General features: G+C 74.2%; 202 protein-coding genes, 2 pseudogenes and 1 riboswitch (1 of these 205 only partly in view). Of the genes and pseudogenes, 72 read left to right on the top strand and 132 right to left on the bottom strand.

The window, feature by feature from the left end; all coding sequences use genetic code 11:
• The 6 genes from ACLQ20_RS13205 to ACLQ20_RS13180 form a co-directional block, all read left to right on the top strand.
• A protein-coding gene (locus ACLQ20_RS13205) for an alcohol dehydrogenase catalytic domain-containing protein (protein ID WP_192581239.1) crosses the window boundary here: on the top strand, positions 1–424 show its 3' portion. 578 nt of this gene lie to the left of the window's left edge; 424 of the gene's 1002 nt are visible here — the last part of the coding sequence; its start codon lies off the left edge, out of view; its stop codon occupies positions 422–424.
• A complete protein-coding gene (locus ACLQ20_RS13200; RefSeq protein WP_255474680.1) occupies positions 421–1332 on the top strand; it encodes a 2-deoxy-5-keto-D-gluconate 6-phosphate aldolase domain-containing protein in 912 nt (303 codons plus the stop codon). The genes ACLQ20_RS13205 and ACLQ20_RS13200 overlap by 4 nt, the downstream gene beginning before the upstream one ends.
• Positions 1333–1340: 8 nt before the next feature.
• On the top strand, positions 1341–2054 hold the full coding sequence (locus ACLQ20_RS13195) for a GntR family transcriptional regulator (protein ID WP_327028532.1): 714 nt from the start codon (positions 1341–1343) through the stop codon (positions 2052–2054).
• Positions 2041–3096, top strand: a complete 1056-nt coding sequence (locus tag ACLQ20_RS13190) for an alcohol dehydrogenase catalytic domain-containing protein (protein ID WP_425855710.1) — start codon at positions 2041–2043, stop codon at positions 3094–3096. The genes ACLQ20_RS13195 and ACLQ20_RS13190 overlap by 14 nt, the downstream gene beginning before the upstream one ends.
• A gap of 316 nt (positions 3097–3412) precedes the next feature.
• Complete coding sequence (locus ACLQ20_RS13185) at positions 3413–6841, top strand: discoidin domain-containing protein (protein ID WP_425855709.1); 3429 nt, start codon at positions 3413–3415, stop codon at positions 6839–6841.
• A gap of 129 nt (positions 6842–6970) precedes the next feature.
• The gene (locus tag ACLQ20_RS13180) at positions 6971–9319 is read left to right on the top strand and encodes an AbfB domain-containing protein (protein WP_358120220.1); all 2349 of its coding nucleotides are present in this window, start codon (positions 6971–6973) and stop codon (positions 9317–9319) included.
• Between the two features lie 39 nt (positions 9320–9358).
• Here ACLQ20_RS13180 and ACLQ20_RS13175 read toward each other — a convergent pair whose 3' ends face one another.
• A complete protein-coding gene (locus tag ACLQ20_RS13175) occupies positions 9359–12199 on the bottom strand; it encodes a M48 family metalloprotease (protein ID WP_425855707.1) in 2841 nt (946 codons plus the stop codon).
• On the bottom strand, positions 12196–12660 hold the full coding sequence (locus tag ACLQ20_RS13170) for a hypothetical protein (RefSeq protein WP_425855705.1): 465 nt from the start codon (positions 12658–12660) through the stop codon (positions 12196–12198). The genes ACLQ20_RS13175 and ACLQ20_RS13170 overlap by 4 nt, the downstream gene beginning before the upstream one ends.
• Positions 12661–12807: 147 nt before the next feature.
• Between ACLQ20_RS13170 and recD2 the strand changes: the two genes are divergently transcribed.
• The gene (recD2, locus tag ACLQ20_RS13165; RefSeq protein ID WP_425855703.1) at positions 12808–15012 is read left to right on the top strand and encodes an SF1B family DNA helicase RecD2; all 2205 of its coding nucleotides are present in this window, start codon (positions 12808–12810) and stop codon (positions 15010–15012) included.
• A 53-nt stretch (positions 15013–15065) separates the two neighbouring features.
• On the opposite strand, the gene ACLQ20_RS13160 is transcribed toward recD2, so the two are convergent.
• Entirely contained in the window at positions 15066–16628 is a 1563-nt protein-coding gene (locus tag ACLQ20_RS13160; protein ID WP_327028538.1) for a helix-turn-helix domain-containing protein, read from the bottom strand.
• Between the two features lie 135 nt (positions 16629–16763).
• On the opposite strand from ACLQ20_RS13160, the gene ACLQ20_RS13155 reads away from it, so the two are divergent.
• The 3 genes from ACLQ20_RS13155 to ACLQ20_RS13145 all read left to right on the top strand — a co-directional run bounded on the left by ACLQ20_RS13155 (position 16764) and on the right by ACLQ20_RS13145 (position 19602).
• The gene (locus tag ACLQ20_RS13155; protein WP_425855702.1) at positions 16764–18026 is read left to right on the top strand and encodes an NAD(P)/FAD-dependent oxidoreductase; all 1263 of its coding nucleotides are present in this window, start codon (positions 16764–16766) and stop codon (positions 18024–18026) included.
• 228 nt (positions 18027–18254) lie between these two features.
• Entirely contained in the window at positions 18255–19079 is an 825-nt protein-coding gene (locus tag ACLQ20_RS13150) for a septum formation family protein (protein ID WP_425855699.1), read from the top strand.
• Between the two features lie 250 nt (positions 19080–19329).
• Positions 19330–19602, top strand: coding sequence for a GlsB/YeaQ/YmgE family stress response membrane protein (locus tag ACLQ20_RS13145; RefSeq protein WP_425855697.1), 273 nt, complete (start codon positions 19330–19332; stop codon positions 19600–19602).
• 125 nt (positions 19603–19727) lie between these two features.
• On the opposite strand, the gene ACLQ20_RS13140 is transcribed toward ACLQ20_RS13145, so the two are convergent.
• Positions 19728–20090, bottom strand: coding sequence for a hypothetical protein (locus tag ACLQ20_RS13140; RefSeq protein ID WP_327028540.1), 363 nt, complete (start codon positions 20088–20090; stop codon positions 19728–19730).
• A gap of 472 nt (positions 20091–20562) precedes the next feature.
• Here ACLQ20_RS13140 and ACLQ20_RS13135 point away from each other — a divergent pair, with 472 nt between their 5' ends.
• The gene (locus ACLQ20_RS13135; protein WP_425855695.1) at positions 20563–21306 is read left to right on the top strand and encodes an N-acetyltransferase; all 744 of its coding nucleotides are present in this window, start codon (positions 20563–20565) and stop codon (positions 21304–21306) included.
• 15 nt (positions 21307–21321) lie between these two features.
• On the opposite strand, the gene ACLQ20_RS13130 is transcribed toward ACLQ20_RS13135, so the two are convergent.
• Positions 21322–21891: a TetR/AcrR family transcriptional regulator gene (locus ACLQ20_RS13130; RefSeq protein WP_151455478.1), complete on the bottom strand. Its 570-nt coding sequence runs from the start codon at positions 21889–21891 to the stop codon at positions 21322–21324.
• A gap of 71 nt (positions 21892–21962) precedes the next feature.
• Here ACLQ20_RS13130 and ACLQ20_RS13125 point away from each other — a divergent pair, with 71 nt between their 5' ends.
• Positions 21963–22454, top strand: a complete 492-nt coding sequence (locus ACLQ20_RS13125) for an FBP domain-containing protein (protein WP_425855692.1) — start codon at positions 21963–21965, stop codon at positions 22452–22454.
• A 144-nt stretch (positions 22455–22598) separates the two neighbouring features.
• Here the strand turns inward: ACLQ20_RS13125 and ACLQ20_RS13120 are convergent, their stop codons facing one another.
• Positions 22599–23798, bottom strand: a complete 1200-nt coding sequence (locus ACLQ20_RS13120; protein ID WP_425855690.1) for a citrate/2-methylcitrate synthase — start codon at positions 23796–23798, stop codon at positions 22599–22601.
• Between the two features lie 68 nt (positions 23799–23866).
• On the opposite strand from ACLQ20_RS13120, the gene ACLQ20_RS13115 reads away from it, so the two are divergent.
• Positions 23867–25024, top strand: coding sequence for a citrate/2-methylcitrate synthase (locus ACLQ20_RS13115; RefSeq protein WP_425855688.1), 1158 nt, complete (start codon positions 23867–23869; stop codon positions 25022–25024).
• A gap of 72 nt (positions 25025–25096) precedes the next feature.
• Here the strand turns inward: ACLQ20_RS13115 and ACLQ20_RS13110 are convergent, their stop codons facing one another.
• The gene (locus tag ACLQ20_RS13110; RefSeq protein ID WP_425855686.1) at positions 25097–26182 is read right to left on the bottom strand and encodes a hypothetical protein; all 1086 of its coding nucleotides are present in this window, start codon (positions 26180–26182) and stop codon (positions 25097–25099) included.
• A gap of 222 nt (positions 26183–26404) precedes the next feature.
• Between ACLQ20_RS13110 and ACLQ20_RS13105 the strand changes: the two genes are divergently transcribed.
• Positions 26405–26911, top strand: a complete 507-nt coding sequence (locus tag ACLQ20_RS13105) for a hypothetical protein (RefSeq protein WP_358120254.1) — start codon at positions 26405–26407, stop codon at positions 26909–26911.
• 133 nt (positions 26912–27044) lie between these two features.
• Here ACLQ20_RS13105 and ACLQ20_RS13100 read toward each other — a convergent pair whose 3' ends face one another.
• Positions 27045–28205, bottom strand: coding sequence for an epoxide hydrolase family protein (locus tag ACLQ20_RS13100; protein WP_425855684.1), 1161 nt, complete (start codon positions 28203–28205; stop codon positions 27045–27047).
• A 175-nt stretch (positions 28206–28380) separates the two neighbouring features.
• On the opposite strand from ACLQ20_RS13100, the gene ACLQ20_RS13095 reads away from it, so the two are divergent.
• A complete protein-coding gene (locus ACLQ20_RS13095; RefSeq protein ID WP_358120260.1) occupies positions 28381–29100 on the top strand; it encodes an ElyC/SanA/YdcF family protein in 720 nt (239 codons plus the stop codon).
• 75 nt (positions 29101–29175) lie between these two features.
• On the opposite strand, the gene ACLQ20_RS13090 is transcribed toward ACLQ20_RS13095, so the two are convergent.
• Positions 29176–30372, bottom strand: a complete 1197-nt coding sequence (locus ACLQ20_RS13090) for a peptidoglycan DD-metalloendopeptidase family protein (protein ID WP_151455486.1) — start codon at positions 30370–30372, stop codon at positions 29176–29178.
• A gap of 252 nt (positions 30373–30624) precedes the next feature.
• Between ACLQ20_RS13090 and ACLQ20_RS13085 the strand changes: the two genes are divergently transcribed.
• On the top strand, positions 30625–31677 hold the full coding sequence (locus tag ACLQ20_RS13085; RefSeq protein ID WP_425855683.1) for a zinc-dependent alcohol dehydrogenase: 1053 nt from the start codon (positions 30625–30627) through the stop codon (positions 31675–31677).
• A gap of 23 nt (positions 31678–31700) precedes the next feature.
• Here the strand turns inward: ACLQ20_RS13085 and ACLQ20_RS13080 are convergent, their stop codons facing one another.
• From ACLQ20_RS13080 to ACLQ20_RS13070, 3 genes are all read right to left on the bottom strand, one after another.
• Complete coding sequence (locus tag ACLQ20_RS13080) at positions 31701–32657, bottom strand: DUF1152 domain-containing protein (RefSeq protein WP_327028551.1); 957 nt, start codon at positions 32655–32657, stop codon at positions 31701–31703.
• A gap of 55 nt (positions 32658–32712) precedes the next feature.
• The gene (locus ACLQ20_RS13075) at positions 32713–33540 is read right to left on the bottom strand and encodes a DUF72 domain-containing protein (protein WP_425855927.1); all 828 of its coding nucleotides are present in this window, start codon (positions 33538–33540) and stop codon (positions 32713–32715) included.
• Between the two features lie 168 nt (positions 33541–33708).
• The gene (locus ACLQ20_RS13070; protein WP_151455490.1) at positions 33709–35067 is read right to left on the bottom strand and encodes a hypothetical protein; all 1359 of its coding nucleotides are present in this window, start codon (positions 35065–35067) and stop codon (positions 33709–33711) included.
• Positions 35068–35562: 495 nt separating this feature from the next.
• Between ACLQ20_RS13070 and ACLQ20_RS13065 the strand changes: the two genes are divergently transcribed.
• From ACLQ20_RS13065 to ACLQ20_RS13035, 7 genes are read left to right on the top strand one after another with little or no spacing between them, the layout of a single operon-like run.
• On the top strand, positions 35563–36615 hold the full coding sequence (locus tag ACLQ20_RS13065) for a LacI family DNA-binding transcriptional regulator (protein ID WP_327028552.1): 1053 nt from the start codon (positions 35563–35565) through the stop codon (positions 36613–36615).
• Between the two features lie 32 nt (positions 36616–36647).
• The gene (locus tag ACLQ20_RS13060; protein WP_327028553.1) at positions 36648–38243 is read left to right on the top strand and encodes an FAD-dependent oxidoreductase; all 1596 of its coding nucleotides are present in this window, start codon (positions 36648–36650) and stop codon (positions 38241–38243) included.
• A 23-nt stretch (positions 38244–38266) separates the two neighbouring features.
• Positions 38267–39550 carry an ABC transporter substrate-binding protein gene (locus ACLQ20_RS13055; RefSeq protein ID WP_425855682.1) on the top strand — a complete coding sequence of 428 codons (1284 nt, stop codon included), beginning with the start codon at positions 38267–38269 and terminating at the stop codon, positions 39548–39550.
• Positions 39551–39562: 12 nt separating this feature from the next.
• Positions 39563–40510: a carbohydrate ABC transporter permease gene (locus ACLQ20_RS13050; protein ID WP_151455080.1), complete on the top strand. Its 948-nt coding sequence runs from the start codon at positions 39563–39565 to the stop codon at positions 40508–40510.
• Positions 40500–41342: a carbohydrate ABC transporter permease gene (locus tag ACLQ20_RS13045; protein ID WP_425855679.1), complete on the top strand. Its 843-nt coding sequence runs from the start codon at positions 40500–40502 to the stop codon at positions 41340–41342. Before ACLQ20_RS13050 ends, ACLQ20_RS13045 begins: the two co-directional genes overlap by 11 nt.
• A complete protein-coding gene (locus tag ACLQ20_RS13040) occupies positions 41339–42289 on the top strand; it encodes an ROK family protein (RefSeq protein ID WP_425855677.1) in 951 nt (316 codons plus the stop codon). Before ACLQ20_RS13045 ends, ACLQ20_RS13040 begins: the two co-directional genes overlap by 4 nt.
• Positions 42286–42981 (top strand): N-acetylmannosamine-6-phosphate 2-epimerase, encoded by a 696-nt coding sequence (locus ACLQ20_RS13035; RefSeq protein WP_425855675.1) that lies wholly within the window; start codon positions 42286–42288, stop codon positions 42979–42981. The genes ACLQ20_RS13040 and ACLQ20_RS13035 overlap by 4 nt, the downstream gene beginning before the upstream one ends.
• Here ACLQ20_RS13035 and ACLQ20_RS13030 read toward each other — a convergent pair.
• Positions 42974–44035, bottom strand: a complete 1062-nt coding sequence (locus ACLQ20_RS13030; protein ID WP_425855674.1) for a LacI family DNA-binding transcriptional regulator — start codon at positions 44033–44035, stop codon at positions 42974–42976. The two genes, ACLQ20_RS13035 and ACLQ20_RS13030, sit on opposite strands and share 8 nt — an antisense overlap.
• 344 nt (positions 44036–44379) lie before the next feature.
• On the opposite strand from ACLQ20_RS13030, the gene ACLQ20_RS13025 reads away from it, so the two are divergent.
• Positions 44380–47319, top strand: a complete 2940-nt coding sequence (locus ACLQ20_RS13025; RefSeq protein ID WP_425855672.1) for a glycosyl hydrolase family 28-related protein — start codon at positions 44380–44382, stop codon at positions 47317–47319.
• A 3-nt stretch (positions 47320–47322) separates the two neighbouring features.
• Here ACLQ20_RS13025 and ACLQ20_RS13020 read toward each other — a convergent pair whose 3' ends face one another.
• From ACLQ20_RS13020 to htpG, 12 genes are all read right to left on the bottom strand, one after another.
• Positions 47323–48255 (bottom strand): diacylglycerol/lipid kinase family protein, encoded by a 933-nt coding sequence (locus ACLQ20_RS13020; RefSeq protein ID WP_425855669.1) that lies wholly within the window; start codon positions 48253–48255, stop codon positions 47323–47325.
• A gap of 177 nt (positions 48256–48432) precedes the next feature.
• Positions 48433–49242, bottom strand: a complete 810-nt coding sequence (locus tag ACLQ20_RS13015; protein ID WP_425855667.1) for a class I SAM-dependent methyltransferase — start codon at positions 49240–49242, stop codon at positions 48433–48435.
• 30 nt (positions 49243–49272) lie between these two features.
• On the bottom strand, positions 49273–50046 hold the full coding sequence (locus tag ACLQ20_RS13010) for an ABC transporter ATP-binding protein (RefSeq protein ID WP_151455095.1): 774 nt from the start codon (positions 50044–50046) through the stop codon (positions 49273–49275).
• On the bottom strand, positions 50046–50789 hold the full coding sequence (locus ACLQ20_RS13005) for an ABC transporter ATP-binding protein (RefSeq protein WP_425855665.1): 744 nt from the start codon (positions 50787–50789) through the stop codon (positions 50046–50048). Before ACLQ20_RS13005 ends, ACLQ20_RS13010 begins: the two co-directional genes overlap by 1 nt.
• Positions 50786–51799: a branched-chain amino acid ABC transporter permease gene (locus ACLQ20_RS13000; protein ID WP_425855664.1), complete on the bottom strand. Its 1014-nt coding sequence runs from the start codon at positions 51797–51799 to the stop codon at positions 50786–50788. The genes ACLQ20_RS13005 and ACLQ20_RS13000 overlap by 4 nt, the downstream gene beginning before the upstream one ends.
• The gene (locus ACLQ20_RS12995) at positions 51796–52689 is read right to left on the bottom strand and encodes a branched-chain amino acid ABC transporter permease (RefSeq protein ID WP_425855662.1); all 894 of its coding nucleotides are present in this window, start codon (positions 52687–52689) and stop codon (positions 51796–51798) included. The genes ACLQ20_RS13000 and ACLQ20_RS12995 overlap by 4 nt, the downstream gene beginning before the upstream one ends.
• Positions 52686–53879 (bottom strand): ABC transporter substrate-binding protein, encoded by a 1194-nt coding sequence (locus tag ACLQ20_RS12990; RefSeq protein WP_425855659.1) that lies wholly within the window; start codon positions 53877–53879, stop codon positions 52686–52688. The genes ACLQ20_RS12995 and ACLQ20_RS12990 overlap by 4 nt, the downstream gene beginning before the upstream one ends.
• Positions 53880–53925: 46 nt before the next feature.
• Complete coding sequence (locus ACLQ20_RS12985; RefSeq protein WP_091094994.1) at positions 53926–54330, bottom strand: roadblock/LC7 domain-containing protein; 405 nt, start codon at positions 54328–54330, stop codon at positions 53926–53928.
• Between the two features lie 17 nt (positions 54331–54347).
• Entirely contained in the window at positions 54348–56747 is a 2400-nt protein-coding gene (locus ACLQ20_RS12980; RefSeq protein ID WP_425855657.1) for a sensor histidine kinase, read from the bottom strand.
• Between the two features lie 253 nt (positions 56748–57000).
• A complete protein-coding gene (locus ACLQ20_RS12975; protein WP_327028564.1) occupies positions 57001–57474 on the bottom strand; it encodes a helix-turn-helix transcriptional regulator in 474 nt (157 codons plus the stop codon).
• Positions 57475–57740: 266 nt separating this feature from the next.
• Positions 57741–59012 (bottom strand): cytochrome P450, encoded by a 1272-nt coding sequence (locus ACLQ20_RS12970; protein WP_425855654.1) that lies wholly within the window; start codon positions 59010–59012, stop codon positions 57741–57743.
• Positions 59013–59627: 615 nt separating this feature from the next.
• Positions 59628–61556, bottom strand: a complete 1929-nt coding sequence (gene htpG / locus ACLQ20_RS12965) for a molecular chaperone HtpG (RefSeq protein WP_425855651.1) — start codon at positions 61554–61556, stop codon at positions 59628–59630.
• A 190-nt stretch (positions 61557–61746) separates the two neighbouring features.
• Between htpG and ACLQ20_RS12960 the strand changes: the two genes are divergently transcribed.
• From ACLQ20_RS12960 to ACLQ20_RS12945, 4 genes are all read left to right on the top strand, one after another.
• Positions 61747–62106 carry a hypothetical protein gene (locus tag ACLQ20_RS12960; protein WP_425855649.1) on the top strand — a complete coding sequence of 120 codons (360 nt, stop codon included), beginning with the start codon at positions 61747–61749 and terminating at the stop codon, positions 62104–62106.
• Positions 62093–63121 (top strand): T3SS (YopN, CesT) and YbjN peptide-binding chaperone 1, encoded by a 1029-nt coding sequence (locus tag ACLQ20_RS12955; RefSeq protein WP_425855647.1) that lies wholly within the window; start codon positions 62093–62095, stop codon positions 63119–63121. Before ACLQ20_RS12960 ends, ACLQ20_RS12955 begins: the two co-directional genes overlap by 14 nt.
• A gap of 173 nt (positions 63122–63294) precedes the next feature.
• The gene (locus tag ACLQ20_RS12950) at positions 63295–66225 is read left to right on the top strand and encodes an ATP-binding protein (protein ID WP_425855645.1); all 2931 of its coding nucleotides are present in this window, start codon (positions 63295–63297) and stop codon (positions 66223–66225) included.
• 511 nt (positions 66226–66736) lie between these two features.
• A complete protein-coding gene (locus tag ACLQ20_RS12945; RefSeq protein WP_425855643.1) occupies positions 66737–67387 on the top strand; it encodes a C39 family peptidase in 651 nt (216 codons plus the stop codon).
• Positions 67388–67522: 135 nt separating this feature from the next.
• Here the strand turns inward: ACLQ20_RS12945 and ACLQ20_RS12940 are convergent, their stop codons facing one another.
• From ACLQ20_RS12940 to ACLQ20_RS12925, 4 genes and pseudogenes are all read right to left on the bottom strand, one after another.
• Positions 67523–68191: a hypothetical protein gene (locus ACLQ20_RS12940; RefSeq protein WP_425855642.1), complete on the bottom strand. Its 669-nt coding sequence runs from the start codon at positions 68189–68191 to the stop codon at positions 67523–67525.
• Positions 68192–68329: 138 nt separating this feature from the next.
• The gene (locus ACLQ20_RS12935) at positions 68330–69025 is read right to left on the bottom strand and encodes a S1 family peptidase (RefSeq protein WP_370519009.1); all 696 of its coding nucleotides are present in this window, start codon (positions 69023–69025) and stop codon (positions 68330–68332) included.
• A 12-nt stretch (positions 69026–69037) separates the two neighbouring features.
• Positions 69038–69472 (bottom strand): annotated as a pseudogene (locus tag ACLQ20_RS12930) (snapalysin family zinc-dependent metalloprotease); the annotation flags it as partial.
• Positions 69473–69638: 166 nt separating this feature from the next.
• Positions 69639–70115 carry a hypothetical protein gene (locus ACLQ20_RS12925; RefSeq protein ID WP_425855641.1) on the bottom strand — a complete coding sequence of 159 codons (477 nt, stop codon included), beginning with the start codon at positions 70113–70115 and terminating at the stop codon, positions 69639–69641.
• A 212-nt stretch (positions 70116–70327) separates the two neighbouring features.
• Between ACLQ20_RS12925 and ACLQ20_RS12920 the strand changes: the two genes are divergently transcribed.
• On the top strand, positions 70328–71533 hold the full coding sequence (locus ACLQ20_RS12920) for a chitosanase (protein ID WP_327028571.1): 1206 nt from the start codon (positions 70328–70330) through the stop codon (positions 71531–71533).
• A 10-nt stretch (positions 71534–71543) separates the two neighbouring features.
• Here ACLQ20_RS12920 and abc-f read toward each other — a convergent pair whose 3' ends face one another.
• The 3 genes from abc-f to ACLQ20_RS12905 form a co-directional block, all read right to left on the bottom strand.
• The gene (abc-f, locus tag ACLQ20_RS12915; RefSeq protein WP_327028572.1) at positions 71544–73193 is read right to left on the bottom strand and encodes a ribosomal protection-like ABC-F family protein; all 1650 of its coding nucleotides are present in this window, start codon (positions 73191–73193) and stop codon (positions 71544–71546) included.
• A 222-nt stretch (positions 73194–73415) separates the two neighbouring features.
• Positions 73416–74513, bottom strand: a complete 1098-nt coding sequence (locus ACLQ20_RS12910; protein WP_327028573.1) for an SRPBCC family protein — start codon at positions 74511–74513, stop codon at positions 73416–73418.
• A gap of 117 nt (positions 74514–74630) precedes the next feature.
• A complete protein-coding gene (locus tag ACLQ20_RS12905) occupies positions 74631–75830 on the bottom strand; it encodes an RtcB family protein (protein ID WP_151457217.1) in 1200 nt (399 codons plus the stop codon).
• 469 nt (positions 75831–76299) lie between these two features.
• Between ACLQ20_RS12905 and ACLQ20_RS12900 the strand changes: the two genes are divergently transcribed.
• Genes ACLQ20_RS12900 through ACLQ20_RS12885 form a run of 4 tightly spaced genes read left to right on the top strand, consistent with a single transcriptional unit; the run spans position 76300 to position 79203 of the window.
• Positions 76300–76755 carry a helix-turn-helix domain-containing protein gene (locus ACLQ20_RS12900; protein WP_425855639.1) on the top strand — a complete coding sequence of 152 codons (456 nt, stop codon included), beginning with the start codon at positions 76300–76302 and terminating at the stop codon, positions 76753–76755.
• Positions 76748–77164 (top strand): DUF4180 domain-containing protein, encoded by a 417-nt coding sequence (locus ACLQ20_RS12895; protein WP_327028574.1) that lies wholly within the window; start codon positions 76748–76750, stop codon positions 77162–77164. The genes ACLQ20_RS12900 and ACLQ20_RS12895 overlap by 8 nt, the downstream gene beginning before the upstream one ends.
• A 43-nt stretch (positions 77165–77207) precedes the next feature.
• Complete coding sequence (locus tag ACLQ20_RS12890; RefSeq protein ID WP_425855636.1) at positions 77208–78398, top strand: spore photoproduct lyase family protein; 1191 nt, start codon at positions 77208–77210, stop codon at positions 78396–78398.
• Positions 78399–78420: 22 nt separating this feature from the next.
• Positions 78421–79203 (top strand): alpha/beta hydrolase, encoded by a 783-nt coding sequence (locus tag ACLQ20_RS12885; protein WP_425855634.1) that lies wholly within the window; start codon positions 78421–78423, stop codon positions 79201–79203.
• 59 nt (positions 79204–79262) lie between these two features.
• Here ACLQ20_RS12885 and ACLQ20_RS12880 read toward each other — a convergent pair whose 3' ends face one another.
• Positions 79263–79769, bottom strand: a complete 507-nt coding sequence (locus ACLQ20_RS12880; RefSeq protein ID WP_425855633.1) for a DinB family protein — start codon at positions 79767–79769, stop codon at positions 79263–79265.
• Positions 79770–79948: 179 nt separating this feature from the next.
• On the opposite strand from ACLQ20_RS12880, the gene ACLQ20_RS12875 reads away from it, so the two are divergent.
• A complete protein-coding gene (locus tag ACLQ20_RS12875; protein ID WP_425855925.1) occupies positions 79949–81085 on the top strand; it encodes an acyl-CoA dehydrogenase family protein in 1137 nt (378 codons plus the stop codon).
• Between the two features lie 76 nt (positions 81086–81161).
• Here the strand turns inward: ACLQ20_RS12875 and ACLQ20_RS12870 are convergent, their stop codons facing one another.
• The 6 genes from ACLQ20_RS12870 to ACLQ20_RS12845 are packed head-to-tail and all read right to left on the bottom strand — an operon-like array spanning position 81162 to position 88497.
• Positions 81162–82046 (bottom strand): M15 family metallopeptidase, encoded by an 885-nt coding sequence (locus tag ACLQ20_RS12870; protein ID WP_425855631.1) that lies wholly within the window; start codon positions 82044–82046, stop codon positions 81162–81164.
• Between the two features lie 16 nt (positions 82047–82062).
• Positions 82063–83052, bottom strand: coding sequence for an acetylxylan esterase (locus ACLQ20_RS12865; protein WP_327028578.1), 990 nt, complete (start codon positions 83050–83052; stop codon positions 82063–82065).
• 3 nt (positions 83053–83055) lie between these two features.
• Positions 83056–85434, bottom strand: coding sequence for a beta-glucosidase family protein (locus ACLQ20_RS12860; RefSeq protein ID WP_225852322.1), 2379 nt, complete (start codon positions 85432–85434; stop codon positions 83056–83058).
• Positions 85431–86252 carry a carbohydrate ABC transporter permease gene (locus ACLQ20_RS12855; RefSeq protein WP_225852323.1) on the bottom strand — a complete coding sequence of 274 codons (822 nt, stop codon included), beginning with the start codon at positions 86250–86252 and terminating at the stop codon, positions 85431–85433. Before ACLQ20_RS12855 ends, ACLQ20_RS12860 begins: the two co-directional genes overlap by 4 nt.
• Entirely contained in the window at positions 86249–87190 is a 942-nt protein-coding gene (locus ACLQ20_RS12850; protein WP_425855629.1) for a carbohydrate ABC transporter permease, read from the bottom strand. Before ACLQ20_RS12850 ends, ACLQ20_RS12855 begins: the two co-directional genes overlap by 4 nt.
• A gap of 8 nt (positions 87191–87198) precedes the next feature.
• Positions 87199–88497 (bottom strand): ABC transporter substrate-binding protein, encoded by a 1299-nt coding sequence (locus ACLQ20_RS12845; RefSeq protein ID WP_151455815.1) that lies wholly within the window; start codon positions 88495–88497, stop codon positions 87199–87201.
• Between the two features lie 237 nt (positions 88498–88734).
• On the opposite strand from ACLQ20_RS12845, the gene ACLQ20_RS12840 reads away from it, so the two are divergent.
• Positions 88735–89757 (top strand): LacI family DNA-binding transcriptional regulator, encoded by a 1023-nt coding sequence (locus ACLQ20_RS12840; protein WP_358122666.1) that lies wholly within the window; start codon positions 88735–88737, stop codon positions 89755–89757.
• 300 nt (positions 89758–90057) lie between these two features.
• Here the strand turns inward: ACLQ20_RS12840 and ACLQ20_RS12835 are convergent, their stop codons facing one another.
• Positions 90058–90879, bottom strand: coding sequence for a peptidylprolyl isomerase (locus tag ACLQ20_RS12835; RefSeq protein WP_425855626.1), 822 nt, complete (start codon positions 90877–90879; stop codon positions 90058–90060).
• An 87-nt stretch (positions 90880–90966) separates the two neighbouring features.
• Positions 90967–92310 (bottom strand): D-alanyl-D-alanine carboxypeptidase, encoded by a 1344-nt coding sequence (locus ACLQ20_RS12830; protein ID WP_425855624.1) that lies wholly within the window; start codon positions 92308–92310, stop codon positions 90967–90969.
• A gap of 264 nt (positions 92311–92574) precedes the next feature.
• Between ACLQ20_RS12830 and ACLQ20_RS12825 the strand changes: the two genes are divergently transcribed.
• From ACLQ20_RS12825 to ACLQ20_RS12815, 3 genes are all read left to right on the top strand, one after another.
• Positions 92575–92907, top strand: a complete 333-nt coding sequence (locus tag ACLQ20_RS12825; protein WP_151455816.1) for a cupin domain-containing protein — start codon at positions 92575–92577, stop codon at positions 92905–92907.
• 44 nt (positions 92908–92951) lie between these two features.
• Positions 92952–93692 (top strand): YwiC-like family protein, encoded by a 741-nt coding sequence (locus ACLQ20_RS12820; protein ID WP_425855623.1) that lies wholly within the window; start codon positions 92952–92954, stop codon positions 93690–93692.
• Between the two features lie 177 nt (positions 93693–93869).
• Positions 93870–94598, top strand: coding sequence for a class I SAM-dependent methyltransferase (locus ACLQ20_RS12815; protein WP_425855621.1), 729 nt, complete (start codon positions 93870–93872; stop codon positions 94596–94598).
• Between the two features lies 1 nt (position 94599).
• On the opposite strand, the gene ACLQ20_RS12810 is transcribed toward ACLQ20_RS12815, so the two are convergent.
• A complete protein-coding gene (locus ACLQ20_RS12810) occupies positions 94600–95340 on the bottom strand; it encodes a MerR family transcriptional regulator (protein ID WP_225852326.1) in 741 nt (246 codons plus the stop codon).
• A gap of 177 nt (positions 95341–95517) precedes the next feature.
• Between ACLQ20_RS12810 and ACLQ20_RS12805 the strand changes: the two genes are divergently transcribed.
• A complete protein-coding gene (locus ACLQ20_RS12805) occupies positions 95518–97791 on the top strand; it encodes an ATP-binding cassette domain-containing protein (protein WP_151455818.1) in 2274 nt (757 codons plus the stop codon).
• A 166-nt stretch (positions 97792–97957) separates the two neighbouring features.
• Here ACLQ20_RS12805 and ACLQ20_RS12800 read toward each other — a convergent pair whose 3' ends face one another.
• From ACLQ20_RS12800 to ACLQ20_RS12790, 3 genes are all read right to left on the bottom strand, one after another.
• Positions 97958–98206: a hypothetical protein gene (locus ACLQ20_RS12800; RefSeq protein ID WP_151455819.1), complete on the bottom strand. Its 249-nt coding sequence runs from the start codon at positions 98204–98206 to the stop codon at positions 97958–97960.
• A gap of 322 nt (positions 98207–98528) precedes the next feature.
• Positions 98529–98948, bottom strand: a complete 420-nt coding sequence (locus ACLQ20_RS12795; protein ID WP_358122679.1) for a protein-tyrosine phosphatase family protein — start codon at positions 98946–98948, stop codon at positions 98529–98531.
• Positions 98949–99102: 154 nt separating this feature from the next.
• Entirely contained in the window at positions 99103–99696 is a 594-nt protein-coding gene (locus tag ACLQ20_RS12790) for a helix-turn-helix domain-containing protein (RefSeq protein WP_327028583.1), read from the bottom strand.
• An 80-nt stretch (positions 99697–99776) separates the two neighbouring features.
• On the opposite strand from ACLQ20_RS12790, the gene ACLQ20_RS12785 reads away from it, so the two are divergent.
• Positions 99777–100796, top strand: coding sequence for an NAD(P)/FAD-dependent oxidoreductase (locus ACLQ20_RS12785; protein WP_151455154.1), 1020 nt, complete (start codon positions 99777–99779; stop codon positions 100794–100796).
• Between the two features lie 149 nt (positions 100797–100945).
• On the opposite strand, the gene ACLQ20_RS12780 is transcribed toward ACLQ20_RS12785, so the two are convergent.
• A complete protein-coding gene (locus ACLQ20_RS12780) occupies positions 100946–101266 on the bottom strand; it encodes a MazG-like family protein (protein WP_151455153.1) in 321 nt (106 codons plus the stop codon).
• A 112-nt stretch (positions 101267–101378) separates the two neighbouring features.
• Between ACLQ20_RS12780 and gdhA the strand changes: the two genes are divergently transcribed.
• Positions 101379–102716, top strand: a complete 1338-nt coding sequence (gene gdhA / locus ACLQ20_RS12775) for an NADP-specific glutamate dehydrogenase (RefSeq protein ID WP_132234528.1) — start codon at positions 101379–101381, stop codon at positions 102714–102716.
• Between the two features lie 35 nt (positions 102717–102751).
• Here the strand turns inward: gdhA and ACLQ20_RS12770 are convergent, their stop codons facing one another.
• From ACLQ20_RS12770 to ACLQ20_RS12750, 5 genes are all read right to left on the bottom strand, one after another.
• Positions 102752–104509, bottom strand: coding sequence for an extracellular solute-binding protein (locus ACLQ20_RS12770; protein ID WP_425855617.1), 1758 nt, complete (start codon positions 104507–104509; stop codon positions 102752–102754).
• 149 nt (positions 104510–104658) lie between these two features.
• Positions 104659–105936: a protein kinase domain-containing protein gene (locus tag ACLQ20_RS12765; protein ID WP_425855616.1), complete on the bottom strand. Its 1278-nt coding sequence runs from the start codon at positions 105934–105936 to the stop codon at positions 104659–104661.
• A gap of 245 nt (positions 105937–106181) precedes the next feature.
• Positions 106182–106823, bottom strand: a complete 642-nt coding sequence (locus ACLQ20_RS12760; protein WP_151455149.1) for a hypothetical protein — start codon at positions 106821–106823, stop codon at positions 106182–106184.
• A 13-nt stretch (positions 106824–106836) separates the two neighbouring features.
• Positions 106837–108615, bottom strand: a complete 1779-nt coding sequence (locus tag ACLQ20_RS12755) for a DUF4012 domain-containing protein (RefSeq protein ID WP_425855614.1) — start codon at positions 108613–108615, stop codon at positions 106837–106839.
• 120 nt (positions 108616–108735) lie between these two features.
• Positions 108736–109959 carry a glycosyltransferase family 4 protein gene (locus ACLQ20_RS12750; RefSeq protein WP_358121909.1) on the bottom strand — a complete coding sequence of 408 codons (1224 nt, stop codon included), beginning with the start codon at positions 109957–109959 and terminating at the stop codon, positions 108736–108738.
• Between the two features lie 162 nt (positions 109960–110121).
• Here ACLQ20_RS12750 and ACLQ20_RS12745 point away from each other — a divergent pair, with 162 nt between their 5' ends.
• Positions 110122–110676, top strand: coding sequence for a low molecular weight phosphatase family protein (locus ACLQ20_RS12745; protein WP_151455146.1), 555 nt, complete (start codon positions 110122–110124; stop codon positions 110674–110676).
• Here ACLQ20_RS12745 and ACLQ20_RS12740 read toward each other — a convergent pair.
• A complete protein-coding gene (locus tag ACLQ20_RS12740; protein WP_425855613.1) occupies positions 110657–112114 on the bottom strand; it encodes a polysaccharide biosynthesis tyrosine autokinase in 1458 nt (485 codons plus the stop codon). The two genes, ACLQ20_RS12745 and ACLQ20_RS12740, sit on opposite strands and share 20 nt — an antisense overlap.
• Before the next feature lie 332 nt (positions 112115–112446).
• Here ACLQ20_RS12740 and nhaA point away from each other — a divergent pair, with 332 nt between their 5' ends.
• Positions 112447–113769: a Na+/H+ antiporter NhaA gene (gene nhaA / locus ACLQ20_RS12735; protein WP_151455144.1), complete on the top strand. Its 1323-nt coding sequence runs from the start codon at positions 112447–112449 to the stop codon at positions 113767–113769.
• Between the two features lie 102 nt (positions 113770–113871).
• Here nhaA and ACLQ20_RS12730 read toward each other — a convergent pair whose 3' ends face one another.
• The 9 genes from ACLQ20_RS12730 to ACLQ20_RS12690 form a co-directional block, all read right to left on the bottom strand.
• Positions 113872–114186: a hypothetical protein gene (locus ACLQ20_RS12730; RefSeq protein ID WP_192581429.1), complete on the bottom strand. Its 315-nt coding sequence runs from the start codon at positions 114184–114186 to the stop codon at positions 113872–113874.
• Positions 114183–114545, bottom strand: a complete 363-nt coding sequence (locus tag ACLQ20_RS12725) for a DUF1622 domain-containing protein (RefSeq protein ID WP_151455143.1) — start codon at positions 114543–114545, stop codon at positions 114183–114185. The genes ACLQ20_RS12730 and ACLQ20_RS12725 overlap by 4 nt, the downstream gene beginning before the upstream one ends.
• Positions 114546–114583: 38 nt before the next feature.
• Entirely contained in the window at positions 114584–115171 is a 588-nt protein-coding gene (locus ACLQ20_RS12720; protein WP_151455156.1) for a TMEM165/GDT1 family protein, read from the bottom strand.
• A gap of 260 nt (positions 115172–115431) precedes the next feature.
• Complete coding sequence (egtD, locus tag ACLQ20_RS12715) at positions 115432–116397, bottom strand: L-histidine N(alpha)-methyltransferase (protein ID WP_425855609.1); 966 nt, start codon at positions 116395–116397, stop codon at positions 115432–115434.
• Between the two features lie 45 nt (positions 116398–116442).
• Entirely contained in the window at positions 116443–117189 is a 747-nt protein-coding gene (gene egtC / locus ACLQ20_RS12710; RefSeq protein WP_151455141.1) for an ergothioneine biosynthesis protein EgtC, read from the bottom strand.
• A gap of 121 nt (positions 117190–117310) precedes the next feature.
• Positions 117311–118648 (bottom strand): ergothioneine biosynthesis protein EgtB, encoded by a 1338-nt coding sequence (gene egtB / locus ACLQ20_RS12705; protein ID WP_425855606.1) that lies wholly within the window; start codon positions 118646–118648, stop codon positions 117311–117313.
• Positions 118645–119877, bottom strand: a complete 1233-nt coding sequence (gene egtA / locus ACLQ20_RS12700) for an ergothioneine biosynthesis glutamate--cysteine ligase EgtA (protein ID WP_425855604.1) — start codon at positions 119875–119877, stop codon at positions 118645–118647. The genes egtB and egtA overlap by 4 nt, the downstream gene beginning before the upstream one ends.
• 204 nt (positions 119878–120081) lie before the next feature.
• Positions 120082–120837 carry a hypothetical protein gene (locus ACLQ20_RS12695; protein WP_425855603.1) on the bottom strand — a complete coding sequence of 252 codons (756 nt, stop codon included), beginning with the start codon at positions 120835–120837 and terminating at the stop codon, positions 120082–120084.
• Positions 120838–120853: 16 nt separating this feature from the next.
• Entirely contained in the window at positions 120854–121483 is a 630-nt protein-coding gene (locus ACLQ20_RS12690; protein ID WP_132234556.1) for an RNA polymerase sigma factor, read from the bottom strand.
• A 548-nt stretch (positions 121484–122031) separates the two neighbouring features.
• Between ACLQ20_RS12690 and ACLQ20_RS12685 the strand changes: the two genes are divergently transcribed.
• On the top strand, positions 122032–123393 hold the full coding sequence (locus ACLQ20_RS12685) for a serine/threonine-protein kinase (RefSeq protein WP_151455279.1): 1362 nt from the start codon (positions 122032–122034) through the stop codon (positions 123391–123393).
• 142 nt (positions 123394–123535) lie between these two features.
• Positions 123536–124798, top strand: coding sequence for a nucleotide sugar dehydrogenase (locus tag ACLQ20_RS12680; RefSeq protein WP_151455278.1), 1263 nt, complete (start codon positions 123536–123538; stop codon positions 124796–124798).
• Between the two features lie 59 nt (positions 124799–124857).
• Here ACLQ20_RS12680 and ACLQ20_RS12675 read toward each other — a convergent pair whose 3' ends face one another.
• From ACLQ20_RS12675 to ACLQ20_RS12655, 5 genes are all read right to left on the bottom strand, one after another.
• Positions 124858–127341 (bottom strand): ABC transporter permease, encoded by a 2484-nt coding sequence (locus ACLQ20_RS12675; RefSeq protein ID WP_425855601.1) that lies wholly within the window; start codon positions 127339–127341, stop codon positions 124858–124860.
• Positions 127338–128132: an ABC transporter ATP-binding protein gene (locus tag ACLQ20_RS12670; protein WP_425855598.1), complete on the bottom strand. Its 795-nt coding sequence runs from the start codon at positions 128130–128132 to the stop codon at positions 127338–127340. The genes ACLQ20_RS12675 and ACLQ20_RS12670 overlap by 4 nt, the downstream gene beginning before the upstream one ends.
• 149 nt (positions 128133–128281) lie before the next feature.
• Positions 128282–128947, bottom strand: coding sequence for a response regulator (locus ACLQ20_RS12665; RefSeq protein WP_151455275.1), 666 nt, complete (start codon positions 128945–128947; stop codon positions 128282–128284).
• Positions 128944–130188: a sensor histidine kinase gene (locus tag ACLQ20_RS12660; RefSeq protein ID WP_425855596.1), complete on the bottom strand. Its 1245-nt coding sequence runs from the start codon at positions 130186–130188 to the stop codon at positions 128944–128946. Before ACLQ20_RS12660 ends, ACLQ20_RS12665 begins: the two co-directional genes overlap by 4 nt.
• A 67-nt stretch (positions 130189–130255) precedes the next feature.
• Positions 130256–130942, bottom strand: a complete 687-nt coding sequence (locus tag ACLQ20_RS12655) for a DUF305 domain-containing protein (protein WP_358121894.1) — start codon at positions 130940–130942, stop codon at positions 130256–130258.
• 138 nt (positions 130943–131080) lie between these two features.
• On the opposite strand from ACLQ20_RS12655, the gene ACLQ20_RS12650 reads away from it, so the two are divergent.
• The gene (locus tag ACLQ20_RS12650) at positions 131081–132532 is read left to right on the top strand and encodes an LVIVD repeat-containing protein (protein ID WP_425855594.1); all 1452 of its coding nucleotides are present in this window, start codon (positions 131081–131083) and stop codon (positions 132530–132532) included.
• Between the two features lie 69 nt (positions 132533–132601).
• On the opposite strand, the gene ACLQ20_RS12645 is transcribed toward ACLQ20_RS12650, so the two are convergent.
• The 6 genes from ACLQ20_RS12645 to ACLQ20_RS12620 form a co-directional block, all read right to left on the bottom strand.
• Positions 132602–132823, bottom strand: coding sequence for a DUF2188 domain-containing protein (locus ACLQ20_RS12645; RefSeq protein WP_225852266.1), 222 nt, complete (start codon positions 132821–132823; stop codon positions 132602–132604).
• Between the two features lie 115 nt (positions 132824–132938).
• Entirely contained in the window at positions 132939–133871 is a 933-nt protein-coding gene (locus ACLQ20_RS12640) for a PfkB family carbohydrate kinase (protein ID WP_151455271.1), read from the bottom strand.
• Positions 133872–133979: 108 nt separating this feature from the next.
• Positions 133980–135590, bottom strand: coding sequence for an asparagine synthetase B family protein (locus ACLQ20_RS12635; protein ID WP_358121888.1), 1611 nt, complete (start codon positions 135588–135590; stop codon positions 133980–133982).
• Between the two features lie 4 nt (positions 135591–135594).
• The gene (locus tag ACLQ20_RS12630) at positions 135595–136557 is read right to left on the bottom strand and encodes a DUF5715 family protein (protein WP_327028603.1); all 963 of its coding nucleotides are present in this window, start codon (positions 136555–136557) and stop codon (positions 135595–135597) included.
• Positions 136558–136695: 138 nt separating this feature from the next.
• Entirely contained in the window at positions 136696–137490 is a 795-nt protein-coding gene (locus ACLQ20_RS12625) for an isocitrate lyase/PEP mutase family protein (RefSeq protein ID WP_151455268.1), read from the bottom strand.
• Between the two features lie 576 nt (positions 137491–138066).
• Positions 138067–138810: an ArsR/SmtB family transcription factor gene (locus ACLQ20_RS12620; RefSeq protein ID WP_425855923.1), complete on the bottom strand. Its 744-nt coding sequence runs from the start codon at positions 138808–138810 to the stop codon at positions 138067–138069.
• A gap of 138 nt (positions 138811–138948) precedes the next feature.
• Here ACLQ20_RS12620 and ACLQ20_RS12615 point away from each other — a divergent pair, with 138 nt between their 5' ends.
• Complete coding sequence (locus tag ACLQ20_RS12615) at positions 138949–141168, top strand: family 43 glycosylhydrolase (protein WP_425855590.1); 2220 nt, start codon at positions 138949–138951, stop codon at positions 141166–141168.
• A 172-nt stretch (positions 141169–141340) separates the two neighbouring features.
• On the opposite strand, the gene ACLQ20_RS12610 is transcribed toward ACLQ20_RS12615, so the two are convergent.
• Positions 141341–141868, bottom strand: a complete 528-nt coding sequence (locus ACLQ20_RS12610) for a 2'-5' RNA ligase family protein (protein WP_151453519.1) — start codon at positions 141866–141868, stop codon at positions 141341–141343.
• Positions 141869–141981: 113 nt separating this feature from the next.
• On the opposite strand from ACLQ20_RS12610, the gene ACLQ20_RS12605 reads away from it, so the two are divergent.
• Positions 141982–143778 carry a DEAD/DEAH box helicase gene (locus ACLQ20_RS12605; protein ID WP_425855588.1) on the top strand — a complete coding sequence of 599 codons (1797 nt, stop codon included), beginning with the start codon at positions 141982–141984 and terminating at the stop codon, positions 143776–143778.
• Between the two features lie 88 nt (positions 143779–143866).
• Here the strand turns inward: ACLQ20_RS12605 and lon are convergent, their stop codons facing one another.
• From lon to ACLQ20_RS12580, 5 genes are all read right to left on the bottom strand, one after another.
• A complete protein-coding gene (lon, locus tag ACLQ20_RS12600; RefSeq protein WP_425855587.1) occupies positions 143867–146197 on the bottom strand; it encodes an endopeptidase La in 2331 nt (776 codons plus the stop codon).
• A 38-nt stretch (positions 146198–146235) separates the two neighbouring features.
• Positions 146236–146493 carry a hypothetical protein gene (locus ACLQ20_RS12595; protein ID WP_425855585.1) on the bottom strand — a complete coding sequence of 86 codons (258 nt, stop codon included), beginning with the start codon at positions 146491–146493 and terminating at the stop codon, positions 146236–146238.
• 23 nt (positions 146494–146516) lie between these two features.
• The gene (locus ACLQ20_RS12590; protein WP_425855584.1) at positions 146517–147623 is read right to left on the bottom strand and encodes a putative manganese transporter; all 1107 of its coding nucleotides are present in this window, start codon (positions 147621–147623) and stop codon (positions 146517–146519) included.
• Between the two features lie 67 nt (positions 147624–147690).
• Positions 147691–148560, bottom strand: coding sequence for a manganese catalase family protein (locus tag ACLQ20_RS12585; RefSeq protein WP_151453524.1), 870 nt, complete (start codon positions 148558–148560; stop codon positions 147691–147693).
• A gap of 86 nt (positions 148561–148646) precedes the next feature.
• On the bottom strand, positions 148647–149378 hold the full coding sequence (locus ACLQ20_RS12580) for a sensor histidine kinase (protein WP_425855583.1): 732 nt from the start codon (positions 149376–149378) through the stop codon (positions 148647–148649).
• 58 nt (positions 149379–149436) lie between these two features.
• On the opposite strand from ACLQ20_RS12580, the gene ACLQ20_RS12575 reads away from it, so the two are divergent.
• Together ACLQ20_RS12575 and ACLQ20_RS12570 are read left to right on the top strand one after the other, a co-directional pair.
• The gene (locus tag ACLQ20_RS12575; protein WP_151453526.1) at positions 149437–150078 is read left to right on the top strand and encodes a response regulator transcription factor; all 642 of its coding nucleotides are present in this window, start codon (positions 149437–149439) and stop codon (positions 150076–150078) included.
• Between the two features lie 136 nt (positions 150079–150214).
• A complete protein-coding gene (locus tag ACLQ20_RS12570) occupies positions 150215–150562 on the top strand; it encodes a histone-like nucleoid-structuring protein Lsr2 (protein ID WP_132234604.1) in 348 nt (115 codons plus the stop codon).
• A gap of 34 nt (positions 150563–150596) precedes the next feature.
• On the opposite strand, the gene ACLQ20_RS12565 is transcribed toward ACLQ20_RS12570, so the two are convergent.
• Positions 150597–150815 (bottom strand): hypothetical protein, encoded by a 219-nt coding sequence (locus ACLQ20_RS12565; protein WP_358121874.1) that lies wholly within the window; start codon positions 150813–150815, stop codon positions 150597–150599.
• Positions 150816–150880: 65 nt separating this feature from the next.
• Here ACLQ20_RS12565 and ACLQ20_RS12560 point away from each other — a divergent pair, with 65 nt between their 5' ends.
• Positions 150881–152131, top strand: a complete 1251-nt coding sequence (locus tag ACLQ20_RS12560; protein WP_192581310.1) for an MFS transporter — start codon at positions 150881–150883, stop codon at positions 152129–152131.
• 52 nt (positions 152132–152183) lie between these two features.
• On the opposite strand, the gene ACLQ20_RS12555 is transcribed toward ACLQ20_RS12560, so the two are convergent.
• Positions 152184–153437, bottom strand: a complete 1254-nt coding sequence (locus ACLQ20_RS12555; protein WP_425855580.1) for a hypothetical protein — start codon at positions 153435–153437, stop codon at positions 152184–152186.
• A 325-nt stretch (positions 153438–153762) separates the two neighbouring features.
• A complete protein-coding gene (locus ACLQ20_RS12550; protein WP_425855578.1) occupies positions 153763–154647 on the bottom strand; it encodes a hypothetical protein in 885 nt (294 codons plus the stop codon).
• A gap of 152 nt (positions 154648–154799) precedes the next feature.
• On the opposite strand from ACLQ20_RS12550, the gene ACLQ20_RS12545 reads away from it, so the two are divergent.
• A complete protein-coding gene (locus tag ACLQ20_RS12545; protein ID WP_327028612.1) occupies positions 154800–155366 on the top strand; it encodes a GNAT family N-acetyltransferase in 567 nt (188 codons plus the stop codon).
• Between the two features lie 19 nt (positions 155367–155385).
• Here the strand turns inward: ACLQ20_RS12545 and ACLQ20_RS12540 are convergent, their stop codons facing one another.
• On the bottom strand, positions 155386–156258 hold the full coding sequence (locus ACLQ20_RS12540) for a phytanoyl-CoA dioxygenase family protein (RefSeq protein WP_425855577.1): 873 nt from the start codon (positions 156256–156258) through the stop codon (positions 155386–155388).
• 143 nt (positions 156259–156401) lie between these two features.
• Here ACLQ20_RS12540 and ACLQ20_RS12535 point away from each other — a divergent pair, with 143 nt between their 5' ends.
• Positions 156402–157130 carry a helical backbone metal receptor gene (locus ACLQ20_RS12535; RefSeq protein WP_425855575.1) on the top strand — a complete coding sequence of 243 codons (729 nt, stop codon included), beginning with the start codon at positions 156402–156404 and terminating at the stop codon, positions 157128–157130.
• A 24-nt stretch (positions 157131–157154) separates the two neighbouring features.
• Here ACLQ20_RS12535 and ACLQ20_RS12530 read toward each other — a convergent pair whose 3' ends face one another.
• Both ACLQ20_RS12530 and ACLQ20_RS12525 read right to left on the bottom strand, forming a co-directional pair.
• Positions 157155–158042 (bottom strand): TerC family protein, encoded by an 888-nt coding sequence (locus ACLQ20_RS12530; protein ID WP_425855921.1) that lies wholly within the window; start codon positions 158040–158042, stop codon positions 157155–157157.
• Positions 158043–158526: 484 nt separating this feature from the next.
• The gene (locus tag ACLQ20_RS12525) at positions 158527–159225 is read right to left on the bottom strand and encodes a CBS domain-containing protein (RefSeq protein WP_357576250.1); all 699 of its coding nucleotides are present in this window, start codon (positions 159223–159225) and stop codon (positions 158527–158529) included.
• Between the two features lie 214 nt (positions 159226–159439).
• On the opposite strand from ACLQ20_RS12525, the gene ACLQ20_RS12520 reads away from it, so the two are divergent.
• Complete coding sequence (locus ACLQ20_RS12520; protein ID WP_225852041.1) at positions 159440–160015, top strand: DoxX family membrane protein; 576 nt, start codon at positions 159440–159442, stop codon at positions 160013–160015.
• A gap of 192 nt (positions 160016–160207) precedes the next feature.
• Positions 160208–160600, top strand: coding sequence for an FKBP-type peptidyl-prolyl cis-trans isomerase (locus ACLQ20_RS12515; protein ID WP_151453536.1), 393 nt, complete (start codon positions 160208–160210; stop codon positions 160598–160600).
• 223 nt (positions 160601–160823) lie between these two features.
• Here ACLQ20_RS12515 and ACLQ20_RS12510 read toward each other — a convergent pair whose 3' ends face one another.
• Complete coding sequence (locus ACLQ20_RS12510; RefSeq protein WP_425855572.1) at positions 160824–161174, bottom strand: STAS domain-containing protein; 351 nt, start codon at positions 161172–161174, stop codon at positions 160824–160826.
• 153 nt (positions 161175–161327) lie between these two features.
• On the opposite strand from ACLQ20_RS12510, the gene ACLQ20_RS12505 reads away from it, so the two are divergent.
• A complete protein-coding gene (locus tag ACLQ20_RS12505) occupies positions 161328–162344 on the top strand; it encodes an SMP-30/gluconolactonase/LRE family protein (RefSeq protein WP_327028617.1) in 1017 nt (338 codons plus the stop codon).
• Positions 162345–162504: 160 nt separating this feature from the next.
• On the opposite strand, the gene ACLQ20_RS12500 is transcribed toward ACLQ20_RS12505, so the two are convergent.
• The 5 genes from ACLQ20_RS12500 to pdhA form a co-directional block, all read right to left on the bottom strand.
• A complete protein-coding gene (locus ACLQ20_RS12500) occupies positions 162505–163770 on the bottom strand; it encodes an Ig-like domain-containing protein (RefSeq protein WP_425855570.1) in 1266 nt (421 codons plus the stop codon).
• A 340-nt stretch (positions 163771–164110) separates the two neighbouring features.
• Positions 164111–165760: a right-handed parallel beta-helix repeat-containing protein gene (locus ACLQ20_RS12495; RefSeq protein ID WP_425855920.1), complete on the bottom strand. Its 1650-nt coding sequence runs from the start codon at positions 165758–165760 to the stop codon at positions 164111–164113.
• Positions 165761–165899: 139 nt separating this feature from the next.
• On the bottom strand, positions 165900–167294 hold the full coding sequence (locus ACLQ20_RS12490) for a dihydrolipoamide acetyltransferase family protein (RefSeq protein ID WP_425855568.1): 1395 nt from the start codon (positions 167292–167294) through the stop codon (positions 165900–165902).
• Positions 167291–168307: an alpha-ketoacid dehydrogenase subunit beta gene (locus ACLQ20_RS12485; RefSeq protein WP_151453541.1), complete on the bottom strand. Its 1017-nt coding sequence runs from the start codon at positions 168305–168307 to the stop codon at positions 167291–167293. The genes ACLQ20_RS12490 and ACLQ20_RS12485 overlap by 4 nt, the downstream gene beginning before the upstream one ends.
• Positions 168307–169473, bottom strand: a complete 1167-nt coding sequence (gene pdhA / locus ACLQ20_RS12480; protein ID WP_151453542.1) for a pyruvate dehydrogenase (acetyl-transferring) E1 component subunit alpha — start codon at positions 169471–169473, stop codon at positions 168307–168309. Before pdhA ends, ACLQ20_RS12485 begins: the two co-directional genes overlap by 1 nt.
• A gap of 104 nt (positions 169474–169577) precedes the next feature.
• On the opposite strand from pdhA, the gene ACLQ20_RS12475 reads away from it, so the two are divergent.
• Positions 169578–170084, top strand: coding sequence for an Lrp/AsnC family transcriptional regulator (locus ACLQ20_RS12475; RefSeq protein ID WP_425855564.1), 507 nt, complete (start codon positions 169578–169580; stop codon positions 170082–170084).
• A 22-nt stretch (positions 170085–170106) separates the two neighbouring features.
• On the opposite strand, the gene ACLQ20_RS12470 is transcribed toward ACLQ20_RS12475, so the two are convergent.
• Together ACLQ20_RS12470 and ACLQ20_RS12465 are read right to left on the bottom strand one after the other, a co-directional pair.
• Positions 170107–171078 carry a DNA polymerase domain-containing protein gene (locus tag ACLQ20_RS12470; RefSeq protein ID WP_327028621.1) on the bottom strand — a complete coding sequence of 324 codons (972 nt, stop codon included), beginning with the start codon at positions 171076–171078 and terminating at the stop codon, positions 170107–170109.
• A 190-nt stretch (positions 171079–171268) separates the two neighbouring features.
• Positions 171269–171499, bottom strand: a complete 231-nt coding sequence (locus ACLQ20_RS12465) for a hypothetical protein (protein ID WP_151453556.1) — start codon at positions 171497–171499, stop codon at positions 171269–171271.
• 213 nt (positions 171500–171712) lie between these two features.
• Here ACLQ20_RS12465 and ACLQ20_RS12460 point away from each other — a divergent pair, with 213 nt between their 5' ends.
• From ACLQ20_RS12460 to ACLQ20_RS12440, 5 genes are all read left to right on the top strand, one after another.
• A complete protein-coding gene (locus ACLQ20_RS12460; RefSeq protein ID WP_358121852.1) occupies positions 171713–172456 on the top strand; it encodes an alpha/beta hydrolase in 744 nt (247 codons plus the stop codon).
• A gap of 121 nt (positions 172457–172577) precedes the next feature.
• Positions 172578–173309 carry a histidine phosphatase family protein gene (locus ACLQ20_RS12455; RefSeq protein WP_358121850.1) on the top strand — a complete coding sequence of 244 codons (732 nt, stop codon included), beginning with the start codon at positions 172578–172580 and terminating at the stop codon, positions 173307–173309.
• Positions 173293–174162 (top strand): NAD(P)H-hydrate dehydratase, encoded by an 870-nt coding sequence (locus tag ACLQ20_RS12450; protein ID WP_425855561.1) that lies wholly within the window; start codon positions 173293–173295, stop codon positions 174160–174162. The genes ACLQ20_RS12455 and ACLQ20_RS12450 overlap by 17 nt, the downstream gene beginning before the upstream one ends.
• A 147-nt stretch (positions 174163–174309) precedes the next feature.
• Positions 174310–175797 carry a S8 family peptidase gene (locus tag ACLQ20_RS12445; RefSeq protein WP_425855559.1) on the top strand — a complete coding sequence of 496 codons (1488 nt, stop codon included), beginning with the start codon at positions 174310–174312 and terminating at the stop codon, positions 175795–175797.
• A gap of 112 nt (positions 175798–175909) precedes the next feature.
• Positions 175910–176410, top strand: a complete 501-nt coding sequence (locus tag ACLQ20_RS12440; protein ID WP_327028624.1) for a hemerythrin domain-containing protein — start codon at positions 175910–175912, stop codon at positions 176408–176410.
• A 42-nt stretch (positions 176411–176452) separates the two neighbouring features.
• Here the strand turns inward: ACLQ20_RS12440 and ACLQ20_RS12435 are convergent, their stop codons facing one another.
• The gene (locus ACLQ20_RS12435; protein WP_327028625.1) at positions 176453–177304 is read right to left on the bottom strand and encodes a metallophosphoesterase family protein; all 852 of its coding nucleotides are present in this window, start codon (positions 177302–177304) and stop codon (positions 176453–176455) included.
• Positions 177305–177393: 89 nt separating this feature from the next.
• Positions 177394–178200 (bottom strand): SDR family NAD(P)-dependent oxidoreductase, encoded by an 807-nt coding sequence (locus ACLQ20_RS12430; protein WP_425855555.1) that lies wholly within the window; start codon positions 178198–178200, stop codon positions 177394–177396.
• A 172-nt stretch (positions 178201–178372) separates the two neighbouring features.
• Positions 178373–178462: riboswitch (ZMP/ZTP riboswitch) on the top strand.
• A 17-nt stretch (positions 178463–178479) separates the two neighbouring features.
• On the opposite strand from ACLQ20_RS12430, the gene ACLQ20_RS12425 reads away from it, so the two are divergent.
• Entirely contained in the window at positions 178480–179919 is a 1440-nt protein-coding gene (locus tag ACLQ20_RS12425; protein WP_327028626.1) for a glycine hydroxymethyltransferase, read from the top strand.
• 309 nt (positions 179920–180228) lie between these two features.
• Here ACLQ20_RS12425 and ACLQ20_RS12420 read toward each other — a convergent pair whose 3' ends face one another.
• From ACLQ20_RS12420 to ACLQ20_RS12410, 3 genes are all read right to left on the bottom strand, one after another.
• Positions 180229–180630 (bottom strand): hypothetical protein, encoded by a 402-nt coding sequence (locus ACLQ20_RS12420; protein WP_425855553.1) that lies wholly within the window; start codon positions 180628–180630, stop codon positions 180229–180231.
• Complete coding sequence (locus ACLQ20_RS12415) at positions 180627–181442, bottom strand: class I SAM-dependent methyltransferase (RefSeq protein WP_425855551.1); 816 nt, start codon at positions 181440–181442, stop codon at positions 180627–180629. The genes ACLQ20_RS12420 and ACLQ20_RS12415 overlap by 4 nt, the downstream gene beginning before the upstream one ends.
• A 119-nt stretch (positions 181443–181561) precedes the next feature.
• Entirely contained in the window at positions 181562–181855 is a 294-nt protein-coding gene (locus ACLQ20_RS12410; protein ID WP_151453554.1) for a hypothetical protein, read from the bottom strand.
• Positions 181856–181910: 55 nt separating this feature from the next.
• On the opposite strand from ACLQ20_RS12410, the gene ACLQ20_RS12405 reads away from it, so the two are divergent.
• Positions 181911–182555 carry a TetR/AcrR family transcriptional regulator gene (locus tag ACLQ20_RS12405; protein ID WP_225852043.1) on the top strand — a complete coding sequence of 215 codons (645 nt, stop codon included), beginning with the start codon at positions 181911–181913 and terminating at the stop codon, positions 182553–182555.
• 170 nt (positions 182556–182725) lie between these two features.
• Here the strand turns inward: ACLQ20_RS12405 and ACLQ20_RS12400 are convergent, their stop codons facing one another.
• The 6 genes from ACLQ20_RS12400 to ACLQ20_RS12375 all read right to left on the bottom strand — a co-directional run bounded on the left by ACLQ20_RS12400 (position 182726) and on the right by ACLQ20_RS12375 (position 189714).
• The gene (locus tag ACLQ20_RS12400) at positions 182726–184417 is read right to left on the bottom strand and encodes a ribulokinase (RefSeq protein WP_425855549.1); all 1692 of its coding nucleotides are present in this window, start codon (positions 184415–184417) and stop codon (positions 182726–182728) included.
• Positions 184418–184583: 166 nt separating this feature from the next.
• Entirely contained in the window at positions 184584–184844 is a 261-nt protein-coding gene (locus ACLQ20_RS12395; RefSeq protein WP_132234668.1) for a hypothetical protein, read from the bottom strand.
• A gap of 67 nt (positions 184845–184911) precedes the next feature.
• Positions 184912–186192, bottom strand: coding sequence for a PLP-dependent aminotransferase family protein (locus ACLQ20_RS12390; RefSeq protein ID WP_425855918.1), 1281 nt, complete (start codon positions 186190–186192; stop codon positions 184912–184914).
• Between the two features lie 72 nt (positions 186193–186264).
• Positions 186265–187389 carry an alpha-hydroxy acid oxidase gene (locus ACLQ20_RS12385; protein ID WP_358121838.1) on the bottom strand — a complete coding sequence of 375 codons (1125 nt, stop codon included), beginning with the start codon at positions 187387–187389 and terminating at the stop codon, positions 186265–186267.
• Positions 187389–188387 carry an alpha/beta hydrolase gene (locus tag ACLQ20_RS12380; RefSeq protein ID WP_425855547.1) on the bottom strand — a complete coding sequence of 333 codons (999 nt, stop codon included), beginning with the start codon at positions 188385–188387 and terminating at the stop codon, positions 187389–187391. Before ACLQ20_RS12380 ends, ACLQ20_RS12385 begins: the two co-directional genes overlap by 1 nt.
• A gap of 52 nt (positions 188388–188439) precedes the next feature.
• Positions 188440–189714 carry an SGNH/GDSL hydrolase family protein gene (locus ACLQ20_RS12375; RefSeq protein WP_425855917.1) on the bottom strand — a complete coding sequence of 425 codons (1275 nt, stop codon included), beginning with the start codon at positions 189712–189714 and terminating at the stop codon, positions 188440–188442.
• Between the two features lie 299 nt (positions 189715–190013).
• Here ACLQ20_RS12375 and ACLQ20_RS12370 point away from each other — a divergent pair, with 299 nt between their 5' ends.
• Both ACLQ20_RS12370 and ACLQ20_RS12365 read left to right on the top strand, forming a co-directional pair.
• Positions 190014–191609 carry an AMP-binding protein gene (locus ACLQ20_RS12370; protein WP_425855545.1) on the top strand — a complete coding sequence of 532 codons (1596 nt, stop codon included), beginning with the start codon at positions 190014–190016 and terminating at the stop codon, positions 191607–191609.
• A complete protein-coding gene (locus ACLQ20_RS12365; protein WP_425855543.1) occupies positions 191606–192841 on the top strand; it encodes an MFS transporter in 1236 nt (411 codons plus the stop codon). Before ACLQ20_RS12370 ends, ACLQ20_RS12365 begins: the two co-directional genes overlap by 4 nt.
• Positions 192842–192914: 73 nt before the next feature.
• On the opposite strand, the gene ACLQ20_RS12360 is transcribed toward ACLQ20_RS12365, so the two are convergent.
• Together ACLQ20_RS12360 and ACLQ20_RS12355 are read right to left on the bottom strand one after the other, a co-directional pair.
• On the bottom strand, positions 192915–194138 hold the full coding sequence (locus tag ACLQ20_RS12360; RefSeq protein WP_425855541.1) for an MFS transporter: 1224 nt from the start codon (positions 194136–194138) through the stop codon (positions 192915–192917).
• 76 nt (positions 194139–194214) lie between these two features.
• The gene (locus ACLQ20_RS12355) at positions 194215–194706 is read right to left on the bottom strand and encodes a hypothetical protein (protein ID WP_327028637.1); all 492 of its coding nucleotides are present in this window, start codon (positions 194704–194706) and stop codon (positions 194215–194217) included.
• A gap of 132 nt (positions 194707–194838) precedes the next feature.
• Here ACLQ20_RS12355 and ACLQ20_RS12350 point away from each other — a divergent pair, with 132 nt between their 5' ends.
• Positions 194839–195516, top strand: coding sequence for an SGNH/GDSL hydrolase family protein (locus ACLQ20_RS12350; protein WP_425855538.1), 678 nt, complete (start codon positions 194839–194841; stop codon positions 195514–195516).
• 28 nt (positions 195517–195544) lie between these two features.
• Here ACLQ20_RS12350 and ACLQ20_RS12345 read toward each other — a convergent pair whose 3' ends face one another.
• The 3 genes from ACLQ20_RS12345 to ACLQ20_RS12335 form a co-directional block, all read right to left on the bottom strand.
• The gene (locus ACLQ20_RS12345) at positions 195545–196282 is read right to left on the bottom strand and encodes a hypothetical protein (protein WP_425855535.1); all 738 of its coding nucleotides are present in this window, start codon (positions 196280–196282) and stop codon (positions 195545–195547) included.
• 107 nt (positions 196283–196389) lie between these two features.
• Complete coding sequence (locus ACLQ20_RS12340; protein WP_425855534.1) at positions 196390–196983, bottom strand: TetR/AcrR family transcriptional regulator; 594 nt, start codon at positions 196981–196983, stop codon at positions 196390–196392.
• A gap of 36 nt (positions 196984–197019) precedes the next feature.
• On the bottom strand, positions 197020–198522 hold the full coding sequence (locus ACLQ20_RS12335) for an MFS transporter (protein WP_425855532.1): 1503 nt from the start codon (positions 198520–198522) through the stop codon (positions 197020–197022).
• 79 nt (positions 198523–198601) lie between these two features.
• Between ACLQ20_RS12335 and ACLQ20_RS12330 the strand changes: the two genes are divergently transcribed.
• On the top strand, positions 198602–198760 hold the full coding sequence (locus ACLQ20_RS12330) for a hypothetical protein (RefSeq protein ID WP_192581422.1): 159 nt from the start codon (positions 198602–198604) through the stop codon (positions 198758–198760).
• Between the two features lie 90 nt (positions 198761–198850).
• On the opposite strand, the gene ACLQ20_RS12325 is transcribed toward ACLQ20_RS12330, so the two are convergent.
• Both ACLQ20_RS12325 and ACLQ20_RS12320 read right to left on the bottom strand, forming a co-directional pair.
• Positions 198851–199594, bottom strand: a complete 744-nt coding sequence (locus ACLQ20_RS12325; RefSeq protein WP_425855530.1) for an ABC transporter permease — start codon at positions 199592–199594, stop codon at positions 198851–198853.
• A gap of 29 nt (positions 199595–199623) precedes the next feature.
• Positions 199624–200325, bottom strand: a pseudogene (locus ACLQ20_RS12320) (ABC transporter ATP-binding protein); the annotation flags it as partial.
• Positions 200326–200456: 131 nt separating this feature from the next.
• On the opposite strand from ACLQ20_RS12320, the gene ACLQ20_RS12315 reads away from it, so the two are divergent.
• The 3 genes from ACLQ20_RS12315 to ACLQ20_RS12305 all read left to right on the top strand — a co-directional run bounded on the left by ACLQ20_RS12315 (position 200457) and on the right by ACLQ20_RS12305 (position 205788).
• The gene (locus ACLQ20_RS12315; protein ID WP_425855528.1) at positions 200457–202382 is read left to right on the top strand and encodes a sensor histidine kinase; all 1926 of its coding nucleotides are present in this window, start codon (positions 200457–200459) and stop codon (positions 202380–202382) included.
• Positions 202346–202993, top strand: coding sequence for a response regulator transcription factor (locus ACLQ20_RS12310; RefSeq protein WP_151455055.1), 648 nt, complete (start codon positions 202346–202348; stop codon positions 202991–202993). The genes ACLQ20_RS12315 and ACLQ20_RS12310 overlap by 37 nt, the downstream gene beginning before the upstream one ends.
• 158 nt (positions 202994–203151) lie before the next feature.
• Positions 203152–205788 carry a tetratricopeptide repeat protein gene (locus ACLQ20_RS12305; RefSeq protein ID WP_425855526.1) on the top strand — a complete coding sequence of 879 codons (2637 nt, stop codon included), beginning with the start codon at positions 203152–203154 and terminating at the stop codon, positions 205786–205788.
• A 94-nt stretch (positions 205789–205882) separates the two neighbouring features.
• Here the strand turns inward: ACLQ20_RS12305 and ACLQ20_RS12300 are convergent, their stop codons facing one another.
• The 14 genes from ACLQ20_RS12300 to ACLQ20_RS12235 all read right to left on the bottom strand — a co-directional run bounded on the left by ACLQ20_RS12300 (position 205883) and on the right by ACLQ20_RS12235 (position 219538).
• Positions 205883–206857: a phosphotransferase gene (locus tag ACLQ20_RS12300; RefSeq protein WP_425855524.1), complete on the bottom strand. Its 975-nt coding sequence runs from the start codon at positions 206855–206857 to the stop codon at positions 205883–205885.
• A gap of 37 nt (positions 206858–206894) precedes the next feature.
• Positions 206895–208265 carry a hypothetical protein gene (locus tag ACLQ20_RS12295; protein WP_425855522.1) on the bottom strand — a complete coding sequence of 457 codons (1371 nt, stop codon included), beginning with the start codon at positions 208263–208265 and terminating at the stop codon, positions 206895–206897.
• Between the two features lie 46 nt (positions 208266–208311).
• Complete coding sequence (locus tag ACLQ20_RS12290) at positions 208312–209670, bottom strand: hypothetical protein (RefSeq protein WP_151455915.1); 1359 nt, start codon at positions 209668–209670, stop codon at positions 208312–208314.
• Complete coding sequence (locus ACLQ20_RS12285) at positions 209671–210642, bottom strand: alpha-ketoacid dehydrogenase subunit beta (RefSeq protein ID WP_425855521.1); 972 nt, start codon at positions 210640–210642, stop codon at positions 209671–209673.
• The gene (locus ACLQ20_RS12280; protein WP_327028648.1) at positions 210643–211614 is read right to left on the bottom strand and encodes a thiamine pyrophosphate-dependent dehydrogenase E1 component subunit alpha; all 972 of its coding nucleotides are present in this window, start codon (positions 211612–211614) and stop codon (positions 210643–210645) included. It abuts the gene before it with no gap.
• Complete coding sequence (locus ACLQ20_RS12275) at positions 211611–212408, bottom strand: DUF3050 domain-containing protein (RefSeq protein WP_327028649.1); 798 nt, start codon at positions 212406–212408, stop codon at positions 211611–211613. Before ACLQ20_RS12275 ends, ACLQ20_RS12280 begins: the two co-directional genes overlap by 4 nt.
• Before the next feature lies 1 nt (position 212409).
• Positions 212410–213339 (bottom strand): phytanoyl-CoA dioxygenase family protein, encoded by a 930-nt coding sequence (locus ACLQ20_RS12270; protein WP_425855520.1) that lies wholly within the window; start codon positions 213337–213339, stop codon positions 212410–212412.
• On the bottom strand, positions 213336–214439 hold the full coding sequence (gene hppD, locus ACLQ20_RS12265) for a 4-hydroxyphenylpyruvate dioxygenase (RefSeq protein ID WP_425855517.1): 1104 nt from the start codon (positions 214437–214439) through the stop codon (positions 213336–213338). Before hppD ends, ACLQ20_RS12270 begins: the two co-directional genes overlap by 4 nt.
• A 71-nt stretch (positions 214440–214510) precedes the next feature.
• A complete protein-coding gene (locus ACLQ20_RS12260; RefSeq protein WP_425855515.1) occupies positions 214511–215749 on the bottom strand; it encodes a beta-ketoacyl-[acyl-carrier-protein] synthase family protein in 1239 nt (412 codons plus the stop codon).
• Complete coding sequence (locus tag ACLQ20_RS12255; RefSeq protein WP_425855512.1) at positions 215746–217362, bottom strand: class I adenylate-forming enzyme family protein; 1617 nt, start codon at positions 217360–217362, stop codon at positions 215746–215748. Before ACLQ20_RS12255 ends, ACLQ20_RS12260 begins: the two co-directional genes overlap by 4 nt.
• Complete coding sequence (locus tag ACLQ20_RS12250; protein ID WP_425855511.1) at positions 217359–217916, bottom strand: beta-ketoacyl synthase chain length factor; 558 nt, start codon at positions 217914–217916, stop codon at positions 217359–217361. Before ACLQ20_RS12250 ends, ACLQ20_RS12255 begins: the two co-directional genes overlap by 4 nt.
• Entirely contained in the window at positions 217913–218995 is a 1083-nt protein-coding gene (locus ACLQ20_RS12245; RefSeq protein ID WP_425855508.1) for a beta-ketoacyl-[acyl-carrier-protein] synthase family protein, read from the bottom strand. Before ACLQ20_RS12245 ends, ACLQ20_RS12250 begins: the two co-directional genes overlap by 4 nt.
• Complete coding sequence (locus tag ACLQ20_RS12240; protein ID WP_151455926.1) at positions 218988–219272, bottom strand: acyl carrier protein; 285 nt, start codon at positions 219270–219272, stop codon at positions 218988–218990. Before ACLQ20_RS12240 ends, ACLQ20_RS12245 begins: the two co-directional genes overlap by 8 nt.
• Complete coding sequence (locus ACLQ20_RS12235) at positions 219272–219538, bottom strand: acyl carrier protein (RefSeq protein WP_327028657.1); 267 nt, start codon at positions 219536–219538, stop codon at positions 219272–219274. The genes ACLQ20_RS12240 and ACLQ20_RS12235 overlap by 1 nt, the downstream gene beginning before the upstream one ends.
• A 15-nt stretch (positions 219539–219553) precedes the next feature.
• On the opposite strand from ACLQ20_RS12235, the gene ACLQ20_RS12230 reads away from it, so the two are divergent.
• Entirely contained in the window at positions 219554–220405 is an 852-nt protein-coding gene (locus tag ACLQ20_RS12230; RefSeq protein WP_425855506.1) for a 4'-phosphopantetheinyl transferase family protein, read from the top strand.
• On the opposite strand, the gene ACLQ20_RS12225 is transcribed toward ACLQ20_RS12230, so the two are convergent.
• From ACLQ20_RS12225 to accB, 8 genes are all read right to left on the bottom strand, one after another.
• On the bottom strand, positions 220336–221721 hold the full coding sequence (locus tag ACLQ20_RS12225) for a class I adenylate-forming enzyme family protein (RefSeq protein WP_358119980.1): 1386 nt from the start codon (positions 221719–221721) through the stop codon (positions 220336–220338). The two genes, ACLQ20_RS12230 and ACLQ20_RS12225, sit on opposite strands and share 70 nt — an antisense overlap.
• A 656-nt stretch (positions 221722–222377) precedes the next feature.
• Positions 222378–222680, bottom strand: coding sequence for an antibiotic biosynthesis monooxygenase family protein (locus tag ACLQ20_RS12220; protein WP_151456463.1), 303 nt, complete (start codon positions 222678–222680; stop codon positions 222378–222380).
• Positions 222681–222763: 83 nt separating this feature from the next.
• A complete protein-coding gene (locus ACLQ20_RS12215) occupies positions 222764–224011 on the bottom strand; it encodes a beta-ketoacyl synthase N-terminal-like domain-containing protein (RefSeq protein WP_151456461.1) in 1248 nt (415 codons plus the stop codon).
• Positions 224008–225282, bottom strand: a complete 1275-nt coding sequence (locus ACLQ20_RS12210; protein ID WP_327028661.1) for a beta-ketoacyl-[acyl-carrier-protein] synthase family protein — start codon at positions 225280–225282, stop codon at positions 224008–224010. The genes ACLQ20_RS12215 and ACLQ20_RS12210 overlap by 4 nt, the downstream gene beginning before the upstream one ends.
• 55 nt (positions 225283–225337) lie before the next feature.
• Positions 225338–225742 carry a cupin domain-containing protein gene (locus tag ACLQ20_RS12205; RefSeq protein ID WP_425855504.1) on the bottom strand — a complete coding sequence of 135 codons (405 nt, stop codon included), beginning with the start codon at positions 225740–225742 and terminating at the stop codon, positions 225338–225340.
• The gene (locus ACLQ20_RS12200) at positions 225735–226460 is read right to left on the bottom strand and encodes an SRPBCC family protein (RefSeq protein ID WP_358119975.1); all 726 of its coding nucleotides are present in this window, start codon (positions 226458–226460) and stop codon (positions 225735–225737) included. The genes ACLQ20_RS12205 and ACLQ20_RS12200 overlap by 8 nt, the downstream gene beginning before the upstream one ends.
• Positions 226457–227836 carry an acetyl-CoA carboxylase biotin carboxylase subunit gene (locus ACLQ20_RS12195; RefSeq protein ID WP_425855503.1) on the bottom strand — a complete coding sequence of 460 codons (1380 nt, stop codon included), beginning with the start codon at positions 227834–227836 and terminating at the stop codon, positions 226457–226459. The genes ACLQ20_RS12200 and ACLQ20_RS12195 overlap by 4 nt, the downstream gene beginning before the upstream one ends.
• 13 nt (positions 227837–227849) lie before the next feature.
• Entirely contained in the window at positions 227850–228365 is a 516-nt protein-coding gene (gene accB, locus ACLQ20_RS12190; RefSeq protein ID WP_425855915.1) for an acetyl-CoA carboxylase biotin carboxyl carrier protein, read from the bottom strand.
• Positions 228366–228373: the final 8 nt, after the last annotated feature.

Raw genomic sequence — 228373 nt, 5'->3', positions numbered from 1 at the left:
CTTCGACCCGCACGAGGGTCGCCTCGCCACGGCCGTCGAGCTGGGCGCCCGGGCCGCCGGCGACCTGGCGGCGGAGAACCAGTACGACCTCGTGGTCGAGGTCAGCGGCGCCGCGGCGGCCCGGGAGACCGCGCAGCGGGTGGTCGCGCCCGGCGGCGCGGTGATCGCCCTCGGCGAGTCCGACGAGCCCTACACGATGCCCGCGACGCCCCGCTGGCGGCGCACCGACTGTTACACGGTGCGTTCCTTCTACTTCCCCACCAGCGAGGTCGAGGCGAACTGGGACCTGCTGCGCGGCCACGGCGCCGCGCTGCGGGACCGGCTGACGGTGCCGGTGACCCTCGCCGAGCTGCCGGACGCCTTCGCCCGCTTCGTCGCCGGCGACTACTTCAAACCCTGCATCGTGTCGGAGGACGCCTCATGAACCAGCCGCAGCACCTGCTCATCCTCGCGGTCGACCAGCGTCCCTGGCTCACCCAGGCGCTCTACGGCCACACCGGCACCGCCACGCGCGGCCAACGCGCGGCGATCGCCGACGGCAAGCACATGGTGGTGGAGGGTCTCCTCGCGGCGCTCGCGGACGAGCCGAGGCTCGCCGCGCACGCCGGCATCCTCGTCGACGCGACGCTCGGCCCCGGTGTGGCCGAGCGGGCCCACGCCAACGGGGTGACCGTGAGCATGCCGCTCGAACGCGGTGGTTGCGAGATCTACGAGACCGAGCCGGCCGACCTCAGGTCCCACCTGGAGCACCACGGACCGGAGCTGCCCAAGGTCCTGGTCCGCTACAACGTCGAGGGCGACGTCGACGGCAACCGCGTCCAGCGCGCCCGGCTGGCCGAGGTGTCCACGACGGTCCGCGACACCGGTGGCCGTTTCCTGTTCGAGCTGCTCGTGCCGCCCACGCCCGCGCAGCTCGACGCCGTCGGCGGCGACCCGGGACGGTTCGAGCGGGAACTGCGTCCCGCGCTGGTGCACCGCGCGATGACCGAGCTGCTCGACGAGGTGCCGGTGGACGTCTGGAAGCTGGAGCACCTCGACCGGCAGGAGCACTACCGCACCGCGGCCCGGATCGCGGCCGAGGCCGGCGGCGAGTGCATCCTGCTCGGCGCCAACGCGCCGGCGGCGCGGGTCGAGGGGTGGCTCGCCGACGCCGCCGCCGCCGGATTCACCGGCTTCGCTATCGGGCGTAGCATCTGGTGGGACGCGCTGCGCGGGCTGCTCGCCGGGGACCTGGCCCGCCCTCAGGCGGTGGCGGCGGTCGCCGCGAACTATCGCGGATTCGCCGCCGCGTTCCTCGCCGCGGTGCCGGTCGGGCCCGAGCCGCACGAGTGAGGACACCAGTGACGCCACCTTCCCCGCCCCGGCCCCCCGCCGCGACGCTGCCGGCGCCCGCCACCGCGCCCGCGCAGGAGGCGGACCCGCACACCGGTGAGCGGGTCGGCGAGCTGCTCTACCGGACGCTGCGCGACCGGATCATCTCCGGCGAGCTGCGGCCCGGCACCCGGCTGAGCGTCCCGGCGTTGGCCGAGGAGTTTCGGGTGAGCCGCAGCCCCGTGCGCGACGCGGTGATCCGCCTGGTGCAGGACGAGCTGGCGCGCGAGACCCTCAACCGCGGCGCGGTCGTCGCCCGCATCGAGGGCGAGGAGCTGGTCAGCCTCTACGAGGCCCGCGAGGCTCTGGAGTGGGCGGTGGCCCGGCTGGCGGCGCAGCGGTACAGCCCGGCGCTGCGCCGCCGCCTGCTCGCCCTGATCACCGAGCACCGGCAGGTCGCGGCGGACGGCGACTTCGCCCGCCACATCGAGCTCGACGCCGCGTTCCACCGGGAGATCCGGCAGGCCGCGCAGAGCCCGGTGCTGACCCGGATGCTCGACGGCGTCCAGAGTCGGGTCCTGATCGCGATGCGCTCGACCAGCCTCACCGGCGGCATGGCCCAGGCCGTCGCCGACCACCAGGCCATCTTCGAGGCGCTCTGCTCGGGTGACCCCGACGCCGCGGGTGAGGCCGCCCGGGCGCACATCCGCCGACTCAAGGAGCTGCTTCGTGCCGCTTACTGAAGCCCGCACGATCGCCGCCGTCCGGTGCCACGGTCCGGGCGACGTACGCGTCGAGCAGCTGCCCGAGCGCGCCCCGGGCCCCGGCGAGGTGGCCATCGAGCCCCTGGCCGTCGGGGTCTGCGGCACGGACGGCCACATCGTCGGCGGCAGCTTCCCGGCGGCCCGCCCGGTCGTGCTGGGCCACGAGGTCTGCGGACGGGTGCGGGAGGTCGGCCCCGGGGTCGACCGGCTCGCGCCCGGCGACCTCGTGACCGTCGAGCCCCACGACTACTGCACCGCCTGCGCGTACTGCCGGCTGGGGCAGGAACACCTCTGCGACGCCAAGCGGGGCTACGGCGTACGGCTCGACGGCGGGATGACCGAACGCATGGTCGTGCCGGCACGGATCGCCTACCGGCTGCCCCCGGACACCCCACCGTGGATCGGCGCCCTCACCGAGCCGCTCGCGTGCTGCATCCACGGCATGGACCAGCTCGCGCCCCGCTCCGGCCTGCCCGTGCTCGTCTACGGCGCGGGCCCGGCGGGGGCGATGATGGTGGCGCTGGCCCGCTCCCGGGGGCTCGCCCCCGTCGTCGTCATGGATCCCCGCCCGGACCGCCGCGACCTCGCGCTGCGCATGGGAGCCGACGCCGCCCTCGATCCGACCGACCCGGCCAGCGAGGCGGCGGCCCGGGCCCTGACCGACGGCCTGGGCTTCCCGTACGTCGTCGACGCCGTCGGCTCGGCGCGCCTGCTGGAGTCCGCGATCGGCATGGCCAGCCGCGGCGGCCGGATCCTGGTCTTCGGTGTCGCCCGGCCGGACGAGGAGGCCCGGGTACGCCCCAACGAGGTCTTCGCGCGTGAGCTGACCATCGTGGGGGCGGTCATCAACCCGTACACCCACCACCGCGCCGTGGGCATGCTTCCGACGCTCGGTCTGGACCGGCTGCGGCCGGCGTTCTTCCCGTTGGAGAAGGTCTCGCAGGCGCTCGAGGCCCAGGCCGTCGGCCAGGCCGACAAGGTCTTCGTCGCCCCGCACGGCGTCGACGCCGCCCGCCGGTAACCGGGCGGGAGCGGGCGGGGCCACCCCATGCGACGCCACCGGGGCCGGGCCCCGGTGGCGTCGCACGGCGTTGCCGACTTTTGACCGTCCGGACGAAAGTTCAGACGATCTCGCACAAACATCTAGACATTTAGATTTAAGAATCATAGTGTTGCCCTCACCAGGCAGCGGCGTGCCAGGCCAACCATCAGGACATGACAACGATGTCCGTTCGATGTCCGGGCCCGCCGCTGAGCCCGAGCGCCGCGCGACGACGTACGTCGTTGTCCCGCTCCCCTGGAGGAGAAGAATGCTCGGATCGTCCCGACGAGCACGCGTGCCCCTCGCAAGCGCCTTCACCGTTGTCGTCGCCCTCGCCGGCCTGTGGCTGTCCCCGCCGAGCGCGGGTGCGGCTCCGCCGCCGCAGGAACCCGGTGTCACCCTGCGCGTCTTCGACCTGCAGGTGCCGCTCAACAACCTCTGCACCCTGAAGGCCGGCCAGACACCGAACGTCGACAAGCTCATGCCGACGGTCGACTGGACGAGCGCGGCCGACTTCGGCATCGAGGACCACTTCCTGGTCCACGTCCTCGGCAACGTCAACATCACCCAGGCCGGCAGCTACACCTTCCGGCTCATCAGCGACGACGGCTCCCGCCTGCTGATCGACGACACGCTGATCGTCGACCACGACGGCGCGCACGGCCCGGAACCGAAGGACGGTGCCGTCGACCTGACCACCGGATACCACTCCCTGCGCATCGAGCACTTCGAGCGTACGGGCGGCCAGCAGCTCACGTTGCAGTGGCGTACGCCGGGCTCCAGCACGTTCGTGACCGTCCCCAACTCGGCACTGAGCACCGACGCCGGCGTCGTCCGGGTGACCGCGCCCGGCCGCAAGGAGTGCGAGGCCAGTGGCGACTCCCCCGGCGACGGGCTGCCGCTCACGTCGGTGCACCCGAACTACACCCTGACCGACCTGCGCCCGAGTGGTTTCCAGCCGCAGGTCACCGGGTTCGACTGGTTCCCCGACGGCCGGCTGGCCGTGGCCACCTGGGGCGGTTCCCTGACCACCGTGGGCGAGGTCTGGATCCTCGGCAACGTCACCGGCAGCACCAGCCCCGGCCAGGTGACCCGGCAACGGGTGGCCACGGGGCTCCAGGAGCCGATGGGGCTCAAGATCGTCGACGGGAAGATCTACGTCTCGGAGAAGGCGAAGCTCACCGAACTCAACGACACCAACGGCGACGGGGTGACCGACCAGTACCGCACCGTGGCCACCTGGCCGTTCGGCAGCAACTTCCACGAGTTCGGGTTCGGCCTGCTGTACCGGGACGGCTACTTCTACCTGAACCTCTCGGTCTCCATCAACTACGGCGGCGCCACGACCGACCCGCAACCGGCCCCGAACCGGGGCACGACCATCAGGGTGAACCGGAGCACCGGCGCGATCGACTACGTGGCCGGCGGCCTGCGCACCCCGCACGGCATCGGCTGGGGCCCGGAGGGCGACATCTTCGTCACCGACAACCAGGGCGGCTGGCTGCCGTCGTCGAAGCTCGTGCACGTCAAGCAGGGCCGCTTCTTCAACCACTACATGAACCCGGCCGGCCCGTTCGACAACAACCCGGTCACCCCGCCGGTCCTCTGGCTGCCGCAGAACGAGATCGGCAACTCGCCGAGCACCCCCGTCATGCTCAACCAGGGCCCGTTCGCCGGGCAGATGCTCATCGGCGACGTCACCTACGGCGGGCTCCAGCGCGCGTACCTGGAGAAGGTCAACGGCGAGTACCAGGGCGCGCTGTTCCGGATGACCCAGGGCCTGGAGGCGGGGGTGTCCGAGGTGTCCGTCGGGCCCGACGGCGCCATCTACACCGGCGGCCTGCACGGCGGCGGCAACTGGGGGCAGGAGGGCAAGCTCAGCTACGGCCTGCAGAAGATCAGCCCCAACGGCGGCAACAACTTCGACATGCGGGCGATGCGGGCCCTGCCCAACGGCTTCGAGATCGAGTACACCCAGCCCCTGTCGGCGACGACCGCCGCCGCGCTGGCCAGCAAGTACCGGGTCAAGCAGTGGCGCTACGTGGCGACGGCCGCGTACGGCGGGCCGAAGATCGACGAAGAGACGCTGTCGGTCTCCTCGGCCACCCTGTCGGCTGACGGGAAGACCGTCACGTTGGCGATCAACGGCCTCAAGGCCGGCCGGGTGGTGCACGTCCGCTCGCCCCGGCCCTTCTCGGCGAGCAACGGCCAGTCGCTCTGGAGCACCGAGGTGTGGTACACGCTCAACGCCATCCCGGGTCAGCAGCCGCCCGTGAACCTCGCGCTCGGCAGGGCGGCGACCGCCGACAGCTCGTGCTCGCCCACCGAGGGCCCGGCCAGGGCCGTCAACGGGACGACCACCAGCGGCAACCTCGACAAGTGGTGTTCGACGGGCGCGACCAAGTGGATGCAGGTCGACCTGGGCACCACCCGCAGCGTGAACCGCTTCGTCGTACGACACGCCGGCGCCGGCGGCGAGAACACCGCCTGGAACACCCGCGACTTCACCATCCAGACCAGCACCAACGGCACCTCCTGGACAACCACGACGACCGTCACCGCCAACACGGCCAACACCACCACCCACGACATCTCCCCCACCCAGGCCAGATACGTCCGACTGAACGTCACCAAGGCCACCAGCACCTCCGACAACGCGGCCCGGATCTACGAGTTCGAGGCCTACGGCGGGCAGACCGCGACCGGGAACCTCGCGCTGGGCAGGGCGGCGACGGCCGACAGTTCCTGCTCGGCCACCGAGGGCCCGGCCAGGGCCGTGAACGGCAGCGTGTCCGGCGGGAACGGTGACAAGTGGTGTTCGACGGGCACCACCAAGTGGCTCCAGGTCGACCTGGGCACCACCCGCAGCGTGAACCGCTTCGTCGTACGACACGCCGGCGCCGGCGGCGAGAACACCGCCTGGAACACCCGCGACTTCACCATCCAGACCAGCACCAACGGCACCTCGTGGACGACCACGACGACCGTCACCGCCAACACGGCCAACACCACCACCCACGACATCTCCCCCACCCAGGCCAGATACGTCCGACTGAACGTCACCAAGGCCACCAGCACCTCCGACAACGCGGCCCGGGTCTACGAGTTCGAGGCCCACGGCCCCGCAGGCGACACCGGCCGCGTCACGCTCCTCGACGGGTCCCACCTCGACAACTTCGAGAGCACCAACGGCACCCCGGCCACGTGGCCGCTGGCCAAGGGCGGCGTGGAGGTCCTCGGCGGCGACATCCGCAGCCGGCGCGCGTTCGGTGACTTCCGGCTGCACGTCGAGTTCTGGCTGCCCAACCTCCCGCCGGACGTCACCGGTCAGGCCCGCGCCAACAGCGGGATCTACCTCCAGGACCGCTACGAGCTCCAGGTCCTGGACTCCTTCGGCGACACCACCCCGGCCAACGACGAGGGCGGCGCCATCTACGGAAAGATCGCGCCATCGGTCAACGCGGCCAGCGCGCCGGAGACGTGGCAGACCTACGACGTCACCTTCCGGGCGGCCCGCTTCGACAGCGCCGGGGTGAAGACGGAGAACGCCCGGGTCACGGTCGTGTGGAACGGCGTCACCGTCCACGACAACGCGGTGATCAACGGGCCCACGGGCAACGGCGCCCCGGAGGGACCCTCGGTGGGGCCGATCCGGCTGCAGGACCACGGCGACCCGGGCCTCAACGTCCACTACCGCAACATCTGGGTCGAGCCGACGAGCTGACCGTACGCCCGGGGCGGGGCGACCGCGCGGGTCGCCCTGCCCCCGGCCCGCATCCCACGCAGGCCTGAAGAACCCCCGTCCGTCGCACGGGCCCCGTGCCCGCGCCGACCCGTCCACATCGGAGACGGCATGACACGTCGCGCCCGCATCCGCACCCTGCCGCTGGCGGCCGCCCTCACCCTGCTGGCCGCCCTGCTCACGCCGGTGTCCCCGGCCCGGGCGGCGCCCGCGAAGACGCCCCCGCTGACCACGCCGTGGACCAGCCAGGCCCTCACGGGCACGCCCCTGCCGGAGTACCCCCGGCCGCAGATGACCCGGCCCGACTGGCTGAACCTCAACGGCGAGTGGCAACTGCGCCAGTCCGCCACCGACGACGCCCCGCAGTTCGGCACGGACCTCCCCGAGCGGGTGAACGTGCCGTTCCCGGTGGAGAGCGCCCTGTCCGGCGTGCGGCGCGCCGCGAACGACAACCGCCACTACCTGTTCTACCGACGCACCTTCACCGTGCCGGCCGACTGGTCCGGCCGCCGGACCCTGCTGCACTTCGGGGCGGTCGACTGGCAGAGCACCGTGTGGGTCAACGGCGCGCAGGTCGGCGGGCACACCGGGGGCTACGACGCCTTCACGTTCGACGTCACGCCGCATCTCAACGGCGGCACGAACGAGATCGTGGTGAAGGTGTGGGATCCGACGGACAGCCGGCAGAACGGCAGCCTCCCCCCGATCGGCAAGCAGACCAGGACCCCGGGTGGGATCTTCTACACCCCCAGCTCCGGCATCTGGCAGACCGTCTGGTTGGAGCCGGTGCCGACCGCGTCGATCAGCGGCGTCGACGTGTATCCGAACCTGTCCACCAACACGCTACGGGTGCGGGTGTCCACCCGGGGCAACGTCACCGGACACAGCGTGCTGGCCGAGGCGTTGAACGGGAGCACGCTGGTCGGCTCGGCCACCGGTGGCTTCACCGACTTCAGCGTGCCGGTGCCGAACGCCCGCCGATGGTCCCCGGACGATCCGTTCCTCTACGGCCTACGGGTGACGCTACGCAACGCGGGCGGCGCCCAGGCGGACCGGACGACGCACTACTTCGGCATGCGGGAGATCACCACCGGGATGGTCGGCGGGGTGCTGCGCCCGAAGCTCAACGGCCAGTTCGTGTTCCAGGCCGGCACCCTCGACCAGGGGTACTGGCCGGACGGGCTCCACACCGCCCCCACCGACGCGGCACTCGCCTTCGACCTGCAAAAACACAAGGACCTCGGGTTCAACATGGTCCGCAAGCACATCAAGGTCGAACCGCAGCGGTGGTTCTACCACGCCGACCGCCTCGGCCTGCTGGTGTGGCAGGACGTCCCGTCCCTCACCGCGCAGGACGTCAACGCCGACAACGCCCAGCAGGCACAGTTCGAGGCCGAGGCGAGGGAGATCGTCGACGAACACCGCAGCTCCCCCTCGGTGGTCGCCTACACGGTCTACAACGAGGGGTGGGGCGAACGCGCGCTCGCCGACACCCGGCGGGTCGGCCAGAACGTGAAGAACCAGGACCCGACCCGGCTGGTGAACGTGCACAGCGGCCACAACTGCTGCCAGTCCCTCGGCGACCCGGGTAACGGGGACATCGACGACTGGCACATGTACCTCGGGCCCGCCTCGCCGAGCCCGTCGGCCACCCGGGTCGCGGTGCTCGGCGAGTTCGGCGGCCTGGGCCTGCGGACGCCGGGGCACGAGTACAGCCCCAACGGCAGTTTCTTCGCCTACGAGTGGCAGCCGAACTCCACCGCCCTCACCGACCGGTACGTCGGGCTGGTGCAGGGCACCCGGAACCTGATGCTCGGCAAGGGCCTCAGCGCCTCGGTCTACACCGAGATCACCGACGTCGAAGGCGAGCTGAACGGCTTCCTCACCTACGACCGCCGGATCGTCAAGATGGTCGAGTCCCGGGTCCGGGCGGCCAACCAGGCGCTCATCGACGCGTCCAGGTCGCTCGGCGACAACCAGCCGGTCGCCCTGCCGCTGAACACGCGACGGTCGTTGCAGGTCACCACGCCCGGACACACGCAGAGGTACCTGCGGCACCAGGACAGCCTCGCCTACACCGAGATCGTCGACCCGGGCAGCACGGCGCTGCTCAAGAACGACGCCACCTACACGATCCGGGCGGGGCTGGCCGACGCCAACTGCTACTCCTTCGAGTCGGTCAACTTCCCGGGGCAGTACCTCCGGCACGCCGCGTCCCGGGTCCGCAACTCGCCGAACGACGGCTCGGCGCTGATGCGCGCCGACGCCACCTGGTGCGCCCGCACCGGGCTGACCGGCGGCGGGGTCTCCCTGGAGTCGTACAACTTCCGGGGCTCGTTCCTGCGCCACTTCAACTCGGAGGTGTGGCTCAGCAACGGCGCCGGCGGCGCGGCGTACGACACGCCCACCCTCTGGAGCGCGGACAGCACCTGGAACGTCGCCGCGCCCTGGGCACCGTGAGGACCGGACCGCGAGCTGGCGCACCGCCGCCCAGGTCGGTCAGCCGCTCAGTCCCGCCACCGCGGCCCCGACCGCCGCGTCGAGCAGCCGCTCGTCCAAGGGTTCCGCGATGGCGCTGGCGTAGACGGTCACCAGGTTGTGCCCCGCCCGGACGATCACGAAGGCCGACCGCCCGGTGATCCGGGCCCGCCCGCTGCCCGCGCTGAGCCGGTAGTCCACCCGCCAGGACTGCTCGCCCAGCGCGGGTGGCGGCTGCGCGTCGACCGCGAACCGCACCGCCGAGCCGCCCGCGCCCCCAAGGGTGAAGCGGGGGCAGGCCCGGCGCGCCGACTCCGCCTCGGCGAGCACCGCGGCGGGCACCGGATCGGCATGCGACCTGACCTCGATCACCAGCTCGGTCGACGCGGTGGCGGTGGGCCCGCGCACCGTGGCGTAGCGGGCCCGCTCCCGGACCCGTTCGACCTCGCCGAGCCGGTCCAGGTAGGAGTCCTCGGCCAGGGGCCGGCAGGCCGGCGGGTCGATCCGGGAGGCGCCGCCCGCAGCCCGGTCGGGCCGGACCTGCCAGCCCCGCGGCAGCACCGCCCGGACCGCGCCCGCCGCCCGGCGGGCCTCCGCGCGGGTGAGCGGCCGACCGGGGTCGCGCCCCGCGACGGACCGCGTGGGCCCCGGGGTGGCGTCGGGCACCGGCGGGACGCCCGCAGGGGGCGACTTCGCCGTGGCGCGGGACGGCTCCGCCACCGGAAGCGGGGCGTACGCCCCGGGGATCCCCGGACCGAGTACCGCCACCGCGAGCAGGGCCGCCAGCGCCGCGACCGCCGCGACGGGCGCCCTGGCACGGGCCGGCCAGGACGGGGTAGGTCCGACCACCGCCGGCCGGGACAGCAGGAACGGCAGGGTGAACGCGACGAGGTAGCCCAGCCACACCAGCGGAGCCAGCAGGTGCGCCTCGACGGTGTCCCACCCGTCCGCCCGTCCGGTCGCCAGGGCGTGCAGGTACTGCAACAGCGCCGCCGCCGTGCCGGCCACCCAACCCGCGGTCAGCGCCCGGCCGACACCGGCACGACGGCCGACCGCGAGCACCACCAGGACCGCCCAGCCGGTGAGCGCGCAGAGCAGCCAGCGCTGTTGTGCCTGCCGGCCCGCCTCGGCCAGGGTGCCCGGCGGGAACAGCTCGGTCCGCCACACGGCGGCTCCCGCACCGATCAGCACGGCGGTCAGGACCGCCGCCACGACCCCCCGGTCCCACCGGCGCGGCGGGCGTGGGTGCCCCTCCCCGGCCCCGCGCAGCAGCAGGCCGACCAGCACCGGGACCAGCAGCGCGAGCAGCGGCCAACCACTACGGGGCAGCGCGAAGACCAGCCAGGCGCGGGCCACGTGGCCGTCGGTCGTCACGGACGCCACCGCCGGCAACGGCCAGAGGACCGCGACACCGGCGGCCGCCGCGACCAGGTATGTGGCCGAACGCCAACCGACCGACCCGGGCCGGCGGGCGACGACCAGTCGCGCCAACAGCACGCAGAGCCCGGCCACCGACGCGGCCAGGAGCCCCGCCAGCGCGGCGACGATCATCGCGACCGGCACCTCCGCCCGGACCGGCACGCCCGAACTGCCCGGAACCGGCAGCACGGTGGCGACGAACGCCGTCGCCGCGAACCCGACGGCCACGCCGACGACGGACCGCCACCAGCCGCCCGCCCCAGCGGTCGCCCGGCGGACCAGCACGGGCAGCAGCCCGAGGTTCAGCAGGGCGGCGCCGACACAGACCGCGACGGGCGGGCCGACGGTCGCGTGCGCGGTCAGGAAGAGGTCACGTACGAGGGCGTCGGCGGAGCCCATCGCCAGCATCGCGACCGCGCCGACCGCCAGCCCGTGGGTCAGGCCCCCCGGCGGGTCCGCCGGCCGGGCCAGCGCCGCCGCCCGGGCCGCCGGATCCGGATGCCGGGCGAGCAGCCGGCGCCGCCGCGTGGGGCCCACGGCCCCGGCGCGGAGCAACGCGGCCAGGTGCCCGGCGTGGCCGGCGTCGGCGGCGTACCGGTCGGCTTCCCGCTCACGCCGCCGCAACAGCCCGGCCGCCAGCAGCGCGGTCGACACCGCGACGACCATCGCCCGGCCGAGCGCCGTCAGGTAGGTCGCGTTCAGCCCGAAGAAGGCCACCTCGAGCAGGCCGGCGGCGAGCACCGCGGGCACCGGCAGCCAGATCAGGCCACGGACGGCCGACGCCCAGGCCACGTCCCGGGCGAGGACGTGCGCGAGTTCGTGCGCCACCACGGGGTCGAACCGCGCCGGGTCGGCGTGGGCCACCGCGACGGCCGCCGGGAGCACCACCGTCGGCCGGCCGACCACACCACCGGTGGTGTACGCCTGCCGTACGGGCGGGGCGGCCACGACCAGCCTGGGCCGGTGACGCGCGGCCAGCCCGCTGCGGTCGCAGAGGTCGACGAAGCGCTCCTGCGCGCCCGGCACGGTGAGCCGGCGGCGGAGCCGACGCCGGTCGGCCAGCGGCAGCACCACAACGAGCGCCGCCGCCGCGCCCAGCGCCATCCCCGCCCCGGCGAGCATGACCAGTCCACGTCGGCCGAACTGCCCGGCCAGGCAGCGGTCGCGGGCCGCCGACTGTGCCGCGGCCTCCGTCGGATGGGCCCGGGTGCAGATGTCGACGGTGGCCGCCCAGGGTCGGGAGAGCGAGCGGTCGGCGAGGAAGTAGAGGCCGCCGGCGCTGATCCCGACGCTGATCAGGGACGCCAGCACGAGTGCGTAGAGCCAGCCGAGCCGGTCCGGCGGGAGGGGCGGGCCGGCTCCGGGGCCACGGTCGCCGCCGGTCGTGCCGTCCGGAGCCGTACCACCGTCATGGTCGGCCCCGCCGGCACCGGGCCCCGTCATGCGTCCGGCGGATCGACCATCGCGCCGACCGCGGCGTCGGCGAGCAGTTCCGCCCGGCCGGCGTCCAGGCCCAGCGCCACCGCGTGCCGGTGGCACGCCTCACGCAGTCGACGCGCCTGTTCGGGGTCCAGCCCCGGTGGGGCGTCGGGCGGGGCGGGCAGCTCGCGGCGGCGGCGGCGACGCAGCAGGCCGGCCCGGACGGTGGCGGCACCTATCACCAGCACCTCGCCCACGGCGGCGGCCACCACCTGGAGCGCGAGTTCGGTGACCAGGGTGACGTCGATGCCGAAGCCGACCCCGCCCTGCGGGACGGACCAGCTCACGCGGCCCTTCGACAGCTGCCGTCGCCAGTCGGCGGCCACCTCGTCGAAGACCGGTAGTTCCTCGGGGGCGATGCGGCGGACCGCCGCGTGGGCAGCGCCCACGACCAGATCGGCGGCGGCGTTCTGGGGCTCGGTCACGATGCCATCGTGCCGCCACGGCGCCAGCCCGCAGACCCGACAGTAAGGTTTCCGGCACCAGGATCCGGTGACCCGCCACGGTGTGCGGGGCCGGGCACGCGGCCGGGCCGAGGGCGCCGTCGCGTCGGCGGGAGGCAGGATGGGCGGGTGACTGCCCCCACCCACCCGCCGTCGGCCGTCCTGGACGCGGTGCTCGAACGGTTGACCTACGTCAACGAGGAGACCGGCTACACCGTCGCACGGGTGGCCACCGACCACGGCAGCGACCTGCTCACGGTGGTCGGCGCGCTGCTGGGAGCCCAGCCGGGGGAAAGCCTGCGCCTGTCCGGTCGGTGGTCGTCGCACCCGCAGTACGGCCGGCAGTTCGAGGTGCACTCGTACACCACCGTCCTGCCGGCCACGATCCAGGGCATCCGCCGTTACCTCGGTTCCGGGCTGGTCAAGGGCATCGGGCCGGTGTTCGCCGAGCGGATCGTCGCCCACTTCGGCCTCGACACCCTCCGCGTGATCGAGGAGGAGCCCGCCCGGCTGGTCGAGGTGCCCGGCCTCGGACCGAAGCGCACCGCGAAGATCACCGCGGCGTGGGAGGAGCAGAAGGCCATCAAGGAGGTGATGGTCTTCCTCCAGGGCGTCGGCGTGTCCACCTCGCTGGCCGTGCGGATCTTCAAGCAGTACGGCGACGCCTCCATCACGGTGGTCAGGAACGAGCCGTACCGGCTGGCGGCCGACGTGTGGGGCATCGGCTTCAAGACCGCCGACACCATCGCCCAGGCCGTCGGGATCCCGCACGACAGCCCCCAGCGGGTCAAGGCCGGCCTCCAGTACACGCTCTCCGAGGCCACCGACAACGGGCACTGCTACCTGCCCGACGGTCAGTTGGTCGCCGACGCCACCAAGATCCTCAACGTGCCCGCCGACCTCGTCACCACCTGCCTGGACGGGCTCGTCGACGAGGAGGGGGTGGTCCGCGAGACGCTGCCCGGGCCGGACGGCGAGCCGACGGCGGCGGTGTACCTGGTGCCGTTCCACCGTGCCGAGCAGTCCCTCGCCGGATCCCTGCTGCGGCTGCTGCGCGACCGCGCCGACCGGCTGCCCCACTTCGCCGACGTCGACTGGGGCAGGGCGCTGGCCTGGTTGAAGGCCCGCACCGGCACCGACCTCGCCCCCGAGCAGGAACAGGCCGTCCGCCTCGCCCTCACCTCCAGGGTCGCCGTGCTGACCGGTGGCCCCGGCTGCGGCAAGAGCTTCACCGTACGCTCGATCGTCGAACTCGCCGCCGCGAAGCGGGCCAAGGTCACCCTCGTCGCGCCGACGGGCCGCGCCGCCAAGCGGCTGTCGGAGCTGACCGGGCACCCGGCGGCCACCGTGCACCGGCTGTTGCAGCTGCGCCCCGGCGGGGAGGCCAGCCACGACCGGGACAATCCCCTCGACGTCGACCTCCTCGTCGTCGACGAGGCCTCCATGCTCGACCTGATCCTGGCCAACAAGCTCGTCAAGGCCGTCCCGCCCGGCGCGCACCTGCTGCTCGTCGGCGACGTCGACCAGCTCCCCTCCGTCGGCGCCGGCGAGGTCCTGCGGGACCTGCTCGCCGCCCCGGCCGTCCCCCGGGTCCGCCTGACGCAGGTCTTCCGCCAGGCCGCGGAGTCCGGGGTCGTCACCAACGCCCACCGCATCAACGCCGGCAGGCCGCCGCTGCTCCAGGGCCTCAGCGACTTCTTCCTGTTCGCCAGCGACGACACCGACGCCACCGCCGCCCTGACCGTCGACGTCGCCTGCGCCCGGATCCCCGCCCGCTTCGGCCTCGACCCGCGCCGCGACGTCCAGGTCCTCACCCCCATGCACCGCGGCCCGGCCGGCGCGGCGGCCCTGAACACGCTGCTCCAGCAGCGGCTCACCCCGGCACGCGAGGGGCAACCTGAGCGCCGCCTGGGCGGACGGGTGTTCCGCGTCGGCGACAAGGTCACCCAGATCCGCAACAACTACGACAAGGGCCAGGCCGGCGTCTTCAACGGCACCGTCGGCATCGTCACCGCTCTCAGCACCGACGAGCAGACCCTGACGGTACGCACCGACGAGGACGAGAGCATCGACTACGACTTCGACGAACTCGACGAGCTGGCCCACGCGTACGCCATGACGATCCACCGCTCGCAGGGCTCCGAATATCCCGCCGTGGTCATCCCGCTGACCACCAGCGCCTGGATGATGCTGCAACGCAACCTGCTCTACACCGCCGTCACCCGCGCCAAGAAGCTCGTCGTCCTGGTCGGTTCCCGCCGTGCCCTCGCCGCCGCCGTCCGTACCGTCGGGGCCGGACGCCGCCACACCGCCCTCGACCACCGCCTCGCCTGAGCGCCTCGCTGCTGCCGCACGCCGGCCCGGGGCCGCCGGTCCCCGCCGGGGCCCTACGCCACCGGACGGGGCGCGGTCGGTGTGGGGCGCAGCGCCGCGAGCTGGATCTGCAACGCCAGCCGCGTGCGCGGCGAGTCGAGATCCACGGCGACGACCTCGGTGAGGCGACGCAACCGGTACCGGAGCGTGTTGGGGTGCACGTGCAGCTGCCGGGCGGCCCGCTGCGGGTCGCCCTGCTGGTCGAGCCAGGCGGCGACGGTGGCGACGTAGTCGGTGCCGTGCTCCCGGTCGTGGGCCACGAGACCGGGCAGGGGGCCACCCAGCAGCAGGTCGACGCTAGGCACGGCGCCGACCACCCGGTGCACGACCAGCTCCGCCCAGTGGTCCTCGAACCGCAGCACCGGGCTCCGCTGCCCGGCCGGGCCGCGCAACGCGAGCAGCTCCGCCGCCTCGGCACGCGAGCGCGGCAAATCCGCCATGTTCCGGGCGACGCCGCCGGACGCGGCGTACAGACCCGGGTCCTGCACGGCGACGTCGTGGATCAGCTTCTCCATCCACCGCCGCGAACCGGGCGAGGTGCCCTCGTCCACCAGGACGGCGAACAGGACGTCCCCGACGTCCGCGAGCAGCGGCTGGCGCCAGCCGTGCCGGCGGGTGATCGACTCCCACAGCGCGAGGTTGTCGACCATCTCCCCCGTCCCTCCGAGGGCGACGACCCGCCACGGTCCCTCGGGCAGGGCCAGCTCCTCCCGGCCCATCCCGCCGGGGGCCCGCAGGACCGCCCGCAGGCGGTCGGCCGACACCCGGCGCGCGACGTCGGCCTGCACGCGCAGGCGGAGCAGGTGCAGGGCCAGTACGGACGCCGTGCCCTGGAGGTCACGCAGCCGCCCCTCCGGCACCGGGCCCTCGACGACGGCCCAGATCGAGCCGAGCAGCTCGCCGCCAGCGCGGATCGGGACGACGAGGCGGGGCAACGTCCCGTCCGGGCCCTGCGGTACGAAGATCAGCTCGCTGCCCGTCGCGAGCTTGCGGAAGACGCCACGGGAACGGAAGTGGGCGATCACGTTGCCGGGGGCGCGACGGCCGACGATCGTCGACACGCGCGCCGGGTCGGTGCGGTCCTGGCGCGACGAGTAGGCGAGCACCCGGGACTGGGCGTCCTCGATCGTCACCGGCGCGTCGACGACGGCGGCGGTCGCGTCGGCGAGGGCGAACAGCTCGTCGTAGACGCCGGGCTCCCCGGTCTCCGGCGAGCCGGGCGCGACGGCCCGGTCGATCATCCCGCGGAGCAACCAGACGAGCTGGGCCCAGGAGCCGTGACGTTGAAGCTCGACCAGGGTGAGGCGCCGGTCGGCGGCGGCCGACGTCACGTCGGGGTGCGCGGCCAGCGGAGGCTTGAGCACCAGGCCGGCCGCCCCGGTCTCCTGGCAGCGCGCGACGACGGCGAGGGCCTGTGCCGGGGTCGCGACGCCCGCGCCGAGGACGAGGTCACCGCTCTGGCCGGTCGTGGCGTCGTCGGCGAGGGTGACGTCGCGTACCTCCGCCTCGTCGGCGGGGACGACGACCTTGAGCAACGCGGCGCCGGCCGCGTCCACCACGCCAGCCACGGTGAGCATGCCGCGATTGTGCCCCGATCTTGTCCGGCAGGGCCAATGACCTGGGCGATCGTTGGCCGGAACGGACAATGACCTCCCGGCCCGGTGGGGACAGGATTGGCCGCGATCCCTGTCGCGCCCGAAGGAGAAGACGCCATGTCCCCCGTCGAGTCAGTGCCCGCCCCCCAGCACGTCGCCGTCGTCGGCGCGGGGATGGTCGGGCTGGCCACCGCCTGGTTCCTGCAGGAGCGGGGGGTCCGGGTCACCGTGCTCGACCGTACGGGGGTCGCGGCGGGCGCGTCGTGGGGCAACGCGGGCTGGCTCACCCCCGGCATCACCACTCCCCTGCCGGAGCCGGCGGTGCTGCGGTACGGGGTGCGCGCCGTGCTGAGCCCGTCCTCGCCGGTCTACGTGCCGCCGCGCGCGGACGCCCGGTTGCTGCGGTTCCTGGCCGGCTTCGCGCGGCACAGCACGGCGTCGAAGTGGCAGAGCGCGATGCGGGCCCTCATCCCGATGAACCGGCGGGCGCTGGAGGCGTTCGACGCGCTGACCGCCGGTGGGGTCGCGGCGCCGACGCACGAGGCGAAGTCGTTCCTCGCCGCGTACCGGACCGAGGCCGAGCGGTCGGTCCTGCTCGACGAACTGGCGCACATCCACTCCGCGGGCCAGGGGATCGAGTTCGACGTCCTCACCGGGGCCGAGGCACGGGAGGTGGAGCCCTCGCTGTCGGACACGATCGGCGCCGCCATCCGCCTGCACGACCAGCGCTACGTCAACCCGGGCCAGTACGTGCACGCCCTGGCCGACTCGGTCCGCGCGCGGGGCGGAGCGGTCAGGGCCGGCGTGGACGTCCTGGACGTCCGCGACGAGGCGGCCGGTGTCCGGGTGGTGACCTCCGCCGGCACCGACGAGCGCTACGACGCGGTGGTGCTGGCGACCGGCACCTGGCTCGGCCAGTTGGCCCGGCGCTTCGGCGTCCGCACCGTCGTGCAGGCCGGCCGCGGCTACAGCTTCAGCGTCGCCATCGAGCACCTGCCGGCCGGCCCGGTCTACTTCCCCGCGCAGCGCGTGGCCTGCACGCCGCTGGGCGACCGGCTGCGCGTCGCCGGGATGATGGAGTTCCGCAGCGCCGAGGCGCCGCTGGACCGGCGCCGCGTCTCGGCCATCGCCGAGGCCGCCCGCCCGCTGCTGCGGGGCGCCGACCTGGACACCCGCACCGACGAGTGGGTCGGCTCGCGGCCCTGCACCCCGGACGGCCTTCCCCTGATCGGCCGGACCAGGTCACCGCGCGTCTTCGCCGCCGGCGGTCACGGCATGTGGGGCATCACCCTCGGCCCGCTCACCGGCGAGCTGCTCGCCGAGCAGATCACCGGCGGTGGGCAGCCCGTCGAGCTGCGCCCGTTCGACCCGCTGCGCTGACGGACGTCGTCGGAGCCCTCGACGGCCAGTAGGGCTCCGACGCACAGCGGTCGGATGCCCCCGATCCGCGCGAGGCGGAGGGGCCCGCGGCACCGGGTCCCCCATCCGGAGCACCTGGGCACGACCGTCTGCTGCCGGCCAGCTACGGTAACCCTCGCTTTTCACGTGTCGGAGGTAGGAATGCCGCAGTGGACGGCGGGCCTCGTCGTGTCCGTCATGCTCGCGTCCTTGACCGGGTGCGTCGGAGGCTCCACGGGGGACACGGGACAGTCAACATTCGCCCCGCAGGGCGGCGCGTGCCACCGGTTCGACGTCCAGGAAGGCGACCGCCACTCCTACGCCCCCGTTTCCTGCGCCGAAGCGCACGAGGCGGAGACCGTACACGTCGGTGCGTTCGTCGGCGCCGACGCCGAGCAGGACACGGTGCCGGCCAGGCAGGGCCCGGCGCTGCGGAAGGCGTTCGACGCGTGCGACGCGGCGGCGACGGACTACGCGGGCGGCGAGTGGCGTGGAGCGCGTCTGCTGCTGCGGGTCGTGATCCCCACCGGGCGGGGCTGGGCCGCCGGCGAACGGTGGTTCCGCTGTGATCTCAGCGAGATCACCTATGTGGAGGTTACGGATCCGCGTCCCCGGCAGGGCAGCCTGCGGGACGTGCTGAAAGGCACGTCCGACCTGACTTTCAACTGCCTCAACGTGACCGAATTGCCCGACGGGAACCTCGGCGGGCTGATCGAACTGGATTCGTGCGCCGTCACCCACGACGCGGAGTACGCCGGGGTGTGGCGTGCGCCGGAGACCGCCTTCGCGGACGTGGCCGCCGAGGGCGGACCAGCCGGTGACGGATGCTGGGATGTCGTGGCCAGGTACGTAGGGGTGCCGCGAGACGCTCTAGAGGGCCGCGCCGACGTGGTCTGGCGGCTCCCATTCGAGCAGGACTGGCTCGCCGGGGACCGCGGCGTCCGCTGCTTCCTCTGGATCCCGGACCGCACCCTCACCAGGTCGCTGCGGAACAGCGGCACGAAGGGCCTGCCGGCACCCGGCCGACCCGACTGAGTGTCTGGCCGGCAGCGTTCGGCACTGGCCCGGCCGGACCACGCAACGTGGCGCAGGGGCGCTGCGCTCGGCCGGTTCCCGGCCAGGCCAGCCCGGATGACGCCGTCGGATGACGCCGATGACGTTTCGTACCCAGCTCCATGACAGTTGTATGAAGAAGCTGTGGAAGTGACCGGGAGTGGTTTCGCCGCCCTTCCGGCGGGGGCAACACCGCAGCTCGACGACAACTCTCCCGGAAGGACGGCTCCACGTGGAAGTCACCGGTTTCTTCACTGCCATCATCATCGGCCTGATCATCGGGGCGTTGGGCCGCCTGGTCGTCCCGGGCAAGCAGAACATCCCGATCTGGCTCACGCTGCTCATCGGTGTGGTGGCGGCGGTCCTCGGCACTCTCGTCGCCGGGGCCCTGGGCGTCGACGACACCAGGGGGATCGACTGGATCGAGCTTGCCCTCCAGGTCGTCTTCGCCGCGATCGGTGTCGCCGTCGCCGCCGGCGCCTACGGTCGCCGACGCATCCGCTGACCTGCACGTCCCACGGCGCCGGCCCACCCTCGCGGCGGGGCCGGCGCCGTCCTGTCCGCCGAGGTGCCAAGAACCCGCCGCGCCGCCCGTGTCCTTCGACGGAGCGCCGACGACAGGTGCCGGCCCTACCGGCGGCAGTCGCAACCGTTGCGGCCGCTGTCCGCACGCCGACGGGGCTCCGGCTCGCAGGTGGCGCAGAGCCGGGTCGACGGGCGATGCGCCAGCTCCTCGATCGGGATGTCGCGGTCGCACCCTCCGCAGGTGCCGTAGCGGCCCTGTTCCAGGTAGTGCAGTGCGCGGGCGATGTCACCCAGGGCCCGTCGCGTGGCGGCGGTCAACGCGGCGGCCGCCTCGAGATCGGCGCCGTCGGAGCGCGTCCGTCGGGCCTGCCGGTCCAGCAGCGCCAGCTGGATGCTGTGCCGCTCGTACTGCTCCTCCAGGACGATCCGGAGCACCCCCAGCTCGGCCTGCCTGTTCACGACGTACACGATCGGTCCTTCTCCCTGCTCGGAACGAAAAGAAAGGGCGGAGCGCTGATGCGCTCCGCCCGCCGGTGCCGGTCCTGTGGATCTCGGACGGGTGGCGGCGGGCGGCGCTGACGAGGCGCCCGCCGGGTCGGCGGCGCGACGATCGGCGCGACGGTGCCCCGGCGAACGCGGGCGACCGACGGCACGACGAGGCGACGGGTGATCGCACCCGCGACGAGGTGGGCCTGCGGCCCGGTGGTCGCAGTCGTCCGCGACGGGGCGGGAAACTCCTGGTACGCCGCGGTGCGGGGCTGCCGGGAGGGGCCGGGGGCGGTCACGGCGCCACCATAGACCGAACGCCCGCGTACCGGCCAGCGCCCGGCGCCCCGGGGCCCCGTCGTGGGGTTGCCGGGTCGGTCCGGGCGGCCGTGGCCCGCCGCACAGGCCCCGAAATCGAGGTGCGCGTGACGACCCGGCGCTCTAGGTTTCCGCCGTGACCCTCGACATCGTGCGCCTGGCGGACCGCCCCGACCTCGGCCGTTCGCTCGACGAGGACTTCGACGGGGCGTGGCCGCCGTTCATGCTGTGGGACCCGATGGGCACGGTGTACTACGGCGTCGCCCACGACCTGTACCCCGAGTTCGTGTTCGCCGCGGTCGACCCCGCCGACCCCGCCCGCGCGGTCGCCCGGGCGTACGCGGTGCCGTTGCGCTGGACGGAGTCCGAGCTTCCCGACGGCGGCTGGGACCGGGTGATCCAGCGGGCCACCGTCAACCGGCTGACCGGCGCCGACACGAACATGGTCTCGGCGTTGGAGATCTGCATCCGGCCCGACCGTCGCGGCACCGGGTTGTCCGCCGTGATGCTGGCCGCCATGCGGGAGGCCGTCGCGAAACTGGGCTACGACACATTCGTCGCGCCGGTCCGGCCGAGCGGCAAGCACACACGGCCCGAACTGCCGATGGCGCAGTACGCGGCGCAGGTCCGCGAGGACGGCCTGCCGGTCGACCCCTGGCTGCGGGTGCACGTCCGCGCGGGCGGACGCATCGAGCGCGTCGCCACCCGGTCGATGACGATCGCCGGGACCCTCGCCGACTGGCGTCGCTGGACGGGCCTGCCGTTCGACACCAGCGGGCCGGTCCACGTGCCGGGGGCCCTCGTGCCGGTGCACTGCGACGTGGCGCACGACCACGCCGTCTACGTCGAGCCCAACGTCTGGGTCAGGCACCGACTCTAGGTCGTCACGCCGGGGTCAGGGCGCGGGCCAGTTGCGCAGCAGGGCGTCGAGGGCGTCCAGGACCCGTGACCACGTCTCCTGCGTGTCGGGGGCGCTGTGGCTGAACCCGCCGCCCATCTCCAGGCTGACGTAGCCGTGGAAGACGCTGCCCAGCAGCCGGACCGCGTGCGTCTGGTCCGACTCCGTCAGGTCGTAGCCGCGCAGCAGCGCCCGCGTCATCTGCGCGTGTCTGCCGCCGGCGCTCGCCGCCGCCGTCTTCGGGTCGAGCCTGAGCTGGGCTGCGGCGTAGCGGCCGGGATGTTCCCGGGCGTAGTCGCGGTAGACGTTCGCGAGGGCGGTCAGGGCGTCCTTGCCGGCGCGCCCGGCCAGGGCGTCGGCGGCCCGGTCGGCGAGTTCCTCCAGGGCGAGCAGGGCGATCCTGGTCCTCAGGTCCTGGGAGTTCTTCAGGTGCGAGTACAGGCTCGCGACCTTGACGTCGAACCGCCTGGCGACCGCCGAGACGGTCACCTGGTCGAAGCCGACCTCGTCGGCCAGTTCCGCTCCCGCCAGGGTCAGGCGTTCCGGGGTCAGTCCTGCGCGTGCCATGCTCCTCCGCCCGCTCGGCATAACCCATTATGCATTTGCCTAATACCTTTAGGGAAATTAGCCTGCCGCGTATGAAGCCGCTGACCGAGCAAGAGATCCGCACCGCCTTCGTGAACTGCACCAAGGGCGAGGCGAAGCGTCTGTCCGTCCCGCGCGACCTGGCCGACCGGCCCTGGGACGACCTGGACTACCTCGGCTGGCGAGATCCGCAGGCCCCCCACCGCGCCTACCTCGTCACGGAGCTGGACGGCCGGCCGAGGGCCCTCGCGCTGCGCTGCCCCAGCCCCGCCCCCTCGCAGCCACGGCGCGGCATGTGCTCAATGTGTCTGACCGCCCCCACAGGCGGCGTCTCCCTGATGGTTGCGCCGAAGGCGGGCAAGGCCGGGCAGCAGGGCAACACGGTCGGCACCTACATGTGCAGCGACCTCGCCTGCTCGCTGTACGTGCGGGGCAAGAAGGACCCGGGCGCCGGCGCACGGCTGCAGGAGTCACTCACCCTGGAGGAGAAGATCCAGCGGACCATGGCGAACGTCGCCGCGTTCATCGCCACCGTGACCGCCTGATCCCCAGGCTTCGCAAATTCGCACGTCGGCGATGACGAGCGGGCTCACCTGCCCACCGGAACCCGCCGACGCGATCCGCGCCCTCGAAGGCCACTGCCGGCGCGCCACCTGACCACCCACCGCGAGGAGAGGCCGCGGCGGGGTTCACGGCGAGACGGGAGGCGGCCCGGTGTAGCCGCTGGTCCAGCGGAACCGACTGGTCGGCTGGGCGTATTCCTCGTTGACGTGCGCGATCCAACCCGCCGTCCGGGCGACCGCGAAGATCACCTCGGCGGCGCCCGGCCCCATACCGGCCGCGTGCGACAGCACGGCGACCGCGAAGTCGACGTTGGGCAGGGCCTCCCGCCGCGCCGCCGTGGCCGTCAGGTCGTCCACCGCCCGCCGCAGATCACCCTCGAACGGCAGGTCCGCGACGAGATCGAGCAGGGTCGTGCCACGCGGGTCGCCCGCCGGATACAGCGGATGCCCGAACCCTGGCAGGTTGCCGGCCCGCAGCCACTCGGCGATCGCGGCCGACGCCCCGTCCCGCCGGGCGGCCTCGATCATGCGGTGGACGCCGCTGCCGACGGCTCCGTGCATTGGCCCGTCCAGCGCCCCGAGGCCCGCCAGCACCGCCGCGTAGGGGTTCGCCCGGGTGGAGGCCGCAACGCGTACCGCGATGGTCGACGCGGCCAGGTCGTGGTCGGCGAGCAGGACGAGGGCGGCGTTGAGCGCCCGGAGACCAGCTGCGGACGGTGGCGTGCCCGTCAGCCGCGACCACAGGCGGGCAGCGAGGCGCTCGTCGGAGGGAGCCTGTCCGGCGAGGGGCAGGGCGTCGACCATGGTGGACAGCAACCCCGGCGCGAGGGCCGTCACGGTAGCGGGCGCCAGGTCGAAGCGCAGCGGGTCCATCGCGGCCGCGACGGCGACGATCACCGGCAACCGGTCGAACAGCCGTGCCCGGGCGGGGAGGTGGCTGCTCGCCAGCCTGGCCCTGTCGAGGGTCTCGGCGGACGCCGCGAAGGTCTCCCCGCGCCGCTCCCCCGTCCACAGCCAGTGCGCGACCTCCTCGAACGCCGACGCCGGCGCGAGCCTGCCGACATCCAGCCCCCGGTAGTGCAGCCGCCCGTACGCGATCAACGTGGTGGCCGTCCGCATCGCCGGGGCGCCGTCGCGGACCGGCCGGGTCGCCTGCGTGCGGGAGGCCAGCCGTTCGACGTCGGCCAGCCGGAACCGGCTGATCCGCTCGCCGGGAACCTTGACCCGGGCAAGCAGTCCGCGACTGACGTACGCGTAGATCGTCTCCGGCTTGACGCGCAGGCGAAGCGCTACCTCGGCGGTCGTCAACAGCTGTTCCCCGGACATGTGGGCATGGTCTCACGTTGACTGGATCAACGTTGACTACGCCCGTCCGGGGGCGTGACGCTGCCCGCATGCCTGACACCATCACCGTTCCGCGCGGGCTCGCCGGCGTCGTGGTCACCGACACCACCATCGGCCGCGTCCGCGGCGCCGAGGGCTTCTACCACTACCGGCAGTACTCAGCGATCGACCTGGCCGAGCAGCGCACGTTGGAGGACGTCTGGGCGCTGCTCATCGACGGTTGCCTGCCCACCGATCCCACGGCGCTGCGCCGCGAGATCGCGCCGCTGCGCCACATCCCGCCCGCCGTCGCCGCCGCGCTGCCCGACATCGCCGCGGCGTCGACGTCGCCGGACCCGATGGGCGGACTGCGCGCCGCCCTGGCCGTCGCCGGCCTCGCCGCCGGGGCCCGCCCGTTGTACGACACCCCGCCGGCAGAACGGCGGGCGCAGGCCATGGCACTCTGCGCCCTCACGCCCAGCCTGCTGGCCGCGCTGTTCCGGCTGCGGGCGGGGCTGGAGCCGATCGAGTCGCGCGACGACCTGTCGCACGCGGCGAACTACCTGTACATGATCACCGGCAAGGAGCCGTCCGCTGCGCACGCCCGCGCCATCGAGCGCTACCTGATCGCGACTGTCGATCACGGCTTCAACGCGTCCACCTTCACCGCCCGCGTCGTCGCCTCCACCGGCGCAGACATCTACGCCTGCGTCGGTGGCGCCCTCGGCGCGCTCTCCGGCCCGCTGCACGGCGGCGCGCCCAGCCGGGCCCTCGACACCCTCGACGCCATCGGCTCCCCCGACCGGGCCGACGCGTGGCTGCGCGACCGCATCCTCAGCGGCGAGCGGATCATGGGATTCGGGCACCCCGTCTACCGCACCGAGGACCCCCGCTCACGCATGCTCAAGGCGATCGCCCTGTCCCTCGGTGGCGATCTGGTGGACCTCGCCGTGGCCGTCGAGGAGCGGGTCCTGTCGCTGCTGGCGGAACTGAAGCCGGGCCGGGAACTGCACACGAACGTGGAGTACTACGCCGGCGTGGTCATGCACCTGTGCGGGCTGCCCCGCCAGATGTTCACGCCGACGTTCGCCACCAGCCGGGTGATCGGATGGTGCGCGAACGTGCTGGAACAGGCCGAGGACTCGAAGATCATCCGGCCAGACTCGCGCTACGTGGGCCCCAGCGCGCCCAGACCGCTGCCGACCGGGACCGCACCACCCCTGGGCTAGGCGCCATCGCCCACCGCGATCCGTCATCCGCGATGGCGCCTCGCGCGTACGCCGGAGGCCGGTGCCCAAACGTCACCCAGGACGGGGCGGAGCACTGGCACCGGAATCGCCCTGCGGGCAGGCGAGCCACCGCAGTAAGGGAGCCGCCGGCGCGACGGCATCGCCGATCCGCACCACTTCCGGCGCCCTGACCGGCGCGCGTCCGCGTGTCACACCGCCCCTGGTGGCGGCCGCCAGCGCACCGGCCTCCGACGTCGCCGCGCCCGGGTTGCGCGCCGCCGGCTCGCCTCGGGCGGTCGGTGCGGCGCCCTCGACGGGGTTCGGCGTCGCGGCGGCGGAGGCGCCCCGCGCGCTCTCGTCCGCCCGGTACGGCGGGTCGGCTCCCTCCGGCGAGGCCGGGCCTGCGGCGGTCAGCGCCACGAACGCCACCGCGACGACGGCAGCGGCCAGGGCCGCGCGACGCTCGGCACGCAGCCCGGTCGACGGGGCCTGATCCGGGTGGACCGGCAGCGGTGGCACCGGCCGCGCGTGCCGGTGGGCGGCCAGCAGGGCCTCGAGCTGCGCGGTGACGGCGGCCCGTTCGCCAATGGCGGCGGCGAAGGCGAGGGTGAGATAGAAGCGGAAGTTCACGGTCGCGGCGGCCGGCACCCGCAGCCCGGCGAGCCGGCGACCGTCGGTGGCGTGCAGCAGGGTGAACGGCACCTCGGGATGGTGCGCGGGCCCCACCAGGTCCGCGTACCTCCACTCGTGCCGCCACCCGCGCCCCGAGGAGAAGGCGACGCGGTGGTTGGTCACGACGGCCATTCCCGTGTCCAGGGCCCGCACGCCCCTCGGCAGCGCGCGGCCGGCGGCGTCGTCCGTGGCGACGGTCAGGCCCGGGACGGGCAGCCTGGTGCCGTGCCGCGCGTCCGCCTCGACCAGGTCGGCGACCGGCAGTACCCGGTAGACGACCTCGTCGGCGTCGAGGTCCACCGGCAGGCCGGCACGCGGCTGCGTGCACCCGAGGAACCCGGCCGCCTCGATCCGCAGCCGGGCCAGATGGTCGTGGTGCCGCTGCCAGGCCGCCACCTGCGTGTCGTACGCGCACCGCCGCCGGTCGTTCTCGCGCTCGGCCCACCTGATCCGCCACGCGGGCTGCGCCGACGCCGGGATCGCCATGCGGGAGTGTGAGGCTGCCGTCACGTCTCGTACAACCATCGGCCGCTCGATGAGGAAACTGGTGCAGGTCGATACTTCCCATTGATGCCGGTAGGGGCGGTTCGGCCTTGCGTCCTGAGCTGCCGGCGTCGACAGATCTAGTCATGCCTGTCGATGTCTGGTAGAAATCCTGCAAGGTCGGCCTTCTCATCGCAGGAATCCCCCCACGCGAACGGGAGAGTCATGTCGTCCACCCGATCCACCCTGCGCCGCCGCCTGCTCACGCTCCTGGTTGCCATCGCCGCCGCGACCGGGGCCACGCTCGGACTCGCCAGCCCGGCCTTCGCCATCAGCCACTCCGACGCCACGTCGCAGCTACGCGCCGCCGGCGTCTCCTGGACCTCCAGCGGCAACTGCAGCGACCGCTACGTCTCGACCTGCACCTCGTTCGACGGCGTCCGGCAGGCCACCATCAGCGGAATCATCACCTTCAAGCGCGCCAGCGGCTGCGCCGTGACGATCACCGCCGGCACCGAGGTCGGGCACGCCGGCGGCACCTACAGCCACTGGAACGGCTACAAGCTCGACATCGCCCTAAGCACCTGCATCCAGAACTACATCTCGGCGAACTACACCTACGTCGGCTACATCGCCGGCTTCGGCTACCAGTATCGGGCGGCCTCCGGCAACCTGTACACCAAGGAAGGCAGCCACTGGGACATCCTCTTCTACACCTGCGGCGGCTGCTGACGGGGGAACCGGGTGCCGCCACCGTCAGGTGACGGCACCACCCCGGTCACCCGGCAGGAACATCGGCGCGGCACCCGCGACGAAGGGTGCCCACCCGGCGGTGGACGCCCTTCCCGGTCCGGCGACCCTGGGCTCAGGCCCCGCCGAGGGTCCGGGCGAACCGGCGGATGTCGTCGACCAGGAGCGCGGGCTGCTCCAGCCCCGGGAAGTGGCCCCCGCGGTCGTGCTCGGTCCACTGCACGATGTTCGGGAAGGCCTGGTCGGCCCAGGCCCGGACGGGCTGCGAGGGGTCGTGCGGGAAGACCGCCACCCCGAGCGGCACCGGCACCGGGGGCTGCTGCCGCGGCGCGGCGCTGACCGGAAGCATGTCCGCCGTCTCGTGGTAGAGCTGGGCGGAGGAGCCCGCCGTCCGGGTGAACCAGTAGAGCGACACGTTGGTGAGCAGGCGGTCCCGGTCCACGGCGTCCTCGGGGCTCTTGCCGGAGTCCGTCCACTCCTTGAACTTCTCCACGATCCACGCGAGCTGCCCGACCGGGGAGTCGGTCAGGGCGTACGAGAGCGTCACCGGGCGGGTGGCCTGGATCTTCATGTAGCCGGACTCGTCGTCGACGAAGCGGGCCAGCCGGGCGAGCCGCCGGCCGGTGTCCTCGTCGAGCGCGCCCAGCTCGCGCGGGTCGCCGGGGGGCGGCGTGATGAGGAAGTTGACGTGCGCCCCGATCGCGTGCCCGGCGTCCGCCGCCGCGAGCGCGACCGTCACCCAGGAGCCGAAGTCGGTGCCCTGCGCCAGGTAGCGGCCGTAACCGAGCCGGTCCATCAGTTCGGCCCACGCCCCGGCGATGCGCGGCACGCCCCAGCCGGTCCCGGTGAGCGGGCCGGAGAAGCCGTACCCGGGCAGGGACGGGATCACCACGTGGAAGGCGTCCGCGGGGTCACCCCCGTGGGCGCGCGGATCGGTCAGCGGCCCGACGAGGTCGACGTACTCCAGGAAGCTGCCCGGCCAGCCGTGGGTGAGGACGAGCGGCGTCGCGTCCGGCTCCGGGGACCGTACGTGCAGGAAGTGCACCGTGGCGCCGTCGATCTCCGTGACGTACTGGGGGTACTCGTTCAGCCGCGCCTCGGCAGCCCGCCAGTCGTACCCGCTGCCCCAGTAGTCGGCCAGCTCCCGCAGGTAGGACTGCGGCACGCCGCGTTCCCAGCCGTCCGCGCCCGGCTCGTGCGGCCACCGGGTGTCGGCCAGTCGTCGGCGCAGGTCGTCGATGTCGGCCTGCGGTATCTCGATGCGGAACGGCTTCATCCCAGCGCCCTCCAGGGTCACGGCTCGCGCGAGATTCACATCCTTGACGGCGTACGCGGGGGCGCGCACCTTCCGCCGTGCGGTCTGCCGCGCGGGCACCCGGCAGGCTCAGTCGGGGTGGGCCGCAGCGTCGAAGCTCTCCGGGTCACGCCGGCCCACGCAGTATCGTCGTCCGATGCGGACGAGGGCGGAACATGCGGCGAACCCCCACGGAGGAATCCCTCGGACCGTCGGGGAGGAAGACCTCGCCGGCTTCACCGCCGGCCAGTTCCTGGACGTGCTGAAGGCCCTCACGGCGATCCTGACGCTGCCGTCGTCGGCCGCCGACCGCGTCAACGCCCTCGTCGTGGCCACCGGCCAGGGCGAACAGTGGCGGCTCAGCCACGCGATCCGCACCTGGGAGGCGAACCCCGGCCTGCGTCACCTCCTGGTGACGAACGGGAACCCGGCCGAGGAGACCTACGTCGAACTCACGCTCGACCACCTGCGCGGCCTGGGCCTCCGTCGCTGCGAGGGGGTCCGCCTCCAGGCCGGACCCGCCCCCCACACCGGCCGGCAGGCCGCCTGGATCGCCGAGCAGGCGCAGGGCCTCGGCATCGCGAGCCTCGCGCTCGCCGTCTCCCCCTACCATCTGCCCCGCGCCTACCTCACGGTCCTCAAGGCACTGGGCAGGAGGAACCTCCGCCTGCCCGTCATCCCCGTCCCCGTGGCCGTCTCCCCCGACACGCCCGTCCCGGAGACCGGGGCCACCGCCTACGACCTCGTGCCGGGAGAAGTGAAACGGATCCTCACCTACATGGACGAGGACCAGGTCGCCACCCTCGGGGAACTCCAGCAGTACCTCCGGTGGCTGTGGAGTCGCCACGAGTCCCTCCTCGTCGGCGCCCCGGGCTGACCCCCGGCCGCCCACGAGGCAGGGGCCCCGCCAAGATGGCGGGGCCCCTGCGTCGACGCTCGGATCGGATGCCGGTCAGCACCAGCCGTTGATCGGACCGTTCACCCCGCTCGCCAGGTAGGCGTCGGACACCCAGGTGCCGTCGCTCAGTCGGTTCCACAGCGCGGTGGTGCCGTACCGCCCGGCGTGGGAGGTGCCGTTGGCGGAGCAGGAGACGGTGACCGTGGTGCCGTCGCCTACCGATCCCCGCACGGCGTAGCCGGTGCCGGGGCCGGACCGCTTGTTCACCGAGCCACCACCGTTGGCGTCGACCACCGCCTGGTTGAAGCCCAGCGCCCCGTAGTTGTAGAGGCCGGCGCCGGCGCCGGCCCAGACCGAGCCGTGCCGCGCCCCGCCCTGGTAGGCGGCAGCGCCGTTGGCGAACTCCCACTTGCCGATGCTGTGGCCGGCGATGCCGACATAGGCGCTGTTCTGCCGCAGCCCGAAGTGGACGTGCCGGCCGTACGCCGCCCCGCCGCAGGTGACGTCGGTGCCCGTGTAGCCCAGGTACGCGCCCTGGCCGACGGCGGCGCCGTTGACCGAGATGCTGCTCCACAGGTGGTAGTAGTCGGTCGAGTAGCCCCGGTCGTGGATCACCCGGATCCACCCCGTGCACATCGTGTACGCCGTGCCGGCCCGCGCCGCGCGGACCACCTGGTCACCGCCGGCCAGGTCGATCGAGCTGTACGGCGCCTCGTAGCCGCCCCAGCCGTGCGGGCCGCTGGTCAGCGTCCACGTCTGACCCACCGCGAAGGGCAGGGCCATCCCGGTCCGATAGTCGCCGCCCGCCTGCATGGTGCTCGGGGTACGGGCGAAGACCGCCTTCTCCTGCTTGTTGACCAGGGGCGACTCGGCGGCCAGCTCGCTGAACCCGGCCTCGCCGTCGAAGTTCACCCGCCACGTGCCGGCCTCGGCACGGGCGATGAAGATCGCGCCGGTCGGATGGACGTCCTTCTCGTGGGTGGTGACGGCGACGGCGGTGCCGAAGGCCCACGGGCCGTTCCTGCGGGTGACGTTCACCCGGGTCTCGGAGCTCTCCGGGTGCGCCACCGCGGAGGTCTCGGCGTGCTCCGCCTCCGAGGCCTGGACCTGCGCGCGCAGCTTGGCGGTGACGGCGTCCTCGACGCTCACCCGCACCGGCTCCGGCTTGGGCACGGCGGCGTGCGCGGCGGTGCCGCTGACCAGGAGCTCCGTCGCCAGCAGGGCTGTGGCGACGCCGGCCCATCGTCTCATGTGCACCATTGACGACCTCTTTCAAATCGAAGGACATCGCTAAGTGGTGCTGACGATAGACAGAACGAGGAAGATTGTCTACATGTTGACCCGCCGGCAATGAAGGTATGTTTCGGCGCGGGGCCGAAGATCCACCGTCGGCGACGGGGGTCCCGGCCGGATCGGGGACGCCCCGCCGCGCGAATCTGCTGGTAGACGCCCCGTGGCGCGGGTCGGGTGCGAGACTGGAGCTGTCGCCGAGGGGGATCCCGTATGTCTGCTGGTCGCTATCTCGCGGTCGCCGGTCCGCGCGAACTCCGTGCGGGAGAGGTGTCCGCGACCGAGCCCGGGCCCGGCCGCGTGACCGTCGACATCACGTACACGGGGATCTGCGGCACCGACGTCCACGGTTACACCGACGGGCACATGCTGCCGCCGGCGGTCTTCGGGCACGAGTGGACCGGTTCGGTCTCGGCGGTGGGCGCCGGCGTGGACGGGCTGCGGGTCGGCCAGCGCGTGGTGGGCGCGGTGGGGCCGGCGTGCGGCCGTTGCCGCCAGTGCGTCGCCGGGCACGCCCGCCACTGCGACACCGTGTTCGCCGAGGCCAACGGGGTCGACGCCGACGCACCGCCGCACGGCGCCTTCGCCACCCGGGTGCAGGTGTCGGCGCGGCGGGTCATCCCCGTTCCGGAGAGCCTCTCGGCGGTGGAGGCGGCGCTCGTGGAGCCGGCCACGGTCACCTTTCACGCCGTGCGGCGGGTGGCGGCGGAGTACGGCAGCACCACGCTGGTCCAGGGCGCCGGCCCGATCGGGCTGCTCACCGCCCAGCACGCGCGCAACGCCGGGGCGGGGCCGATGATCATCTCGGAGCCTTCCGCGGCGCGCCGTACGCTGGCCGGCAGGCTCGGCTTCGCCCACGTGGTCGAGCCCGCCGACCTGCCGGCCGCGCTGGACGAACTCACCGCGGGCATGGGCGCCGACGTCGTGTACGAGTGCAGCGGTGTTCCGTCGCTGTTCCAGCCGTCGGCGGAACTGGTGCGCCGGGGCGGGACGCTCGCGTTGCTCGGCTACCCGCTGGAGAACTCGAGCGTCAGCTACGGCGACTGGCAGAGCCGGGAGCTGACGGTGATCGGGTCACTGGCCTACCAGCACGAGGACTTCGTGGGCGCGATGCACGCGATCGCCGCACGTCGCATCGACGTGGCGGCACTGCACACGGGCACCTTCGGGCTGTCGTCGCTGAAGGACGTCCTCGACGAACTCGACTCGGGCCGCAGCGAGCACACCAAGGTGCTGATCGACCCGAACCAGCCGGACCGGGCCTGAGCCGGCGGCGCGGCGGCGCCGGGTCAGTGCGGGAAGACCCGGGGCGTACGCCGCTCGACCTCGTCACGGAAGTCCTCGATCCGGGAGGCCACCTGTCGCATCCCGACGGTGTGCTCCAGCCGGTCGAGATAGAGCGAACGGCGGGCCAGGCCGTCGAGGTCGAAGCTGAAGTAGATCGCCATCAGCGGGTTGACGAACAAGGTGCTGCCCCGGGTGCGGCGGGTCATGTGCACGTCCCCGTCGGCGCCACGGATGGCGGCGGCGATCTGCCCGTGCACGATGCTGGGCCGCAGCGGCGTGGCCGCCTGCCCGTACGCGACCGCGTCCCGGTACAGCCGCGCCTCCCTGCTGCTGCCCGGAATGGACAGCGCCCCGAGGTACGCGCCGTCGCGGTCGAGGGCGGCGATGTTCTCCAGCACCTGGGTATGGTTGACCCCGTGGTACGCGTCGATGCCGAACCCGAGGCACACCACCAGCTTCACCGGCACGTCCAGGCCGGCCACCGCCGCGAGGCTCGTCATGTCCTCGACGGGGGTGCCGAGGCCGGCCTCGTCGCCGCGCATGAGGATGTCGGTGCCCCCGTCGACCAGCACCACCGCGTCCACCCCTAGCGCGTCGACCAGATGCCGGTACGCGTCGCGCAGCGGCTCCACGCCCACCCGCGGGAAGGCGTACACGGTGCTCGGCTGGTCGTTGGCGGCGAGCCAGCGGGCCAGCGCCCGTTCCGGGAAGTACTCGTCGGGGCCGGCGGTGTCCGGGGTGACGGCGGCGACGTCCTGCGCCGCCCAGGCGTCCAGGTCGAGCAGTTCGAGCCGCGTGAAGGAGAGGTTGGCCAGGTGCACCGTCCGACCGGCGTCGCGTAACGCGACGGCCAGCGGAATCGCGGCGTACACGTCGAAGCCGCCGCCCGCGCCCGCGATCAGCACGGTGCGCGCCGGCTCCAGCGCGGCGAACAACGGCGGTACGGCCAGCGACCGCATCGAGCCTCCTCAGGCGACCGGCACAGGGGTTCCCTGGCAGGCGGGGCGGTTCCGTTCAGAACAGCGTCGACGGCCCGACCGGCTCCGGCTCGGGCAGCGGCTCGACCTCGGGCAGGCGCGCCCGCACCTCGTCGTGGAACCGGCGGGCGAGCTCGGGCGCGTCGGAGTTGTCCGGGGTGTGCACGAAGACCGTCGGCGATCGGCCCTCGCGCAGCCACCCGGTCACCACGTCGAGCCACGGCTGCCAGCCCTCGACCGTCCGTGCGGGGTCGTCGCGGCCGAGGTAGCGGACGATCGGCCGGTCGGTCAGCGCGTGGGTGCGCAGCGGGGTGCGCGGCTTCCTGGTCCACGCCTCGCGTTCCGCGTCGCTGGTCGGCGGGGTGCGGAAGAACGCGGTCGTGTCGAAGGGCACCCACTCGGCGCCGACGGTGGCGAGCGCCTCCTCCAGCGTCCGCGCCGCCCGGGGGTCGTCGAAGAACGCGGGGTGCCGGACCTCCACGGCGTACCGGTGGGCGGTGGGCAGCCCGCGCAGGAAACGGGCCAGCGCGGGTACGTCGGCCGGGCCGAACGAGCCCGGCAGCTGGATCCAGAGGGCGTGGGCCCGTGGGCCGAGGGGTTCGACGGCGTGCAGGAAGGCGCGGAGTTCCTCGTCGGCACCGGTGAGCCGACGCTCGTGCGTGACGACCTTCGGCAGCTTGGGCACGAACCGGAAGTCGGGGTCGGTCTGCTCCGCCCAGGAGGCGACCGTCTCCCGGGCCGGGGTGGCGTAGAAGGTGGTGTTCCCCTCGACCGCCGTGCACCAGCCGGCGTACGCGCGCAGCCGCTCGTGGGCCGGCAGCGGATGCGCCAGGAAGCGCCCCTGCCACGACTTGTGCGTCCACATCGCGCACCCCACGTGCAGGCGCATCGGATCCTCCCACCGCTCGACGGCCCGACGCGGGGTGACCCGCGCCGCGGGTACGGTATCCGGCCGCGCCGGCGGCGGCGAGCCCAGGCGCGGGCGCCGGCCGTGCCCGTGCGGCACGGCCGGCGCCCAGCGGTCCCTGCTCCGTCAGTCGCGGCCCTGGTCGTGCGGCACGGTGACCGTCACGGTGCAGCCGACCGGGCGACCGATCTCGTCGTGGCCCGCGTAGGTCAGGGAGTAGACCCTGTCCCCGCCGGCGCCGTCGCGTTCGGCCCGCAGCCGGCCGCTGGTGTCCGGGGTGCCGACGGTGAAGCCGCTGACGTCCGCGGCGTCGCCGCCGGTCACCGCCGTCAGGTTGAGCGCGTACGGGCCGAGCACCCCGTCGCGCAGGTCCGCCGTCACGGTGACGTCGACCATCTGGTGGTTCGGCGGCCACAGCACCGGCCGGTCCACCACGCAGTCCACCTCGCGGGTGGGCACCGGCCGGTCCAGGGTGGCGACGGCATGGCCGATCGTCGCGGTGAGCCGCCCGCCGGCCTCGTAGTACATGTGCGCGGTGCGCCCCTCGAAGTAGAACGTCGGCGCGGCCGAGCGCCCCAGGTCGGGCGCGGCGACCATCGAGTCGTGCACGACGCCGAGGTGGACCTCCCGGTCGAGGTCGTCGCCGACGTCCACGGCGTGCATGTTGCCGTCGGCCGCGTGGAAGATCACCAGGTTGCGGCCGTTCCAGCGCAGGAAGAACGGGCCGGAGGCGTTCGGGCCCTGGATGCCCTGCGGGGTGACGATCGGGTCGGGCTGGATCGTCCAGGTGCGCGCGTCCGGGGAGACCGCCCAGCGGATCCGCCGGGACACCGGCCCGGTCGGCCCGGGCGGCGCGGCGGTCGGGTTGTCCATGAAGAGCATCAGGTACCGGCTGCCCAGCCGCGGCACGGCGTGCTCGAACACCCGGGCGTAGGAGGTCTCCCCGCCGGTGCTGTCGTCGCGGCTGATCGCCGTCCCGCCGTAGTCGAAGTGGATGCCGTCCTCGGAGGTGGCGTACCGGGTGATCGAGTTCTCGCCGTGGAAGTAGAGGAACAGCTTGCGCTCCCCCTCCACCCAGATGGCGTGCGGGGAGGAGATGTGGCTGACCGTTGAGTAGTGGGGCAGCCAGGTGTTGCCGATCAACGGGTTGGCCCGGTACTCGGTCCACGGACCGTTGATCGAGTCCGCGTACGCCAGGGCGATCCCGCCGGGCCGCTCGTGGGGGGCGTAGTACAGGTAGTAGGTGCCCAGCGGGTTGGGGAAGTAGTCGGCGGCCCGGATGACGCTCGGGAAGATGAACTCGTTTGTCGGGTTGTAGGTCAGGGCGCTCTTGTCGAACGCGGTGCCCGCGTAGGTGAAGCGCGGGAAGTCGAGGGCCGGATCGGCGGCGGCCGGAGCCGCACCGGCCAGCGCGGTCACCAGCATGCCCGCGCCGGCTGCCGCCACGGCGGCGCGACCGGGCACTCGGACGGGTGCTTTCGTCATCGCTGTTCCTGCTCTGTCGGGGGATGGTGGGGCTCCCCCACCGCCCGGGCGGGCCGTCGGCGTACGGGGCCGTCGACGGAGGAGCCCAGGAGGTGGGGACGGGTACGCCGGTGACGACTGTGGACGCCGCGCAGCACGCCGCGGGGCGGCACGAAGTCACGCTGCGTGAGACGGTCGGCCACCGCGAGGGTGAGCAGGCCGCCCGGGTCAGGTGCTAATACGTATTACCATCAATCCTTCTCGAATGCTGCTCGACCCGGGCGGGTCTTGTCAAGAGGCCGGCCGCCGGCCTCGGCGGGACGGCCCGCCGGCTCCGTCGGGAGCCAGCCGGCCGCGAACGCGGGGTGGACCGCTCGGAGCTAATCCGCATTACTCCAGGGACTTCATCTCCAAGAAATCTCTCAGTCCCCCTCTTGACACAAACCCGGTCGGCCCGCCAGGCTCCTCCCCAACGCCGAGCGCTAATACGCATTAGCCGCACCGGAAGGACCTGTGGTGCCCTCTACACCCCGACGCGTCACGCAGCGTGACATCGCGCGGCTGGCTGGCGTCAGTCAGGCGACCGTGTCGCTGGTGCTCAACAACCGGGCCGACGCCGACGTCCGCATCGCGCCCGAGACCCGCGACCGCGTGCTGCGGACCATCGCCGAGACCGGGTACGCCGCCGACCCCGTGGCCCGCCGGCTCGCCGCACGGTTCAACCGGATCATCGGCGTCTTCACCTACGAGCCCGCCTTCCCCAGCGGCAGCCGCGACTTCTTCCACCCCTTCCTGCTGGGCATCGAGGAGTACGCGGAACGGGCCGGCTGCGACCTGCTGCTGTTCACCAGCGCCCCGGTGGTCGACGGTCGGCGCCGCATCTTCCACCAGGACAACCGGCTCCGCCTCGCCGACGGCTGCATCCTGCTCGGCCGGGAGATCGACGCCGCGGAGCTGCACCGGCTCAACCGCGACGGCTTCCCGTACGTCGCCGTCGGCCGTCGCGACGACGCCGGCGGCCCGGTGCCGTACGTCGGCGCCGACTACGCGACGGCGGTGGGCGAGCTGGTCGCCCTGGCCCTCGCCCGCGGTCACCGGCGCCTGGCCTACCTGAACACGGACCTGACCGCGGAGTCCTCGGCGGACCGGCGGCGCGGGTTCGTCGCGGCCGCGACGGCCGCGGAGAGCGCCCGCCACCTGACGACCGTCGCCCGGGACGCCGAGGTCATCCTCGACGACCTGCTGGCCGACGGGACCACGGTGGCCTTCATCGAGGACTTCGCCACCGCCGTGGCGCTGGAGCTGGCCAGCCGGCGGCGCGGCCTGGGCGTGCCCGGCGACCTGTCGATCCTGACGCTCGGCGACCCGACGGTCCCGGTTCCCACCGACCTCGCGTTCACCGGATTCCGCATCCCCCGCGAGGAGATGGGCCGGCAGTCGGTCGAGGTGCTCGCCAGCGTCATCGACGGCAGCGCCGTCGGCGTCCAGCAGCGGCTCCTGCCCTGCGAACTCGTCGAGGGCGACACCCTCGGCACCCCTGATCGGCGGTCCACCGCAGCTGAGCGGTGACCGTGCAACCCGGAAGGAAGCAAGTGGTACAGATGCGTGCGGACGTCCTCGTCGTCGGGGGCGGGCTGGGCGGGGTGGCGGCGGCGCTCGCCGCGGCCCGGGCCGGCCGGTCGGTCATCCTGACCGAGGAGTTCGACTGGCTCGGCGGGCAGCTCACCAGCCAGGCCGTCCCGCCGGACGAGCACTCCTGGATCGAACAGTTCGGAGCCACCGCGAGCTACCGGGCCCTGCGCACCGGGATCCGTGACTACTACCGCCGGCACTACCCGCTCACCGAGCGGTCGCGGGCCTGGACCGACCTCAACCCGGGAGCCGGCTGGGTGAGCCGGGTCTGCCACGAGCCCCGGGTGGCCGTCGCCGTCATCGAGCAGATGCTGGCGCCGTTCCTCGGCTCCGGCCGGCTGACGGTGCTCCAGCCGTACCGGCCGGTCGCCGCGGAGACCGACGGGGACCGGGTGGTCGGGGTGACCGTCGCGCACCGCGACCGGGACGAGCGGATCGACCTCGTCGCGCCGTACATCCTGGACGCGACGGAGACCGGCGAGCTGCTGCCGCTGACCGGCACCGAGTACGTCACCGGCTTCGAGTCGCAGGCCGACACCGGCGAGCCCAGCGCGCCGGCCGAGGCGCAGCCGATGAACATGCAGGCCGTCTCCGTCTGCTTCGCGCTCGACCACGTCGACGGCGACCACACCATCGAGCGGCCGGCGAACTACGACTTCTGGCGCGACTACAAGCCCGACTTCTGGGGCGACCGGCTGCTGTCCTGGCGGTCGCCGCACCCGCGCACCCTGGAGATCGTCGAGCGCAGCTTCACGCCCAACCCGGACGACGACCCGCTGGCCGTCAACGCCGACCAACGGCTCAACCCCGGCGACGGCAACCTCTGGACGTTCCGGCGCATCGCCGCCCGGCGCAACTTCACCGACGGCGCGTACGACAGCGACATCACGCTGGTGAACTGGCCGATGATCGACTACTTCGAGAGTCCGGTCATCGACGTGCCGAACGCGTCGTGGCACCTGAGCAAGGCCCGCGAGCTGTCGTACTCGGTGCTCTACTGGATGCAGACCGAGGCGCCCCGGCCGGACGGCGGGACCGGCTTCCCCGGCCTGCGCCTGCGCGGCGACGTGACCGGCAGCCGCGACGGCCTGGCGCAGGCGCCCTACATCCGGGAGTCGCGCCGCATCCGGGCCGAGTACACGGTCGTCGAGCAGGACCTGTCGCTGGCCGTACGCGGCGAGCACGGCGCGGTCGCCTACCCGGACTCGATCGGCGTCGGGATGTACCGCATCGACCTGCACCCCTCCACCGGTGGCGACAACTACATCGACGTCGGGTCGTGCCCGTTCGAGATCCCGTTGGGCGCGCTGATCCCGCAGCGGGTCGAGAACCTGCTCCCGGCCGGCAAGAACATCGGCACCACCCACATCACCAACGGCAGCTACCGGCTGCACCCGGTCGAGTGGAACGTCGGCGAGGTCGCCGGCCTGCTCGCCGACTTCTGTCTGGCCCGGGGCGAGTCCCCGCGCGCGGTCCGCGGCACCCCCCGCCTGCTGGCCGACTTCCAGGACCGCCTCTCGGCGGCCGGCGTGGAGATGCGCTGGCCCCAGGTCGCGGGCTACTGAACACCCCCGAAGAGGAGAAGATCATGAGATTGGGAAAGGCTGTGCGCGGTGTCGCGGCGACACTGGCCGGCGTCCTCGCGCTGTCCGCCTGCGGCGGCGGTGACGAAGCTGCGGACAAGGGTCCCGCCAACCTGCGGATGACCGTCTGGTCCGCCAACGAGGCGCACCTCAAGCTGTTCAACGAGATCGCCGACGAGTACCGCAAGAGCCACCCGGACGTCGCGTCCATCAAGTTCGACCCGCTGCCGTTCGAGAACTACACCACGACGCTGACCACCCAGATCGCCGGCGGCAACGCGCCTGACCTGGCCTGGGTGTTCGAGAACTCGGCCCCCGACTTCGTCGCCTCCGGCGCGCTGCTGCCGCTGGACGAGAAGCTCAAGAAGACCGAGGGCTACCAGTACGACGACATCTCCCCCGCCACCCTCAAGCTCTGGCAGGACGGGGGCAAGCTGTACGCGTACCCGTTCTCCACCTCGCCGTTCGGCGTCTTCGTCAACACCGACATGCTCAAGAAGGCCGGGCAGAAGACCCCGGCCGAGCTGATCGCCGCCGGGCAGTGGAACTGGGACAACGCGCTGGCCGCAGCCGGTGCCACCGCCGCGTCGAGCGGCAAGGCCGGCCTGGTGATCCGCGACTTCGACTACAAGGGCTGGGACAACCTGTCGACCCTCTGGACCGGTTGGGGCGCCCAGGCGTGGAGCGAGGACGGCAAGTCCTGCGGCTTCGCCGCCCCGGAGATGGTCGAGGCGATGACCACCCTGCACAAGGCGATCTTCACCGGCAAGGCGCTGCCCGGCCCGGGTACTACCGCCGACTTCTTCGCCGGTGACGCCGCCATGACGGTCACCCAGATCTCCCGCGCCTCGCTGCTGAAGCCGGACGGCTTCGGCTGGGACCTGGTGCCGCTGCCGGCCGGGCCGAAGGGCAACTACTCGGTGGTCGGCCAGGCCGGCGTCGGCGTGATGAAGAAGAGCAAGAACGCGGACGCGGCGGCGGACTTCCTCGCCTTCCTGACGAACCCCACCAACTCGGCCAAGCTGGCCCAGTTCTTCCCGCCGCCGCGCCAGTCGCAGCTCACCGCGGAGACGCTGGCCAAGACGAACCCGACGCTCAAGCCCGAGCAGTTGCAGAAGGTCGTCATCGACGGCATCACCAACGGCGTGGTCAAGCCCAGTCACGCCGGGCAGGCCGAGCTGAGCCAGCAGGTGCGCGCCGGGCTCGACCCGCTCTGGAAGGCCGACGCGGACGTCAAGGCCGTCCTCGAGGGTGTCTGCACCAAGATCCAGCCGCTGCTGGCGAAGTAGGGCAGCCTGACCATGTCCCAGACGGACACGACGGTGGGCGGGGTCGAGGCCCCGCCCACCCGGGACCGGTCGCGGCCGTACTGGACCAGCCGCCGCCGCGACCAGCTCACCGGTTACCTGTTCATCGCTCCCCAACTGCTCGGCAGCCTCGTCTTCGTGATCCTGCCGCTGATCCTGGTGGTCTGGTACAGCCTGCACGAGTGGAACGTGCTGGCCGGCACGTTCGAGTTCGTCGGCACCGAGAACTACGCGAACCTCGCCGACGACACCAACCTCGGCTCGGTGCTGCGGGCCACCGGTCTGTTCTCGGTCGGGCTGGTGGTGTTCAACCTCGGCCTGGCCCTGCTGCTCGCCGTACTGCTCAACCAGAAGCTGCGCGGGACGATCGTGTTCCGCACCCTGTTCTTCTCCCCCGTGGTCGTCTCGCTGGTCGCCTGGACCATCGTGTGGGGGTTCCTGCTGCAGGACAACGGCGGCGTGAACGGCCTGCTCGACACGGTCGGCGTGGACGGGCCGAACTGGCTGCGCGGCGAGGGCACCGCCATGTTCTCGGTCGTCGTGGTGCAGGTGTTCAAGAACGTCGGCCTGAACATGGTGCTCTTCCTGGCCGCCCTCCAGGGCGTGCCGGCCGAGCTGTACGAGGCCGCCGAGGTGGACGGGGCCAGTCGGCTGCGCCAGTTCTGGCGGATCACCGTGCCGATGATCAGCCCGACCATCCTGCTCACGTCGATCATCACGGTGGTCGGCTCGTTGCAGGTCTTCGCGCAGATCGCGGTGCTCACCCAGGGCGGCCCCGGCACCTCGACCACGGTGCTCGTCTACTACCTGTACCAGCAGGCGTTCCAGTTCCACCACTTCGGTTACGGCGCCACCCTGTCGATCGTCCTGTTCGTCATCGTGCTCGCGCTCACCGTGCTCCAGTGGCAGATGCGTAAGAGGTGGGTCCACCATGAATCGTGACCTGTCGCCCCGGACCAAGCTGGTGCTCTACGGGGTGCTGATGGTCCTGGCGATCCCGTTCGTCTTCCCGACCTGGTGGATGGTCACCTCCTCGCTGAAGCCGATCGCCGACATCTTCAGCTTCCCGCCGCAGCTCCTGCCGACGAGCCCGAAGCTGGACGCCTACCAGCGGGTGTTCGAGTTGCAGCCGTTCGGCCAGCAGTACCTGAACAGCCTCTACATCGCGCTGGTGGTCACCGTCGGCACCCTGGCGGTGGCGGCGCTGTCCGGGTACGCCTTCGCCCGGATCCGCTTCCGTGGCCAGAACGTGCTCTTCCTGGTGATCCTCGCCGGCCTGCTCATCCCGAGCGAGGTGACGATCGTGCCGCTGTTCCAGATGTTCTTCAAGCTGGGCCTGGTCGACACCCACTGGCCGCTGATCCTGGTGCCGATCCTCGGCGCGCCGAGCGTGCTGGCGACCTTCATCATGCGGCAGTTCTTCATCAGCCTCCCCGGCGAGTTGGAGGAGGCGGCCCGGGTGGACGGGCTGGGGCGGTTCGCCACCTTCTGGAAGATCGCCCTGCCGCTGTCCCGGCCCGCGCTGGGCGCGGTCGCCATCTTCACCTTCCTGCACAGCTGGAACCTCTACCTGGAACCGATCGTGTTCCTTTCCTCGCCGGAGAAGTTCACCCTGCCGCAGGCGCTCACCCAGTTCGTCGACGCCTACGGCGGCCCGATGTGGAACGTCCAGCTCGCCGCGGCGTCGATGACCGCGCTGCCGGTCCTGGTGGTCTTCGTCATCGCGCAGAAGCAGTTCGTCGAAGGCCTGGCGCACACCGGGCTCAAGGGATGACGGTGCCGGCGGCCCTGGTGGGCCTCGACATCGGCGGCACCAAGACGGCGGCGGCGCTGGTCGGACCCGACGGGCAGGTGCTCGGGCGTCGCCTGGCGCCCACCCCTGCCGGGTCGGGGCCGGCGGCCGTGCTGGACACCGCCGCGCGGCTCGTCCGGGAGCTGCTCGACGCGGGCGGCGCCGGCCCGGTCGGCGTGGGCACCGCCGGCACGGTCGATCCGGCCACCGGCACCATCCGGTACGCCACCGACAGCCTGCCCGGCTGGGCCGGCACGCCGGTCGCCGACGAGTTGGCCGCGCGGCTGGCCCGGCCGGTCCGGGTCACCAACGACGTGAACGCCGCCGCACTCGGCGAGAGCTGGGTCGGCGCGGGCCGGGACCGGCGGGACCTGGTGCTGGTCGCGGTCGGCACGGGCCTGGGCGGCGCGATGCTCCAGCACGGTCGGATCTCCACCGGCGCCCGGGGCGGCGCCGGCGAGGTGGGGCACCTCCCGGCTCCCGGCGCCGAGCGGCTGCGCTGCGGCTGCGGCCGGTACGGGCACCTGGAGGGCATCGCCTCGGGCACGGGACTGTCCGGCGCGTACGCCCTCGAGACCGGTGTGCGGATCACCGGGCGGGCCGTGGCCGAGCGGGCGGTGGCCGGTGAACCGGTCGCCCGGGAGGTGGTGGACCGCGCCGCCACGGCCCTCGGCCGGGCGCTCGCGGGGCTGGTCGCCCTGCTCGATCCGCAGGCGGTGGTGCTCGCGGGCGGGGCGGCCGACGCCCTGTTCCCCGGCGCCCGCGCCGCCTTCACCGCCGAGCTGCCCGCGGCCTGGGCGGACGTGTCCCTGCTCCCGGCGGCGCTCGGCGCGGACGCGGTCGTCGTGGGCGCCGCCCGACTGGCGGGCCCCGGCCCGCAGGCGGCCGGCAGCTCCGCCGTGGTCACCGACGAGAGGACGAGAACGTGAGTGTGTTCGACGAGCTGGCCGGCGGCCTCGTGGTCTCCTGCCAGCCGGTGCTCGACGACCCCGACGACCCGATGCGCGACCCGTACGTGCAGGCCCGGGTGGCCGCGGCGGTGGTACGGGGCGGCGCGGTCGCCGTCCGGGCCAACGGCACCGCCGACGTCCGGGCCATCCGCGCCGCCGTCGACGTGCCGGTCATCGGGCTGCACAAGCAGGGCGTCGAAGGGGTCTTCATCACCCCGACGGCGGCGCACGCGCTCGACGTGGCCGCGGCCGGGGCGCACATCGTCGCCGTCGACGCCACCGACCGTCCTCGTCCGGACGGGCGCAGCTTCGCCGACACGGTCCGGGCGGTCCGGGAGCGGAGCGACGCGCTGGTCCTCGCCGACGTCTCCACCGTCGAGGAGGGCGTGGCCGCTGTGCGGGCCGGTGCGGACGCCGTCGCGACCACCCTCTCCGGCTACACCCCGGCCAGCCCGCCGACCGACGGACCGGACCTGACGCTGGTGGCCCGGCTCGCCGACCTGCTGGCGGTGCCGGTGATCGCCGAGGGCCGCTACCGCAGCGCCGAGCAGATCGGGCAGGCGTTCGCGGCGGGCGCCCACTCGGTGGTGATGGGCAACGCGGTCACCTCGCCGCTGTGGCTCACCCGTCGCCTGGTGCCGGCCACCCCGGCGGGCGGCCGACTCACCTGACGGCGCGGGGGCGGGTGCGCCGCGGCGCCGCGGCGGTGGTCCCGGGCACGACGGCGCAGGGCAGGCTGCGTTGCAGGGCGTCGGCGCCCGGCGCGGGACCGACCAGTTGTTCGAAGAGCAGTCGCACCGCCCCCGCGCCCATCTGCTCGCGGGGGATCCGGAAACCGGTCCAGTCGATGTCGCCGGGACTGCCGTCCTCGGCGTCGCCGAGCTGGGCCAGTGACAGGTCCCCCGGAACGGACATCCCCCGGGCCAGCGCCGCCGCCCGGATCTGCGGGGCCAACCCGGACGGCCAGACGACCGCCGCGGTGAGCCCGTTGTCGTCGAGCAGGTCGAGTGCCTCGCCGCCGGTCAACCCGGCGCCGTCCAGCACGACCGGACGGCTGCGGGCGGCGCGTACCGCCTGCTGGTAGCCCTGCGCGCGGTCGGCCGACGGCTCGTCCCGGCGGAGGTCGCCGAGGAAGCCGACCCGTTCGTGGCCGAGGGCGAACAGCCGCTCGACCACCTCGCGGGTGGCGGTCACATAGTCGGCGCCGACGTACGGCACGATGCCGGCGTCGGACTCCCGTCGGCCGATGAAGGCGAACGGGAAGTCGCGGCCGAGCAGGTCCGCCAGGTCACGCTTGTCGTCGTGGCGGCCGAGCAGGACGCAGCCGTCGGCGACGCCGAGCCGGCGGGAACCGTCGCCGAGCAGGCGCCGCCCCTGCCGGGACGGGGTGCTGGTGAAGAAGAGCAGGTCGCAGTCGAGCTCCTCGGCCTGCGCCTCGACCCCCACCAGGAACGGGTGGTAGAAGTCCCGGCTGTCGCGCGGGAAGACCGGCTCGTAGGTGAAGACGCCGATGATCCGGGTGCGTCCCCCGGCCAGGCGTTGGGCGGCCGGGTTCGCGACGTACCCGGTCATCCGGATGGCGTCGAGCACGCGTTGACGGGTCTGCTCACCGACGCGTCGGCGACCCGTGTCGCCCTCCTTGAGGATCAGTGACACGGTCGCCTGGCTGACCCCGGCGAGCCGGGCGACGTCGGCCTGGGTGGCCCGTCCGTTGGCGCCTGGCATCGTCGTCACCTCCGTGTCCCGGCCGCTCGCCGGGGGCCCGCTCCCGCGCCGTCGCCCCGGCTGGTCATGCGCATGACCACACGATCGCACACGGCGACGTCTCGGGAGCGGGCTGCCGTGAATGATCAGCCCACCGGTCGCCGTAAGTCAATGTTACGCGGGGGTTTCATATTCTGGCGGCCCGGCTCTTGACAGCTCGGGCCTGCGGAAACATTCTGGTTATGCGCATGACCACATGGTCGCCGACCGGTCCCGACAGGGGCAGGAAAGGCGTACCGATGATCCAAGCTCCACCCCGGCGGGCAGCCGGCCGCCGACCCCTAGCGGGCCGGGCACGGGTCGGCATGCTGGCCGGTTCCCTCCTCCTGGCCGCCACGGCCGTGGCGCCGGCCGTCGCCGCCCCGCCGGCGGCAGCCCCCACCCCACCGGCCGCCTCGACCTCCGTCTACCGGAGCATGCCGACCGACCCGACCGCGGTCGTCCTCGGCAGCGCACGGTTCCCGGTGCACGGCGACGGCGTCGGTGACGACACGGCCTCGGTGCAGGCCGCCATCGACGAGGCCTCCCGCCGGGGCGGCGAGAACTGGCTGGGCAACATCGTCGGCGGGGCACGCAACGTCACCGTCGGCGACGGCGGCGGCGTGGTCTTCGTGCCGGAAGGGCGTTACCGCCTTTCCCGGCAGGTGGACCTGCACGCCTCGGTGCGCCTGATCGGGTTCGGCGCCGCGCGGCCCGAGTTCGTCCTCGCCGAGTCCACCCCCGGCTTCCAGGACGGCAACCAGTCCTTCCTCTTCGCCGCGCTGCGGAGGCCCTTCCAGCCCGGCGCGGCCCGCAGCTTCGGCAACAACGACACCTTCGGCACCGGCCTGGTCAACCTGGACATCCGGATCGAGCCCGGCAACCCCGCCGCGGTGGCCGTACGCTTCAGCGGCGCCCAGATGTTCGTCCTCCAGGACCTCGACATCCACGTGGGTACGGGATACGCCGGGATCGACCACAACGCCAACCTGATCCAACGGGTCAACGTCTACGGCGGCACGGTCGGCCTGCTGGCCTTCGCCGCCTCGCCCGGCTGGCAGACCACGCTGCTGGACACCACCTTCACCGGTCAACGCGAGGCGGCCGTCAAGCTGCACACGGACAGCAAGCTGAGCCTGATCCGCAACCGCTTCGCCGACTCGCCGGCCGGCATCGTCGCCACCCCGAACCAGACCCAGCGCCTCTACGTGCAGGACTCGGTCTTCGAGAACATCAGCGGGGCGGCGATCACCCTCAACGACAGCGAGTCCGTCGCGGGCGGCGGCGAGCCGGAACTCATCCGCGCCCAGAACCAGCTCAACGTGGTCGACACCGGGGTCACCGGCACCGGTGCGCTGCTGACCACCGTGCCCAGCGGACGCACCTGGGTCGGCCCCGGCCCGTCGTACCTGGTGCGCGACGCCACGCTCGGACTCCGGGTCGACGACGCGCTGAGCGACACCGAACGGCGTACCGACGGCGTCCTGGTCTCCGCGACACCGGCCGCGCCGCCGAGCTTCGCCCGGCTGCTGCGCACCGACGCGCCCCTGCCACCGGCCACCGGCGGCTGGGTCAACGTGGTCGAGTACGCCGCCGCCAGGGGCGTCACGGTCGGCAGCGGCACCAGCGACGACCACGCCATCTTCCAGCGGGCCCTCGACGAGCACGACACCGTCTACGTGCCGATGGGGCAGTACCTGATCGGGAACACCCTGCGGCTGCGGCCGCAGAACAACCTGATCGGCCTGCATCCCCGCCAGACCTGGCTGAAGCTGCCGGAGCGGGCCGCCGGATTCACCGACCCGCAGCGGCCGAAGGCGATGGTCCAGACCCCGCTCGGCGGGCGGAACCAGGTGACCGGCCTCGGCCTGGACTCCGCGCAGCAGACCGCGGGCTCGGTGCACGTGCACTGGCGCTCCGGTGAGCGCAGCTACCTCGCCGACATCGCCACCCAGTTCGTGAAGTGGCACCCGGAGCAGACCGCGCCCGGCGACCCCGGCGCCGGTGATCCCGGCTACCAGTACCGGGGCCGGCACAGGTACAGCTTCTGGGTGCAGGGCGGCGGCGGGACCTTCGCCAACATCTGGAGCGTCGCCGGCTGGGCCGACAACGGGTTCCTCGTCGAGGACACCTCTGTGCGCGGCCGGATGTACGAGGTCTCCGTCGAGCACCACGAGCACCGCGAGGTCGTGCTGCGCCGCGTCCGCAACTGGCAGCTGCACGCGCTGCAGACCGAGGACCACATCTACGGCTGGCGGTCCCAGGCCGTCGAGCTGGACGACGTGCACGACGTCCTGTTCGGCAACACGGTCTTCTTCCGGGTGGCCACCGTGCAGGGCCCGTACCCGTACGCGGTGGGACTGCGCGACAGCAGCGGCATCGTGATCCGGGGCACCCGTGGCTACCGGCCGGACAACGTGGCCAACACCCGGTGGGGCGCCACCGTCGCCGACGTGGCGACCGGCCGGACCGTGCCCGAGATCGAGGTGGCGTACCTGGGGGTCGGGGTGACTGGCAGGAAGGCCGACCCAGCCGGCGCCCACGTCGCGCTGGACACGCCGGAGATCCGGGTGCTGCCCGGTAGGGCCGGGAGCGCCGTGCTGCGGGTACGCAACGACGGCCCCGGCCCGCTCACCGCCCTGACGGTCGGCGTCGACGCGCCGCCCGGCTGGCAGGTGCGGGCGCGGCCGGAGACCACCCGGCTGCCCGCGGGCGCCACCACGCCGGTCGCGGTGAGCGTGCAGGTCCCCGCCGACGCGGTGGCCGACGGCACGATCCGGCTGACCGTCGCGTTCACCCGGGCCAACCACCGGCAGGAGATCACGCAGACCCTGCGGGTGGGCGTGGCCGGGGAGAACCTCGCCCGGGGCACCGCGGTGCAGGCGAGTTCGGTGCTCTCCGGCAACGTCGCCGCCCACGCGGTGGACGGGGACCGGACGGGCGCCCGCTGGATCTCCGGCTCGGCCGACCCGGCACCGGCGCTCACCCTGGATCTCGGTGGGCCGGCGGAGCTCCAGCGGCTCGACCTCTACAGCGGGGTGGCCGGCTCGGAGAGCCTGCGGGTGCGGGCGTTCCGGGTGGAGGCCCTGGTCGACGGGGCCTGGACGACCATCGGTTCGGCCGGGGCGAACACCGCAAACCCCGCCCGGGTCGACCTCGCCGGCGCGCCGACCGGGATCCGACAGGTCCGGCTCGTGTTCACCGAGCCCAGCCCGACCGACGGGCTGGCCCGGGTCTTCGAGGTGGAGATCCACGGCCTCCGCTGACGCTCAGGGAACGGGCCCGGGGCAGCAGACCGTCAGCGCCCCGGGCACCACCCGCACCTTGAGCTTCGTGACCTCTCCCCGGGCGCCGCCGTCCAGCTCGTACGTGCGGGGCGCGGCCAGCCGGACCTTGATCTTGCGGCCCCGGGTGATCCGCACGAACGGCGACTCCTCCGAGCGGCCGGCGGCCATCCGGCCGAGGGTGCGCGCCCAGTCCACCGCGCCGTCGGCGGTCGACACGCCGATCTCCAGGCAGCCGTCGTCGGGGCGGGCGTCGTCGAACGCCGGGATGCCGCCGGTGATCGTGCCGACGTTGCCGAACAGCACGCAGCTCGCGTCGCCGTCGAACCACTCCGTGCCGTCGACGGTGATCCGCGTGCCGACCAGTTCGCCCCGGACGTGCCGCAGCCCCGTCCACATGTAGGCGAGGCGACCGAGCTTGCCCTTCAGCGTGCGGTCCGCCTCGCGGATCAGGTCGCCGTCGAAGCCGGCACCGGCCATCACGGCGAAGTGCTCGCCGTTGAGCCGGCCCAGGTCGAGGGAGCGGCGCCGGCCGTGCAGGCCGATGCGGACGGCCTCGGGGAGGTCCTCCGGTACGCCCAGGTTGGCGGCGAAGAGGTTGGCGGTGCCGGCGGGCAGGATCGCCATCGGGACGCCGGAGCCGGCGAGGGTGTCGGCGCAGCGCTGCACCATGCCGTCGCCGCCCCACACGAAGACCAGCTCGGCGCCCTTCTTCAGCGCCTTACGGACCTTCTTCGGCGCCTTGCGGCTCTTCGGCACCTCGTACCAGACGAGGTCCTCGACGCCCGCGCCCGCCAGCTCCGCGCGCAGCTCGTCGAGGCCGCCGCCGAGGGTCTTCTTGCGGTGGGCGACGACCGCGACCGTGCCCACCCGGACGGCGGTCGCCGGCTCGTCGCCCAGCGTGCTGCTCGTGCCCATGACCGCCGTGGTACCCGGCCGGCGCGGTTTCCACGCCCCGACCGGCGGGGAGGGCCGACGGTGCGGCGAGCTCCGTTCGACCACCGGCGCGGGTGTGGCCGGTCGGCGCGGCGCCTCGGCGTGCGCCCCGCCGACCGGCCCGCCGGCGCGGCGGCGGTACGGGCGAGGGGAACCGCCTCACCGCCGGGCCGGACGCCGCCCCCGGGTCGACACGAACTGGTACGACATCACGACGAACCCGGGGTCGCGCAGGAGCCGACGGAACGCCTCCAGCTGGCCGGGCGACACACCCGCCTCGATCAGCTCCGGCGCCAACTGCCGGGAGTTCGTCGCGTAGAGCGACGCGCCGAGTGAGCCACCGGGCCAGCTCTCGGAGTGGATGACCGTGTCGACCTCGACCAGTCCCGCCGACGCGAGGTGGGCGTGCACGTCCTGCGCCCAGGCCAGGTCCGCGCCGTGGCTCTGCAGGACGCCGAGCATCGTGTCCGTCACGTGGGTGAAGAGCTTCGCCGCGTCGTCGCTCGGCGCGGTCAGCACGCGCAGCGGGGCCGTGCAGTCGAACTCCTCGACCACCAGCCACCCGCCCGGGGCCAGCGCGCCGGCCAGCGAGGCCAGTACGCGCCGCCGCTCCGGCAGGTGGAGCAGCACCAGCCGGGCGTGGACGAGGTCGAAGGCGTCGCCGGGCGGTGGCTCGCTGCGCACGTCGTGCCGACGGACGTCGAGGTTGGCCGCGGGGGCGAGGTGGGCGACGTCGATGTCGGTCGCCAGCACGCGCCCCGTCGGGCCGACCGCCTCGGCCATGCTCCGGGCGACTGAGCCCCCGCCGGCGCCGATCTCCCAGCACACGCCGCCCGGGGCGAGCACCGGGGCGCCGATCCGGGCCGCCGTGATCGGGTCCAGGAAGGACTCCAGCGCCCGCAGCTGGGGCACCGCCTCCGGTGAACCGTTGTCGAAGGTGTACTCGGTGTCACGGATGTCTGTCGGCATCGTCGCTCGTTCCTGTCGAAGTCGGTCGGGTCAGGTGCGCGGGATCGGCCCGGAACCGGGCACCGGTCGGGTAGCCGGCAGCTCCGCGACGGCGGCGACGCTGAGCATCGCCGCCAGGCGGCCCGGCTCGGCCCGGGCCTCGTCCGCCGGGCGGTCGTAGACCACCCGGCCGTACTCGAGCACCGCGATCCGGTCCGCGATCTCGACGGCGTGCTGGAGCTGCTGCTCGACGAGGAGCACGGCCAGCCCGGTCCTGGCCAGGGTGCCGACGAGGTCGCGTACCCGGGCGGCCAGGCCGGGCGCCAGCCCTTCGCACGGCTCGTCCAGCAGCAGCACCCGGGGCTGGCCGAGCAGCGCCCGGGCGATCGCCAGCATCTGCTGCTCGCCGCCGGAGAGCTGGTCGCCGCGATGGCGCAGCCGGGCCGCCAGCCGGGGCAACAGCTCCAGGACCCGCGCGACGGTCCACCCCTCGCCTGCCGGCGGCGCGGCACGCCACGGCACCGCCGCCAGGGCGAGGTGCTCGGCCACGGTCAACCGGGAGAAGACCCGCCGGCCCTGCGGAACGAGGCCCACCCCGCACCGGGCGATCCGGTGCGGCTGCCGGCCGGCGACCGGCACGCCGTCGACCTCGATCCGCCCCCCGCAGGGCCGCACCAACCCGGCGACGGCGTGCACGAGGGTGCTCTTGCCGGCGCCGTTGCGGCCCACCACCGCCTGCACGGCGCCGGCCGCCACGTCGAGGGTGACCTCGTGCAGCACGATCCCGCCGGCGTAGCCGGCGCAGAGCCGCTCCGTCCGCAGCATCACGACGCCCCCTCCGCGTAGGCCTGCCGGACCGGACCCGACGCGCGGATCTCGGCCGGCGTCCCGGTGGCGACCGTCCGGCCGTCCCGGAGCACGGTCACCTGGTCGCAGAGCGCGTACACCAGGTCCAGCCGGTGCTCGACCAGCAGCACCGCGACGGCGCGCGGCAGGGCCCGCAGGAACTCCACCAGCCGACCGACCTCGACGACGGACAGGCCGGCGGCCGGCTCGTCGAGCAGCAGCAGCCGCGGGCGACCCGCCAGGGCCATGGCGATCTCGAGTTGCCGCCGCTGCCCGTGGGCGAGCTGACCGGCGGGAGTCGCGCCCACGTCGCGCAGGCCCAGCCGTTCCAGCCACGCACCCGCCGTACGCTCGGCGGCGCACCGCCGCGCGCCGGGCCGCCACCGGCCGGGCCGCACCGCGTGGGGCAGCGCGGCGACCAGCACGTTCTCGGCGGCGGTCAGGCTCGACCACACGGCGGGACGCTGGTGGATCCGGCCGATGCCCCGCCGGGCCCGGGCGGCGGGGCCGAGCCGGGTGACGTCGCGGCCGGCGAGGAGCACCCGGCCGCCGCCCGCCGGGGTCGCCCCGCCGAGCACGTCGAGCAGCGTGCTCTTGCCGGCGCCGTTGGGCCCGATCAGAGCGTGCCGCTGGCCGTGGTCGATCCGCAGGTCGACCCCGTCCAGCGCGGCCAGCGAGCCGTAGCGGACCGTGACGCCCCGGGCGGACAGCAGCGGCGTCATGCGCGTGCCCCCGTCGGCGCCGGCCGTTCCTCGGCCGCAGGGCCCGCCGGCAGTCCCGGCAGGAGCCGGCCCCGCACGCCCGCCGGCCGGCGCCCGTCGCCGGGCAGCAGGTGGACGGTGACGACGAACGCCACCCCCAGCACCAGGGGCGCGTGCCCGGGGAGCACGCCGAAGAGCCAGTCCCGGCCGGCGATCACGATCGCGGCGCCGACCAGGGCGCCGCCCACGGACGCGACGCCGCCGACCACCACCCCGAGCAGCAGCAGGGCGGAGGTGTCGAAGCCGAAGTCGGCCGGCGAGATGAACTGCTGGGCGACCACCAGCAGGGAGCCCGCGGCGCCCGCGACCGCCCCCGCGGCCACGTGCACAGCAGCCACGTGGGCCGACACCCGGTGGCCGCTGGCCCGCAGCCGCGCCTCGTCGTCCCGGCCGGCCCGCAGCAGCAGGCCGGCCCGGGTACGCAGGAAGAGCAGCACCGCGCCGACCAGCACGGCGACGACCACCAGGGCGTACAGGTAGCGCGCCCGGTCGGTGGCCAGCACCGGCAGCCCCCACAGGGGACGCACCGGCGGCACCCCGGCGAGCCCGTCGGTGCCGCCGGTCACCGACCGCCAGCGCCCGACGACGGTCACCACGAGCTCGCCGATCGCCAGGGTGATCATCAGGACGATCACGCCGCGCGCGTACACCACGAGCGGGACGGTCGCCGCGGCCAGCGCCGCCCCGGCCGCCGCCGCGACGACCAGGTGCACCACCGCCACGTCGGAGAGCCGGCTGCCGACCACCGCGCTGGCGTACGCGCCCGCCGCGTACGGCGCGGTCTGTCCCAGGGTGGGCAGTCCCGCGACGCCGGTGAGCAGGGCGACGCTCACCCCCACCAGGCCCAGCGCGAGGGTACGGGCCAGCAGCGCCACGGTGTAGTCGTCGACCGCCCACGGCGCCAGCACCAGGCCGGCCAGGACGAGCACGGCGACGCCGCGCCGCAGCGCGCGTACCGCCTCGTCCCTCACGACGTCCGCCGGGTCGCGGCCAGGCCCCGCGCCCGCACCGCGAGGACGGCGGCCATGGCGGCGAAGAGCAGGAACGGGGCGGCCGACGGGGCGAGCGCCACCCCGAGGGTCTGGATCTGCCCGACCGCCAGAGCCGCGAGCAGCGTGCCGGTCATCGACCCGAGCCCGCCGAGGACGACGACCACCAGCGACAGCAGCAGCACCGCGTCGGCGGTGTCCGGCCCCGGACCGATGATCGGCGCGCCGAGCACGCCCGCGGCGCCGGCCAGCGCCCCGGCGGCGGCAAGCACGCCGACGCGGATCCACGCCGGGTTCACGCCGAGGACGGCAACCATCTCGGCGTCGTCGACGGCCGCGCGGACCAGCATCCCGGCCCGGGTGCGGCGCACCGCGAGGTGGAGAAGGCCGGCGAGCACGGCGGCGACGACGATGAAGACCAAGCGGTACGCCGCGTAGCGGTGCCCGGCCACGACCACCGACCCGTCCAGCGCCGCCGGCACCCGCACCGGCGGGTCGTCCGGCCCGAACGCCGCCACGAGCAGGCTGCCCCCGGCCAGCGCCACCCCGAAGGTGAGCAGCGCCTGGGTGAGATGGCTGCGCGCGGCGAGCCGGGTGAGCAGGCCGGCGACCAGCGCGCCGGCGGCGGTGGCGGCGACGGTCCCGACGGCCAGCGCCAGCACCAGGCTCGGCCAGCCGCCGTCGAACAGCGCGGCGGCGGTGTACCCGCCGATCGCGTACAGGGTGCCGTGCGCCAGGTTCAGGATGCCGGCGACGCCGAAGCAGAACACCAGTCCCGCCGCGGCGACGAAGACCAGCAGCCCGTAGGCCACCCCGTCCAGGGCCGGGACCAGGTACGGGTCGATCCGGATGTCGACCGCCACGCCGTTCACCCGCCGACGGTGGCGAGGTCACCCACGACGGTGTTGGACAGCGCCCGGCCGTCCTGGCGCACCTGGCGCAGGTACCACTTCTGCACGGGCGCGTGCGTGCTCGGCGAGAACTGCCAGGTGCCGCGCGGGCTGGCGATCTGGCCCAGTTGGCCGATGGCCGCGTTGATGCTCTCCGGGCTCGGGTCGTCCCCGGCCGCCTCGATGGCCCGGTCCAGGACGGCCGCGGCGTCGTAGGAGGCCATGGCGTACGTGGTCGGGGAGCCGTCGTTCTTCGCCTTCCAGGCGGCCACGAAGGCGCGGTTCTCGGCGTTGTCCAGGTCCGGCGAGTAGTTCAGCACCGAGTAGACGTCGCGGGCGGCCTCGCCCTGGGCGTCGAGCACCCCGCCCTCGGTGAGGAATCCGGCGGCGTAGAGCGGCAGGTCGCTGATCTCCGACTGTGCGTACTGCTTGACGAAGTCGACGGCCGCGCTGCCCGCGTAGAACGTGTAGACGGCGTCGGCGCCGGAGGCCTTGATCCGGGCGAAGTAAGGGGTGAAGTTGGTCGTCGTCGGGAACGGGGTGAAGGTGGTCTTGCCGTCGGCATTGGCGAGCCTGCCGCCCTCCTTGACGAAGGCGTCGGTGAAGCCGCGCAGCTCGTCCCAGCCGCCCTGGTAGTCCGGGCCGATGGCGTAGACGCTGCCCTCGACGTTGTCGCGCACGTGGCGGGCGATCGCCTCCCCCGGCTCGTCGGAGAGGTACGAGGTGTGCCAGATCCGGGACACGTCCTTCAGCTCCGGGCGACCGTTCGAGCCGACGAACGGCACCTTGGTCTCGTTGAGCAACGGATAGACGGCGGCCACGGAGCCACCGCCGACGATCCCGGTGAGCGCGGCCACCCGGTCCTGCTTGAGCAGTTTCGTCGCGGCGGGCACCGCGGTCGCGGCCCCGTTGCCCTCGTCGGCGACGACGAGTTCCACCTGTCGCCCGCCGAGCCTGCCGTCGTGGGTGGCCAGGTAGAGCTCGAAGCCGGCGCGGATCTCCTTGCCGACCGCCTGGTAGGTGCCGGACAGCGACGCCAGCAGGCCGATCTTGATCGATCCGGCGGTGCCGGCGCCCCGCCCGCCGTCGGCACAGGCGGTCGCGGCGAACAGGACGAGGGCGAGCAGGGCCGCGGTGCGGGCACGGCTGCGCCGGGGGATGGTCAGCGACATGTCTTCTCCAGGAGGGATGGGGTTTCCGGCGTGGGGTGCCGGGGTGTCAGCGGCTGCGGCTCAGTGCCGCCCGCGCCGCCGGGGTCAACGCGTCGCCGATGCGGTTCGCCAGCTCGGTCATCTCGTAGGAGACCTTGCCGACGTCGCACTGCGGGTCGGCGAGCACGAGCAGGGACGCGCCGTCGTTGAAGGCCATCGAGAACATGAAGCCGCCCTCGAGCTGGGTCACGTTGGAGATCACCGCGCCGGCGTCGAAGAAGGCCGCCGCGCCGCGGAGCAGGCTCACCAGCCCGCTGCCGGTCGCCGCGAGCTGGTCCGCCCGGTCCGGCGGGAGGCCCCTCGTGGCGGCCACCATCAGGCCGTCGCTGGAGATCGCGATCGCATGGCTGACCTCGGTGGCGCGCTCGGCGAAGGCGTCCAGCAGCCAGCCGAGATCCTGTTGGTCGGTCACGTGCTCTCCCTGTCGGGTCAGTTGGTGATCAGGTTGGTCCGGCGGCCCGCGACGCCCCGCGCGTACGCGGCCATCGCGGTGGCCACCTGGGTCGGGTCGCGGTGCGCGGAGCGCTGCTGCGGCACGGTGACGCCGCCCGGGACGAGGTGCTGTCGCGGCTGACGCCGCGGCAGGCCGGACGTGGTGGTGGCGACGACCTCGGGCGCGTCGGCCCGGGCGGCGGTCCGCCAGGCCTCGTCGGCGGGGCTGGCCCACGGCCCCGCGTTCGTGGCGTCGTCGTGGCCGGCCTGGAACCAGTGGTTGACCTCCTCGAAGATGACGAGTTCCTCGGTGGGCTCGTCACCTGCTCCGGCCGGCGCCGGTGCGGGCCGGAACACCGGCGCCACCGGCAGTGCCCGCTCGGGCGTCGGACCGCCCGTCCACGGTTCCGCCGGGCTTCCGGCCCACGGCTGCGGGGCCGTGGCGTACGCCGGCGGCGCGAGGGTGGTCCGCGCCGCGCGCCGCGACGGCCGGCCCGGCGTCAGCAGGAACTCCTCCGGGGGCAGCGGTCGGATGATCGTCCCCGGGAGCGCCGCCTCGGCGATGGTGCCGCGCCGGGGACCCGGACGGAGCTGGACGACCGCGCCCAGCCGGGCGGCGAGCTGTCCCACGACGACCAGCCCCATCGCCCGTACGGCCGCGACGTCGATGGCGGGCGGGCGGGCCAGCAGGTCGTTGAGCTGCTGCCGACGCTGCGGGGACAGCCCCACGCCCTCGTCGCTGACCTGGACGATCACCCGGTCGCCGAGGCTGCGGGCGGTCACCCACGCCTCGGTGCCCGGCGCGGAGTAGCCGGTGGCGTTGTCCATCAGCTCGGCCAGCAGGTGCACGACCTCGTCGACGGCGTCGGCCGCGACAGCGACGTCTCCGTCGACCATGCCGAGGCGGATCCTGGCGTAGTGCTCGATCTGGCTCTGCGCGGCCTGGAGCACCTGTTGCAGGGGTACGTCGTGCTGGCGCACCCGCCCGACCCCCACTCCGCCCAGCACCAGCAGGCTGGCGTTGATCCGTCCCATCCGGGTGGCCAGGTTGTCCAGCGTGTAGAGCTGGTCCAGCCGTTCGGGGTCGGTCTCGTCCCGTTCGACCTTGTCGACCTGCGCCAGCACCGCGTCGACCAGCCGCTGCTCGCGGCGACTGAGGTGGATGAAGATGTCGGCCGTGTTGGCCCGCATGACCGCCTGCTCGGCCGCGGTACGCACGGCCGCCCGGTGCACGGCCGCGAACGCCTCCCCCAGCTCGCCGATCTCGTCGCCGCGCGACGGCTCCAGGGCCTCCGCGGACTGCTGGCGGGCCAGCTCGTCCGGGTCCACCGACGAGCTGTCCGGTTGCTGGAGCCGGGCCACCACCTGCGGCAGCCGTTCGAAGGCGACGGCGTTCGCGGCGTCGCGCAGCCGGCGCAGCCGCCGCGTGATCTGCCGGGCCACCGCCCAGGTGACCAGCGCGGTGAGCAGCAGGGCCACCGCCACGGCAGCCGCCTCGACGACCGTGCGCCGCCGCTGGTCGGCGTGCGCGGCCCGGATGTCGTCGAGCACCGCGGCGTCGACCCGTTGACGCAGCTCGGCCAGGCGGACGGACCACTGCTGGGTCGCGGCGACCCACGCGCCGGGGTCCAGCCGCAACCGGCTTCCCGCCCGGGTCCTCGACACCTCGTCCTGCAGCCGTTGCAGCAGCAGGGCGTCCCGGCCGCTGCCCGCCTGCTCCCACCAGCCCCGCCAGGCGGGCCGGGCGAGGGCCAGGAAGGACAGGCTCGACTCGGTGAAGCCGGACCGGGCGGCGGTGATGTCCTGCTGCATGGCGGGGGTCAGCTGGTCGGCCGCGACCGCGCGCAGGACGGCGACCTGCTGCTGGCCGGCCGCCTCGGCCGCCTTGGACAGCGCGGCCGAGGCCCGCATGCCGTCCGTGATCCGGGCGTTGACCGCGCCGAGGGTGACGCTCTCCCGAAGGCTGAGCAGGTCGGCGATCACGATCCGGTAGCTGAAGGTCATCGCCGACACCGAGGCGTGCGCCGCCGTACGCACCTGCGCGCGCAGCGGCGGCAGGCCCTCCAGCGCCAGGTCGATCCGCTGGAGCGCGGTCTGCCCGGCGGCGGGTCCGGCAGGCACCAGCGCCCGCTGCCGGCGGTAGCGGGCGACGGCGTCGTCGGTGCTCCCGGTGGCGTCCGCGAAGGCTTCCTGCTGCTCGGCCGCGCCCCGGCTGAGCAGGTCGGCGGCGACGACGCGCTCGCGTTGCAGCCGGTGGGCCAGGTCGCCCGCGTCGGCACCGAGGTGCGCCAGGAGTCCGAGATCGCTCGCGCGGGTCGTCTGGCGGACGCTCTCGGTCAGGGCGAGGCCGGCGAATCCCATTACGGCGACCAGCGGAGCCGCCACGATGAGGCGCATCCGGGTGCCGATCTTCCAGCCGCGGCGGCCGGTCGGGTAGGGTCGGGCCGCGTGGGACCTCGTGCTCGACGCCAAGACTGACTCCCGCGACTCATCCAAGACGGCCAATGCGCACCTTGCCGTTTGCACGTCTCATTCCGCCGGAACCAGCGCCCACAGAGAAGACCTGACGGTGGTACAAACGGCCCGTACCGGCATCTGTACCCAGCGCCAGCAGCGCCCGTCCCGCCCCGCGGGTCCGACCCCGCGCAGGTCAGGAGCGCCCGGGTCGCCCGCCTGACGGGTGCGGCGGGAGGTCCGCCTCCGGCGGCCCGCCGAGCACCTGGCCGATCAGCTCCCGCAGTTCGTCGATCGCCGCCACGACCGCCTCCGGGTCGCGCGCGTCCCGCCGCGCGGCCGGCGGCACGAGGGCCGGGTCGGGCTCTGCCACCGTTCCGAACCGGGGGCCGCGGCGGCCGTCCGCCGCCAACTGCTCCGCCGCGACCTGCGGCCACAGCGCCGCCAGGCAACCGCCGGTGCCGAGCACCTCGTCGCAGCGGACGGCGAACTCGTGACTGCCGTACCGGCGACCGGACTCGACCGCGGCGACCGTCTCGCGGCTGAACCGCACCCGCTCCGCGAGCGCCCGCTGGGTCAACCCCTGACGGGTGCGCCAGGTGCGCAGTTCGGAGCGGAACCGGTGGATGGCACCGGAGCGCTGGGCGCTCGACGGGGGCGTGCGATCCATGTGTTCACCTTCGCGACGCCGACCGGCCGGCATCGGCATCGGCGTCAATAGATATTGGGCGATGAATGGGTATTCGCAGGGGACAATTCTTAACCCATCGGTCGACGGGTGTGAAGACGTGACTTCGGAGCGTAGTCACCCGTCAGAGGCCGCGGCGGCCCCCACGGGTCCGCGCGCAGCCGGTCGGGCGCCGCTCGGCACGGTCCGACGGCCCCCGCCCGGAGAACAGGACCGGCGCCACCGCGACGCCGCCGCGAGGCGGCTGGTCACCCGGCGACAGGCGCCGCCGGAGCACCGGACGGCACCGCCGTGTCGAGGACCACCGGCAGGCTCCGGTGCGCGCGGAAGGCGATGTTGACCTTGTACGAGCGGCGATGGCCGGGGGCCAGGCGCAGTCCGGGAACCGCTCGGCAGAGCCGGGTCAGCGCCAACTCCGCCTCCAGCCGGGCCAGCGCCGCGCCGATACAGAAGTGCGGCCCGTGCCCGAACGAGAGGTGCCCGTCCCCGTCGGACCGGTGCGGATCGAATTGTTCCGGCCGGGCGAACACCGCCGGATCCCGGTTGGCGGCGCCGATCAGCAGCAGGCAGCGCGCGCCCGCCGGAATGGTGACGCCGTCCAGGGTGACGGGTCGGCGGGTCACCCGCAGCCAGCCGTCGATGGCGGGCGCGAAACGCAGCGTCTCGGTCAGGAACGCGGGTATCCGGCGCGGGTCCTCGCCGAGCTCCCGCCACCGGCCCGGGCCCGACAGCGCCTGGTCGAGCGCGTGGGCGAGCAGCCCGGCCGTCGTCTCGTGCCCGGCGACCAGGAGGTTGAACACGATGCTCGACACCTCGGCCACCGTGAGCACCTCGTCGTCGCCGTCGCGGTACGCCAGCAGTTGACTGACATAGTCCTCGCCGTACCGGCCACCGCCGAGTCGGGCGCCGACCAACCGCTCGCAGTAGCGCCAGAACTCCCACAGGTCCCGGGCCAGCCGGACCTGCTCGGCCGGGTCCGGCTGCCCCCAGAGCAACGCGATCTGGCCGTCCCCCCAGGCCCTGACCCGCCCGATGTCCTCCTCCGGTACGCCGAGGATGTCGAGCAGGACCAGCAGGGGCAGTTCGGTGGTGAACTCGCCGACGAGGTCCGCCCGCCCGTCGGCGCGGTCGACGAGCCGGGACACCAGTTCGTCGACCCGGCGCTCGACGATCGCGCCGTACCGGCGTTCGACGCGTTCGGCGGTGTTGGCGAAGGTCGCCCGCAGGGCCCGGCGGGTCCGGGGGTGCGCCGGGGGGTCCGCGGCGGCGGTGGTGGGCGGCGCGTCGATGCGGGCGATGAACTCCATCGCCTCGGGGCAGACGTCGTAGATCGGGGCGAGGGTGAGGGCGTTGCTGAAGGCCTCCGCGTCACCCAGCGCGCGGCGCACGTCGGCGTGCCGGGTGATCAGCCACAGCCCCAGGTCCGGGTCGTGGCGCACCCCCTCGGGCTCGTCCAGTAGCCGCCGCCACACCTGCGCCGGGTCGGTGAGATACGCCCCCGCGAACGGATCCAATCGCATGACCGCCTCCTCGAACGCCATGGCCACGAACGGAATTGCCGAACGACTCCCGGGGCTCCGGCTACCGCCGCACGCTTCACGGTGCGCCCATTCCGGGAGCAAGTCAATATCGGCGTTCTTCAATGTGCCGATGCGCAATTTCCACGCCTTCGGCCACACGCGCACCACGTCGTTCTGCAAGTTGCGGGATGTTCCCTGCCCGCTGGTCGCGACATTGCACACGGTAGACGACGCAACGGCCGGCAGCGGGCACCGCGTCGCGCCACGGCCCCGCGTGTCCCGCACGACCGGGCGGAAAGGCGGTGTGACATCGACCGAGGATCAGGCCGTGAAAGGCCGACCGTACGCGCACCGGAAACAGGGCTCACGACGCGTTCAGTGAACGGCCGACCGATTACCCGAAGAAGTTCTCCCGGCAGGAGCGGCGGCAGATTCCGGCGGACGGCTCGGGGTCCCACGCGGGCGGCACGGGTCCGTGCGGGCGGCAGGTGGGGTCGTCGAGCAAGGACGACGCGCGGGGCGACCCACCCCGGCGATCCCGGGGGGCGGCCCGGGGTGGGAGTCGACCGGTCACGGGCCGGCCGGCGGCACCCGCCGGCCGGCCCGTGCGTGCGGCTAGAGGGTACGGGCGAGCCGGTCGGCGAGCATGCGGGTGAACCGGGACGGGTCGGCCAGTTCCCCGCCCTCGGCGAGCAGCGCCAGGCCGTAAAGCAGCTCGGCGGTCTCCTTCAGCGACTCCTCCGTGCCGCCCTGCTCGTGCGCCTTGCGCAGGCCGGTGACCAGCGGGTGCCCGGGGTTGAGCTCCAGGATCCGCTTCACCGTCGGCACCTCGTGCCCCATCGCCCGGTACATCTTCTCCAGCGTCGGGGTGATGTCGTGGGCGTCGCCGACGACGCAGGCGGGCGAGGTGGTCAGCCGGGAGGAGAGGCGGACCTCCTTGACGGAGTCGGCGAGGGTGGCGCCCATCCAGGTGAGCAGGTCGGCGAAGTCCTTGCGCTGCTGCTCGCGCTCGGCCTCAGCCTCCTTCTTCTCCTCCTCGGTGTCCAGGTCCACCTGGCCCTTGGCGATGGAGCGCAGCGTCCTGCCGTCGTACTGGCCGACGCGCTCGATCCACACCTCGTCGACCGGGTCGGTGAGCAGCAGCACCTCGTAGCCCTTGGCGCGGAACGCCTCCATGTGCGGCGAGTTCTCGATCATCGTGCGCGAGTCGCCGGTGGCGTAGTAGATGTCGCTCTGCCCGTCCTTCATCCGGCCGACGTAGCCGGCGAGGTCCGTGGGCTCGGCCGGATCGTGGGTGGAGGCGACCGACAGGATCTCCAGGAGCGTGTCCCGGTTCTCCGTGTCGTCGATCAGGCCCTCCTTGACGGCGGCGCCGAACTCGGTCCAGAAGGTCCGGTAACGCTCGGCGTGGTTGGCCTTCATGTCCTTGACGGTGGACAGGATCTTCTTGACCAGCCGGCGGCGGACGACCTGGATCTGCCGGTCCTGCTGGAGGATCTCCCGGGAGATGTTCAGCGACAGGTCGTGCGCGTCCACGACGCCCTTGACGAAGCGCAGGTAGTTCGGCATGAGCGCTTCGCAGTCGTCCATGATGAAGACGCGCTTGACGTAGAGCTGCACGCCGCGGCGGCCCTGCGGGGCGAACAGGTCCAGCGGCGCGTGCGACGGGATGAACAGCAGGGCCTCGTACTCGAAGGTGCCCTCGCCCCGCATGTGCACGATGTCCAGCGGGTCCGCCCAGTCGTGGCTGACGTGCTTGTAGAACTCCTTGTACTCGGCCTCGTCGACCTCGTCGCGGGAGCGGGCCCAGAGCGCCTTCATCGAGTTGAGCGTCTGGGTCTCGGTGCTGGTCTCGTCGCCCTCGCCGGTGCGCTCGACGGTCATCCGGATCGGCCAGGCGATGAAGTCCGAGTAGCGCTTGACGATCTCCCGGATCGTCCACTCGGCGGTGTAGTCGTGCAGGTTGTCCTCGTCGTCGGCCGGCTTGAGGTGCAGGGTCACCGACGTGCCCTGCGGCGCCTCCTCCACCGACTCGACGGAGTACGTGCCCTCACCGGCCGACTCCCACCGGGTGCCGCCGCTCTCTCCCGCCCGGCGGGTCACCAGCTCCACCCGGTCGGCGACCATGAACGCCGCGTAGAAGCCCACGCCGAACTGGCCGATGAGATCCTGCCGCGCCCCGGCGTCGGAGGACTCGCGCAGCTTGCGCAGCAGCTCGGCGGTCCCGGACTTGGCGATCGTGCCGATCACCTGGACCACCTCGTCGCGGGACATGCCGATGCCGTTGTCCCGGACGGTCAGCGTGCGCGCCGCCTTGTCGACCTCGATCTCGATGCGCAGGTCGGAGGTGTCGACCTCCAGCTCCTTGTCGACCATCGACGCCAGGCGCAGCTTGTCCAGCGCGTCCGATGCGTTCGAGATCAGTTCACGCAGGAAGACGTCCTTGTTCGAATAGATCGAGTGGACCATCAGCTGGAGCAGCTGACGCGCCTCGGCCTGGAACTCCAACGTCTCGGCCCGGTTGCTCACACCGTGTCCTTTCATCCTCGAAAGCCCACCGAAGGTTCGCGGAAAGGATACGAGCCGTCGCCGACGGCGAGACGACGGGACCGCGGAACGTCGGCTGGCGTCGCGTTGCCCCCGCGTCCTACCGTCGCAGTTGGCGTCGACGTGGCCGCCGGAGAAGCCGAGGGCTGGTGCGACCGCCGCGGCGGGCGGTCAGTACGGTAGGGATGTGTCTCTATGGATGGCCGCGATGTGGGGACTGGTCGGCAGCGCGGTGGCCGAGGCGCTGAACCTCTCCGGGATGATGCGCCCGACCAGCGAGTCCAAGGGCCGGTGGCAGTGGCCGTGGCGGGACCGGCGGGACGCCCCGATCGTCGTGTTCGCGGTGCTGCTCAGGACCGTGGCCGGCACCGGCCTCGCCGCCGCGGCCGGGGCGGGTGGCCTGGCCACCACGGCCTTCGCCAGCTTCACCTTCGGGGTCGCGGCGCCACTGGTGATCGCCAAGATGTTCGACCAGGTCCGGGTGACGGAACGACCGACCGACAGCGGCCGGGACGGCACGAGCGGCGAGCACGATGACGCCGCGTGAGGACCTGCTCGGCAGGTTCGTCGCCGCCCTGGCCGCCCGCCCGGCCACCACCGCCACGGCCGTTCCCGTACCGGCCCGGACGCGGCTCGCCGCCGCGCTGGCCGCCCGGCCGGTCGCCGCCCGCAGCACCGGCCCGCTCCCCCGTACCGACGCCGAGGACGGCGACGGCGGGAAGCTGACCCACCGGGTCAGGGCCGTGCTCGCCGGCCTCCTCGGCGTCACCACGGACCAGTTACGCGTCGACGCCGACGGCGACGTCGGCATCCGCGCCGGTTCGGCCATGATCTTCGTACGGGCGCAGGACGACCCGCCGCTGGTCGACGTGTTCTCTCCGCTGCTCACCGGCGTCGACCCGACCGAGTCCCTGTACCGGCGGCTCTCCGACCTCACCAACGGGCTCGTGGTCGGGCGCGTCTACTGCACCGGCGACACGGTCTGGGCGTCCATCCCCGTCTTCGGGCAGGACTTCGCGCCCACCCATCTGCTGCTGGCCCTGCGGGCCATGATCGCGCTCGCCGACGACCTCGACGACCAGCTCCGGCGCGAGTTCGGCGGCAGCCGCTTCTTCGGCCCGGAGTCCGCCGGGCTGGTGGCGGTGCCCGACCCGACCGGCTACCTGCGCGACCTCGACCGGGCCGGCGCGAACGGGGCGGGCAGCGTCCTGGTCGACCTGCTGGCGGACCGGGGGCGGACGGAGGAACTGCGGATCCGTGCCGAGCACGGCGACTGGCACGCCGCCGCCCGGCTCGCCGCGCTGCTCGCCGGGGAGGGCCGCACCGACGAGGCCGAACGGTACTGGCGGATCGCCGCCGAGCAGGGTGATCCGCGCGCCCGCGACGAACTGGCCGCGCTGCTGGCCGCCCGGGGCCGGCACGACGAGGCGGTCGGCCTGCTGCGGCAGGCGGTCGACGGCGGCGACTGGCGGCACCTGCCGCTGCTGCTCACGCTGCTCACCGAAATCGGCCTGGTCGACGAGGCCGTCGAGCTGCTGCGCCGCCGGGCGGCCGAGGGCTGACGCCGCCGCCCCGATCTGGTGGGTCGAGGTGTGGAGATGTGCAGGCCTGGGTACAGACACGCGCTGGGGTGCCGGCGGACGTGCAGCTGAAGCTGGGTGCCAGGATGTGCGGGTAACGCCAGCAAGGGTCGTCGGGGCCCGGAAGTGAGGGCTGCGATGAGGTGCGACCGAGGGTGACACGGCCCACGGGGGACCCGTTCGCCGACGGTGGTGGGACCGGGCGGCTGATGGCGCGCCTCGACTGGGCCGCCACCCCGCTCGGCCCGGTCGACGGCTGGCCGCAGAGCCTGCGCGCCGCCGTCCGGATGGTCCTCTCCTCCCGCTACCCGATGCTGCTGCTGTGGGGGGACCGCTTCACCCAGCTGTACAACGACGCGTACTCGGCCCTGATCGGCGACAAACACCCCGACGCGCTCGGCGGCGACGTGCGGGTCACCCTGGCCGAGGGCTGGGACGTGCTGGGCCCCCTGATCGACGAGGCGATGACGACCGGGGTCGCCAGCTGGGTACCGGCCCTGCGACTGCTGCTCGACCGCGCCGGCTACCGCGAGGAGGCGTACTTCAGCGTCTCGCACGCCCCCGCCCGCGACGACGAGGGACGCACGGTGGGGGTGCTCACCGTGTGCAGCGAGGTCACCGAGCAGGTCGTCGGTGAGCGCCGGCTGCGTCTGCTGCGTGACCTGTCCGTCGGCGGCGACGGGCGGACCGTCGACGTGCAGAGCACCTGCGCCCGGCTCGCCGAGGCCATCGGCGGGCACCCGCTGGACGTCCCCTTCGCCGCGATCTACCTGTGCGAGGGCGCCCTGCTGCGCCGCGCCGCGCACGTCGGCGGGGAGCCCGTGGCCGCGGCCCTGCCGGCCACGCTGCCGGCGGGCGAGGAGCACGAGTGGGGGCTGACGGCCGCCGCCGGCGGCACGACGACCGACGTGGCCGGCGTCGAGCGGCGGCTCGCCCTGCCCGCCGGGCCGTGGGGCGACCCGGTCGGCACCGCCCGCGCCCTGCCACTGCCGTCGGCCGAGGCGGGCCAGCCCCTCGGGGTGCTGCTGCTCGGGGTCAGCCCGAGCCGGGGGCTGGACGAGGCGTACCGGTCGTTCCACGCGCTGCTGGCCCAGCAGGTGGCCGTCGCCGTACGCAACGCGCAGGCGTACGAGGAGGAGCGCCGGCGGGCCGAGGCGCTCGCCGAGCTGGACCGGGTCAAGACCGGCTTCTTCACCAACGTCAGCCACGAGTTCCGGACCCCGCTGACGCTGATGCTCGGCCCGCTGGCCGACGCCCTCAACGACAACGAGCACCCCCTGCCGGCGACGCAGCGGGAACGGGTCGACACCGCCTGGCGCAACGCCACCCGGCTGCTCACCCTCGTCAACAGCCTGCTCACCTTCTCCAGCCTGGAGGCCGGGCAGGCACACAGCCAGGCTCGCGAGGTCGACCTGGCCGGGCTCACCGCCGAGCTGGCGAGCGTCTTCCGGGCAGCCGTCGAACGCGCCGGGCTGCGCCTGGAGGTCGACTGCCCGCCGCTGCCCCGCGCGGTCTCCGTCGACCCGGTCAACTGGGAACGCATCGTCACCAACCTGCTGTCGAACGCGCTGAAGTACACCTTCGTCGGCCGGATCCGGGTCGGGCTGACCGCCGACGACGACGAGGTACGGCTGACCGTCGCCGACACGGGCATCGGTATCGCCGAGGATGATCTACCCCGGCTCTTCGAACGCTTCCACCGGGTGCAGGGCACCCGGTCGCGCAGCCACGAGGGCACTGGCATCGGGCTCGCCCTGGTCCGCGAGCTCGCCCGCCTCGAAGGTGGCGACGTGCGGGTGGAGAGCCGGATCGGGACGGGAACGACGTTCACCGTGGCACTGCCCTGGTCCGCCGCGGGGCGGACCCCCGCGTCGGCCGCGGGCGTGGCCGGGGCCGGGGACGCGGCCCGGGCCGCCGTCCAGGAGGCGGTCGGCTGGCTCGCCGACCCGGCGCAGGCGGGGGCGTCCGCGCCGGCCGGGCCGCCGGTGCCGGCGTACGGTGCCGAGGACGCGCTGCGGCACGCGCGGATCCTCGTCGCCGACGACAACGCCGACATGCGCGCGTACCTGGCCCGGTTGCTGGGCGAGCAGGGCTGGCGGGTGGAGACGGTCGGCGACGGCCGGCAGGCCCTGGAGGCGATCCGCCGGGATCAGCCCGACCTGGTGCTCACCGACGTGATGATGCCCGGGATCGACGGCTTCGAGCTGGTCCGTCGGCTGCGCGGGCAGGCCGGCACCCGCACGCTGCCGGTGGTGGTGCTCTCGGCGCGCGCCGGCGGCGACGCCAGCGTGGAGGGGCTCGACCTCGGCGCCGACGACTACGTCGTCAAGCCCTTCGCCGCCGCCGAGCTGATCGCCCGGGTCCGGTCCGCCCTGCACGGCGCCCGCACCCGGCGGCACCACCGGGACGACGGGGGCGACCCCGGCGACACCGCACGCGGGGCGGACGGCCTCGGCACGACGGCCGACGCGGGTGGCCTCGGCGAGGCCCCGACCGGGTCGGCGGCCGGGGCGCGGCCGGCGTCGGCCGGTTCCGAGGGCGACGGCGCCCCGGCCAGGTCACCTGCCGCGGGTGGCGGTCCCGTGGACGCGGGTGGCGGTCCGGTGAGCGGCCCGCCTGCCGCGCCGGGCGTCGATCCGTCGGTCGGCGGGAACGGGGAGCACGCCCACAACGGGGACCGGCGGCCGGCTCCCGAGCAGCCGGCCGCGCTGGACACGGGCTGGACGTACCCCTCACAGCCCACCTCCGCCGCCGCGATGCGCCGGGACGTGCGGGCCTCGCTGGAGAACCTGGACGTCGATCCGGACATCGTGGCCGACCTCCTGCTGGCCGCCTCCGAGGCGGTCAACAACGCCGTCGAGCACGCCCAACGCCCCACCCGCGCCGAGGTGCGGGTCCGACTGCGGGTGGCCGATGGCACGGTACGGATCTCGGTGCGCGACTTCGGCACCTGGCGGGACCGTCGTCCGGCCATGGACCGGGGGCGGGGTGCCACGCTGATGAACGCGTACGGCGACGTGCGACTGGTCTCCACCGCCGAAGGCACCACCGTCACCATCGAACGCCGCCTGTCGCCCACCGCCTGACCCCGCCACAGGCGGGGCCTATCGCGCCTGCCGTCACCGAGTCGAACATATATGGCGTATGTCCCGTTTGTGGTGGCGGGGGTCACGGGTCGGGTGGGCATGGGCGGGGGTGCCGGGTCGTTGTAACCAATCACGGCCGCGTGACCGGGCCCGTTCGCCGGCCCGGTGGTCGCACGCCGGCCCGATGGCCGGCGGAATGCGGACCGGACCGGCGTGGTTACATCCCCCGGACCGCCGAGTACCTCCGCCTGATCCCGGGCGTCGGGCCGCCGGAATGACCGGCCGCCCACGGTGGTTACATCCCCGGGACCACCGAGCGGGCGACCGCCGCACCCGGACGGGCCCGCGAGACGGTGGAATGTGCGGCCGGCCCGACCGGTTGCATCCCCCGGGACGAGCCCGGCCGGCCCCGCCGGCCGCAGGCCCCCGAACATCTCGACCTTTCCTCAACCGTGGCACACCCACCCCCCTCTGGTGTGTCGCGTGCCCCCGATCGAAAGGTGCTGCCATCATGCGTACCGACATCCTGCGTAAGACCGCTCTGACCGCTGCCGGGCTCGCCTTCACCGGCGGCGCCATCGCCGGCCCCGTCACCACCGCCCTCGCCGCCCCCGCCGAGGCCAAGCCCACCACCGTCACCCAGGACCGCAAGGGTGGCGAGCGGGAACTCGGCGTGCGCTACGAGGCACAGCCCAACTTCTACTACTGCGGCCCCGCCGCCGCCCGCAACGCCCTCAGCGTGCAGGGCAAGAACATCGACGTCGACGGCATGGCCCAGCGCATGGGCACCACCGAAGCCGGCACCAACTCCATCAACGACATCACCCCCGTCCTGAACAAGGAGAGCGGGAAGGACGCCTACCAGTCGGTGGAGATCCCCGGCGCCAAGGCCGACGACAAGCAGACCGACAAGCTACGCGGCGACATCGTCACCGCCATCGACGAAGGCCACGCCATCGTCGCCAACATCGCCGGCACCGCCACCGACACCGACGGCACCACCCACTCCTTCGAAGGCGGGCACTACATCAGCGTCGTCGGCTACCGCGACAACGGCAACACCGTCACCATCGCCGACTCCGCCAACCCCGACCAGGCCTCCTACCGCATGAGCGTCGACAACCTCGCCGACTGGATCGCCACCCGCGGCTACACCGCCTGACCCCACAGCGACACGAGACCGACAAGGGCCGGCCCCACAACGGGGTCGGCCCTTTCGTCACGCCATGCCGAGGGCTCGCCCGCCCCGGCCCGGTCCCGCCCAGCGTCGTGTCCACCGTCGCCACCCGTACCCGGCTCAGGACCGGCGGTTGCGCTCCTGGCTGAGCCGCTCGTCGAGCCGGCCGAGTTCGTAGATCGCGTTCAGTTCCGTCGGCAGGTGGGTCACGTTGTCGACCACGGGTTCGTCGTCCGGCTCGGGGGCGGGCGTCGGCGGGGTGGCCGGGCCGGCCGGGCCGGTGGCCGCGACGGCGGGCCGGCGCCGTCGGTGCAGGACGAACAGCACGGGCACCGCCAGGACGCCCAGCGCCAGGCCGTATACCAGCCAGCGGTCCGCTCCCCCCTCGCGTGGCGGGGCCGCGACCGTCGAGGGGGCATCGGAGGCGGCACCCTGCCCGGGCGGGCCCGGCGCGTCGGCCTCCCGTCCGGCCGGTCGCCCGGCAGGCCGATCGCCGGCGGGTGCGGGCGCGGACGCACCCCCGGGGCTGGACGCGGGCGCGGACCGTCCCGGCGCCGCCGGGACGGCCGGCGCGGCCGACGGGCCGGCCGGGGACGGGGCGGGGATCGCCGAGCTGGACGGCACGGGCGTCGGGGAGGTCCCCGGGGTGGCCCGGCCACCCCCCTTGAGCAGGTCGTCGACGACCCGCCCGACGCCGCCGAGCAGGTCACCGACCGGCCCGCCGGAGGCCGTCGGCGTCGGCGCGGGAGCGAGCGCCAGGGTCAGGGCGAGCGCAGCCACGACACGCATGGTTCACCTCGGAAAGGGGTCGATGTGCCAGGCACCGTACCGCACTCCGGGTGGTCGCCGCGTGACGCCCCGGCGGTACGACCGGGGTGACGACGCTACGGGGGACACCGCACGCGGCGTCCCCCGTAGCGGGGTGGGTCAGGCCGGCAGGCCGCCGACCTGGGTGTTGATCCAGGACCGGATGGACGGCAGGTCCACGTAGATGGACGGGCCGGTGGCGCAGGTGGAGTTGTTGTTGCCGGCCCGGCTGGTGGCGCCGATCAGGGCCCACGCCCCGTTGATCCGGCGCACCTGCGGGCCGCCCGAGTCGCCGTAGCAGGCGCCCGCGTTGCCGTTGGTGTTGTTGGTGCAGATCTCGTACGGGCCGTTGATGCCGAGGCAGCGGCTGTCCGCCACGATCGAGGTGTCCAGCTCGTTCGCGACGGTGGGGGCGCTGCCGCAGCCCCGGGGAGCACAGGTCTGGCCCCAGCCGATGATCCGGGTGGCGGTGCCGACCGCGCCGGAGGTGGTCGGGATCGGCGCCGGGGCGTAGCTGACCGAGCTGGACAGCTGGAGCAGCTTCACGTCGACGCTCGGGTGGTTGACCGCCCGGGTCACCGAGACGACGGTGCCGCCGCTGCTGCGGTTGACGCTGCCGACCCGCACCGAGGAGGGGGTCCCGCAGTGCTTGGCGGTGACCGCCCAGTTGGCCTTGATCAGGGTGCCGGTGCAGCCGGAGACGTACACCATCCACGGGTAGTTCTCACTCGCCGGCCGGCCGTTGACCACCTGCGGCGAGATGTCGTCGGTGTCGTTCCACGTGAACGTCCCGGTGGGCACCTCCGACGCGGCCAGGCCGCCCGCGAAGAGCTGGTTCACCCGGGACGCCTCGGCGGCGCTCGGGTTGGCGTTCGTGCAGGAGACCGGCGCGCTGCTGCCGGACATCAGGTCGGAGCAGAGTCCGGTACGCCGGTCGGGCAGGCCGAGGATGTGGCCGAGCTCGTGGGTGGCGATGCGGGTGCGGTTGTAGCCCTGGTTGACGGCGGTCCAGCCCATCCAGACCCGGCCGGCGCCGAGGCTGGTGACCTGCGCGCGCGGCCAGCCGCTGTCGACGTAGATGGTGACGTTGCCCGGCGTACGGGCGACCAGCTGGACGTTGCTGACCCGGCTGTTCCAGATGGCCGCGGCCTGGTCGAAGTTGGTGCGGAACTCGCCGGCCCGGCTCGCGTCGTAGTAGACGGTCCGGGCGGCGAACGCGCCCGTGTCGGCGGCGGACGCGCTCGCGCCGGTGGCAACCTGCATTCCGGTTGCGGCCAGCACCGCCGCCAGCGCGGCGGTCGCCGCGTGCAGCAGTTGTCGTCGGAACATACACGCACTCCCTGGGGTTGTCCGGCGGCGTGCCACCGCCGGTCATCGATGTACGTGAATGCTAGAGCGAGGGTCGCCGATATGCGGCATAACGGAATCGTCATACCGGCGACGCGGCGGCCCGCTCCGCCGAACGGGCCGCCCGGCGAACGTCGCCGGCCGCCAGCGCGAACAGCGCGAGCGCGCCGGCGACGGCCGCGTCCACCCCGATCACGAATCCCCGCTCCGACCCGGCCGGCGCCACGGCGACACCGGCGGCAAGCGCCACCGCCGCCGCGAGCGCCATGCCCAGGCGGGCCGACGCCTCCCACCGCACGGCCCACCGGCTCCCCGGCGGCCGTCCCGTCGTGAGGCCCGCGCGCAGCTGCCACGCGGCGGCGGCGATGAGCGACGCACCGAGCGCGCCGGCGGCCCCGATCACCAGCCACGGCACGGCGAACGCCCCCGCCCGCCCGGCGGGCGACGACACGCCGCCCGCCGCGAGCAGCGCGAACCCGACCGAGAGCGCGACATGGACGAGGATCACCCGCGACAGGCGACGTCGCAGCTCACTCAGCTCGGCAACGGGCATCGACACTGCCGCCTCCCCTGCTCGGGCCCACCCCGCATCGTGCCACGTCGGGTGCCACCTGCCCCAGAGGTGACCGGCCTCGACGTTTGACAGCAAATCGACACACTGCTATTTGTAAATACAGTTTCCTGAGGTTCCTGGTGGCCGTCCGGCCATCCCACGGGGCCGCTGGCCCACCGACCGGAGGCGGCGCGCCGCCATCCCACCCGAGGAGCGCCATGCCTCGCAAGCGGACCGTCGCCCAGCTCTCGGGCGCCCTCGCCGTCACCGTCGCCGCGATCGGCTACGGCCTGCCGTCGGCCAGCGCCGCGGCGGCCGGGCCCGTCACCGGCCTCGGCGGGAAGTGCGTCGACGTCGCCGGGGCCAACCCGGCCAACGGCACGCCGATCCAACTCTGGGACTGCAACGGCACCGCGGCCCAGGTCTGGACGGTCGGCAACGCCGACGGATCGGTCCGCGCGCTCGGCAGGTGCCTGGACGTCACCGCCGCGTCGACCGCCAACGGCGCCAAGGTGCAGCTGTACGACTGCAACGGCACCGGCGCGCAGAAGTGGACCGCCAGCAACGGCACGCTGGTCAACACCGGCTCGGGCAAGTGCCTCGACGTCACGGACTGGAGCACGGCCAACGGTGCCCGGTTGCAGATCTGGAGTTGCTCCGGCACCGCCAACCAGCGGTGGACCCTGCCCGGCGGCGGCGCCACGCCCACCCCGTCCGCGCCGGCCGGCGCTCCCCTCGACGACCCGGCCAAGAAGGACGTCGCCATGCAGCTCGTGTCGGCGGCGGAGAACTCCTCGCTCGACTGGCGCGCGCAGTTCTCCTACATCGAGGACATCGGCGACGGGCGGGGCTACACCGCCGGCATCATCGGCTTCTGCTCCGGCACCGGCGACATGCTCGAACTCGTGGAGGCGTACACGCGGACCAAGCCCGGCAACGTGCTGGCCGGCTACCTGCCCGCGCTGCGCGCCGTCGACGGCAGCGACTCGCACGCCGGCCTCGACCCGTACTTCCCCCGCGACTGGCGCACCGCCGCCGCCGACCCCGTGTTCCGGGCCGCGCAGGAGGCCGAGCGGGACCGCGTCTACTTCAACCCCTCGGTCCGCGACGGCAAGACCGACGGCGTACGGGCGCTCGGGCAGTTCGCCTACTACGACGCGGCGGTGATGCACGGCTACGAGGGCATGCGGGCGATCCGCAGTCGCGCCCTGGCCCGGGCGAAGCCCCCGGCCCAGGGCGGCGACGAGCGGACCTGGCTGCACGCCTTCCTCGACGAGCGGGTCGCCGAGATGAGGAAGGAACCCGCCCACTCGGACACCTCCCGCGTGGACACCGCGCAGCGGGTCTTCCTCAACAACGGCAACTTCGACCTGAACACGCCGCTGGTGTTCGCCGTCTACGGCGACCAGTACCGCATCGGCTGACGGCCCCCGGTCACGACTCCGGCGCGACGCCGGCGGGGGCGCCGGTCTCCCGCAGCCGGCCGTCGGCGAGCCGCAGCCAGCGGTCCACGCCGATCGCCGCGAGGAACCGTTCGTCGTGGCTGATCACCACGAACGCACCCTCGTACGCGTCGAGCGCGCTCTCCAGCTGGCCGACGCTGACCAGATCCAGGTTGTTGGTCGGCTCGTCGAGCAGGAGCAACTGCGGCGCCGGTTCGGCGAACAGCACGCAGGCCAGGGTGGCGCGGAGCCGCTCGCCGCCGGAGAGCGCCCCGACCGGGAGGTGGGCGCGGGAGCCCCGGAACAGGAAGCGGGCGAGCAGGGTCATCCGCTGCGCCTCCGGCATCGCGGGCGCGTACGCGGCCAGGCTCTCCGCGACCGTGCGGTCGAGGTCCAGCAGGTCCAGCCGCTGGGACAGGTAGGCGATCCGGCCGTCGGCCCGCCTGGTCCGGCCGCCCTCCGGCTGCACGTCGCCGCTGACCACACGCAGCAGGGTGGACTTGCCGGCGCCGTTCGGACCGGTGAGCGCGATCCGTTCGGGCCCCCGGATCGTGAGGTCCACGCCGGCACCGGCGAACAGGGCGCGCCCGCCGTAGCGGACCTGCATCCCCTCGCCGTGGAAGACCGTGCGACCGGCCGGAAGGCTGGTGCCGGGCAGTTCCAGCGTGATCCGCTGCTCGTCGCGCAGGGCACGGCCCGCCTCGTCGAGCCGGGCCTTGGCGTCGCCGACCCGCGCGGCGTGCGTCTCGTTCGACCGGCCCGCCGACTCCTGGGCGCCCCGCTTCATGGTGCCGGCGAAGATCTTCGGCAGGCCTGCGCTCTTCAGGTTGCGGGCGGCGTTGCCGGCCCGGCGCTCGGCCCGTTCGCGCGCCTGCTGCATCTCCCGCTTCTCCCGCTTGACCTCCTGCTCGGCGTGGCGGACGTTCTTCTCCGCGACCTCCCGCTCGGCGCGCACCGCCTCCTCGTACGCGGTGAAGTTGCCGCCGTAGGAGCGGACCTCGCTCCGGTCGAGTTCGAGGATGCGGTCCATCCGGTCCAGCAGCGCCCGGTCGTGGCTGACCAGCAGCAGGCAACCGTTCCAGTCCTCCAGCACGGCGTACAGCTTGCGGCGGGCGTCGAGGTCCAGGTTGTTGGTGGGCTCGTCGAGGAGCAGGATGTCGGGCCGCCGCAGCAGTTGCGCCGCCAGGCCGAGGGAGACGACCTGGCCGCCGCTGAGGGTGTGCAGGGGCCGGTCGAGGGACACGTCGTCGAGGCCGAGCCGGTCCAGTTGGGCGCGGGTGCGCTCCTCGATGTCCCAGTCGTTGCCGATCGTGGTGAAGTGCTCCTCGTCGGCGTCCCCGGCCTCGATGGCGTGCAGCGCGCCGAGCACCGGCGCGATCCCCATGACCTCGGCAACGGTCAGGTCGCCGGCCAACGGAAGGCTCTGCGGCAGGTAGCCGAGCACCCCGTCGACGGTCACGGAGCCGCCGGTCGGCTGGTACTCGCCGGCGATCAGCTTGAGCAGCGTGGTCTTGCCGGCGCCGTTCGGCGCGACGAGGCCGGTGCGGCCGGCGCCCACCGTGCAGGACAGCCCCTCGAAGACCGGGGTGTCGTCCGGCCAGGAGAAGGAGAGGCGGGAACAGATGATGAACGCGTCGGACATGCGGAGACCCTCGGGGTGACGTGGGCGCGCCGGGCGCCCTGGGGACGGGATTCGAAGACGACGGACCGCGGCCACGGCGGCGGTCGAACGCCTGCCGCTGGCCGGGCACTTCCGGTGTCACCCGGAGATGTCGTCGTCACCCGCCACGTCTGGTCTCCCTGTCCTGATCACTCGCGCCCATCCTAACAGCGCGGCCCGGCACCACGGGGACGCGCGACGGCGTCAGAGGCCCGCGCAGGGGTCGTCGCCCATCGAGCAGTCCTCGGGCGCCCTGGTGAGCTGGTCGACGTCGCGCACGGCGAACGTGAAGGTCCGCGAGCGGCCGGGCGGCACGGGCGGCCCGGTGAAGGTGACGACCTGCCCGTCGCGCCGGTGCTCCGCCCCGCTGACGTCGGTCAGGGAGCCGCCCTCGGCCAGCGTGACGACCACCGTCCAGCCGTCCACCGCCGCGCTGCCGGGATTGTCGACGACCACCTCGCCGGTGAAGCCGAGCAGCCTCGTCGAGACGGTCCGGTAGCGGGCGGTCATGGCGGGGGCCGACGGCGCGATCGAGGTGGGCGTACGCGAGGGCGTCGCCGAGGGGGTCGCCGACGGCGTCCGGCTCGGGCGGGACGGGGTCGGCGTGGCGCTGCGCGTGGGGCGGGCGGAGGGGGTCGCCCGCGGCGTACGGCTCGGGGTGGCCGTGGCTATCGGCGACGGCGTCGCGACCGGGCCGGCGACCGGGTCCGGCTCGTCGGGCAGGACCGCCCACACCGCCGCCCCGGCGGCCAGCACGACGCCGGCCAACCCCGCGACCAGCAGCGGCCAGCGGCGGCGCCGGGCGGCCGGGGCCGGCTCGTCGCCGACCACCTCGGTCACCGGCATCTCGGTGGTCATCCCGGGCTCGCCCCGGCGCAGGTCGACCTGCTGGAAGGCCAGCCAGTCGAGGATCGCCGGCAGGCGCCCCGTCAACGCCTGCCGGTAGGACTCCTCGCGGCGCTCGCGCTGCTCGTCGTTCCAGCTGCCGTGCTCCAGCACCTCGCGGACCGACAGCCGGCACCCCTCGGCGGTGGGGGCGACGGCACAGGCCAGCCGGCTTCGCCGGCCGCCCTCGAGGCACCGCAACGCGATCAGCTCCGGCTCCCGCCGGTCGGTCACCTCCGCGTCGACGGCGGCGTCGAACCCGGGCAGGCCGGCGGTGAACAGCAGCAGCCGGCCGCGCGACCCGGCCATCGGCTCGACCTCGGTGAACCAGCGGGCGAGCAGAGCGCGATCCGTCAATGCGTGCCACACCCGGTCCGCCGGGTGGAACAGGTCCACCTGCACGTCGATCTCGATCACGGCGCGACTCTACGGGTATCGATCGCGGCCCGCCCCGGACGGGGGGATCCCCACGGTGTGCGGCCGGCGCCGGGGGCGGGCGACCGGCGCCCACCCCTCCGGGGCGCCGGTCGGCGGTCATCCCTTCACGCAGACCACCTGCTTGAGGTGCGCCACCACCTCGACCAGGTCCTCCTGCTGCGCCATCACCTGGGTGATGTCCTTGTACGCCCCGGGGATCTCGTCGACCACGCCGGCGTCCTTGCGGCACTCCACGCCGGCGGTCTGCGCGACCAGGTCGGCGGTGCTGTACGTGCGCTTCGCCTGCGCCCGCGACATCCGCCGCCCCGCCCCGTGCGAGGCGGAGCAGTACGCGTCCGGGTTCCCCTTGCCCCGCACGACGTACGAGCCGGTGCCCATCGATCCCGGGATGATGCCCAGGTCCCCCCGACCGGCCCGGATCGCCCCCTTGCGGGTGACCAGCACGTCGACGCCGTCGTAGCTCTCCTCCGCCACGTAGTTGTGGTGGCAGCTGATCGGCTCGTCGAAGCCGACGTGCGGGAACTGCTCCCGCACCACTCCGCAGAGCAGGGCGAGCATGACCGCCCGGTTGCGCCGCGCGTACTCCTGCGCCCACCACAGGTCCCGGCGGTAGGCGTCCATCTCCGGCGTGCCGGCGAGGAACACCGCGAGGTCGCGGTCGGGCAGGTCGGTGTTGTGCGGCAGCCGCCGGGCGACCGCGATGTGCCGCTCCGCCAGCTCCTTGCCGATGTTGCGCGAGCCGGAGTGCAGCATGAGCCACACCCGTCCCTCGTCGGCGCCGCCCTGCTCCAGGCAGACCTCGATGAAGTGGTTGCCGCCGCCGAGCGTGCCCAGCTGCCGCTGGGCCCGCGTCTCCAGCTGCGCCACCCGCCGGTCGAGGCCCGCGAACCGGCGCCAGAAGTCGTCCCAGCCGGCCTGCTCCAGGCCCCGGACCCGGCGCGGGTCGACCGGCTTCTCCCGCTGGTTGAACCCGACCGGGATCGTGGCCTCGATCGCCGAGCGCAGCCCGGCCAGGTCGTCCGGGAGGTCGGCGGCGGTCAGCGAGGTGCGCACCGCGGACATGCCGCAGCCGATGTCGACGCCGACCGCCGCCGGCGAGACGGCCTGCCGCATCGCGATGACCGAGCCGACCGTGGCGCCCTTGCCGAAGTGCACGTCGGGCATGACCGCGACGCCCTCCACCCACGGCAGCGCGCCGATGTTGCGCAGTTGCTGGGCGGCCTGCGGCTCGATGCCGTACGGGTCGGTCCAGACCCGGACCGGCGCGCGGGTGCCCGCGAGCGGGGTGTAGCTCATCGTCGTCTCCTCGTGTCGGGGGCTGGTCGCCGCCGTCACGGCGGGACCGGAAGGGATCGGGTGACGTCGCCGGGGCGCGGCCGGGACGGGGACGGACGCGATCGGGAGGACGAAAAAGCCGCCCGGCCCCGGTGGGGTGGGCGGCTGCGCGTACGCGCCGGCGCTAGACGCGCCGCCACCCCCGTTGCCGCCCCTGTTCGGGACGTCGCCGCCCGCAGGATCGTGTGCCCGTGAGTAGCGGGGCAACACCGCGCGACGTCGGCCACACGGCGTCGGTGCGGGTGCGCTGCGACACGGCGTACTCCCCTGGGTCGTCCGGTTGACCTTGCGCCGATGACGGTAGGCGGGCGGCGACGGTGGCCGCAATGGATATTCGCGTTCCGTCGGACGACCCGCACCGGCCGCGGGAACGACGTCCAAGTCACGGTCACTTCCCCATCCTTCCCTGTCTGCACTAGGGTAGGGAACGATGAGTGAGGAAATGTACTCGGTGGAGCAGGTGGCCGAGCGGCTGGGCCTGCACGTGCGCACCGTCCGGGGCTACATCCGCGCCGGTCGGCTCAGGGCGGTGCGGATCGGCAAGCAGTACCGGATCGCCCGCGCCGACCTCGACGCGCTGACCGGTCGGTCGGCCCCCGCCCGTCCCGCCGTCGGTACGACGGTGGAGGTGTCGAGCATCCTGCAGATCGACGGCGTCGACCGGGCCGCGGCCGATCGGCTGGCCACGCTCGTCCTGGCCACGGCGAACACCACCCACCACCCCGCGCACCCGCTGCGCATCCAGACCGTCCATGACGAGGAGCGGAACCGCATGAAGATCGTGATCCTGGGCGGAGCCTCGGCCACCGCCGAGGTGCTGCACCTGGTCGACGCCGTGCTCGACGGCGACAACGGCCTGCTCACCAGGGAGGCCGGCGATGCCTGACGTCATCCAGGAGCGGGCCGGGGTGCCGGTGCTGGTGTGCGACCCGGACGGCCCGCCGGTGACCACCGAGCAGGACGCGCTGGACCTGATCGGCTCGGCCTTCCTCGGCGCCCAGGTGGTGGCCGTGCCGGTGCGCCGGCTGGACGCCTCCTTCTTCTCCCTCGGCACCCGCTTCGCCGGCGAGGTCATGCAGAAGTTCGTCAACTACCGGCTGCGCCTGGTCGTCGTGGGCGACATCGGCCCGCACCTCGCGGCCAGTTCGGCCCTGCGCGCCCTCGTGCACGAGTCGAACCGCTCCGGCCACGTGTGGTTCGTCCCCGACCTCGACGCCCTCGACGCCCGCCTGGCGCCGGCGCCGGGACCCGGTGGGGCCGCCCCCGGGCCGGGCAGGGCGCCGGCGCGCGGCTGACCGCCCCGGGGTTGTCGGCGCGCGGGACGGGTAACCGGCGCGGATGAGGCCGGAGGCCGAGCCGGTGGACGTCGACGAGCCGCTGGCCGTCGACGTACCGCCCGCGCCGCACGACGCCAGCGGCGAGCGCGTGCCGACCCGCGACCTGGCCGGGCTGGCGCCACCGGCGCGGCCGGCGCGGCGGTGGCTGCCGCGCCGGGTGGTCGCCACGCCGGCCGCGCTGGACCACCCGCACGGCCGGCGCGTGGCCCGGCGCGTCGAGGCCCTGGGCATCGAGGTCGAGCGGCTGCGCGCCAACCGACTCACCGGCATCCGCGGGGACACCGAGCGGGAGACGTACGCGCGGGCGAAGGCGACCATGGCGCTCGTGGTCAGCCCGCCGTCGCGCCGGAAGCTGCAACCCATCGCGCCCAGCGCGGACTGGCGCTTCGACCTGGCGGAGGGCTGCCCGGCCCACTGCCAGTACTGCTACCTCGCCGGCTCGCTGTCGGGGCCACCGGTGACGCGGGTGTACGCCGACCTGGACGACATCCTCGCCGGCCTCGCCGACTACGCCGGGCGGGGCACGGTGACCAGCCGCAGCGCCGCGCGGGCCGCCGAGGGCACCACCTTCGAGGCGTCCTGCTACACGGACCCGCTGGCCCTCGAGCACCTCACCGGCAGCTGGCGCCGGGCGGTGGAGCACTTCGCCGGCTGGGACGCCCCGGTGCAGCTGCGCTGGACCACCAAGTACGCCGACGTGGACACGTTCGTGGGGCTGCCGCACGCCGGGCGCACCCGGGTCCGGTTCAGCGTCAACTGCCGCCCGGTCAGCGAGCGGATGGAGGGCGGCACCGCGTCGGTGCCGCACCGGCTGGCGGCGCTGCGCCGGCTCGCCCTCGACGGCTACCCGGTGGGGTTGACCGTCGCGCCGATCATGCCGCTGCCCGGTTGGCGGGAGCACTACGGCGAGCTGCTCGACGCGGTAGCGGGCGCGGTCGCCGGGGTGCCGGGGCTCGACCTGACCGCCGAGCTGATCACCCACCGGTTCACCCCGGGCAGCAAGGAGGTGCTGCTCGGCTGGTACCCGCGCACGAGGCTGGAGATGGACGAGTCCGCCCGCAGCCGCAGGTACGGCAGGTTCGGCGCGGTGAAGTACGTCTACCCGCGCGACACGATGGCCGAGCTGCGCACCTGGTTCGACCGCGAGCTGGCCGCCCGGCTGCCTGCCTGCCGGGTCCTCTACTGGACGTGAGGATCAGCTACGGTCGACGACCGTGGCCCTGATGCGTGTCGACTTCCACTCCGAGGTGCTCGGTCTCGGCACCTCCATGACCGTGATCCTGCCGCAGCACACCTCCTCGCAGGTCGGCATGTCCGGTAGCGCCCCGCAGGGCGACCCGCCCGTGCTCTACCTGCTGCACGGGCTGTCCGACGACGACACGATCTGGCTGCGCCGCACCTCGATCGAGCGGTACGTGGCGCCGCTCGGCCTGGCCGTGGTGATGCCCCAGGTCGGGCGCAGCTTCTACAGCGACGAGGAGCACGGCAACCGGTACTGGACCTTCCTCACCGACGAGCTGCCCCGGCTGTGCCACGGGTTCTTCCGGCTCTCGACGCGTCGGGAGGACACCTTCGTCGCCGGGCTCTCGATGGGCGGCTACGGGGCGCTGAAGTGGGCGCTGCGCGAGCCGGACCGCTTCGCGGCGGCGGCGAGCCTCTCCGGCGCGCTCGACGTGGCCGCCCGCCGCCACGCCCCGACCGCGCCCCTCGACCCCGGCGTCTGGCACACCGCCTTCGGCGAGCGCACCGTCGCGGGCAGCGACGACGATGTCCTCGCCCTGCTCGGCAGAACCAAGGGCGCCGACCTGCCCGCGCTGCGCGTCGCCTGCGGCACCGAGGACTTCCTGTACGAGGACAACCTGACCTTCGTCACGGCGGCCCGCGAGCGCGGCGTCCCGCTCACCGTGGACTTCTCCCCCGGCGCGCACGACTGGGCGTACTGGGACGCGAAGATCCAGGACGTGCTGGCCTGGTTGCCGCTGCGCACCGGCGCCTGACCCGGCGGCCGGTCGCCGGGTGCCGGCTGAGCGGTGCCGGTGGCCGGGCGGCCCGGCGCTCAGGCCCCGACGGTGCCGTCGACGCCCTCGCGCAGGAGGTCGGCGTGGCCGTTGTGGCGGGCGTACTCGTGGATCAGGTGCAGCATCACCAGGCGCAGGGACACGTCCTCGCCGGATCTGGCGTGGTGGCCGGTCACGTCGAGCGACTCGGCCTCGCGCTCGATGCGACGCGAGTGCGCGACCTCCCGCTGCCAGGCGTCGAACGCCTCGGCGCGGGTGGCGCCGCACGCGTCGTACGCCACCTGGAAGTCGCCCGAGTCCGACCAGACCAGCGGCACGTCCTCGCCGTCGATGGTCCGGCGGAACCAGGCCCGCTCCACCTCCGCCATGTGCCGGACCAGACCGAGCAGCGACAGCGTGGACGGGGGCATCGACTGCCGGCGCAGGTCCTCGTCGGACAGCCCGTCGCACTTCATCGCGAGGGTCGCCCGGTGGTAGTCCAGGAAGGCGCGCAGCATCTCGCGCTCGTCCCCGGTGACGGGCGGCCCGATCCGTTCGGTGGCCACGACCCACTCCCCCCTCGCGTGACGGCACACCTGCCGTCCGACGGTCGCTCGTCTCCGAGCCGGAACGTCCGATCATGCCCGACGTCGCGGCGCGCGTAGCGTGGGCACGCAGCCGCACGCCCGGGAGGAAACCAACCGTGACCCTGTCCACCCCCGCGACCGCGCTCGCGTACTTCGGCATCGACGCCCTGATCGACGACGACACCCGAGACCTCCAAACCGCCGTGCGCGGCTTCGTCGACCGACGGGTCCGCCCGGAGATCGCCACCTGGTACGAGCAGGGCCGCCTGCCCGTGCGGGAACTCGCCCGCGAACTCGGTGAACTCGGCGTGCTCGGCATGCACCTGCGGGGCTACGGCTGCGCCGGCACCTCCGCCGTCGCGTACGGGCTGGCCTGCTTCGAGCTGGAGGCGGGCGACTCGGGGCTGCGCTCCCTGGTGTCGGTGCAGGGATCGCTCGCCATGTACGCCATCTGGCGGTTCGGCTCCGAGGAGCAGAAGCAGCAGTGGCTGCCCCGGATGGCGGCCGGCGAGGCCATCGGCTGCTTCGGCCTGACCGAACCGGACTTCGGCTCCGACCCGGCCGGCATGCGGACCCGGGCCCGCCGCGACGGGGACGACTGGGTGCTCGACGGCACCAAGATGTGGATCACCAACGGCTCCGTCGCGGATGTCGCCGTGGTGTGGGCCCGCACCGACGAGGGCGTACGCGGCTTCCTCGTCCCCGCCGGCACCCCCGGCTTCACCGCCCCGGAGATCACCCGCAAGCTCTCCCTGCGCGCCTCGGTGACCTCGGAACTCGTCCTCGACGACGTGCGGCTGCCCGCCGACGCGATGCTGCCGGAGGCCACCGGCCTGTCCGGGCCGCTGACGTGTCTCAACGAGGCCCGCTTCGGCATCGTCTTCGGGGCGCTGGGCGCGGCCCACGACTGCCTGGAGACGACGATCGCGTACGCCCGCAGCCGGCAGATCTTCGACAAGCCGCTCGCCGCGTACCAGGCCACCCAGCTCAAGCTCGCCGACATGGGGCTGGAGCTGGGCAAGGGGATGCTGCTGGCGTTGCAGATCGGCGCGCTGAAGGACGCCGGCACCCTCGACCACCGGCAGATCAGCCTGGGCAAACTCAACAGCGTGCGGGAGGCCATCGCCATCGCCCGCGAGTGCCGCGCCATCCTGGGCGCGGCCGGGATCACCCTCGACTACCCGGTCATCCGGCACTCGGCCAACCTCGAGTCCGTGCTCACCTACGAGGGCACGTCCGAGGTGCATCAGCTGATCATCGGACAGGTGCTGACCGGCCACGCCGCCTTCAAGTGAGCGTCACGCCGGGTCGGGTGCGTCAGCCGGGTCGGGTGCGTCAGCCGGGTCGGGAGCGCCAGCCGGGTCGGGTGCGTCAGCCGCCCACGGGTTCGGCCGAGGAGCGGGCCACCGGCAGGTCGAAGTACGTGTCCGGCCAGGGTTCGTCGCGGTAGCGGTAGTGCCACCACTCGCGGTCGTAGTTGACGAAGCCGCCGTCGGTCATCAGCTGCCGCAGCAGCCGCCGGTTGTCCCGGGCCACGCCGGTGACCTGGGGTGAGTCGGTGTGCGCGAGCGGGTCGAAGCAGTCGAAGCCGGTGCCCATGTCGACGCCGTTGTCCGGGAACCGCTGCCCCTTCGCAGCGGTGCAGGAGACCAGGGGCCGGCCCGGGGCGTACGGGGGCTGGGTGGGGGTCGGCACGTCGACCAGGGTCAGGTCGAGCGTGCTGCCCCGGCTGTGGGCGGTGGGCGCCCCGACGTACCCCTCGTCGAACAGCTCGGACTTCGCCACCCGGGGATAGAACTCCGCCTTCATCCGCTGCTCGCCGGGCTGCCGGGCCCACTCGACGAAGTCGTCGGCGGCCCGTTGGGGGCGGTAGCAGTCGTACACCTTCAGGCTGCGGGCCCGGGCGAGGGCGGCGTCCTGCACCCGGCGCAGCGCCTCGGCGGCCCGGCGGGTGAGCAGGCAGAGCGGTTCGGGGTAGCCGGCGACCGGCCGACCGACGAAGTTGTGGGCGGTGGCGTACCGGATGTCGGTCCGGATGCGCGGGTCGACGTCGGTGAGGACGACGAGGCCCGGCCCGGGCGACGTCGCGGCGGGGGCGGACGCCGGGAACGACGGTGGCGGCGCGGCCGGTGGTGACGGCGCGGGTCGGGTGCAGGCGGGCGCGAGCGCCACCATCACGACGGCCACGGCCACCGCCCGCCGGCGGGCGGTCGCGGCGCGCGGGGCTCGCCGGCGGATCCGGACTGGCCTGGCCACACCCCTGTCTATCAGGCTACGGGCCGTCGGGCGCCCGGTCCGGCCAGAGGTGTACGCGCAGGAAGCCCACCGCCGCCTCGTCGTCGTCGATCCCGCCGGCCTCGTGACCGTTGTACCGCCAGACCGACAGCTCCGTCGGCCCCCGGCAGGCGTTGACGGCGGCGAAGACCGTCGACGGCGGCACGATCTCGTCCATCAGCGCGACGGAGAAGCGGGCCGGCAGGTGGCACCGGCGGGCGAAGTTCACCCCGTCGACGTACGCCAGGGTGTCGAGCACCCGCTCCTCGGCGTGCCGGTGGACGGCCAGATAGTCGCGGATCTCCCGGTACGGCTGCGCGTCGGTGAGCACGATCGCGCGCGGGATGTCGCACAGGAAGGGCACGCCGGCCACGACGGCCCGCAGGTCGGGCGTCAACGCGGCGACGGCGAGCGCCGCCCCGCCGCCCTGGCTGTGCCCGAGGACCGCGACCCGCGCCGGATCGACCGCCGGCAGGGTGCGGACGGCGTCCACCGCCCGCACCGCGTCGGTGAGGAACCGCCGGTAGTAGTACGTGCGGGGGTCCGTCACGCCACGGGTGGCGACCCCGGGCGCCTCGGGGCCGGCGGCGGCCGGATCCGGGGTGTCCCCCCGGGTCCAGCCCGCCCCCTGCCCCCGGGTGTCCATCTGCAGGTGCGCGAACCCGGCCGAGGCCCACAGCAGGTTCTCCAGCGGGTGGCCCCGGCCGCCGCCGTAGCCGGCGTACTGCACGACGGTGGGCAGGGGCGACTCGGCGCCGCGCGGCAGCCGCAGCCAGGCCCGCACCGGCTGCCCGGCGAAGCCGGGAAAGGTCACGTCGAGCACGTCGATCGTGGCCAGCCCGGTGGGCACCGGCTCGGCGCGCACCGGCCAGCCGCACTCCCGCGACTCGGCGATCGTGTCCGCCCAGAACCGGTCGAAGTCCGCCGGCTCCCGCACCCCGCCGCGGTACGCGCGCAACTGCTCCTCGGGCAGGTCGGTGAGGGCCACCGCTCAGCCGGCCGACGGCGTGACGGCGAAGCGGGGGTGCAGCCGCCGGGTGTGGTCGACGTGCCGGGCGGGACCGCGCAGCGCGACCGCCGCCACCAGCCGGTGGTCGGTGCTGGACGCCGCCAGCCGCAGCTCCAGCTCCCCCGGCTCGACGACGCGCCGCCCGTCGCGCCCCGTGAAGGCGAACAGGTCGGCCGGCACGGCCAGGTCGACCCGGCAGGCCGCGCCCGCCTCCAACGGCACCCGCAGGTAACCGACCAGCCGCTGCACCGGCTGGACCACCGAGGCCACCGGGTCGTGGGCGTACACCTGCACCACCTCGCTTCCCCACCGGGAGCCGGTGTTGCGCACCGTGAAGTGCAGCCGCAGCTCACCGTCGGTCGCCGCGAGCGGCTCGTCGACGACCAGGCCCGACCAGTCGAACGTGGTGTAGCCCAGGCCGTGCCCGAAGCCGAACGCCGGCGTCGGGTCGACGTTGGAGACGTCGCTGGCCTGGCCCAGCCGGGCCGACAGGTAGGTGGTCGGCTGCGCGCCCGGCCCCCGGGGCACGCTGACCGGCAGCCGCCCCTGCGGTGCGACCCGGCCGCTGAGCACGCCGGCGACGGCCGGGGTGCCCTCCTCGCCGGGGAAGAACGACTGCACGATCGCCGCCGCGTCGGTCACCGCCCGGCCCAGCGCGTAGGGTCGCCCGGCGAGCATCGTCACCACCACGGGCGTACCGGTGTCCAGCAGCGCGTCGAGCAGGTGCTGCTGCGCCCCGGGCAGGGCCAGCGACTCGGCGTCGCAGCCCTCGCCGCTGGTGCCCCGCCCGAACAGTCCCGCCCGGTCGCCGAGCGCGGCGACGACCACGTCCGCGTCCCGCGCCGCCGCGACGGCCGCCGGCACCCCGGAAGTGTCGTCGCCGTCGACGGAGACGCCGGCCACGGTGACCACGACACTGCCGGGGAACTCGGCGCGCAGCGCCGCCGCCAGGGTGGGCAGCGCGATGCCGACGGGCACCTCGGGATGCCGGGAGCCGACGTGGGCGGGGAACGAGTAGCAGCCCAGCACCGCCGTGGGGCTCTCCGCCTGTGGGCCGACCAGCGCGATGCGGGCCGGCCGGTGCAGCGGCAGGGTGCCGTCGTTGGCCAGCAGCACCACGGAGCGCTCGGCCACCTCGCGGGCCAGCGCCCGGTTGGCGGGCGGGTCCAGGTCGACGGTGCCGCGCAGCGCCTCCGGGTCGGACAGGTCGGCGCCGGCCAGCGCGGCCGGCACCGCGCTCCAGTCGGCGTCGAGGAGACCGAGCTGCGCCTTCTGCGTCAGCACCCGACGCACCGCCCGGTCGATCAGTGCCTCCGGCACCGCGCCGGCCGCGAGCGCCTCGCGCAGCGGCTCGCCGAACGTCTTGACCGTCGGCAGCTCGACGTCCACGCCGGCTGCCAGGGCCTCGGCCGCCGCCTCGGCCCAGCTGCCGGCCACGCCGTGCAGGGTGTGCAGGAAGGCGATGCCGAAGTAGTCGGCCACCACGGTGCCCGGGAAGCCCCAGGCGTCGCGGAGCAGGCCGGTCAGCAGCTCCTCGTCGGCCGCCGAGGGCATCCCGTCGGTGTCGGTGTAGGCGTGCATCACCGACCGCGCGCCGCCCTCGCGTACCGCCATCTCGAACGGCGGGAGGATCACGTCCGCGCGCTCGCGGGGGCCCATCGCCACCGGCGCCAGGTTGCGCCCGCCCCGGGAGGCGGAGTAGCCGGCGAAGTGCTTCAGCGTCGCCACCACGCCGGCGGACTCCAGGCCCCGCACGTACGCGGTGGCGATGGTGCCCACCAGGTAGGGGTCCTCGCCGATCGTCTCCTCCACCCGCCCCCAGCGCGCGTCGCGCACCACATCGAGCACTGGGGCCAGCCCCTGGTGCACCCCGACGCGGCGCAGGTCGGCGCCGATGGCCGCGGCCATCCGCCCGATCAGCTCCGGATCGAAGGTGGCGCCCCAGGACAGCGGCACGGGGTACGCGGTGGCGCCCCAGGCGGCGAAGCCGGCCAGGCACTCCTCGTGCGCCATCGCCGGGATGCCGAACCGGTTGGCGGCGGCGACGCGCTGCTGGGTCCGCAGCAGCGACAGCGCGCCGAGCGCGGGGTCGACCGGGGCGGTGCCGAACGGGCGGGTCAGCTGGCCGAGACCCGTGTCCAGCAGGGCGGCCAGGTCGACCGGTTCCTCCATCTCGTGCTGGTACGGCGCGACCTCTCCCCCGTCGGCGGCGGCGCCGACCCAGACGCCGTAGAGCTGGGCCACCTTCTCCGGCAGGGTCATCACGGCGACCAGGGCGTCCACCCGGGTCGCGAGGTCGAGGGTCGGGTCGGTCCAGATCGCGGTGCCGGGGGCGATGTCGAGGGTCACGTTGTCGGTCACTTTCCTCCGACGCCCATCAGCCCCTGCACCAGGGCCCGCCGGGCGAACAGATAGACGAGCAGGACGGGCACCATCGACAGCACGACCGCGGCGAGCAGGCCGGGAATGTTGATCCCGTACTGCGTCTGGAAGTTGTAGAGGCCGAGGGTGATCACCTTGGTGGAGTCGGACTGGGTGAGGATCAGCGGGAACAGGAAGCCGTTCCACGCCTGGAGGGCGGAGAAGACCGCGATCGTGGCGATCCCGCCGCGCGACAGCGGCAGCACCAACTGGGCGAAGACCCGCGCCGGGCTGGCGCCGTCGATGGCCATCGCCTCGTACAGGTCGGGGGTGATGTCCCGCATGACGCCGCTGAGGATCAGCGCGCACACCGGCAGGGAGAACGCGGCGGTGGGCAGGATGACGCCGACGAGGTTGTCGTAGAGCCCCGCCTTGCTGATCAGGTAGAAGATCGGCACGATGACCGCCTGCGCCGGGATCGCCAGGCCCAGCAGGAACAGCCGGAACACGCCGGAGGTGAGCCGACTGCGGCTGCGCACGATGGCGTACGCCAGCGGCGGCACGAGCAGCAGCACGATGGCCACCACGCTCACCGTCACCACGAGAGTGTTGAACAGGTAGCGGCCGAAGCCCTCGTCGAAGGCGCCGGTGTAGTTGTCGAGGGTGAAGGTGTCGGGCGGGGCGAGCGGGCCGTTGCGGCCGTAGCCCTCCCGGGTCTGCACGGTGGTCGCCAGCATGACGTAGATCGGCAGGCCGACCACGAGGAGCCAGGCCAGGGCGCCGATCCCGGCGATCCAGTTTGGGCGGTGCCGCTTCACAGGCCCTCCATCGTGGAGCGCATCTTGTCGTAGCCGGAGACCCGGACCACGATCAGCGAGATGACGGTGGCGACGACGACGAGGAGCAGGGCGATGGCCGCGCCCGCACCGAAGTCGAAGCTCCGGAACGCCTGCTCGTACATGTGGTAGGCGGTGATGGTGGTGTCGGTGCCCGGCCCGCCCTGGGTGAGGATCAGCACGGTGTCGAACGTGGTCAGCCCGCCGACGACCATGAGGACCACGGAGGTGATCATGGCGTTGCGCAGCTGCGGCAGGGTCACGTGGCGGAACTGCTCCCACCGGCCGGCGCCGTCGACCTCGGCGGCCTGGTAGAGCACCGCCGGCACGGCGCGGGCCGCGCCCTGGTAGATCAGCGCGTGGAACGGGATGAACTGCCAGCTGCCGACGAAGACCAGCACGGCGATCGCGCCGGTCCGGCTGCCGAAGAGGTTGCCGTCGCCGAACAGCCACGGGGCCTGGCCGGGCACGCCGAAGTTCGGGTCGAGCAGCGCCCGCCACAGCACCGACACGGCGGTCGCCGACAGCAGCAGCGGCAGGAAGAAGACGGCGGACAGCACGGCCCGGTTGCGCTGCGGCCCGGCCGCCCACACGCCGATCAGCAGGCTCAGCGGCGTCTGCACCAGCACGCCGAGGGCGGTGAGCAGGACGCTCAGCCACAGGCTGTTGATCATCACGGGGTCGCGGGCGAGCCGCTGCCAGTTGTCCAGCCCGACGTACTCCGGCGAGCCGAGGCCCGCCCAACTGGTGAAGCTGAGCACGACCACGAGGACCAGCGGGACGAGCGCGAAGAGCCCGAAGAACAGGGTGGCGGGGAGGGCCCAGGCGAAGCCCGGGCGGCTGAGGGTGGGGCCGCCCGGGCTTCGTCGGGCCCGTCGCTGCTCCGTCGCGGCGGAGGCGGCGAGGGTGGTGGTGGACATGGTCGCGCTCAGCCCGCCTGGAGGGACTGCATCGCCTTGATGAAGCCGGCGGCGTCCATCCGGCCGTTGCAGTACTGCTGCACGGCCTGGTGGATGGTCGTGGTGGCGGCCGGCGGGTACGCCTGGTCCCAGGAGAGCTGGAAGTTCGGGGCCTCCTTGACCAGGGTGAACTGGTACTTCAGGTAGTCCGGGTTGGTGGCGCCGTCGAGGAACTTCTCCGTGTTGGTGGTGGTCGGCAGGTTGCCGATGGACAGCTGCGCCTGGACGAACTCGTCGGAGTACTGGAGCTTGAGGAACTCGGCCACCGCCTCCGGGTGCCGGGTCTTCTTCAGCACCGAGTAGAAGTTGTTGGTGTTGCCGACCACGTTGCGCGGGTCGCCCTTGCCACCCGGGACGCTCGGGAAGGCGCTCCAGCCGAGGCCCTCGGCGGCGAAGGTCGGGTTGGCGTCGTGGTGGGTCGAGTAGTTCCACGAGCCCATCAGCTCGAAGCCGGCCTTGCCGCTGGACAGCAGGGCGGGCGAGCCGCCGTCGGTGAACTTGACCGAGTCGAAGTTGGTGCCGAACGCACCCGCGTCGGTCAGCTGCCGCAGCAGCTCCAGGGCGCGGCGGCTCTCCGGGCTCTCCCAGGCGCTCTTGTCGCCGCCGAGCGCCTTGGCGAACAGCTCGGGGCCGGCCACCCGGTCGTAGAGGTACTGGTACCACATCTGGGTCGGCCACTGGTCGCCGCCGCCGAGGGCGATCGGCGTGATCCCCTTGCCCTTGAGCGTCCGCACGGCCGCCAGCAGGTCGTCCCACGTCTTCGGCGGGGTGATCCCGGCGTCGGCGAGGACCTTCTTGTTGTGGAACAGCAGCACCGGCTGGGTGCCGCGCATCGGCACCCCGTACGCCTTGCCGTCGACCATGGCGGTGTTGAAGACCGACGGCAGGAAGTTCGCCTTCAGCCCCGGGTCCTTGGCGATCATGTCGTCCAGCGGCAGCAACAGGTCGGCCTTGACGAACGGGGTGATGCTGCCGCCGCCCCAGTTGAAGAAGACGTCCGGCGCCTGCTTGGTGTTGATGATGGTCTGGAGCTTGGTCTGGTAGTCGGCGCCGGGGATGGTGTCCAGCACCGCCTTGACCTTCGACGTCTTGTTGAACGTCTCGACGAGCTGTTTCTCGACCTTGTTGGTGGCGTCGCCGTACACCAGGATGCGGATCTCGTCCGGGCCGGCGGCCGAGTCACCGTCACCGCAGGCGGTCAGTGGCAACGCCAGCGCCAGGGCGGCGCCGAGCGCGACGACCCGGGCGAGCCGCGTGCGTACAGTCATGATCGACCTCTCGTGGTGGGGGTGTGGTGGGGAACGTCGCCGCCGGCGCGACGACCGAAAGGTGTCCGACAAGTTTCCGGAATACTTCCGCAACTCGTCCGAACGCTAGAACCGACCTGCCGTGTCGTCAACCCCCGATCGTGGGGCAAGATGGGCCGGTGGAGCGGCCCCGCCGTTCCGGACGTTTTTCGGTGGTCACGGGTACGGTCGGTCTTCCGACCGGTGAAGGAGACGCGGGTGGACGGCGACGACGGGCGCAGGATCACCATCACCGCCATCGCGCGGGAGGCCGGGGTCTCGGTGCCGACCGTGTCGCGGGTGCTCAACGGGCGCTCGGACGTGGCTCCCGGCACCCGCGAGCGGGTGGAGGAGCTGCTGCGCCAGCACGGCTACCAGCGCCGCGGCAGCCGCACGGTCAGCCGCGTCGGCCTGGTCGACCTGGTCTTCAACGACCTGGACAGCCCCTGGGCGGTCGAGATCATCCGGGGGGTCGAGGACGTCGGGCACGGCGCGGGCGTCGGCACGGTGGTCTCCGCGATCCACCGCCAGTCGACCGCCGCCCGGCAGTGGTTGCAGAACCTGCGGGCCCGCGCCACGGACGGCGTCATCTTCGTGACCTCGCACCTGAGCCCGCCGCTGCACGCGCAGCTGCGCCGCCTCAACGTGCCCGTGGTCGTCGTCGACCCGGCCGGCGTGCCCGCCACCGACGTGCCCACCGTCGGCGCCACCAACTGGGCCGGCGGGCTCGCCGCGACCGAGCACCTGCTGTCGCTCGGGCACCGGCGGATCGGCTTCGTCGCCGGGCCGACGCACCTGCTGTGCAGCCGGGCCCGCCTGGACGGCCACCGGGCCGGGCTGGAGGCGGCCGGGGTGCCGGTGGAGGACCGCCTGGTGCACCCCGGCGACTTCTACCACGCCTCGGGTTTCGCCGCCGGGACGGCGCTGCTCGACCTCGACGACCCGCCGACGGCCATCTTCGCGGCCAGCGACCAGATGGCCTTCGGCGTCTACGAGGCCGTCCGCCGCCGCGGGCTGCGGATCCCCGACGACGTCAGCGTCGTGGGCTTCGACGACCTGCCCGAGGCCCGCTGGGCCTCACCGCCGCTGACCACCGTCCGGCAACCGCTGGTGGAGATGGGTCGCCTGGCCGCCCGGACCGTGCTGCGGCTGGCGCAGGGCGAGGGCATCGACTCCCCCCGGGTGGAACTCGCCACCAACCTGGTCGTCCGGGACAGCACGGCGCCGCCGCGCCGGCCGTGAGCGCCGCCGCGCGGCTCGCCGTCCGGCCGCGGCGCTCCCGACAGCGTTCCGGAAGTTCCGGGGGATCGCCACCGGCCTGACCGCCGGCAGTCACCGCGCGCGGGCCGTGCGGACGTTCCGGTCGGCGCAGCGGTCCCCCACCGCCCGGGTCAGCCGACCGCCCCGGACCGGCGCGCCGGTCCAGCGCCGTCCTGGTCCGGCCGGACGTAGCCGGACCGGCACGCCGGCCCCCGCCGTCGCAGACCGGCCGGACGTACCGGAACGGCGCCGCGGCCGGCGGGGACCACTGGGCCTTCGGGTTCAGCGGTGCGGGTGGTGGTGCCGGACCGCGCGGCGGATGTCCACCGGCAGGGCGGGCGCGCCGTCGACCGGCGCGGGGTCCTCGGCGGTGGGGGCGATGCCGCCGGCGGCGATCCGGTCCAGGGTGGCCAGGCCGGCGGCGTCGATCGAGCCGAACACCGTGTAGTTGGGGCGCAGCGCCGAGTCCGACTGGACCAGGAAGAACTGGCTGCCGTTGGTGTCCGGGCCGGCGTTGGCCATGGCGAGGGTGCCCCGGGCGTAGAGCCGGCGCACGCCGGTCGGGTCGGTGGGCGCGGGCGGCAGGTCGGTGGGCAGCTCGTCGGCGTAGCGGTAGCCGGGGCCGCCGGAGCCGGTGCCGGACGGGTCACCGCACTGGAGCACCTTCAGCGTCGGGTACGCGGTGAGCCGGTGGCAGGAGGTCCGGTCGTAGAAGCGGTGGCGCACCAGGTGCAGGAAGCTCTGCACGGTGCAGGGGGCCGCCTCCCGGTCGAGGGTCAGCCCGATCGGCCCCTGGTTGGTGCGCAGCGTGACGCGCACGGTGCCCCGGTCGGGGGTGCGCCTCGGGTCGGGCGGCAGCGGGACCGGCCTGGCGGCGGGGTCCTCGGGCGTCTCCGTGTAGGCGCACGGGCCGGGCGTGACCCGGGAAACGGCGGCGGCGTCGGCCGGGGCTCCGCCGGGCGCGGCGACCGCAGCGGCGCCGCCACCGGTGACCAGCGCGCCCGCGACCAGGGCCACCCCGGCGAGGCGGGACAGCGTACGGGCCGGCCGGTGGGGTGCCTCGATCGACGGCGGGACGGGGTGCGGTCGGGGTTCGCTCGACACGGGGATCCTCCTGGACTCGTGGCGCTGCAAAGACCGGAGTCTATGGATCCCGCCGTCGCTTGTCGATCCGCCCCGCCCCGGCCGAGGTCAGGAAGGAGCCCCGCCGTACCGGCGCCGGGCCGCCCGGCGGCGCCAGAGCAGCGCCGCCCCCAGCAGCGCGACCGCCACAGCCGCGAGCGCGGCCACGGGCCACCGGGCGATCAGCCCGTCCTCGAGCGGGCCGCTGGCCGCGGCCGGGCGCGGATCGACGGTGGCGGCGAGCGCGGGTGGCGAGGGGGTCGCCGAGGCGGTCAGCTCCCCGGGCTCGACCAGCCGGCCGACGGCGGAGCGCCGGGGCAGCGTGAAGCCCCAGTCGAGCAGGGCGGCGCCCTGCTCCCAGCCCCGCGCGGGCTGCGGCTCGGCACCGAGCAACGTGACCACCAGCCGCCGCCCGTTGCGCTGGGCCGCCCCGACGTAGGTGTGCCGGGCCAGGTCGGTGAAGCCGGTCTTGCCGCCGAGCGCACCCGGGTAGCGGTAGATGAGCTGGTTCTCGTTCTGGATCTCGAAACCCTTGGTGCGCTGCGCCGGCTGGGCGGGGATGCGGTGCGTCTCGGTCAGCGCGTACCGGCGGAACGTCGGCTCGGCGAAGCAGGCCCGGGCGACCAGCGCCAGGTCGTACGCGCTGGTGAACTGGCCTCGTCCGTCGAGACCGGAGGGGGTCACCGCGTGGGTCTGGAGGGCGCCGAGGCGGTGCGCCTCCTCGTTCATCGCCCGCACGCCGCCGGCCATTCCCTCCGGCCCGCCGCCGAGCCGGGCCAGCACGTTGGCCGCCTCGTTGCCGGACTGGAGCAGCAGCCCGAGCCAGACGGTCTCGATCCGGTACCGTCCGCCGGCGACCAGCCCGACGGCCGAGGAGCCGGGTTCGATGTCCATGTCCCCGTCGGTGACGGTGACGACCTGCTGCGGGTCGAGCCGGGGCAGCATGGTGGCCGCCAGCAGCAGCTTCTGCACGCTGGCCGGGGTGCCGTACTCGTGCGGGCCGCAGCCGCCCAGCACCTGGCCGGTGTCCAGGTCGGCGACCAGCCACGAGGTCGCGGTTACCGCTGGCGGGCGCGCGGCCCCCGCCGGGACGATCAGACCGGCGGTGTCGAGCGCCTGGCCGCCCACGGCCCGCTCCCCCGGCACGGCCGGCGGCGGTGACGGACGCGGCGGCCGGGACACCTTGGGCGCGGGCGCCTTCGGGCAGGGCGCGGACCCGACGGCCCCGGGCGCGGACGGCACTACGCCGGGCGGAGACGCGACGACGCCGGGCGCGGAGGTCGCGGGCGCGACGACGCCGGGCGCCGAAGTCACGGGGGCGACGGGGTTGGCCGGGCCGGCCGCCGCGGGGACGGGAGCACCGGTGCCGAGGAGGACGGCGGTCGCCGTGGCCGCCAGCAGCCGAACCTTCATGCACCGCACCCTAGTCGGCGGAGTTCGGGACGCGGGCGGGGTTCTCCAGGCCCGGGGGCCCGGCACGGGTCGGAGGCGTGGCCGGCTCACCTCCCGCTCGACCGCTTCCGCGGCGCGGACTCACCGGTTCCGGGACCATCGGCCCTGCCGCGGGGCCCGGCCGGAACGGAAGCTGGAGACTGAAAGCGGTAGCCGATCTTCCGGTTTACGTGCCGGGCGGCGTCCCCGCCCCGCGGGCCGCCCGACACCGACGAAGGGACGACCATGGAAGCCCTCTCGCTGACCCACCTCGCCGACGAGCAGCTCGCCGCCGCGCGGGAGGCCGACAGCGGACGCAGCGCACGTTCCCTGCACGCGGGCCGGGACCGCCGCCTGCGGCAGACCCTGCTCGCCCTGCGCGGCGGTCGCTCCCTCGACGAGCACGACAGCCCGGGCGAGGCGACGCTACAGGTGCTCGTGGGGCGGGTGCGCCTGGTGGCCGGGGACGAGTCCTGGGAGGGCGACGCCGGCGACCTCGTGGTCATTCCGCCGCTGCGGCACGCGCTGCACGCCGTCACGGACGCCGCCGTCCTGCTCACCGTGACGCCCCGGCCGTGAGCACCGTCCCGGCCCGTCGTCACCGCCCGGCCGGGAGCCTCACCGTGGGCGCCCCCGGCCACGCTCCGGGCCGGGGCCGGTCACCGGGCTGGGTGCCGCCGCAGCACGGCGCGTGGGCGATGCTGCTGCTGCCCTTCCTGGCGGCGCTGACCGTCACCGGCCCGCATCCGCTGCACCTTCCCCTGCTCGGGGCCGCGCTCGCCGGATACCCGCTGTCCTACTTCGGGTTGCAGGCGGTCAAGACCGGGCGGATCCGCCGGGTGCGCCCGCACCTCGTCGGGTACGGGCTCGCCACCGTCGCGCTCGGCACGCCGGTGCTGGTCGCCCGGCCCGCGACGCTCGCCTACGCCCCGATCTTCGTGGCCCTCGCGGCCGTCAACGCCGGTTACGCGCGCCGGCGCCGCGACCGGGCGTTCGTCAACGACCTCGCCTTCGTGGCGCAGTGCGGCCTGCTCGGTCTCGCCGTCGCCACGGTCGCCGAGGCGCCGTGGACCAGCGTGGCCGGGGTGACGGTCGTGGCACTGGGCTATCTGGTCGGCACCGTCGTGCACGTCAAGACGATGATCCGGGAGCGGGACAGCGTCCGGTACCGGTGGGTGTCGTGGACGTACCACGCCGTCGTCGCGGTCGCCGCCGCGCTCTGGGCGCCGGTGCCGGTCGCCGTGGTCTTCGCGGTGCTGCTGGCCCGGGCGGTGCTGCTCGCCGGGCGTCGGGTCGCGCCGATGCGGGTGGGGCTGGTCGAGACGGCGTGCGCCCTGCTGGTGCTGGCGGCGGTGGCGCTCTGACCCCGGCGGGGGCGGGGCGCTGCCGGGCCACGTCGGCCCGCGTCGACGGGAGGGCTCCCAGAGGGCGGGACGCACCGCGTCGGTTGGCTCACAAGCCGTTGCCTCCGGCAGCGCTCACCGACTAGAACCGGGGAACGTTCGACCGGACCGCCCGGCGACGGTGGCGAGGTGATGGCCGTGGCTCTGATCTCCTACGACGACGCCGACTCAGCGGCCTTCGCCGCGACCCGGGAGCTGCCGCGCAGCGGCCTGGACCGGTGGCGGCACGCGGTGCAGCAACACCTTCGGCCGCGTGCCGGCACCACGCTGCTCGACCTCGGGGCCGGCACCGGCGCCTGGGCCGCCGCCTTCACCGAGTGGTTCGGCGCCCGGGTGGTGGGGGTGGAGCCCGCCGGGGCGATGCGCTCCCGCGCCAGCCACCGACCGCTGCTCGCCGGCGACGCGGTCGCGCTGCCGCTGCGCGACTCCGTGGCGGACGGCGCGTGGCTGTCCACGATGGTGCACCACATCCCCGACCTCGACGCGGCGGCGCGGGAGCTGCGCCGGGTGCTCCGCCCGGGCGCGCCCGTGCTGATCCGCTCGCCGTTTCCCGGCCGGCACCAGCGGATCGCGCTGTTCCGCTGGTTCCCGGAGGCGGTCCGCGTCCTCGAGACCTATCCGGACCTGGCGCGGGTGCGCTCCGCGTTCGCCACGGCCGGGTTCACCGTCAGCACCGTCGAGCCCGTCGCGCAGATCACGGCGGCGTCGCTGGCCGAGTGCGCCGCAGGCCTCGACCGCCGGGCCCACACCCCGCTCCAGTTGATCACCGACGAGGAGTACGCCGCGGGGCTGGCCCGGCTCCGGGCCGCGGCCGCCACGGCGACGGGCCCGGTCGTCGACCACCTCGACCTGCTGGTGCTGCGCTGAGTCACCCGGGCAGCGCCGGGTCGCGGTGGCGCAGGTAGTCGTACAGCGCGGCCGAGGCGTGCAGCCGCCGCAGGCTGCGCCGGTGCAGTTCCTGCTCCCGCTTGGCCAGCTCCGCGTGGACCCGCTGGGCACTGCCGGTGGTACGCATCTCGCCGAGCACGGCCGCGACGATGTCGAACGGGTACGCGCCCCGGCGCAGCAGCGCCACGACCTGCGCGGCGCGCAGCTCGGCCGCGTCGTACACCCGGTAACCGGTGCCGCGCTCGCGGACCGGCCGGAGCAGGCCGCGCTGCTCCCACAGCCGTAGCTGCGAGGTGCGGACGCCGACCAGGTCGGCGACCTCGCCGATGCGGGCCCCGCGCCGGGGCGCCGGCAGGACGGCGGCCGGGCTGGTCACCACGGTCTCGAACGCGCCGAGCACCCGCCGGATGTCGGCCCGCTCCCGGTCCAGCTCGGCGTGGCCGGCGTCGAGCGCCGCCAGCGCCGCCGCCAGGTCGCCCCGGTGCACCGCGACCATGACCTCCCGGGTACGCGCCCAGCCGTGCCCCTCGGCCATCCGCCGGACCACCGCCAGCGCCCGCACGTGGTCGACGGTGAAGACGCGGTAGCCGGCGGGGGTGCGTTCGACCGGCGGCAGCACGCCGAGGTCGACGTAGTTGCGCACCTGCTGGACGGAGATGCCCGCGGTCGCCGCGACCTCCGCCCCCCGCCACCGTCCGGCCCGTCGTCCCGCATCCACCACCGGGCCACCCTACCGGTCTACACGTGGTTTGAGACTTTCCCGCCCACTCCGGGCCGTTGGTGCCGCAGCAGGAGATGAAACCCTCCACGGGAGGTTGAATGAGACGATTGAAGGCGGCCTGGCCCCCGTAGATGTACCCCGGGCGGGACCCCGCCCACGATCTCGCGAAGGGTTCGCATGCAGCAGCCAGCACGGTCCGCCGCCGACAGTCACGACATGATCGAGGTGCGCGGCGCCCGGGAGAACAACCTCGCCTCCGTCTCGGTGGACATCCCCAAGCGCCGGCTGACCGTCTTCACCGGGGTCTCCGGCTCCGGGAAGTCGTCCCTGGTCTTCGGGACCATCGCCGCCGAGTCGCAGCGCCTGATCAACGAGACCTACAGCGCCTTCCTCCAGTCGTTCATGCCGAACGTGAGCCGCCCCGACGTCGACTCGCTGCGCAACCTCAGCGCGGCCATCGTCGTCGACCAGGAGCGGATGGGCGCCAACTCGCGCTCCACCGTCGGCACCGCCACCGACGCGTACGCGATGCTGCGCATCGTCTTCAGCCGGCTCGGCACCCCGCACGTGGGCGGGGCCGGCGCGTTCAGCTTCAACCTCGCCGAGGGCATGTGCCCGGCGTGTGAGGGCCTCGGGCGGGTCTCCGACCTCGACGTCGACGAACTCGTCGACGTGGAGCGCTCGCTCAACGACGGCGCGATCAAGGTGCCCAACTTCGCCGTCGACTCGTGGTACTGGCAGACCATCGTCCACTCCGGGCTGTTCGACCCCGACACGAAGCTCCAGGACTACACGCCGCAGCAGTGGCAGGACTTCCTCCACAAGCCGTCCACGAAGATCAAGGTGGGCAGCAACAACTGGACGTACGAGGGCCTGGTGGTCAAGGTCCGCCGGCTCTACCTGGCCAAGGACCGCGAGTCGATGCAGGCGCACATCCGCGCGTTCGTCGACCGGGCGGTCACCTTCACCACCTGCGCCGACTGCGGCGGGGCCCGGCTCAACGCGGCGGCACTCTCGTCCCGGATCGACGGGCGCAACATCGCCGAGTGCTCGGCGATGCAGATCAGCGACCTGGCCGGGTTCGTCCGCGCCATCGACGACCCGTCGGTCGCCCCGCTGACCGGCAACCTGCGCGACCTGCTCGACTCGCTGGTCGAGATCGGCCTGGGCTACCTGAGCCTGGACCGCGAGTCCGCCACCCTCTCCGGCGGCGAGGCGCAGCGGGTGAAGATGGTCCGGCACCTCGGCTCCAGCCTCTCCGACGTCACGTACGTCTTCGACGAGCCGACGGTCGGCCTGCACCCGCACGACATCGCGCGGATGAACGACCTGCTGCTGCGCCTGCGCGACAAGGGCAACACGGTGCTGGTCGTCGAGCACAAGCCCGAGACGATCGCCATCGCCGACCACGTGGTCGACCTCGGGCCCGGGGCCGGCACGGCCGGCGGCCGGATCTGCTTCACCGGCGACGTCGCCGGCCTGCGCCGCTCCGACACCCTCACCGGCCGGCACCTCGACCACCGGGTACGCCTGCGCGAGCACGTACGCCGGCCGTCCGGCCAGCTGTCGATCCGCAACGCCGACCTGCACAACCTGCGCGACGTCGACGTCGACATCCCGCTCGGGGTGCTGACCGTGGTGACCGGGGTGGCCGGCTCCGGCAAGAGCTCACTGATCCACGGCTCGCTGCACCGCCGCGACGGCGTGGTGGTCGTCGACCAGTCGCCGATCCGGGGTTCCCGGCGCAGCAACCCGGCCACCTACACCGGCCTGCTGGACCCGATCCGCGCCGCCTTCGCCAAGGCCAACGGGGTCAAGGCCGCGCTGTTCAGCGCCAACTCCGAAGGCGCCTGCCCCACCTGCAAGGGCATCGGCCTGGTCTACACCGACCTGGCGATGATGGCCGGCGTCGCCTCGGTCTGCGAGCGGTGCGAGGGGCGGCGCTTCACCGACGAGGTGCTCACCTACCGCCTGCGCGGGAAGAACATCAGCGAGGTGCTCGCGATGCCGGCCACGGAGGCCCGCGACTTCTTCCCCGGCGGGCCCGCCCGGGCGATCCTCGACCGGCTGGTCGACGTCGGGCTCGGCTACCTCACCCTCGGCCAGCCGCTCAACACGCTCTCCGGGGGCGAGCGGCAGCGGCTCAAGCTGGCCATCCGCATGGCCGACAGCGGGAGCACGTACGTCCTGGACGAGCCGACCACCGGCCTGCACCTGGCCGACGTGGACCAACTGCTCGCCCTGCTGGACCGGCTGGTCGACGCCGGCAACACCGTCGTCGTCATCGAGCACCATCAGGCGGTCATGGCGCACGCCGACTGGCTGATCGACCTCGGTCCGGGGGCGGGACACGACGGCGGCCGGATCGTCTTCACCGGTACGCCGGCCGACCTGGTCGCCCACGCCGACACGCTGACCGCCCGTCACCTGCGCGAGTACGTGGGCCGCTGAGCCCTTGGCCGGACGAGGGCGACCCTTCTGACGCCGCACCGGGCCGGTCACGCCCGGCCCCGGATCGCATCGCTCTCCGGCCCGGATCGCATCGCCCTCGGCCGCCCGGGTCCGCATCCCCCGGTTGCCTGGCCAGGGGCGGTGCCCGGGGGCGCCCGCCGGGCGGTCAGCGTCCCGACACGGGGACCGCCCGGGCGGACGGCGCCGCCAGCCGGCGCGCCCAACGCCGTAACGGCGACACCGACGCCGCGACCGGAGTGAGCAGCCCGACGATGATCAGCAGGGCGTCGAGGAAGAGTGTGGCGAGTACGACGAGAACGGCCAGCGACGCCACGGTGCGGGCGGTCACCGACGCCGGGCGGGCCGGCGCCCGGTGGGCGCCGTGGTGGCGGACGGGGATGCGGGATGGAGCCATGGTGCCTGGTACCTGCCTCGGAAATCGGGGTGCGGCGCCACTCATACCCCTCGTGAGCTGCACAAACACGTCCGATGACAAGCACCACAGCCCGCCGCGCCCGACTGCCCCGTCGAAGGTAGTCGCCGCTGCGGTGCCCCCGGTGCGGTGCCCGGCTCGGGCGCGGCGCGATGCCGGCCAGGTGCGCGGCTCGACGCAGGGTGCGCGGCTCGGCGCAGGGTGCGCGGCTCGGCGCAGGATGCGCGGCTCGACGCAGGGTGCGCGGCTCGGGCGCGGTGCGATGCCGGCCGGGCGCGCGGCTCGGGGCAGGGCGCGCGGTGCGTCAGGTGAGGCGGCGCAGCCAGCGACGCTGCCAGGGCGTCTCCACGGCCCGCGGGCGGTAGGTGGCGCGCACCCAGTCCACCGCCTGCTCGGGCGGCAGCCCGTCGAGGATCGCCAGCGCCGCCAGCGCGGTGCCCGTACGCCCGGTGCCGCCCCGGCAGGCCACCTCGACGCGTTCGCCGCCGTGGGCACGGCGCAGCGCCTCGGTCAGCGCGTCGACCGCGTCCGCCCGGTCGACCGGCACCCAGAAGTCGGGCCACCGGATCCGCCGGTGCGGCCAGGCGGGCACCGGCCCGGGGGCCAGCAGCAGGGCGAAGTCGGCGGGCGACGCCGCGTCGGCGATCCGTCGCCCCCGTACCCGCGTCCCACTCGGCAGTACGACGACCCCCACCTGCTCGCCCCACACCCGTACGTCACTCATCCCCCCATCCTCACGTCCACCCCCCTCCCCCGCCGCCCCGCCTCGCCCCCCATCCCGCTGTTGATCATGAAGTTATCGACCGATTCGATCTCCAAAAGCGGCAACAACTTCATGATCAACGGCGGATGGCGGGAGGAGGGGGCGCGTGGGTGGGTCAGGGTGGGGGTGGGGTTTTTGGGCGGGCGCGGAGGTGGGCGCGTTCGCCCTGCCTGCCGAAGAGGCTGAGGAACTCGACCGGCTCGGCGTCGGCCGACCCGAACCAGTGCGGTACGCGGGTGTCGAACTCCGCCGCCTCCCCCGGCGTGAGCACGAGGTCCTGGTCGCCGAGGACGACCCGCAGCCGACCGTTGAGGACGTAGAGCCACTCGTAGCCCTCGTGGGTCTGCGGATCGGGCTCCGCCCTGCGACCGCCGCCCGGGATCACCAGCTTGTACGCCTGGATGCCGCCGGGCCGGCGGGTCAGGGGCAGCATGGTCATCCCGTGGCGGGTGACCGGGCGCAGGTGGACGCGCGGGTCGCCGGTGGACGGGGCGTCGACGAGTTCGTCGAGTGTGACGCCGTGCGCCCTGGCCAGCGGGAGGAGCAGTTCGAGAGTGGGCCGGCGGGAACCGGACTCCAGCCGGGAGAGCGTGCTAACCGAGATGCCGGTCGCCACCGACAGGTCGGCCAGGGTGGTCTCCCGCTGCCGGCGCAGCGCGCGCAGCCGGGGACCGACCGCGCCGAGCGCCTGGTCCAGGTCGTCGTCCATGCTGCCATCTTGCCATCTTGGCAACAACATTTGCCACCATGGCGGCGGCGGTCGCATCGTGGTCGCGGGAGGTGGTCACGGTGACCGATCAGTTGGATGGCAGCTACGACGTGGTGGTGATCGGAGGTGGCGCCGCGGGGTTGAGCGGGGCGCTGACGTTGGCCCGGGTGCGACGGTCGGTGGTGGTGCTCGACTCGGGCACGCCGCGCAACGCCCCGGCCGAGGGCGTGCACGGGCTGCTGGCCCGGGAGGGGATCCGGCCGGCCGAGCTGCTGGAACGCGGCCGGGCGGAGGTACGCGGCTACGGCGGCCGGGTGGTCACCGGCGAGGTCGCCGCCACGAACCGCGACGACGACGGGTTCACGGTCACGCTGGGCGACGGCCGGACGGTGCGTGCGCGCCGGCTGCTGGTGGCCACCGGGCTGGTGGACGAGCTGCCGGACGTCCCGGGGCTGCGGGAGCGCTGGGGCAGGGACGTCCTGCACTGCCCGTACTGCCACGGCTGGGAGGTCCGCGACCGGGCCATCGGCGTGCTGGCCAGCGGGCCGTTCTCGGTGCACCAGGCGCTGCTGTTCCGACAGTTGAGCGCCGACGTCACGTACTTCCAGCACACCATGCCGCCGCTCACCGACGAGCAGGCGGAGCAACTGGCGGCCCGCGGCATCGGCGTGGTGGGCGGCGAGGTCGCGTCCCTGGAGGTCGTGGAGGACCGCCTCGTGGGCGTACGGCTGGGCGACGGCACTCTCGTGCGCCGGGAGGCCCTGGCCGTCTCGTCGCGGATGGTGGCGCGCGCCGGCTTCCTCGCGGCGCTCGGACTGCGACCCGCGGCACACCCGGCGGGCGTCGGCGAGCACGTCCCCTCCGACGCGACGGGCCGCACCGACGTGCCCGGGGTGTGGGTCGCCGGCAACGTCACCGATCCGGCGGCCCAGGTCGGTGCCGCCGCGGCGGCCGGCGTGGTCGTCGCGGCCCAGATCAACGCCGATCTCGTCGCCGAGGAGACCCGGCGGGCCGTCGCCGCCCACCGCGCCCCGTTCTCCGCCAAGTCGGAGGCGGCACTCTGCGAGCAGGTGGTGGGCGACCGTCGCCACGGCCTCTGACGTCCCAACAGGCATCGGTGGGCGGTCCCGCCGGAAGCGCGGCGGCCCTGGCGGTGCACGGCGACCCAGCCGTAAGGCGGCCCGACGCGGGCGCGGCAGCCCAGCCCGGGAAGCGGCCTGAGCGGGCGGCGGCTCAGGTGGGAGACGGCTCAGGTGGGAGGCGGACCGACGCGGGCGCGGGCCTTCCTGGCGCACGCGTCGAGCACGAGGCGGGAGTCCAGCCCGAGGCTCTCGATGGCGACCAGCGCGGTGAACGCCGCGTCCGCCAGTTCCGCCGCCACGTCCTCGCGACTGTGCGTGACACCCTTGCGCGGGTTCTGACCGAGCAGACCGATCCAGGCGCTCGCCGCCTCCCCCGCCTCCTCGGTCAGCTTGAGGATCCGGCAGGTCATTTCGGTCTGTCCGGTGCCGTTGGCGGCGTCCAACCAGCCGCGCGAGGCCCGGACCGCGTCCCAGATCGACTCGTCCACGCGACCAGTGAACCGGACGGAGGTCACGGTCCGTATCGCGGGACGGTTGGCGGGTAACCGGGTCCGGGTGATAGCAACAGGGACTAGCAGCGCAAGCGAAGGGACGTGTCGTATGCCGGAGACCGTGGAGACGGTGTTCACCAGCGTGGTCGCCCGCAATCCGGGCGAGCCGGAGTTCCACCAAGCGGTACGCGAGGTGCTGGAGAGCATCGGCCCGGCGCTGGCCAGACACCCCGAGTACGCCGAGGCGCGGATCATCGAGCGGATCTGCGAACCGGAGCGGCAGGTCATCTTCCGGGTGCCGTGGGAGGACGACCGCGGTCGGATCCAGGTCAACCGGGGCTTCCGGGTGGAGTTCAACAGCGCCCTCGGCCCGTACAAGGGCGGGCTGCGCTTCCACCCGTCGGTCTACCTCGGGATCGTGAAGTTCCTGGGCTTCGAGCAGATCTTCAAGAACGCGTTGACCGGGCTGTCGATCGGTGGCGGCAAGGGCGGCGCGGACTTCGACCCGAAGGGCCGCTCGGACCGGGAGGTGATGCGGTTCTGTCAGAGCTTCATGACCGAGCTGTACCGGCACATCGGCGCGGACACCGACGTGCCGGCCGGGGACATCGGCGTCGGCGGCCGGGAGATCGGCTACCTGTTCGGCCAGTACAAGCGGATCACCAACCGGTACGAGTCCGGGGTGCTCACCGGCAAGGGCCTGGCGTACGGGGGCGCGCAGGTGCGCCGGGAGGCGACCGGCTACGGGGCGGTCTTCTTCGCCGACGAGATGCTGCGGCAGACCGGCGACAGCCTGGACGGCAAGCGGGTGGTGGTCTCCGGCTCCGGCAACGTGGCGATCTACGCGATCGAGAAGGTGCACCAGCTCGGCGGGCGGGTGGTCGCCTGCTCCGACTCGTCCGGCTACGTCCTCGACGACAAGGGCATCGACCTGGAGCTGCTGCGGGAGCTGAAGGAGCAGCGCCGGGCCCGGCTCGACGACTACGCGCGGCACGTGCCGCACGCGGTGGCGGTCTCCGGCCGTACCGTCTGGGAGGTGCCCTGCGAGCTGGCGCTGCCGTGCGCGACGCAGAACGAGATCGGCGGCGCGGAGGCCGCGGCGCTCGTGGCCGGCGGCTGCGTCGCGGTGGTGGAGGGCGCGAACATGCCCACCACGCCGGAGGCGGTACGCATCCTCGGCCGGGCCGGGGTGCGCTTCGCGCCGGGCAAGGCGGCCAACGCCGGCGGGGTGGCGGTCAGCGCGCTGGAGATGCAGCAGAACGCCAGCCGGGACTCGTGGACGTTCGCCGAGTCGGAGCAGCGGCTGCGCGACATCATGCGGAACATCCACGACCGCTGCTGGAGCACGGCCGAGGAGTACGGGCTGCCCGGGGACTACGTGGCCGGGGCCAACATCGACGGGTTCCGCCGGGTGGCGGAGGCGATGCTGGCCCACGGCCTGATCTGACGGGGCGACCGGTCAGTCGCGACAGCGCCGGCGGCTCAGAAGCTGCTGACCAGCTTCACGAACGCCTCGTCGATCATGGCAGGATCCGTGGCGTCGAACGCCTTGCCCGACGACGCCTTGGCGATCCGGTCCAGCGTGGCGAAGTCCGAATCCCCGTCGAAGGCGATGCAGAAGACCTTCACCGGGCGCCGCGGGTCCAGGGCGACGTCGGCGAGCAGCCGGTTCAGGTCGTTGTCCCGGGCGTACTCGTTCTTGCCGTCGGTCAGCACGACGACGGCGTTGATCCGGTCCGGGTCGTACCGGTCGACCAGCTGCCGGTGGGCGGCCCGGACCGTCGCGTAGAGGGCGGTGTCGCCCGCGACGTGCAGGCCGGCGATCCGGTCGTTGATCCGCTTCTGGTCGAAGTCGCCGAGCCGGACCTCCTCCCGGTACGGGCCTTCGGGCCGCTTCTTGGTCTCCGAGGAGAACGACCAGAGCCCGACCCGGTCCTCGGAGTTGAGCAGCGCGAGCCCCTTCTCCGCCGCCGCCGAGGCGACCTGGAAGCGGGTGCTGTTCCCGACCCGTTTCTCCATCGACCCGGAGGTGTCCAGCGCGATCAGGATGTTGGCCTTCTTGCGCAGCGTGCCCCAGCCGTCCAGCATCGCCTCGACCACCTCCGGGTTCGGCGGATCGAAGTAGGACAGCCCGCCGTCGGGCTCGGCGCCGACGCTGGCGAGCAGCTCCGCCGAGGCCTGGCGTTCGTGGTCCCGGAAACCGAGGCGGGCGAAGCTCTTCTGCTGGAGGTCCGCGGTCAGGAACTTCAGAAAGTCGTCCGCCGCCGCGCGCTGCCGTTCGTCGGCGGAGGGGAGCACCACGAACGGGTGGTCCAGGTTGAAGGTGCCCTCCTTCGGGTGTACGGCCACCAGCGGGACCTTCGGCCGGGGGCCCCGCTCCTGGCCCTCCTGCCGCGGGCTCAGCCCGCCCTCGTTGTAGAGGTGGACCAGCTCCTCCTGCATGACGATGGCGCTCATGTCGCCCGTGCCGGCGCCCGTACCGGTCAGGTCGGCCTCGGCGAGGTCGCGGAGCAGCTCCACCGAGTCGTCGCTGTAGTGCGACACGTTGGCCTCGATCTGCCGGACGAACCGGGTCACCTTCGGGTCCGACAGGTCCGACTTGGTCAGGTCGCTGGAGCGGTTCGCGGCGGCGTAGTAGGTGGCGATGGTCGCCGCCAGACCCGAGGTGGAGAGGTTCGGGTTGTCCTTGCCGAAGGTGAAGCGGCCCCACTCCGGCCTGCCGAAGCCCGCCCAGCCCTGCCGCCCGGAGAGGCCGAGGATCTCCCCCCAGCCCAGCGGCCCGCGCCCGCGTACCAGCTCGCCCTTGGGCTGCGGCATCGCGATGACCAGCGGGCTGTTGGCGATCGACGGGTACCGGTCCGGCGTCTGCGGCGCCCGCCCGGCGGCCTCGTCGAGCAGCCGCAGCTGGCCGGTCCACAGGCTCGACGTCGGCAACCAGACCTGCGGCTCCGGCAGGCCGGTGCCGCTCCAGCCGACGGCGAGCGCCTCGGTGGCCTTGCCCGAGTTCAGGGCGCTGACGTGCACCTGGGCGCAGCCGCCGCCGTCGAGCGTCCGGTCGCTGTCGTTGTACCGCGCGGCCAACTCGACCAGCAGCGCCGCCTTCTCGGTCGAGGCGTTGACGTCCAGGCGGACGGCGCAGTCGGCCCGGGACCGGTCGCTGCCCGCGTCCCGCTGCCGCACGAGCAGGAACGCCCCGCCGATGACCAGCAGCCCGGCGGTTACGGCTGCGGTGTACGGCAACCACTGTCGTGCACGCGACGGGGCTGGGGCCATGGCGACGTCCTCCTCGGCGGTCAACTGGTGGCAGTCAACCTATCGGTGCGGTGCCACCGGCGGTGTCCGACCCGGCCGTCCGGGACGCTCACCCCCACCCACCTGCGCACCCTCGGTCAGTGGCGATCGGAGCGGCCGCCGAGGGCCGTCGCGACCAGCAGCCGTACCGCGTAGACCACGACGAAGGTGGTCGCCCCGGCGGCCGCGGCCCCGTCCACCGCGCTCGACGCGACGTAGCCGGCCGCGGCGCCGACCGAGCCGAGGAAGATCGCGGTCGAGATGCCCCAGGCGTCGGTCGACTCCCGGCGGAGCCGCCGCCCCCAGCCGCCTTCCGCCTGGTCGGCGGGCACGGAAGCCGCGGCCGGGCTCTGCTGATGTCGCACCGGTTCCGGCCGGGCCGCCGACGCCGTACCGACTCGGGTCGACGCCGTCGGTTCCGGCTGGGCCGGCGGCGGATCCGACGCGGTACGGGGCAACGGCAACGGCTGGTTCGGCGTCGGCGCGCCCGCGGTCTCGTTGCCCAGTTGGAGCACGGTATCCCGGCGCAGCGGGCCCGCGTCCCGGACGTCCTGCCCGAGCAGCCGCATCAGCACCTGCTCGGCCTCCGGCCGCTGCGCCGGGTCCTTGGCCAGGCACTGCCGGATCAGCTCGTCGAGGCCCGGTGGCAGCGCGGGCAGGTCGGGCGGCTCGTTGAGCACCCGGTGCATCACCGCGAAGAGCGAGTCGTTGCCGAACGGTGGCCGGCCCCCGGCGGCGAAGGCGATGGTGGCGGCCCAGGCGAAGACGTCGCACGGTGGCCCGACCGAGTCGTTACGGAACCGCTCCGGGGCCATGTACGCGGTGGTCCCCATCACCCGGCTGGTCACCGTCTCGGTGACGCCCAGCGCGCGGGCGATGCCGAAGTCGATCACCCGGGGGCCGTCCCGGCCGAGCACCACGTTGTCGGGCTTCAGGTCGCAGTGCACGATGTCGGAGCGGTGGATCGCGGCGAGCGCGGTGGCCGTACCGACGGCGAGCCGGTGCAGCGCGTTGCCGGCGACCGGGCCCTGCTCGCGGACGTGCCGGTAGAGGGTCGGGCCCTCGATGAACTCGCTGACCACGTAGGGGCGTTCGCCGTCGATCTCGGCGAAGAGCACCTGCGCGGTGCAGAACGGCACGACGCGGCGCGCCGCGGCGATCTCCTTCATGAACTGCGACCGCGCCCGCAGGTCGCTCAGGTCGATGTTGATCATCTTGACGGCCACCTGGTGGCCCTGGTCGTCCTCGCCGAGGTAGACCACGCCCTGGCCGCCCGCGCCCAGCCGACCGAGCAGCCGGTAGGGGCCGGCGGTCACCGGGTCGTGCGTCCACAGTGGCACCAGCCCCGGCACCGGCGCGCCGGCCAGTCCTGTCATCCCGACTCCATCGCTGTCGTGTCCCCGGCCACCCGACGGCGGAGGACACGGTCATGGTGCCATGTCCCCGCCTGGCGGCCGAGGGTGCCCGGACGGCCGGCCGACCTCGCCGGGGGCGGGCCGCGGCGAATCGGGCGGGCCGGCGCGGCGAGACGGTACGGGACGAGCTGGCGCCCGTCGGATGTCTCCGACGGGCACCAGCCGTTTTCGCGGTGTCCGGGCACTGCCCGGGGGGAGCTTCACCGTCAGCGCGCGGCTCCCATGCCGAAGCGGTGGCGCTTGCGCCAGACCAGCGACAGCAGCAGAAGCACCGCGCCGGCGCCGACGAGGCCGCCGCCGAACTTCATCGGGGTGCTCAGGCTGTCGCCCGTGACGGGCAGCGGCGGCGTGTGCTTCTTGAGCACGGTCAGCGTCGCGGTCGCCACCCGGTGGTACGTCTGGCCCTCGGCCCGGAAGGTGTACGTGCCGTGGTGACGCGGCGTGTAGGTGGTGCGGAAGTAGCCGTCGTCGTCAGCCGTGACCTCCAGGGTCCTGGGGTTCGGCTGGGGCGCCTGCTGGAACGAGACCGGCACCATCGCGACGATCTCGCCGTCGCTGCGGCGCGCCTGGTCGGCGCCCGGCACGGCGGCGGCGAGCGGGGACGTGCTGACGGTGATGATCACCGTCTCGCCCGGCCCCCAGCCCCTGCCGATCAGGGTGGCGGTCTGGCCGACCACGACGGTCGGCGGGGTCACGGCGAGCGTCGGGGTGCCGCCCGGCGGGTAGATCGGTGGTTGTGGCGTTCCGGTGCCCGGCGTCGGCTGCGGCTGCGCCGCCCCCGCTGCGGTCGGCACGGCCAGCACGGCCAGACCGACCGTGAGCGCCATGATGATGCGGGATAGCCGCATGATTGGTTCCCTCCTACTGATCACAGCTTGGTGCGGAAACAACTTGGGTGGTCCATGGGGTGGCGGTGGGGGTCAGCCACAGCTCGGCGGTACCGACGCCGGTGGTCGCCGTCAGGACGGTGACCTCCAACGTGCGGGAGCCCCCCGGGCCGACCTCGACGTTGGCGGTGCTCACCTGGCGGCGCCGTTCGGTGCCGCTGCCCACCGCCGTCTCGACGCCGTCCAGACGGGCGGCGAGCACCGCCCCACCGGCGGGGCTGTGCACCGACACCAACGTGCGGACGGTGTACGGGTCACCGGCCAGACCGAGGCCGAGGACCGACTCGCTGAGACCCGACTTCGGCGCCGACGAGCGCAGGGTGACCCGGAGTCGGAGTTCCCGGCGGCCGTCGGGCCGGCAGTCGCCGACCGCCAGGGTCGCCGACGGCCGGAGGTAGTAGCCGAGCTTCGCGCCGCTGCCGTCGTTGAGGAACACGCCGACCGTGGGCACGGTGTCCTTCTCCGGAAGCGCCCCGGCCAACCGGCTGTCGCCGATCCTCCGTTGCTCTTCGTTTCGGGCACTCCAGAACAATATCCGGCGTTCAGTGACAGCACGGTCAAATGAGGACAACAACGCCTTCGGGTCTACATTCTTCGTGACCAGCGCGTCGAACACGGCGGCGGCGGAGGCGGCGAAGAAGGCGTCCTGTTCCTCGTTGTCCATCCGCTGGTAGCTGTCGCTGAGCACCGTCTGCACGACCTTCTCGGCGGCCAGCGGGACACCCCCGGGCACCATCACCGGGCCCGTGGCCTTGAGCAGATACGACAGCACCACCGGGTCGACGGCGAGCACCCCGTCCACGGTGGTGCCCGTACGCCGGCGGAACATCTCCCGGTAGAGGGCGGCGGCGGTCGGGAAGTGCGGGGTGAGGTTGACGTCGGCCGGATAGATCCCGGGCAGGTCGGCCCAGAGGCTGCGCACCTCGGTGGGCACCTTCAGCGGCGGCTGGAACCGGCCCAGCGTGCTGCTGGTGCCCTGCCGCCCCATCCGGACCCGGCCGTCGGCCGCGTGGATGACCGCGTACGCGCCGATCATCCCGCCGGTGGCGCGCAGCTCGGCCGGGTTCTGGGAGACCACCAGGTAGGTGCGGGGGCCGTCGGCGCCCAGCAGCCCCGGCAGCAGCCGGCTGGCCTCGTCCGCGGCGGCGGTCAGGCCGGCCAGCCGGTCGATCTCGCCCCGCAGGTCGCCGAGCGCCTGCCGGACCTGACCGACCAGGCCCTCGGTGGGCACCGTCGCGAGGCTGTCCCGGGCACCCTGCACCGTGGCGTTGACCCTGGCCAGCTCGGCCGACAGGGCCCGCAGCCGACCCACGTCCAGCCGCCCGCCCGCCGGCACCAGGCTGGTCAGGTCGGCGCGCAGCAACGGCGGGAACGCCTGCCGGGCCAGGTCGTCGATGGCCACCGAGATCTGCCGGACGGCCGCCAGGTTGTCCCCCGCGTACGGGGCGTGCCGACCGACCCACCAGCCGGGGTCGCCGGTCGCCGCCCGGGCGCTGCCGGACTGCGCCTGGAGCGCCGCGAGGGTGCGCTGCGCCCGGGCGGTGTCACCGCCGACCACCTGGGCGCTGAGCTCCCGGGCCAGGCCGGCGGCGTTGAGCAGGTGGGCGCGGGCCTGCCAGCCCCGGAAGCCCACCCAGCCACCGGTCAGCAACAGCAGCGAACCCACCACGAGGGCGGCGAGCAGGGCCCGGCGCAGCTGCCGCCGCCGGCGGGAACGACCACGTCGTCGACGCGGTCTCGCGCTCTCCGTCACACCACACGTCCTTCCTGGGGAACGGCGGGCGGACCCCGTTCCGCTGCCGCTCCACACTGCTAACGATCGTTTTCGCCCAAGATGACGCGGTTGACCGGTATGCGAGCCCCGATCGCCGGGTCACCGGGCGCCGGGGCGCCCGGCGGCCGCCTCGTACAGCAGCCGCTCGATCCGCTCCACACCCGCCGACATCGACATCTCCCGCAGGTACGCCTCCCGGCCGCGCCGGCCCATGTCGGCCCGGGCGGGTGGCGGGATGGTGGCGGCCAGCCAGAACCGGTCGGCGAGGCTCGCCCAGTCCCCCGGCGGGCAGGAGAGCCCCGCCCGGGCCCGTTCCACCAGGTCCGCGGTGTCGCCGCCGGCGGAGGCCACCACGGGCACGGCGCAGGAGAACGCCGCCTGGAGCTTCGCCGGCAGGGTGCTGCGCAGCTCGGGCAGGTCCCGCAGCATGACGAGCTGGTAGTCGGCGGCGGCGTACAGGTCCGGCATGTCCGGCGGGGACCGCCGCTCGACGAAGCGCACGTTCTCGGCCCGCAGGTCGGCGGCGAGCCCCCGCACCCGCCGCTCGTCCGCGCCCGAGCCCACCAGGACGAGGTCCACGGTGTGGTCCAGCGCCGCCGCCGCCCGTACCGCGGTCTCCAGGCCCTGCCGGGCGCCGATGGTGCCGGCGTGCATCACCACGCACCGCTCGTCGCGCCGGACCAGCCGGTGAGCCGCGCGGCTGGGCCGGGCTGGGTGGAAGATCCGCTCGTCGGTCCAGTTGAGCACCACCCGCACCCGGGCCGGGTCCACGCCCGCCGCGACGACCCGGTCGCGCAGCGACGGCGCGGCGACCGCGATCCCGTCCGCGGCCCGGTAGACCCGCGCCATCGCGGCGGCGATCCGCCCGGCCCACCGCCCGTTCTCGGCCCCGACCGGCTCGTCCTCCGCCCAGACGTCCTGCACGTGCACGACGGTCGGCACCCGGCCCAGCAGGCGGAGCAGGCCCGCCGCCGCGAAGGCGTTCGCCGGCGGCAGGTGGACGTAGAGGGCGTCGACGTCGGCCAGGAACCACCGCCCGGTCACCGCCGCGCTGCCGGCGAACGACAGGTGGCCGGCCATCCGGCCGCGGAGCGAACCGTCCCCGGCGGAGTAGCGCGGGACCCGCCGGACCGTCAGCCGCTCGCTGTGGGTCTCGTACCGCCAGCGCTGCCGCCAGCCCGGGTAGACGTGGCCGCCGGGGTAGTCGGGGAAGCCGGTCAGCACCTTCACCTCGTGCCCCCGGACGGCGAGTTCCTCGGCGAGACTGCCCGGGATGAACGCCGGCTCGGGCGGGAAGTGGTACGACAGGATCCCGATCCTCACCGACCCGCCTCCGTCCGGCCGGGACTCCTCGGCGCGGCACCGTGCCGCGGAGTCGTCCGGCCCGCGTACGATGCCGACATCCCCTCCACGTCCGGCCGGCTCCGACGGCCGGCCGCCGGCGCGGCGCCACCGTCCGCGACGGCACCGACGAGAGGGGTCCGCATGGTCGACCGGGTGTTGTTCGTCTGCCACGCCAACCTGTGCCGGTCACCGATGGCCGAGTACATCGCCCGTCGCCTGCTGGCCGGGCGCGCGGTGACGGTCGCCAGCGCCGGCACGGACGCCGTCGACGACCTGCGAATGCACCCGCACGCGGCGGACCTGGCGGCCGAGACCGGCGGGGATCCCACCGACTTTCGCAGCCGACGGCTGCGCCCGGAGCACCTGGCCGGGGCGACGCTGGTGCTCACGGCCACGCGCCGCCAGCGCTCGGTGTGCACCGCCCTCGCGCCGGCCGCGCTGCACCGGACGTTCACCCTCCGCCAGTTCGGCCGGCTGGCCTCGGCCGCCGAACCGACGACGGATCCGGCCGACGGTCCGCTGCGGGCGGCGGTCGAGGCCGCCGCCCGCGCCCGGGGGCGGCTGCAACCCGCCACCGGGGACGCGGACGACCTGCGGGACCCGATCGGCGGCACCGCCGCCGACTTCCGACGCTGCGCGGAGGAGATCGAACGGTCGATGCGACCCCTCGCGGCGCTCATCGCGACAGCCGGGTGAGTTCCTGCGTACGGTCGCTGACGACGCCGTCGACCCGCTCCGCGTGCCGGGCGGACGGGGTCGCGTCCGCCGGCACCTCCGGAGTCGCGGCGGCGACCACCCGGTAGGCCTCGTACTGGTACGCCTCCGCCTTCGCCACCTTCGCCATGTTCAGCACGCAGCCGAGCAGCCGGACGGAGACCGAGTTCAGCGCGCGGGCGGCCTGCGCCACCTGGCTGCGGGAGGTGCGGCCCTGCTGGGAGACCAGGAGCGCGCCGTCGGCCTGCACGGCCACGACCACGCCGTCCGTCACGGCCAGCAGCGGGGCCGTGTCGATGATGACGATGTCGGCGGACTCCCGCAGGGCGAGCAGCAGGTCCGCCATCGCCTTGGAGCCGAGCAGCTCGCTGGGGTTGGGCGGCGCCGAGCCGCTCGGGAGCACCAGCAGGGACTTGTCGCCCCAGCGCTGCACCACGTCGCCGACCTGGACGTCGCCGACGAGCACGTCGGTCAGCCCGATGCCCGCGTCGAGCCCCAGGTAGTCGGCGACCTTCGGGCGGCGCAGGTCGGCGTCGACCAGCAGCACCCGCCAGCCGGCCTCGGCCAGGGCGATCGCCAGGTTGCAGGAGAGCGTCGTCTTGCCCTCGCCCTGCAGGGCGCTGGTGACCGCGATGACGCGGGCGGGCTCGTGCACGTCGACGAAGCGCAGGTTGGTGCGCAGCTTGCGCACCGCCTCGGCCCGGGCGGAGTTCGCCGCCGCGCCGACGATCAACGGCTCCGACTTCGCGGTGCTCTCGAAGGGGATCTCGCCGAGCAGCGGGCTGCCGGTGGTACGCCGGAGGCCGGCGGCGTCGCGCAGGCGGACGTCGGCGACCCCGCGCAGGATCGCCAGGCCCACGCCGGCGAGCAGGCCGAGCAGCGTACCGACGGCGAAGTTGCGGACCGGCTGCGGCGAGACGGGCGTCGGGGTGACCCGGGGCCCGCTGACGACCTCGATCCTGATCGGCCCGGCCTTGCCGTCCTGGGTCGTCTCCACCTTCTGCACCAGCTGGACGAACTGCGCGGAGAGCACCTCGGTGACCTTCAGGGCGCGGCTCTGGTCCGTGTCGGTCACCGACGCGCGCAGCAGCACGGTGCCGGTCTCGGTGGAGGTGCTGACCCGGCGCTGGACCTCCTCGGCGGTGAGCCCGACCGGAGCCTCGGCGACGACGCTCTGCGCGAGGCGGTCGCTGGTCAGCAGTTCCGCGTAGGACTTGACCCGCTGCTGGAGGAAGAGGCCGCCCTGGTAGGCGTCGGTGACGCCCTGGCTGGGCGTGGTGACGAAGAAGGTCACCGACGCGACGTAGCGGGGCTGCGCCCGGACGGTGACGAGGGCGGTGACGCCGAGCGCGACCATGACGGTGAGGAGCACGATCCACCAGTGCCGGCGCACGAGGCGGAGTTGGCGGTACAGGTCCATCAGGCGCGCCTCCGTACCAGGCCGGTAACGCCAAAGAACTTCACGAAAACCCCCAAGGTCGACTTAATCTCGTGAAACCATTAAAGCGACTCATACGCCTTATGTCCCGAGTTACGTATTTTCACCCCTTGACATCGGCGCCCGACCCACCACCGGACAAACGGGCGGACGGCGTCCCGGGTGGCGGGGGGAAGGCGACCGGACGTGACGAGGCCGGCAATCGCCCCTCCCGGCTCGCCGGTCGCGGCGCCGCTGGATAGGGTCGACAACGGTGTGCCGGGAAGCCTGGTCGGCGTCGACCCCTGCTGCCCGAGACAAGGTGAATCCCGCGCATGACCAACCGCGCCCCGCACGCCGACCGACCCCGCCCGCCCCGCCGCTTCTTCTCGCGTACGTCCTGGCCGGAGGCCCGGTTCCTGGCCGACGTGCTGCGGACCGAGACCGTCGGCGGCGGCCTCCTGCTGCTCGGCGCGGTGGTCGCGCTGGTCTGGGCCAACTCGCCCTGGGGGTCCTCCTACGCCGCCCTCGGCGCGTGGGTGCCCTGGTCGGACGGGGCAGCCCTGCACCTGGACCTGGACCTCGCCGCCTGGGCCGCCGACGGCCTCCTGGCGATCTTCTTCTTCGTCGTCGGGCTCGAACTCAAGCGCGAGTTCGTCGCGGGCGACCTGCGCGACCCTCGCCGGGCGGCGCTGCCCGTGATCGCGGCGGTCGGCGGCATGGCGGCGCCCGCCCTGATCTACCTCGGGATCAACCTCGCCGCCGGCGGGGACGGGCTGCGGGGGTGGGCCATCCCCACCGCGACGGACATCGCCTTCGCCCTCGCCGTCCTCGCGGTCATCGGCTCGCACCTGCCGCAGGGCCTGCGCGCCTTCCTGCTGACCCTGGCGGTGGTCGACGACCTGCTCGCCATCACCATCATCGCGATCTTCTACACCGCCGACTTCAGCCCGCTGCCGCTGCTCGCCGCCCTGGTCCCCATCGCCCTCTTCGGCCTGCTCGTGCAGCGGCGCAAGACGTGGTGGTGGGCGCTGATCCCGTTGGCGGCCACCGCGTGGGTCCTCATGCACGCCTCCGGGGTACACGCCACCGTGGCGGGCGTCCTGCTGGGCTTCACCGTGCCCGTCCTGCGGGGCAAGGCCGGCGACGCGCACGGGCTCGCCGAGCACCTGGAGCACCGCTGGCGCCCCATCTCGGCCGGTTTCGCCGTGCCGATCTTCGCGTTCTTCGCGGCCGGGGTGTCGCTGCGGGGCGCCGACCTGGGGGCCATCGTCACCGACCCGATCGTGATCGGCGTCGTCGCCGGTCTGGTGCTCGGCAAGGTCATCGGGATCTTCGGCTCGACGTTCCTGCTCGCCCGGTTCACCCGAGCGCAGCTCGACGAGGACATCACCTGGACGGACCTGCTCGGCGTGGCGCTGCTCGCCGGGATCGGGTTCACCGTCTCCCTGCTGATCGGCGAACTCGCGTTCGGCCCCGGCAGCGCCGCCGCCGGCAACGTCAAGGCGGCCGTGCTGACCGGCTCGGTGATCTCCGCGCTGCTCGCCACGGTCGTGTTGATGCGGCGCAACGCCGCCTACCGGCGGATCGCCGAGGCGGAGCGGGTGGACGCCGACCGCGACGGCGTGCCGGACGTCTACCAGCGCGGGCAGGGCTGAACCGGCCGCCGCGCCCCCGGACGAGGCACCGCACCGGGCACGGCTCGCTCAGCGCCGGTCGCCGCGCCGGGCCGGGCCGCCGGGCGGTCGCCGGGCCTGCCGTTACTGCTGGCGGTGCCGGCCCGGCGTCGGCCATTTGGCCGCGTCCGGCGCCGGCGGAGGTCGGAGCCGCCCCGGCGGTCCGGTCGGCCCGCTGGCGGTGAGCGCGGCCCAGAGCAGCCGGCGCAGCAGGACGATCGCCGCCGCCGCGGCCAGGGCCGTCCAGCCCTGGCCGCCGGCCAGCCGCAGCAGCCCGGCGGCGGTCAGCAGGTCCAGCAGCACCCGCATCGCGCACCGCCAGGATCCCGTGCCGAGCAGCACCGCCAGCCCGGCCAGGGTGGCGAGGGCGGTGGTGGCGGTGACCAGGACACGGATCAACGGGCGCGCTCCGACTCCCGGACCTGCTGCTGCTCCTGGCGGATCTCCCGGCCGAGGAAGTAGTTCAGCGCGGTCCGGATCGCCGCGATGGCCGCCAGCTGACCGATCTGGGTGAAGGTCGGCGAGACCGCCGTACGCAGGATGTCCGCCGCGAGCTGGAACTCCAGCCCGAGGGTGAGGAACCGCCCCAGGGAGAGCCGGATCGGGGTGAACACGGCGGCGCTGCGGTGCCGCAGTCCCTCGACCACGAACCGCAGCGCCGCCCACGCCGCCCCGACGAAGATGACCACCGCCCCGGCGACCTCCACCGCCGTGACCAGGCCCTGGTAGCCGTGGCGCAGGATCTCCTCGACGCCCATCCGCTGCCGTTACCCGGCCAGCACGGCGGTAGTCGGCGTCAGGTGAGCTGCGTGACGGCCTCCAGGATCAGCCAGAGCCCGCAGATCGCGAAGAGCACCGCGGCGCCGTACTTGATGGTCTTCTCGGGCAGCCGCTTGCCGAGCATCCGCCCGACGAGGATGGCGAGCGCGTCCGCCGCCACCATGCCGATCGTCGAGCCGAGCCAGGTGCCGAACCAGCCGTACTGGGTGGCGAGGGTGATGGTGGCGAGCATGGTCTTGTCGCCCAGCTCGGCCAGGAAGAACGCGACCGACACCGCGACGATGGCGGACTTGCTGCTCTTCTCGGCCTTGCGCTTCTCCTCCTCGGTGAGCGAGTCACCGCGCAGGGTCCACGCGCCGAAACCGAGGAACGCCAGGCCCGCGACGAGCGAGATCCACTCCGTCGGCAGCGCGGCGCCGAGCCCGTAGCCGATCGCCACCGAGGCCAGGTGCACCACGGCGGTGGCGATGGTGATCCCGATCAGGACCGGCACGGTCTTGAAGCGGGTGGCGAAGGTCAGGGCCATCAGCTGGGACTTGTCCCCCAGCTCGGCGACGAAGATGACGCCGAAGCTGACGACCAGCGCGACGAGGAAACCTTCCATGACATCCTTCCGGATCATGCCGGGAGGAGGTACGGGGGCGCCCTCGACCCGGCTGCAACAGCCTGGGTCGAAGGTCTCGCCCGCCTCGGATGACGAGGCCGCGTGGCCGGATGCGGAACGCACCAGTGTGTCGACCACGACATTGGGGGCTACTCCCCTTCGCGTCGCCCAGCCTAGCCGATCACCGGTCGGGCCGGCTCCGGCGGGTGAAGATGCTCACCCGCCGGCGACCCCGCCGGTCACCTGGCGCGGCCCACCGGTCAATCGGCGCGGGCCAGGGTGACGCCGAAGAGGCCGGCCAAATCGGTCCAGAAGTCGTGGGCGGCGAAGCCGGCCGAGCCCAGTTCGGCGGCGATCCCCTCGGGCCGGAACTTCGCCGACACCTCCGTGCGCAGCTCCTCGCCCTCGGCGAAGGTGACCGCCAGGTCCAGCACCCGTACGCGCATCGGCCGCCGCGCCCGCAGCCGCATCTCGATCCACTCCCGCTCGGCGTCCCAGAGCGCGACGTGGGCGAACCCCGCGGGATCGAAGTCGGCGCCCAACTCCCGGTTGACCACCCGCAGCACGTTGCGGTTGAACTCGGCGGTGACCCCGGCCGAGTCGTCGTACGCCGGCACCACCACCGCCGGGTCCTTGACCAGGTCGGTGCCGATCAGCAGCCAGTCCCCCGGCTCCAGCGCGGCCCGCATCGCGGCGAGGAACCGCGCCCGCTCGACCGGCAGGAGGTTGCCGATCGTGCCGCCCAGGAAGAGCACCAGCCGGCGCCCTCCGGTCGGCAGGCGGTCCAGGTGGCGGGTGAAGTCCCCCACGATGCCGCGCACCCGCAGCCCGGGGTAGTCGGCAGCGATCTCGGCGGTGGACTGCCGCAGCGCGCTGACCGACACGTCCAGCGGCACGAACGTGCCGAGCCCGCCCCGGCGGGTGAACGCGTCCAGCAGCAGCCGGGTCTTCTCCGACGAGCCCGAACCGAGCTCGATCAGCGTCTTCGCCCCGGTCAGCTCGGCGATCGTGGCCGCCCGTTCGGCCAGCACCGCCCGCTCGGCCCGGGTCGGGTAGTACTCCGGCAGGCGGGTGATCTCCTCGAACAGCTCGCTGCCGCGGGCGTCGTAGAACCACTTGGGGGGCAGCCACTTCTCGTCGGCCGTCAGGCCGGTGCGGACGTCCTCCCGCAGGCTGCGGCCCAGGTCCTGCTCCTCCAGGTGGATCTCCAGCGGCTCCGCGCTCATGTCATCCCCTTCGTCGTCGGGTGGAACGTCCCTGTCGGCCGGCGGTCAGACCTCGGCGAGGGCGCGGACGCGTACCCCCGTCGCCGTGGCCTCCACCAGTTGCCCCTCCGGCACCGCCTGCCAGCCGGGGTCGTCGTCGTGCGGCTCGGACGCCAGCAGCACCGAGGCCGGCGTCGCGCGGATCGACAGCGCGTGCCCGGCCACGCTGGCCACCACCGTGCGCCCGTCGGTGAGCAGCAGGTTGAGCCGGGACCCGGGCGCGGCCCCGGCCACCGCCGTCACGGTCTCGGCGACCGCGCGCGCCGGCTTCACCCCGGCCCGCAGCCGGTGCCGCACCAGCGCCCACACCAGCGCCGAGTCGGTGGCCGCGTCGAGGGTGAGCAGGTCGCGTACGGGCAGGGTGGCGGCGAGCGCGACCATCGAGTCGGGCCAGCCCCGCACCACCCCGTTGTGGCTGAACAGCCAGCGCCCCTCGGCGAACGGGGCGGCGGCCCCGTCGAGGACCGCCATGCCCACCGTGGCGGAGCGGACGGCGGCCAGCACCGCGCCGGCCGAGGTGACCTGCGCGAGCTGGGCGATGGTCGGGTCGCTCCAGATGGGCTGCGACCGCCGGTAGCGCACCGGCTCACCGTCGCCCGGGTACCAGCCGACGCCGAAGCCGTCGGCGTTGATCGTCCCGCCGCCGCGCATGTCGCGGGGCGCCCAGGACTGCCGCACGAGCGAGTACGGCGGGTCGAACAGCAGCTCCCGCAGGGTGACCGGCGGCCCCAGGTAGGCCAGGTGGCGACACATCAGGCGACACCGCCCGGCCCGGCGGGGCGGCCCGGGCGCCGGCCGCCGATGTCGCCCCGCCCCGGGGGCCGGCCCCGGAACGGGGTGCCTGCTCCGGCCCAACCGTCCGGCCGCCCCGTCGTCACGGCTGCGACTCCTCCGGCCGGGCGTCCCGCGCGCAGCGGAAACCACTGAAGATCTGCCGCCGGATCGGGAAGTCCCAGTTGCGGAAGGTGCCCCGGCAGGCGGCCCGGTCGGTGCCGAACGACCCGCCGCGCAGCACCCGGTGGTCGTCGCCGAAGAAGACCTCCGAGTATTCGCGGTAGGGGAACGCGGTGAAGCCCGGGTGCCCCCGGAACGGCGTGGAGGTCCACTCCCACACGTCGCCGATGAGCTGGTGCACGCCCAGCGGCGAGGCGCCGGCCGGGTAGGCGCCCACCGGCGCGGGCCACAGGTGCCGCTGGCCCAGGTTGGCGTGCTCGGCGGTGGGGTCGTCGTCGCCCCACGGGTAGCGGCGGGAGCGACCGGAGGCGGGGTCCCAGCGGGCCGCCTTCTCCCACTCCGCCTCGGTCGGCAGCCGCTTGCCGGCCCAGGCCGCGTACGCCCGCGCCTCGTGGTAGCAGACGTGCACCACCGGCTCGTCGTCGCGGACCGGCGCCCACCGCCCGAACCGCCGGTAGGCCCAGCCGTCGCCGTCGCGTCGCCAGTGCATCGGCGCGACCAGCTCCGCCTCCCGGCGGTGCCGCCAGCCGGCCGGGCTCCACCAGCGCGGGTCGTCGTAGCCGCCGTCGGCGATGAACTCGCGGTAGCGCCCGTTGGTCACCGGCGCGGCGTCGATGACGTACGCCGGCAGGTGGACCCGGTGGGCGGGCCGCTCGTTGTCCAGCGCCCACGGGTCGGTGTCGGTGCCCATGGTGAACTCGCCGGCCGGCACCAGCACCTCGCCGTCGACCCGGACCGTCGGTTCCGGCGGCGGCGGGGCGTGCAGCACCGCCGGGCCGGCGCGCAACTGGTGGGTGGCGAGCATCGTCTCGTCGTGCTGCTGCTCGTGCTGCACGATCATGCCGAAGGCGAAGCCGTCGGCGACCAGCGGCCGCTCGGTGAACGCGACCCGGTCCAGCAGGTCGAGCACCTTGTCCCGGACGGTGAGCAGGTAGGCGCGGGCCTCCTGCGGGGGCAGCAGCGGCAGCGCCGGGCGGTCCCGGCGGGGCTGCTTGAACGCGTCGTACAGGTCGTCGATGTCCCGCCGGACGGGTTCGCGCCCACCCACGTCCCGGACCAGCCAGAGTTCCTCCTGGTTGCCCACGTGGGCGAGGTCCCAGACCAGCGGGGACATCAGCGGCGAGTGCTGCCGCGTCAGGTCGGCCTCGTCGACCGCCTCGGTCAGCAGGGCGGTGCGGGCGCGGGTGCGGTCGAGTTCCGCCGCGATCCGGCTGCGCAACTGCTCCGGGCCCGCCGGGCGCGTGGTCGTTCCGGTCACCGGTGACTCCTCCCCGCGGCGTCGCGTCGCCGCCGTACGCCTCGGTCGATGTCGTCGTGCAGGGCCGCCGGCAGGTCGAGCCGGGGCAGGGCCGCGAGGGCCAGGTCGAACAGGTCCGCCGCCGCGGCGGCCAGCGCCGGGTCGCGCAGGCCGTGGCGGGCGGCGGCGTGCCACCGGTGCGCCACCGGCCCGGCGACGGCGCGGGCCGCGCGGACCGTGCCCGGGTCGGCGAGCAGGACGGCCAGCACCGCGAGTGGGAGCACCCAGCCCCGGCCGGGCTGCGTGTCGAGGTAGCGCAATTCCAGGTAGCCCCGGGGTCGCACCGGCGGGAAGAGGGTGCTCACGTGGTAGTCGAGGTCGTCGGTGGTGGGCGGTCGGGGCAGCGCCCCGTCGACCCAGTCGGCGAACGTGATCCCCGGCGGCGGCGTCCAGTCCGGGCCGTCGCCGCGTACGCAGAGCAGTGGCGCGGCGAGGACGTAACTGGTCCAGGCCGTGACCGGGTCGGCGTCGGCCTCCGGCGTCCACACGGGACGGGTGCGGGCCGGGTCGATGCCGTACCAGGCGGCCATCCGGGCGGACGCCCAGCCGGTGCTGTGCCCGGCGTGCCGGTCGGCCGTGGCGAACGCGGCCAGCAGGGGCGGCCCGAGCGCGTGCACCGCCGCCCAGCGCTCCGGCAGGTGTGCCGGCTCCCCGGCGTCCAGGCAGACCTGGAGACCGGCGGTGCTGTACATCATCGTCCGGCCGGCCGGGCCGCGCCGGTCGAAGACGTGGCGCATGGCGCGGTAGCGGGGGCCCTCGACCACCGGGCGGGGCGGCCGGTGCGGGTCTATGCCGCTGCGCCCGAGGACCAGCCCGGCGGCGTCGAGCAGGCCGGTCAGCACGGCGATGTCGCCGTCGGTGGCGTGGATGAGGGTGGCGAGCGAGGTGCGTGGCGCGGTGGAGATCTCCAACTGCCCGCCGGGCTCCACGGTCACGGTGCCACCGTGCGGGAGCGGCTCGGCGGGGCTCGCGCGGTCGAGGGTGCGGGGGCTGTGTCGCCCCAGGGCCGCCCGGAGCCGCTCGCCGTCGACCGGGCGGGCGGGGTCGGCGGCGTCGTGCACGGTCCATTCGAGTTCGACGCCGGTGTGGGTCGGTGGGCCGGTCTTGAAGCAGATGCGCGCGAGGTGGCCCTCGGCGGCGGCGGACTCCCGCAGGACGGTGGTCCGGTCGAGCTCCGGCGATGTCACCACGGCATGGCCCCCTTCCCGGCCGACTTCCGTTCGGTGTCACCGTAACGCCACCCACCGTCATCGGCGCGGGCGTCGGTGGCCCCACCCACTCCTGTCTAGCAGACGAATTCCGCGCGGCCGGCCGGAACGTGCAGCGGAAACGGCGGTCCCGACCCGTCGCGACGGGCCGGGAGAATCAGCGGCCGGGACCGACCGCGAGGGGCGTCAGTCGGTCGGGGTAGGAGACGGGGTCGGGCTCGACCCCTTCTTCGGCGGCTTGTCCGGCGACTCCTTCGCCGCCACCTCGGGCAGCAGTTCCCCGCAGAAGCCTTCGACCTGCTCCCGGCCGCCCGCCGCGGCCACCAGGCGCGCGAACGAGGGGGTGTCCAGGGCCTTCTCCCGCTGCGCCGGCTTCTTGGCCAGGTACGCACGGCAGAGTCCGTGCAGTTGTCCGGTGCGCTGCTGGGGCGATCCCGGCGCGTCGCCGGCGGTGCTGCCGGGGGCGGGTGCGCCCGAGGTCGGGGTGGCGGAGGGGTGGGGCGGGGTCCCGGTGGGACGGCCACCGGTGTCTCCGGTCGTTCCGTCCCGATGCGGGCCCGTGGTCGCCGGCGCCGGGGTGGTGGGGCGGGGCGGCGGGGCCGGGTCGTCGGCCCGCTCCAGCGTGACGGCGGCGAAGGCGGCGCCCGCGGTCGCGGTGACCGCGATCCCCGCGCCCCAGGCCATGGCGCCGGCGGTGAACCGGCGCCGGCGTGGCGACGGGACGGCTCCGGCGGCGGGGCCGGCCGCACGCGCCGCCCGGAAGGCCGCCAGGGCGTCCTCCTCCCCGGCCAGTTCGCCGGGGCGGGCGGGGGCGGCGGCGGCGGAGAGCAGCCGGGCGAGCGGCTCGGCGTCCGGCGTACGGGAGGCATCCGCGCGGGCGGCGTCGAGGAGCCGGTCGGACGCGCCGGGGTCGGCGGGCCGCTCGGTCCGGCGAAAGAACATCCTGGATCCCCTCACGTCAACCGTCCGCCGGTTCGGCGTGCGACGCCTGCCGCCGGCCGGTACGCGGTCGGGGCGCCGCGGCGGCCTCGGGGGCGGCCGGCGACCGGCTCGGGTCGTAGCGTTCCATCAGGACGGCGAGCCGGCGCAGCCCCCGGTGGGCGGCGGTACGCACGGCACCGGCCCGGCGACCGAGTACCCGCCCGGCGGTCTCGGCGTCCAGCCCGACGACGGCGCGCAGCAGAACGGCCTCGGCCTCGCGGGGCGGCAGGGTGGCGATCAGCGCGAGCGCCGCCTCGGTGCCGATCGTCTCGCCGGCCCGTTCGGCCGTGTCGGCGTCGCCGGCCAGTTCGGCGAGCGCCTGCACCGGCACGGGCAGCGAGGGACGACGGCGCTGCCGGCGCAGGTGGTCCATGGCCCGGTTGCGGGCGATGGTGACGGTCCAGGCCCGGAACTCGCCGCCGGTGAAGCTGGGCAGGTCGCGGGAGACCTGCAACCAGGTCTCCGAGGCGACGTCCTCGGCGTCCGCGCCGACCAGGGCGGTCAGGTATCGAAGCAGGCCGGGCTGGAGGCTGCGGTAGAGGAAGCGGAAGGCGTCCTCGTCGCCGGCCTGCGCCGCCACGACGGCCTCGTTCAGCTCACCGGCCATGTGGTCGCCGCTTCCGTGCCGTGGACACGCACAGGCGGCGCACGCCCACGTGGGCGTGCGCGAGGCAAGCACGGTCCGGCAGACGGACCTGATCCCGCACCCTCAGCCCCCCGCTGACCTGATCACGCCCGGGACCGCGTCGCCCGGACGGTACGTCTGGACTCCTGCCGTGGCGGCACGGCCGGTGGCGCAGGTGCCGCGGCGACGCCGTGGGGCGGGCCCGAGTCGGGCTAACGCTAGGAGCGCCGGGTCGATCGGGCAAGCCCGCTCCGGTGGGCAGAAGAGTGAGAATTATCTAGCCGTTCGGCCGGTCGGTCGCCGTAACGGCGCGGCGGCCCGGGACGCTGCACCCTGCCGACGGGCGCGGGCGGCGGCGCATTCGACCAGCCCACGACGGGCATGGGGGGAATGTCGTCACACACGGTCCACGGACGCTCACAGCCTATCCGAGGCGGGTACGGTCCCGCCGCCCCCACCGCGCGGTCGGCGCGGGCCGACCCGACGGCACGCGGCGCGCCGATCCCCGCCAGCCTGGGTACGGTAATGCTGTGTTGTCATCGGAGGTCGTACTCAGCGGTCGCTACCGCCTGGACGAGCGTGTCGCCACGGGCGGCATGGGCGACGTCTGGCGGGGCAAGGACCTCGTCCTCGGCCGACAGGTCGCGGTCAAGGTCCTGCTGCCGGCGCTGGTCTCCGACCCCGACTTCATCGCCCGCTTCCGTGCCGAGGCCCGGATCATGGCCGCCCTGCGCCACCCGGGCATCGTCCAGGTCTTCGACAGCGGCGAGGACGACCTGCCCGACGGCGGGCGGGCCGACTACCTGGTCATGGAGTTCGTGACCGGCCAGCCGCTGTCCAAGCGCATCGAGGCCGTCGGGCGTCTCGACGTGGCCGAGACGATGGCGATCGTCGCGCAGGTCGCGCAGGCGCTGCACGCCGCGCACCTCGGCGGGATCGTGCACCGCGACGTCAAGCCGAGCAACCTGCTGGTGCAGGAGGACGGCAGTGTCGTGCTGGTCGACTTCGGCGTCGCCCGGTCGACCAACATCACCAGCATCACCAGCACGAACGCCGTGCCGGGCACCGCGCTCTACATGGCGCCGGAGCAGGCCGCCGGCCGGCCGGTGTCCGGCGCGACCGACATCTACGCCCTCGGCGCGGTGACCTACTGCTGCCTGAGCGGCAGCCCGCCGTTCACCGGCGACAACCCGCTGCAGGTCGCCGTGCGCCACCTCGACGACGAGCCGCCGGAGTTGCCGCACGACGTTCCGGAGGCGGTCCGCGCGCTGGTCTCCCGCGCCCTGGCCAAGGATCCGGCCGACCGGTTCAGCAGCGCGGCGGCGATGGCCGAGGCCGCCCGCGCCGCCGTGTCCGACCCCTCCGCGCCGACCGCCATGGTGCCCGCCGCCGCGGCGGCGGGCGGCGTCGACCCGGGCACCCGCACCGACGTGCCGGTCGCCGCGACCGTGGCCCGCCGGAGGCGACGCGGCACCCTGGTCGGCGCGGCCACGGCGGTGCTGGTGGCGCTGGCCGGCCTCGGCGCGGCGCTCGGCGCGTCGCGCGAGGCCGACGCGCCGGCGGTCAAGGTCCCGCAGGCGACCACTCCGGCCGCGGAGCCGAGCGGCGGCGCCGAGGCGCCGGTGAAGCAGGAGGACGCCCCCGTCGACCCCGGGCGGCCGTTCCGGCCCACCGGCTCCACCGCCAGCCCCTCGCCGTCGGCCACCGCGCCGCCGGTCTCGCCCCAGCCGAGCGGGTCGGCGGCTCCGGAGTCGCCGGATCCCACCAAGACCGACGATCCGCCGGTGGCCACGCCCAGCACCAGCACCGCCCCGACGCAGACCACGCCGCCGACGGAGCCGACCCCGACCCAGACCACCCCGGTCGAGCCGGCCAATCCGCCTGCGGTCTGAGCGCCGGCGCCCGGCCGCGTGATCCCGTGGTGACGCCACGCCGGTCCCACTGGCACCGATAACCCCAAACCGGACGTACGGGCACAGAAATCACTCTAGGCTCCCCAGCAGGCACTTTCCGCCCTCTGCCTCAGGAGCCCGGGTGAGCGTTGAGAAGTTGGTCGTCATCGGCCAGGGATACGTCGGCCTGCCGCTGGCCATGCGAGCCGTCGAGGCCGGCCTGGACGTGGTCGGCCTCGACGTCGACTCCGACCGGGTCAAGCGGCTCGCGTCGGGCGAGTCGTTCGTCGAGGACATCCCCGCCGACCGGCTGGGCCGCGCGCTGGGCAGCGGCCGGTACCGGCCGAGCACGGCGTACACCGACGCGGAGGGCTTCGACATCTGCGTGATCACGGTGCCCACGCCGCTGCGCGACGGCACGCCCGACCTCAGCTTCGTGGAGCAGGCCGGCGTCGGCATCGGCCCGTACGTGCGGCCGGGCTGCACGGTGATCCTGGAGTCCACCACCTATCCCGGCACCACGGAGGAGCTGCTGCGCCCGCTGCTGGAGTCGGCCAGCGGGCTGCTCAGCCCGGGCGACTTCCACCTGGGCTACAGCCCCGAGCGGATCGACCCGGGCAACCCGACCTGGCGCCTGGAGAACACCCCGAAGGTGGTCTCCGGGATGGACGCGGTCGCGCTCGCCCGGGTGGACGGGTTCTACCGCCGGCTCGTGGAACGGACCGTGCCGGTGGACTCCACCCGGGTGGCGGAGCTGACCAAGCTGATCGAGAACACGTTCCGCCAGGTGAACATCGCCCTGATCAACGAGCTGACGATGCTCTCCCACCACCTCGACATCGACGTCTGGCAGGCGATCGAGGCGGCGGAGAGCAAGCCGTTCGGCTTCATGCCGTTCCGGCCCGGCCCGGGGGTCGGCGGGCACTGCCTGCCGATCGACCCGTGCTACCTGTCCTGGCAGGTCAAGCGGCGCCTCGGGCGGCAGTTCCGGTTCATCGAGCTGGCCAACGACGTCAACCACGAGATGCCCGAGCACGTGGCCCGACGGGTCATGAACGGGCTGAACCGGGCCGGTCGTGCCGTCAGCGGGGCCCGGCTGCTGCTGCTCGGGCTGGCGTACAAGAAGAACACCGGTGACATGCGGGACTCCCCCGCCGTCGACGTGGCCCAGCGCCTGCAGGCCCTCGGCGCGGACGTCCGGGCGGTGGAGCCGTACGCGGAGCCGCACCAGATCCCGGGCGGTGTGCTCGTGGTGGAGCTGACCGAGCGGGAGGTCCGGGCGGCGGACGCGGTGGTGGTGGTCACCGACCACGACGACTTCGACTACGACCTGGTGACCCGGCACGCCCGGTACGTCTTCGACACCCGCAACCGGTGTGCCGGCCCGGTGGTGGAACGCCTGTAGACCCGGCACCGCTGGCCGGTCCCGTCACCCGGACGGGCGACGGGACCGGCCGGCGGCTGTCACTGGTCGCCGAGCGCCTCGACCACCGGCCGGGACAGCGCCCGGCGCGCCGGCAGCACCGAGGCGACCAGGGCGGCCACCACCGCGACCCCGAGGATCAGACCCAGCTGCCCCACCGGCAGCACCACGGCGAAGTCGCCGCTGATCCGGGCCAGCAGGGCCATCGCGGCGGCGCTGACGCCGGTGCCCAGGCCGACCCCGAGCAGCGCGCCGACCAGCGCCATCAGCACCGCCTCGACGGCCAGCATGGCGCGCATCCGCCCGCGGGTCAGGCCGACCGCCCGCAGCACGGCGTTCTCCCGGGTCCGTTCCACCACCGACAGGCTCAGCGTGTTGGCGACCCCGACCAGCGCGATCACCACGGCCAGGCCCAGCAGCGCGGTGACGAGGGCGAGCAGCATGTCGACCGTGGCGGTGAGCATCTTCTTGTACGCGCCCTGGTCCATCAGGTTGGCCGTCGGATAGCGGGCGACCACCGCCTCGACGGCGGCCCGGGCCCGGTCGGCGGAGACCCCGTCGGCGGGGTCGATCTCGGCCAGGAAGCCCCGCTCGTCGGGGAAGATGGCGGCGAAGTCGGCGTCCACCACGTCGATCACGTGGCCGTCGGGGACGGGGCTGCCGGCGAGTGCCGGTCCGTCGGCGGTGACGACCGCGGCCACCCGTAACGACCGGCCGCGCACGGTGACGGTGGAGCCGGTCGTCCAGCCCCGGGCCTCGGCCAGCTCCCGGTGCACCAGCACCCATCCGGGGCCCAGCCGGTCGACGTCCCCCGCCACGACGCCCGTCAGCGTCCGGGCCACCAGGGCGGGGTGCGCGGCCTGGATCTGCACGCCGGCAGCGACGGCGCCGCGCTGCTCGTGCACCACCGCCAGCTCGGGCCGGGCGCGCAGCTCGGCCACCAGCGGCGCCGGCAAACTCCCGCCGATCCCGGTGACCAGCAAGTCGACCCCGATCTCGGCGTCCACGCTGCGCTCGATGCCGTCCTTGGTGCTGCGGGCGCCGACCACGAAGGCCGACACCAGACCGATCCCGATCACCAGGGCCGTGGCGGTCGCGGCGATCCGGCGTGGATTGCGTACGGCGTTCGCCACGGCCAGGCCGGCGGTGGCGCCGAACAGCCGGCGGGCCGGCCACCCCAGCACCCGGACCAGCGCCGGCACGAGCACCGGGCCGAAGAGCACGATGCCGAAGAAGGTGAGCACGCCACCGGCGGCCACGAGCACCACCTGGACGGCGTACGCGGCGCCGACCAGCGCGGCGATCCCGGCGGCGAAGACCAGCGCCCCGACGGTCAGCCGGAGCCGGCCGGCGCCCCGGGCGGGTTGGACCGCCGCGTCGGTGAGCGCGGCGACCGGGGCGATCCGGGTGCCCCGCCACGCGGGCAGCAGGGCGGCGCCCATCGTGATCGCCGTGCCGAGGAGCAGGCTGACCAGCACGGTCGATCCGGTGACGGTGAGCCCGCCGGGGGCCGGCGCGTCGAGGCGCGCCATCACCTGGTTCATGCCGCCGGCCAGGGCTACGCCGATCAGCACGCCGATCGCGGAGGCGACCAGCCCGAGCAGCGCGGCCTCCAGCAGCGCGGCGCGGAAGAGCTGGCCTCGGGTCGCGCCGACCAGCCGCAGCAGCGCGGTCCGCCGGGTCCGCTGCGCCAGCACGATCGCGAAGGTGTTGGCGATGACGAAGCCGGCGACCACGACGGCGACCCCGGCGAAGGTCAGCAGCGCCATGTTGAACTGCTGGAGGTCGCGGACCGCGTCGGTCACGGCGTCGTCGAGGATCCGCTGCCGGGTCTTGACGGTCGCGCCGGCTCCGACGGCCTCGGCGGTCCGCTCGACGAGCGCCTCGTCGGCCGGGCCCGGCCGGGCGGCCACCATGATCCGGTCGTAGCCGCGTTGGCCGGTCACCGCGAGGGCGTCCGCGCCGACCAGGCCGATGAACGGACCGCCGACGTCGCGGGCGGTGCCGGCCACGTCGACCGTGCCGACCAGCGTGTACGGGCGGGCCGCTCCCCCGCTGCCGCCGACGCGTACGGGCGCGCCGAGGGCGAAGCCCTCCTCCGCCGCGGTGGGCGCGTCCAGCACCACCTCGCCGGGGCGGTCGGGCAGCCGGCCGGCCACCACGTCGTACGAGCGCAGCGCCTCGTCGACGGGGATGGCGGCGAGGACGGCGTAGCCGAGCACGGGGCGGCCGTCGGCGCCGACGATGCCGCCGGAGCCGAGCAGCTCCCCCTCGGCGGCGGCGACCCCGTCGAGGGAACGCACCTTCTCGACCAGCGTGGCCGGCAACGGGTCGTCGGTGGTGGAGTGGACGGCGAGGTCGGTGTGCCGGTCGAACGCGCCGGCCCGCTCGTACGCGCCGGTGCGCATCCCGTCGACGAAGATCAGCGTGCCGGCGATGAACGCGACGCCGAGCACGATGGCCAGCGAGGAGAGCATCAGGCGCAGTGCCTCGGCGCGGAGCTGGCGCAGGGTCGTCCTGATCACCGGGTCACCACCTCGCGGCCGGCGGCCGGTACGCGTGCCGCGTCGAGGCCGGCGAGCGCGTCGAGCACGCGCTCGGCGGTCGGCGCGGTGAGGTCGCGTACCGGCCGGCCGTCGGCGAGGAAGACCACCCGGTCGGCGTGCCCGGCGGCCGACGGGTCGTGGGTCACCATGATCACCGTCTGGCCGAGGGTGTCGACGGCCTCGCGGAGCAGGCGCAGCACCTCGGCGCCGGAGCGGGAGTCCAGGTTGCCGGTCGGCTCGTCGGCGAAGATCACCCACGGCTTGGTGATCAGGGCGCGGGCGACCGCCACCCGCTGCTGCTGGCCGCCGGAGAGCTCGGCGGGACGGTGGCGCAGCCGGTCGGCGAGACCCACCGCCGCGACGACCTGGCGCAGCCAGGCCCGCTCCGGCCGCCGGCCGGCGATCGCCAGGGGCAGCACGATGTTCTCCTCGGCGGTCAGCGCCGGCAGCAGGTTGAACTTCTGGAACACGAAGCCGACGCGGTCGCGGCGCAGCAGGGTGAGCCGCTTGTCGTCGAGGCCGGCGAGGTCGGCGTCGCCGATGCGCACGCTGCCGGAGGTGGGCCGGTCCAGGCCGGCGAGGCAGTGCATGAGGGTGGACTTGCCGGAGCCGGAGGGACCCATGATGGCGGTGAACCGGCCGGCGGCGAAGTCGACGTCGACCCCGTCGAGGGCGACGACGGCGGCCTGGCCGGCGCCGTACCGCTTGGACAGGCCGCGGGCGGTGACCGCCACGCCGGCGGTGGCGTGCGCGGGAGGTGCGACGGACACGTGGAGCTCCCCGTGGAGATCGTGGCTGGGACGTCTCCGACGCTATGGGCGCCGCCGGTCCGGCCGCGTCCACCCGCGCGTGGTGATCCCGCTGCGACCTCGGGAGCCCCTGACGGGGTGGGCCCGTACGACCTGGGTCGTAGACCGGCTCAGCCGCCGGGGGTGACCAGCCCCGTCTCGTACGCCAGCACCACGGCCTGCACCCGGTCGCGGAGCTGGAGCTTGGCGAGGATCCGCCCGACGTGCGTCTTCACGGTGGCCTCGGCGACGTGCACCCGGGCGGCGATCTCCGCGTTGGAGAGGCCCTGCGCCACCAGCAGGAGGATCTCCCGCTCGCGTTCGGTGAGCTGGCCGATCCGGGGGTCCTCGGCGGGCCCGGGGCCGAGCCGGCCGGCGAACCGGTCGAGCAGCCGCCGGGTGATGGGCGGGGCGACCACCGAGTCGCCCCGGGCGACCACCCGGATGGCCGCCAGCAGCTCCTCGGGTGGGACGTTCTTGAGCAGGAAGCCGCTGGCGCCCGCCTGGAGCGCGGCGAAGGCGTCGGCCTCGGTGTCGAAGGTGGTGAGCACCAGCACCCGGGGCGGTCCGGCGGGGCGGTCCCGGCAGATCCGGCGGGTCGCCTCCACCCCGTCCATGGTGGGCATCCGGACGTCCATCACCACGACGTCGGCCTCGACGCGGGCCAGCAGCCGCAGGGCGTCGGCCCCGTCGATCGCCTCGCCGACGATCTCCAGGTCCGGCTGGGAGCCCAGCACCATCCGGAAGCCGGCGCGGACCAGCGCCTGGTCGTCCACGATCACCACGCGGACCGTCATGCCGCCGTCACCTCCGTCGTCGGGGACGTCGACGGTAGCGGCAGCCGCGCCTCGACCTGCCAGCCCCCGGCGAGCCGCGGGCCCGCGGTGAGGCTGCCGTCGTACACGCCGACCCGCTCGCGCATGCCCACCAGGCCGTGCCCGCCGGACGGCGCGGGACTGACCGGCGGCCGGCCGCGCCCGTCGTCGACCACCCGGACCACCACGGCGTCGCCGGCGTGCGCCACGGTGACCTCGACGTCGGCGCCGACCCCGGCGTGCTTCAGGGCGTTGGTCAGCCCCTCCTGCACCACCCGGTAGACGGTCAGTTCCAGCCCGGGCGGCATCGGCGCCTGCTCCCCGGTGACCGCGTGCCGGGCCCGGAGGCCGGCGGCGCGGAACCGGTCGAGCAGGGCGGGCAGCTCCGCCAGCGCCAACCGACGGTGCGCCGGGTCGGCGGTCGCCCCGGCGTCGCCGGGCGCACCCGCCGCGCCGGGCCCGGCCTGCGCGTCCGGCGCGTCGGGCTCCCGCAGTACGCCGACCAGCCGGCGCATCTCCTCCAGCGCCTGCCGGCCGGTGTCGGCGACCACCTTCACCGCCTGGCGGGCGGTCTCCGGATCCCGGTCGAGCGTGAACCGCGCCCCGTCGGCCTGCACGATCATCACCGCCATGCTGTGCGCCACCACGTCGTGCAGTTCGCGGGCGATGCGGGTGCGTTCCTCCGCGACCGCGGCGCGCGCCTCCGCCTCGCGTTCCCGCTCCAGGGTGGCGGCCCGCTCCTCCAGGCTGAACACGTAGAGCCGGCGGGTGCGCACGTTCAGCCCGACCAGCCAGACCGCCCCGGTGACCAGCCCGTAGTAGATCGCCGCCGCCCACCAGGCGATGGCTCCCGAGGTCTGGAGGCCGGCGAGCACCACCCCGACGGCGGCGCCGATCCCGGCGAGGACACCGTCGCGGAGCCGGTCGGCGTACTTGATGACGCTGTAGAGGGCGATCAGCACCGCGACGTCGAAGGGCAGCGGCCCCCACCCGGCGACCACCTGCACCATCGCGAGCGCGGCTACCACGGCGGCGACCGCCGACGGGTGGGCCCGGCGGAACAGCAGCGCCACCGCCATCGCGGCCCCGACCAGGGTGGCCCTCCCACCGCCGGGCTGGTTCGCCATGCCGGCGAGGCCGAGGAGCGCCACCGTGGCGGAGACGAAGGCGTCGAAGGCGACGCCGCGCAGCGGGCGGCCGAGGATCGCGCGGTTCACGGTCACCCAGCGTACGTGCCGCAGGCCAGGGGGTCACTCCGCCCCGAGGCCGGGACCGGGCCGCCCGCCCGGGTCAGGCCAGCAGCTCGCGCATCCGGTCGATCTCGACGGTCTGCTCGGTGGCGACGGAGTTGGCGAACTCCGACAGGGTGAGGTCGGCGCCGACCTTGAGCAGGTCCGTGGCCATCTGGACCGCGCCCTGGTGGTGCTCCGTCATCATCCGCACGAAGAGCCGGTCGAACTCGGCGCCCCGCGCCGCCGCGAGCTGCCGGATGGCCTCGGGCGTCTGCATGCCCCGCATGCCCTCGTGGTCGTGCCCGGCCACCTCGGTGGAGAGTCCGCGCGCCTGCAACCAGCCCCGCATCAGGCCGATCTCGGGGCCCTGACTGGCCCGGATCCGCTCGGCGAGGGCGCGCAGGGCCGGGTCGCCGGCGCGGTCACCGGCCAACTCCGCCATCTCGAGCGCCTGGGCGTGGTGCGGGATCATCATCCGGACGAACCAGACGTCCATCGAGTTGTGCCGGGCCGTGGGGGCGTCGCGCAGCTCCTCGGCGGGCCGGACCGCGGCGGTCTCGCCGGGCCGACCGGGAACGATCACCGGGGGTCGGCTCGGACCGGCCGGGGCGGACGTCCGGGCGGCGGTCTGTCCCGCCGGCACCGCGGTCGGGTTGTCGGCGGCACGGGACAGGAGGACGACCGCCACCGTCAGCAGACACGCGGCTGTGACGACGGCGAGGGTCCGCGCGCGGCGGTTGGTCATGGGCCACTCCCCCCGGTAGAGGTCATGGCGATGCTATCCATCGACGAACGGGCTTCGATGTGATTCACATCACATCGATGGAACTCTCTGGACGGTAAGGTGTCCACCATCGTCATCCCCTTGCGAAGGACGTCGCCGATGACCAGTTTCCGCACCTTGCGGGCCAGGCGGCTCACCACCGTGAGCCTGGCCGCGGCCGGTCTACTCCTCGCCAGCGTCGCCACCGCCACGCCGGGAAGTGCCGGCGTGGCGGCGCAGTCCGCCCCCTCGGGCACGGCGGACACCACCAACACCATCCCGGGCGTCGACGAGATCGTCAGCAGCCCCAACCTCCGGCAGATCGCCAACCTGCCGAAGCAGGCGCCGCTGGACGCCACCAACAGCGACCTCGCCTTCCAGGGCCGCTACGCCTTCGCCGGCAACTACAACGGCTTCGTCATCTACGACATCTCCCGGCCGACCGCGCCGACGGTGGTGTCGCAGGTGTACTGCCCCGGATCGCAGAACGACATCTCCGTCCACGGTGACCTGCTGTTCCTCTCCACCGATTCCTCCCGCAGCGACGACTCCTGCAACAGCACCAGCGCGCCGGCGACGGAGAAGGCGTCCTGGGAGGGCATCAAGGTCTTCGACATCAGCGACAAGGCCAACCCCCGCTACGTCAAGGCGGTGGAGACGGCCTGCGGGTCGCACACCCACACCCTCGTGCCGGGCAAGGACCGCAAGACCGTCTACCTGTACGTCTCCTCGTACAGCCCGCGGGCGGAGTTCCCCGACTGCCAGCCCCCGCACGACTCCATCTCCATCGTGAAGGTGCCGGTGAAGTCGCCCACGGACGCGGCGGTGGTGGCCTCCCCGAACCTCTTCCCCGACGGCGGCTACGAGGGCCGGCCCGGCGGTTCGGCGACCACCGGCTGTCACGACATCACGGCGTACCCGGAGAAGAACCTCGCCGCGGGCGCGTGCATGGGTGACGGCGTGCTGATGGACATCTCGAACCGGGAGGCCCCCCGGCTGATCAACCGGGTCCGGGACACCGTCAACTTCGCGTTCTGGCACTCGGCCACGTTCAACAACGCCGGCACCAAGGTGGTCTTCACCGACGAGCTGGGCGGCGGCAGCGCGGCCACCTGCAACGAGGCCGTCGGACCGGAGCGGGGCGCCAACGCCATCTACGACATCACCGGTCGCGGCGACGCCCGGACGATGGTCTTCCGCAGCTACTACAAGATCCCCCGGATGAACGCCGACACCGAGAACTGCGTGGCGCACAACGGCTCGCTGATCCCGGTGCTCGGGCGCGACATCATGGTCCAGGCGTGGTACCAGGGCGGCATCTCCGTCTGGGACTTCACCGACTCGGCCAACCCGCAGGAGATCGCGTTCTGGGAGCGGGGTCCGATCTCGATCGACCGGCTCGTCGGCGGCGGCTCCTGGTCGGCGTACTACTACAACGGCTACATCTACTCCAACGACATGGCCAAGGGCTTCGACGTCCTCAAGCTGACCGACTGGCGGACCTGGACGGCGAACCTCGTCCGCTACCGCGAGCTGAACGTGCAGACCCAGCCCAGCTACCTGAGCTGGTAGTCGCAACGCGCCGACGGGCCCGCCCCCCACCGAGGTCGGGCCCGTCCGTGTCCGTCGTGGACGCGCCGGTCAGCCGGCCGGCGGGTACGGGTCGTCCTGGTAGGTGTACTCCGTCTCGATCTTGCCGTCGGACGTGTGCACGACGAGCTGGCTCGGCTCGTTGCCGTGCGCCGCCCGGCGCCCCGCCTCGACGGCGAGCTGCTTGGTGTCGAACGTGCCGACGACCTGGTTGCCCTGCTCGACCTTCCAGCCGCCGTCGTTCGGTACGACGTGGTACTGGTTGCGCTTCATGTCAGTCACCCGCCTCTCGGTCAGGTCCACCGGGATACCCGGGCCACTGAGGCGGAAAACCCTCCTCCGTGGACAAACCGTCCGCCGCCGGCGTACCGAGGGAAGTGACCGTCCGTCACGTGGCCGGAATCCGGTCGAGCTGCGCGCGGATCGCCTCCGGCGTCAGCGCGGGCCGGCCGCCCGGATGGCCGACGGTCGCACCGGCCGCCGCGACCGCGTGCCGGGCGACCCGCTCCCGAGGCTCGCCGCGCAGCACGCCGAGGGTCAGCGCGGCGACGAACGCGTCCCCGGCGCCGGTGTCGTCCACGGTGGGCGTCTCGCTCAACGGCAGGAACAGCTCGCCGTCCGGCCAGACGAACGCGTTGCCCTTCCCGGCCACCTCGACGGCCAGCAGCGACGGGCCGCGACGCAGCAGCCCACGCCCCGCGGCGAGCCCCGCCTCGGCGTCGCGCGGCGCGTGGCCGGTGATCAGCTCCACCTCCTGCGCGTCGGCCCGCAGCACGTCGGCGAGGGCGAGCAGCGCGTCGGCGTCGGCCGCGTCGGTCGGCGCGCCGTCGAGCACGACCAGCCGGCCGGCCTCCCGGGCGATCCGGGCCGCGGCCAGGGCGGCCCGCGCCGGCTGCTGGAGCTGCACCAGCACGGCCCGTGCGGCCCGCAGCGCGGATGCCGCCCCGGCGACGTCGTCGGGGGTGAGCAGGGTGGCCTCGGCAACGTCCTCGAGGTAGCGCCAGTCGGCGTCGGCGTCCACGACGTCGACGATGAGCGCGGTCGGGGTGCCGGGCCGGCGCCGTACCCACTGGACGTCGATGCCGTCGGCCCGCGCCAGCGCCAGCAGCCGCTCCCCCACCTCGTCGTCGCCGACCACCCCGAGCAGACCGACGGCGGCGCCGAGCTGCGCCAGCCCGACGGCCTGGTTGGCCCCCTTGCCGCCGAGCAGCTCGCGCCGCCGCCGTACCGGGGCGGTCCCGCCGGCCTCCGGGACCTCGTCCACCCGCAGCACGAGGTCCCGCGCCAGCTGCCCGACCACCATCACGTCCAGTCCCGCCATGCCCGGAGCACTACCCGCGAGCGCCCGGGTTGATCCGCGCCGGGCGGGAGGCGTCGCCGTTGGCGAGGCGCGCCCCGGCCGACGACGCGAGGGGTGCGTGGCGCGCGGTCAACCGGGCAGCGGCGCCTCGTCGCCGCGCGTGCGGCGCGGCCCGACCAGCCGGCGCACCATCGGGGCGGCGTTCCACTTCGCCGCGCCCACCAGGTCGCGGGCGTGCTCCAGGACGGTGTAGTCGGGCCGGGCCCGGCCGTCGGCGATGGCCCGGTCCAGGTCGTTGCCGCACCGGGTCAGCACGCTGTCGAAGTCGCGGCGCACCGGTTCGAGCAGGTGGTAGCCGAACGAGCGGTGCAGCCGAGCGAAGAGCGGCTTGTAGAGCCGGGCCCGCTCATGCAGCCCCGAGGAGTACGACATCGGGTTCTTCGGCCGGCGCCGGACGTAGTCGGGCAGCAGGTCGGCAAAGGCCCGACGGACGATCCACTTCTCCTGCCCGTCGCGCATCTTCAGCCCGATCGGCAGCCGCATCGCCAGCTCGACCAGGCTCAGGTCGAGAAACGGCACGCGGGCCTCCACCCCGTGCCCCATGCTGGCCCGGTCGACGCGCTGCAACTCCGTACGGCAGAGGTTGCGGATCTTGTGCAGGAAGAGCCGGCGGGACGCCTCGGGGCCGACCTCGTGGTACATGGGGTAGCCGCCGAACAGCTCGTCGGAGCCGTCGCCGGTGAGCACCACCTTCACGCCCAGCTCCCGCAGCCGGCGGAACAGCGGCACGGTGACCACCGCGTTGATGATGTCGCCGTACTCGGTCAGCTCGGACATCCGGATGGCCTCCCGGATGTCGGCCAGCCGGATGTCGCGCGGGCGCAGCTCGACCACCTCGTGCGGCACCCCCAGGTCCTTCGCGAGCCGCCGCGCGTACGCGACGTCGGGGCTGTCGGGCACGCCGACCGTGACCGCGACGCAGTCGGGGTGCATCTCGCGCACGTGCAGCAGGGCCAGCGAGCTGTCCAGCCCGCCGGAGAGCACCACCCCGACGGTGAGGTCGGTGTCCACCCGCATCCGGATGCTGTCGGTGAGGGCAGCACGGACGAGCAGGGCGGCCTCGTCCGGGTCGTCCACCACCGGCAGCCCGTCGCCGAGGGTGAGCAGGTCGACGTACGCGCGCAGCCGGACCGGCCCGTCGGGCTCGACCCAGCCGTGGTGCCCGGGCGGCACCTCGACGATCGGCACGCGGTGCCCGACCAGCGCCTTGACCTCGCTGGCGACGTGCAGGCAGCCGGGCGTCCGGGCCCAGTACAACGGCTTGACGCCGAGCGGGTCCCGGACCAGGTAGGCCCGGCCGGTGGCCCGTTCCACGACGGCGAAGGCGTACTCGCCGCGCAGCCGGGTCACCATGCCCTCGCCCCACCGCAGGAACGCGGCGAGCACCACCTCGGTGTCGCCGGTGCCGCGGAAGCGGTGTCCCAGCCGGACCAGTTCCGCGCGCAGCTCGGGGTGGTTGAAGACCTCGCCGTTGTAGCAGAGCAGCCACCGCTCGTCGGCGGAGGCCCACGGCTGCACGGCGCGTTCGCGGTCCACGATCGGCAGCCGACGGGTGCCGGTGAGCAGGCCGTTCTCGTAGCGGGTCTCGGTGACCTCGCCGCGCGGGGCGAGGGTGGCGAGCATCCGCCGGAAGATCGTCGGATCGGCCTCGGGGCCCAGGCTCAACGCGATGCCACACATCGGCTCAGACCCCCATCTCGGCTTCGTACGCCCGACGCAGCCGCCGCCGCGCCGCCGGCGCGAGGCACAGGTGCCACGCCTGCCCCTCGTCGACCACGTTGACCTCGCCGGCCCGCTGCCGTGCCAGCAGCAGCTCGGCCAGGGTGTCCCGCGCGCCGAAGCGGCCGAACCACTCCATCTCGACGTCGACCGCCCAGCCGAGGCAGTGCCCGCTGGGCAACATGGCCGCGTACCCGAGTCGGCGCAGCCGGTGCTGGTGCTCGGCGCTGCGGACCAGGCTGGTCACCCACAGCGGCGGCGTGGCGGGCGGGGTGCTGGCGGCGAACTGCCGGGCGATGTCGTTGAGCAGCGCCACCATCTCGCGGCGGGCCCGCCGGAACCGCAGTCCGGCGGTGCGCGGCGTGGCGTCGGGCCGCAGCCGGCGCCGCACCGCCCGCAGCCCGCGGCGGAGCAGCGTCCGCGGCTGCTCGGTGTAGCGGAAGTTCAGCAGGTCCCGGCGGCGCAGCCACTCCAGGTCGACCAGGTCGGGGCTGGCGTCCACCTGGGCGTCGGTGAGGTAGGTCGGGGTGTCGCGCCACCACATCACGTCGACGCGGGAGAGCAGGTAGATCCGGACCAGCGCGGTGAGGTCGGCGGCGGAGCTGCGCGCGTTGGGCTGGTAGCGGGCCATCTCCAGCAGCAGCGTCTCGCGGGCGCCGATCAGCCCCTGCGGGGTGGCGTCGAGCACGGCGGCGATCGCGGGCTCGCGCAGCCGGTCGTCGATCAGCACCTGCCGGGCGGCGGTGCAGGACGCGCCGGCCAGGGCGCCGACCTCGACCAACAGCTCGGCCACGGCGGCCCGGTAGGCGTCGAGGTCCGGCGTTGCGGCGGGCCGCGTCGGGGTGGAGAACGCGCGCCGCCGGGCCGGGGCGGCGGGTGTGACGGAGGAGCCGGGCTGCTGTCCCGGGCTACGGCTGGGCACTCGCATGGTCGGGTCCTCTCTCCCGTCACGGCATCACTGTGCATCGCCCTGCACACACCGTAATCAGACTGGACGGGAGAAGTCCGAACAATCCTCCTATCTACTCCTTCGGAACGCACGGCGGTCACCGCCGCGCACGAAGGGTCACGGTCGGGACGCCCCGCTCAACCGCTGCACCTCGACGTACGAGGGCGGTTCCGCGCGCGGCGCGGCGCCGGACCGGACGGCGTCCAGGGCGTCCAGCGCGGCGCCCAGCGCGGCCCGGAACAGCAGCGAGCCCGTGCTCACCCGGGCCACGCCGAGCGCCCGCAGCTCGTCGAGGGTGGGCCCGCCCGGCCGGTGCAGCACGTTCAGCGGCGCGTCGATCCCCGCCACGAGCGCGGCGACGGTGGCGGCGTCCGGCGCCCCGGGCACGAAGATCCCGTCCGCCCCGGCGGCCAGGTAGGCGCGGGCCCGGCGCAGGGCCTCCGGCAGGGGATCGGGCGTGCCGAGCCACCACGGGTCGGTGCGAGCGTTGACGAACAGGTCGGGCGCCGCGGCCTTGATGGCGGCCACCTTCGCCGCCGCCAGCTCGGGCGGGTCGAGAGTGCCGTCCGCCCGCCCGTCCTCGACGTTCACCCCCACCACGCCGAGCGCGGCCAGCTCCGCCGCCAGCCCGGCGACGACCGCCGGGTCGTCGGCGTACCCCGCCTCCACGTCAACGGTCACCAGCACCGGCAGCGGGCGCAGCGCCCGGGCCAGGCGGAGGTTCTCCGCCCGGGTGGCGGCCGCCGCGTCCGGCACGCCGGCGGCAGCGGCGACCCCCAGGCTGGTGGTGCCGACCGCCGGGTACCCGCGCGCCGCGAACGCGGCGGCGCTGGCGTGGTCCCAGGCGTTGGGCAGCAGCAGCGGCCGGGCGGCGCGGTGCAGGGCGTGGAAGGCGGCGCAGCGCGCGTTCATCCGGGTTCCACCTCGATCATGGTCGGGCCCCGTGGGGCCGGCGACGGTCGTCTCCCGGCGACGGTAGGGCCGGAACCCTACGGCGCCCGCCGAAACGTCGGCTGCCGGCGTGTGCGCTGCCGGCGCGGTACGGGCCACCGGACCACTGCACGGATCGTCGCTATCGGTCGACGCCAGCCAGGCCGTCACTATGCGTGACATTCAGCGCGGCCGGCCATCATGCCTCCGGCCCCTTTGCTCTGCATCCACATACGCAACAGCTACTGACGGTCAACGAGACTCGCGCCCTCGATCATCGCGCCTCTTCGAATCTCCCCAGTTCAGCCCGGTGGTGCGCCGAGGAATGCAGAGCAAAGGGCGCACAGGGCACCGGGCTGCCGGGACGTCGACAGTTACAACAAGTGACCAATCCGACCGTCACGAACGGTAACGACGGCGGCGACCGGCTCCCTCGCCGTCCGTCTCAAGGAATGAGGTCAGGGCCGTCTCCAGACATCGCCAACTGCATCGAGAAACGAGGTCCGAAGGCGCCGAAAGGAGTCGGACGAGGGCGCGACCCGGTCAGGCGCGGCCCCCTCAGGCGCGCCCGCTGCCGCGGTCGGGCGCGGTCGCGGGCGGCGCGAGGTCGGCCGGGGCCAGACCGAGTGCGGCGGCCAGCGCCGGAGCACCGTCCGGGGTCAGCCGGACCTCCCGTCCGCCGCCGCGGGTCAGCCAGCCCGCCTCGAAGAAGCGGGCGTACAGCGCCGCGCCCAACGCGCCGGCGAGGTGCGGCCGACGCTCGGTCCAGTCCAGGCAGTCGCGCACCAGCGGACGGCGGACGGCCCGCAGCGGCGCGACCGGCACCCCCAGCTCCGCCAACCAGGCCCGCCCGGCCGAGGTGAGCGCCGGCCCGCCGGCGCCGTCGAGCAGCCCGCGCGCGAGCAGCCTGTCACGCAGCAGCACCCCGAGGTGCCCGGCCAGGTGGTCGTAGCAGGTGCGGGCGTACGCCAGGGCGGCGCCGGCACGGGCGGCGCGCAGCGAACGGGCCGGCTCGGACCGCCCGGGCGCGTAGCCAGCCAGATCCTCGACCAACTGGGCCGCCGAGGGACCGGCGAGCTGGACGTAGCGGTGTCGTCCCTGCCGATGCTCGACCAACAGCCCGCCCCGGACGAGCCGGGTGAGGTGATCGCTGGCGGTGGACGGGGCCACCCCGGCGAGCCGGGCCAGCTCCCCCGCCGTCCACGCCCGGCCGTCGAGCAGAGCCAGGCAGATGCGGGCCCGGGTGTCGTCGGCGAGCAGGGCGGCGAGCCGGGCCAGGGCCCGGCCGTCCGGCGCGGGGATGGTCACGGACACCATGCTGGCACGGGCACCCTGCGGCCGGCACCGAAGCTTCGCCACTCCTTTACAACGTTGTATCCAACGTTGTACAAACGGACACGCACCGATCCTGATCGAACTCCCGCACCCGAGGCAGGTCTGATGCGACATCTCCGCCGCGCCGGGGCGCTCGCCGCCGTCGTCGGTCTGGTCCTGGCCGCGACGGCGTCCGCGCCGGCCGCCGCCGCACCCGAGCCCCGCTACCGCAACCCCGTCTCGGCCGGGTTCGCCGACACCTTCGCCGACCCCGTGATCGTCCGCGGTGAGGACGGTTTCTGGTACGCCTACGGCACCACCGACCCGCTGCGCGAGGGCGAGGGGACGTTCCACGGGGTCCCGATCGCCCGCTCGGCCGACCTGGTCGGTTGGACGTACGTCGGGGACGCCTTCGGCGCCGGCCAACGCCCGGCGTACGCGGCTCCCGGCGCCGGCTTCTGGGCCCCCGACGTGCGCCGGGTCGGCGATCGCTGGGTCATGTACGTGACCGTCACCGACACGACCGTGTCCCCCGACGGGGGTGACTTCGCCGTCGGGGCGGCCACCGCGCCCACCCCGACCGGCCCGTGGACCTTCGCCGACGAGCCCGTGGTCGCGCCCCGCCCCGGCGGTGGCGGGGGCTGGCTGTGGACCATCGACCCGAGCCAGTTCACCGACGTCGACGGCAGGCACTACCTCTACCACGGCAGCTACTACGGCGGCATCTCGGTGACCGAGCTCTCCGCCGACGGGCTTCGCGCCGTCGGCTCACCCACCCTGGTCGCCGTCGACAACAAGTTCGAGGGCAGCCACGTGGTGCGCCACGACGGCTGGTACTACCTGTTCGCCTCCACGGCAAACTGCTGCGCCGGCCCGGCCACCGGCTACTCCGTGCACGTCGGCCGGTCCCGCGACCCGCGCGGGCCGTTCGTCGACCGCGACGGCGTCGCGCTGACCGCCTCCCGGGCCGGCGGCACGCCGGTGCTCACCCAGAACGGCAACCGGTGGATCGGCACCGGCCACAACGGCTTCCTCACCGACCTCTCCGGCCAGGACTGGATCGTCTACCACGCGATCGACCGCGCCGACCCGTACCTGGACGAGCCGTTCGGCATCAACGAGCGGCCGATGCTGCTGGACCGCCTCGACTGGATCGACGGCTGGCCGACGGTGAACGCCGGTGCCGGCCCCTCCGAGGGCCCCCGGCCCGCGCCGGTCACCACCGGCCGGGTGGACGAGCGCTTCGACGCCGGGCTGGCCGGCTGGCGACTCGGCTCCGGGGACTGGCGGGTCGCCGACGGCCGACTCACCGGCAGCGGCGCGCTGACCAGCCGTACGACCGGGGGCGGGGACCTTCGGGCGGAGGCCGACCTGCGGCTTCCCGCCGCCGGGACGGCTGGTCTCACGCTCGGCGACCGGGTCTCGGTGCGGGTGGACGCCGCCGCCGGCCGGCTGGTCGCCGCCGACGGCGGGCGCACCGCGAGCGCGCCGCTGCCCGCCGGCTTCGACGCCGCGGCCGGGCACCACCTCGCCGTCGAGGTACGCGGCCGGGACCTGGTGGCCGAGCTGAGCCCGGCCCGGCTCGGCGACCAGCTGGCGGCGGTGTCGCTGCGGCTGGCGCGGCCGGTGGCCGGGCGGCTCACGCTCACCGCGACCGGCGGGGCCGCCGGGTTCGACAACGTCAGCGTCGCCCGGCTGCACCGGCCGGTGCGCCACGCCGTCGCCGAACCGCGGGCGGGCCGCCTGCTGCCGGCGTTCTCCGACGAGTTCACCGGGGGGCTGGACCCGGCGTGGCGGTGGGTCCGGCCGGACCCGGCGGCCACCGTGTCCGGCGGGGCGCTGCGCTGGCCGGTGCAGGGCGCCGACCTGACCGGCACCGGCAACACCGCCGGCGTGCTGCTGCGCGACGCGCCGGGCGGCGACTACGTCGTGGAGACGAAGGTGACCCTGGACCTCGGCGAGGAGACCGTCCGCAACTACCAGCAGGCCGGGCTGGTCGCCTACGTCGACGACGACCGCTTCGCCCGGCTGGCGCAGGTCGCGATCTGGAACACCAGGCAGGTGGAGTACGGCTACGAGCTGCCCTTCGCCGGCCAGCCGGTCTACGGCGGCAACATCGTCGGCACCCCGGCGACCACCACCTGGCTGCGGCTGGCGCACCGGGTCGACCCGGCCACCGGCGAGCACGAGTTCCGGGCCGGCTCCAGCCGGGACGGGCGGAACTGGACGTGGGGCGGGGTGTGGACCTTCCCGGCCGACACCACCCCCCGGATCGGGCTGGTCGCGCACGGCGGAGCCGACCCGGCGGTCACCGCGCACTTCGACTACCTGCGCTTCCACCGCTGACCCCCGCACGATCGGGCCCCCGCCGGACGGCGGGGGCCCGATCCCGTTCCCGGCGCCTGGCGGCGGGGCACCCCGGCGGTCACGTACGGCGCCCGGCGGCGGGGCCGGCACGGCACGCCTGGCGGTCACGTGCGGCGGGCCGGCGGCGGGGCCGGGGCGGCTCCCCCGCCGGTCACGTGCGGCGGCCGGCGCCGCCGAGCGGGCTGACCGTCCGGCTCTGCCCGTCGTAGCTGCGCCCGGCGACGAAGGCCCCGTCGGGGCGGTCGACGCCCGCCACCGCGCGGGCCAGCCGGCGATCGGCGTCGCGGAAGCGCAGCGCCAGGCTCAGGTGCGGACGCCAGTGCCCCGGCGCGTGCCAGGGACGCTGCCCCGGGGCCCCGGCGAGGACGTCCCAGACCGACGCGTGCAGGGCGGTCAGCTCCGGCGACGGGTGCACCAGCCACACCAGCGGGGCGCTGCCGTCGAGCACCGCGATCCGGTCCAGCCGCACGGGCAGCGGCAGCCCCGCGTCGAACAGGTCGGCCAGCCGCCGCTGCGCGCCGGGCGGGAACTCGTCGACCGCGGCGAGGGTCAGGTGCGGCCGGTTCGTCGGATGGGCGTTGCGGGCCAGGCTGGGCAGCCCCACCGCGGCCAGCCGCTCCCAGGCGCCGCGCACGGCGGCCTCCAGGTCGGGCGAGCAGACCAGTTCGACCGTACGCACGCCGCCAGGCTAGCCCGCCGGAGCACGGCGACGGGCGCCCGCCGGACCCGCGCGGGTGCTCGTTGTGCCGGTCGGCGAAACGGCGTCGCGGCGGTGATGAAAAGCTTGACGGCATGAGTTCCGCACCCGTACGGCACGACCCGCCCACCGAGCCCGGCCCCGACGCCCTCGACGACACGAGCCCCTTCGCGGACCTCGGACTACGCGCCGAGCTGCTGGGCGCGCTGACCGCCCTGGGCTACGAGGAGCCCACTCCGATCCAGCGGGAGGCCATCCCACCCCTGCTGGCCGGTCGGGACCTGCTGGGCCAGGCCGCGACGGGTACGGGCAAGACGGCCGCCTTCGCGCTGCCGCTGTTGCAGCGGATGCCCGACGACCGGCCCGGCGGCGCCCCGGTGGCGCTCGTGCTGGTGCCCACCCGCGAGCTCGCGGTGCAGGTCTCCGAGGCGTTCCACCGCTACGGCAAGGACCTGGGCGCGCGGGTGCTGCCGATCTACGGCGGGCAGCCGATCGGCCGGCAGCTGCGCGCCCTGGACCTCGGGGTCGACGTCGTGGTCGCCACCCCGGGCCGCGCGCTGGACCACATCGCCCGGGGCACGCTCGACCTGGGCTCGCTGGCCACGGTGGTGCTCGACGAGGCCGACGAGATGCTCGACATGGGCTTCGCCGAGGACATCGAGGCGATCCTGGAGCACGCGCCGGAGCAGCGCCAGACGGTGCTCTTCTCGGCGACGATGCCGGCGCGCATCGACGGGCTGGCCCGCAAGCACCTGACCGACCCGGTACGCATCCTCATCGCCCGCGAGCAGCCGGTGGCCGGCGAGGCGCCCCGGGTGCGGCAGAGCGCGTACATCGTCGCCCGGGCGCACAAGCCGGCGGCGCTGGGCCGGGTGCTGGACGTCGAGTCCCCCACGGCGGCGATCGTCTTCTGCCGCAGCCGCGAGGAGGTCGACCGGCTCACCGAGACCATGAACGGCCGGGGCTACCGGGCCGAGGCGCTGCACGGCGGGATGAGCCAGGAGCAGCGCGACCGGGTGATGGGCCGGCTGCGCACGGGCACCGCGGACCTGCTGGTGGCCACCGACGTGGCCGCCCGCGGCCTGGACGTCGAGCAGCTCACCCACGTGGTCAACTACGACGTCCCGTCGGCCCCCGAGTCGTACGTGCACCGCATCGGCCGGGTCGGCCGGGCCGGGCGGGAGGGCGTGGCGATCACCCTCGCCGAGCCGCGCGAGCACCGGATGCTCAAGACCATCGAGCGGGTCACCGGCCAGCGCATCGCCATCGACAAGATCCCGACGGTGGCGGACATGCGCACCCGGCGGTTGGAGCTGACCCAGGGCGCCCTGCGGGAGAGCCTGCTGGAGGACGACCTCGACCCGTACCGGGCGATCGTCGAGTCGTTGACCGACGAGTTCGACCTGGTGGAGGTGGCCCTCGCGGCGGTGAAGCTGGCGCACGAGGCGACGTCGCCGGGCTCGGACGACGAGGAGGAGATCCCCCAGGTCCCCGTCCGGGGCCCGCGTGAGGGGCGGCCGGAGGCCGGTGGCCGGGGCGAGCGCCGGGGCGGTGCCCGGCCCCGCACCGGCGGCACCACCCAGGTCTTCATCGGGCTGGGCCGGCGCGCCGGGGTCCGCCCGCAGGACCTGGTGGGCGCGATCACCGGCGAGACGGGGGTCAGCGGCCGGGACATCGGCTCGATCGAGATCGCCGACCGGTTCTCGCTGGTGGAGGTGCCCCAGAGCATCGCCGACGAGGTGATCGCCGGGCTGCGTGGCAGCACCATCAAGGGCCGCAAGGCGACCGTACGCCGGGACCGTGACGGCGCCGACGGCGGCGAGCGCCGCTTCGACGGGGCCGACCGGCGCGAGCGCCGCGACCGGGACTTCGACCGCCGCGACCGCCGCTAGGACGGTGTGGGCAGGGGCCTTCCCCTTCCCGCGCCCTGGACGAAGGAAGGGGCCCCTGCCGCGTGGCGGGGGCCCCTTCCTCGACGCCTCAGGCGGCGGCGAGCGCCGGGTCGGGGCGGGTGTCGGCGTCGGCCGGGCGCAGCGCCAGGGCGAGCACGTCGGCGACGTCGGCCAGGGTGTGCACGGTCAGCGCCTCCCGGACCTCGGCGGGCAGGTCGTCGAGGTCCGGCTCGTTGCGGGCCGGGATGATCACCTCGGTCAGGCCGGCCCGGTGGGCGGCGAGCAGCTTCTGCTTCACCCCGCCGATGGGCAGCACCCGGCCGGAGAGGGTCACCTCGCCGGTCATCCCGAACTCGGGCCGCACGGGCCGGCCGCTGGCCAGCGACGCGAGGGCGGTGACCATGGTGATACCGGCGCTGGGGCCGTCCTTGGGCACCGCGCCCGCCGGCACGTGCAGGTGGATCCGCCGCCCGGCGAGGGCGTTCGGGTCGAGTCCGAGCCGGCGCCCGTTGGAGCGCAGGTACGACAGCGCGATGTGCGCCGACTCCTTCATGACGTCGCCGAGCTGGCCGGTCAGGGTCAGCCCCGGCTCGCCCTCCATGCTGGTGGCCTCGATGAAGAGCACGTCGCCGCCCGCGCCGGTGACGGCCAGGCCGGTGGCCACGCCGGGCACCGCCGTCCGCTCCGCCGATTCCGGGGTGAACTTCGGCCGCCCGAGGTAGGTGGCGAGGTTGTCGGTGTCGACGCGGACCGGCGCCGGGTCGGTCGCCAGGGTCACCGCGACCTTGCGCAGGATCTTCGCGAGCGCCCGTTCGAGCTGCCGTACGCCGGCCTCGCGGGTGTACTCGCCCGCGATCCGGGCGAGGGCGTCGTCGGCGACGCCGACCTCCTCGGCGGTGAGCCCGGCCCGTTCCCGCTGCCGGGGAAGCAGGTGGTCGCGGGCGATGGCGACCTTCTCCTCCTCCGTGTAGCCGTCGAGGGTGACCAGCTCCATCCGGTCCAGCAGCGGCCCGGGGATGGCCTCCACCACGTTGGCGGTGGCCAGGAAGAGCACGTCGGACAGGTCGAGGTCGACCTCGAGGTAGTGGTCGCGGAAGGTGTGGTTCTGCGCCGGGTCGAGCACCTCCAGCAGGGCGGCGGCCGGGTCGCCGGAGTAGCCGGCGGCGAGCTTGTCGACCTCGTCGAGGAGCACGACCGGGTTCATCGAGCCGGCCTCGCGCAGGGCGCGCACGATGCGGCCGGGCAGCGCGCCGACGTAGGTGCGCCGGTGGCCGCGGATCTCGGCCTCGTCGCGGACACCGCCGAGGGACACCCGGACGAAGTTGCGGCCGAGCGCGCGGGCGATCGACTCGCCGAGGCTGGTCTTGCCGACGCCGGGCGGGCCGGCGAGGGCGAGCACCGCGCCGGAGCCCCGGCCGCCGACGACGCCGAGGTTGCGCTCGGCCCGCCGGTTGCGCACGGCGAGGTACTCCAGGACGCGGTCCTTCACGTCGGCCAGGCCGGCGTGGTCGGCGTCGAGCACGGCGCGGGCCGCGGCCAGGTCGGTGTCGTCCTCGGTACGGGTGCCCCACGGCATCTCCAGCACCGTGTCGAGCCAGGTCCGGATCCAGCCGGCCTCCGGGGAGGCGTCGCTGGCGCGTTCCAGCTTGCCGACCTCGCGCAGCGCCGCCTCGCGGACCTTGTCGGGCAGGTCGGCGGTCTCCACGCGGGCCCGGTAGTCGGCGGAGCCGTCCGGCTCGTCCTCGCCGAGTTCCTTGCGGATGGCGGAGAGCTGCTGGCGGAGCAGGAACTCCCGCTGGGACTTCTCCAGCCCTTCGCGGACGTCGGTGCTGATCTGCTCGGCGATCTCCTGCTCGGCCAGGTGGTCCTTCACCCAGCCGACGAGCAGTTCCAGCCGGGCGGTGACGTCCGGCGCGGCGAGCAGCTCGGTCTTCTGGGCGAGGCTGAGCCAGGAGACGTAGCCGGCCGAGTCGGCCAGCTCGGAGAGGTCGGTCATCCGCTCGATGGCGTCGATGACCTGCCAGGCGCCGCGCTGCTGGAGCACGGACGTCATGAGGGCGCGGTACTCGCGCGCGAGTTCGCGGGCGCGGCCGGCGGGGGCGGGTTCGTCGAGTTCGGTCGCCTCGACCCAGAGGGCGGCGCCGGGCCCGGGTACGCCGGAGCCGATCCGGGCGCGGGACAGGCCGCGGATGACGGCGGCCGGTTCGCCGCTGGGCAGCCGGCCGACCTTCTCGATGGTGGCGACCGCGCCGACGGGGCCGTACTCGCCGTCGAGGCGGGGCACGGCGAGCAGCTTGTGGTCACCGGTGGCGCGGGCCGCGTCGACGGCGGCCTGGGTGGTCGGGTCGAGGGTCACCGGGATGACCATGCCGGGCAGGAGCACGGCGTCGGTCAGGGGAAGTACCGGGAGAGTTGCCATCGAACACCTGCTATCGCGTTGAGTTGAGCGTGTCCAACTCAAGTAACAAATCGTTCCCCTTGTTCCGGGCTGTGACCCAGGCCACCTCCGCCCGTGGCAGGGCGTTGCGGGCGCAGCAACTCGCGCGCCAGGCCGGCGCCCCCGGCGACCGCCACGGCGAGCGGGATAGCCAGGCAGGTCAGCGCCAGTGCGGCGACGGTCCAGCCCGGCAGGCCGGCCACCGCGGCGACGCCGGTCAGCACGGCGAAGGCGAGGAGCTTGCGACGGGTGCGGGCGATCGGGATCGCGACGGACATCGGGACCTCCCCTCCGTACGGGATCAGAGCAGGACGAGCAGGGCGGCGCCGACGGCTGCCGCCGGCACGGTGGTGACGACGGTGGCGAGCGCCGCCGAGTGCCGGCGCAGCGCGGCGAGCGGGATCAGCGCGTCGCCGTCCTGGCTGATCGCGTTGGCGACCAGGGTGGGCAGCGGCAGGCCGCCGCTGACGTACAGGCCGGTGAAGACGATCTGCACCGCGCACCCGGGGATGAGGCCGATGCCGGCGCCGACCAGCACGCCGACGAGCCCGGTGAGGGCGAGCTGGGAGCCGTCGAAGCCCGTCGTGGTGATCACCACCTGCCAGCCCAGGTACGCGACGGCCACCCAGACGGTGACGAAGGACGCCTCGTGCGCGCTGTGCCGCAACGTCTCCCGCAACGAGCGGGGCTGCGCGGTCTCCAGGCTGTCGTCGGCCAGCTTCCCCCGCCCTCCGGCGAAGATCAGCGCCGCGGTGAGCGTGCCGAGCACTCCCAGCGCCAGGTACGGGTCGACGCCCCCGAAGGATCGGGTCAGCGCGCCCGGGTCGACCAGTTGGAAGACCACCGGCACCGACACCGCGAACGCCGGCGTGGTCAGCCCCCAGAACGCCGTGGACGCCGGTACGCGGGGCAGCAGCCCGCCGAGCAGCCGCCGCGCGCCGGCGAGGTCCGGCCCGCCCGCGGCGGCCAGGCCGGCCGGCGCGGGCGCGGCGGCGACCCGGTGGTTGACCGCGCGGGCCGGGTCGATGCCGAGCGCGTCGACGACGTACCCGGTCACCAGGCCGACCGCGAAGAGCAGCGCGTGGATCTTGAGGGCGAACACGGGGTTCCAGGCGAGCACCACCCACGACGAGTCCCCCATGGTGGCCGCCAGGGCCGCGACCACGGTGCCGAAGGAGACCTTCCCCCGGGCGTAGAGCGGCATCAGGATGATCGCCCCGCCGCAGCCGGGGCTGACGCCCAGCAGGGCGCCGACCAGCGGACCGAGCCGGGGCCGGCTGGTGAGCCCGTCGGTGACCCGGTCGCCGTGGCGCCAGCGCAGCCAGCCGAAGAGCGCCACCATGACGGCGACGTAGACACCCACCTGCATGAACGCGTCCGCGAGCGGGCGGAGCACGAGTTCGGTCACGGCACACCTCCTCCGGTACGGCGCCGCCGGGCCGTCCGCCGCTCGCGGACGACCCGGCGCGACGGCGTCAGGTGAGCTTGCTCTTGACCTTGTTGACGGCGCCCTTGGCGAGGCCCGGGTTCGTGCCGTAGAGCCGCGGGTCGCCGGGCGGCAGGACCGGCTCGGGCGCGTGCGCGCGGGGGCTGTGGTCGTAGCGGAACTCGCCCTTGCCGTCGGGCGCCGGCCCGGACGCCCAGCGCCCCTCCGACGCGTCCGTGCCGGGCGAGAAGTCCAGGTACGTGTAGCTGAACTGCTCGGTGAACTCCTTGGAGTCCGGGAACGCGTCGGGCACCGGCATCTCCTCCAGGCCGTCCTCCTTGAGCTGCTCGATGGCCGCCATCCACATGTTCTGGTGCATGGTGTCGCGGGCCAGCAGGAAGCGCAGCATGTTCTTGACCCCGGGGTCGTCGGTCATGTTGAACAGCCGGGCCACCTGGAGCCGGCCCTGCGCCTCGGCGGTGACGTTGAGCTGGAAGTCGGCCATCAGGTTGCCGCTGGCGGTGATGAAGGCGCCGTTCCAGGGCACGCCGTTGCTGTCGGTCGGCAGCGCTCCGCCGCCGCCGTGGATGAAGTGCGCCGGGTTCGACCCGCCGTAGATCGCGCCCACCATCGGGTTGTCGGCGGCGGCCTCCTGCAACGACAGCGGCGCGTTCTCCAGCAGCCGGGTGATCATCGTGGCGATCATCTCGACGTGGCCCATCTCCTCGGTGCCGACGTCGAGGAAGAGGTCCTTGTACTTGCCGGGCAGGCGGCAGTTCCAGCCCTGGTAGAGGTACTGGTTGGCGACGGTCATCTCGCCCCACTTGCCGCCCAGGATCTCCTGGAGCCGGCGGGCGAACGCGGCGTCCGGGCCGTCCGGCTTGGCCTCGAACTGCAGATCCTTCATGTGGCTGAACACGTGTCCTCCTCGGTGCCGGTCGGGCTGTCACCGGGGCGGTTCCCGCGACGGCCGGCCCTATCGGGCCAACCGGCGGCCCGACGGGGTCAACCTGTCGCGGGGAACGCGGGCAGCACCACCTCGAGGGCCACCCCGCGCGGTCGCAGCCGGTGCAGGCGCAGCCGTCCGCCGTCGGCGGCGAGCAGCCGCCGGACGATCCACAGCCCCAGCCCGGAGGCCCCGGCGGCGGGAGCGGGCCGGCGCAGCGCCTCGACGAGGGTCGGGTCGACCCGACCCTCGTCGGTGACGACGATGCGCAGACCGGAGCGGCCGAGCGCGGCGTGGATGCCGACGCGGCCCTCGGCCGGACCGTGCCGCAGCGCGTTCTCCACCAGGTTGGTCACCACCTGCCGGGTCCGCCGCCGCGGCACCGGGCAGCCCCCGGCCCGCCGCGTCACCCCGGTCAGCCGCCGGTGCGAGGGCACGAGGGCCGCCGCACCGCGCAGGACCTGCGCCAACGGCGCCGCCGGGTCCGCCGCCGGCGCGAGGGCCCCGGTGCCGGCGGCGGCGTCCCGCAGCAGGCCCTGCAGGTGTACGGCCTGCTCGTGGGCCAGTGCCGTGATGGCGCGCCGGTCGTCGCCGGTGAGCGGGAGCCTCTCGTCAGCGAGCGCCCGGGTGAGCGAGGTGAGGGCGCTGACCGGGGTGCGGAACTCGTGGCAGAGCACACGCAGCAGCAGTTCCGGGTCGGTGTCCAGGGCCGCCGGGTCGGCCGGACCGGGTTCGGGCCCTGCCCACGGGAGCAGCCGCAACGGTCCCCGCCCCCCGCGCCGTCCGCGCATCCGCCCGACCTCCCTCGTTCGGCCGCATGATCGGTACCCGCTCGGGAACGGACCAGGCATGCCCGCTCCCCCCGCCGTCCGGTTGGCCGTCGTGGACGACCACCCGCTGTTCGTCCGCGGGCTGGAACTGCTGCTGCCGGCCACGACCGACGGGCGGGCGGAGGTGGTGGGCTCCACCGGCGACGCGTCGGCCGCCGCCTCGCTGGTCAGCCGCTGCCTGCCCGACCTGGCGCTGGTCGACCTGCACATGCCGCCCCCGGGCGGGATCCGGGCCGTGGCGGCGATCCGGCGCACCACGCCCCGGGTGCGGGTGGTGGCCATGTCGGGCGCGGAGGACCCGGCTCCCGCCCTGGAGGCGCTGCGCGCCGGCGCCGAGGCCTTCCTGCCCAAGACCGCCGAGCCGGAGGAACTGCTGCCCCCGCTACTGGCCGTCCTCGACGGCTGGGCGGTGCTGCCGGGGCACCTGCTCCGTGCGTTGCTGCGTACCGGCCGGGCGACCCCGGTCGATCTGGACGACGAGGAACGGGCGATGCTCAAGGCCATAGCGGCGGGCCGCAGCACCGTCGAGATCGCCGAACGGATGCACGTCTCGGAACGCACCGTGAAGCGGATGACCGCCGCGCTGCTGCGGAAGTTGCGGGTCTCCACCCGCGCCGAGGCGGCGGCGCTCGCCGGTCACGCCGGTCTGCTCGGCGACTGACCCCGGGCTTTGCGCCGAGCCGTTTTCCCGCGATAACGCGACGCGCCGAAATGAGGACGACGCGCATTGTTGCGGATTAGCCGTGGGATACGTCAAACTTTGACCACACCCCGCCCCACACAGGGAGTAATTGACGATGGCGAGAAAAGTAATCACGGTCCTGACCGACGACCTCGACGGTGGAAAGGCCGACCGGACCGTCGAGTTCAGTCTGGACGGCGTGGCCTACACCATCGACGTATCCGACGAGAACGCGGGCGTGCTGCGCAAGGCCCTCGACCCTTACATCAACGCTGGCCGGCGGATCGGTCGCGGAACCGCCGACACCGGGCGGGCGCCCCGGCGGGCAGGCACGCCGGGCGGCTCGGGAATGGACCGCGAGCAGAACCGGGCCATCCGGGAATGGGCCACCAAGAACGGCTACAAGATTTCCGAGCGCGGCCGCATCCCGGTCGAGGTCGTGGAGGCGTACAAGAACCGCTGACCGGCGCCGGGCTCACGCTCGGGCTGGTGCGGGGTCACGCTGAGGAATCAGCGCGGCCCCGCCGGTCTTTTCCCACGGCGATCCATTCGCACGACCCGCGCCCGCCAGCGGGCCCATTCCCGGCCCGCCACGATTGCACTTCGACCATCGCCGGGTCGCCGGGTCGCTTCGGATCGGCCGACAACGGCCCGTTCACCGGCCCGGCGAGCGTGATCATCGCCACGATCGCCCCGGCGCGCAGCCGGGCCGCCACACTTCCCGAGTGTAATGAGCGACAGCTTTGTCGAGCATTACCGGCGCGGATCTCGGGGGTGGCGGATGACGCGATGGTGGAGCCAGACGGCCGGGGGCTTGCCCCGCGTCTTCTGGTACCTATGGTCGGCCACGCTGATCAACCGGCTGGGCAGCTTCGTCGCCATCTACCTCGGCGTCTACCTGGTGTCGGTACGCGGCCTCAGTCCCGCGTACGCCGGGATCGTGATCGGGTTGCACGGAGCCGGCAGCGCGGCCGGTGGCGTGCTCGGCGGGATCGTCGCGGACCGGTGGGGGCGGCGGCCCGCCATGCTGACCGGAAACGTGGCCGCCGCGGCGGCGGCGCTGGCGCTGGGCCTGAGCGGGCACCCCGTGGCGATCGCGGCCCTCACCCTGTTGCTCGGGCTCTGCCTGGGCGTCGCCCGGCCGGCCTTCACGGCGACCGTCATCGACGTGGTGGGCGAACGGGACCGCCTGCGCGCGCTGACGCTGAACTACTGGGCGATCAACATCGGGTTCGCCGTCGCCGCGACCGTGGCCGGCCTGCTGGTCCGGGTCGAGCCGCTGCTGCTGTTCGCGATCAACGCGGCGGTACTGCTCGGCACCGCCGCGCTGATCGGCCTGACCGTGCCCGAGTCGCGCCCCGCCCCGGTGACCGTCGCGCAGGTCGCCCGCGTCGACTCCGGCGGGCTCGGCACCGTGCTGCGGGACCGGGTCTTCCTGACCTTCACGGCCCTCACCGGGTTGGCCTGGCTCTGCATCGAGAGCAGCGCGATGCTGCCGGTGGCGTTGCAGGCCGATGGGCTGCCGGCGTCGGCCTTCGGACCGGTCATCGCGGTCAACGGCCTGATGATCGTGCTGGGGCAGCTCTTCGTGCCCCGCCTGATCGGCCGCTTCGACCGGTCCCGCACCGTCGCCGTGGCCGTCGTGGTGATCGGCGCCGGCTTCGCCCTGACCGCGCTGGCCGACGCCGTCTGGTTCTACGCGCTGACGGTGGGCGTCTGGACGCTCGGCGAGATGCTGATGACCCCGTCGAACTCGGCGCTGACCGCCGACCTGGCGCCGGCCGCCCAGCGCGGCCGCTACCAGGGCGTCTACTCGCTCGGTCACGCCTTCGCCAGCTTCGCCGGGCCGACGCTGGGCGGCCTGGTCGCCGCCCGGTTCTCCACCGACGTCCTCTGGCTGGGGCTGTTCGGGCTGGCCCTGCTGGTGGCCGCCGGCAACCTCCTGGCGGTGCGGCCCCGGGCCCGGCGGATCACCGCCCTGCGGGCCGCCGCGGCGCCCGCCGCCCCGCGCGAGGCCGCGGCGCTGGCGTGAACGCGCCGCCTCGGGGCCGCCAGGGTGCGCCCGGACGGCCCCGCGGCGGTCGTCAGCCGACCTGGATGCGCACCACGTCGAAGGCGGGCGTCTGGTTGGCCCGCTCCATCATCGGCACCCGGTGCGAGCCGTCGCCGGCCCAGACCGCGCACTGGGCGGTGCCGGATCCGGGCAGCCCGGGGATCTGGATGGTCACGTCGTCGGGCTCGGCGCCACCACGGCTGTCCTCGGTGGCGACGAAGAACGCCGGCACCTCCTGCGGCTGCGGCGGCTGCCGGAGGCTGCCCAGCATCCGGCAGGCGGTGTGGAAGTGGCCCCGCACCAGTCCCTGCTCGTTGAGCAGCGAGCTCTCCACGTAGTACCCGCCCTGCCCAGCGGCCAGGAAGCGGTCCCGTACGAGGTTGCGGGTGGAGACCCGGAGGGTGAACGGCTGGTTCGCCCCGACCCGGTCGGGGAACTCGGTGATCAGCAGCGACGGATTGTCGGCCGCGGGACCCACCTCGCCGAACGCGGTGCTGACGCAGCGGTTGCCGTTCTGGAAACCGTCGTGCGGCTGCAACCGGCTGTCCTCGCAGTCGTTCGCGATCACTCCCAGCCCGGCACCGGGCGCACCATTGCCGCCACCGTTGTTGCCGCCGCCGTTGTTGCCACCACCGTTGTTGCCACCGCCGTTGTTGCCGCCGCCGTTGTTGCCGCCGGTCGGCGCCACCTGGCACTCGGCGAGCCGGGCCAGGCCCTGCGGCCGGGGGCCCACCCGGTCGATCGCGATGGTGATCCGCTCCAGCGTCGCCCGGCGCTTGCCGGCCAGCGGCTGGAGGATCGAGGTGCGGACGAACTCCTCGCCCCGCCGGCCCTCGGCGGCCAGCCGCCGGTCCGCCTCGGCGATCTGGGTCTGCAGCAGGTTCAGGTTCCGGTCGACCTCGGCGCGGGCGCGGTCGGGCACCCGCGGCAGCCGGCTGGACACGTCCGGGCAGGCCACGGCCGAGCCGCCGTTGTCGGCGCCGCCGCCCCGCGTCTGCTCGCACTCGGCGACCGACTGCTGCCCGTCCCCCCAGTGGTTGCGCACCCACCGGCCGTCCTGCCAGGTCCGGCTGGTGCCCCGCCCGCTCGGCGCGGTCGCGCCCGGGCTGGGCTCCACGCAGGCGGCGGAGGCCGGTCGGGTGCTGGTCGGCCGCCGGTCCTCGGCCGACGAGATCTGGGTCACGGCGACGATCCCGCCGAAGACCGCGAGCGTGCCGACGACGGCCAGCAGTCGCTTGCTCCGCGCGCTACCGGATGACCGGCGCGCCCGTGTGGACCTGCGCATCGAATTGCTCTCCTTCGCGATCCGGTAGTTGATCTGAGACCTCGGCGGACCGACGGAATTGAGGGGCGCACCCGACGGGGACCGTCGGGCGAACCGGCGGCACGTCGATGACCGACGATGCCCTTTCCGCACCGTCTTCCGCGCCGCGCGGCGCGGTCGGGGGATCCTGTCCGTTCCCGCAGGAGTACGGGACGGCCGGCGCGAAGGTTCAACGCGATTCAGGGAATCCGGACGGGGCCCGGGCGTCGACCGGTGACGTGTGCCGGGCCGGTGAGCGGTGACGTGCGCCGGGTCGGCGACCGGTGGCGCATTGGAGAAGGGCGGGTCAGTCCGCGCAGAGGTGGGCGAACGCGAAGCCGCCCGTCATCTCGTCGTGCCGGGACTCCAGCCCCCGGATCTCGGCGAGCAACTCGTCCCAGGGCGTCAGGACCGCCTCGGCGGCGTCCAGCGCGCGCAGCCGCTCCCCGACGGCCACCGCCGCCAGGTCCTCGGCCAGCCGCCCCGGATCCACCCCGGCGGAGACGCGCTGCGGGTGCACCGTCACCCGCTCCACCAGGCAGGCGTCGGGGCGCACCCGTACCCAGCTCCATCCTTCGGCGGGCCCGCCCGTCCAGCGCACGTGCAGCCCCCGCACGATCGGGTCGGCCAGCCGCCGCGACACGTACGCCTCGACGGCGGCGGCCCGGGCCAGGGCGCCGAGGTCGTTGACGTGCCCGGTCCGCCCGTCGGGCAGCCGACCGAGGATGTCGCGGAAGCCGATCGGGGGCACCCCCGTGTCGTCGGGCTCCCCCGCACCGAGGGCCGCGTACGCGCGCGCGTCGATCACGTACGCCACGATCCGGCGCCCGTGCTCCTCGGCCCGCAGCGTCGGGGACCCGATTCGCAGCACCGCCAGGCCGACCGCCTCGGCGACCGCGTTCTTCAGCCGCTCGGCCCGCTGCGCGGCGGAGCCGGGGGCCGCGACGGGGCCGACCTCGACGGCGAAGACCGGCCGGCCCGTGTCGGCGGCGCAGACGACGAGGTCGTAGCCCTCCCGGCTGGCCGTGCTCCACTGGCTGCCGGTGACGCCCGGCGGACGCCCCTGCACCAGTTCGCCGAGCCGGCGGGGACCGTGCACGAGCTGGCCGCCCCGGGCGAGCAGGGGGCCGCGCCCACCGTCCCCGGCGACCGCGCGCAACCAGGAGCCGCCCCCACCACCGGTGCTCGTCATCCGCCTGATCCGTCCGTCCCGCCGACCGAGGCCGACGCGTCGGCCGGGGCGAGTCTAGGCGGTCGATCATGACCGGCGCGCCGGTGGTGCCCCTCGGGCCGTCGGCCCGCAATTCGCTTGAGATCGCCCGCCCGCGCCGGTGGGATGGGCGGGTGAGCGTCTTCCTGGGCACCGAGCGGCTGGTGCTGCGCGAGTTCACCGCCGACGACGCCGACCTGCTAGTCGAGCTGGACGGCGACCCCGAGGTGATGCGGTACCTCACCGGCGGGCGCCCCACCCCGCCGGAGGCGGTCCGGGAGCGGGTCCTGCCCCGGATCCTCGCCCACTACCGGCGCCCGCCGGGACTCGGGTGGTGGGCGGCGCTGAGCCGGGGCTCGGGCGACTTCCTGGGCTGGTTCGAGTTCCGCCCGACCCGCGACGGCGACGCCCGCGAGGTGGAGCTGGGCTACCGGTTGCGCCGGTCCGCCTGGGGCGTCGGCCTCGCCACCGAGGGCTGCCGGGCGCTGATCGACGAGGGCTTCACCGCGCTCGGCGTGCAGCGGGTCACGGCGAACACGATGTCCGTCAACGCCGCGTCGCGTCGGGTGATGGAGAAGTCCGGGCTACGGCTCGTGCGGACGTACGTCGGGGACTGGCCGGAGCTGATCGACGGCGCGGAGCACGGCGAGGTGGAGTACGCGCTGACCCGGCAGCGGTGGCTGCGCCGCGACGCCGGCTAGGCCCGGCGCGAGCCGACTGTCACTCCGCGCCCATCACCAGGCCCTCGATGGTGTGTTTCTGCCGGATCGGCGTCAGGGCGTCGACCACCGGGCAGGGCAGGTGGGCGCGCACCTGCTCGGGCAGGCCCGCCCAGTACCCCCGGGTGACCGCCATGTCGTGGTGCGCGGCGTTGCCCGCTCCCGGCGCGTCGACGCCGAGCACCAGCACCGGGCGGGACAGGGTGGAGACGTTCGGCGTGCCGCGGTGGACGGTCAGCGCGGACCGGGCGGAGATGTCGCCGCGCCGCGGATACTTGCGGACGGCCCGTTGCGCGTAGCGGGGGTGGCGCTCCCTGGGCGGGAACATCTGGTGGTCGAAGTCGCGTCCGTCGTCCCACTGGGTGCCCGGGGCGATCTCGAACGGACCCATCTCCGCCACGGTGTCCACTGTGGTCAGGTTGAAGGCCAACGAGGTCAGCCGCCGCTGCCGGCGGGTGTCCTCCGGCATCGGGAAGTCCCGGTGCCACGGCTGCATGGCCGCGCCGGGAAACGGGATGTCGAAGCCGAGCTCGACGATCTGGTAGTCGGGCCCGAGCACGGCCCGGCACACCGAGACCACCCACGGGTGGGTCACCAGGTCGACGAAGCCGCGCAGCTGCTCGGGGTGGATCTCCACGTACCACCGCTGCGGGCCGCGGCCGACCGCGCCGTCGGGGCGGGAGCGGGCCTCCCGGAAGGCGGCCTCGACGTCCTCGCCGACCCGGTCCACCCAGTCCACGGCGAAGGCGCCCCGGCAGGCGGTGATGCCGTCCCGGTAGAGGTCGCCGAGCGCCGCCAGGGGAACCTCCTCGTCCTCGACGGGGGCGACGGGCTGGTCGGTGCGCGGCGCGGGCGCGGTGGAGTGGGACCTCATCGAACCTCCTGACGGGACCAGGCGAGTATTACAACGTTGTAGAGACGCCGCAAGGCACGCCCGGGCCGCCACCCCCGCCCCGGGTCGGGGCATGATCGACCGGTACGCCGGTGGTCGGCGCACGGACCGGGGAGGTACGCGGGGTGCGGGTCGTTTCGCTGGTGCCGTCGCTGACCGAGGCCGTCGCCCTGACCCTGCCGGGTCTGCTGGTCGGCGCCACCGACTGGTGCACCCACCCGGCCGGGCTGGACGTGGCGCGGGTCGGCGGGAGCAAGTACCCGGACCTGGACCGGGTGCGCGCGCTGCGCCCCGACCTGGTCCTGCTCAACGTCGAGGAGAACCGCCGGGAGGACGCCGACGCGCTGACCGCCGCCGGCGTGCCGGTGCGGGTGACCTATCCGCGTACCGTCGACGAGGCGCTGACCGAGCTGGCGGACCTGCTCCGCGACCTGGGCGCCCCGGCCGAACCCGAGTGGCTCGCCGGGGCCCGCAGGGCATGGGCCGGGCTGCCCGCCGCCCGGCCGTCCCGCCGGGCGGTGGTGCCGGTCTGGCGGCGACCGTGGGTGGTGCTGGGCGCCGACACCTTCGCCGGTGACGTGCTGCGCCGGCTCGGCGTCACCAACGCGTACGCCGACGACGTCGAGCGCTATCCCCGGCCGAGCCTCGACGCGCTGCGCGCCCGCGCGCCGGAGCTGGTGGTGCTGCCAGACGAGCCGTACCGCTTCACCGCCGACGACGGGCCGGAGGCGTTCCCCGGCATCCCCTGCGCCCTGCTCTCCGGCAGGCACCTGACCTGGTACGGCCCGTCGCTCGCCGAAGCGCCCGCCGTGCTCTCCGCCCAGCTCGCCGACCCGGTCGTGCACCCGGCCTGACCGTCGCGGCCCCACCGCTCCGGGTCACCCGCCCGCGCGCCGGCGCCGTTCCCGACGGGCGTCGACCATGCTCCACCCGATCGCGACCGACAGCGTCAGCACCACCACCGCGAGGGTCGACCAGACCGGCAGCTTCCCGACCGGCGTCTCGGCCAGGATCAGCTTCGCCCCGGCGAAGGCCAGCAGGAAGGCCAGCCCGTACCGCAGGTAGCCGAAGTGCCGCAGCAGCCCCGCCAGGCAGAAGTAGAGGCTGCGCAGGCCGAGCACGGCGAACGCGGTCGCCGTCCAGACGAGGAACGTGTCGGTGGTGATGGCCAGGATCGCCGCCACCGAGTCGATCGCGAAGACCACGTCGGTGGCCTCGATCGCGACCAACGCCACCAGCAGCAGGGTGGCCCTGCGCCGGCCGTCGACCCGGACGGTGAACCGGCCGCCGTGGTAGCCCGGCTCCGTGGGCACCAGCCGCCGGAACGCCCGCACCACGACGTTGCGGTCGGGGTCGACGTCCGGCTCGCCGCGTACCGCGAGCCGCCACCCCGTCCAGATGAGGAAGGCGCCGAGGACGATGCCGGCCCAGGTAAGCCGCTCCAGCAGCCCGGCGCCGACGAAGATGAAGGCCAGCCGGAACGCGAGCGCACCGACGACCCCCCAGAAGAGCACCTTGTGCTGGTACGCGGCCGGCACCCGGAAGTACCCGAACAGCAGCGCGAAGACGAAGACGTTGTCGACGGAGAGCGCCTTCTCCAGCAGGTAGCCGGAGAAGTACGCCACGGCCGGCTCGCTGCCCCGCCACAGCCAGACGACCAGGCCGAAGGTGAGCCCCGCGGTGATCCAGACGCCGCTCCACAGCAGCGCCTCGCGCAGCTCGATGACGTGGTTGTCGCGGTGGGAGAGCAGGTCCACGGCGAGCATGACGGCGATGACCGCGCCCACCGCCGCCCAGGCCCACAGGGGTGCCGCGAACGTCGCCTCGTCCACCCGGCGTCCTCCGCATCCCCGACGGCGGCTCCGCTCCCGACGCGCGGCCCGGGCCGGCTCGCGCGGTCCCCGACGGCCTGCGGCGCGGACACGCCCCCAGCGGCCTGCGGCGCGGGTGCGCCCTCGGCGGCCTGCGGCGCGGGTGCGTCCTCGGCGGCCTGCGGCGCGGGTGCGTCCTCGGCGGCCCGGCGGCGGGCCCGGAGCGCGTCCCGATCCCGAGCCTAGGCGAGCCGCCCACCGGCCGGCGGCGGTCCGGGCAAGTCGATGCCGTCGACGGGACGGTTCGACGCCCCGGCGGGCCGGACAGTTCGCGCCGCCGACCGGCCCGGCCCTTCCAGGCTTCAGGCCCTTCCGGGCTTCAGGCCCGTCCGGGCTTCAGGCGCGCCCGGCCCGCACGGATGTCAGGCGGGCCGGGACGTCAGGCCACCGGGGCGATCCGCGCCGGGTCCAGATCGGCGAGCGCGGTGTCGTCGACGTCGTAGGCGAGGGTGCTGGTCACCCGGACCACGCCGCTGACCTGCCCCGCGAGCCGGCCCGCCAGCTCGACGGCGCTGCGCCGGTCCAACCGGCCGTCGAGCGTCACCTCGCCCCCGCGCACCCGGACGGTGACCAGCCCGTCCCGCACCGCGAGCACCCGGCGCAGCACCTCCTGCACCACGTCCTCGCGGATCTCCGCGTCGGTGCGCAGGTGCACCCGCAGCAGGTCACCGCGCGTGACGATGCCGACGAGGCGGCCCAGGTCGTCGAGCACCGGCAGCCGCTTGACCGACTCCCGGTCCATCTGCCGGGCGGCGGCGGAGATCGTCGCCTCCGGCCAGGTCGCCACCGCCGGGGCGGTCATCAGGTCACGCGCCAGCAGCGCCTCGGCCTTCTCCCGGGCGGTGCGGCGTCGTCGCCCCTCGAAGACCCGCCGCTCGTCGGGGTGGCCGGCCCGCTCGACCTTGTGCAGCAGGTCCGACTCGGAGACCACGCCGAGGACCCGACGGAAGCCGTCCACCACGGGCACCCCGCTGATGCCCCGCCGGACCAACGCGTCGACGATCTCCCGGTAGGGGGTCTCCTCCCCCACCGTCGTGACCTCCCGGGTCATCACGTCGCCCACCTGCCACGTCCTCATCACGACCTCCCTGTCGTTCCCCACCGCGACGCTACGACCGCGACGCGCCGCCGGGTCAGGGCCGCCGGACCGGACCGGCACGGCCGTACGGACCGGTCCGGGAGGGGTCAAAGGTCCCGGTCCGGTGGGGCCCGGTCGGCCCTGCCCGCCCGGCGCCGGCGGGCGTCCAATGGAGATGCCACCGGAAAGCGCGGTGCCAGGCACACGAAGGGACGTGGAGACAATGGCCGCGACGATCGAGCGCACCACCGTCGGGACCGACGCTGCGGTGGCGGAGACCCGGCACGTCGGCGAGACCCCCAGGGAACGGGCCGCCCGGTACGTCTTCGCCGGCATCCGGATCGCCCTCGGGTGGACCTTCCTCTGGGCGTTCCTGGACAAGGTCTTCGGTCTGGGGTTCGCCACCGAGGCGAAGAACGCCTGGATCGACGGCGGCAGCCCCACCAAGGGCTTCCTGACCTTCGGCGCGGCCGGCCCGTTCGCGGACTTCTACCAGGGCATCGCCGGGGCCGCCTGGGCGGACGTGCTCTTCATGGCCGGCCTGGCCGCGATCGGCGTCGCGCTGCTGCTCGGCATCGGGATGCGGATCGCCGCCGTCGCGGGAGCGGTGCTCTACGTGATGATGTGGACGGTCGTCCTGCCTCCCGAGAACAATCCCTTCATGGACGAGCACCTGATCAACGCGGCGCTGCTGGTCGGTCTCGCACTGGTCAACGCCGGCGCGACCCTCGGCCTGGGCGCGACGTGGGCGAAGCTCCCGATCGTGCGGCGGTTCCCCTGGCTGCGGTGACCCGGCGCGGCACCTCCCCCCTCGGCGGGCGTCACCACCGGTGACGCCCGCTTCGGCGTGCCCACCGCGTCACGCCGTCGCCCCGAGGGCCGGTCGCGACGCGTGCGCCGGGACCGCCATGCATCGTTCGGATGCCATCGGGCAGGATCTCGGGTGACGGACATCAGGACCGAAACGGTAGGAGACTCCCGAATGAACCAGGCAGCAGGCGCTCGCTCAGGCAAGCCCGAGGTGGGTCCGATCGAGGGCGCGCCGCCCGCCGACCTCGTCATCGAGGACATCACCGTCGGCGAAGGGCCGGAGGCCCAGCCGGGGCAGCTGGCCAGCGTCCACTACGTGGGGGTCGCGCACTCCAACGGTCGCGAGTTCGACTCCTCGTGGAACCGGGGTGAGGCGTTCGAGTTCCAGCTCGGCGCTGGTCACGTCATCTCCGGCTGGGACCGGGGCGTCGTGGGCATGCGGGTCGGCGGCCGGCGCCGCCTGACCATCCCGCCGCACCTGGGTTACGGCGACCGGGGTGCCGCCGGCGCCATCAAGCCGGGCGAGACCCTGGTCTTCGTCGTCGACCTGCTCGGCGTCCGCTGAGCGGAGGATGACCCACCGAGCGGTCGGGCACCGCCGGGCGGGGGATGATCCCTCCGAACGGACGGTGCACCGCTCGAGTGGACGGCGAACCCCTGTTGCGGGCCGGTGCGGACGGTGGACGACCCCGTCGGTACCGGCCCGCACCGGCCGGTGGACTGGCTGGGCGGGCTCCCGGTCGAGGCGCTGCACGCCACCGTGCCCCCTGGGCCTCGGGCGCCGGAGGTCAGCAGGGCACCAGCTCCCGGTCGGCGCACGGGTCCACGACCGGGATGACCCGGTGCAGGCCGGTGGCCCGCAGCACCCGCTCGACCACCGGGTCGGGGCGGACCAGCACCAGCTCACCGCCCTGGGCGCGCACGCGCAGGTGCGCCGCGACCAGCGCCCGCACCCCGGCCGCGGAGAGCAGGCGGACGCCGGAGAGATCCAGCCGGAGAACGGGCCGGGCCGGGGCGGCCCAGAGCGCGGAGCGGAACGCGGCGACCGTGGCGATGTCGACCTCGCCGGTCGCCCGCACCTCCACCTCGTGGTCGGCCACGGTGATGTTCACGTGGAGCCGGTCGTCGCGCTGTCCCATGCGACGAACCTATCCCCCGCCACCGACAATTCCGCCCTGCTGAGGGACCGGATCCGGGTACGCCCAGGGTCATACCCCGAGACTCCCGGATCCCCCTCAGGGATGACGCGACGAGGGCCTGCGGGCTGCACATCGGCGGGCGAGAATGAGCCGATGGTTGCTCCCCGCCGCGCGCCCCGGCTGATCCGCCCCGTCCGCGAGCCCGCCACGGTCCCGCCGCCGCTCGACGGGCCGTGGACGCCCGCCGACCGGCGGCTCGACTCGGTGGAGCTGCTGCCGCTGCCCGACGGGGTCTCCGGCCCGGAGGACGTGGTCGTCGACCCGTCCGGCCGGGTGGTCAGCGGGACGGAGGACGGCCGGCTCTGGTGGTGGCCGGTCGACGCGCCTCCCGGCACCCGACCCCGGTTGCTCGCCGACACCGGGGGCCGGCCGCTGGGCGTGGAGGTCGACCCGCTCGACGGCAGCCTCGTGGTCTGCGACGCGTACCGGGGGCTGCTGCGGGTGACCGGCGACGGTGCGGTGCGCGAGCTGGGCGGCCTCGGGGCGAGAGCGAACCTGGCCGACAACGCCACCGTCGCCCGCGACGGCACGGTCTACTTCACCGACTCGTCCGACCGCTTCCCGCTCTCGCACTGGAAGCGGGACCTGCTGGAACACCGGCCCAACGGGCGGGTGCTGGCGTACGACCCGCGCAGCGGGCGCACCGACGTCGTCCGCGCCGGGTTCTACTTTCCCAACGGGCTCGCGCTCACCCCGGACGAGTCGGCGCTGATGCTGGTCGAGACCGCCGCCCATCGACTGGTGCGGGTCGCGCTGGCCGACGGCGCGGTCACCGTGCTGGCCGACCTGCCGGCGTACCCGGACAACCTGACCCCGGTGGGCGACGGGACGTACTGGATCGCGTTGCCCAGCCCCCGCGTGCCGGTGGTCGAGCGGCTGCTGCCCCACCCCCGGCTGCGGCAGCTGGTGGCGGTGCTGCCGGCGGCGGTGCAGCCGAAGCCGCTGCGCTACGGCCTGGTGGCCCTCGTCGACGGCGAGGGGCGGGTGCTGCGGACCCTGCACGGCCCGCGCGGGACCTACGACATGGTCACCGGCGTGCGCCAGCACGGCGACCACCTGTGGCTGGGCAGCCTCACGGGCCCCGGGGTGGCCCGGGTGCCGCTGGGCTGAGCCCCGACGCCGGACGGGTCGGCGGGAACGCCCCGGTGCGACCGCCACGCCGGGGACCGGCCCGCGTGGCGGGGTCGGCGGGAGACGCCGGTGCGACCGCCACGCCGGGGACCGGCCCGCGTGGCGGCGGACCGGTCCCCCGGGTGTGCGTACGGTCGGATCAGCCGCCGCGGACGGACGGCGCCGGCGCCGGCGAGCCTCCGGCCACCGCACCGGGGTGCGGCACGGCCGACGGGGACGGCCGCAGCCCGGCCGGCACGGGCAGCGCGCTGCCCTTGACGAACTCGTCCCAGCTGACGTTCCAGGCCGTCCAGCCGTTGCCCTCGGTCAGCTCGACCTCGGTGCCCTTGATGGTGACCAGGTCGCCGACCTGCGTGACGCCCATCAGCCAGTCCGCGGCCTCGTTGGAGACGTTGGTGCAGCCGTGCGAGACGTTGGTGTTGCCCTGGTCCCCCACCGACCACGGCGCCGCGTGGATGAACTCGCCGCCCCAGGTGAGCCGTTGGGCGTCCTCGACGTCGACCACGTAGGGGTCGGCCGAGCCCCGGGTGTCGAACGTCGTGAACTCGTACTTCTCCATGATCACCATCTTGCCGCTGGAGGTCGGCGTGCTCGGCTTGCCCATGCTGACCGGGAGCTTGCGGACCACCTTCCCGTCGCGCAGCACGGACATCTGCTTTGTCGCGTTGTCGATCTCCAGGGCCACCTGCCGGCCGATCTTCGACGTGGCCGTGCGGTCGGAGTCGCCGACCCGGTCCTTGCCGATCGGCAGGCCCTCCAGCCCGGCCCGGACGCTGATGCTGGTCCCCGGGCGCCAGAAATCGGGAGCCCGGTAATAGGCCTGACTGCCGTCGGACACCCACGACCAGGCACCCGGCTGCGGCGGATCCGTCTTCACGAACAATCGGCGCTGCACGTCGTCCCTGGCCTCTTTCGGAATGGGTGGGTCAAACGCCACGGTCACCGGCATCGCGGTGCCGTACGTCCGATCACCGGCGAAGTACAACGTGCTGGTGATTTCCGGCTTCGTCGATTTCGGCATCGTGGTGAAGGTGGTCTTCCGGGTCGTCGTCGTGCCCGAGTCGCCCGTGGCGGTCACCTCCGCCGTGTAGGTGCGCCGCGGCTTCAGGGGCGCCTTCGGCACCCAGCCCGAGCCGTCCTCCCGGGGCTCCGCCGCGACCTGCGCACCCTTGTCGTCGGTGATCCGCACGGCGGTGACCTTCCCGTTCCTGACCGCGGTCCCCACCTCGGCGGTGATCGGCACCTCGCGGGCGCGGTCGGTGGGCGTCACGGTCAACTCCGGCGCCGCCGCCTGCCCCTCGGCCGGCCGGGCACCCGGCTTGCGGTCGGCGGTGCACCCGCCGAGGGCCAACGGCGTGGCCGCGATGGTCACGGCCAGCACCGTCAGTCGCCGCCTCAACTCCATGATGCGTCCCCCCGTTGTCTGGTGTCCTCAGCCACATTCTCTCCACGCTGCGCCGGGTGGACGCGCAATTTCCACGGAATTGCAGAAAGCAATTATGGGAAGCATTTCCCGCACTGCACGGAAAGGGGCCGCACGCGCCGGTTTCCGGGTCCGTCCGGAATCGTCCGGCACGCCCACCGGCGGCCCCCGGAATCCCGCCGCGTCCGGGTTGGGCCACGGCGTCGTCGGTGTCAGCGCACAGCCGTCCCGCACCCGCGATCCGGCGGCGGGGCGACGCCGTGCGGCAGGACGCGACCGGGCGCGCCGCCGCCGACGGGCCGGCCGCCCCGGCCGGTCGTCGTCAGCCGTGGTTGCGTTCCCACCGGCCGCCGACCGGTGGGGTGTCCAGTCGGACGGCGGAGTCCGCGTTGCCGGCGAAGTCGTTGTCCTCGACCCGGCAGTCCACGCAGCTGCCCTGCTCGGTGACCCACAGTCCGTGGTTCTGGGTGCTCGGCTCGCGGTTGTCCCAGATCCGGTTCCCCCGGATGGTGGCCGACTCGACGGCCGCGTTGATCGCGATGCCGGCCCGCACCGGCGGCCCGGCGGGCAGCTCGTACGGGGTGCCCGGTGCCGGAGTACCCCCGCTCCATGCGCTCGGGGAGTCCGGCCGGATCGGCGCGAGGGTGAGCTCGGTGTCGTCGTTGGCCGCCACCACGGCGATGCGCTCGCCGACCCGCACCACCTTGCCCCGGTGGCCGTCGTTCGGCCAGGTCGCCCGCCGGTCCACCACGGATTTCCCGGTGTAGCGCACCGAGTCGCCGTGTGCGCTCGTCGCGGGCGCCCACTGCCGCCCGTTGTTGCGGATCCGGTTGGCGACCAGGAAGACGTCGCGGACCGGACGGTCGATGCGGATGGCGTCGGCGCTGTTGCCGTAGAAGTCGTTGCTCTCGATGACGATCTCCTCGGCGACGTGCTCCTCGGACCCGCCGAGGTTGCGCTGGTGGTAGCCGTACCGGCCGTTGCCGCTGATCCGGTTGCCGCGGATCGTGTACGGACCGGGGGTGTTGCCGATGCTCACCCCGTCGCGCAGGTTGCCGTCGATGACGCAGTCGGTGAGGATGCCGCCCCGCCCGGCGGTGTGCGTGGTGCCCTTCGCCGAGACGTGGAAGCCCGCCTCCAGGTTCCCCGTCATGGTGCAGGAGGAGACGATCAGGCCGTTGGCACCCCAGTCGGAGATGCCGAAGCGGTTGCCCTGGGCGTGGCAGCCGATGATCCGCACTCCCCGTGGGCGCAGGTGGTCCGCCTCCTGCAACTCCAGGAAGATGCCGTTGGTGGCGTTGGCCACCGCGCTGCAGTTGACGATGTTGAAGCGCTCGACGCTGCCCCAGCCGCCGATGCCGATGCCGATGCCCGCGCCGCCCATCTCGGTGCCGTTGTCCAGCCGCCCGCACCCGGTGACCAGCACCCCCTCGATCAGGCAGTCCTGAAGGAAGTCGCAGCCCAGGCCGGTGGCGGCGGTGTGGTGGATGTACAGGTTGCGGAAGGTGCCCCGCACGACGTACTGGAGACCGAGTCCCTTGGCCAGCGGGTTGTAGTCCGCCGACGCCACCCCCGAGCCGTCGATCTCGAAGTCGGCGAACGTGCAGTCGGCCAGGTGCCGGTTCCGGTCGGCACCGTGCTCGATCGCGGTGTAGAAGGCCAGCGGCGCCGGATCGGCCCGGTTGCCGGCGTTGCTGAGCACGAAGCGGGTCGCCCCCGGGCCGGCGCCGACGAGCGACACCCCGGTACGCCACACGGTGCCCGAGTCCCGCATCGAGTAGACCCCGGGCGGGCAGTAGATGATCCGGGCCCGGCCGTCGGCGGCGTACGCGTCGCCGAGCCGGTCCACCATCGCGGCGAGCGCCGGCTGGTCGTTGGCCGTCCCGTCGCCGACCAGGCCGTGCTCCCGGGCGTCGCAGAGCAGCGGGGCGCCGGCCACCGCGTGACGGCGCACGCCGCCGGCGGAGGGCATGTCCGGATAGGCCACCTCGTCCTCCCCTCGGCGAGACTGCCCGGCCCGCATTCCCGGCCCGTCTGCCGGGAAACGCCTGCCGCGACGGCGACGGCCCCGGCGCCGCCGGGAGGCGGAGCCGGGGCCGTCGCGACCGGGATCAGACGTTGGCGATCAGCACCGCCGGCCGCTCGACGCAGTCGGCGACGTGCCGCAGAAAGCCGCCGGCCACCCCGCCGTCGCAGACCCGGTGGTCGAAGGTCAGGCTGAGCTGCGTCACCTTCCGTACGGCGAGCTGCCCGTCCACCACCCAGGGCTTGTCCACGATCCGTCCCACCCCGAGCAGTGCCGCCTCCGGATGGTTGATGATCGGGGTGGAGCCGTCGACGCCGAAGACGCCGTAGTTGTTGAGCGTGAACGTGCCGCCGGTCAGCCGGGCCGGGGGCAGCGTACCGGCCCGGGCGGCCGTGGTGGTCGCGGTCAGCTCGGCGGCCAGCTCGGCGGTGGTCAGCCGCTGCGCGTCCCGCAGCACCGGCACGACCAGCCCCCGGTCGGTCTGGGCGGCGATGCCCAGGTGCACCCCGGCGGACTGGACGATCCGCTGGCCCTCGGTGTCGACCCGGGCGTTGAGCTGCGGGTACCGGCGCAGCCCGGACAGGCAGATCCGGGCCAGCAGGGCCAGGATGCTCACCGGCGCGTCCGGGGTCGCCGCGTTGATCGCCGCCCGGGTCTCCAGCAGCCCGGTGGCGTCCACGTCCACCCAGATGGTCACCTCGGGGATCTCCCGCCGGCTGCGGGAGAGCTTGTCGGCGATCACCTTGCGGATGCCGGTCAGCGGGACGACCAGGTCCTCGGCGCCGGAGACCGCCGACGCGACGGGCTCGTCGGGCACCGCGGCGAGCCGGGCGGCCGGCGTCGCCGCCTCGGCGACGGCGGCCTCCACGTCCGCCCGGCGCACCACGCCGCCGGGGCCGGTGCCGCGCAGGGCCGCCAGGTCGAGCCCGTGCTCGCGGGCCAGCCGGCGCACGATCGGCGAGATGACCAGGGGCGCTGCCGCGCCCTGCGGGTGGTCGGCCGCGCCGGCCGCAGCCGCCGCCGGGGCGGGAGCCGCCGCCGGTGCGGCGTGGGTGGGAGCCGCCGGGGTGGGATCGGGTGCGGCCACGAGACGGGGCCGCCGACGCCGCCGCCCCGCGCCACCGTGGCCGGTGCCGTAGCCGATGAGGACGTTGCCGGAGCCGGCCCGCTCCTCCTCGCGGTAGGTGACGTGCGCGGCGGGCTCGTCGCCGGCCCCGCCGTCGCCGTCGAGGGGCGCGATGGTGATCAGCGGCTGGCCGACCGGGCGGGTCTCGCCCGCCGCGCCGTGCAGCGCCACGACCCGCCCGGCGTACGGGCAGGGCACGTCGACGACGGCCTTGGCGGTCTCCACCTCCACGACGCTCTGGTCCACCGTGACCACGTCGCCCACGGCGACCCGCCACTCGACGATCTCGGCCTCGCTCAGCCCCTCGCCCAGGTCGGGCAGGAGGAAGACCTGCGCCCCGTCCACGGTGGTCACGCCGCGCTCTCCCGGCTCAGCCAGCGCCCGTCGGGCTGGTCGTCCCACTGGAGCCGGGCCACCGTGTCGAGGATCCGGTCCACCGACGGCAGGTGGGTGTGCTCCAGCATCGGCGCCGGGTACGGAATGTCCAGCCCGGACACCCGCAGCACCGGGGCGTGCAGGGCGTGGAAGCAGCGCTCCTGCACCCGGGCGGCGATCTCGGCGCCCACCCCGGCGAAGCCCTGGGCCTCCTGGATCACCACGCACCGGCCGGTACGCCGGACCGAGGCGGTGACGGTCTCGTCGTCGAAGGGCACGATGCTGCGCACGTCCACGACCTCCAGGTCCCAGCCCTCCTCACGGGCGGCCTCGGCGGCCTCCAGCGCGACCGGCACCGCCGGCCCGTACGCGACGAGGGTGGCGTCGCGGCCGGGGCGACGCACGACCGCCCGGCCGATCGGCGCGGCGCTGGCCGGCAGTTCCGCCTCGGCGCTGGAGAAGTAGAGCTTCTTCGGCTCCATGAACACGACCGGGTCGGGATCGTCGATCGCCTGGCGCAGCAGCGAGTACGCGTCCTCGACCGTCGCCGGGGTGACGACCTTCAGGCCGGGGGTGTGCGCGTAGTACGCCTCGCTGGAGTCGCAGTGGTGCTCGACGCCGCCGATGCCGCCGGCGTACGGCACCCGGATGACGATGGGCACGCTGAGCGCGCCCCGGGTGCGGTTGCGCAGCTTCGCCACGTGCGAGGCGATCTGCTCGAACGCCGGGTACGCGAACGCGTCGAACTGCATCTCGACCACCGGGCGCAGCCCGGACATGGCCATGCCGACGGCGAAGCCGACGATGCCGGCCTCGGCGAGCGGCGTGTCGAAGCAGCGCTTGTCGCCGAAGCGGGCCTGGAGGCCGTCGGTGATCCGGAAGACGCCGCCGAGCGCGCCGACGTCCTCGCCGAAGACGACCACCCGGTCGTCGTCGAGCATCGCGTCGGCGAGCGCGGCGTTGAGCGCCTTCGCCATGGTCAGGGCGGCCATCAGCGCTCACCCTCCTCGTCCTGGGCGGCGGCCAGCTCGGCGCGGACCTGCTCGCGCTGCTCGACCAGTTGCGGGGTGGGCTCGGCGTAGACGTGGTCGAAGAGGCTCATCGGGTCGACCGTCGGCTGCGCGTTCATGCGGGTGCGCAGGTCGGCGGCGTACGCCTCGGCCTCCTCGGCGACCGCGGCGACGGCGGCGTCGTCGAGCGCGCCCCGGGCCCGCAGGTACGTCTCCAGCCGGGCCACCGGGTCCCGGTCCCGCCACGCCTCGACCTCGGCGCCGTCGCGGTAGCGGCTCGCGTCGTCGGCGTTGGTGTGCGCCTCCATCCGGTAGGTGTGCGCCTCGACCAGGAACGGGCCCTTGCCGGAACGGGCGTGCTCCACCGCGCGGGTGAGCACCGCGAGCACGGCCACCGGGTCGTTGCCGTCGACCTGTTCGCTGGGCACGCCGTAGCCCACGCCCTTGTACGCCAGCGACGGCGCGGCGGTCTGCCGCGACAGCGGGACGCTGATGGCGTACCGGTTGTTCTGCACGAAGTAGACGACCGGGGCCTTGAACACGGCGGCGAAGTTGACGCCCTCGTGGAAGTCGCCCTCGCTGGTCGCCCCGTCACCGATGAACGCCAGCGCGACGGTGTCGCGCCCCTGGTACGCCTCGCCGTAGGCCAGCCCGGCGGCGTGCACGCACTGGGTCGCCAGCGGGGTGCACTGCGGGGCGGTGTGCCGCTCGGCGGGGTCGTAGCCGCAGTGCCAGTCCCCGCGCAGCAGGGTCAGCACCTCGACCGGATCGATGCCGCGGGAGACCAGGGCCATCGACTCGCGGTAGGTCGGGAAGACCCAGTCCGTGTCGCGCAGGGCGAGGACGGCGCCGACCTGGCAGGCCTCCTGCCCGCGCGAGGACGGGTAGACGGCCAGCCGGCCCTGCTTGGTCAGGGCGGTGGCCTGGACGTCGAAGCGGCGGCCGACGACCATCCGCCGGTGCATCTCGACGAGCGCCTCGACGGGCGGCTCGGGGTAGTCGGCGGGGGCGCGCAGTGGCGTGCCGGTGGGGTCGAGCAGGCGGACGGGCTCGGTGGCCGGGAGCAGCGGCTTGGCCGGGTCGGGCGGGGTGGCCTTCCGACGGCTGCGCGGGGATGCCCTGCGGACCGCCTCGGGTGTGGTCGTCACGGCGGGACCTCCTGGACGTGTGGTGGGCCTATGCTCCTGCTGTCGGATGATTGACTCAAGATCCAGGACAAACGCGGGACGGATGGCATGGGACAGGCGACGAGATGAGCCAGGAGTCCGGGGGCGCAGCGGAGCCGGTGGCCGGAACGGGACGTTCGGCGCGACCGTTGGACGACGTCGACCGGCGGATCCTCGACGAGCTGGTCCGCGACGGCCGCACGTCGGTGCGTACGCTCGCCGAGCGCATCCACATCTCCCGCACCAACGCGTACGCCCGGGTCGAGCGGCTGCTGCGCGACGGGGTGATCACCGCCTTCCGGGCCCAGGTCGCGCCCGAGGCGGCGGGGCTGGGCACCTCGGCGTACATCGCGTTGAAGATCGAACAGAACACCTGGCGGGAGGTGTCGGCGGAGCTGGCCCGGGTCCGCTACATCGAGCACGCCGCCCTGCTCGGCGGCGACCACGACGTGCTGGCCCTGGTCCGGGCGCCGGACAACGCCACCCTGCGCGACGTGGTGCTGGGCCGGGTGCAGAGCATCGCCGGCGTGCTCTCCACCCGCACCTGGCTGGTCTTCGAGGAGTTCGACGGCGAACGCAGCCCGTGGGAGTGAACGGGCGCAGCGGTCTGCCCGCTCAGCGCTCCGGTGGGGCCTCCAGCCCCTCCCGGTCGGCCAGCTCCAGCAGCGGTTCCAGGGAGAACCGCCGGTCGTCGAGGCCGGCGTGCGGGTCGCCGCGCTCGGCGAACCGGGCGGGCATCGTGGTCACGGCGAAGTCCTCCGGCCGGGCGTCGTCCAGCTCCGACCAGTCCAGCGGCGCGGAGACCAGCGCCTGCGGGGTGGGACGGATCGAGTACGCCGAGGCCATCGTGTGGTCCCGGGACATCTGGTTGTAGTCGACGAAGACCGGCCGGTCCCGCTGCTCCCGCCACCACGTGGTGGTGACCAGCTCCGGCAGCCGGCGTTGCATCTCCCGGCCCAGCGCCAGCACCGCCCGCCGGCAGTCGCCGAAGCTCCACCGGGGCTCGATGGAGAGGTAGACGTGCAGGCCCCGCCCGCCGGTGGTCTTCGGGTAGCCGGTCAACCCCAGCTCGGTCAGGAACGCGTGCACCTCGTGGGCCACCGGCACCACCTGGTCGAAGCCCACCCCCGGCATCGGGTCCAGGTCGATGCGCAGCTGGTCGGGCCGCTCCACGTCGGCGGCGGAGACCGGCCACGGGTGGAACCGCAGCGTGCCGAGGTTGGCCGCCCAGATCACCACCGCCAGCTCGCTCGGCGCGACCTCGTCGGCCGTACGCCCGCTCGGGAAGGTGATGTGGGCGGTGCGGACCCACTCGGGCGCTCCCGCCGGCAGCCGCTTCTGATAGAAGGCGTCGCCCCGGTTGTCCTGCCGGGTGCCGATCTTCGCCCCCTCGAACACGCCGCGTGGCCACCGCTCAAGCATGGTCGGGCGGTCCCGCAGGGCGCGCAGGACGCCGTCGCCGACGGCGAGGAAGTAGGACACCACGTCCCGCTTGGTCAGCCCGAGTTCCGGGAAGTACGGCTTGTCGGGGCTGGAGACGCGCACCAGCCGCTCCCCCACCTGGATCTCCTCGGCCGGCGTCGCCACGCCTGACACCGTAACCCGCCCGGCCGGCCGGCACGGGCCCGCGCGCCGACACCTCGGCCGGCACATCCCGACACGGCCCTGCGTGCCGACACCTCGGCCGGCTGCCGGCACGAGATGGCGCGCTCCGGGCGGCCGTCCGCGCGGCGGCCGGGCGGGCAGTCTCCGGCCGCCCGGCCGCCGGCGGTCGAACTCAGCTCATCTCCTCCTGGAGGCGCGCCAGGAGCATCTTCTTGCCCTGTTCGCCCGCCTTGCGGTTGTTCTCCTGGATCTTCCGGAACCAGGTGGCCAGTTCCGTGTCGCCCCGCGCGTCGGCGTCGGCGACGTAGTTCTCCAGCTGCCAGATGTGCTGCAACGACATCTGCAGCGCGTGGATCAGGTCGTAGTTCTGGTCCTTCACCGGGCTCGCCGGCTCCCTGACCATGGTGGCCACGGCGCACCTCCCCGTCTCGGTGATTGGTGGAGGCAGCGCTTACCCGACCCGGCCCCGATCACGCCCCGGGCGCCGGGCGCACCGCCCCCGGCGGGCCGGGTCGGCCGGAACGGGACGCCAGTGGACGGCTCCGTCGGCCGTCGGCCGTCGTACCGGTGGGTTACGGTTCGTCGACCATCGGTGACCGGCACGGGGAGAGAGATCGTGGGCGAGCCTGACGGACCACTGACGACGGCGACGTACGTGCTGATTCCCCCCGCGGGCAGCGGGCCCTGGTACTGGCACCTGCTGGCCGAGCAGTTGCGGGACCGGGGGCACGACGTGGTGGCGGTCGACCTGCCGTGCGCCGACGACTCGGCGGGGCTGGCGGAATACACCGACGCCGCCGTCCAGGCCATCGGGGACCGCACGGACCTGGTCGTCGTGGCCCAGTCGTTCGGCGCGTTCACCGGTCCGCTGCTGTGCGACCGGGTCCACGCGGACCTGCTCGTGCTGCTGACCCCGATGGTGCCCGCCCCCGGCGAGTCGCCGGCCGAGTGGTGGGGCAACACCGGCTACGCGCAGGCCAGGCGGATCCAGGCGGAACGCGAGGGCTGGACGCCGGAGCAGGACGAGGACCCTAACGTCGTCTTCTTCCACGAGCTGCCGCCCCGGCTCGTCGAGGAGGCCACGGCGCACGCCCGGGACCAGTCCGGCACGCCGTTCGAGAAGCCCTGGCCGCTCGCCGCCTGGCCGGACGTGCCGACCCGGGCGCTGCTCTGCCGGGGCGACCGCTTCTTCCCGATCGACTTCCTGCGCGGGCTGGTGTCCGAGCGGCTGGGCATCGCCCCGGACGAGATGGACGGTGGGCACCCGGTGGCCCTGAGCCGGCCACGGGAGCTGGCGGACCGGCTGGAGGAGCTCCGGCGGGAGGCCCGCGGGGTCGCCCGACCCGCCCAGCGGGGTTGAACGGCGGGTGGACGACGGAGGGCCCCCGCGGCAACGCGGACCCGGCCGCGGCGGCGCACACGGTCCCGCCCGGCGGGCTGGCGCGGTTACCCCGGGCGGGCTTGCGGGTAGGGGTTGCCGCATGGCGGAACTGGCGACGCTCTGGATCGTCCGGCACGGCGAGAGCACGGCGAACGTGGCGGCCACGGCGGCCGAGGCGTCCGGCGCCGAGCTGATCGACCTGACCCACCGGGACGCGGACGTGCCGCTGAGCCCCACCGGGGAGGAGCAGGCGCGGGCCACCGCGCGGTGGCTGGCCGGGCTGCCCGAGGCCCACCGGCCCGACGTGGCGGTGGTGTCGCCGTACCTGCGGGCGGTGCGGACCGCCGAGCTGGCCCTGGCCGGCACCGGGATCCCGCTCACCCGCGACGAACGGTTGCGCGACCGGGAGCTGGGCATCCTGGACGGCCTGACCGGGCAGGGGGTGCGCCGGCGGCACCCGGAGGAGGCCGCGCGCCGCGACCGGCTCGGCAAGTTCTACTACCGACCGCCGGGCGGGGAGTCCTGGACCGACGTGGCACTGCGCCTGCGTGCCCTCCTGGGCGACCTGCGCCGCGACCACGAGGACCGGCGCGTGCTGCTGTTCGGCCACGACGCCCTGGTCTTCCTGACCCGTTACCTGGTGGAGGGGCTCACCGAGACGGAGCTGATGGCGTTGACCCGCGAACACGTCATCGCCAACTGCTCGATCACCGGGTGGTCCGCCGGCGCCGACGGCCGGCTGACCCCGGACGTGTTCAACGACGTCGGTCACCTGCACGAGCAGGGCGCCCGGCCGACCAGGGAGGACGAGGTCCATGCCGAACCGGTCTGACACCCGGGTGATCACCCCCGGTCTGCTGCGGGACTGGGCGCTGCCCGTGCCGACCGGCGGCAAGGAGGCCCGGGGCACGGTGCTGGTGGTCGGCGGCTCACGCTTCACCCCCGGCGCGGTGCTGCTCGCCGGGGTGGCCGCGCTGCGGGCCGGGGCCGGTGTGCTCCAGCTCGCCGCCGCCGAGTCCACCGCCGCCGCGCTGAGCATCCAGGTGCCCGAGGCGCTGGTGGTGGGGCTGCCGGAGACCGCCGACGGGGCGGTCGCGGGGCAGCCCGGCGAGCTGCTGGGCGAACTGGTGGCGGAGGCGGACGTGGTGGCCGTCGGCCCCGGCCTCAAGGACATCGACGAGACCGGCCGCCTGCTGCGTCTGGTGCTCGACGCGGCCGGTCCGGAGACGTCGCTGGTGCTCGACGCGTACGCCCTGGGGGCCCTCAGCCACGCCCCGGACCTGCTGGTCGGGTCCGGGCGGCCGGTGGTGCTCACCCCCAACCTCACCGAGGCCCGGCACCTGCTCGACCGGGAGCCCGGCGACGACCTCGACGCCGAGGCGACGGAGCTGGCCCGCCGGTACGACGCGGTGGTGTCGCTCTACGGCCACATCGCCACCCCCGACGGCCGGAGCTGGCGGGAGGAGAGCGGCGACGCCGGCCTGGGCACCTCCGGCAGCGGGGACGTCCGCGCCGGCCTGCTGGCCGGGCTGCTGTCGCGGGGCGCGCAGCCGGCACAGGCCGCGTGCTGGGCGGCGTTCGCCCACGCGGTCAGCGGTCAGCGGCTGGTCCCCCGGTTCGGCCGGATCGGGTTCCTCGCCCGGGAGCTGCTCGACGAGATTCCCCACACCCTGGCGACCGTCTGACACCTTTCGTCCGGACCCGCGGAGGCGTGTAACGCCAGCTCACGGCGCGACGCTGGTGGTTGCGGAGGCAGGCATCCCGCCCGCCTCCCGCCGGCCGCTCCCCGCCAGGGGGCGTACCCCGGCTGGAAACAGCCCCTGGGAGTCTGTGTGAAGAACCTCCGTCGCAAGACACTGGCTGCCGCGTCCGCCGTGACGCTCGGCGTCGGCCTCGCCGTCGCCGGCGGGGTGGCCCCGGCGGCGTCGGCCGCCGGCCCGGACACCACGTTCCTGGTGCTCGCCCCGCAGGGTGACAAGACCGACAAGGCGGCCGCCCGCGTGGCCGCCGCCAACGGCACCGTGGTGGCCAGCTACGACCAGATCGGCGTGCTCGTCGTCCGGTCGACAAACCCCGACTTCGTCACGGACGTGGCGGGCGCGGGCGTCGACTCGGTGGCGTCCACGGCCGGCCTGGGCAGCGCCCTCGACGAGGGCGAGACCCTGGAGGTCTCCGCGGCCGAGGCGGCCAACACGACCGCCGACCCGACCAAGGAGCCCCTCTTCGGTCAGCAGTGGGACATGCCGATGATCGACGTCCCGCAGGCCCACGCCGTCAACGCCGGCCGCGCCGACGTGGTGGTGGGCGTGCTGGACAGCGGCATCTCGTCCAGCCACCCCGATCTGGCCACCCAGATCGCGAAGAACAAGAGCACGTCCTGCATCGGTGGCGTCACCGACACCACCGAGGCCGCCTGGAACCCGACCACCTCCGACCACGGCACCCACGTGGCCGGCACCATCGCCGCCGCCGTCAACGGCGTCGGCGTGACCGGGGTCGCCCCGGGCGTCAGGGTGGCCGCCGTCAAGGTGGTCAACGACGACGGCTACATCTTCCCGGAGGCCGCGGTCTGCGGGTTCATGTGGGCCGCCGAGCAGGGCATGCAGGTGACCAACAACAGCTACTACATCGACCCGTGGCAGCTCAACTGCCGCAACGACGCGCGCCAGCGTCCGGTGTGGAAGGCGGTCCAGCGGGCCCTGCGTTACTCGCAGGGCAAGGGCGTGCTGCACGTGGCGTCCGCGGGTAACAGCAACTGGGACCTCGCCCACAAGATCACTGACACGGGCAGCCCGAACAACGGGACGCCCGAGGAGCGCGCGAACCTCACCAACTCCTGCCTCATCCTGCCGGGCGAGGCGCCGGGCGTGGTGACCGTGTCGGCGGTCGGCCCGACCGGGCAGAAGAGCTACTACTCCTCCTACGGCCAGGGCGTGGTCGAGGTGACGGCGCCGGGTGGCGACACCCGCTTCCGTACCCGGGGGGTCAGCTCGACCTCCTCCGACGGCATCCTGTCCACCACCTACAACACCACCACGAAGACCAACGGCTGGGGTTACAAGCAGGGCACCTCCATGTCCTCGCCGCACGCCGCCGGCGTGGCCGCCCTGGCGGTCTCGGCGCACCCGGGCATGGCGCCCGGTCAGCTGTCGGCCTTCCTGGGCAACACCGCCGAGGCGATCTCGTGCCCCGGCGGCGTCTACAACCCGGTGCCGCTGATCGCGGCCGGCCCGAACGCCTACGACGCGAACTGCTCCGGCGGCAAGCGCAACGGCTTCTACGGCTTCGGCATGGTCAACGCGTACAACGTGGTGCGCTGACACCACGGCACGACAGTGGCAGGGCCCGGCGGTTCACCGCCGGGCCCTGCCCGTTTTGGCTGCTCACCCCGGGGGTACGGGAGAAGTCGTCAGCCGAGCGAGGAGGTCAACGGTGTCCACCGATGCCATCGTCCTGTTGAAAGAGGACCACAAGGAGATGCGCCGCCTGTTCAAGGCGTTCCAGGATGCCGAGGAGGGTCCGGCGGCGCGGCGGCAGAAGCTGGTGAACGAGATCCTGGAAGCCCTCACGGTCCACACCTACCTCGAGAACGAGGTGATGTACCCGGAGGTCCGCAAGCTCCTGCCCGACCTGGAGGACGACATCCTCGAGTCGTACGAGGAGCACCACGTCGCCGACGTGCTCTGCGCCGAGCTGTTCACCATGGACGCCGGCGACGAGCGCTTCAACGCCAAGACCACGGTGCTGATCGAGAACGTCCTGCACCACGTCGAGGAGGAGGAGCAGGAGTGGTTCCCGAAGGTGCGCGAGGCCCTCGGCCGTAAGCAGCTCCAGGAGATCGGCGAGCGGATGATCGCGCTGCGCGCGGACGCGCCGCGCAAGCCGACCGACCCGAAGGCGATCAAGAAGTCGCTGGACGCCGTGGCGGCCTGAGCGGACGAACCTCCACGGGCCCCGGTGCGCCGGGGCCCGTCGTCACGCCGGGGGCGCGGGCAGGATCCGCCGCAGCGCCGGGGGCGCGGCCCGGGGCCGCCACTCCCGCGGGTAGCCCACCGAGACCTCCTCGAAGCGCACCCCGTCGTGCCAGGTGGTACGGGGAATGTGCAGGTGGCCGTAGACCACCGCGGCGGCGTCGAAGCGCAGGTGCCAGTCGGCGGTGGACTCGGTGCCGCACCACTGGGCGAAGATCGGGTAGCGCAGCACCCGGGTCGGCTCGCGCAGCAGCGGCCAGTGGTTGACCAGCACCGTCGGCAGCCCCGGCTCCCGTTCGGCGAGCCGACGCGCGGCCTCGGCGACGCGGGCGGCGCACCACGCCGACCGGCTCGGGTACGGGTCGGGGTGCAGCAGGAACTCGTCCGTGCACACGATCCCCGTCCGGTACGCCTCCTCCAGCGCCGCCTCGGGGGTGTCGAACCCGTCCGGGCGCCAGCTGTGGTCGTAGAGCAGGAACAGCGGCGCCACCAGCACCGGGCCGCCCACCCCCCGCCACACCGGGTACGGGTCCTCCGGGGTCAGCACCCCCAGCCGCCGGCAGGCGTCCACCAGGTACGCGTAGCGCGCGGCCCCGCGCAGCGCCACCGGGTCGGCGGGCGGCGTCCACAGCTCGTGGTTGCCCGGCGCCCAGACGACCTTCGCGAAGCGGCGGCTGAGCAGGCCGAGGGCCCACTCCACGTCGGCCACGGTGTCGCCCACGTCCCCGGCGACCAGCAGCCAGTCCTGCGGCGACGCGGGGCGCAGCCCCTCGACCACCTCCCGGTTGCCCCGGTGACCGACGTGCAGGTCGCTGATGGCGAGCAGGCTGCCGCCCTCGCCGTCCTCCCCCGCCATGCCGCTGATCCTAGGCAGCGGCGCGCCCGGCCGCGAGGCCCCCGTCCCGGCGGCGGGCCGCACGACCCGCCGCCGGGACCCGCAAGGGGTCAGCTGCCGGAGCCCGGCTCGGCCATCCTGCGGTGCTGCGCCGCCTTGAGCTTGTCCGGGACGATTTTGCCGGCGGCGGTCTGCACCTTGTTGAGCAGCGAACCCGCGGTCACCGTCTGGTCGCCCCGCAGCATCGCCGCGAAGCCCTGCTCGGCCACGGTGCGCGGGTCGTCCTTGCGTCCCGAGCCGACCCGGGTGTCCGCCATCTCGGCACGGTCGAAGAACTCCGTGTCGGTCGGCCCCGGCATCAGCGAGGTCACCGTCACCCCGGTGTCCTTCAGCTCGTTGCGCAGCGCCTCCGCGAAGGACTGCACGAACGACTTCGAGGCGTTGTAGACGGCCTGGAAGGGTCCCGGCATGGTGGCGGCGATCGACGAGGTGAACAGGACCCGCCCGGCGCCGCGCCGCACCATGGCGGGCAGCAGCAGCTTGGCCAGGTGCACCGTCGAGCGCACGTTCAGGTCGACGACGGCCAGCTCGTCCGCGAGCGTGGTGCCCCCGACGAACTCCCCACCGGCGCCCCGCCCGGCGTTGAGCGCCAGCGCGTCGACCGGGCGGCCGGCCGCGGCCACCGCCGCCGCCAGCTCCTCGACCCCCTCGGCGCGGGTCAGGTCCACCCGGACGGGATCCACCCGCGGCCCCCTGTCGCGCCGCAGCCGCTCCGCCACGGTGCCGATCCCGTCGTCCTCGGCGGCGACAACCAGGTCGTACCCGTGCTCGACGAACTGGACCGCCAGCTCGTACCCGATGCCGCTGGACGCGCCGGTCACCACGGCGAACGGCCGGTCCGTGCCCGATGTGGTCATCTGCTCGTCACTCCCCTCGTCGGCGGGCGGCCCGCGCACCCGAGGCCGTCCCGGATGTGCTGTGCCCCGGTCCGGGCCGCCCAACCCCCACGTCCGCACCCGCCCACCTCGCCGGGGACCCGCCGCCGGGGCGAGGTGGGCCGGGAACCGCCGAGGTCGACCCGGTAGGATCGGCGCGGGCCGTGACTGGCGCGTAGGGATGGAGAACCATCGGGAAGCGGTCCCGTCATGAGGACGCATGCCGAGCGCCTGGGCCTTCCGCACGTCACTGGAGGTCGCATGTCGTCGCTGAACGCCGAATCCACCGCCTTCCGCAGCGCCCTCGAGGTGATCCGCGCCGTCGAGCCCCGGGTGGCCGACGCCATCGGCGCCGAGCTCGCCGACCAGCGCGAGTCGCTCAAACTCATCGCCAGCGAGAACTACGCCTCCCCCGCGACCCTGCTGACCATGGGCAACTGGTTCAGCGACAAGTACGCCGAGGGCACCGTCGGGCGCCGCTTCTACGCGGGCTGCCAGAACGTCGACACCGTCGAGGCGCTCGCCGCCGAGCACGCCCGGGAGCTGTTCGGCGCCGCCCACGCGTACGTGCAGCCGCACTCCGGCATCGACGCCAACCTGGTGGCGTTCTGGGCGATCCTGGCCGACCGGGTGGAGTCGCCGGCGCTGAAGAAGGCCCAGGTGCGGCAGGTCAACGACCTGACCGAGGCGGACTGGTTCGCGCTGCGCCGGGAGCTGGGCAACCAGCGGATGCTCGGCATGTCGCTGGACGCCGGTGGCCACCTCACCCACGGGTTCCGGCCGAACATCTCCGGCAAGATGTTCGACCAGCGCAGCTACGGCACCGACCCGGTCACCGGCCTCGTGGACTACGACAAGGTCGCCGAGGCGGCCCGCGAGTTCAAGCCGCTGATCCTGGTCGCCGGCTACTCGGCGTACCCGCGGAAGGTCAACTTCCGGATCATGCGGGAGATCGCCGACTCGGTCGGCGCCACCTTCATGGTCGACATGGCGCACTTCGCCGGCCTGGTCGCCGGGAAGGTCTTCACCGGCGACTTCGACCCGGTGCCGCACGCGCACATCGTCACCACCACCACGCACAAGTCGCTGCGCGGCCCGCGCGGCGGCATGGTGCTCTGCCAGCCCGAGCTGGCCGACCAGGTCGACCGGGGCTGCCCGATGGTGCTCGGCGGCCCGCTGCCGCACGTGATGGCCGCCAAGGCCGTCGCCCTCGCCGAGGCCCGCCGCCCCGACTTCGCCGACTACGCGCAGCGGATCGTCGACAACGCGCAGGCGCTCGCCGAGGGGCTGCTGCGTCGCGGCGGCAAGCTGGTCACCGGCGGCACCGACAACCACCTGGTGCTGATCGACGTCTCCGGCTACGGGCTGACCGGCAGGCAGGCCGAGCAGGCGCTGCTCGACTCGGGCATCGTCACCAACCGCAACTCCGTCCCGCAGGACCCGAACGGCGCCTGGTACACCTCCGGTATCCGGATCGGCACCCCGGCGCTGACCAGCCGGGGCCTGGGCACCGCGCAGATGGACGAGACGGCCGAGCTGATCCACACTGTGCTCAGCCAGACCAAGCCGGGCGCCAACCCGGACGGCACCCCGTCCAAGGCCAAGTACGTCCTCGACCCGGCCGTCGCCGACCGGATCAGCAAGCAGGCCAGCGACCTGCTGAGCGGCTTCCCGCTCTACCCGGCCGTCGACCTCGGCTGAGCGCCGCCCACCGCGACGACGCCGCCGGCCACCCTCGGGTTCCGGCGATCGTCGCAGCACCCCACCCCCTGGGGACAGCGATGACGTCGGCATCGACAAGCGCCCGGTGATCGGTGGCGCAACGGCCGGAACCCGGGTGGAAGCAGGATGGGGGCGGCGCCGGTGACCCCGGCACCGCCCCCTGTCCGAGGGGTACGTCGATGAACTCGGTCGCACCGTTCGTCGCATCGGTGATGTCGCCGGGATGCACCACGTCGTCGTGGCGGTAGTTCGTCCAGGACACCTGGCCTGCGCGGCGGTCATCGGCGGCTACAGCCGCTCGAAGCTCTCCATGCCGGCGAGTTCGAGCACCTCGGTCCGGGTCGCCGGGCATTCCTGCCGGGTCTGGTCGTCGATCTGACGGCCGGTCGGCACGGCGCCCTGCTTCTCGTACCAGGAGTAGAGGTTCACGGTGAGGTTGGCCATCGTGCCCGTCTCGGAGCCGATTCCCCTCAGCGTCGGCAACTGGCCGTCCAGGTAGGCACACACCTCCTTCGCCGACACCGGCGTCGAGCCACCGGCCGGAGCGGATCCGATCGCGCTGGGCGCGGCGTCGGCTGCTGCGGGGGTGCCGGCCGTGGCCCCGGAGGGCTCGGGCGCGCCGCCGTCGGCACAAGCCGTCAGGGCGAACACGAGACAGAGGGTCGGCGCGAGCATTCGGATCGATCTCATCGGTTCTCGTCCTGACATGGTTGTCGGTGGTGGGCGACCGGCGGCGGGGCCGGGGCGGACGGCTTGTCAGCCTTGGCGGCGATCGCGGTGACGAGCCAGAGGCCGGCGGGTAGTCGGTAGCCGACGCCAGGTTCACGAAACCGGTCGAGCAGCCGGGCCGCCCCCGCCCGGGCCGAAACCTGCCCAGCCAGCGGAGCCGCCCGGTACGCGGCACCGGCGGGGCCGACCTCGATCAGCCACTCGGCCACCGCATCGGCGTCGTCCGGAGCATTCATGACGACGTCACACGGCGTGATCGTGACCGCGGTCAAACCGGCGACGGTGAGGACGCGGACGAGCCGCGCCGGGTCGGCGAAGGAGAACGGACCGGGCTCGTCGCCCACCGGCAGCGGTGGTAACGGCCCGAGGTGCGGTGCTGCGCCGAGCAACGCCGCGGACATCCACGGGTTGACGCTGCCGTCGCGGAAGACGGTCGCGGCGAGGCGCCCTCCCGGGCGCAGGGACCGCCGGATCGTGGTGCAGCCGGCGACCGGATCCGCCAACAGCATCAGGGCCATTCGCGAGTACGCCGCGTCGAACGGTGCCCCCGGCACGACATCGAGGGTCTCGATGTCGGCCGCGTGGAACCGGATACCCGGGTACCGGTCCGTGGGGAACCGTTGCCGGGCGGCGGTCACCATCGCCTCGGCGATGTCGATACCAACCGCCGCGCCGGTCTCGCCGACCGCCGCGGCGAGTTCGGCCGTGGTGCCACCGCAGCCGCAGCCCACATCAAGGATGTGTTCGGCGGGCCGCGCGGCCATTCGCTCCATGGCCGGCGCTCCCAGCGGCCGGCCGATCTCGTCCTGCCGATCGGCGTGCCGAATCCAGCCAGCCGCCGCTCCCGTCCAGAAAGCGGTGTTGTGGGACCGCAAGGTGGCGGCGTCGGCCATCAGAACGGCATCTCGGCACCGTCGACGCTCAGCGATCGGAAGCTGGCCGCCTTCGTCGGGTCGAAGCCGTCCTCCTGCGCCGCCAAGCCTGCGGCCCGAACCAGCCGTTCGGACTGGAACCGACGGAACGCGGCTTCGTCCTGCCAGATGTTGATGATCCGCCAGCCACCCTCGGTCGGACCGGCGACATGGGCGACGAGTCCCGGCGGCCGGTCCGGTCCGAGGTGTCGCTCCACCTGCTGGTACTCCGCCTCGCTGACGCCGGGCATCTCCTGCAACACACCGAACGGCATGGCCGCTCCTTTAGATAGAGTCAGAATCTATCCAATAGAGCACTACACTTGACCAGTGGTTGTCAAGAGACGCTATGACTCTTCCCGGCGGCAGGAGCAATCCCGACAGACCCGGCGGGCGATCCTCGAAGCGGCTGGTCGGTTGTTCGTCGACCCCGGCTACGCGGCCACGCCGCTGACCGTCGTCGCCGCGGAAGCCGGCGTCGCGGTCCAGACGCTCTACGCGGTGTTCGGCAGCAAGCGGCAACTGCTCTCCCATCTGGTTGACGTCACCCTGGCCGGTGACGACGAACCGGTGGCCCTGCCGGACCGGCCCTTCGTCGCCGAGATCCGCGCGCTCGCCGATCCCCGCGCCAAGCTCGCCCGCTACGCCCGCCATCTGGTCGAGGTGAACGCCCGGCAGGCCCAGGTGATGCTCGCGTTGGCCGCAGCGGCCACAGCCGATCCGGACGCCGCCGCGATCTGGCGCAAGAACATCGAGGAGCGCCGCCGCGGCATGGCCATGTTCGCCGCGGAACTCGTCGGCACGGGAGCCCTCCGCCCTGACCTGGACGTCGAACAGGTTGCCGACATCCTCTGGCTGGCCCAGGACGTCCGCAACTTCGACTGGCTCGTCCGGCAACGCGGATGGCCGCTGGAGCAGTACCAGCGGTGGTATGTGGACACCGTCAGCGGCGCCACCATCGCCGGTGCCGAATAGCGGACAGGCTCAGCCACTCGGGGACTCGAACCTCGACCTCTTCGATCCAACCAGGAGAAGGAAGCGCCCCATGGCGTCCTCGCAGCCAGGACGGGCATGGTCGAACAGCAGCACGACGCAATCCGCTCGAGCCGTGGTCCCACGGCTGACGCGTCACGGTGTCGCCGAGATCAAGGTCCTGTCCTCGCACGGTGGCGGAGGGTGCGGAGGCGGTGCAGGACGTCGGTGCCGCCCCGGCCGAAGTGGTCGTGCAGGGCGCGGTACTCGGCGTACAGGTCGTCGTAGGCCGCCGCCCGGGCCGGGTCGGGTTGCCAGGTCTCGCGCCGGCCGGCGCCCATCGCCGCCGAGGCGGCCGGCACGTCCGGGTACGCCCCGGCGGCGACCGCCGCGTGGATGGCCGCGCCCAGCGCCGCCGGGTGGGCGGAGTCCAGCACGTGCAGCGGCCGGCCGAGCACGTCGGCGTAGATCCGCAGCAGCAACCGGTTGGCGGTCAGCCCGCCGGCCACGGTCAGCTCGTCGACGGCCACCCCGGCGGCGGTGAACGCGTCGACGACGGTCCGGGCGCCGAAGGCGGTGGCCTCCAGCAGCGCCCGCCAGATCTCCTCGGGGCGGGTGGCGAGGGTCAGTCCGACCAGCACGCCGCTCAGCTCGTGGTCCATCAGCACCGAGCGGTTGCCGCTGTGCCAGTCCAGGGCCAGCAGCCCGTGCCCGCCCACCGGCTGGTCGGCGGCCAGGGCGTCCAGCAGCTCGTACGGGCTGAGCCCACGGCGGCGCGCCTCGTCGGCGTAGCCGGCCGGCAGGGCGGTGCGGGCGTACCAGGCGAAGATGTCGCCGACCCCGCTCTGTCCCGCCTCGTAGCCCCAGGCCCCGGTGGTGACGCCCCCGTCGACCACGCCGCAGACGCCGGGCACCTCGCGGTACGCCGCCGCGTTCATGATCAGGCAGGTGGAGGTGCCGAGCACCGCAAGCATCCGGCCGGGCTCGACGGCGCGGGCCGCCGCGGCGGTGACGTGCGCGTCGATGGCGCCCGCCGCGACGGCGGTCCCGACCGGCAGCCCGGTCCACGCGGCGGCTGCCGCGGTGAGCCCGCCGGCCCGGGCGCCCACGGGCACGAGCGGACCGTCGACGCGCGGCAGCAGGCCGTCGAGGCGGGGGTGCAGGGCGCGCAGGAACTCCGCCGACGGGTACCGCCCGTCCTGCCGCAGCCCCTTGTAACCGGCGGCGGAGACATTGCGGGTCTCCCGGCCGCAGAGCTGCCAGACCAGCCAGTCCGTGGTCTCGATCAAGCGCTCCGCCCGGTCGAAGACCGCCGGGTCCTCCTCCAGCACCTCCAGCGCCTTGGCGAGCTGCCACTCGGCGGAGACCCGGCCGCCGTAGCGGGGCAGCCAGCGCTCGCCGCGTGCGGCGGCGACGTCGTTGATCCGGGCGGCCTGCCGCTGGGCCGCGTGGTGCTTCCACAGCTTCGGGTACGCGTGCGGCCGGCCGCCCAGGTCGGGCAGCTCGCAGAGCGGGGTGCCGTCGGCGAGGGCGGGCAGCATCGTGCAGGAGGTGGCGTCGACGCCGACGCCGCACACGTCCCCGGGCCGGATCCCGGCGGCGCGCAGCGCGGCGGGCACCGCGACGCGGAGCACCTCGCGGTGGTCGTCGGGGTGCTGCAACGCCCAGTCCGGTGGCAGCGGCGTGCCGTCGGGCAACCGCTCGCTGATCACCCCGTGCCGGTACGGGTGGACCGCCTCGCCCCGCACGGCGCCGTCGGCGACGTCGACCACGACCGCCCGGCCGGAGAGGGTGCCGAAGTCGACGCCGACGACGAACCGGGCCGGCCCGGCCCCCGGCCGCGCCGCGCCTTCTCCTGCCGCCACGGCTGCTCCCTCCCGCCGCGGCGCGCCGGCACCCGGGCGGGCGACCGGTCGGCGGCGGCGGGAGGAAACGGTAGCAACACCGCCGCGCCCGCGGCACGTGACCGACAGCCGGCGGCCCGCCCGGGCCGGAGCCGGGGCGGCGGGGAGGGAGGGGTGGGCCGGGGCGTCAGGCCACCGGCCGCTTCAGGTGGTAGCGGTGCACCTCGGTGCTGCCCTGGACGTTGTTCACGTCCTCGGCGGCGGAGACCAGTTCCCAGCCCTCCCGGCCGGCCCGGTTGAGGTGCGCGATCGCCGTGTCGCCGTACGCGGTGATGTCCCGGCGCGACCCGTCCGGGCCGTACCAGGTGAAGCTGACGTGAAAGGCGCGGCCCTGCCCCTGATAACGGCGGACCAGCAACGCGTACTCCCAGGCGACCATGGCGTCCATTATGAGTGTCCACCCAGGACGGCGGAACACGGGCAGTCGCGCTTTGCCATGCGGTGAACGCGGTGTGTCATCCCACCTCGGCGTTCGCCGCCCGGCGGGCCGTCTCGTCGGCGACCAGCGCGGCCAGCCGGTCCAGCCCGAGGTCGATCTGCTCCGGGGTCACGGCGCTGACCGACAGCCGCAGCGCGTCGACCGGGGCGCCGTCGTCGTAGAAGTGCGCCATCGGCGTCCAGAGCAGGCCGTACTCGCGGGCGGAACGGTGCAGCAGCGCGTCGTCGACCCCGAACGGCACGGTGACCACGACGAAGAACCCGCCGGCCGGGACGTTCCACCGCACCGGCGAGGTGCCCGCCGGGAAGCGCCGGGCCAGGCCGTCCACCAGGTGGCGCAGGTTGCGTCCGTACGCGGCCCGCTCCCGGACGGTGGCCGCCACGAGGCTGCACCCGTGCTCCAGCAGCGCCCCGCCGACGACCGCCTGGGCGATCGGCGAGGTGTTCACCGTGACCATGCTCTTGATCTTGGCGAGCTGGTCGGCGAGCAGCCCCACCGTGCCGTCGGCGCCGGCGACGCGCTGGTCGGCGACCACGTAGCCCACACGCGCGCCGGGCAGCACCGTCTTGGCGAACGAGCCCAGGTAGACCACCCGCCGCGCGGTGTCCAGCGCCTTCAGCGTCGGCGGCCGACCGGACTGCGTCGGCGGCCGACCCGACTCCGCGGCGGGGAAGAGACCGTACGGGTTGTCCTCCAGCAGCAGCAGATCCTCCTCGGCGGCCAGGTCGAGCAGCCGCCGCCGGTCGGCCAGGCCGATGCTGGTCCCGGACGGGTTGGCGAAGTCCGGCATCACGTAGCAGGCGCGCGGGCGCAGCCCCGCCGCCCGGGCGAGGCGCACCTGCTCGCGCAGGTCGGCCAGGTCGATCCCGGCGGGGCCGCCCCGCACCGGCCGCACCGGCAGGTCCAGCAGCCGGGCGGCGCCGGTCAGCCCCACGTACGTCGGGGCGACGGCGAGCAGCACGTCGCGCGGGTCGGCCCGCAGCGCCCGCAGCACCAGGAACATCGCCTCCTGGCAGCCGACGGTCACCACGATCGCCTCCGGGTCGACCGTCACCTGCTCGTCGACGGCGAGGTTGCGGGCGACGAGGTGGTGCACGATGCCCTTGGTGCGGCCGTACTGCAACAGCGTCCGGTGCACCTGCGCGGGGCTCTGCCCCAGGTCGTCGGCCAGGTGCCGGCGGAACGTCTCCAGGCGCCGGTGCAGCGCCGCGACGTCGAAGAACTCCTCGTACGGCCGGCCGGCCGCGAGCGACACCGCGTCGGGGTAGTGCTGGGCCACCTCGTTGAGGAAGTTCATCGAGTTCAGCGCCGGGTCGTCGACCGCCGGGTGCAGGTCGGCCACGCGCAGGTCCACCGTCTCCGTCACCGGTCAGCCCTCCCTGATCACGCGCAGCTCGCGGGCCGCCTCCGGGTCGGCGCAGCCGGCCAGCGCGAGGGCGTCGCGGAACTCGCCGGCCAGCAGCGCCAGCGCCGTACGCGCCCCGGCCTCGCCGCCGGCGGCGAGCGCCCACAGCATCGGCCGGCCGACCAGCACCCCCCGCGCGCCGAGGGCGAGGGCGCGCAGCACGTCGACGCCGTCGCGTACGCCGCTGTCCAGCAGCACCTCGCACCGGTCCGCCACCGCCGCCACCACCTCCGGCAGCACGGTCGCGGTGGCCGGCGCCCCGTCGAGCTGCCGGCCGCCATGGTTGGAGACCACCACGGCGTCCGCGCCGGCGGCCACCGCCAGCTCCGCGTCGCGCGGGTCCAGCACGCCCTTCACCACCAGCGGCAGGGCCGTACGGCCGCGCAGCCACTCCAGGTCGGCCCAGGTCAGCGCGGGCGCGAAGACCTCGCCGGTGTGCGCGGCGATGGCCGAGACCCCCGGGGTGGCGGTGTGCGCGAGGTCGTCCCGGCCGGCCGGCAGGTTCGCCGCCACGACCTGCGGCGGGATGGCGAACGCGTTGCGCACGTCGCGCCGCCGCGGGCCGAGGATCGGCACGTCCACGGTGACCGTCAGCGCCGTGCAGCCCGCCGCGTGCGCCCGCTCCAGCAGGTCGGCGACCAGGCCCCGGTCACGCAGCCAGTAGAGCTGGAACCAGACCGTCGCGCCGGTCTCCGCGATCTGCTCGATCGGCACGCTGCTCAGGGTGCTGGCCACGTACGGCACGTCGGCCGCGCGGGCGGCGGCGGCCAGCGCCAGCTCCCCGTCGGGGTGCACGAGCCGCTGGTACGCCATGGGCGCCACGGCCACCGGCATGGCGTACGACGCGCCGAGCAGCCGCGCCCCGGTGCGGGGGGTGTGCACGCCGCGCAGCACCCGGGGCAGCACGGCCACCCGGTCCAGCGCGCGGCGGTTCGCGGCGAGCGTCGTCTCGGCGCCGCTGCCGCCGTCGACGTAGTCCCACACGTCGGGCGGCAGCACCGCCCGGGCCGGCCCCGCGAAGTCGGCCAGGCTGGCCGGCGACGGCTGCGCCACCGGCAGGTCCGACTTCGGCAGTACGCCCTCCACCATCACCGCTCTCCCTTCCCACCGGCGCCGCCCCCACTGACGGTCGCCGCGCTGCCGGCCGTTCCACCGCCCGGCTTGCCGAGCCGGCCGCGCAGGAACGCGGCGGCCTGGTCCTGGGCGCGGCGGCCGTCGTCGAACGCTCCGGGCATCGCGAAGAAGCCGTGGATCATGCCGGCGTACCGGGTGAGGGTGGTGGGCACGCCGGCCTCGCGCAGCCGGTGCGCGTACCGCTCCCCCTCGGCGCGCAGCGGGTCGTGCTCGGCGGTGATCACCAGCGCCGGCGGCAGACCGGTCAGGTTCGCGGCGAGCAGGGGCGACGCCAGCGGGTGCCGCGCGTCGGCCGGGTCGGTGAGGTAGTGGCCCCGGTACCAGGCGACCGAGCGGCGGTTGAACAGCAGCGGGTCCTCGCCGTCGCCGTCGGGTACGGCGCTCTGGTCGGTGTTCGGGTACACCAGTAGTTGCGCGGCGAGGCGGGGCCCGCCGCGCTCCCGGGCCAGCAGGGTGACGGCGGCGGCGAGGTTGCCGCCGGCGCTGTCCCCGCCGACCGCCACGCGCTCCGGGTCGACGCCGAACTCCTCCGGGTGCGTGGCGAGCCACGCGGTGGCCGCGTGGCAGTCGTGCACGGCGGCGGGGAAGGGATGCTCCGGGGCCAGCCGGTAGCCGACGGTGACCACCTGGCAGGGCACCGCGTTGGCGAGGCGCCGACAGATGCCGTCGGCGGTGTCGACGCTGCCCAGCGTCCAGCCGCCGCCGAAGAAGTAGACCAGGGTGGGCAGCGGCCCCTCCCCCGCCGGCCGGTGGATGCGCACCGGCAGGTCGCCGGCCGGGCCGGGCACGTGCGTGTCGCGTACCTCGCGCACCGGCTCGACCGCGCCGCCGCCCGCGCGGATCGCGGCGAGGTCGGCGGCGCGGGCCTCGGCCAGGGTCTGGGTGTACAGCGGCGGGGTGCCGGCCGCCGCGCGGGCGGCCCGGTACGCCGCCACCTGCGGATGGACGCTCACGCGGGCCCTCCTCGGGTAAGGCGGCGGGGGTCGCCCGCCGCCCGCGCCGGTGTCACAGGTCGAGCAGTCGCAGCGGTACGGCGTTCGCCAGCGCCTGGTTGCCGGCGTCGTTCGGGTGGATGTGGTCGCCCGAGTCGTACGCGGGCAGCAGCCGGCCCGGCTGCGCCGGATCGCGCAGCACCCGGTCGAAGTCGAGCAGCCCGTCGAACTCGCTGCTGCCGCGCAGCCACGCGTTCACCGCCTGCCGGGTGGCCTCCTTCTCCGGAGTCCACACCCCCGGGTTGCCGTGCCCCTCGTACGGGGTGAGCGTGGCGACGAGGCTGCGTAGGCCGCGCGCCTTCACCTGCTGGTTGACCTGCCGCAGCGAGGCGATGATCTGCTCGGCGGAGTCGCCCGACATCCAGACGTCGTTGATGCCCAGGTGGGTGATCACGGTCCGGGCGTCGGTCTGTGCGAAGACGTCCTCGTCGAGCCGGGCCAGGGCGTTGGGGCCGAGTTCGTGGTACCCGGGGAAGCCGCCCGCCCCGGGCTCGGGGCCCTCGTGGTTGAGCCGGTTGCCGGCGAGGCTGAGGTTGAGCACCCCCGGGGTGCGTACGTCCGGGCGGGCGTCGATGAGCCGGTCGGCGAGCAGGTCGGGCCAGCGCTTGTTGGCGTTGACGGTGCTGCCGTTGCCGTCGGCGATGGAGTCGCCGAAGACCACCACCGAGCCAGGGCTGTGCCGGCGCTGCACGTCGATGCCCGACAGGAAGAACCAGCAGCAGTTCGGTCGGATCGTGAACCCGGCCCCGCCGGCGGCGGAGGTCAGGTCGCTGGCGCCGATGAAGTTGGTCTGCCGGGACTGGCCGTGGAAGGTCACCGGCCCGGTGGGGGTCGGAAAGTGCACCGTCAGCACGAGGTCCTGCTGGTCGCCGACGGGCAGCGCGACGGGGTCGCTGACCAGCTCGGCGCCCCGGTTCATGGTGGCCGAGGTGGCGCCGCCGAAGGTCAGCGTCCGCAAGGTTGAGGGATCTATGTCGGACAGGTCGTCGGGGGTCGCGGTGTTCGGCTTCGCGACGGTGGCGCGGCCGACCCGGACGGCCTGCTCGCCGTAGGAGTTGCTGAGCCGGACCCGGAACCGCTCTCCGCCGACGGTGGTGTGCACGACCATCCGTACGCTCTGGTCGTTGAGGCCCGTGTTGGTCAGGCCGGTCGCGTTTCCCCTGGTGACCGCAGCGGCCCAGCTGCCCGCCCAGACCGTGCGCCGGTGGGACGCCCCGGTGTCCGCCGGACCGGCGCTGGCCACCATCGCCGGGGCGCCGGCGACGAGCAGGGTGGCCGCGGCCGTGATGACATGCCATCTCTTCGGAGTCGACATTGAACCTCCATCGTTGGCAGCCCAGGGCCGTCCGCTGACGGCACCGCCTGGACGATGGTCCAGAAACCTAGCCGTCCCGTTTCACGACCGTCAATCAACCTGATCGACGCGATCAAATGTCCTCCGGTCCGCCCGGAGCGCCGTTCAGGCTCTGTCCGGTGACAGTCGGTGGTACCTACGCTCACGGACGGCGGCGGTGCGCCCGCCCGGCCGCCGCGCCGTGCCGGGCCGCCCGGCACACGGCCACACTTCTGCGGCGAGGGGGCTGTCGGATGACCGACCGAGCGGAACGACGGGCCGGCTACGTGCACCGGGCGCTGGAGCTCTTCGCGGGCTTCGGCGACCGGGAGGCGCTGATCGGAAACGGACACCGGCTCAGCTACGCCGAGGTCGCCGCGCAGGTGCGTGGGCTGGCCGCGACGCTGCTCGGGCACGGCGTACGGCCGGGGCAGGCGGTGCTGTTCGCGCTCGGCAACCCCGTGGAGGGGCCGCTGGTGCAGCTCGCCCTGCACCTGCTGGGCTGCCGGACGATGTGGGTCGCCCCGGTGACGTCCCGCCGGGAGGTCGACGAGTTCGTCCGGCTGGCCCGTCCCGACGCGTTCGTCTTCGACGCCCGGGACCCGGCCGGGCAGGGCCCGGAGCTGGCCGCCGGGCTGTCCGGCGTACCCGTGCTCTGCCTCGGCCCGGGCGGCGCGGGCCCGGACCTCCTCGCCGCGGCGGAGCGCGCCGGGGCGGTCGAGCTGCCGGCCGACGTGCCGGCGCCGGAGTCGTTCCTGCAGACCAGCGGCACCACCGGCACGCCGAAGCTGGTGCACCACCGGGAGAGCTTCTACGCGCAGATCCTCGCCCTGGCCGCCGACTTCCGCGCCGCCGGGCACCCGCCGCTGCGACACCTGTCGCACTCGCCGATGTGGCTCGCCAGCGGCCAGATCACCACGCTGTTCAACCTCTTCACCGGCGGGGTGCTGTTCCCGCGCGACGGCTGGGACCCGGCGCGGTTCATCGGGACCGTCGACCGGGAGCGGATCAACTCGACCTTCGTCACGCCGCCGATGCTCTACGAGGTGCTCGACCACCCGGCCCTCGACGGCGCGGACTTCTCCGCCATGTCCATGTTCAACGTGGGCGCCGGGCCCGCCGCGCCCGCCCGGCTGCGCCAGGCGATCGCGCGCTTCGGCCCGGTGCTGCGGATCGTGTACGGCCTCAGCGAGGCCGTCGTCGTCACCGCCCTGCCGGGGCTGACCGACGACCCGGCGCGCCCGCAGCGGCTGCGCTCCTGCGGGCGCCCCTACGGCGACGTGCGCGTCGATATCCGCGCCGAGAACGGCACGGTGCTGCCGCCCGGTGAGAACGGCGAGGTGTGGGTGCACACCGGCCTGCGCTTCGCCGGCTACCACGGCCAGCCCGAACTGACCGCCGAGACGCTTGTCGACGGCTGGGTCCGCACCCGCGACGTCGGGCACCTCGACGCCGACGGCTACCTCTACCTCGTCGACCGGTTGCAGGACCGGATCCTCACCCGGCGGCGCAGCTGGCCGATCCACTGCCGCCCGATCGAGGACGTCCTGGCGGGACACCCCCAGGTGCGGGCGGCGGCGGTGATCGGCGTACCGGACGAGGCGGCCGGCGAACTGCCGTACGCCTACGTGGTGCCGGCGCCCGGCGCGACGGTGACCGCCGGGGAGCTGATCGACCTGGTGACCGCCGAACTCAGCGACACCTGGGCGCCGGGCGGGGTGGCGTTCGTCGACCGGCTGCCGCTCAACCGCTCGGCCAAGGTGGACAAGCGCGCGCTGCGGACCCGGTACGCCGCGGGCCACCCGTCGTCGGTCGAGCACCCGGAGGCGTCGATCGGCAGCCTGGCGTGACCCCCCGGCGGGAACTGACCGTCCTGGTCGCCGCCGACCTGATCTCCAACCTGGGCAGCCGGATATCGGTGGTGGCCCTGCCCTGGCTGGTGCTGGAGACCACCGGCAGCCCGGCGAAGATGGGCGCGGTGGCCGCCGCCGAGACGCTGCCCTACCTGCTCTCCAGCGCCCTCGGCACGCCCTGGGCGGACCGGATCGGCCTGCGCCGGACCGCCATCCTGGCCGACGCCGGCAGCGCGGGGCTGATGGTGGCGGTGGCCCTCACCCCGTGGCTCGGCTTCGGCGCGCTGCTCGCGCTGGTCGCCCTGGTGGGCGCGCTGCGCGGCGTCGGCGACCGGGTCAAGCAGGCGATGTTCCGCCCGGTCGCCGAGGCCGCCGGGGTGCGGCTGATCCGGCTGACCTCCGTCTACGACGGGCTGGGCCGGCTGGTCACCCTGCTCGGCGCGGGGCTTGGCGGCCTGCTCGTCTGGTGGTTCGGGGTGACGCAGGCGCTGCTCATCGACGCCGCCAGCTTCGCCGCCTGCGCCCTGCTGGTCGGCCTGCTGGTCCGGCCGCCGGCCGCTGCGACGGGACCGGCGGCGCCGGAGGGCTACCTGCGCGCGCTCGCGGGCGGGTTCCGCCACCTGGGCCGCGACCGGATGCTGCTGACCATGCTGCTGGTGATCTCGGCGCTGAACATGGCGGTCAACGCGAGCATCGCGGTCTACATCCCGCTCTGGGTGGCCGACGTGCTGCGCGGCCCCGCCGGGCTGGGCCTGCTGCTCGGGGCGTTCTCGGCCGGCGCGCTGCTGGGCAACCTGCTGTTCACGGCGTACGCTCCCCGGCTGCCCCGGTACCTGACCTTCGTGGTCGGCGCGGCGCTCGGCGGCGCCCCGCGCCTGCTGGTCCTGGCGCTGAGCGAGGAGCTGGCGGTGGTGCTGGCGGTGACGTTCGCCTCCGGCATCGGCATCGCGGCGGTGAACCCGCTGCTCGGGGTGGCGATCTACGAGCGGGTGCCGGCCGCCTTGCAGACCCGGGTGATCGGGCTGGCCGGGTCGCTGGCGTTCGCGGGCCTGCCGCTGGGCGCGCTGCTGGGCGGCTGGTCGGCCACCGCGCTCGGCCTCGCCCCCGCCCTGCTGGTCATGGCGGCGTTCTCCCTCGTGGTCACCCTGCTGCCGCTGCTGCCCGGCCTGCGGCCACGGTCGACGGCGGCGCCGGCCGAGCGGGCGCCGGGTGTCGTGGGCCGGGCGTAGGGTCGGGCCACGGCCACCTGGGAGGACGTACGCCGGAACGCGTGGGTCTGCCGGAGACGGGCGAGCACCCGTCCTACCAGGGGGCGCCGGCGTGGAGGCGGTCACTCCGCCGGGGAGGCACCGCCGAGGCCCGCTCGGCCTGTCGCCACGTCCGGTGCCGGTGGCCCGCGCCGGCTGCGCAAGCCAGGCAGATCGCGGCGGCTGCGACGAGCGTGAGGCGTTCGCCGAAGTGGACGATGGCGGAGCCGAGCGGGATCGCCAGCGCGACGGGGCCGAACATCGCGGTGTTGGCAGTGCCGGACACCCGGCCGAGCATCGCTGTCGGCGTGTGCGTCTGCACTGCGGTCACCGCAGCGACGAGGGCCCAGGGCAGGCCGATGCCGGCGACGACGGAGGCGGTAACCGTGCCGGGCCACCAGGGCAGGCAGCGCACCAGGCAACTCACGGCGAAGAGCGTCGTGCCGGCCGCGCCCACGGTGACCGGGCTCGACCGCGCGATGAGCCGGCCGACGACGAGGCCGCCGACGACGGACCCGGCCCCCTGCGCGCTGAGCAGCACGCCGAGGAACGTCGTCGGTAGGCCCAACCCGGTGGTGACGATCGCGTAGTTGGCAGCGGTGGTGAAGCCGGACATGGCGATCGACACGGCGGCGAGCACGACGGTGACACGCAGCGCCCGATGCGCGAAGAGGACGGCGAGTCCCGCGCGTACGCCGCGAGGCCGGTCGGCCGGCCGGACGGGTGGCAGCCGCTTCAGCCGTACGGCCGCGTACAGGACGGCGACCAGGACCGGCGCCGCCGCGCTGAGCAGGACGACGGCGTGGCCCCCGCGCCACGCGTAGAGGCCCGCGCCGACCAGGGGCGCCACGAGCTTCATGCCCTCCTGGGCGCTCGAACGCCAGCCGTTGACGTTTCCGAGTTCCGTGGGCGACAGCGCGGAGGGCAGCAGCGCCGACTCGCCCGCGTCGATCAGCACATAGCTGAGGCCGTAGGCGCAGGACACCAGGAAGATGAGCCACGTCTGGTCCGGCCCTCGTACCGCGAGGAGACTGAGCAGTACGGCGGACAACGCGAGGTTGACGGCCATGACCAGCGGTCGCCTCGGCGCCCGGTCGAGCAGAGCTCCCAGCCAGGGGCCGCCGAGGACCGGGGCGTACACGCAGAGGCCGGCGAGGGCCGCGAGACTGACGGAGCCTGTGAGGTCCAGGATCCAGATCCCGGCGACCAGTGACATGGCGCTGCTGCCGAAGCCCGACAGCAGCGAGATCGCGATGAACAGCGTGGCGTTGCGGCGCACGGGTCCTCCAAGGTTGAGTCATGTCGGCTCAAATCCTCAACCTTGAGTGAGACCCAGGCAATACTGCCGCAACTCGTCAATATGTCGTTGACAGCAGGTCGTCCAGAGTCGACGCGGCGGCCCGCACCGGTGCCGGCAACCGTCCACCTTCCATGTCGGGCAGGTCGGCCAGGTCGGCCGCGAGGAGCGACGCCAGCGCGTACAGCGAGCCCGGACCGGCGTCCAGGGCCGCCTCGGCGGTCCTCCTCACGAGAGCCGCGCGCCGGAACCGCGCATCCCACCGCCGGTCCGCGTCGATCCAGCGCTGGAGGTCGAAGACCGCGCCCCGGATCGCCGCGATCCGGGCCGAGTATCCGAGATCCCGTTCCTGCCGCCGCGACCGCCGCGCGGCCACCAGGCGCTGCCGGCGCTGCTCCGCGGCCTGCCGACTGCCCAAGCCGAGCGCGGCGGCGATCTGAGCCCACGTCGCACCCAGGTGACGCGCGCGGTCGATCAGCTCCAGCTCCCGCTCGTCCAGCCGCGCGCGGTCGGCCGTGACGGTGGACAGCTCGCTCAGCTCGGGGGTCACATGTCAACGCTACATTGACACGCGGACCGCGCGTCGTCCGTGGCAGCCGGGCACCGGAAGCCGACCGACTGTAGCGTCGCATCAGTCCGCCCGGCCCTTCTCCGGCTCCCGGACGTCGGCTAGCGTGCCGGCATGCCATCGACGTTGGCCGAGGCGACGGATCCGTGGTGCCTGCGCGACGGGGAGAGCGCGGCGCTGCTGCGCGACCACCCGTGGCGGCGCTTCGCGGTGCTGGGCGACAGCGTGGCCGAGGGGCTCTGCGAGCCCGTCGACGGCTATCCCGACGTGCAGTGGGCGGACCGGATCGCCGCCGAGCTGCGCGCCGTCCGGCCGGAGCTGGCGTACCTCAATCTGGGCCTGCGGGGGTTGCGGGCGCACGAGGTGCGCGCCGCCCAGCTCGCCCCGGCGCTGGCGTTCCGCCCCGACCTGGCGCTGGTGGTCTGCGGCGGCAACGACGCCTTCACGCGGGGGTACGACGCCGACGCGGTGGACGCCGAACTGACCGCCATGATCGAGGCGCTACAGGCCGCCGGGGCCGACGTGATCACCGTCGGGATGTTCGACGTCTCACTCAGCCCCGCCGTGCCCGAACGGCACCGCGCCGGCCTCGGCGAGCGGATGCGGCGGCTCTCGGCGCACACCGGGGCCCTCGCGGAACGGCACGGCACCCTGCACGTGCGGCTCACCGACCACCCGCTCACCGCCGACCCGACGATGTACAGCAACGACGGCCGGCACGGCAGCGCCCGCAGCGACGCGGTCGCCGCGGCCGAGACCGTCCGCCGCCTCGGCGCCCACCTCGCGCCCTGACCCGGCGTCGACCAGCCGGTGACGCGACTCAGCGGTGCTGGACCCACACGTTCGGCTCGATGTAGGTGCCCTGGTCGCGGTCGAGGTCCACGCGCAGCAGGCTGAGGCCGTCGGGGATGACGTAGTCCCCGCTGTCGGGGAAGGCCAGGCCGGTCCACTGCTGCCACTCGGCGACGGTGCCGGTCATCGTCTGCGACCGGGGCGCCATGGCGATCAGCCGGGCCCCGAGCCGCCAGTGGGTGCGCAGCCAGGGATCGAGCGGGGAGCCGTCCTCCCGGGTCCAGGCGGCGAACCGTTCGATCGGGGTCAGCGGGTAACGCGCCTTGAGCGTGGGCCGCACCGGGGCGATCACCCGCGACCAGCCGCGCTGCTCGGCCACCGACCGCAGCGCCGTGAGCAGGTCGCCGGCCAGGCCCTGGCCACGCAGGTCGGAACGCACCTGGGCGGCCATCACCACGAGGGTGTCGGGGGCCTCGTCGCGGTCGTGGCCGGTGACCGCGCGGCGCAGGGAGTCGGTGTAGCCCTCGGGCAGGTGCGCCGGGTCGCCGTCCCAGCGGAGCGGCACCGCCCACCCTGCGGCGACGAGGTCGCCGTCGCCGTCGAGCAGCACGAGTTCCAGGTCGGCGAACACCTCCCGCACCCGGCCGAGGTACCGGCCGACCTGCCGGTCGGCCGTGATGAACGCCGGCCAGCCACCCGCGAACAGCCGGTCCATCTGGTCACCCGGGCGCGGCCGTGCCCGCAGCGGCTCCACGACGGTACGCATGGACGCCTTCCTACCAGGACGGTCTCCGGCCGCACCACGTCAATAAGTCGGCGCGGCGATCGGCAGCCCGACGCTGCCGGCATCGACGCGGAACCGTCGGCGGGCCATCAGATGTCGGTCTTCCGCGAGCCGACCTGGACGTGGTCGCGGTAGGTGAGGGCGATCAGGTCCGCTTCCAGGTGGTCGCGGTCGGCGTCGTCGAGGATGGCGCCCCACAGGGGTGCGCTGTTGCTGCCGTCGGCGGCGGCGATGACCATGCGGACGATCGTGGGTTCGAGGCCGTCGTCGAGGAGAGCCTCCCGCCACTGTTGCGCGTCCTGCTGTGCGAGCGCATCCAGGCCGGGTTCGAACATGAGATGCGCGGCGAGGGCGATGTGGTCACGTAGCCCGGTGAGGTCGCCGGCGTGGGCGAAGCTCACGCGGATGTACGCCCTCGTGAGCCTGCCCGGCATTCCTTCCTCCTCCTCGGTCGCGGCCTGTTCGACGTCGTGTCGGAACTGGCCCATCAGATGGTTGGCCAGACCGCTGAGGAGTTCTTCCTTGTTCGGGAAGTGGTAGAGCAGACCGCCCTTGGACACGCCGGCTGCCTCGGCGATGTCCGAGACGGGCACCGCGGTGCCATGCCTGCTGATGAGACGCGCGGCAGCGTCCAGGATGAGCCGTCTTGTCTCGGCTGCGCTGCGCCCAGCGGTCCGTGCCACGATGACGTCCTTCCTCCCCGGTACGAACCCGGGGTGTCAGTGCTCCGCTGGCGCAGCGTCCCTGTCGTTCGGGATGAGCGTGAAGGCCACGATCGCGGCGATCACCATGACCGCGCTCGCGATCAGGGTAGTTGCCTGCATGGCGGACACGAACGCCTCCTGCGCGGCCTCCAGCGCCGCGCTGCCGGGCTCCAGGACCGTGTCGGCCGCCGCCAACGAGTCCTCGGCCCGGATCGCAACCCCGTCGGCGACACCTGCGGGGAGGGTGAGGTGGAAGCGGTAGAGCACGGTGATGACGGAGCCCAGGATGGCGATGCCGAGGGCGACGCCGAGCTCGTAGGCGGTCTCCGCGACCGACGCCGCCGCGCCGGCCTTGGCCGGGCGGACCGCGGACACCACGGCGTCGACGCTGAGGGTCTCGGCCACGCCGATCCCCAGGCCCAGCGGGACCACGGCGAGCAGCACCCAGCCCAGTTGCTCGCTGCCTTCCAGCGCGGCCAGGATCGCCAGTCCGACAGCCCCGGTCAGCAGGGCGACGGCGATGGCTCGTCCCCGCCCGAGCCTGGTGAGAAGGAACCCGACGGCCGCGACCGCAGCCATCGCCGCTACCGCCGCGGGCAGTTGCGCCAGTCCCGCCCGCAGGGGACTGAGTTCGCGGGCGAGTTGGAGGTACTGGGAGAAGAAGAACAGGACGCCGCTGAGGGCGAACACGGAGATGAAGTTCACCAGCACCGCCCCGCTGAACGCCGGATTGCGGAACAGGTCCACCTCGATCATCGGCGAGTCGACCCGCCGCTGACGGCGCAGAAACAGCACCCCGCCGACCACGCTCGCCACGATCGCGACGGTGGCGGTGACGCCGAACGTGCCTCCGGTGAGCTTCTTGACCGTGTACACGAACGGGATGATCGTCAGCATCGACAACCCGCTGGAGATCAGGTCGAACCGGCCGGGGGCGGGGTTGCGGGACTCGGGCAGGAGCCACCCGCCGACGATCAGCACGAGCAGCATCACCGGGAGGTTGATCAGGAACACCGAGCCCCACCAGAAGTGCTCCAGCAGCGCCCCGCCCACCAGCGGGCCGAGCGCGATGCCACTCGCCGCCGCGGCCGACCAGATCGCGATCGCCCGCGTCCGCTCGATCTGATCGGTGAAGATGTTCCGGATCAACGACAGCGTCGAGGGCATGATCGTCGCACCCGCCACGCCCAACAGCAGACGAGCCGCGATCAACGCCTCCGCCGAGGGGGCGAACGCCGCCAGCGCCGAGGCGAGTCCGAACGCGGCCGCACCGACGAGCAACAACCGCTTCCGCCCGATCCGGTCGGCCAGGTTGCCCATCGTCACCAGCAGACCGGCCAGGGCCAGGGAGTAGATGTCCCCGATCCACAGCACCTGCGTCGCCGTCGGCGACAACTCCGCGGTCAGCGACGGCACCGCCAGGTAGAGCACCGTGGCATCGATCGCCAGCAACGACACGGCGCCAACCAGTACGGCTAGCGACGCCCAGCGACGCGTGGGGCTCAACGCCGCACTCATCCGCATCTCCCTAGAACTAAACCGTCCCGCCGGTACAGTTTTACCAGGGAGGAGACCGGAACGACGAACCGTCCGGCTGGTGCAGACGTACCGGATCACCGCGTCGGTGCTGGTGAGACTCGCCGAGTCCGACGTGGCGCGGCTGGCCGCCGACCGGGCCGTGGCGGTGGCTCCGAGGTGGCGCGCGGCGGCCCGGCGCCGGCCGGCGTGGCGCACCTGGCCGCCCTGGTGGGCCTGACCCGGTGACCGCGCCGACCGGGACCGTCCGACGACGCCGTCCCCCGTTGCGTCGACGTCGTCGGCGGGCCGTGCCGCTCGCGACGGCGGATCACTCCCAGCGGAAGTAGCGGGCCGCGAACCCGCCAAGCACCACGGTGAACGTCGCCATCACGGCCAGGTGCAGCAGCGTGGGCCAGGAGCCCGCCCAGGCGTCCTGCACGGCCTGGGACGCGGCGCCCAGCGGGGTGAAGTCGGCGATCTTCCGCACCAGGTCGGGCATCAGCGGCCCCGGCGTCCACACCCCGGCGAAGAACATCATCGGGAAGTAGATCAGCTGGCCGACCCCCGACGAGGCCCGGGCGCTCGGCGTGACCGCCGCCACGAGCAGCGCGACGGCGCACATCGCGCTCGACCCGAGCGTGAACGCCAGCACGAAGCCGACCACGTTGCCGGGCGGGGAGACGTCGAAGACGGTCGCCGCCACCAGCCAGGCCAGGCCGCAGGCGACGAGCAGTGCGGCGACGTTCACGGCCACCTGCGCGACGAGCAACGCCATCGGCGAGACCGGGGTGGTCGACAGCCGGCGCAGGACGCCCCGCTCGCGGTAGCTGGCCACCACGGCCACCAGCGTCACCATCGTCACCGTCGCGATGGCCAACGTCATGGTGATCGGCAGGTAGATCTCCACGGGACGCCGGCCGCCCAGCTCCTCCGACGGGTCGCGGGTCCCCGGCATGGCCAGGCCGAGCACCAGGATCAGCAGGGCCGGGAACGCGATGGCGAAGAACGTACCGACCGGATCCCGGAGGAACAGCTTCGCCTCGACGCGGACGATCTTGGCAAGGGCGGTCATCAGAGGCTCCTGGCAGAGGTGAGGGAGAGGATCGCGTCCTCGAGGGTGGGCCGTTCGACGCCGGGCACCTGGGCACCCGCGATCAGGTTGCGGGGAGTGTCGACGGCGACGACCCGGCCGGCCACGACGACCGCCAACCGGTCACAGAGGCGCTCCGCCTCGTCCATGAAGTGGGTCACCAGCACGACCGTGACGCCACGGTCCCGGACCTGCCGGACCAGCTCCCACGTGTCCCGCCGCGCCTGCGGGTCCAGGCCCGTGGTCAGCTCGTCCAGGATCGCCACCGACGGGTTGCCGACCAGGGCGAGCGCGATCGACAGCCGCTGCTTCTGGCCGCCGGAGAGCTTCGCGAACACCGTGTTCCGTTTGGCGGCCAGGCCCAGCTCGTCCATCAGCTCCCGCCAGTCGGCCGGGTGCGGATAGAACGAGCTGTAGAGGTCGAGCGCCTCCCACACCTTGATCCGGTCCGGCAGCTGGCTCTCCTGGAGTTGGATGCCCAGCTTCCGCCGCACCGCCGCGCGGTCCCGGTACGGGTCCAGCCCCAGCACCCGTACCGTCCCCGAATCCGGGGTCCGGAGCCCCTCGACGCACTCCACGGTGGTGGTCTTACCGGCGCCGTTCGGGCCGACCAGCCCGAAGATCTCACCCTCCTCCACGCTCAACGACACGTCGGCGACGGCCACCTGGTCGCCGTACTGCTTGCGGAGGTTGCGCACCTCGATGACTGACATGCCGGCAACGCTAGGAATCTCCTCGGCCGCGGATAATGGGTCCAGCCGCCCGATGGGGGTGTACCCAGCCCCACCCCTGGTCGGTAGCCTGCCCCGATGCGGTGGTGGTCGGTGCGGCGAAGACTCGACCCGTGACCCGCTTCGTGCTCGCCGTACCGCGCTGCGTCGCCCTGGTCGTCCTGGTCGCGGCCGGGTTCGCCTACGGGTACCTCCTCGTGGTCGCCGCCACCCTGGTGATCCCCTACCCGCTCGTCCTCTCCGGCCAGTTCCGGCTGACCGCGCTGGCCCGCCGGCTCGCCCGCGCCTGGGCCGGAGCGAACCTCCCCGAGCCCGTACGGTCGCCACCACCCGCACCGCACCGGCGCGCGGACGGCTGGTACGTCCACGGGGACACGGTGTTCAGGTCGCCCCGGGTGCCGGCGTTCCTGCTCACGCTGGACCACCACGCGAAGGACCCGACGCTCGGCCGGGAATGGGCGTGGCTGATGCTCACCCCGGTCACCGGCGCGGTCCCGATCCTGGTGCCACCCGCGCTGATCGCGGCCGGCGGGTTCCTGCTCGCGTCGCCCCCCTGGCCGCCCGCGTGGTCGGTGCCGGTGGCCGTCGTGGCCGTCGTGGCCGCGTTCCTGCTCGCGCCGGGCGCGCTGCGGGCGTACGGGCTGTGGGCCGGCGTGCTGCTGGGGAGCGGCGAGCCGCCGCGGACGGCGGTCGGACGCTGGGTCACCCGGGCGTCGGCCGCGACCTGGCGGACGGCCGGCCTGGCCGGGCTGTCCCTCGCCGCGTTCGGCGGCCTGCTGCTCAACCTGCTCACCGCCGCCGTGTCGTGGGGTGGGCTGCTGCCGTACACCCTGCCGGCCACGCGGTCGGTGGTGGAGCTCTACCGACGCCACGTCCGCCGGTGGACGGGCGCCGACCTGCCCGCGCCGTACCGGCCGTACCCGCCGCCGCCCAGCCCCGGCGAGGACGGCAACTACCGGGTCGGGCGGGTCCTCTACACCGATGTCGTGGCGGCCGTCCAGGGTCAGCGGCCGGGGTGGCTGCTCGGCGACCCGGCCACCTGGCGGGACCAGCTGTGGGCACTGGGCTCGCTCGTCCTGGCCCCGCTCTCGTTCGTTCCGGCGGTCCTGGTCGGCTTCGGGTTCTACGCCCTGTTCTGCCAGCCGCTGACCTGGGCGAGCTGGGCGGTGCCGATCGGCCTGTCCACCGGCTACTGGGTCACCCCGTTCTACCTGTGGTTCGGCTTCGAGCACGTCGGCCTCGTCGGGTCGTGGTTACCGGACTGGGCGAGCATGCCCCTCGGGCTGGCCATGGCGCTGCTCGGGCTCGGCCTGGCCGGGCCGCTGATGAGGCTGCGACTGGCGTGGGACCGGCTCCTGCTCACCCCCACGGCGGCCGCCGTGCTCGCCTCGCGGGTCGCGCACCTCGCCACCACCCGGGCCGACGCCGTCGACGTGCAGGCGGCCGAGCTGCGCCGCATCGAACGCGACCTGCACGACGGCGCCCAGGCTCGGCTCATCGCCGTCGGGCTCGGCCTGGCCGCCGTCGCGCGGCTCATGGAGACCGACCCGGCGCGGGCGCGGCTGGTGCTGGCGCAGGCGCAGGAGACGTCCGCCGCCGCGCTGGCAGAGCTGCGCGACCTGGTACGCGGCATCCATCCGCCGGTGCTGGCCGAACGCGGACTCGGCGACGCGATCCGGGCGATCGCGCTCGACACCCCGCTGCCGGTGGACGTGGACGTCGACCTGCCCGGCCGGCTCGACGCGCCGGTCGAGTCGGCGGCCTACTTCGTCACCTGCGAGGCCCTCACCAACGCGGCCCGCTGCGCGGCCCACATCTCCGTCTCGCTGTCGTACCGCGACGGGGTGCTCCAGGTGGTGGTGGCCGACGACGGTCCCGGCGGGGCCGACCCGGCCGCGGGGACCGGGCTGCGCGGCGTCCAACGGCGGCTCGCTACATTCGACGGAACCCTGACCCTGCACAGTCCGCCCGGCGGACCCACCGTCGTCACCATGGAGATCCCGTGCGCGTCGTCCTCGCCGAAGACCTCCACATCCTGAGAGACGGGCTGGTCCTGCTCCTCGAGAGCCACGGCTTCACCATCGCCGAGGCCGTCGGCGACGGGCCGTCCCTACGCACCGCCCTGGCCCGGCACCGGCCCGACGTGGCCATCGTCGACGTGCGGCTGCCGCCGACCTTCACCGACGAGGGCCTCCAGGCGGCGCTGGCCGCCCGGCGGGACGTCCCCGGCCTGCCGGTGCTGGTGCTGTCCCAGCACGTCGAGCAGCTCTACGCCCGGGAGTTGCTGGCCGACGGGGCCGGCGCGGTCGGCTACCTGCTCAAGGACCGCGTCCTGAACGCCGACCAGTTCATCGACGCCGTGCGCCGCGTCGCGGCGGGCGGCACCGCGATGGACCCCGAGGTGATCGCCAAGCTGCTGGCGGCCAGCGGCACCGCCTCGCCCCTGGCCCGCCTCACGCCGCGCGAGCGGGACGTCCTCGAACTCATGGCCCAGGGGCGTTCCAACGCCGCCATCTCGCAACGGCTGTTCCTCAGCGAGAGCGCCGTGGGCAAGCACACCGCGAGCATCTTCGGCAAGCTGCGCCTCCCCCCGTCGTCCGACGACAACCGCCGCGTCCTCGCCGTCCTCGCGTACCTCAACGACGCCTGACCTCCGCGCTCCCCGGCGTGGAGCCGCCACCGAGACAGTCGCGGCCGGCGCCACCGCACGCCCGCGCGGCCGGCGCCACCGCCGACGCTGGCGGCACGGCTCCGGCGGGCCGACCATGCGGATGGCCCGGCATGACAGGCGTCGATAGGATGCTCTCCGTGACGACGCCGCTACCTCGCCCCGGCACGGCACGGACGGCAGCAGAGTTCGTCGCCCGGCTGCGCGGCGTCAAGGCCTGGTCCCGGCTCTCCTACCGGGCGCTGGAGCGGCGGGCGCGCAGGGCCGGGGACCAGCTGCCGGCGAGCACCGTCGCGACCTCGCTCAACCGGGTCTCGCTGCCGTCGGAGGAGGTGGTCGCCGCCCTGGTGCGGGCCTGCGGCGGCGATCCGGCGGCGGTACGGGAGTGGGTGGAAGCCCGCCGCGCGTTGACCCTGCCCGACCACTTCGTGTCGGCCGTGGGCACACCGGGACAGGATCCCGACCCGTCCGCCGAGCCGGGAGCCGCGTCCCCGGCGGCACCCGCCGGGGACGAGCCGGACAGGCACGCCGGCCTCCGCCCGGACGGGCCGGCCCCGCGGCAGGTGGCCCCCTGTCTCCTGCCACCGGACCTGCCGTTGTTCGTCGGTCGGGACAGCGAGCTGTCCGAGACGCGTCGGCTGCTGGACCTGGCCGCCTCCGGGCCGGTGACCATGCTGGTCAGCGGGCCGGCCGGCGTCGGCAAGACCGCCTTCGCGGTACGCCTCGGGCACCTGCTCGCCGCGCAGTTTCCGGACGGCCAGCTCTACATCGACCTGGGCGGGTTCGGCGACGAGCCGCTGGAGCCGAGCACGGTCCTCGGCGCCTTCCTGCGCGCGCTCGGCGTGCGCGGAGGCACGGTGCCGTCGGACCCGATGAGCCGGATCCACCTCTACCGCACCCTGCTTGCACAGCGGCGGATGCTCATCATCCTGGACAACGCGGCGAGCACCCGGCAGGTCACCGACCTGCTGCCGAACGGCGGTCGGTGCGCCGCCATCGTCACCAGCCGCACCACGCTGGCGGACCTCGGCAGCCGCCGGCTGTCCCTGGGCACCCTCGACCAGGCCGCAGGGCTTGCGCTGCTGGGTGAGATGTTGGGTCGCGAGCGGGCCGCCGCGGAGCCCGCCGCGGCCCGGTTTATCGTGCAGACCTGCGGCGGTCTGCCCCTCGCGGTGTGGGTGGCCGGGGCGCGGCTGGCCGCCCGACCGCACTGGCCGCTGACCAGGGTCGCCCAGGCGCTCGCCGACGAGCAGCGCAGGCTCGACGAACTGGCCGTCGGTGACGTCGCCGTACGGGCCAGCCTCGAACTCACCTACCGGGGAATGACCCCGACGGCGCAGCGGGCCCTGCTGATGCTCAGCCTGTCGCCCGGGCCGGACTTCGCCACGTGGACGCTGGCCGCACTGCTCGACACCACCCTCTCCGACGCGGAAGCCATCCTCGACGACCTGGTGGAGGTGCACCTGGTCGAGATCGGGGCGGTCGGTGCCAGCGGATTCCGCTACCGCCTGCACGACCTCGTACGCCTGCTCGGCCGGGAACTGCTGGAGCGGGAGGTGCCACGGCAGAGCCGGACGGAGGCGCTCACCCGGCTGCTCAGCGCGAGCCTGCAGCTGACCGACCTGACCGCGGACGCCCTGAAGGCGGACTTCCAGGGCAGTCCACCGGCCCACCTGGTGTCCTGGCGGCTCCCGGCGGCGGACACCGACCAGTTCGTCGCCGATCCGGTGGCCTGGTTCGACGACGAGCGCCGCTTCCTCACCGCCCTGGTCGACCAGGCGCTCGACGACGCCGGGAGCGGACCGGCCGCCGGGCCAACCGCCGGACTCGCCGCCGGGCTGGCCGCCGGGCTGACCACGTTCTTCCAGGTCCGCAGCCACTTCGACGAGTGGGAACGGCTCCAGGGCCGGGCGCTCAAGGTCGCGCTGCACGCCGCGGACCAGCGCAGCGCCGCCGCGCTCCACCGCTGCCTCGGCGAGCTCACCACCGTCCTGGACCGGTACCCGGAGGCGCTGGGCCACTTCGACCAGGCCCTGCTGCTCGCCCACGGTGAGGACCCCGCCTTCCTGGCCAGCGCCACCGCCGGCCTGGCGTACGTGCACCGGCTGCTCGGCCAGTACGACCCGGCGGTGCGTCACTTCGAGGAGGCCGTCGAGCTGGCTCGGGCCACCGGCAACGTGAACTGCCTCGTCTACGCCACCAACGGCATCGGCGTCATCGACCTGGAACAGGGACGGGTCGACGCCGCCCGGCAACGGTTCGAGGAGTGTCTGGGGGTGAGCCGGGCCGCCGGCTACCGGCCCGGTGAGGCCCAGGCGTTGCGGTGCCTGGGGCAGAGCCACCGCGCCCTCGGCGCGTACCCGGTCGCCGCCGACTGCTTCCGACGGGCCGCCGCGATCAGCGAGGACCTCGGCGACCGGCTCTCCGCGACCCACGCCAACTGCTGGCTCGGCGACGTCCTCGTCCGCCAGGGCGAGCACGGCGAGGGACGTCGACTGCTGGCGCGGAGCCTGTGGACCTACCGCGAGTTCGGCAACCTGTGGGGCGAGGCGGCGGCGGCGTACGCGCTGGCGGAGGCGCAGCTCGCCGCGGGCCGCCCGGGGCAGGCCCGCCGGCGAGCGCAGGCCGCCGTGGACCTGTGGCGGCGGGTGGGCTCGCGGAGCTGGCTGGCCATCGGGCTCGACACCCTTGCCGAGGCGCACCGCCTGGCGGGGGACCCGGCCGCCTCGGCCCGGATCCGCGCCGAGGCGTCGGCCGTCCGGGCCGCCCGGACGTAGCCGGGACGGCTCGGCCCGGACGGCTCAGACGTAGCCCGGCCGGCTCGGCCCGGACCGGCTCAGACGTAGCCCGGTCGGCTCGGACCAGGACGGCTCAGGCGAGCTGGTCCAGCGCCCGGGTGGTGTTGTGCGCGACGATGTCGAGCATGCCGGCCCGGTCGGGGAAGTCGCCGTCGAGCAGGCGCAGCGGGCCCGCCACCAACGAGAGGTAGGTCGCGAGCCGGTAGAGGCGCAGCCGGTCCTCGTCGAGACCGGGCACGGCCAGCGCCGGATAGTCGTCGCCGAAGCGCAGCTCGAGGAAGGCGTGCTCCCACTCGACGTCGAAAAACATGGTGCCCTCGATGTCGACGAGCACCGGGCGGTCCCGGTCGTCGACCAGCACGTGGTCCGGGCCCAGTTCGCCGTGGATCAGTCCATGGCGGGAGCGGGGCGCCACGGCGGCGTACCGCTCGGCCAGGGCGTCGGCGAGGCGGTCCCGCACGGCCGCGACCCGCTCGACCCGGGCGGCGGCCTCGGTCAGGTCGCGCAGCGCCCGGTCGAGGACGAGCCGCTCCACCGGCCGCCCCGCCGTCGGAGCGTCGAACCCCGGGCGGCCGTACCGGTCGCGATGCCGGGCGTGCATGTTCCGGACGGCGTCGCCCAGCCGAGCCAGCACCGACCCGGCGCGGCGCGGGTCGCGCCGGCGCAGGTCGTGCAGGGTGCCGCCCCGGACGTGCTCCACCACGGCCACCTCGCCCGGCAGCAGAGTCGCGGTGGGGCGCAGCAGGAGCCGGGGCACCCGCACCCCGGCGGCGGTGAGCTCCCGGTGCGCCGCGGTGAACAGGCCGGCCCCGGTGGCGTGCCCGAACGGGTCGTCGGGTGCCGCTGCCGCCGCCGGCCAGTAGTCCTCCCCCGGGTGCCAGACGTAGGCGACGCCGGTGGACCCGTCGTCTAGGGTCAGCCGGTAGACGCCCTTCTTCGTGCCGCCGGTCAGCCGCCGCACCGAGACCAGCGCCCGCCCCCGCCCGAACGCCGCCCGCGCCACCGGCAGCAGCTCGTCGACCGTCAGCCCCACCCGCGCGCCACCCACCCGGCTATCCTGCCCGGCGGGCTCCCGCGGCGGGAGATCAGGCGGCAGGCGTCCCGCCCCCGCCGCGCACCGCGACCACGCGGCGGCGCCGGGCGAGGAGCAACAAGACTCCGCCGCCCACCACCAGGGCGAGACCGGTTCCCGCGACCAGTCCGACCCGTGGCCCGGTGATCGGCAGGTCGCCCCCGCCGCCGCCATCGCCATCGCCATCGCCGCCGTCGTCGTCCCCGGCACCGCCCTTTGCCGCGACCAGGACCGCGAACCCGTCCCGGTTGTCGCTGTCGTCCACATCCGCCGCCGGCACGGCGACGGCGTTCGCCGGCAGCTCGGTGCGCGGCAGACCGGAGCGGCCGTCCGTCCGCGCCGTCAGGCCCTCGACCTGCACCGTCCCGCCCGCCAACGTGACGGGTGCCTTCGTGGCGGCCGCCACCGTCACCAGATCGTGCAACTCGACGGCGGAGTGACTGCCGTCGGTCGGGTCGGTGTCCTGGCCGGCCGGAATCAGCGCGAGCGTGTCGTAGGTGCAGACGGCGGACCGCCGGTCGCGAGCGACGACGCACTCCTTCGGCGGTCGGGTGAACGTCACCGCCTCGGGCAGGCGCAGCGTGACCTTGATGCCACCGACCGCCTTGCGGCCCTGGTTGACGATGCGGTACCGCACCGCGCCCGTCTCACCCGGCTGCAACGTCCCGGTGGGTTCGAGCCGGCCGCCCGCACCGATGCGTACCGACTGCTTCACGTCCGGCGCCACCACCGACAGATCGGCCTCGGGGTCGTCGACCAACCTGAGCGTGAACCACTTGGGGGCAGCGGTCTGCGTCGGCTCGTCGCCCCAGGCCATGCCGGCCTCGACGGAGAACCTGCCTTCGTAGGGCTGCTGGTTCTCCTGCACGTTGACGTCGAAGGGAAGATCCACCGTCTCGCCGGCTGCCGGCAGCAGCTCCGGAAGCGCGTTCGGACCGATCCGGCAGTACCAACCCGCGGCATCGCCGTCGCACTCGCCGGAGCCACCGCCCTCCGGCCACATCAGTGAGATCCCGTCCGGCCAGTCCTGCTCGCCAGGACGGACGTAGAAGATCGCCTCTCTCGGCGTCCTGTCGGTCAGATTGGTGAGCCTGAGGTGGATCCGCTTCTTCCCGACCCCCGACGGGACCGTCGTACCGGTCACGTCGAACGTGAACTTCGGATCCGCGTTCGCCGCCGCAGCGGGACCGCCGGGGACGGCCAGCCCGGCGAGGACGAGCAGCGTCACCGCCGCCGTGCGCGACAGCCATCGATGACCAAGACCCATGGCGGGCTCCTTCAGGCAGGCGGCGATCGTCGTCGACGCCCCCCAGTCAAACCGCTCACATCGACTCTTGCAAACGTCTGCGCGGCGCGGCGTGCGGGATCCGCCGGAACTCCGCACCCGGTCACCCGGGCGGGGCGGGGGCGAGCCGCCGCGCCGCGCGGCGTCAGTCGACCACCAGCAGGCCGGAGAGGAGAACGCCTCGGGCCAGGTTGAGCACGCCGTCGCAGCCGGGGAAGCCGGTACGGATGCAGGCGCCGGCGGCCCGGCGGCCGAACAGGTACGGGGCGATGCTGTACGGCACCTCGGCGGCGACCGTCTCGCCGGTCCCGATGTGCACGAAGTCCAGCCCGACGTCGTCGGCCTTCACGTACTCCTGGAGGATGAAGCCGCCCCGGTCGACGGCGCGGGTCAGCCCGTCGCGCCACGCGTCGGCGTCGGTCTCCCGGCCGATCAGCACGTCCATCCCCGCGGAGCCGTCGGCCGGCTTCGCCACCAGGCCGGCCCGGTCGGCGACCGCCCGGTCGAGCAGTTCCGCCGTCAGCGACCAGGTACGCGGCACGTACCGGTGGACGAGGTCCCGGTCGGCGGCCGGCAGCGTGTCGGCGTCCTCCCACAGCCAGGCGAAGGCCCGCTTGTTGGCGACCAGCCACGCCGCCGTCGACACCCACATCGGCACCGTGCCCGCCGCCAGCGCCGCCGCCAGGGCGTCGACCCCGGCGCTCGGGGTGACCCGGTTGGGCACGAAGAGCCGGAACACCCCGTCGACCGGGGCGCCGCCGGCGACGAGCCGTTTCCGGTCGTCCAGTGTGACCTCAGAGACCGGCGCGACGACCAGGTCCATGCCGCACGCGGCGGCCCGCTCGACCACCGGCGACAGCAGACGGATGAACCGCTGCGGGTCGTCGAGCCCCGGGTAGTCGGCGTCGAAGTCGATCAGCATGGCGACCCGGGCGCCCTCGGGCAGGCCGAGGCCGGCGCGGATCGCGGCGAACCGCCGGTCCACGGCCGAGGGTGCCGCCGCCAGCCGGACCCGGTCGGTGAGGCCGCGCCGCCGGTAGACCTCGACGAAGCGGCGCACGGTGGTGTCGGCGTCGAACGCGCCGCCGAGGCTGCTGTCGATGTTGTACTCGACGAACCGGGGCACCCCGTCGCTGAGCAGCACGTCCGGCCGGAACGCGTCGAGCAGCGCCTCGGTCAGCGGCTCGTCGTCGTCGAGCAGCCGGGTCTCGCCGTCGGACACGTTCAGCAGCCGGCGCAGCTCCCCCGCCGTGCCGGCCCGCCGCCGGCACGCCTCGAAGATGAGCTGGGCGAGCCGGTCGGAGACGGCGTTGAGCACACCGAGCGACGTCTCGTCCATCACCGGCGGCCGGGCCAGCCGCCACTGCTCGTTGTACGTGGCCCGGCCGTCGAAGACCTCCCGCCAGGACTCGGCCCCGGCGGCCACCATCTCGGCGCGCACCGGCGCGGGCAGGTCGAGCCACGCCCGCGCGGCGGAGGGCCAGCGGTAGTCGACGTCGTCCATTCATCCCTCCTTCATGACGTGTCCGATGGCGGCCCGGAGCTGCTCGCGGCTGGGCTGCACGGCCCGGTCCAGGGCCGGGGCGAACGGCAGGACCGCGCCGTCGGGGCGGGTGACACGGCGCGGCGGCGCGACCAGCCGCACCCGCTCGATCATCGTCGCGATGATCTCCCCGGCGATGCCGCAGGAGCGGTTGGCGTCGTCCAGCACCACCAGCCGCCCGGTGCGCCGCAGCGACTCGGCGAGGGCGTCCCAGTCGAACGGGTACAGCGTGCGCGGGTCGAACACCTCCACCGACACCTGGTCGGTGAGTTCCTCGGCGACCGCGAGGGCGTCGTGCACCAGGTGCCCGACCGCGACCACGGTCACGTCGTCGCCGGGCCGGTGCACCCGGGCGCGGCCCAGCGGCACCGGGGCGAGCGCGGCGAGGTCCACGTCGGCGCGGACGTCCAGCGCCCCGGCGGGGGCGAAGACCACCACCGGGTCGTCGCAGCGCACCGCCGACACCAGCAGCCCGTACGCGTCGGCCGGGGTGGCCGGCACGACGGTGGTCACCCCGACGTGGGCGAAGAGGCTGTACGGGTGGTCGGAGTGCTGACCCGCCCAGCCCGTCCGGGAGCCGGAGCCCGGCACCAGGTACGTGACCGGCACCGCGCACTGCCCGCCGGTCATCAGCGGGAACTTGTGCGCGTGGTTGACGATCTGCTCGAAGACCAGGAACAGCAGCGACGGGATCTGGAACTCCACCACCGGTCGCATCCCGGCCAGGGCCGCCCCGGTGGCGAAGCTGGTGAACGCCTGCTCCGACAGCGGGGTGTCGCGCATCCGGTCCGGGCCGAACCGCTTGGCCAGCCCTGCGGTGACGTTCGAGGCGGCCACCCGGATGTCCTCGCCGAGCAGGAACACCGACTCGTCGCGGGCCAGCTCGTCGGCGAGCGCCCGGGTGAGCGCCCTGCGGTAGGAGAGCCTGGGCATCTAGCCACCTCCGGTGCGCGCGGTCAGGCCGCTGGCGTACAGGTGCGCGAGGGCGTCGGCCGGGTCCGGCTCCGCGCTGGCGAGCGCGAACTCGACGGCCCGCGTCAACACCTCCTCCACCTCGGCGTCCACCCCGGCGCGGGCCTCGACGGGCAGCCGCGCGCCCTGGATGTCCACCGGGTCGCGGGAGCGGCCCCGGGTCACCTCGTCGGGCGGGCGGTAGTCGAGGCGTACCGCGTGTTCGAAGGTGTGGTGGGCGTCGAAGCGGTAGGTGCGGGCCTCGATCAGCTCGGGGCCACCGCAGGCGCGCATCCGGTCGATGGCGGCGCTCGCGGCGTCGCGTACCGCCTCGGGGTCCTGACCGTCGACGACGGCGGCCGGGATGCCGAACGCGGCGGCCCGGCCGGGGATGCTGCCGGCGACCGCGCCCGCGACGGGCATCGTGGTGGCGTAGCCGTTGTTCTCGCAGACGAACAGCACCGGCACCCGCCACAGCGCGGCCAGGTTGAAGGCCTCCAGCAGCATCCCCTCGTTGACCGCGCCGTCGCCGAAGAAGCTCACCCCGACGATGTCGTCGCCCCGGCGGCGGCGCGCCCAGACCGCCCCGGTGACGATCGCCCCGGACGCGCCGACGATCGCGTTGGCGCCGAGCACGCCGACCGCGAAGTCGGCGGCGTGCATCGAGCCGCCCCGGCCGGCGTTGAGGCCGGTGACCCGGCCGCACAGCTCGGCCATCATCCGGGCCGGGTCGGCGCCCTTGGCGAGCACGTGCCCGTGCCCCCGGTGCGTGCCGGCGACCACGTCGTCGGCCCGCAGCGCGGCACACACCCCGGCGGCGATCCCCTCCTGCCCGAGGTACGGGTGGATGCCGCCGACGACGTGCCCGGACCGGACCAGCTCGATCGCCCGTTCCTCGAAGCGGCGGATCAGCCGGACCGCCCGGTAGAGCCGGACCGGGTCGGCGTCGGTCACCGGCCGCGCCCCTGCTTGACGGCGGCGAGGATGTCGTCCCAGAGCCGGGCGCGGGCGGCGAGCGCGGTGTTGACGGTGTCCGCGCACTCCTGCCACCTGGCGTCGTCGTCGCCGCACAGGTCGGCCAGCATCTGCATGGCCATCGGGGTGTGCTGCTCGCCGTCGACCTCGATGTGCCGCTCCAGGTAGTCGACGAACGTGTGCAGCCGCCGGCTGCGCTCGTTGACCGCGACGACCTGGGTGAACATGTCGGGAATCAGGTCCTCCCGGCCGAAGGCGAAGGCGGCGGCCTGGCAGTGCACCGGGGTGCTCTCGATGATCCGCCAGGTGGTCGCGGCGAACGCCGCCGACGGCGCGGGCACCCGGGCCGCCACCAGCGACTCGGCCACCGGTCGGCCGGCCCGCAGCAGGTCGATCAGCGTGTCCACGGCGGTGGTGTCGGCGCCGGCCTCGCGCATGCCCCGCACGTACAGCTCGAAGTGGCTGATGTGGCCCTCGCCCAGCTCGTCGCTCTCCTCCACCATGACGATGTCGTTGATCAGGCGGCGGCTGCCCGTCGGCCCGGTGGGGATCCACGGCACGGTGACGCAGGTGAGCTGCCGCTGCAACGACGTCAGCAGGGACATGAAGTCCCAGACGGCGAAGACGTGGTGCTCCATGAAGGTCACCAGCGCCTCGTGGGTGTCGAGAGCGGCGTAGAGCGGGTGCCGCACGACCGCCTCGCGGCGCTCGCCCACCGCCTTCTCCAGCCGTTCGATCCCCGGGTGCGTCCTACCCCAGTCGTACCGTGACATGTCAGCCTCCCTGCGGGGCGCGGTCGCGCCAGATGACCGGGCAGTACTCGGGGTCCGCGTAGTCCGGCCGCCCGTCGTCGGTGCGGCGGACCAGCACGTCGTGGTTGTACGCGGCGAGGGTGCCGTCGGAGAGCCGATACTCCCGCCAGGCGTTGTCGCCGTCCTGCAGGTGCAGCGAGATCGCCCGGCGCGGGCGGCCGCTGACGTTGGCGCCGCTGCCGTGGTAGGTGCGGCAGTGGTGGAAGCTCATGTGTCCCCTGGGGATGACCATCGGCACCTTGCGGATCTCCACGCCGTTGTGGGCCGCGTTCTCGGCGAGCATCTCCTCCAGCTGGCTGCGGTCGCGGTCGGCGAAGTGGCGCACCACCGTGTCGTCGGCGCCGATCTCCGCCCAGCGGTGCGAGCCGTCGACCATCGTGATGGTGCCCATCTCCTCGCCGCAGTCGTGGAACGGGATGAACGCGGTGAGCATGTCCTCCGACGAGGAGGACGCCCAGTAGTGCTTGTCGAAGTGCCAGGGCACGATGTTCGACGGCTCGCCCGAGACCGGCGGCTTCTGGATCAGCGTGGACTGGAAGACCCGGATCTCGGTGGCCCGCGCGAGGCGGGCGGCGACCGCGCCGATCAGCGGCTTGCGCAGGAGCGCCCCGAGCACGTCGTGCTCGTGGTGGACGTAGTCGTTGTGCCGCTGCACCGGGCCCTTCGACGGCTCCCAGTAGGCGAGCCGCGCCGGGCGCGCCGGCAGGCGGCGGTCCCGCTCGCCGGCGTAGTAGCGGTCGGCGGCGTACGTGAGGGCGTCCACCTCGTCGTCGGTGAGCAGCTTCTTCGACAGGTACCAGCCGTGCGCGGCGTAGAACGCCACGTCGTCGTCGGAGGGCAGCAGCGCCTCCTCCTCGGCGGTCAGTGCCGGCTCGAACTCGGTCGCGGTCACGTCCGCACCTCCTGCGGTGTCGGGGCCGCGACGGTGGTGCCCGCCGCGGCCAGCTCCCGTTCCTTGGCCTCGTAGAGCGCCTTGATGTTGCCGCTGCCGAAGGTCCGCGCCCCGCGCCGCTCGATCAGTTCCAGGAAGAGCGTGCGGCGTACGTGCATGGACTCGGTGAAGATCTGCAGCAGCTGACCGGCGTGGTCGCGGTCGACGAGCACGCCGAGGTCGCGCAGCCGGTCCAGCGGCGCGTCCACCGGGCCGACCCGCGCCTCCAGCGCGTCGTAGTAGCTGGCCGGGGTGCCGGCGAAGCGCACGCCCCGCTCGGCGAGGGTGGCGACCGCGGTGACGATGTCGTCGGTGCGCAGCCCCAGGTGCTGCACCCCGGCGCCGGCGTGCTGGTCGAGGAAGGCGTCGAGCTGCCCGCGCCGGCGCGAACGGTCGGGTTCCAGCAGCACCAGGGTCACCCGGCCCGACGGGCTCTGCACCACCGTGGAGTTCATCGCCTGCCCGGCGACCTCCACGTGCTCGGCGAAGACCTCCGCGAACCCGAACACCTCCCGGTAGTGCCGGACCGTCTCGCCGAGCTGCCCGGTCGGCACGCAGACCGCCAGGTGGTCGATCTCGACGAGCAGCTTGCCGCCGCCGTCGTCGGGGGGCGTCATCTCGACCGCCCCGGGCAGGAACTCGCCCCGGTCGCCGTGGCGGGACACGAGGCGGTGCAGCACGTCGCCGAAGCCCTCCACCTCGGCGGTCACCACCTCGGCGTCCGCGCCGGTGAAGGTGGTCGGCGGCGTCACCCCCACCGCTCCCCGGCGCACCAGTTCGGCGTACGCGCCCGCGGCGTCGTCGACCTCCAACGCGACCACGGCCACGCCGTCGCCGTGACGCTGCACGTACCGCGACGCCGGGTGTTCGGCGGTGAGCCCGGTGGTGAGCACCATCCGGACGTCGCCCTGACTCAGCAGCAGCGACCGCTGGTCGGCCAGCCCGGTCTCGGGACCGCCCTGGCCGCGCAGCTGGAAGCCGACCGCCCGGTCGAAGTAGAAGGCCGCCTGCCGGGCGTCCCCCACGAAGAGTTCGATGTGGTCGATTGCTCGGATGTCCAATGTCCTCAGCCCTTTCCACGGTCTCCGCCGTGGTTGCCGTCCGGGCGCGGTCCGCCCGGGATGGTGCGGGGTCAGTCCCTCGGCCGGGCGGCCCGCGCGAGCAGCAGACTCACGTTCTGCCCGCCGAAGCCGAAGGAGTTGGTCAGCGCGTATCCGGTGTCCGTCCTGCGCGGCTCGGCGCGGATGTGGTCCGCCGGGCAGGCCGGGTCCGGGTCGTCGAGGTTGTGCGTCGGCGGCAGCAGGCTCCGGCCGAGCGCCAGCGCGGTGGCCGCCGCCTCCAGCACCCCGGAAGCGCCGAGCAGGTGGCCGGTGAGCGCCTTGGTGGAGCTGACCGGCACCCCGCCGGCACCGAACACGTCGGCCAGCGCGGTGGTTTCGGCGATGTCGCCGAGCTTCGTGCCGGTGCCGTGGGCGTTGACGTAGCCGACCCGCGTGGCGGGCACGCCGCCGCTGGCCAGCGCGCGCCGCATGCACTCCGCCGCCCCCGCGCCGTCGGGCCTCGGGGCGGTCGGGTGGTACGCGTCGGTGGTCGCCCCGTACCCGGCGACCTCGGCGTAGCCGGTGACGCCCCGGGCGGCGGCGTGCTCGGCGCGTTCCAGCACCAGCAGGGCCGCGCCCTCGGCGAGGACGAACCCGTTTCGGCGGGCGTCGAACGGCCGGCTCGCCGCGGTCGGGTCGGCCCAGCCCCGGGCGAGCGCCCGGGCGTTGCCGAAGGTGTCGGCGAAGGTCGGGAAGAGGGGCGCCTCGCTGGCGCCGCAGAGCACCACGTCGGCCTCTCCGGCGCGGATCAGCCGCAGCGCGTCGGCGATCGACTGGGCGCCGGAGGCGCAGGCGGTGCCGACCGACGAGGTGTAGCCGCGGATGCCGTGGCGGATGGCGATGCGGGCCGACGGCATGTTCGGCAGGATCCCGGTCAGCAGGTACGGGCTGACCGCCGACCGGCCGCGCGCGGCGCGGGCGAGCACCTGCGCCTCCAGCGTGGCCATCCCGCCGACGCCGCCGACGATCACCCCGATCCGGCCCGGGTCCACGTCCCGCCCCACCTCGATGCCGGCGTCGGCGAGCGCGTCGGCGGCGGCGAGCAGGGCGAGCACCACGACCCGGTCCAGGACCCTGGTCTCCGGCCCGGTGGCGACCGTACGCGGGTCGACGTCCGGGAGCACGCCGGCGACCTCCAGCGACCCGGCCGCCGGGTGCCCGGCCGGCGGCCGGCTCAGCCCGGAGCGGCCGGAGCAGAGCCCATCGAAGGTGGCGTCGACGCCCCGCCCGGCGGGGGTGAACAGCCCCATCCCGGTGATGACGGCCGTCATGACGGCGCCTCGGTGAGGTAGCGCTCCCGCAGGACCACCTTGCGCACCTTGCCGGTGACGGTGACCGGGATGTCGGCGGAGCGGACCGGCACCACCCGGCGCAGCGTCGCGCCGACGTCCGGGCCGAGCGCGGCCCGGACCCGTTCGGTGCGGTCCTCGGCGGGATCGACGCCGGCGGCGAGTTCCAGCAGCACGTCGGTGACCACCCCGTCGGCCCCCGAGGTGATCACCACCGTGCAGTCGGTGACGTCCGGGCAGGCGGCGAGGACGCGCTCCTCGGACAGTGCCGTGTAGAACCACCGCCCGTCCCCCGCGTCGACCGCGTCGACGGCCCGGTCCAGGTGGTGGTAGCGGCCCTCGGCGTCGGCGTACACCAGGTCGCCGGTGAGGTACCAGCCCTGCTGCCGGGACCGGTACGTGGTGGCCGAGTCGTTCCAGTAGCCCCGGAACAGCGACGGCGAGTCGACGCCGAGCCAGCCGACCTCGCCGGCCGGCACCGGGTCGCCCCCGGCGTCGAGCACGGCGACCCTCGCGAACCGGTAGGGCCGGCCGACGCAGCGGCCGTACCGGTCGGTGTCGGCGCGGTGGGTGATGTGGAACATCGAGTGGCCCATCTCGCTGGAGCCGAGCCCGTCGATGAAGACCGAGCCGGGAACCCGGGTGACCCCCTCGCGGGTCAGCACGTCGCGGGAGCCGACCGCGACGAGTCGACGCACGTGCGGCTCGTGCGAGCAGTCGCCGGTGTTGAACCACAGCGACACCGAGTCCAGGTCGTACGCGGACAGGTCGAAGCGGGCCAGCTCCGCCCACGTCACGGAGAACCCGAACACCCCGTCGGGACGCCAGCGCTGGATCGCCTCCAGCACCCGCTCCCCGCCCTGGTCGGAGAGCAGGAGCATCTCGGCGCGGTTGCCGAGGGCCTGGTTGACCATCAGCACGGTGGCGGTGTGCGGTGCGGGCAGCGCGTTGAGGATGCGGCCGGTGCCCTGCGCCTGCGGCATGGCGAGCAGGTGCCGGGTGGCGGCGAAGAGGCTGGCGTGCGAGTGCAGCACCGCCTTGGGCACCCCGGTGGTGCCCGAGGTGTGGGTGATGACGACCGGGTCGTCGCCGTGGTGCCGGTAGTGCTCCGGCGCGGCGGCCGGATCGCCGGTGCCCGCCTCGGCCGGGGTGCCGAGCACCGGCACGCCGAGGTCGTGGCCGGCCAGCAGGACGCGGTGCGCGTCGTCGGCGAGCACCCCGACGCCGCGCAGCCGACGCACGTACTCGGCGGCGATCTCGGGACGCAGCCCGCCGTTCATCAGCGCCGGGATCGCGCCGAGCCGGGTCAGCGCGAGGAAACTGAGCACCATGTCGGCGGCGGCGGTGGCCCACACGGCGACCGGGTCGCGGGGCTTGATCCCCCGCTCGTGCAGCCAGGCGGCGCGGGCGGCGACCCGCTCGTCGAGCCGGCCCAGCGTGAGCGCCCACCCGGCCGGGTGGCCGTCCACGGCGGTGTCGAAGGTGAGGCCCGGCCCGTCCGGGTCGGCGCCGTGCGCCAGCACCCGGGCCAGCACGTTGCCGGCGCCGATCCGCTCGTCGGCGGCCAGCGCCCCGCGCAGTCCCCTCTTCCTCATGGTGCGTCTCCTCCCCCCAGCAGCACCGCGACGGCTCGGGCCTCGGGCTGTCCGCCCGCGTCCCGCGCACCGCCGTCGACGGGTGCCTGTTCGATCAGGACCAGCAACGCCCGGTCGGCGTCGCCGTCGTGCAGCAGCAGCTCGGCCTCGGCGGTGCCCTCGGCCCGCGGGTCGCCGGTCGGCGCGAGGCAGAGCACCGGCCCGCCGAGGCCCCACCGGGCGGCCACGTGCCCGGCCACGCTGTTGGGCACCGACTGGAAGAAGAACAGCGGCCCGGGCCGGCCGCCGGCGGCGACCGTGGCGCGCACGTGCGCCGCGCTGGCCCGGTCCCCGGCCGCGCTGACCAGCACGACCGCGGTCCGTTCGCCGTCGGGGGCCGGCCGCCGGCCGTACGCCCGGGTCAGGCAGCGCTCGGCCACGGCCGCGACGAGGGGCGGGAAGCTGGAGTGCACGTACCCGGGCACCGGCGGCGGCGCACCGTCGCCCGGCTCGGGCCAGGCCGCCTCGGCCAGCACGGTCAGTCGGCCGGCGGGGTGCCCGGCGGTCCCGCTCATGCCGCGCCCACAAGCAGCGCCGTGTTGGCGCCACCGAAGGCGGCGTTGAGGCTCAGCGCGTACCCGGTGGCGGCCGGCCGGGGCGCGCCGCGGACGACGTCCAGCGGGCAGGCCGGGTCGGGGCCGAGCCAGCCGGCGTTGACAGGCAGCTTCCCGTGCCGCAGGGCGAGCACGGTCACCACCAGTTCCAGCAGGCCGGAGGCCTCCAGGGCGTGCCCGTGCAGCGCCTTGGTGGAGCTGACCGGGACGCGTGCCGCCGCCGCGCCGAACGCGGTGCGCAGGGCCGCCGCCTCGGCGGCGTCGCCGTGGCCGGTGCCGGTGGCGTTGGCGTTGACGTACCCGATCGCCTCCGCCGGGAGTCCGGCCCGGCGCAGCGCCGCGGTGACCGCCCGGGCCAGGCCCCGCCCGCCCGGCTCCGGCTGGCACGGGTGGAACGCGTCCCCGGCTCGGCCCCAGCCGAGCAGGTCGGCGACCGCGCCCCGGGCGGCGGCCCGCGACTCCAGCACCACCGCGGCGATGCCGTCACCGAGCAGCAGGCCGGTGCGGCCGGCGCTGAACGGGCGCACCGCGCCGTCGGTGGCGAGGGCGCGACCGGCGTCGAAGAGCGCGTACTGGTCCGGCTCGACCAGGTAGCCGGCGGCCACCACCGCCCGGGTGACGTCGCCCCGGCGGATCAGGGCGGCGGCGTCGGCTACCGCGCTGCTGGCCGAGACGCAGGCGGTGGTGTACGCCCGGGCCGGGCCGGTGAGCCCCGTCCGGGCGGCCAGCGCGGTGGTGAGCGTCGGCACGTGCGCGCCGCCGTGCACCGCCAGCAGCAGGGCCGTGCCGGCCCGGCGACCGGCGTCGAGCCCGGCGTCCCGGCAGGCCGCGTCGACCGCCTCGGCGAGCTCGGCGGCCAGGTCACCGGCGTCGGGCAGGACGGCGGCGGCGTCCACCCGGCGGGCTGCGGTGTCGAAGCGGTCCACCGGCCGGAACGCCGGGACGCCGGCCAGCACGCCGGCGAGCTGCGCGTCGGGTCCCCTGCCGAGCGCGCTGGTCGCGTGGACGCCGGTGAGCTGGACGGCCGCCGGTTCAGCCATCGGCGGCGGTGGTCATCGGACCGGGCGGGGTGTGCGGCGGGGTCGCAGCCGCCAGGCACGCCCGGAAGGCCGCCAGGGCGTCGTCGACGGTCCGGATCCCGGCGAGCTGGTCGTCGGTGAGGTCGAGACGCCGGTCGAGGCGCTGCTCGACGAGGTGCACCAGCCAGGCCAGCTCCATGGAGCCGATCCGGTCGCCGACCTCGGCGGCGGGCTTGCCGGCCAGGTCGGCGAGCATGGTCACCAGGTCGGCCCGTTCCAGGTCGGGCTGACCGGCCATCAGGAGTCGTCGCTCGACGCCCCGGCGACCCGGTCGGCGACCATCGTGGTGAACTCGCCGACCGTCATCAGGGCCAGCTTCTCGGACTCGTCGTCGGCGAACTTCAGGCCGTAGCGGTCCTCGACGCGCACGGCGAGGTCGGCGAGGGCCAACGACTCCAGGTCCACCCCGGACGGGCCGAGGGTCGTCTCGTCGTCGAGGCCCTCGACGTCGTAGTTCATGTCCTCGAGCTGCTCGACGACGAAGGCGCGGATCTCGGGTCGCATGGTTAACCTCTTTCCGTGAGCCAGTTACCGGTGCCCGGTCGGGACACCGCGTACGTGTGGATCGGCCGGGGCGTCGGCGGTCGGCCGCTCCCGGCCGGGCGGCTGTTGCGGCGCGCGGGTGCCGCGCTGCTCGGCCGCACGGAGGCGGAGATCGTGGTGGAGCACGGCCGCGACGGGCGTCCGCTGGTCACGGTGCCCGGCGCGGGGGCCCGGGTGGAGCTTCCGGTCAGCGTCAGCCGGGCCGATGGCGTGGTCGCGGTCGCTGCCAGGGCGGCCGGCCCGGTGGGGATCGACGTAGAGTGGTGCCGTCCGCTGCCCGCGCTGGCGCTGGCCGGGCGATGGTTCGCGCCGGCCGAGGCGGCGTGGCTGGCGGGGCGTGACGCCGACGGGCGGGCCCGCGACTTCCTGCGGCTGTGGACGGCGAAGGAGGCCGTGGGCAAGGCGCTCGGGACGGGGCTGCGCGGCGGCGGTCTGCGGCGGCTCATGCCGGTGCCGGATGACCTCGACGGGGCGCTGCGGTCGGTGCCTGGCGCCTTCGACAGCGCGTGGCGGCCGGTGCCCGAGGCCCTCGACGGCGGGCTGCGGTCGGCGTCCGGCGGCGGGCGCCTGCGCGTCGGGCATCCCCGCGTGGGTGGGGGCCTGGTCCTGGCGGTCGCGGTGGTCGCCGGCGAGGCGGTGCCGGTCCACGTGGTGTCGGTCGGGGCGGTGCTGGTCCAGGCGGTGCCGGTCGGGGCGGCGCGGGTCGGCACGGTGCCGGTCGGATCGGACGGGGCGGTCGGGGCCGCGCGGTGCAGCGCTCACGTGGCGGCCGCCCGCAGCGCGTCGGTCGAGCGGACCAGCTTGCCGGTGGTGGTACGCGGCAGCTGATCCACCAGACGCAGGGTGCGGGGGCGCTTGTAGCCGGCCAGCCGCTCGGCGATCAGCTTGTCGAGCACCTCCTCCGACAGCGGCCCGTCCGGCTGCACGTAGGCGGTGATGCCGCCGTCGAAGACGACCACGGCGGCGGCGACGCCGGCCAGCTCGGCGACGGTCGCCTCCACCTCCGTCAGGTCGACCTTCAGACCGCCGACGGAGACCTGCGAGTCGAGCCGCCCGCGAATGGTGACCAGGCCGGTGTCCGGGTGCACGACGCCCGCGTCGCGGGTGCGCAGCCAGCCGTCGGCCCAGCGGGTGGGGTCGCTCAGTCCGACGTACGGCGACGCGGGGCAGCTCACCCACAGCTCGCCGTCGACCTCGCGGACCTCGATTCCGGGCGCCGGGGCGATGGACGGGCGGTGCCGGCCGTGCAGGTCGGTGCCGATGACGCCGACCTCGGTCATCCCGTACATGTTGCCCAGCGGCACGCCGTGACGGTCGGTGAAGGCGCGGGCCACGGCGGCCGGCACCAGCTCGCCGCCGGTGGTCATCCGCTTGAACTGCGGCAGCGGCCCGGTGGGACGGGTGGAGGCGAGCAGTCCGATGTGGAACGGCACGCCGAGCACCGTGGCCGGCGAGTCGTCGCCCGCGATCGCGGCCAGCACCGCGTCGCCGGCGAGCCGCTCCGGCGGCACCAGCTCGACGCCGGCGTGCAGGCCGTAGAGCAGGCCACCGACGAGGCCGAGCACGTGCACCATCGAGGGCAGCAGGACGATCCGCTCGCCGGGCAGCGCCACGCCGTCGATGCGGGTGTAGCGGCGCACCTCGGCGACCAGGTCGGCGGCGGTACGGCCGATCACCTTGGACGGTCCGGTGGAGCCGGAACTGAGCTGGATCACCGCGTGCCCGCTGACCGCCGGGCGGTCGGCGTACGCGGTGACGCCCTCCGTCACGTCGACGAAGATCCGCAGTCCGCCGCCGCCGGTGCGGACCGGGGCCACCACCACCTGCGGGGTGAGCCGCGCGAGTGCCCGGTCGACCTCGTGGTCGGTGAGCCGGTGGTCGAGCAGGATCGCCTGTGCCCCGCTGCGCCAGGTGGCCAGCAGGTTCACCACGTACGCCAGCGAGGGCGGCATCCGCAGCGCGGCGGCGCCCCCGGGGCGCAGTCCGGCGGCGCCGAGGCGAGCCTGCGCGTCGGTCACCAGCCGCCGCAGGGTGCCCCGGTCGACCGGTTCGGGAAGTCGGAGACAAATGTCGGTCGAACGGCCTTCGAGCAGGATTTCGTCAACCCAGAGCGGGTCTGTCGCCGCAGGATTTCCCGTCGCCACTACCGTTCACCGCCCAGCCTCAATAAGGGCGGAACCGCCCATAAGGTGTGCCTGTCGGGGTGCTGCGGGGAACCTTACGACGCCGTCCGGATGCATAGCTAGATGCAAATGGCTAGATCAGAAAGGGCGGCCGGCCGGATTGCCCACGACCGGTTCGGCGGGCAGGATCGGGCGTGTACGTCGACTGAGGGTATCCGCCGGATGACCCGTCGTATTTACGGCGCGGCACGCCCACCGGACGGCCGATGGTGGTCTTCAGACGCGCCGGTACGGCCACACGAGCGGGCCGGCACGGAACGGCCGCACGGGCCGGAGTGGGACGGCCGACGGGCCGGGGCGGACGGTACGGCTGCGCGGGGCGGTGGGCGGATCGCACGTCCACGGGGCGACACGCCCGCGTGCCACCGCACGAGTGGAACACCAGGGGTGTCACCGGCTGTCGTTGACACCCCTGGTGTTCCACTCGTCCCGTGCGGCCAGCAGGTCAACAGCCCACCGCGTCGCTGCCCCTCACTGGCGGGCGAGACAGCCAGCGAAGGGGCAGTGCAGCCGAGAGACGGTGCGACGGGACCGCGGGCCAGCCCGGCCAGCGGGGACAGTCGGGAGGATAGGACAGCCGAGGCGGTGTGGCGCGGGGCTCGCGCCGGAGACGGGGCTCAGGTGCGGGACGTGGCGGAGGTCTGGGCGTGGATGAGGAAGCGCAGCGACCGGGCGTCGGTGAAGCACTGCCGCATCGGCCGGACCAGGTCCCGGTGCTCCGGGCTGCGTTCCCACGCCTCGAAGTCGGCCAGGCTCGCCCACTCGCTGGTGATCAGCCACTGCTCCGGGTCGGCCGACGACCGGCAGACCTGGTCGACGAGGTGCCCCGCAACGCCCCCGGCCACCAGGTGCCGGACCTCCTCGTACGCGGCCAGGAACGCCTCCGTACGCTCCTGCGGTACCCGTACCAGGAACACCACCCGAGCCCGCTGCCCGTTCGCGTCGGCTGTCCGCTGCGCCCCGACCCGGGACCCGACGGGCGTCGTACCGGTGACCTGCTCGCTCACGGCGTCACTCCTCTCTGCGGCGCGGCCCCACGCAGGACCAGCGCGCTGTTGAAACCGTCGAAGCCGCGGGCGCAGACCAGCGCCAGGCGGCTGCGTGGTCGCCGGTGCTCCCGCAGGAAGTCCAGCTCACAGCCCTCGGCCACCTCGTCGGGCCCGGCGGAGGCCGGCAGCGTGTCGTGGCCGAACGCGAGCAGCGCGGTGGCCACGTCCAGTGCCGAGCCGCCCTGGTGTGCGCGGCCGGTCAGCGGCTTCTGGGTGCTGACCGGGGGCGGCCGGTCGCCGAAGACGGCGCGTAGCGCCACGGCCTCGCTGCGGTCGTAGCGGGGGACGCCGAGCGCGTCGGGCAGCACCACGTCGACCGTTTCCGCCCCGACGCCGGCACGGTCCAGGGCCAGCCGCATGGCGCGGGCGTACTGCCCGGGGTCGCCGGCGGTGTCCGGTCCGGTGTGGACGGCGTCGTGGGTGGCGCCCCAGCCGGTCACCTCGCCGTACACGCGGGCGCCCCGGGACAGCGCGTGGCCCAACTCCTCGACCACGAACACCGCGCCGCCCTCGGCGGGCAGGTAGCCGCTGGCGGCGGCGTCGAACGGCCGGTAGGCCCGCTCCGGGTCGGCCACGTCGCTGAGCAGGCCGGAACGCAGCTGGCAGGCCAGGGCGTACGGGCTCAGCGGGCACTCGGTCGCCCCGGCGATCACCACGGGCGTGCCCCGGCGGACGGCCCGCGCGGCGTGCGCCAGGCTGTCCAGCCCGCCAGCGCTCTCGGCGACCAGCACCCCGCACGGCCCCTTGAACTGGTGGTGGATGGAGAGCTGCCCGACGCTGGCCGCGTAGAACCAGGCGATCGACTGGTACGCCCCGACGGTGCGCGACGGCCCGCCCCAGAGCCGTTGCAGCTCCCGCTGCCCGAACAGGTTCCCGCCCGACGAACTGGCCAGCGTCACGGCATAGCCGTACGGGTCGGGGGCCCGCTCGGGCAGGCCGGCGTCGGCCAGTGCCAGCCCGGTGGCGGCGAAGCCGAGGTGCGTCCACCGGTCCGTCTGCACCAGCCGGCGGTTGTCGGCGTACGCGGCGGCGTCGAAGCCGGGCACCTCCCCGCCGTGGCGGGTGGGATAGCCGGCGGGATCGAAGAGGGTGATCGGCCCGGTGCGGCGGGTGCCGGCGAGCACGGTACGCCAGTGCGCGTCCACGCCGATCCCGCTGGGCGCGACGACGCCGATGCCGGTCACCACGGCCCGCGCGGTCACGGCAGCACCCGCCCGGGCAGCCGGCGGAACACCATCGCCGACTGGAAGCCGCCGAACCCGCTGCCCACCGAGAGCGCCACGTCGACCGGCAGCTCCCGCGCCTCGTTCGGGACGTAGTCCAGGTCGCACTCCGGGTCGCGGGTGCTCCAGTTGGCCGTCGGCGGCACCACGCCGTACTCCACGGCCAGCGCGCACGCGGCCATCTCGATCGAGCCGATCGCGCCGAGCGAGTGCCCGACCATCGACTTGATCGAGCTGATCGGCACCCCGTACGCGGCCTGACCCAGCGCCCGCTTGAACGCGGCGGTCTCGTGCCGGTCGTTCTGCCGGGTGCCCGAGCCGTGGGCGCTGATGTAGGAGACCTGCTCGGGGGCGATGCGGCCCTGCTTCAGCGCGGCCGAGATGGCCAGGCCCATCTCCAGCCCGTCGGGCCGCAGCCCCGTCATGTGGTAGCCGTTGCTGCGGCTGGCGTAGCCGGCCACCTCGCAGTAGACGTGCGCGCCGCGGCGCGCGGCGTGTCCGGCCTCCTCCAGCACCAGCACCGCCGCCCCCTCGGCGAGGACGAAGCCGTGCCGGTCGGCGTCGAACGGGCGGGAGGCGTGCGCCGGGTCGTCGTTGTCCGGGCTGGTCGCCTTGATCGCGTCGAACGAGGCGACGGTGACCGGGGAGATCGGCGAGTCGGCGGCCCCGGCCAGCACGACGTCGGCCTCGCCGTCGGCGATGAGCTGGTGGGCGTACCCGATCGCGTCGATGCCGGAGGTGCAACCGGTGGAGACCACCTGCGCCGGGCCGTGCAGCCCGTGCCGGCACGCCACGTCCGCGGCGAGGCTGCTGGGCACTAGCGCCTGATAGAGGTACGGGCCGCCGCGCCCGGCGTCGACCAGCCACCGGCGGCCGGTGTCGCTGACCGTGACGTACTCCTGCTCCAGGGCGGTGGTGCCGCCGACGGCGGTGCCGAGCACCACGCCGGTGCGGTCCCGCTCGGCGTCGGTGAGCTCCAGGCCGGCGTCGGCGAGGGCTTCGGCGGCGCAGGCGAGGGCGAACTGCACGTACCGGTCGGCGCGCCGCAGCTCTTCTGCGGTGAGGCCGGCGGCGACGGGGTCGAAGTCGCACTCGGCGGCGATCTGGGAGCGGAAGGCCGACGGGTCGAAGAAGGTGATCCGTCGGGTCGCCGTACGCCCCTCGGTGATGGTCTTCCAGAACCGGTCCCGGCTGGCGCCGCCGGGGGCGACCACCCCGACGCCGGTCACCACCGTACGGCGCCCGCTCACGGCGTCACCTCTGTTCGCGACTGCGGGGCTCGCAACCCCGGCTCACTCCTCACGCTCACGATCCGCCTCGCTGTTCGACCAGCTCGGTGTCCACGTGACCGAGTTCGGGGCGTGGCGCCAGCGGTCCGAGGTGGAAGACCACCTCGGCCGGCTCGTCGCCGGTGTTGCGCAGCCGGTGCCGGACGTTGCGCGGCACGAACAGCGCCTCTCCGGCGGCCAGCGGCACCGGCTCGTCGTCCAGGTCGACGGTGATCGTGCCCCGGGCGACGTAGAGGAACTCCTCGCTGTACGGGTGGTAGTGCTCCGCGATCCGCTCCCCCGGGCGCAGCGCCGCCACCCCCATGAAACCCGACGTGCTGCCGACGGTCTTGGGGCCGAGCAGCACCCGCAGCTCGCCGCCGCGGCGGCCGTCGGGCGCGACGTCGGCGGCGGCGACCAGCCGCAGGGTCCGCTCACTCATCGCCGGCTCCCGTCGCCCGGCCGGCGCCGGCGAGCCGCTCGATCTTCTCCCTGATGACGGCGAGCTGTACCGCGCTGTTGGCGTTGATCCGGTCGGTCATGCCCGCGTCGTCCACCGGCGCGGTGGGCTTCATCGCGAAGTCCTGCACCCAGGTCATCCGGGTTCCGCCGGGCTCCTCTGTGTAGCGCCAGTGGATGCGCATGTACTCGAACGGCCCGGTCTCCACCCGCCGGGCGTCGACCTGCCGGGTGACCGGGTCGGCGGTACGTTCGCTGACCCAGCTCCACACCGTGCCGTTCTCGTCGGGGTGCATGGTGAGCCGGAACCGCACCGTGTCGCCGTCGCGGTGCAGGATGTCCGCGCGGGCGTACTCGGTGAACAGCTGCGGCCAGTTGGCGACGTCGTTGGTGACGTCCCACACCAGCGGCAGCGGCGCGGCGATGAACACGCTGTTCTCGGTGTGCCCGGGCTGGTCGGCCTGGCGGGCGACCAGCTCGGCGACGCCCGTGATGCTGAGCTGCCCGGCCTGTTCGGGGATCTGCACCTGCCACCGGTCGGCGACCACGGCGGAGAGTTCGAGCAGCGCCAGGGAGTCCATGCCGAGTTCCTCCAGGGAGGCGGCCGGGGCGCGGGCGGCGGCGTCGGCGTCCAGCCCGCAGTTGGCCACCAGGATGTCGGTGATCTCGGCGGTCAGCGGACGGCCATGGGTGACGGTCATCGGAGCCTCCTGTGGTGTGCGTCGGGCGGGCCGGCGAGCAACTGCTCGACCAGGCCGGTGGAGTAGCGGCCCTTGCGGAACCCGGCGTCGTCGAGCACCCGCCGGACGAACGGGATGGTGGTGCGGACCCCGGGGCCGGCGATGTCGAACTCGTCGAGGGCGCGCTCCAGCCGGTTGAGCGCGAGCTCCCGGTCCGGCGCCCAGACCGCCACCTTGGCCAGCAGGGAGTCGTAGTGCGGGCCGAACAGGTAGCCGGCGTGGCCGTGCGTGTCGACCCGGGTGAACGGGCCGCCGGGCGGGACGAAGCGCTCCAGCCGGCCGGGCGTCGGCGCGAAGCCACGGTCCGGGTCCTCCACGTTGACCCGGCACTCGATGGCCACCCCGTGGAACCGGACGTCCTCCTGCCGCAGGCGCAGCGGCACCCCCGCGGCGATGTGCAGCTGCTCGTGCACCAGGTCGATCCCGGTGATCATCTCGGTGACGGGATGCTCGACCTGGATCCGACAGTTGATCTCCAGGAAGTGGAACCGTTCGTCGGGGTCGACGAGGAACTCCACGGTGCCGGCGCCGGTGAAGCCGGCGTGCAGGGCACCGCGCAGGGCGCACTCCGCGATGGCCTCTCCGATGCCGGCCGACAGTGCCGGGGCGGGCGCCTCCTCGACCAGCTTCTGGTGGCGGCGCTGCACCGAACAGTCCCGGGTGCCCAGGTGCACGCCGTTGCCGTGGGAGTCGCACAACAGTTGCACCTCGACGTGCCGGGCACCGGTCAGGTACCGCTCCACGTACACCCGGTCGTCGCCGAAGGCGGCCTGGGCGGCGGCCCGGGTCCGCGCGTACGCCCGGGGCAGCTCGGCCGGGGTGGCGACCACCGCCATGCCCCGGCCCCCACCGCCGGCCGCCGCCTTGACGATCACCGGGTAGCCCACCTCGGCGGCCACCTCCGCCGCCGCGGCGGCGGTGGGCACCGGCGCGACGCTGCCCGGCGGCAGGGGCAGCCCGGCCCGGCGCATCAGCTCCCGCGCCGAGGACTTGTCGGCCAGCACGGCCATCACCTCCGGCGGCGGGCCGATGAAGACCAGGCCGTTGTCGGCGCAGATCTCCGCGAAGTCGGCGTCCTCCGAGAGGAACCCGTAGCCGGGGTGCACCGCCTGCGCCCCCACCTGCCGGGCCGCCTCCACGATCGCGGCGGCGTTGAGGTAGCTGCGCCGGCTGGCCGCCGGCCCGATCCGCACGGCCTCGTCGGCCAGGCGCACGGCGGCGGAGTCGGCGTCCGCGGTGGAGTAGACCACCGCCGTACGCACGCCCAGCTCGCGGCAGGCGCGCAGGACCCGCAGGGCGATCTCCCCCCGGTTGGCGATCAGGACCTTCTCGAACATCGCGTCCTGCCCCTCACGCCGGGTCCAGCGCGACCAGCGGCTGGTCGTACTCGACCGGCTGGCCGTCGGCGGCGAGGACCTCGACGACCCGGCCACCTCGGTCGGCGGTCACCTCGTTCATCAGCTTCATCGCCTCGACGATGCCGATGACCTGCCCGGGACGGACCAGGTCGCCGACGGCGACGAAGGGCGCGGCGCCCGGCTCCGGCGCGCGGTAGAACGTGCCGACGATGGGCGACCGCACGGCGTACCCCTCCGGCGGTGCGACGGTGGACGGGGGTGCCGGGCTCGCCACGGCGGGGTCGGCCCCGGCCGGGGCGGCGTGCCACTCCACCTCCAGCACCGTGTCGCCGCCGCGCAGCCTGATCCGCCGCAGCGGGCCGGGCAGCTCGGCCGCCAGGTGTCGGGCGTGCCGCCGCAGCCCGGCGAGCACTGTGTCCACCCGCTGCCCCACCTCCGCGCCCGAGGCCGCCTCCACGCCGGACGCCCGCGCGACGCCGGGCGACGGATGCGGAGGAGGTGCCGGCACCGGGCCGG

The organism is Micromonospora sp. DT46 (assembly GCF_049841735.1).
GTDB classification, from domain to species: Bacteria; Actinomycetota; Actinomycetes; order Mycobacteriales; family Micromonosporaceae; genus Micromonospora; species Micromonospora reichwaldensis.
The sequence above is the reverse complement of the archived record's forward strand: the minus strand, read 5'-3'. Positions and strand labels throughout refer to the sequence as shown.

Excerpts from the sequence above, each read along its gene's own strand:
- ACLQ20_RS13200 (WP_255474680.1), top strand. The coding sequence starts at position 421 with ATGAACCAGCCGCAGCACCTGCTCATCCTCGCGGTCGACCAGCGTCCC.
- ACLQ20_RS13180 (WP_358120220.1), top strand. The coding sequence starts at position 6,971 with ATGACACGTCGCGCCCGCATCCGCACCCTGCCGCTGGCGGCCGCCCTC.
- ACLQ20_RS13175 (WP_425855707.1), bottom strand. The coding sequence starts at position 12,199 with ATGACGGGGCCCGGTGCCGGCGGGGCCGACCATGACGGTGGTACGGCT.
- ACLQ20_RS13160 (WP_327028538.1), bottom strand. The coding sequence starts at position 16,628 with ATGCTCACCGTGGCTGGCGTGGTGGACGCGGCCGGCGCCGCGTTGCTC.
- ACLQ20_RS13155 (WP_425855702.1), top strand. The coding sequence starts at position 16,764 with ATGTCCCCCGTCGAGTCAGTGCCCGCCCCCCAGCACGTCGCCGTCGTC.
- ACLQ20_RS13130 (WP_151455478.1), bottom strand. The coding sequence starts at position 21,891 with ATGGCACGCGCAGGACTGACCCCGGAACGCCTGACCCTGGCGGGAGCG.
- ACLQ20_RS13125 (WP_425855692.1), top strand. The coding sequence starts at position 21,963 with ATGAAGCCGCTGACCGAGCAAGAGATCCGCACCGCCTTCGTGAACTGC.
- ACLQ20_RS13120 (WP_425855690.1), bottom strand. The coding sequence starts at position 23,798 with ATGTCCGGGGAACAGCTGTTGACGACCGCCGAGGTAGCGCTTCGCCTG.
- ACLQ20_RS13115 (WP_425855688.1), top strand. The coding sequence starts at position 23,867 with ATGCCTGACACCATCACCGTTCCGCGCGGGCTCGCCGGCGTCGTGGTC.
- ACLQ20_RS13110 (WP_425855686.1), bottom strand. The coding sequence starts at position 26,182 with ATGGCGATCCCGGCGTCGGCGCAGCCCGCGTGGCGGATCAGGTGGGCC.
- ACLQ20_RS13105 (WP_358120254.1), top strand. The coding sequence starts at position 26,405 with ATGTCGTCCACCCGATCCACCCTGCGCCGCCGCCTGCTCACGCTCCTG.
- ACLQ20_RS13100 (WP_425855684.1), bottom strand. The coding sequence starts at position 28,205 with ATGAAGCCGTTCCGCATCGAGATACCGCAGGCCGACATCGACGACCTG.
- ACLQ20_RS13095 (WP_358120260.1), top strand. The coding sequence starts at position 28,381 with ATGCGGACGAGGGCGGAACATGCGGCGAACCCCCACGGAGGAATCCCT.
- ACLQ20_RS13090 (WP_151455486.1), bottom strand. The coding sequence starts at position 30,372 with ATGAGACGATGGGCCGGCGTCGCCACAGCCCTGCTGGCGACGGAGCTC.
- ACLQ20_RS13085 (WP_425855683.1), top strand. The coding sequence starts at position 30,625 with ATGTCTGCTGGTCGCTATCTCGCGGTCGCCGGTCCGCGCGAACTCCGT.
- ACLQ20_RS13080 (WP_327028551.1), bottom strand. The coding sequence starts at position 32,657 with ATGCGGTCGCTGGCCGTACCGCCGTTGTTCGCCGCGCTGGAGCCGGCG.
- ACLQ20_RS13075 (WP_425855927.1), bottom strand. The coding sequence starts at position 33,540 with ATGTGGACGCACAAGTCGTGGCAGGGGCGCTTCCTGGCGCATCCGCTG.
- ACLQ20_RS13070 (WP_151455490.1), bottom strand. The coding sequence starts at position 35,067 with ATGACGAAAGCACCCGTCCGAGTGCCCGGTCGCGCCGCCGTGGCGGCA.
- ACLQ20_RS13060 (WP_327028553.1), top strand. The coding sequence starts at position 36,648 with ATGCGTGCGGACGTCCTCGTCGTCGGGGGCGGGCTGGGCGGGGTGGCG.
- ACLQ20_RS13055 (WP_425855682.1), top strand. The coding sequence starts at position 38,267 with ATGAGATTGGGAAAGGCTGTGCGCGGTGTCGCGGCGACACTGGCCGGC.
- ACLQ20_RS13050 (WP_151455080.1), top strand. The coding sequence starts at position 39,563 with ATGTCCCAGACGGACACGACGGTGGGCGGGGTCGAGGCCCCGCCCACC.
- ACLQ20_RS13045 (WP_425855679.1), top strand. The coding sequence starts at position 40,500 with ATGAATCGTGACCTGTCGCCCCGGACCAAGCTGGTGCTCTACGGGGTG.
- ACLQ20_RS13040 (WP_425855677.1), top strand. The coding sequence starts at position 41,339 with ATGACGGTGCCGGCGGCCCTGGTGGGCCTCGACATCGGCGGCACCAAG.
- ACLQ20_RS13030 (WP_425855674.1), bottom strand. The coding sequence starts at position 44,035 with ATGCCAGGCGCCAACGGACGGGCCACCCAGGCCGACGTCGCCCGGCTC.
- ACLQ20_RS13025 (WP_425855672.1), top strand. The coding sequence starts at position 44,380 with ATGCTGGCCGGTTCCCTCCTCCTGGCCGCCACGGCCGTGGCGCCGGCC.
- ACLQ20_RS13020 (WP_425855669.1), bottom strand. The coding sequence starts at position 48,255 with ATGGGCACGAGCAGCACGCTGGGCGACGAGCCGGCGACCGCCGTCCGG.
- ACLQ20_RS13015 (WP_425855667.1), bottom strand. The coding sequence starts at position 49,242 with ATGCCGACAGACATCCGTGACACCGAGTACACCTTCGACAACGGTTCA.
- ACLQ20_RS13010 (WP_151455095.1), bottom strand. The coding sequence starts at position 50,046 with ATGCTGCGGACGGAGCGGCTCTGCGCCGGCTACGCCGGCGGGATCGTG.
- ACLQ20_RS13005 (WP_425855665.1), bottom strand. The coding sequence starts at position 50,789 with ATGACGCCGCTGCTGTCCGCCCGGGGCGTCACGGTCCGCTACGGCTCG.
- ACLQ20_RS12990 (WP_425855659.1), bottom strand. The coding sequence starts at position 53,879 with ATGTCGCTGACCATCCCCCGGCGCAGCCGTGCCCGCACCGCGGCCCTG.
- ACLQ20_RS12980 (WP_425855657.1), bottom strand. The coding sequence starts at position 56,747 with ATGCGCCTCATCGTGGCGGCTCCGCTGGTCGCCGTAATGGGATTCGCC.
- ACLQ20_RS12975 (WP_327028564.1), bottom strand. The coding sequence starts at position 57,474 with ATGGATCGCACGCCCCCGTCGAGCGCCCAGCGCTCCGGTGCCATCCAC.
- ACLQ20_RS12970 (WP_425855654.1), bottom strand. The coding sequence starts at position 59,012 with ATGCGATTGGATCCGTTCGCGGGGGCGTATCTCACCGACCCGGCGCAG.
- htpG (WP_425855651.1), bottom strand. The coding sequence starts at position 61,556 with ATGAAAGGACACGGTGTGAGCAACCGGGCCGAGACGTTGGAGTTCCAG.
- ACLQ20_RS12955 (WP_425855647.1), top strand. The coding sequence starts at position 62,093 with ATGACGCCGCGTGAGGACCTGCTCGGCAGGTTCGTCGCCGCCCTGGCC.
- ACLQ20_RS12945 (WP_425855643.1), top strand. The coding sequence starts at position 66,737 with ATGCGTACCGACATCCTGCGTAAGACCGCTCTGACCGCTGCCGGGCTC.
- ACLQ20_RS12940 (WP_425855642.1), bottom strand. The coding sequence starts at position 68,191 with ATGCGTGTCGTGGCTGCGCTCGCCCTGACCCTGGCGCTCGCTCCCGCG.
- ACLQ20_RS12920 (WP_327028571.1), top strand. The coding sequence starts at position 70,328 with ATGCCTCGCAAGCGGACCGTCGCCCAGCTCTCGGGCGCCCTCGCCGTC.
- abc-f (WP_327028572.1), bottom strand. The coding sequence starts at position 73,193 with ATGTCCGACGCGTTCATCATCTGTTCCCGCCTCTCCTTCTCCTGGCCG.
- ACLQ20_RS12905 (WP_151457217.1), bottom strand. The coding sequence starts at position 75,830 with ATGAGCTACACCCCGCTCGCGGGCACCCGCGCGCCGGTCCGGGTCTGG.
- ACLQ20_RS12900 (WP_425855639.1), top strand. The coding sequence starts at position 76,300 with ATGAGTGAGGAAATGTACTCGGTGGAGCAGGTGGCCGAGCGGCTGGGC.
- ACLQ20_RS12895 (WP_327028574.1), top strand. The coding sequence starts at position 76,748 with ATGCCTGACGTCATCCAGGAGCGGGCCGGGGTGCCGGTGCTGGTGTGC.
- ACLQ20_RS12890 (WP_425855636.1), top strand. The coding sequence starts at position 77,208 with ATGAGGCCGGAGGCCGAGCCGGTGGACGTCGACGAGCCGCTGGCCGTC.
- ACLQ20_RS12850 (WP_425855629.1), bottom strand. The coding sequence starts at position 87,190 with ATGTCCACCACCACCCTCGCCGCCTCCGCCGCGACGGAGCAGCGACGG.
- ACLQ20_RS12845 (WP_151455815.1), bottom strand. The coding sequence starts at position 88,497 with ATGACTGTACGCACGCGGCTCGCCCGGGTCGTCGCGCTCGGCGCCGCC.
- ACLQ20_RS12830 (WP_425855624.1), bottom strand. The coding sequence starts at position 92,310 with ATGAAGGTTCGGCTGCTGGCGGCCACGGCGACCGCCGTCCTCCTCGGC.
- ACLQ20_RS12825 (WP_151455816.1), top strand. The coding sequence starts at position 92,575 with ATGGAAGCCCTCTCGCTGACCCACCTCGCCGACGAGCAGCTCGCCGCC.
- ACLQ20_RS12805 (WP_151455818.1), top strand. The coding sequence starts at position 95,518 with ATGCAGCAGCCAGCACGGTCCGCCGCCGACAGTCACGACATGATCGAG.
- ACLQ20_RS12800 (WP_151455819.1), bottom strand. The coding sequence starts at position 98,206 with ATGGCTCCATCCCGCATCCCCGTCCGCCACCACGGCGCCCACCGGGCG.
- ACLQ20_RS12795 (WP_358122679.1), bottom strand. The coding sequence starts at position 98,948 with ATGAGTGACGTACGGGTGTGGGGCGAGCAGGTGGGGGTCGTCGTACTG.
- ACLQ20_RS12790 (WP_327028583.1), bottom strand. The coding sequence starts at position 99,696 with ATGGACGACGACCTGGACCAGGCGCTCGGCGCGGTCGGTCCCCGGCTG.
- gdhA (WP_132234528.1), top strand. The coding sequence starts at position 101,379 with ATGCCGGAGACCGTGGAGACGGTGTTCACCAGCGTGGTCGCCCGCAAT.
- ACLQ20_RS12765 (WP_425855616.1), bottom strand. The coding sequence starts at position 105,936 with ATGACAGGACTGGCCGGCGCGCCGGTGCCGGGGCTGGTGCCACTGTGG.
- ACLQ20_RS12760 (WP_151455149.1), bottom strand. The coding sequence starts at position 106,823 with ATGCGGCTATCCCGCATCATCATGGCGCTCACGGTCGGTCTGGCCGTG.
- ACLQ20_RS12745 (WP_151455146.1), top strand. The coding sequence starts at position 110,122 with ATGGTCGACCGGGTGTTGTTCGTCTGCCACGCCAACCTGTGCCGGTCA.
- ACLQ20_RS12740 (WP_425855613.1), bottom strand. The coding sequence starts at position 112,114 with ATGGACCTGTACCGCCAACTCCGCCTCGTGCGCCGGCACTGGTGGATC.
- nhaA (WP_151455144.1), top strand. The coding sequence starts at position 112,447 with ATGACCAACCGCGCCCCGCACGCCGACCGACCCCGCCCGCCCCGCCGC.
- ACLQ20_RS12725 (WP_151455143.1), bottom strand. The coding sequence starts at position 114,545 with ATGGGCGTCGAGGAGATCCTGCGCCACGGCTACCAGGGCCTGGTCACG.
- ACLQ20_RS12720 (WP_151455156.1), bottom strand. The coding sequence starts at position 115,171 with ATGGAAGGTTTCCTCGTCGCGCTGGTCGTCAGCTTCGGCGTCATCTTC.
- egtD (WP_425855609.1), bottom strand. The coding sequence starts at position 116,397 with ATGAGCGCGGAGCCGCTGGAGATCCACCTGGAGGAGCAGGACCTGGGC.
- egtC (WP_151455141.1), bottom strand. The coding sequence starts at position 117,189 with ATGTGTCGCCACCTGGCCTACCTGGGGCCGCCGGTCACCCTGCGGGAG.
- ACLQ20_RS12695 (WP_425855603.1), bottom strand. The coding sequence starts at position 120,837 with ATGTTCTTTCGCCGGACCGAGCGGCCCGCCGACCCCGGCGCGTCCGAC.
- ACLQ20_RS12690 (WP_132234556.1), bottom strand. The coding sequence starts at position 121,483 with ATGGCCGGTGAGCTGAACGAGGCCGTCGTGGCGGCGCAGGCCGGCGAC.
- ACLQ20_RS12665 (WP_151455275.1), bottom strand. The coding sequence starts at position 128,947 with ATGACGGTCCGCGTGGTGATCGTGGACGACCAGGCGCTGGTCCGCGCC.
- ACLQ20_RS12655 (WP_358121894.1), bottom strand. The coding sequence starts at position 130,942 with ATGACCAACCGCCGCGCGCGGACCCTCGCCGTCGTCACAGCCGCGTGT.
- ACLQ20_RS12650 (WP_425855594.1), top strand. The coding sequence starts at position 131,081 with ATGACCAGTTTCCGCACCTTGCGGGCCAGGCGGCTCACCACCGTGAGC.
- ACLQ20_RS12645 (WP_225852266.1), bottom strand. The coding sequence starts at position 132,823 with ATGAAGCGCAACCAGTACCACGTCGTACCGAACGACGGCGGCTGGAAG.
- ACLQ20_RS12640 (WP_151455271.1), bottom strand. The coding sequence starts at position 133,871 with ATGGCGGGACTGGACGTGATGGTGGTCGGGCAGCTGGCGCGGGACCTC.
- ACLQ20_RS12635 (WP_358121888.1), bottom strand. The coding sequence starts at position 135,590 with ATGTGTGGCATCGCGTTGAGCCTGGGCCCCGAGGCCGATCCGACGATC.
- ACLQ20_RS12630 (WP_327028603.1), bottom strand. The coding sequence starts at position 136,557 with ATGCGAGTGCCCAGCCGTAGCCCGGGACAGCAGCCCGGCTCCTCCGTC.
- ACLQ20_RS12625 (WP_151455268.1), bottom strand. The coding sequence starts at position 137,490 with ATGAACGCGCGCTGCGCCGCCTTCCACGCCCTGCACCGCGCCGCCCGG.
- ACLQ20_RS12615 (WP_425855590.1), top strand. The coding sequence starts at position 138,949 with ATGCGACATCTCCGCCGCGCCGGGGCGCTCGCCGCCGTCGTCGGTCTG.
- ACLQ20_RS12605 (WP_425855588.1), top strand. The coding sequence starts at position 141,982 with ATGAGTTCCGCACCCGTACGGCACGACCCGCCCACCGAGCCCGGCCCC.
- lon (WP_425855587.1), bottom strand. The coding sequence starts at position 146,197 with ATGGCAACTCTCCCGGTACTTCCCCTGACCGACGCCGTGCTCCTGCCC.
- ACLQ20_RS12595 (WP_425855585.1), bottom strand. The coding sequence starts at position 146,493 with ATGTCCGTCGCGATCCCGATCGCCCGCACCCGTCGCAAGCTCCTCGCC.
- ACLQ20_RS12580 (WP_425855583.1), bottom strand. The coding sequence starts at position 149,378 with ATGCGCGGACGGCGCGGGGGGCGGGGACCGTTGCGGCTGCTCCCGTGG.
- ACLQ20_RS12575 (WP_151453526.1), top strand. The coding sequence starts at position 149,437 with ATGCCCGCTCCCCCCGCCGTCCGGTTGGCCGTCGTGGACGACCACCCG.
- ACLQ20_RS12570 (WP_132234604.1), top strand. The coding sequence starts at position 150,215 with ATGGCGAGAAAAGTAATCACGGTCCTGACCGACGACCTCGACGGTGGA.
- ACLQ20_RS12560 (WP_192581310.1), top strand. The coding sequence starts at position 150,881 with ATGACGCGATGGTGGAGCCAGACGGCCGGGGGCTTGCCCCGCGTCTTC.
- ACLQ20_RS12555 (WP_425855580.1), bottom strand. The coding sequence starts at position 153,437 with ATGCGCAGGTCCACACGGGCGCGCCGGTCATCCGGTAGCGCGCGGAGC.
- ACLQ20_RS12550 (WP_425855578.1), bottom strand. The coding sequence starts at position 154,647 with ATGACGAGCACCGGTGGTGGGGGCGGCTCCTGGTTGCGCGCGGTCGCC.
- ACLQ20_RS12540 (WP_425855577.1), bottom strand. The coding sequence starts at position 156,258 with ATGAGGTCCCACTCCACCGCGCCCGCGCCGCGCACCGACCAGCCCGTC.
- ACLQ20_RS12530 (WP_425855921.1), bottom strand. The coding sequence starts at position 158,042 with ATGCTCGCCGTGGACCTGCTCTCCCACCGCGACAACCACGTCATCGAG.
- ACLQ20_RS12525 (WP_357576250.1), bottom strand. The coding sequence starts at position 159,225 with ATGAGGACGTGGCAGGTGGGCGACGTGATGACCCGGGAGGTCACGACG.
- ACLQ20_RS12515 (WP_151453536.1), top strand. The coding sequence starts at position 160,208 with ATGAACCAGGCAGCAGGCGCTCGCTCAGGCAAGCCCGAGGTGGGTCCG.
- ACLQ20_RS12510 (WP_425855572.1), bottom strand. The coding sequence starts at position 161,174 with ATGGGACAGCGCGACGACCGGCTCCACGTGAACATCACCGTGGCCGAC.
- ACLQ20_RS12505 (WP_327028617.1), top strand. The coding sequence starts at position 161,328 with ATGGTTGCTCCCCGCCGCGCGCCCCGGCTGATCCGCCCCGTCCGCGAG.
- ACLQ20_RS12500 (WP_425855570.1), bottom strand. The coding sequence starts at position 163,770 with ATGGAGTTGAGGCGGCGACTGACGGTGCTGGCCGTGACCATCGCGGCC.
- ACLQ20_RS12495 (WP_425855920.1), bottom strand. The coding sequence starts at position 165,760 with ATGCCCTCCGCCGGCGGCGTGCGCCGTCACGCGGTGGCCGGCGCCCCG.
- ACLQ20_RS12485 (WP_151453541.1), bottom strand. The coding sequence starts at position 168,307 with ATGGCCGCCCTGACCATGGCGAAGGCGCTCAACGCCGCGCTCGCCGAC.
- ACLQ20_RS12475 (WP_425855564.1), top strand. The coding sequence starts at position 169,578 with ATGAGCCAGGAGTCCGGGGGCGCAGCGGAGCCGGTGGCCGGAACGGGA.
- ACLQ20_RS12465 (WP_151453556.1), bottom strand. The coding sequence starts at position 171,499 with ATGGTCAGGGAGCCGGCGAGCCCGGTGAAGGACCAGAACTACGACCTG.
- ACLQ20_RS12455 (WP_358121850.1), top strand. The coding sequence starts at position 172,578 with ATGGCGGAACTGGCGACGCTCTGGATCGTCCGGCACGGCGAGAGCACG.
- ACLQ20_RS12450 (WP_425855561.1), top strand. The coding sequence starts at position 173,293 with ATGCCGAACCGGTCTGACACCCGGGTGATCACCCCCGGTCTGCTGCGG.
- ACLQ20_RS12435 (WP_327028625.1), bottom strand. The coding sequence starts at position 177,304 with ATGGCGGGGGAGGACGGCGAGGGCGGCAGCCTGCTCGCCATCAGCGAC.
- ACLQ20_RS12430 (WP_425855555.1), bottom strand. The coding sequence starts at position 178,200 with ATGACCACATCGGGCACGGACCGGCCGTTCGCCGTGGTGACCGGCGCG.
- ACLQ20_RS12425 (WP_327028626.1), top strand. The coding sequence starts at position 178,480 with ATGTCGTCGCTGAACGCCGAATCCACCGCCTTCCGCAGCGCCCTCGAG.
- ACLQ20_RS12420 (WP_425855553.1), bottom strand. The coding sequence starts at position 180,630 with ATGAGATCGATCCGAATGCTCGCGCCGACCCTCTGTCTCGTGTTCGCC.
- ACLQ20_RS12415 (WP_425855551.1), bottom strand. The coding sequence starts at position 181,442 with ATGGAGCGAATGGCCGCGCGGCCCGCCGAACACATCCTTGATGTGGGC.
- ACLQ20_RS12410 (WP_151453554.1), bottom strand. The coding sequence starts at position 181,855 with ATGCCGTTCGGTGTGTTGCAGGAGATGCCCGGCGTCAGCGAGGCGGAG.
- ACLQ20_RS12395 (WP_132234668.1), bottom strand. The coding sequence starts at position 184,844 with ATGGACGCCATGGTCGCCTGGGAGTACGCGTTGCTGGTCCGCCGTTAT.
- ACLQ20_RS12390 (WP_425855918.1), bottom strand. The coding sequence starts at position 186,192 with ATGAACTTCCTCAACGAGGTGGCCCAGCACTACCCCGACGCGGTGTCG.
- ACLQ20_RS12385 (WP_358121838.1), bottom strand. The coding sequence starts at position 187,389 with ATGGTGGAGGGCGTACTGCCGAAGTCGGACCTGCCGGTGGCGCAGCCG.
- ACLQ20_RS12370 (WP_425855545.1), top strand. The coding sequence starts at position 190,014 with ATGACCGACCGAGCGGAACGACGGGCCGGCTACGTGCACCGGGCGCTG.
- ACLQ20_RS12350 (WP_425855538.1), top strand. The coding sequence starts at position 194,839 with ATGCCATCGACGTTGGCCGAGGCGACGGATCCGTGGTGCCTGCGCGAC.
- ACLQ20_RS12345 (WP_425855535.1), bottom strand. The coding sequence starts at position 196,282 with ATGCGTACCGTCGTGGAGCCGCTGCGGGCACGGCCGCGCCCGGGTGAC.
- ACLQ20_RS12335 (WP_425855532.1), bottom strand. The coding sequence starts at position 198,522 with ATGAGTGCGGCGTTGAGCCCCACGCGTCGCTGGGCGTCGCTAGCCGTA.
- ACLQ20_RS12325 (WP_425855530.1), bottom strand. The coding sequence starts at position 199,594 with ATGACCGCCCTTGCCAAGATCGTCCGCGTCGAGGCGAAGCTGTTCCTC.
- ACLQ20_RS12290 (WP_151455915.1), bottom strand. The coding sequence starts at position 209,670 with ATGGACGACGTCGACTACCGCTGGCCCTCCGCCGCGCGGGCGTGGCTC.
- ACLQ20_RS12285 (WP_425855521.1), bottom strand. The coding sequence starts at position 210,642 with ATGCCCAGGCTCTCCTACCGCAGGGCGCTCACCCGGGCGCTCGCCGAC.
- ACLQ20_RS12275 (WP_327028649.1), bottom strand. The coding sequence starts at position 212,408 with ATGTCACGGTACGACTGGGGTAGGACGCACCCGGGGATCGAACGGCTG.
- ACLQ20_RS12260 (WP_425855515.1), bottom strand. The coding sequence starts at position 215,749 with ATGACGGCCGTCATCACCGGGATGGGGCTGTTCACCCCCGCCGGGCGG.
- ACLQ20_RS12255 (WP_425855512.1), bottom strand. The coding sequence starts at position 217,362 with ATGAGGAAGAGGGGACTGCGCGGGGCGCTGGCCGCCGACGAGCGGATC.
- ACLQ20_RS12250 (WP_425855511.1), bottom strand. The coding sequence starts at position 217,916 with ATGAGCGGGACCGCCGGGCACCCCGCCGGCCGACTGACCGTGCTGGCC.
- ACLQ20_RS12245 (WP_425855508.1), bottom strand. The coding sequence starts at position 218,995 with ATGGCTGAACCGGCGGCCGTCCAGCTCACCGGCGTCCACGCGACCAGC.
- ACLQ20_RS12240 (WP_151455926.1), bottom strand. The coding sequence starts at position 219,272 with ATGGCCGGTCAGCCCGACCTGGAACGGGCCGACCTGGTGACCATGCTC.
- ACLQ20_RS12235 (WP_327028657.1), bottom strand. The coding sequence starts at position 219,538 with ATGCGACCCGAGATCCGCGCCTTCGTCGTCGAGCAGCTCGAGGACATG.
- ACLQ20_RS12205 (WP_425855504.1), bottom strand. The coding sequence starts at position 225,742 with ATGAGTGAGCGGACCCTGCGGCTGGTCGCCGCCGCCGACGTCGCGCCC.
- ACLQ20_RS12200 (WP_358119975.1), bottom strand. The coding sequence starts at position 226,460 with ATGACCGTCACCCATGGCCGTCCGCTGACCGCCGAGATCACCGACATC.
- ACLQ20_RS12195 (WP_425855503.1), bottom strand. The coding sequence starts at position 227,836 with ATGTTCGAGAAGGTCCTGATCGCCAACCGGGGGGAGATCGCCCTGCGG.